Raw genomic sequence first — 163851 nt, forward strand, 5'->3', positions numbered from 1 at the left:
AATGGAGGAATGTTTATAAATTAGTGTGGTCGTGTCTTCTAATGCAAGCAATAAGTTATGACTTTTTGCTTGTTCAACCGTGGCTTTAAAGCCTGACTCGGCTATAGCCGTTGCGTCAATATTCTCGTTGCGAATAAAGCGGTAGGCACCTTCCATATCGGCGGGGGATTGAGTGATGTTCACAAGTGGTTTTCCTGGTTCATTTGCAAGCGTTGATGCTAACTTTACCAGACGCGCTGTTCTTCTTGGATCACCTAAGTCCGATTTACCGAATTGTTGTTTTGCCCAATGAGTATGTTCGTTAATCATAATGTGCCCTCAAACAAGATTTGAAGATCTGATCATGACATTGAGATTTAGTTCAAAAAAATCCCCGCTAATTTCTTAGCAGGGATTTGTGTATAAGAGACAGCTTAGTAAGCGCCTTTTTACTGCGTAGAAGAAAATCTTAAATCGCTTCTTCATCTTCCTCAGCAGTACGAATACGTATTACACGCTCAACATCAGTGACAAATATTTTACCGTCACCGATTTTTCCTGTTTGTGCCGTTTTTACAATAACTTCAATTGCACGGTCTACATCTTCATCAGTCAATACAATATCAAGTTTTACTTTAGGTAAAAAATCAACCATATACTCTGCGCCACGATATAACTCAGTGTGACCTTTTTGACGTCCAAAGCCTTTAACTTCGCTTACCGTCATACCTGTAATACCTACATCCGACAACGCTTCACGCACATCGTCTAACTTAAAAGGTTTGATAATTGCTTCTATTTTTTTCATATTAATTACTTTTGAAAGCTCCAGTTGCCTCGATTTTAGACAATCATGATGTTCATAGCAAACAAAGCGATTGAATTACGGTGATAAAACAACCGATCATGGTATAATTTATTGTATAAAAATAGCTATACTTAAATGACTAGCAGTAAATGAGATTAATATGAAAAACAAACAAAACGGATTCACTCTTTTAGAACTCATGGTAACCGTTGCTATCGTTGGGATCATTGCATCAATTGCGATTTGGAATAGCAGCGATATGCTAGAAGAAAATAGAGCTGAGAATTTTTTGTTGGAGTTAAAAAGAAATATTAGCTATGCACGCTCTCAAGCAGCAAGTACAGATGAAATAGTCGTTATATGTGCCGCGCAGCACGGTGAAGTAAAAAATCAAAATGACACAATGCAATGTCGTAATCGATGGGACAGAAATAAAATTATCATTGTATTCATTGATGGTGATAATAGCGGTCAATACAACAGCTCTACAGACTCTTTACTACGAGTTATGGAAAAAATAAGCCTTAATGACAAAATAAAATATACTGGTAATGATAGGAGATTACGGTTTAATACCAGTGGTCGAATAACAACGAACCCCGGTGATTTTGTATTTTGTCCTAATAATGGCAGTGAAAATAATAAAGCTTTAACAGTATCTCAATCTGGTACTTCTTTTTATACCGGTGATACAGCTCAGACTTGCGGTTAAAAAACATACAAATTCATCTTGTCATATTTGTATCATTTACTAGACTGAGTTAATCATTTATTAACTCAGGTCTTCAAGGATGAGATTATCAATATCAAAAAACAAGGGAGTGACACTTCTTGAATTAATGGTTTCAATGGCTGTTGTCATTGTAATCAGTCAATTATCGATGTGGTTTTATCCAGACTTCTTGGCTAAAAACCGATTAGATAACCATGTGAATCTACTACATCGAAATATAAATTATGGCCGCCTTTACGCAATTGAAAATGGTACTTACGTCACGCTTTGCGCACTAAAAGGCAGTCAATGTACAAAGGACGAGTGGGATGGTCAAATGTCACTATTTATCGATAAAGATAAATCAACGACTCTAGATGATGATGAGTTACTCTTAAGCACTTTCGAGGATGTCCATGATGCTGATACTTTAGAGTATCCGCGCAACGCCATTACATTTCGTCCAGATGGTTCTTTAAATGGTTTTCAAAATGGGACTTTTATATATTGCCCCAATAGCAATAAAGCCAATCTCGAAGGATTGGCTTTATCTGTAAGTCAAACGGGTAGAATTCGCATCAAATCAACTGATAAGTGTCAGAAGAAGTAATCTAGGCTATCGACCCCAACAATAATCAATATCAGAGTTACCTTTACTTCCTTTTGCACCTTTGAGGCCTGTGTCAGTAATTGTAAGCTCTTTACAATCGTTATCCCCCTTTACAGCACCGGCTATAGGCTTAGCTGTAATAGTGAAAGTATTGCTATCGACTACCTTTATGGATAGCTCAAAATGGCCATTTTCGGTCTTACTTTGCAATCCTAAATCAGTAAATGTCTCTGTATATTCCCTATTATCGACAAAATACTGCTCCTCCTTGTTTGCAGCATCTAACAATGCTGCAGCAGCTTCAGCGCGCGAAGCACGCTTTACATATTCAGTATAGTTAGGCAGCGCAATTGAAGCGAGTATGCCGACGATAGCAACGGCTATCATCAGCTCAATTAAGGTAAACCCGTGTTGTTTTTTCATCTAATTTCCTTAATTATTAACTTCGTCATTTTCTTCACGTTTATAGATATATGTTTGTTGGGTTTTAAAGCCAAACCCTACTGCATTGTCATTAACCAACACAACTTTACCATCAACAACAGTTAAACCAGGACCTTTTATTTCTACAGGTTTCATTGGATTTTCCGCATTTTCACCTTTAATACCAGGCCCAATTAAATAAAACTGACTTTCTTGTATTACGTCAACTGTTGGGTCGTCATCACATTTACCATCGCCATTACCATCTACACATGAAGGGCTTTCACCAAAGTATAACTGAGGTGTGTCTGGTACATCATAGCTGGTTGTAAATTTAAGGTCGTCATACACTTTAGTACCGTAATGTAAGTGAAAAGCGTATAAAGAACCACCACCACCACTTAGCGAACATTGATTTTCAGTCGATGTATCTGATGCAGGAGTGAAGCTTGTAAAATAGGCAACACCTCCAACAACTGTAGCAGCAGCTAGCGACTTTTCACCCGTTCCTAACTCATATCTCCAGCCATTAAATTTAGCCAAGCCCACTTCTAAGTCAACAAAATCATCAACGTCATCTAGAGCATTGCCAAATGGGTCTGAATTCATTTGCATCAAATCAGCAGGCACAATAGTATCTGGTGCATTCGTTTTATACGATTTAGTAACCGTATTTTCATCTCTGATCATAAACAATTGATCTTTTTCATTGGTGCCGGTTGGTTTTGAGCGATTACCACTGCCGATAACTATGGCATCATACGGTGTATCTAAGCGTGTTATAACGGTGCTACCATTAACTGTTGACTCGCTTACTTTACTATAAATTGTGCGTGCTACGAGTGGTTTATAGAAAAAGCGTCTGTCTTCAGTTGCTTTATTACTACCAAGTTCAGCTAATTTATAATGGCTAAACTCGCTAGTGTTACTACCTGGCATATCTACACGCCAAATATCACCACCGGTATCTGCCGCATAAATTCGGTCTATATATCCATCATAATCTGAGTCAAGCGTGGTTATATCTGCAGCAATACTATGCTTACCTTTAAAGCCATTAATATCCGGTGTTAATGCCCACACCCTTTTACCGGTTTCAGCTTCAACAATATAGATACCTCGGCCTATATCATCCTCACTACGAATAGCTGCATCTTTATTTGTATCGTATCCAGCACCAAAAATTAATAAAGGCTTATCACCAAATGCTTTAATGTAGGCTATTTGTGGCTTTGACCAGGTTTGTGCAAGCTCTTTAAAATCACCTTTACCACCTTCGATTGGAGCGTCCCATAATTTTTTCGGTATGTTCGGGTTTGTTATATCAAGTCCGTAGTAATTTTTACCACCGCGACGCATCCCCGCAAAAGCCCACACTTTATCGTCGCCACTCGCATCAATAATACCGTCATTTAAACCATCACTATTTAAGTTTTTATTATCAAAATAAATACTAATAGGACCATCCATACCATATACTTTCGTATCGGCTTGATTTTCACGTAGAGGTTCAATAATGTTGTATAAAGCAGACGGTATAAATGCCCAACTTTCACTTACACTATCATCTGAATCCTTAAACATATGTAAAAAGCCAGCATTAGTTCCTATCAAAACTCGAATATCATCATTACCATAATCGATTGCAACAGGTTTAGAATGCAGAGGGTCACCAAAAATATCTTTGCGCTGGTCAACCTTAGACCCATCGCCATCTTCATCATCAACGTCTATACCCATTGCCCATTTGATATCATTACTCGATAAGCTTAGCGGATTGTTATCGACTAAATTGAGAATATCACTCACAACTGAGGTATTAAAATTTACTATAGATCCCTGATTGTCAGTGTATAAATTACGGCTATCTGAATCTAATGTCGTTAAATGAAGGTTCACACCACCTTGTGCAACTAAGTTACCATCTGCTGGCTCCCCACTTGGCAACCAAAATGTTTCTGCATTTTCGTCAATTAAACCATTCTCATCAAGTGCCGACAATCCTTTTGAGTCAACAATTTGATTCCCTGATACTTTCAGTTTTTTTAAGTTTCCACGCCAGCGAGCACCGGTTTCAGGGTAAAACATGGCAAAATAAACAGCATCCCGGCTACGAGTTTGATCTACATTATTACTCGCAACTGAAGGCGATGAAAAACTATCATTTACTTCTCTAATTCTTGAAATAGTATTTTTTAATGCTTCTGAAAGCGCTTCTGCAGTTCTTGCTTCTATATACTGCCCTCCACCAACACTTGCCGCCTTGTCTAGTAGAGCAATTCCCCCTTGACTCATTCCTGTACCAAAACCTATTGTGTATACACGGCCTGTATCTAATACATCACTTGTTGGAGTGTATAAATCCACTTTCGTGTCCGAGGTACCATGTAATATTTTAGCCATTGCAACTAAATAGCTTCCGCTATAGCGACCACTGTCAAAAGGGATGGCATCAGTAAAAAGGTTGTTATGGACAGCTGCAATTGAAGCGTCCCTTCCATCATCATTAGTTGGATCACCATCTGTCATTAAAATAATATTAATTGAGTTATCACAGCGTAATGGTTCACCATTACTCTGCTCAAAAGGTGATCTATAAGTTACATTGTTATCGATACTTTTATCTCGATCATTATAGAATCGACCATAATCAAGGTTTTGCCCTGTTATATAGCGATAAGCCTCCCATAATGTCTCTGTTATTGGAGTTCCACCACTGGCAGGTAAATCATCAATGTCTTGTAAAATATTTGATTTATTAGCTCCAACCTTAGCTACTACATACCCTCCAGCACTATCCTTAAATCGCATCAAACCAAAATCAATATCATCATTATCATTGACTAATTGTGTCATCGCATTTTTAGCTACATCGATTCTTCGGTCATGGCAATCTGCAACTGCAACGCCATTTACACCTATATAGCATTGCTCATTGTATTCATTATATTCTGGCTTACTTGCAAAGCATGTAACCTGTTGGTAAGCATCATATGTAACAGTTTGACGATTTCTGCCACGTCCAGTTGTCTCTTCATATTGATACTTTGTGTAACAGACTTGATCATCACCATTGATAACGCTCCAATCCATACTGCCAGAGGTATCAAATATCATTAACACTCTTGGATTTTCGTCTGTCTCTACATCATGATTTACATAAAGCTCAATATCCTCAGCGAATACCGACATACTTATTGTTAAGCCAAGCAAAGAGGCTAACACTTTGTTTAATTTAAATTTCATCTTAAATCCCCTTGCTTACGCTGGCCATTTCTTGTGCTATACCTGTAACAATAGTTAGTTCATGTTTACTTTTAGATCCATATTCTATTGTGGTGGCAACCTGTAACATATTGCACGATATACCTGCAGTAAAATTAAAGCGTCGAGGACATTCTAAATCTAACGCCCCCTTGTTCAGGTTAGTCATTTTGCTTTGCATATCTGCATGATTTGCAATCACCATACCTTTGTCATCACCATCCGCGATTGCAGTTACTTCATCGGGAGTCAGGAAGAACTGATTATTAGCGCCTTGATTTGCCTCATCAGAGATCATGCGCTGCACTTCACCAATGAGTTCATTCTCGGCCACTTCGCGCTCTTGTGCTGCATTGGTAATTTTAATATCAATACTACTACTGCTCATAAGTGTCACAGCAATACCGGTCACTGCAATAACCATTATTAAAGCTGTAATTAGAACTACACCTTGCTGTTTTTTTTGTGATTGTTTTAGATACGCCATAAATTTGATCCAACATTATTTAATCGAATAGTAGTAGTAAACACAGTACGTCTGAAATTATCGGTAAATGTTAATACACGCTTATCTTCATCCTCACCTAATGTATAAGTTTGGTTTTTAATTTTAACTCCTGGGTCTGGTTGTAATGCGCGTATTAATAAAAAAACCTGAACAGTTAAAATACCTTTACGATTTTCCCAATCTGTATACTTCATATCTTGAATACTTCGGTAGGTATCTACACGATTATCACTGTTAGTATCAAGACCAAAAACAAACCGCATGTTCTCAACACCTTCCATAATAGTTTCTGTGTTGATGCTTCCACCAACCAGGCGCTTTCTCATTAATGCAGGTACAGTTAAATTTTTATTATTAACTTTATAAGTTTGTTCTGATAGATAATAAACATGATGGCTGTATGGCCAAACGGTTGCATTAACATTAAGAGTCGCAGCGTTAACCGTTCCACGGAAAAATTGAGCTTTCTCTTGCTCAGCTACAAAGTAGTTTTCATCGGCCTGAGTCTCATTAGTTACTGTATTAACTGTTAAACTCTTACCTTGTAAAAATTTTAATTGAATAATGTCAGTACTTTTAATTGGATTATTTAGGCAGTTAAGCTCTTTTGATTCTCCAGCAACCTTTGCGTAAATAGTTCTAAAATTACTAGCTGTAGCAAAATCAGGAAAACTCCCATTATTTAATCCTTCAAAGCAGTCTGTTCCAGGGTTTGCTAGTGTATCTGTATTTACTGCAGTGAACGAATCGTCATAATAAGTTCCCCAAAAGCCAATTTGTTCAATATCACGTTGCATTATGTTAATTGCAAGGCGCCCTGATTCTTGAAGTTCACCAATAGTCATCGTATCTTTAGTGGTTACTTTCATACCTATATAGGTGAACATAACGCCACCTAGTATTAATCCACCAATAAATAATGAAATCATCATTTCTACAAGTGTAAAACCTTTTTGCTTCATGTTAGCTCCTAAGGTAAATGTAACTAGTTAATACAACTAAGCGGCGCTTTTTGTCAGCCGTTCCACACTTTATTGCGCCAGTAGCATCATTTGCATTAAACTCTTGTCGACCTTGCCACGAAACAATTACTTCTAAATTAAATGCCTTACCACCCGAGCCAGCAACTACTGTAGGTGCAATACATACGGTAGCACCATCTAAAGACCCCGTATTTTCTCGAGCTCTTATAGCTCTTTTCCACTGCTCAAGATCTAAGGCCGCAACTTGCGCTGCGCTACAAGTGTTTGTGAAGCACGCCTGCGAGGTTGTCGTAGCAGTTTCACTATCAAATGTTTGTGTGTACAGCCCGGCTATTTGAGGGGTATCGTTAGCACGGATACGCTGCACAATATCATTACCAAGTGCAACTGCAGCAGCACGCTGCATAGAATCAAAGCTTGCTTGCTTTGCTTTTGCTTGCAGGGCAACTGCGCCTAGAAGGCCAAAACTAAGAATAATAAATGCAATTAACACTTCAATTAGAGTGAAGCCTCTTTGCACTTTTGTTTGAGATGACTGCATAGTAGAACCAAATAAAAATTATCTGATTATAAGTTTATGCTATTTATTTGAGGAATCAATGAGGACTAAGACAAGCGGTTATATTTGTTGATAAACGGTTAATTAAATCGGCTCATTCAACAAAACAGTAGTAATTAAGCGTAAATGCATTTAAGTCAGAGGCAACTTAATTGCGAAATAAGTCTAAAGCGTATTTTTAACTAATTTAAGCTCGCGGCGGCTCACTGGCAATAACTCACTGCACCCTTGTAGCTCAATCATATGATTGCCATTCCCTTTTGAATGCAAGGCTATTACTTTTTGTTTATTCACTAAAGTATTGCGGTGAATTCGTAAAACATATGCGGGATATTGCAGCTCTAATTGCTTTAGGCTTTGCTCCAGTAAAGCTTCTCCACCCGAGAATATCATTTTGGTATACTTTTCTTCGGCACTAAAATACAAAACATCATTTATATCAACACTACGTAGAGTACCCGCTAACTGATAAGATACTTTTACATTTTGTTGTTTTTGAATATGTACTTTATTTAAACGGCCTACTTGCTTAAGTACCTTCTGCAGTGATTGCTCTGAAATAGGTTTAACTAAATAACCTGCAGCGCTTAATTGTAAAGCATCGAAGGCATGCTCAGGGTGGGCAGTTATAAAAACAATAGCAGGAGGTAGAGTTAGACTATTGAGCTCATTAGCAACTTGTAAACCATTCATACCAGGCATATCAACATCTAAAAAAATCAAATCAGGTGTTTGCTTTTTAGCAAGTACTAGAGCTTCCTTACCATTACTTGCCTCACCTTGTACAACTATGCTTTTATCATGTGCCAACAAACGGATTAAGCGAGATCTCGCAAGAGGTTCATCATCAACAATGAGTACATTCATACACTGCCCTCAATTAGCTTAGGGATAACGACCTTGACCCTAAACACATCATTTTTATTAGTAATTGTTAGCTGCGCTTTATTTTTATAATAAATATTTAATCGCTGGCGAATATTTTCAAGCGCCATTCCGTTATTAGGCCTAGTTTGAGCATTAGAAATTGTTATAGGGTTAGAAACAATCATGGTTATATAGCCGGTAGTGATATGTAGCTCTACTTTTATTTCTGCACCATGCTCACTTGTTTCAACGCCGTGGCATACCGCATTTTCAATTAATGGCTGCAGGGTTAAGCAAGGAATACTCAATGCGGGTAGTTCATTAGGTATTTGCCAATCAACTCTTAAGCGATTACCAAAACGCCACGTTTCAAGTGCGATATATTGCTTACTCAGCGTTATTTCATCTTCAAGAGATACATTCTTCCCCGAGTGCATTGCAGCCTGCGATAATGCGGCTAATGCTAAAATAGCCTGTTCTGCCGCATCGGCATCATGATGAGTAAGTTCTGCAGCAGTGTTTAAACTATTATATAAAAAATGAGGACGTATTCTAGCTTGTAGGGCATCAAGCTCAGCACGAGAAAGAGCTTTAGTTTGCTGCTCTTTTTCAAAATGAATTAATAAAAACTGGACGAATAAAGCCGCCAGTAAAGCCACTATAATGCAATTGCGAAGTGTGAAATAAATTAGGTTATTTGTATCATCTATATCAAAAGCAAAATGAGAAAATAAAATACTAAAAATACAGGTAGATAATAAAAAAAAGGCAAAAAATAGACTTAATTGAAAAGTTTGAGTACGTTTTTGTAAGAAAAATCTACAAAAGTATAAAGAAGAAGTACCGACTAAAACAATTAAATGCATAAACAAACTAATGATCCCAAGTCGTAGCCAAATATCTCCTTCTACATTAGGTGCAAAAGCTAAAACAATAGCAATAACTTGAGAAACAATAAGCGTGGCTAATACGCCTCGCTCATTAAAAAGAGCCGAAAAAAGCAAACCATCATTTTGAAGTGACTTGCTCATAACGACTCTCCTTTAATCTAAATGTTTAATATATTTAAATTAACGTAGCTCTACAGGAACAGCAAATACTATATTTTCTACTTCACCTGGGTTCTCAACAACCTGTGTGCCACCAAGCTCTTTTAATCGGCTTATTACTTGTTGTACAAGTACTTCTGGCGCAGATGCTCCCGCAGTTACGCCAACTGATTTAGAGCCTGAAACCCACTGCTCTTGTACATCAGTTGCGTCATCAATTAAATAAGCAACTGTGCCCATTTTATCTGCAAGTTCACGTAAGCGATTAGAGTTAGAGCTATTTTTAGCGCCAACAACTAATAGCACATCAACTTTATCAGCTAAGTCACGAACAGCGTCTTGACGATTTTGCGTTGCATAACAAATGTCATCTTTACGAGGTCCGTCAATTGATGGAAACTTATTGCGTAGTGCATCAATAACATCTGCTGTGTCATCAACTGAGAGTGTTGTTTGGCTGCAATAAAAAAGATTTTCAGCATTTTTTACATTAAGCGCAACAACATCATCAACGGTTTCAACAAGATAAATGCCACCGGCTGAGTTATCATATTGTCCCATTGTTCCCTCTACTTCAGGGTGGCCATGGTGTCCAATTAAAATACACTCAATACCTTTACGACTCGCACGTGTAACTTCCATATGTACTTTAGTTACAAGCGGACACGTTGCATCAAATACTTTTAAATCACGACGTTTTGCTTCACTGCGAACAGCTTGCGAAACACCATGTGCACTAAAAATAACAATGCTGTCGTCAGGTACTTGATCAAGCTCTTCAACAAATACCGCACCACGACTTTTTAATCCATCAACCACATAGCGGTTATGTACTACTTCGTGGCGCACATAAATTGGCTTTTCAAAAATATCTAGGGCGCGCTCAACAATACTAATAGCACGGTCAACACCAGCGCAAAAGCCGCGTGGATTAGCTAGTAATATTTCCATTAACCTTCCACCTCAATAATATCAACTTCAAACGTTAAACGTTGGCCAGATAAAGGGTGATTAAAATCAATCGTTACCGACTCACCTTGCACTTCGCGAACTAATCCAGGAAGCTCAGTACCGTCAGGTTGAGTAAACGCAATTATTGCACCTACTTTGGCTGGTGTTTCTGGGCCAAATTTACTACGGTCAACGTAGTAAATATTATCTGGATTTGGCTGACCAAACGCATCTTCAGGTTCTAATTCAAACGTTTTACTTTCGCCTGCAGTTAAACCTAATAAACACTTTTCGAAGTTTGCCGTTAAACTGCCATCGCCCATTGTTAATTTAGCAGGTTTGTTGTGCACCTTGGTAGAATCAGCGGCAGAGCCATCTTCTAATTTAATAGAAAAATGGAAAATAACTTGCGAGTTTTCACCAATTACAGCTTGGCTCATGCTTTATGCTCCTTCGGACTCTCGCCGGTAAAGGCATCAAATAACAATAATGCTGCGCCAATACAAATAGCGCAATCAGCAATATTAAATACAGGAAAATGTGAGTCTTTATAAAATACGTGAATAAAGTCGATTACATAACCATACGCAATACGATCGTATAAATTACCAATAGCGCCTGCAAGTACCAGTGCATAAGCACCGCATAGTACTTTGTTTGTTGCAGGTAAGCGTTTTAGCCACCACACAAGCAAAGCACTAATAGCAATAGCAATCGCACTTAAAAACCAACGCTGCCAACCACCCGCTTCACTTAAAAAGCTATAAGCAGCACCATAGTTATGCACATAAGTAATACTAAAAACAGGGAGTAAGTTTATCGACTCTTGATAAGCCATAGTCCCTACAACAAGTGTTTTACTGGCAAAGTCTATTACTAATAGTAATAGACTCAACCAAAGCCACACTAAACCACTTTTTTGGGCTAGTTTGCTCACTAAGAATAACTCCTAAGCGAATTGACGCTTTTCGCCTTCGCCGTCAACATTACTTACACAACGACCACAAATTTCAGGATGAGCAGGGTTAACACCTACATCTTCACTGTAATGCCAACAACGCTCACATTTAGCAGCATCTGTTGCAGCAACACTAATGAATAAACCTTCAATTTCGGTAGCTTGTGTATCAGCTGGCTGACTATCAACTTCAGAAACATTTACGGCCGATGTTAATAATACAAAACGCAGTTCATCACCAAGCGCATTTAATTTAGCGGCAAGCTCTTTACCCGTAAATAAATTAACTGTTGCTTGAAGCGTTGCACCAATGACTTCTTCTTTACGTGCAGCTTCTAATAAACGGTTTACTTCGTCGCGTACTGTTAGAATTTCTAACCAGTCATCGTTACTAAATTGGCTATTTGTTGGCGCTTGTAAGCCATCATACCAAACAGATGTAAATACGTAGTTACTACGCTCACCCGGTAAAGCTTCCCAAATTTCTTGTGCGGTAAAGCTCATAATAGGTGCCATCCAGCGCGTCATTGCTTCTGCAATATGATAAAGCGCTGTTTGACAAGAACGACGTGCATGGCTGTCACTTTTAGCTGTGTACTGACGATCTTTAATGACGTCTAAATAGAACGAACCAAGCTCACCCGTACAGAAGTTCATTAGCTTTTGCGTTACTAATAGCATTTGGTAGCTATCGTATGCGGCTAAAATTTCGTCTTGCAACTGAGCAGCACGACCAACAATCCACTTATCAAGCTCAACCATATCATCAACAGCAACTTGATCAGTTTTTGGATCAAAACCATTTAGGTTAGCTAGTAAGTAACGGCTAGTGTTACGAATACGGCGGTAGCGATCGGCAGAGCGCTTAAATATTTCATCCGACACAGTCATTTCTGCCGTGTAATCGGTAGAGGCAACCCATAAACGTAGAATGTCGGCACCTAGTTTATTCATCACATTTTGTGGAGAAATAACATTGCCTAGCGACTTAGACATCTTGCGGCCGTTTTCATCAACGGTAAAACCATGAGTCAATACTTGGCGGTATGGCGCATGACCATTAATAGCCACTGATGTCATCATTGATGACATAAACCAACCACGGTGTTGATCAGAACCTTCAAGGTATAAATCAGCTGGACCAACTAGGTCTTCACGTGCGTCTACAACACATGCATGTGAAACACCTGAGTCAAACCATACATCTAGCGTATCTTGCACTTTCATGTATTGCTTGGCATCTTCTTCACCAAGTAATGTAGCTGGATCTAAATCGTACCATGCCTGAATACCAGATTTTTCAACTAGCTGTGCAGCTTGCTCAATGAGTTCTTGAGTATTTGGATGAAGTGCACCGGTATCTTTATCAGCAAACAATGCAATTGGCACACCCCAAGTACGTTGGCGAGATATACACCAATCTGGGCGGCTTTCAACCATGTTCGAAATACGGCTTTCGCCCCACTCTGGCAACCACTGCGTGTTTTTAATTTCTTTTAAAGAATCTTCACGCAAGTTAGCCTGATCCATACTTACAAACCATTGTGGTGTAGCACGGAAAATAATCGGTGTTTTATGGCGCCAACAATGTGGGTAACTATGAGTTATAGCATGATGATGCATTAATGCACCGTGCTCTTTTAATACTTCAATTACGCTCGCATTTGCTTTAAATACATGCTGACCTGCAAAAAGTTCAGTATCTGGTAAATAAACGCCATTAGCGCCAACAGGGTTAGCTACTTCAAGGTTGTAATTTAAACCAGCCACGAAATCTTCTTGACCATGCCCTGGTGCTGTATGTACAACACCGGTACCTGAGTCAGTCGTTACGTGTTCTGCAACAATCACTGGTACATTAAAATCATAAAAAGGATGGGCTACTTGTAAGTTTTCAAGTGCAGCACCTTTTACATAACCTAATACGTGGAAGTGATTAAAACCAAAGCGGTCCATTGCATCTTTAACAAGCTCAGAGCCTAAAATTAGACGTTGTTGTACGCCTTCATCTTCAACCTGCACCAATGCATATTCTAAATCGGCATGCACAGCTACTGCGCGGTTTGCTGGAAGCGTCCACGGTGTTGTTGTCCAAATAACAGTACCAACACTGCCTTCACCTTTATGACCATCAGCCAAATCAAACGCGTTAACAACAGCATCTTGATCAACAAATGTAAAACGTACATCAATAGCAGGAGATTGCTTATCTTGATATTCAACTTCAGCCTCTGCTAATGCAGAACCACAATCTGTACACCAATGCACAGGCTTAGCACCTTTATGCAAATGACCTTTTTCAATAATACGACCAAGTACACGAATTGCATTCGCTTCAAAGTCAAAGTTCATTGTTAAGTAAGGCTTATCCCAATCTGCAAATACGCCTAAGCGTTTAAAATCAACTTTTTGACCTTCAACTTGTTTTTTAGCGTATGCACGGCATTTTTCACGAAACTCGCTCGCGGTTACTTTTACGCCCGGCTTGCCTACTTTTTTCTCAACCATTAACTCGATTGGTAAACCATGACAATCCCAACCTGGGACTAATGGTGAATCAAAGTCAGATAATGTTTTAGACTTAACAATAATGTCTTTTAATATTTTATTAACTGAGTGGCCTAAATGGATGTCGCCATTTGCATACGGAGGGCCGTCATGCAAAATAAAGGTCTTTTTACCTTTCTTAGCGCTGCGAATTTGACCGTACAGGTCGTCTTCATACCATGCTTTAAGCATTTTTGGTTCACGTTGTGCCAAATTGCCACGCATTGGAAACGGTGTTTCCGGTAAGTTCAAAGTATGTTTATAGTCGCTCATTTATCCTACATTCCGTCTCTATCGGCTACCTGATTTAAACCAAAACACTGCTTAGCGGCAGCAACATCAGTTGCTATTTGCGCCGTTAATTGTGTTAATGTCTCGAATTTTTTTTCATTGCGAAGTTTTTTTATTAACTCCACATGCATAAATTGTCCGTAAATATCCTGTGCAAAATCAAAAAGGTGAACTTCTAATAATGCACGAGTTCCATTAAATGTCGGCTTATTGCCTACATTTGCAACTCCAAAAATCTGTTTTCCTGCAATCGTTGCTTGCACTGCAAACACCCCGTTGACAGGACACACTTGGCGTTTTAGGGCAATATTTGCCGTTCTAAAACCGAGTTCACGTCCTCTTTTCCAGCCGTGTATAACACGCCCAGAAATAGCATAATCGTGACCAAGCATTGTTTTAGCACTTGCTAAGTCACCAGATGCCAAAGCATCTCGTATTAAAGTGCTGCTTACTCTAGCATTTAATTGACGAAAACTCGCGGTGCTTTTTACGTCCATGCCCGCTTGCTTGCCCATGCTAGCAAGTAAGTCAAAGTTACCTTGGCGCTGCTTTCCAAACTTAAAATCATCGCCAACAGTGAGAGCTTTAACACCTAACTTTTTAATCAAAATATCATTAACAAATTGCTCAGCATGCATGTTTGCAAATTGCTGATTAAAGCTAATGCAAATAACTCGCTCAATACCTAAATCACTAAGCAAACGTAGCTTATCTCGTAAGCGCGTTAGCCGTGCTGGGGCATTGTTTTTAGCAAAAAATTCTTGTGGCTGGGGTTCAAATAGCATTACAGTGCTAGACAAACTATGCGCTTTAGCATCAGTAAGTAAGCCTTTTAGTACTTCTGCGTGGCCTAAATGAACACCGTCAAAATTACCAATAGTTAACACACAACCAAAGTGGTGTGGGCGAATATTGTGTATACCTCTAATTAACTCCATGCCACCTAATGCCTTGTTTAGCGAGCTATTAATTACGACTAAAAATTAATTAAAGCCGCAGAGTTGCCGATTATAATCTTTTTTTTAGTTTGATTCAGTAATTGCTACACTTTTTATCGTATTTAGTCTAACGCCCATCAAAAATAGCATTGCAAAGTAACTAATACCTGCCAAAGCCACGAGTGCTATTAATAAGACTACCTGCTGTGTAAAAGCCCATGTAGCCCAGTAATAGTAACTGCTCACAAACCATGTAACAGCTCCCATAACCATACTTGCAACAACACATTTAAGTGTAAAGCGCATACTCATTGATGAAAACTGATACACATTTTCTTTTTTAAGCTGCCTATACAGCAAAAATGCATTACAACTAGCCGATAGCGAAGTAGCAAGTGCTAATCCTAAATAACCAATGAAAGGAGCCAGCATAATATTAAATACCATATTCAACACTAAGGTAATAATACCAATACGCACCGGCGTTTTTGTGTCTTGACGAGCATAAAAGCCAGGAGCAAGTACTTTAATCAGCATAAAGCTTACAAGCCCTACTGAATATGCGACTACGCCTAAACTTACTGCTTTAACATGATCAACACTGTCTTCTTTAAACGCACCGTGGTCGAACAATACGGTGATAATAAGCGGGCTGATGATCATTAGACCTATCATTGCTGGTAGGCCTAAAAATATAACAAAACGTACCCCCCAGTCGAGGGTATGCTGAAAGTCACTACTTTTTTTACTGCTATGTAACCTAGAGAGCGCCGGTAAAATAACTGTCGCAATACCAATACCAAATAAGCCCAGCGGAAATTCAATTAAACGGTCTGAATAATAAAGCCATGCAATCGAGCCTGTCATCAGTAATGAAGCAATCATGGTATCAAGCAACAAATTAATTTGGCTAATAGATACGCCAAACAAAGCAGGAAGCATAAGTTTACGTACTTTTTTTACGTTTTCGTCTTGCCATGCCCAGCGTGGACGCGCCAACATTTTTGCACGGTATAAAAATGGAAGTTGAAACAATAACTGCACAACGCCACCAATAAATACGCCAATTGCGAGAGAATAAGCCCCGACACTAAATTTATCATGTAAAAAAATTGCACACGTAATAATAGAAACATTGAGTAAAACAGGTGTAAATGCAGCAACAGCAAAACGGTTATACACGTTCATTACCGCACCACTAAGCGCAACTAAGCTTACAAAAAACAAATAAGGGAATGTAAATTTAAGTAATGAACTTGCAAGTTCAAACTTTTCGGCATTGGGTCCGCCCTGCCACCAATCTATAAACCAACCGGTGCCAAACAATGCTGCAATAACGGGTGAAGCAACAACACCTATAATAGTGACAATCAGTAAAATGGTTCCTAATGTGCCTGCTGCTTGTGCAACAAAAAGTCTGACCTTGTCGTCGCCTTGCTGTTCTTTAATTTCACTCAGCACGGGTACAAATGCTTGTGCGAAGGCACCTTCTGCAAATAAACGACGTAAAAAATTAGGAATACGGTTAGCAAATAAAAAAACATCAGCCGCCGCACTTGCGCCTAATAAATTGGCAACAACAGCATCTCGAACGAGCCCTAAAATACGCGATATCATAGTCATACAACTAACAATCATACCGGAGCGAAATAAACCTTTTGACACCTTAAACCTACTCAAAAATCCTCAAGATAGGCGATTATGCCACAGTCTTTTTTATAAATCGCTTTAAAGCACTAGGCTGGGGGTCTGTGCTTTGTTACAATGTCGGTATTAACTGCTAAAGCGGCAAATTGATGCTCGTTATATGGTGCAGTTTTTCTTGGATTGTTAAATTTAAATTGACATCCATGATAGAAACAGGCATATTCCACGGCCTTTAATTTAAGCTTTATTTTAAGATTGTTAGGAGCAAACCTTGGCTAACATCAAGTCTGCAAAAAAACGCGCTATCACAAGCGAAAAAAACCGTCAGCACAACGCAAGCCGTCGTTCAATGATGCGCACTTACTTCAAAAAAGTAATTGTTGCTATTGAAGCGGGCGATAAAGAAGCTGCACAGCAAGCTTTTTCTGTTGCTACACCTATCCTAGACCGTTACGCAACTAAGGGTCTAATTCACAAAAACAAAGCAGCTCGTCATAAGAGCCGTATAGCAGCTAAGATTAAAGCTCTATAATTTGTTTTTGATAGAATATAAAAAACCGGCTTTTGCCGGTTTTTTTTTGTTTAAATTTTAAATGTACTTACTTTATTAGACATTTTCTAAATCTGGATAAAACTTCTTAAGCATTGCCGCTATTTTTTTAGGTGTAAATGGCTTTACTACAAACCCTTTAGCGCCTTTATCAATTGCATCCTTAACATTCTCAATACCTGAATGTGCAGATACCATAACCACATTTGTCTCTGGGCTTAATTCATTGATTTGTGCAATCAAATCTTTACCATCACCGTCTGGCAATTCAATGTCTAAAAAAATGATATTATAATTTGCAGCTTGGCACTCACTAATACATTGTGAGGCAGTAGATGCTTCCTTTACGTTATCTATCCCTAAGTGCATGAGCGTTTGGCTCAAAAAACTACGCACTGTGCTAACGTCATCTACAATTAAAATTGATAGCTGCGTATTCATCTTTATTCCTCGTAGGCTATAAGCTAACTTTAAGTTATCATAATAATTAGCTTAGTATATAAATTTACTCATTTAATTATAGAGACCTACGGAAAAAAGGCCAGATTTGCTTTATGTCTAAAACCCCAAATAAACAATCGTTGCTAGGTAAAGCACCGGCAAGAAAAAAAACAGCGCAAAAAAGAAAACCTCAGCGTTCTACTCAGCGCCCTTCACCTGGCGAGTTAAATTCCAGTGCAAAGAATGATATAAGCCAAAAAACAACGCAAAAAAAAGGACTGTTTATATCACTCGCTGTCGTTGCTGTAATAATTTTAGCTTTTCCAAAACCTACCTTACTCACCTATAAAAAATTAGGGATGGTAAGTGAGAGTGTTTACTGGCCCGGATTCTTTGGCAAGGGAGCTACTTTAATTGATTCAAACCTACACCCCACCTATGATTCTAGCCGTGAGTCCCTTTATTTATGCAGTGACTTACAAAAACCGCAGAGCTGCCAAAAGTATCAAGTAATTGCTGATAATGGTTTATTTTCAGCAATCGGTAGCTACTTTTAGCATTAAAAAAACTAATCTGAAAATTTAAAATTACTTGGTTGAAAGGTGCGCAAAAGATCAACATAATGGCGCTCCTTTTTTCAACAACTGAACTATTGAAACGACCATGCTAAACGAGCTAGATTGGCTTTTAAATACTACACTACTTGCACTAGGTTTAGGTGCATTCTTTATTAACCAGATAACACTGCTGCGCGTTGCCGCCATTAGTGCGTGTGGTTTATTATTCTTATCATTTAGCTTAGATCTTATGTCGTCGAGTGTTATTTCAAATATGAGTTTAGTGTTGATCAATACTTTTTACTTGTTTAAAGTTTATACATTTGGGCAATTTAATGTAACCCAAAGTTAACAACTTTTCCCTAGAATATTTAATAGCCCAGCATTACTGGGCTTTTTTTTGTTAAGAATTTAAAAATATTAAAAAGCACTTTCAATCAAGATGAAAATTAGAGCTTCAGGGGCACACAAGCACTACTGTGAAAATAATGCTTGTATACTGCTAAAAAGAGTCACGAGAAGAAACACGAAAAAAGAGGAATACATAGTAAGTAGGTTAGTCCGCTATTGTTAACTCGCTTTGGGTTTGTATTTTAGAAGGAGTATCCTCGGCATTAGCCTGATTAAACCAAGCTGAAACACCAAGTATAATAATTGAAATAATAACTAGGCTTAATTTAACGCCACTTTGACTCGATTTCATAACACCCTCTTTGTATTTTTTATTAGTGAGAATACCTTTTACACTAATGAAAATTACAAATGTTAACAAGCTGTTTTTTAAACTAATTAGCTATCAGCTAATAACCTTTAGTTCTATCTATTGGATTATTAAGTACTAACCCCTTATTCAAGCATTCAATATTATCGGCTATTTGCTCTATAACACTATTTAAATCAGAAATCGCCGCGCAATGTGGTGTAAGCGTTATTTTGGGGTTTCCCCAGTAAGGGTGATTCGACGCTAAAGGTTCTTGATCAAATACGTCGAGTGTAGCTGCGCGTAAGCTATCGTTATTTAATGCACTTAGTAAGTCTTGCTGAACAACATGAGCACCGCGTGCCACATTAATAACAACAGCATGTTTAGGTAGCTTTGCGAGCATTGAGTGATTAATAATGCCTGTCGTTGCTTGCGTAAGGGGTAATAGACATACAAGGTAGTCAACATCAGAAAGCATACTATTGAGGCCTTCCTCGCCATAAAAAATTTCGACATTAGTCGCGTTTTTATTACTTTGCGCCCAGGCACTTACCTTAAAGCCATTATTTATAAGCTTTTGCGCGCATGCTTTACCTAATTCACCAAACCCAAGTATGCCGACATGTTTATTACTATGCGCCCGCTTTGGCTTCCATGTTTGCTGTGTTTGTTTAATGTAATACTCTTTTAAACGTAACTTTTGAGCTAACACATGTGTCAGTACATATTCCGCCATATCTTCAGCTAGTTGCATGTCAACAATACGTACTACTTCAACACTTTCGTCGAGTAATGTTAAATCGATACTGTCTACGCCAGCACCAAATGACGACACAGCCTTTAAGTTAGGTAGCTGTGGCCACATAGATTCTGGCGCTTTCCACGCAAGTACAAAATCCACATCATGTGCGTTTTTGCAATCAGGCCATTGCTCTATCAGCGTATTTGGTAATCGCTCTTGTAACTTCGTTATTAGTTTTGTGTTGTCACGCCCAGTTATAGCAACCAATACCGACATAAATTCTCCTAACAATACACAGTTTATAAGTTAGCACTTTAAAAAGTCACACTACTGCAAAGTAACTGTCACACCCTTTTTTTAATCTTACATGTATGGCGAATAGCCCAAACGGAATATGAGGTTAATATGATAAGTGTTGATAAAGTAATTGCTGCAAACTTACCACAACTAGAGAACTCTCCAAAAGTAAAAGGTTTAGTAAAAAAAGGCCTAGGCTACTTATTACATGAACAAGAGTTTGTTGCTTTTGGTGATGCCTACCCTCACCTACAAGGATTAGAATTTGTTGAACAAGTGCTCGATGAACTCAATTTTGATACGCGCTATAAACCTAAGCAGATAGAACATATTCCTAATGAGGGTAAACTTGTTATCGTTGCTAACCACCCTATTGGTTCATTAGATGCTTTAGCACTGATTAAAGTACTTTCAACTGTAAGACAGGATTTAAAAGTAGTGGCAAACCGCATGTTGATGTCGGTTACTCCAATGCACTCACTTTTACTCCCCGTAGATAACTTATCAGGCATGAGTAAGAAACAAGAGCTTAGTAATATACAAAACCATTTAAAGGATGAAGGCGCATTACTTATATTTCCGGCAGGAGAAGTATCGCGATTAGGGCCAACAGGTATTAAAGACTGCAAATGGAATAGTGGCTTTTTACGTATGGCAAAAAAAGCTAACTGCCCTATTTTACCTATTTATATTAAAGCCAAAAACAGTCCACTTTTTTATGGCACATCAATGATTTATAAACCTTTAGCAAGTTTACTATTAGTGGCCGAAATGTTTAAGCAGCGCCAAAAATCTTTAGAGTTTGAGATTGGCGCCTCTATCCCTCCTGAATCTTACTTAATAGAAAATCTTAAAGATAAAGAAATTGTAAACCTCATCCGTAAACAGCTTTATAGGCTTACAACAAAAAAAGCACTGCCGCTAAAAACACAAACACCTATCGCTGTTCCCGAGTGCAGAAAAGAGCTAAAAAGAGCAATTGAGCAATGCCAACTACTTGGTAAAACGCAAGACGGTATGCATATTCATCTATACCAATATACTGGTAGCTCACCTATTTTTAGAGAGTTAGGGCGCCTGAGAGAAATAGCATTTAGAGCAGTCGGTGAAGGTAGTGGTAAGCGTCGTGATATAGATAAATACGATATGGATTACCAACACCTTGTACTGTGGGACCCAATGCAGCTAGAGCTGGTAGGTGCTTATCGATTAGCCTGTGCACAACAGATAATACAAAAATATGGCCGCGAAGGTTTGTATACTGATAGCTTATTTTCTTATACCGACGCTATGACGCCCTATCTAAAACAAGGAATTGAGCTTGGTAGAAGCTTTGTACAGCCTAAATATTGGGGACGTAAGAGCCTCGACTATTTGTGGTATGGCATTGGCGCTTTTATAAAAAGCTATCCACAGTACAGATACTTGTTTGGTGCTGTAAGTGTATCAAATGCTCTACCCGAGCAAGCAAAAGCCATGCTCGTTTATTACTATCAGCATTACTATAAAAGTGGTATTGAATTAGCTACGCCTAATAATGAATTTAAATTAACTGAGCAACAGCTAACCCAGTGCAATACTCTTTTTTGCGGCAATGACGTAAAAGAAGATTTTGTAGAGTTAAAGCATGTGTTAGCTAATATGGGGGCTCAAGTCCCTACTTTATTTAAACAATACACTGAACTTTGTAAACCAGGTGGCGTGCAATTTTTAAGCTTTAGTATTGATCCCGATTTTAATAATTGTATTGATGGATTGGTATTGGTCGATCTTAAAAATGTAAAAGAAAACAAAGCCAAACGTTATTTAGAATAACCAATAATAAGAGAGTGCTTTATATTTATAAAGTACTCGATTTATATTTAATTATTTATAAATATCTGCTCTAGTAAAGTTGTATAAATAGCTTCAATTTTAAGTAAATCACTAATAGATACGTGTTCATTAGCTTGATGAATCGTATTGTTTCGCACACCACATTCAATAACTTGAGTATGGGGGCTGGCAAAAAATCGTCCATCTGATGTCCCTCCATTTGTACTTAGTAATGGGTAACTTGAAGTGTTTTTGTAAATAGCCTGCTCAATATGAGTAAGTAAACTCCAACCCGTATTATGGCTTGTATAATAAGGCTCGCATGGGCGTTCCCACTCAATTGTAAAATGCTCAGCAAACTTGTTTAGGGTATTCATTAATTGCGTTTTAACTGCTGCACTACTGTAACCGTGGCTATAACGTACATTAAATGTAATCTCACAATGACTTGGCACTAAATTATCGACCACATTTTTTATGTTAATTCCAGTCACTTGTAGTGTGGTTTTTGAGCTAGCCACATCGAGTAACCAGATCTGATCACTCAAGCTATTTACTATTTTTGCAGCAATATGAGCAGCATTGAGTGTGTTTTGAGGATAAGCTACATGACCTGCCTTACCAGTAACTAAAATCCGAGCTGAAAGCGCACCACGACGGCCATTCTTAACCGTATCGCCAACTTGTGCCACACTTGATGGCTCCCCGACAATACAGCCATCTAATACAACACCTTGCTTGGCAAGCTTATTAACTATTTCTTGAGAACCAAATTCAGCCTCTCCCTCTTCATCTGACGTGATAAGCCAGTAAAGTGTCCCTGCTTTAGCGGATTTACTATTAATTAACTTTTTTGTGGCGCTAAGCATGGCGGCAACACCCCCTTTCATATCGGCCGCCCCTCTACCGTATATTGCATTATTGCGCACTCGCCCTTCAAAAGGAGGACTTAACCAACCGCTACTTGTTGCTGGTACTACATCAATGTGCCCTGAAAAAGCAACACATGGGCCATCTTTGAATTTTATGCAGGCAATTAAATTGGTTACACCATTTATAGTAAATTGCTCGCAACTTAAACCTAAATCCACCAATTTATCTGCAAGCCAATCAATTGCACCCGCTTGGTTAGGGGTTACTGATTCAAAGCGAATTAGTGTTTGTAAGTGCTCTACAACTTCTTTTTGAATATCCGTTGTTTTTGATTTTTTTTCGAATGCTTCTAAAAACATGTTAAACACACTTTATTATTTAATGTGCCTTTATTAAAACGTGAGTTTATGACTAAGCGATGTCAGCCTTAATACATTCATATGACTGTTGATGAAATAAATATGTCAATCTTTTCAAAAGCAGAACGACGCTAAATTTAATCTAAATCAATAAAGCACTCCACAAGGTTAAAATGTTTTTTAAACTTTGATCTAGAACAGGTTTTCATTTTTATTGCTCGGTAATAATAGCGCCAATCAAACAGTAGTTCTTGGAGAACAACATGAAAACTCAAATTAGCATCGCATTATTAACCTCTTTATTAGCACTATCTCCAGCTGCACACGCTAACTTTAGCGTAAATGTTGGCGCTATTAACGTAAACCCTGATAATAGTAGCTCAGCAATTAATGAAGCATCTACGCTGGGCCTTAAAGGTGATTCAGATACTCAACTAGGTATCACTGTAGATTATGCATTTAACGATCAATGGGTGTTAGAACTAATAGCAGCAACACCTTTTTCACACGATGTGAATGGCGCAGGCGGCTTAGCAGGCAACAAAATTGCAGATATAAAACAGCTTCCTCCTTCTTTAGTTGCGCAATACCACTTTTTAGACACAAGTTATGCGCTAAGACCTTTTATAGGCGTAGGCATAAACTACACTGCATTTTTTGATGAGCAACCTTCTCAAGCACTTAAAGCGACGCTAGGAACAGACGATGTAGAAGTAAAATTAGATGATTCGTTTGGCTTTATGGCTCAGGTAGGTGCTAACTATAAAATTGATGCAAACTGGGGTCTACACGCCATGGTATCAATTATGGATATTGATACCGATGCCACTGTTTATGCTAATGGTGCAAAAGCACTTACATCAACTGTTGAGCTTGACCCCGTTGTTGCTATGTTCGGTGTTAGATACAGCTTTTAAAGCATATATAAAGTAGTACGTAGTTACCCAATTACAATGTGTGTTAAAAGGCCGAAAGGCCTTTTTTTCATTTGTAGAGATTAGGGCAGGTTACTTAACTTTTTCTGCTCTAGCATTTCTTTCCAGTGCATAACTTCACTTGGCAATATAGGTGTTTGGCCATCAAAACCAGCCACTTCAAGCATTTCTTCAATACTTATAATACCTTTTTTACTTTTAAATACACCGCGTACATAAGCAATAGCATGTAAGCCTCGTTCTGAGTGAAACTTTTGCTCAATATAAAAGTATTTATGATCCCATCCAACTAACTTAGTACTTATTGTATATCGCTGCATAGGCTTAATATCACGAATATAAGTAATAGCAGTTGCGTTAACAATCGGAAACCAGCGACGCTTCATTATTTGTTTAAGCAAGCCAACGCGCTCAGTCATCCAAGTTCGAGATAAATCCATCATCGCGAGGTAACGTGAGTTTGTTAAATGTAAATTAATGTCACAATCAGTAGGTAGAGCTTTGTAATCAATATCTACCGTATCAAGTAAATTTTGATATTGCTTGTTACGTTTAATTTTAAAAAACAATAATAAAAGTCGAATATATAGGTTCACAAAAAAGGTCTTACCAGTTAAATTTATTCGAGTGTAGCATAGCCCCTTACGAAGACGAATATTCTACTTTAATCTTAAATCACTATTACAATAAAAAGATAACTCATGAAGTCAAAACTAAAAATTATTACTGCGCTAACTCTATTAGTGCCTAGTTATAATGCTTTTGCCGATTTTTCATTACCGGGTAAAGGCTCTGTTACTTACCCTACTGGTGTAGTTAAAGAATTTAAATTTGGTTTTGAATGGCAGCAAAAAGCTGAAAAATTCACTATTGGCTCTAAAAGTTACAATATGGAGCAGATCCCTAGCTCTTACTCGGTAGCTATAACGCTTTCAAAAGATGACAGCCAAATATGGGTGCAAGAATTTAATAATGGATTTATTGAAGAGTTTGAATGGCAAATTGGCGGACATAAGATCACTTTAAAAAAGCAGCAATTTAGCGACCCCGTAAAAGGCGATTATGTTATTGAACTTAATGGCCGTAGCTATTTTTTCACTCGTAATAACGCCAGCATTGTAATGAACTTTAACGAAGAAGGTATCGAGACGATTGCAATTGACGGGGTAACAAAAAATATGGGCACTAAAAATTAGTCCCCATATTTTAATTTATTTAGGCCAATTACACTTTTACTGTTTTTCGGTTAATACCGTAATCACGTAACTTATTAGCTACCGCGGTGTGACTTAGGCCCAATCGCTTAGCTAACTGACGTGAGCTTGGATAAGCTGGGTAGAGTTTGCGAAGTAAAGTCGCTTCAAAACGTTTAACAGCTTGATCTAGTGAGCCTTCAAAATCAGACTCTAAATACCCTAAATCATGGGTAAAAGTTGGTAACTGTAAATGCTCTACGCGAAGCTCGCTATCATCTAGTAACGACACTGCGCGGTAAATTGCATTTTCCAGCTGACGAACATTTCCTGGCCACGGATACTCTTGTAAAAAGCTCAAACACTCTTGTGATAAAACAGGAATTGCATGACCATTTTGTTGCGCATATTTTTGAATAAAATGCTCTGCAAGTGGTCCTACATCTGCTTTTCTATCTCTTAGTGGCGCTATTTCTAAAGTAAGCACGTTTATACGGTAATATAAGTCTTCTCTAAAAACCCCTTCTTGTACCATTGCAGGTAAGTCTTTTTGAGTAGCGGCAACAATACGTACATTTACTTTAACTTCGTTCTCATCGCCTACTTTTCTAAACGTACCATCTTGTAAAAAACGCAGTAACTTAGTTTGTAGTTGAGTCGACATTTCGCCAACTTCATCTAAAAATACAGTTCCACCATCGGCTTGCTCTAATACACCGCGCTTTGGCGCTGCATTTTCTTCGTACCCGGCATAACCAAATAACTCAGACTCAGCAACATCATCAGGAAGTGAAGCACACGACAGTGCAATAAAAGGTTTAACAGAACGATTAGATGCGTAATGGCACGCTCTAGCTAATAACTCTTTACCTGTTCCTGTTTCACCAGTAATCAAAATAGGGGCTTCTAGTTGCGCCATTTTGCGTGCTTCGCGCACAACTCGGCGCATTGCCGTACTAAAGTTATGAATAGTAGCGAAGCTTTCTTGCCCGTAACGTCTAAATGCACTGACTTGCTGCCCTAACCGACTTTGCGATTTAATGTTAATAACCGCACCAGCAAGCACATCACCTTCACTACCTTGAGGCACTGCAATTGGCAAAATGTCTGCAATAAAATCCTCACCAGCAACTTCAACGCGAGTAGTTTGTCCGAGTACTTCTTTACCTTCTAACCAGCGTGTAAAGTTAAAGCCTTTAAGCAGGTTATTAATATTTGCACCAATCACGTCTTTTTCAATTAGCTGTAAGTCTTTACATGCTGCATCGTTACATAAACGCACCCAGCCTTTAGCATCAATAGAGATAACCCCATCAGGCAATGCACGTAGTAAAGTATTTAATTCGTTGTGTTCACGCTCAGATGGTAAAAATGCAGTGGTACGCACATCATGTACGCCGTCGATTAAACGTATCGATGGCATAATTTTTTGGAATTGTTCAAATTCAATTTCGGGAAAACTAACGTACATACGACAATTTACAGAATCGACTTCAATTCCTTTCAAATCAACGCTGTAGTTAACTAATATATTAAGGATTTCTTGAGCAATACCAATTCGATCAGCACAGTGAATATCTAGACGCATACATCCTCAAAGAAGGAAAAACTATATTAGCCGAATAATACGCTAAGTCGCTTTGAGAAGGTAGTTTATTGTAAACATTTTTGGACAAAATAGCTTTTAGAGCCAAAGGGTGGGATGTAATTAAACGAAGAAAAACAGCACTGATATCTATATTTAACTATACCAGTGCTGTTTATTAAATCTTATTATGAGACTACTTACCTTGTGGGTAAGCTGACCAATCACCACCATCTAATTGTATGAATGGTCTTTGGTTAACATACATCATTATTGTGCCTTCATTTTCAGCAACTTTAGGTGCTTTAGGTAGGTTTTCAAGTAAATTAGCAACACTATTATTCCCACCAAACACATCAGTTTGCAGCGTCTTACTTACCAGCTCTGAAAGCGCAAAGTAACTTGTTGAATCATCAACCACAATTTGCGAGTAGTTTTGTACGTCTGGGCCTATAAATTTAATCGCTACAGGTACAGACACAATCGCAGGACTAGGGATTTCGCGTAACCCTGCAAATTGTACTTTATCACCTTTTAAGTTAGCGCCGTGTTCAGGCACTATCATTAACATAACGTTGCGACCACGCTTTTCTAATTTTTTTACAAATTGGTTAATATCAGCAAACAAGTTTTTATGTCTGATTGGGTATGTCTCTTTACTATTCACCCTTGGTTGATTCTCTAGCTGATTACCGTCATGTAAACTTGTGGTGTTGTAGTACATCGCACACGGCTTACAATCATCAGCTTGCTCTAACCAACCATCCAGCACAGCTTCATCTGAGTAAATAGGGCTATTATCAAAACCTCGAAGCGCCACTGGCATTGAATCGATATTAAATGGCGTGCTATCTAGGCCACCGTACTTATTTATTAAACCTTTAAACTCATCAAAATGTCCGTCGTGATTCATCACAACATTATTTTGATAACCTAGTTTTTCTAGGTTTTTAAACAAGTAACATTGTTCAGGTGCCTCTTTAAATAATGCCGTTTGACTAGTTTGGCCACAACTAGCGCGCAGTAGCCTTACCGCAGCTGGTCCGCTGTATGATGTAGCCGAGTTAAAGTCTGAAAACACCACATCAAAGTCTTTATACATATCAGTAACACTTACACCAATAGCATTTAAATCAGCAACAGCCATTGAGCATATGTTCAAAATAATTACATCAAACAGTTCACCATTTACTTGGCTTGGAAAGTGACTCATTAATAAGCTTTGTTGTTGATAAAAATCAGCTAATTTTTGATCAGGAGATTGTGCTGCCTGAGTGATCACTTGTGTTTGAGGATTACTTTGACTCTGTGTAACCGGCTCAGGGTTAGCCACATTATTAACGAATTGTGATTGAGAGTTACCCCCTTGCCATCCTACAACTAACAGCCCGACGATAGTGACTGTTGTAAAGCGTATCCATTGCGATGTATACCAAAAACACACACTAATTACGAACAAAGCCAATAACATATCAATGTTAATAACACGGGTTAATAACTCAATAAAATAACCAAAACTAAAATCTTGAACGTTACCCGCTTGTTTAGTCAACCTGTTTATTGGTGGCAACCATGAGTCTTGGTAAAGTAATACCACAGCAAACACAGCACCTACTATATGTTTTGCCTTCTCTATTAATGGCTGTTTAAATTTAATCGCAAGCAACGCAGCAAAAGCCGCATTAGTTAATACGTTAAAATCAATTGCACCATAATAAAACAGAGCAAACTTAACTAAAAAATAAAGGTTCCAAACCCCTAAACCTGATAATTTCACTTCTTATCCTTTTTTACTGTATTTGGTGTATAAGGCTCTAGTACTTCATGTTTAAAAGTAAGCTTATAATAATATTTTGTTATTTGAGATAAAATGTATTTGCCTAGCATACAAAGCACCGCGCCAAGCACCATTGCAAGAAACACGGTAATTAAAAGCTGATTCATACTCATAAGTTATCTCTTAATTTCATTATAAAAGGCTTAGCATCTGGGCGGCTTTTGCTAGAAAATTCAGGTGTGTTAATATTTTCAGTAACGCTGTTTGCTATATCAGGTGCAAATTTATAGCTATCATTCTCGGCAAGTTTTTGCGAGAAATCTACAACACTCTTACCTTTATAAAAACGCCTTAATTGTTTACATTCTTGTTGAATGTAAAAGTGATCAGAAATTACATTTTGCTGTACAAAAAAATCGCTTGTTTTTAATTTAAACAAATGCTTAATTGCATTATCAACGTCATTCTCTCTACAAGCATGCAGATATAAATAAACTGTATTATCTGCAATACTAAATACATCACCTTCGCGCTTAATATGAAATAAATGCAAAGGGTGAATAGGGTCTATTCTTGGCAGTAGTTCAAGCTTCACTAGCACACCACTCACACCTAGATTAACGGCTGAGTCACTATGAATTTCTACTTGTTTTGTAAACTCAATGAAAGGTAAATACCCCTTTGAAAAGGTATTTTCAGTGTATTTTAACACATCTTCAACAGAGGGAGGTAAAGGTCTTGAAAACTGAAAACCTTGAATAGATTGAACTTGTGAGAGCAACCGAGAAGGCTCTGAAAAACTATATAAAATAAGGTTTACACCCAAGGTTAAAAATAAGCATTCATCTTGATGACGAATTACACCGTCTACATTTTGAATAACAAGTTTTAACCAGCGTCCACAGTTTTTTCTAAGCTCAAAACACTGCTTACCTAATAACGCTAAATCGGTATAACGCGTTACTGCAAAAATTAATGTAGCTGCCTCTACCTTTGGGCCTTTATTAAATAAGTCATTATTATCTTTCACACTTTTATAGTGCATCGGTAGTTTAGTACCTTCGGGCACCGCACCTTGCACTAGCCATACATCATCTTCATCAGAAAAATCTGAACTTTTAGCCGTTTTACTCTCGCTTATTATTCCCTTTTGAACAACAAACTGGTTTTTACTTAGCAATAACTGATAATGTTCACCAGCGATAACACCGGTACTATGACGCCAGTAGTCATATTCAAGTACTCGCACCGCAGCATCGTTATCAACAAAAACTAGTCCATCAAATACATTGTTTAATCGTCTAACTAAAAAACGATAATTAGCAATATCAGGTCCAGATATTAAGAGTAATAATGTAGCACCCGTCTTTTGAGTGAAATCTCTATACTCTTTCATCATCAGCTCTAAGCTTTTTTCGCTAGCACTGTTTAGCTGTGTTGTACTAAAGTGAACAAAAACAAGTGCCGTGTTTAGACGTTTATAAGCACTGATTTCTTTTATAATAGCTGAATTAATTTTCTCAATTGAATAATGCTGTGTTTGTGGGGCCAACGAAAAAGGGTGAACTCGATTATGTTTATAAGCATAGTTTAACGGTGCAGAAAAAGAAGAATCAAAAAATGACTCAATCTCTTGGGAAACTATATATATATCATTAGCCAAGCTTTGGTTAATTGAATGTAACGCCAATTCGATTGAAAAATTGTCTAAAGGGGCTAAAACAGCGTAACTTGAAGCCCATTTTAACTCTTTTGCAGCAGGCTCTAATCCCGTTATGTTAAAGTTATGCATTTAAAACGCCCTATAAAAAATACTTTTTTACTAGTTTTAACCGTTATTCTATATATAATAGCCAAATATTGTCCACATTTAATCAAAATAATTAACGTAACTGTTAAGGTAAAGATGAACAACTTAACATCTAAAAACTCACAAACGTTAACATCAAGCGACATAGAAAACCTTGCACTGCGTTTTGGTGGTAAAAGTGATGACTACATAGAAATTGTAAACAAGCAGCAAAATAATAATACAATTAATAAGTACGCATTACTTAAAGAAATAAACAACGAACTAAACATGTAAGCTAGTTCAATTAACAATAGGTAAAACATCAGTTGCAAAGAGTTTTCATTAAAGGTGTCAAAGGCGGTTTAGGCAGTACCTCTGTGGTTGCAAACCTAGCGTGCGTACTAAAAAAATCTGACGTTGATGTTATTGCAATCGATCTAGATGCAAAAAGTGACTTAGGTTTACATTTTGGTTTGCCATGGAAATACACCAAAGGCTGGAGTAATGAAGCAAGCTTTGAAGATGCAATTGCGCATTTTCACCAAGATAACGATGGCATTGTATTTTTACCATTTGGTGATAGTGATGACACGAGCACCAATAGCATCACTAAAATGGTCGATAAATGCAAAAACCTAAATTATAGTGACGAAGCTTGGGTGCTTTTTGACTGCCCTTCACATATTAATATTTCTCATTATCCGTTAGAAAAAAAAGATATTGTTATTGAACTGGTAAATTGTGATGCTATTTGTCACAGCTTAATTTATAGGCGCCTACAAACACTCAAAAATTCAGATACCGACTGGAAGCATTACTTTTTAGTTAACCGATATAACTCTGCATCTACGCTAGAATTTGACTTGTTTTCTCTATGGCAATCAACGCTTCCGCTTATGGCTCCTTTTTTTATTAACAGTGACGAAGTTATTAAAGAGTCAACCGCATACAGAAATGTAGCGCTTAACTGCGCGCCATATAGTGTCGCAAATGATGACTTTGAAACGCTAGCTGGTTGGCTAGTTAGTAAAGTAGCCTTATAAAATGAGTATTACATTATTTTATCAGCGCCCTATCCACTGTACTTTATACTTGCTGCTGAGCATTTTATTTACTGATAAGTTAGTTCGGTACATATTATTTAAGTTTCACAGCTACTTTAATCAACATAAAGTAAATGTAATTGAAGCTTTCTTAATGCCTTTTATTACACTTTTAAGCTCGCTATTTATAAACATTAAACAGCATAAAATCAGCTTTGAGTTTACCCTTTATGACTACTACCCTCATTTAAGGTTGCCTTATCGAACCTATATTTACTCAAATATATTACGCTTTGTTATCCAAAGTATTTTTTTAGTATTTTTTAAAAACCAGCTTAAACCGAGTTCTGTAAAAGAAGATGCGGTTAATTATTTTTATGATGGCGTTAGTTACCTTTTAAGGCAATTACGTTGGTTTGATTTAAAGTTAGGTAAACTATTAAAGCGCCTACTATCAAAAAACAAAAAAGGTCCTAAAAAGAGTGCTTTTAAAGCGATGGCTGATGCACGTGTATGGCAAAATAAATTAGTTAAATACGTCATCCTCGCGTTTATTTTATTTTTATTAGCAATATTCATTACAATTCCTTTTAGCTTGGAAGCTCAAGCCGTTTTTATAAGTTTTATTTTATTAGTTGCGTATGCACTTAAGCGAGTAAAAGGCCAAATGGCAACCATTGTCATGATCACCTTGTCAGTAACTACGTCTTCTCGTTATTTATGGTGGCGTTACACTGAAACTTTAAACTGGGATGACCCGCTTGCACTTGCGCTAGGTGGGGGCTTATTGCTTGCTGAAACGTATGCCTGGCTTGTGCTTATTTTAGGTTTTTTTCAAACAATTAATCCACTTGAACGAAAACCAGTTCCTTTGCCTAAAGACACTGACTTGTGGCCAACAGTTGATGTATATATTCCAACTTATAACGAGCCGTTAAGCGTTGTAAGGCCCACTACGCTCGCGGCTTTAAGTATCGATTGGCCAGCCGATAAACTAAATGTTTACATATTAGATGATGGTAAGCGCTCAGAGTTTAAAGATTTTGCAGCCGAAATTGGAGTGGGTTATTTAGCTCGTGCGGATAACAATCATGCTAAAGCCGGTAATATGAATAGCGCTATGCGCTATACCGATGGCGAATATATCGCAATTTTTGACTGTGACCACGTTCCTGCTCGCTCATTTTTACAAATGACAATGGGGCAGTTTTTAAAAGACAGTAAAGTGTGTTTAGTGCAAACACCGCATCACTTTTTCTCAGCCGATCCATTTGAGCGAAACCTTAATAATCACAGCCAAATTCCTAACGAAAACATGCTGTTTTATGGACTTATTCAAGACGGTAACGACATGTGGGATGCAACCTTCTTTTGTGGTTCTTGCGCCGTATTAAAACGAGCAGCACTTGATGATATTGGCGGCTTTGCGTTTGAAACAGTAACTGAGGATGCTCACACGGCTCTTCGTATGCAACGCGCTGGTTATAAAACAGCTTATATAAACATTCCACAAGCCGCAGGCCTTGCCACCGACAGCTTATCAGCGCATATAGGTCAACGTATCCGCTGGGCGCGTGGTATGGCGCAAATATTTAGGCTTGATAATCCGTTAATGGGTAAAGGTTTAAGTATTCCTCAACGATTATGTTATATAAATGCAATGCTGCATTTCCTATCGGGTATTCCTCGTATTGTATTTTTAACCGCTCCTCTAGCGTTGATATATTTTAATGCCTACATAATTTATGCCCCTTTTATCGCTATTTTTATCTATGTGGTGCCAACGTTAATTCAGATAAAAGCGACTAACTCACGCATTCAAGGTAAATACCGTTACTCCTTCTGGGGTGAAGTGTATGAGTCAGTACTTGCTTGGTACATATTAAAACCAACTACCGTTGCTTTATTTAATCCTAATAAAGGTAAATTTAACGTAACCGAAAAAGGCGGTTTAAATGATGAAGAGCATTACGACTGGGGGATTTCTAAACCGTATTTAATTCTCTTACTTATTAATTTACTAGGCATAATAGTCGGTATATTACGTCTGTTTTTAGGTGACTCAAGCCAGATTGGCGTACTGATAATAAGTATGGGTTGGGCTTTTTATAATATTATTATTTTAGGCGCTGCGGTTGCGGTTGCTGCCGAAGCACGCCAAGTTAGGCACTCGCATCGTATCAAAGCAAACTTCCCTGCCGGCGTTCGTTTAGCAAATGGTCATACTTTAAAAGTAAAAATAACGGATTATTCAGATAACGGTGTAGGTATAGAGACTGAACACGCACATTTATGCCGCGTTAACGATAAAATTGAATTATTAATGAGTCGCGGTAACAAGCAATTTTCGTTTACAACTTATGTATGTAATACCCGTAAAAAACAAATTGGCCTTACACTTAAAGATTTATCGCTAGAAAAACAAAGAGCTTTTATACAATGTACTTTTTCAAGAGCAGATGCATGGCTAGATTGGCAAAATAACTTTAGACATGACCGTCCATCGTATAGCTTTAAAGAAGTGCAAAAAACAAGTTTACGGGGCTTTAGTAATTTACTATTTCATGCTCCAAGAGCGTTACAACCAATAATTAAGTTTATGACTAATACCGTCATTTACATAAATTCATTTACTCCAAAAAAACCGATAGTGCATAATAATTATGATTAAAAAGTTACTTAATACATTTCTAACATTGTTGCTTATTAGTAGCGCATATCAAGTACTCGCTATCGAGCCTATGCACGACAAAACTATGTTTGTAAATGGCTACCCTGAGAGCGCTCAGATATCTAGTTTGCGCCTTAGCTTTGAAAAGTTAGGATTCAACGACTATAAACTCGACGGCGTGAATAATAATTCTCGAGTCGATTTCACAAATAGAATTGATAAATTAAGCACTAATCTAAAGCTTAACTTTTCGTACACCAACTCACCTTCATTGCTGGCTAATGTATCGCATTTAAAAGTTTATTTTAACGATAACTTAGTTACTGTTTTACCTATTAATGAGCAATTAAGTATTGTAAAAAATACGGTAAGTCATAGCCTAGACCTAAATGCTAAATACATTCAAGACTACAACCAAATTCGCTTTGAACTAGTTGGCTACTACGACTTACGATGCCAAGATTACTTTAGCCGCTCAATTTGGACTGAAATAAACAAATCAAGCCATATCACGCTTGATCAAAAACAGTTAGCAATTGATAGCCGCCTTGAATATTTACCAGAACCATTTTTTGATGCTAAAGATTACAACAAATTAAACTTACCTTTTGTATTTGCAAGCACACCTAATACACAAGCAATAGAAGCTGCAGCCACTTTATCTAGTTGGTTTGGCGCACAAGCTGACTGGCGTGGCGCTAACTTTCCAGTAGTTTTAAATAAAGCACCAGAGCAGCACAGTGTGGTGTTTATTACTAATGACTCAAAACCTGATTTTTTAAAAGATTATCCAGATGTTGAAAAGCCAACCGTCGAGCTAATTTCAAGCCCTATTCACAGATACAATAAAATGCTGTTAATTTTGGGGCGTGACGAAAAAGACTTAAAAACAGCGGTCACTGGTCTTGTATTTGGTCATAAAATTATGACTGGCCGAAGTGCAAGCATCGAGGCTATTAACAAACTCCCACTGCGTAAAGCTTATGATGCGCCGAGATGGCTAAGAAACGATCGTCCCGTGCACTTTGACGAGCTTATTGACTACCCAACTCAGTTACAAGCTGAGGGTCTTAACAACGGCCCTATAAAATTAAATGTTCGTTTTGCACCTGATTTATTTACTTGGCGTGAAAAAGGTATTCCTATTACTTTGCAATACCGTAATACGCCAGAGAGCGAAACATTAAATTCACGTTTAAACATGCTAATAAACCAAGAATTTATAAGTGGTTTTTTACTTGATAAAAAAGACACATCGTTAACTACCGCTAAAACGTTGCTTCCTTTAATTGCTAATACAGACACAACGCAAAGCGCTGAAGACTTTTCATTAGACGGTATTAATCTTGCCAGCCGAAATGAGTTAAATTTTGACTTTAGATTTGCAGTACTTAAAAAAGGCGAATGTGCCATTGCTCCACCTGGTGGCGAATACGGAGTAATTGATGGAAACTCTAACATTGATGTAAGTGGATTTGACCATTATATGGCTTTGCCTGATTTAAATGTATTTGCAAACAGCGGATTCCCATTTACTAAATATGCAGATTTACAACAAACTTTAGTATTAATAGATGAAGTGCCATCACCTAAAGCACTTTCTGTACTGCTTAACTTAACAGGTCACTTTGGTGCAATTACTGGTTATCCAGCCCACAGAATAAGCGTTGCTCATTTAAATGAAGATGCCAACTTAGATGATAAAGACATTTTAGTTATCGCAAAACCTAACAGCATTACCAATAACTTAGATGAAGACGCACAAACTAATATTTTGCTTGATAACAATCAGCGCGCTATAAAACAAGCCATATACAACGGTGCTTACGATGAGCAGACAACAGATAAAGTCCAAGTAAGTATAAAAAGTAGCGGTGATATGGCCGTTATTACAGGGTTTCAATCACCGTTTGATTCAGAACGCTCAATTGTATCGCTTAGTGCAACATCACAAAAAGCCTTTACTCTACTAGATGATGCGTTAATGAGTTCAGAAGCTCTTGCGCAAATTAAAGGCAGTGCGGCGGTCATAAATTCTCAAGGCATTAAAACAATAAAAACTGATGAGCAATATTTTGTTGGTCACATTCCTGTGCATACCCTAATTTGGTTCCATTTATCGGATCACCCATTTGTATTAGCACTATTGTCTATTTTAACACTATTGCTGATCTCATTTATTATATGGCGATTACTGCAAGCATTAACACACAAGCGCTTAGCTGAAGGAGATAAGTAATGAAGTCACTCATTAATGTATTTTTTACCGTGATTGCATTATTCACCTTTAATGTCAGTGCACAAGTAGAGCAGTGTCAGCCATGGGATGCGTGGAAAACGTTTAAAAATAATTTTATAAGTCAAGATGGCCGCGTAATTGATTTAGGTAGCGAGCAAAATATCACAACCTCTGAAGGCCAATCTTATGCCTTATTTTTTGCTGTTGTAGCAAACGATAAAGCAATGTTTGACCTAGTCCTGGATTGGACGCAAGAACATTTATCTGAGGGTGATTTAAGCACTCGTTTACCGGCATGGCAATGGGGTGTTAATAATCAAAATGTTGGCGGGATTTTAGATTCAAATCCAGCGTCTGATTCTGACCTATGGATAGCGTACAGCTTATCGCAAGCTGCTATTCTTTGGGATGACCGCCGCTACAGCATATTAGCCGCCGTACTTGCACAGCGAATCATGCGTGAAGAAACTACCTATATTTCGGGTCTAGGTTTATCATTGCTACCCGCTCCTACCGGTTTTGAATTTGATAATGAACGTTTTAAATTAAACCCGAGTTACTCACCGTTATTTATTTATCAGCAGTTTAAAAAGCTTTATCCACACTCGCCTTGGCATCAATTGCACGAAGGGTCAGCAAAGTTAATTTTAGATACAGCAAAGCAAGGTGTTAGCCCTGACTGGGTAATGTATGATGCAAATAACGGTTTTTACTACGATAAAAAAACGAGCGACTTGGGCAGTTACAACGCTATTAGAGTATATTTATGGGCAAGCATGATGGCAGACAACGCACCTTATAAAAAAGAGCTATTAGCGCAATTTAATCCTTTTATAGAAACAATTAATAAACGTGGTTACGTGCCTTTAAATACCTTTGCTAAGTCAGGAAAATCTGAAAAAAGAGGCCCGCTAGGCTTTAACTCAGCTCTATTACCTTTACTAGCGACTAATAACGATAACTCTACAGTAATGGCAATTCAGCAAAAACTAATGATTGATAAATCATTTACCCAAACTCGTTACTACGACAGCGTACTTAACTTGTTTGGTGCAAGTGCTTTAAATAAACGTTTTTCAATTACAGCAGATGGGACGCTACAACCGGTATGGAGCACTGAATGCCGTTAAGGTTTGCCCTAGCTTGCACATTAGCGCTTAGTTCTGGATTAAGCGCTAACACAGTCAACGATATTGATACACAATCTGTTGATTGGTTACTAAGCCAAATAGGTATTGGTGAAGCACAGCAAAATAATAAACTAGTTGAAGATAGCTTACGAAAGTTAGTTGCTATTGCTCCTGCCCGCATAGAAACACAGTGTGCGGTAGCACGTTATGATTTTGCTAATGGCGAATCGGCGAAAGCCAACCAGTTATTAAGTAAAATAGATAATGGGCTTACCAAGCAGGCTCCGTGCGTTGAAAAGCTAAAAGTACTTTCTCGTACTGAAGGCAAAGACAAATCTTCAATTCAACAAGCTAGATTACTCGCTCGTGCCGGTCGTTATGAACAAGCTCGCGAAATCTATAATCAAATTTTTAAAAACGTCTACCCTACATTAGATTACGAGCTTGAGCATTTAAGCTGGTACGGACAAGACAGCGACCAATGGGAAAGTGTTAAGAAAGGCTACGATAAATTAGCTCAAAACTATCCAAGTATTGCGCAGGTAGAAGTCGCTTATGCACGCCACCTACTTAGGCGTAATCTTACAGATAAAAAAGCGATTAATATTTTAAGTAAATATGGCGCGGGCCCTACTTTTATAAATGAAGTTGAATACATTTGGCTTAGCGCTTTGTCAGAAATGCCTTTAACGAATGATACAGTTAAGCAGTATCAGCGCTATTTCACGCTTTATCCATTTAGTAGCAAAGGCGAATTACAATACCAAGATTTTCTAAAAGATTATAAAAAACGCCAAACACTGCTTGCCGACCCTGCTTATCAACAGTGGGTAAGAGGCGATAGATTACTTGAGAAAAATAAACTTGCCTCCGCAGAACCTCTACTTTTAAAAGCTTTAAGAGGCCGCCCGCAAGACGGCGCTATAATGCGAAGCCTTGGCACACTCTATTTACGCCTTGGTGAAAACCAAAAGTCGTATCAATATTTTACTCTTGCACAAAAGTACACAACTGAGTTCGCTGAACGTGAAACACTACAAGAATTAGCAAAAACAGCTAAGCTTTGGCTTTATATACGCGAAGCTAAAAATGCTATTAATAATAAAGAATTTAAAACGGCTAAGCTTAAGCTTGATTTAGCAGCCACCTTAGAACAAGAAACTAATACAGTAATATATAACAAAGGTTTATTACAATTTGCTCAAGGGCAATATTCACAAGCAGCTCTTACTTATCAAATTGTTTTAAAAAGTGTTCCACTTAATAACACCGCTTTAATTGGCCTGCTTGAAATAGCTGAATTAGAGCAAAATGAACAAGCCTTAACCTCTTTTTATAACAGCTTATCGTTTAATCAAAAGAAACTAATTAAAGAATCTTATTCTGTCTCTTTAAGCAGTCAGTACCGCGCAAAGGCAAATACGTTTGCACAGTCAGGCGATTTAGAGCAAGCCGAAAAAGTATTAAAAGACGCTATTGAAATAGCGCCAGAACAGCCTTGGTTATACTACGATTTAGCCTTTATATACCAACAAAAGGGGCTGACAGAAGAGGCCCGCGCTTTATTTAATAATGTGCTGTGGCAATTCCCGTTGAACCCTCAGATTCGTTACAGCCACGCGCTTTTTTTACGCTCCCTTGATGACTATCAAGGTGCTATTAAAACCTTGCAGTACATTCCATTTAAATCCAGAGATAAAGATATTATTGCGCTTGAACAACAGCTGCAACTTAATGAGTCTTTAACACAAAGTGAGCGCCACCTTGACGCTAAAGATAAAGCCACTGCGATTTATCATTTAAGTAACTTAGAAGCACAGAGCTTAACACCTGCTATGCAGGCTGAGTTATCACGAAGCTGGTATAGAATCGACGAAAAAAAGCACGCTATAAAACTTATAAACAAAGCACTGAAAGCTGAGCCTTCGCTTTCTGCTTATTGGCATACACTTTATGGTGAATGGCTTTTAGATCAGGGCGATGAGAGTAAAACGAAGCAATGGTTTGAAAAGTACGTTCTACCAGAGAGCGCCACTGAAAACGAAACAACTCAATATGTACAGCTACAAAATAGCTATATTACTCAGTATTACAATGGTAGTGATTTAATTGCTAAGCTTAACCAGCTGGATCAAAAATATAAAAATACTCCTGCAACAACTACAGCCCTTATTAATGCAAACTTAGTACTTGAACAGCGCGAAGCGGCTGTTATTTTGTATCAACAAAAAGTACAAAATAAACAAACCATAGAGCCTCAAGCACTACTCGCTATTGCTAATACATATCTAGAACTTGGGGACGACTTTCAAGCAAAAGAAGTAACGCAAAAAGCGATAACGCAAACCACGTCGCAAGAAGGTTATTTACAACGCCAAATCATGTCATCTCTTAATGAGTTTAATTACTCAGGGGATGCACTTTACTTAGCTAAGCAACTTGTTGAAAAGTCACCCAACGATCAAGAACTACGTTATTTAGGCGCTCAAGTAGCCAGCAAATTCAACGAAACCGAACAAGCACAATCTTGGTACGCGCAAACCCTATTTCCTAATCGTACATTAAATGAAAAAGAGCTTTACGGAGCGCTTTCAAAAATAGATGAAAACGATGAATGGTATGTAAACGGTGCTAAAAGAGAGCTAATAAACGAGCAAAACAAAAACCAAGCCTACATTGCTATTGGTGTTAACTTTAGTGGGCAAACAAGCACCGAAAGCGAAGCAACACTGGGTGCGGGCTTAGTCCCGATTGAAGCTTACTTTCCGCTTTGGCAAGGCCAAGGGTTTATTAAAGTAGACCCGACTACTATTAGCGCACAAACAACGCGCTTTGATGAGCAATTTGCTGGCAGCCGCTATGGACAAGGCGCACTGTGTATTTTTACCTGTTCAATCGATGAAGTGACACCACAGGAAAGTGGTGTAGATGTAGGTATTGGTTGGCAAAACGAAAACTGGCGTGTAGATGTAGGTACAACTCCACTTGGCTTTTTAATTGAAGACATTGTATGGGGTGTAAATTACGCAGACAGTTTTGCCGACTTTGGATACAGCCTAGAACTTGAAAAACGCCCAGTTACAAGCTCGGTACTTTCTTATGCAGGTCTTAAAGATGTAAAAACAGGTGAAGTTTGGGGTGGTGTACGCTCTACAGGCCTAACGGCTAACGTATCACACGACTTAGGCGGAAAATGGGGTTTTTGGTCAAGCGCCGACTTTACCCTATATAAAGGCCAAAATGTAAAAGACAACCAACGCTATCGAATGATGGGCGGTACTTATTACCGTGTAATTAGCAATCAAGAGCGTGAATTCACCGCAGGCGCTAGCTTATTACATTGGGCATACAAGTATAATTTAAGTGAAGAAACATGGGGCCATGGTGGTTATTACAGCCCACAAAACTATGTAGGTTTATCTGTGCCACTCACTTATGACGCGCGTTGGGGCGATGATTTTGTTTATCGATTAAAAACCGGTGTTTCGTACTCGCAAACAAAAACTCAATCTATTGATTTCTTCCCTAATGATGGCGATTTGCAAATAGCTGCATATGATAGAGAGTCAATAACAGGTGTTGATCCTGTATTTGAAGGTGAAACAAGTTCTGGTGTTTCATATAATCTTGAAGGTAGTTTTGAGTATAGAATAACGCCGAATTGGTTCTTTGGTGGTTACTTAGCCATCGATCGTTCTGACTTTTACGAACCAAATTTTGGTCAGCTTTATATACGTTACTACTTTAATCCTGTGTACGGAACACTTGAGTTTCCAGGCACCCCTATTGTTCCTTATGCTGAGTTTTAACTTGGCATAAGGTGATACACCGCGAACACTTCCCCTAGCACTAAGGTATATGTATACTTGAGCGCAATTGTAACTAGGATAAGGGTGTGTCTCTTACCTTGTGGTGTTACTGCCATATAGCAAATCATTATCTTAGCTACAAATAATATACTGATGGTCGAGCATTTTAGTGATTACAAATTCTAAAATAGCTAAAGCAAAAAATTATAAGGCCATCATAACAATACTTAAAGTTAGGAAGTAAATATGAGTTCAGCTCCAGATAGTGGCTGGTTTGGCCACCCTAAAGGACTTTCGACATTGTTCTTCACTGAAATGTGGGAACGAATGAGTTATTACGGTATGCGAGCTATGCTCGTATTATTCATGACAGCAAGCTTACAAGAAGAAGGTTTAGCCTTTACTGTTGCCTCAGCTGCTGCAATTTATGGTTTATACACAGGTGCGGTATACTTTTTAGGTTTACCAGGTGGCTGGCTAGCAGATAGATTGTTTGGTGGTCAAAAAGCAGTATGGTATGGCGGTATAATCATTATGATTGGCCATATTATTTTGGCTATTCCACATGATTATTCTTTCTTCATTGGCTTAATATTTGTAGCGACAGGTACTGGTTTGCTAAAACCAAATATCAGCGCAATGGTCGGCCAACTATACAGTGATGCTGATGAGCGTCGTGATGGCGGTTACGCTATTTACTACATGGGTATTAACTTAGGTTCTTTAATTGGTTACTACGTTTGTGGTTACTTTATGGAAAACGTAGGTTGGCACTGGGCGTTTGGTGCAGCAGCTGTTGGTATGGCTATTGGTTTGGTGCAATATAAGCGCTCACTTAATAACTTACCAGAGCATAGCGCTTTACCAGCAAATCCATTAGGTCCTAAAGGCACTTCTCGCGCATGGGTTGGTATTGCTGCGTTTGTAATTGCAGCGGCTGCAGTTACTACGGCTGCAATGACCGGCGCAATTGTAATCAATCCAACAGTGGTTGCAGGGTACGTAGCTGTTGTATTTACTATTATCTTTTTTGTTTATTTTGGTGTTATTTACTTTACAGGTAAATTAACCGATGCCGAAAAACAAAGAATGTGGGCACTATTTTTAGTCTGTATTGCATCTGCATGTTTTTGGTCTGGCTTTGAACAAGCAGGTTCGTCATTAAACTTATTTGCTCGCGATTATACTGACCGCCTTATTGGTACTTTTGAAATCCCTACAACGTGGTTTCAATCATTAAACTCACTGTTTATTATTGCTTTATCGCCATTTTTTGCAGCGCTTTGGATTAACTTATCTAAAAGCTTAGTATCACCTAGCTATAGCGTTAAGTGTGCAATTGGTTTAATTATCATGGCATCAGGCTTTTTAGTTATGTTTATGGCGGCTCATTACGCAGCTGAAGGCTTAAAAGTAGCGCCTTACTGGCTTGTTACTACGTACTTTTTACATACTGTGGGTGAGCTTTGTTTAAGCCCTGTAGCATTAAGTGCTGTAAGTAAGTTATCGCCTAAACGTTACACTGGTCAAATGATGGGTGTATTTGTATTAACTTACTCAATCGGTAATATTATTGCAGGTTTACTTGCTGGTAATTTCGATCCGAACAATGTTTCTGAAATTCCTAACTTATACTTACAAATTGCATTATTTAGCATTGGTGTTGGTGTTGTTTTAGTACTAATGACCTTTAAAGCTAAAGTATGGGAAAAACAAGGGTTAGAAGAGAAAGTCTCTTAATTGTTGTTTATTTTTAATATAACAACATAACCGATACATTCCTCCATAGCGTCTATGGGGGAATTTTTTATTCAACTTTGCCCTGCCCCCGTTAACTGATATTATATCCTGATTGATTATTGAATAGACTCAGGGACAGCAGTATATGCATTCATTAAGATTATTACGTGCCACTCTAATAGTATTTCTCCTTATTTTTTTATCTGCCTGTGGTGGCGGTGATGAAGTCACAGTAAATCCAAATGATCCTGTAGAACCCGAACCTAGCGGTTTAATTATTACCAATGCTAATGGCTTACAAACGTCATTAGATGAAGGTAACTTTGCTATCAATGCACCTGGGCAAATAGTGGCTAGCGATACTGAAATAACCTACGAAAAATTAGTTCTTGATGAGACTAATCAAGCAAAAAATATCATTTCAGATATACATACGCTTACCCCAGATACACTTCAACTTTCTAGCCCAATGACTGTCACTATAAAAATACCTGACGACTATGTATTAGGCGGCCAATTAACTATTGCTCGTTTAAGCGGAGACTCTTGGTCAAGCATTACTAATTCAACGGTATCGCAAGGCTTTGTTAGTGCACAAGTAAACCAACTAGGTAGCTATGCAATAGAAATGCAACGTACTGTCGCGTTTTCTGATGTTGGCCCTACATGTGATGCTAATGCAACAGAGCAATCTATACGATTTGTTCACGTTGCCGACATGCATTCTCGCTTTGGGTATCAAGAACAATATTTTAGTCGCATTAAAGCTTATTATAAAAAAGCGCTAAGCGAATCACCGCATACATTATTCACCGATGGTGGCGATGACTACGAAAAAGGAACTGTAGCAGAGCAAATATCACAAGGGTTAGCCTCTGATGAAACCGTAAAGCTAATGGCTTTTGATTTACGTGTTTTAGGGAACCATGACTATGCGTGGGGTCCTGAAAAGCTACTTGAATTTTCACAAGACGATAATGCCATTGTACTTGCCAGTAATACCCGCTTTGAGGGAGAAAACAGTCAGAATTTTGGTGGTGTCGACTTTGCTAAGGTACAGGTTGGCTGCATAACATTGGGTGTGTTTGGGATGACGTCGGTACCATGGGATGAGCTTGACGAACCAATTGAAGATGACCCTATTCCTGACTTTATAAAACAATTTAAAATGAGTTGGAAATGGCAACAAATCGCACAAAGTATTGTAAGCCAATACCGCGATGACGTTGATTACATGATTATGCTAAGCCACTTGGGCAAAGGAACTGATGTTGAGATAGCAACCAATGTACCCGGTATAGATTTAGTACTTGGCGGGCATACTCATGGTGGTGAGGATTTTATAGAGCTTGATAATAACGCTTTAATCATTCAACCAGATTTTTATGCACGCGGTGTCACCGATTTAAATTTAGTATTTAATACTGCCAATAAAGCACTAAGTCGCTACGACTATCAACATGTAGATACACGAACATCTATAGAGCCCGACGAAGAAACCAAGCTAGCTATCGATGAAATAATGGGACGTTACGCACCCGATGCAGATACAGAAATTGCTATTTCAGAAAACTATCCAAGTGACTTTGAAGTTGCGGGTATTACTGCACTTGCAACTAAACATTCAAGCTCAATTAATGCAGCACTGCTTAACCCTGAGCTTGTGCAAAAAAGATGGACGCCAGGTACAGTTACACAAGAAGATTTTCACAAAGCATTTTATGTTGAAAGACAGCCTTCTAACACACCTGGCTTTAATTCACTGTATCAAGTAACTGTTACGGGCACTGATTTAAATACAATGATTGCCAGTCAGCCCGATTGGTTTGTGCTCAAACCAGAAGAAATTCAAGTAACGACAAATTATAATGTCGCTTTATTTAAAGGTGCGGCACTTAATCCAGATTTATTTTTTAGCAGTGTTACTTTTAATGATGTAAAACCAATTGCCGAAGCATGGTGGCTACTTGATCAATACGCGCGCTTTAGAACAACGCAATGTCTTCACCTTGATACAGACACACAACTTAATGCTTGCCAAGATGTTGCAAATATAACAATTTGGAACTTTGACGATCCAACAAACCCACTGGCCCCAGACTTTGGTCCATCGGTTTTAAACTACTTTGATCCAGAAAATGACGGTTGGGGCCCAGAAGATACCCGTTATGAGACAACCACTGCTCTTGATATTGCGGATTTAACTGATGGTCCTTCTGGTGTAATGGCTTTTACTGATCACTCACCTACAGAGGGTTTTAAAATTGAATTAAACACACCAGCAAATGGTGACTTTGCAAGTGACGGTATGGTATCTGACTACACTCTAATAATGGATTTATATTGGCCATCAAAAGATAGCGATTCTTATCGTGCAATAATCCAAACTGAAACAGTAGATTATTTAGAAGATGATGCAGATATATTTATTGATCCCAGTGGCGGTTATGGTGAAGCGACATTGAAAAGTGGATATTTTGGTGATACTAAACCAGAAACATGGCATCGTGTAGCGTTTGTGTTTTACACAGCGCCAAAAAATGGCGTGTTTGAAGTATATATTGATGGTGAGTTAGCGGGTGTAAAAGAGTTTGGAGAAATAGACCAACGTTGGGCTCTCAACAAAGCAGTGCTCTTATTTACTGATAATGGCTACGAAACAGTCCCTGGTTATTTAAATGCATTACTCTATGCTGGCCGTGCTATGACCCGTGGCGAAATTAAAAGTATGGGCGCTGCACAACAAAAATTAACCTTTGAACAACCAATGCGTGTGTTAAATCAAACGATTGAACGTCACTACAAAGCAGCTCCAGCAATAAAAACTAATTTATGGATAGAGCAGCGAAACAAGTTCTTTGGTAACGGCTCTCAAAGTGTAAACAATTAAATACAAACAGGCTTTGGCTTGTTCATTATAAAAGGAGGTTTAATGCAGGTTAAACCTCCTTTTTATTATTTAAAAACAACAGATTAATAATAAAAACTCACCATTCAATCCTATGGTATATTTCTTCATTTCACTTAACTGTATTACAAACGCGTAACTTTATAATAACCGTCCTATAAAATTTACACATACACTACACACTAAATAGTGCCCCCCTCTTCCCCAAATCAAGAATCTGGTTGATTATCTACTGCAATATGACAACAACACATAATCGCAGTGCTTAATTGCGGGAGTAATAATAATGAGTGAAGTAAATAACTATTTAGGTTTAGTCGGTATTGAATTTACCGAGTACGCAACACCTGATGCTGATTATATGGATAAAGTATTTACTGATTTTGGCTTCTCTAAGCTTAAAAAATTCAAAGGTAAAGACATTGTTTATTACAACCAAAACGATATTCACTTTTTACTGAATAACGAGCGTGAAGGTTTTTCTGCAGAATTTGCTAAAAGCCATGGCCCTGCTATTTGTTCAATGGGTTGGCGTGTTGAGAATGCGCAAAAAGCATTTGAAACTGCAGTAGAGCGTGGTGCAAAACCAGCCACTGATTCAACACATAAAAACATGCCTTACCCGGCAATTTATGGCATTGGCGACAGCCTAATTTACTTTATTGAAAATTTTGGCGACAAAGGCACTATTTACGAAAGTGATTTTGAAGATTTAGAAACGCAAAATGTTGTAGAAGATAAAGGCTTTATCCGAATCGATCATTTAACCAATAACGTTTATAAAGGCACCATGGAAAAATGGGCTAACTTTTATAAAGACGTATTTGGTTTTACAGAAGTACGCTACTTTGACATTAAAGGTCAGAAAACAGCGCTTATTTCGTATGCACTTAAATCCCCTTGTGGCACCTTCTCTATTCCAATAAATGAAGGTAAAGGAAACGATAATAACCAAATTGACGAATACCTTGGCGAATACAACGGTCCTGGTGTTCAGCATTTAGCGTTTTTAACAGATGATTTAGTAAGCTCTCTTGATAAGCTTGATAAATCAACAATCGCTACTTTGGATATTATTCCAGAGTACTACGATACTATTTTTGACCGCGTACCTTGGGTTGCAGAAGACAAAGAAAAAATTCGTCAGCATCAGATACTCGTAGATAGCCAAAGTGAAAATTGTTACTTATTACAAATTTTCTCTAAAAACTTATTCGGTCCAATCTTTATAGAAATGATCCAACGTGTTGATGATGGTGGCTTTGGTGAAGGTAACTTCCAAGCATTATTTGAATCAATCGAACGCGACCAAGAGCGTCGCGGCGTTTTATAAAATATTTGAGTAAATTAAAAGCAGCGAACTTCGCTGCTTTTTGTCGTTTTAATATTTAAAAAGTATTGCGCCAAGTACAAGTATGATTAAATAAACTATACCTTGTCGCCATACAGTAAAATCCAAAGGAAATGTAATGAGCCTAATTAACGAAACCCATGATATTAATTTAACCAGCTGGGTAGAGTCAGCTAATGTTGATAATTGTGACTTCCCTATTCAAAACTTACCGTTTGCAGAGTTTCGTCGTAAAGGGTCTGATGAGGCCTTTCGTGGTGGTGTTGCAATTGGCGACCAAGTAATTGATTTAGCAAAACTGAGCAAATTAAACGTTTTAAAAGGTGACGCAAAAACAGCCGCTGATGCAGCAAGTGAAGCAACCCTAAATACATTTATGGGTTTAGGGGAGCAGTATTGGTCAGCACTTCGTTTAGCGCTTTCAAAAGCACTACGAGCAGGCTCTGAGCACCAACAAGCACTTAGCAATACACTTGTTGCACAATCTGATATAGAGTTTTCACTACCTTGTCGCATCGGTGATTACACCGATTTTTACACCTCTATTTACCATGCAACCGCCGTGGGCAGTTTATTTCGCCCTGATAACCCATTACTACCTAACTATAAATGGGTACCTATTGGTTATCATGGTCGCTCTTCTTCAATTGACGTATCGGGTCAAACATTTCATCGCCCTAAAGGTCAAACTAAAGCGCCAGATGCAGAAGTACCGTCATTTGGTCCGTGCAAGCGCCTTGATTACGAGCTAGAAGTAGGTATTTACTTAGGTAAAGGTAATGCACTGGGCGATGCTATTGCGATTGAAAATGCAGAAAACCACGTATTTGGCTTTTGTGTATTTAACGATTGGTCAGCACGCGATTTACAAGCATGGGAATACCAACCGCTTGGTCCATTTTTAGCTAAAAACTTTGCCTCAACTGTATCACCTTGGATTGTAACAACCGAAGCGTTAGCACCTTATAGAACAAGCTGGACACGTGATGAAAACGATCCACAGCCTATGGACTACTTAGAATCAAAAGCGAATCGCGACCAAGGTGCTTTTGATATTCAAATGGATGTTAAAATTCAAACGCAAAAAATGCGCAGCGAAGGCCACAACCCTACACGTGTATCAACATCTAGCTTTAAGCACTCTTACTGGACTGTGGCACAAATGGTTACTCACCACACAGTAAATGGCTGTAACTTTATGCCAGGTGACATGTTAGGCTCAGGCACTCAGTCTGGTCCAACGCACGAAGAAGCAGGCTCTTTACTTGAGCTTTCTCGTGGCGGCAAAGAAAAAATCACGTTAAGCAATGGCGAACAACGTAGCTTTTTAGAAGATGGCGATAACGTTATTATGCGTGGCTGGTGTGAAAAAGAAGGCTATGTACGTATAGGTTTTGGCTCAGTAGAGAGCACAGTACTGCCTACAAAATAATACATTTCTATAAATTAAACATAAAAGGGTCGCTTGTTAAAAGCAGCCCTTTTTTATTAATTTTTGAACGGTTACAATTTTTTTCTAGCTTTTTTAACTCAAATTGCTATCTTAATTCGGTTAATAGCCAGTGTTTATATGCCATGTCAGTATTTATAAAGTCTTTTTATCATAAATTTTTCCCAGCCCGACAGCTACTTATTCGTCAAAATGGCGAAGTTAAGCACGTTGTTTTAGCACCTTGGTTTCAACTTCTTGTAGCATTGCTTATTTTAGTCACTTTCACTTGGCTGAGTATTTCTAGCTTTCGTGTTTACACACAAACAAATAAAATTTCTGACATAGAACAAAGTCAAATAAACGAGCAAACACTTTGGCAACAAAAAGTCAGTGAACAGCAAGCTCTTCAAGCAACGCAGCTAGAACAACTTGCGATACTTGAGCAAAAGCAGGCACTACTGCAAAGCATGATAGAATCCCTTCCCGCTTCAATTAGCAAAGATGTCATTAAGCTTGATACAGAACTTGACGTACCAATCAATGAAAATGGCAATGAGTTTCATGAGCCATTAGTCGATGAAAATCAAAAAGGTAAACAAGCGCAGTTAATCGCTCCAATTACATTCGCAACAAGAGTGGCCAACTTAAATAATCATTATGAGCAAAGCTTTACCTATTTAGATAACCAAATTAGTGAACGTCACCAAGCCATTTTAGCTATGGTCAAAGGCGCAGGAATTGAATCAGCGCTTGAGCAACATTTAATATTAAGCGCCCAAACAACCGCACAAGGTGGACCACTTGATACTTTTAACGAAACAAAAATACCAAGTCACTTTTTAGCCATCGTTGATAAGTTATTAATATTAAATAATTTAGAAAACTTTTTAACTGAGCTACCAAATACCCTACCTTTAGCTAAAGCTAAATATTATATTTCGAGCAACTTCGGCCTCCGAAAAGATCCAATGAATAGCAATCATGCCTTTCATAAAGGAATTGATTTAGCTGGTTGGCATAAAACCGAAATATTTGCCCCAGCAGACGCTGTAGTGCTTCGTGCAGGTCGTAATGGTGGTTATGGTAACTTTATCGAGCTTGAACATAAAAATGGCTTAGTGACACGGTTTGGACACTTAAATAAAATTAAAGTGAAAAAAGGTCAGCTGATCACTAAACACGACATAATTGGTTTAATGGGCAGCACAGGCAGAAGCACAGGCACTCATTTACACTACGAAGTATTACTTAACGGTAAACAAGTCAACCCTCTAAAAATAACAAAGGCGCTTTCTCGTGTTTGGTAGAAAAAAACAAAAAACAGTGAGCTCTAATCTAAAAAGAGTAAATCACACACCGTCTATTATTTCACAAGACGTACGCCTTACCGGCACTTTAGTTAGCCAAGGCGAAGTGCAGCTTGATGGCCAAATTGATGGCGACATAAAAGTACAACATTTAGTTATTGGATCAACGGGTGTTGTTGAAGGTATTGTTGAAGCTAAAAGCGTCATTGTTAAAGGCAAAGTTATTGGCTCAATTAATGCCAGTGAAGTAAAAGTACAAAGTGGCGCTCATGTTCATGGCGATGTGTTTCACGATACATTGAGTATTGATGCAGGTGCAGTAATTGAAGGCAGTTTAAAGCAACGCTTTGAAAAAGAAGAGCCTGAACTAATTTCGAAAGAGCTTAAACCCGCAAAAGAAGTTAAAGCATTGTTGAAGGAAGATGGCAGCGACTTATCGTTTGTAAATAAACAAGCCGCTGATAAAAACTAAGTAGAATCAGCTTAACGTAAGCTACCTTTTTTCAGTAATATACATTGTAATATCTGCAGTGAAAACAAGCTCATTGCGGGTATTATACAGTTTAACCGGTACTACTAAGTCTTCTTTATCAATCCACTTATGCGGTAAATCAATTTCAGCGACTGCTCTTACATCTGTATCTACTTTAGCCAAATACCTAACTGTCATGCCTTTTGGGATCCAACGATGCGTTTTAACTGGCACTGTTGCATCAACCATTACACCTGCACACAATTCAGCTAAGTTACACTGCGCAATAGCATGAATAGTTCCAATATGATTATGAACGCTGCGACGATTTTTAACCAACGCACTACAATGCCCTTCTCGAAGGTCGAGCACGTAAGGTTTCATTGAACCAAAATATGGCGCTTTAAAGCAAACAGCTTTAGTAAAAAGCCAATTCCCAAAAGGTAGGCGCTTAAATTTATGCCATGTTTGTACAAGTGCAGATTTATTACTCATTATTATTTTCCATCAACAGTTACTTTTTTCAAATTAACACGTCAGACCAGTTTTAAAAAGTGCATTTACACTGCCTTTTTAGCTTAATCCAATCAAAAAATAAAAATGACAACCTATGCAGGGGTCATAAGCCCTTTCTTTTTTACGAGTGCCCACCTAAAATACTCGGCAAAAGGAGACTCAATGCAAACACAGCCCGCTAAACCTAATATGACTTTGTTACTTATCCTAGCGTTACTCGTTATATTTTGCCCTATGGCAATCGATATTTACTTACCCGCTTTTCCTACTATTGCAGAACAATTTGCAGTTACAGAACAACAAGTTCAGCAAACCGTTGCTATTTTTATGCTAACAGTAGGTTTAGGCCAATTAATTGCGGGGCCTTTGGCCGATAGGTTTGGCCGAAAGCCAGTGGCTATAGTGGGTATAAGTTTATATGCAGGCTCAGCATTACTTGCCTATTACTCGCCTTCTTTTGAAGTATTGATGATTGCACGTGCCCTTCAAGGTTTTGGAGCCTGTGCCACATTTGTTGTCGCATTTGCGATAGTACGTGACAAATATGGCAGTGAACGAAGTGGACAAATGATCACTTACCTTAACGGAATTGTGTGCTTTATTCCGGCAATGGCACCTATTTTAGGAGCTTGGCTTACCGTACAATTTGGCTGGCGTATGAACTTTATGTTTTTAACCGCGTTTGCCATTGTAGGGCTTGTTGTTACGCTATTCTTTTTTAGAGAAACTCGTCCTGCTGATAGCCATTATCAGGGGCATATTTTAGATTTACGTCGCTTTACACCTATTATAAAAACACCGGTATTTTTGTTTAATAGCCTAATTTGCATGGTCTCAATGTCGGCAATATTAGTTTATGTGACGCTAGCTCCAGGCTGGCTTATTACGCATTTAGGCGGCACTGTAGCCGACTTTACTTTTTGGTTTACGTTAAATGCCGTAATAAGTATTGTCGCTAGTTTTATTTTACCAACGTACATTAAACGAAATAGCCAACGTGCTTTGCGTGTCGGTGTGAGTGTACTGGTTTTTTCAGGCGTTTTAATGCTAGCCCTTAGCAGTATAGAAACGGCATTTGCGCTTATGTTACCTATCTTAATTGCAGCATTAGGCTTTGCTCTAAGTTTAGGCTCAGCTGCAGGTATGGCTCTGTCGAGCTTTCCTAAACAAGCAGGCACAGCCTCGGCATTACTTGGTGCTATGCAAATGAGTGGCGCGAGTATACTCGTTGTTTTAACCCAATATTTAGGGTTAAGTACACCGTGGTTAATTGCTTTTCACTTATTATTGCTAGTTCCGCTTTGGCTTATTTTAATGAGCAAAAAAGCTCATACTTTACACCCAACTAAAAGCGCTCAATGATCAATCCTGATTTTTTAGTCTCGTTTTTATTAGCCAGCTTTTTAATGGCTGTAGCACCTGGGCCATCAAATGCATTTTTGATGGCACAAACATTTGCTAATGGTCGAAGCGCCGGTATGCAAAGTGCTTTTGGTTTTGCATTAGGTGGGGTTATTCATACTCTATTTGCTGTTGTAGGCCTAAGCGCAGTCCTAAAAGCTTCCCCAAGTGCCTATGCCGCAGTGCAATATGCAGGCGCAGCATACTTATGTTATTTGGGGTTTATGATGATTAAAGGCACGCTAAAGCAGCCAGAGCCTATATCTGAAGGCAAGCAAACCAATAAACCGCATATAAGTACCAGTAAAAAAAGTAATGTCATGTTTCAAGCCATGATGACTGAAGTGCTAAACCCTAAAGTGGCGCTGTTTTTTATTGCATTTATTCCGCAATTTGTAGATCCAACGCTTTCATCTGCTACTTTTCAACTCGCTTTTTTTGGCTTGCTTTACCCTATTTTTGCTTTTCCGATTGACTGCACGTATATTTATTTTGGCGACAAAATTGCACAGTTTTTTAGACGTAACCCAAATAGCCAACTTTGGATTGATAGGATCACCGGCATTGTATTTATAGCCCTTGCTATCAATCTATTATTTTAACTAACCTGCACTTTGGTTAAGAGATTTATTACCCAGAGTTTAAGCTAACTAATAAAAAAGAATCAGCATGGAACAAAAAACACAATCTCTTCCCGCACAAAAAAATATTGCTTTAGTTGCCCACGACGGTAAAAAAGCAGCATTAAAATTATGGTGTGAAAAGCACAAAGAAATACTAAGTAAGCACACTTTATATGGCACAGGTACTACCGGGCATTTAATTCAAAAAACCACGGGACTTGATGTAGTTCAGCTTTTAAGTGGTCCTATGGGCGGCGATCAACAACTTGGCGCTAAAATAGCTGAACATGAGATACATGTTTTGATATTTTTTTGGGACCCATTAGCATCACAGCCTCATGACCCTGATGTTAAAGCACTGCTGCGTTTAGCCGCTGTTTGGAATATTCCGGTGGCGTGTAATGAGGTAAGTGCAGATATGTTATTAAGCTCACCGCTTATGGATGTAGAGCTTGAACGTACATTGCCAGATTACGAAAAATACCTCGCAACCCGACAAATAGATCTTTAAACCTCAATTGTAATCTAGGTTATTTATAAAGCATGCTGGCCCATTTAGTCAGGCCAGCAGTTACACTACCAAAGTGGTCCCCGTTAACCATTTTTATATTACCTAAGTGCTCACTTAAAGCCGCTTTAATCAATGGTGACTGTGCACTACCGCCTGTTAAGTAAATAATGTCTGGCGTGGTCGCAGCGTCGCTGATTGCTTGTTTTGCTAAAGTAACTATTTGGCTAATACTACTCTCAACGGCAACAGCTAAATCGCTTACCGATACATTTTTATTCAGCCCACTATCTAAAAAGCTTAAATCACAATCAAACGCTCTAGCTGATGAAAGTGCTATTTTAGCCGCTTCACCTTGTTGTACTAACTGATGACCTTGCTTGTTTTGCTGTAAATGTATTAAACGCTTATAAAGATCAGGTGCACTTACATGACGTAATTGTGCATTTAGCTCTCGGGTATGGCTTTCACTATAAAACTGGCTTTGTAAGTTTACATCGTTAATTTTACACGCTTGCCAAAACGCTTGATTAGGCAAAGGTAGACCTGATTTAAACGTACTGCCTAAACCCAATAACGGCATTAAACCATGAAAGCTCAAAGCAATATCTAAATCGTTTCCGCCAACACGTTTACCACTGTGAGATAAAAAATCGCCATCGCGCTGGCTATTTCCTCTAAAACTCGGGCCCATTTGTACAAACGAGCAGTCACTCGTACCACCACCAATATCAATAACGAGTACTTTTTGATCCTGAGTTAAATCACTCTCGTAATCGATACCCGCAGCAAGTGGCTCATATAAAAACTCTACGTCTTTAAAACCAGCGCGTTTAGCAGCGCGTTCTAAAATACCGACCGCTTGTTGATTTGATTGCTCACCACCCACAGCTTGAAAGTTTACTGGGCGACCAATCACTGTTTGTGTAAGTGTTTTTCCTAGAGAGAGCTCAGCGCGTTGTTTAATTTTTAAGATCATCGCGGTTGCAATATCTTCAAAAAAGTTAATTTGACCTTGCTTTAAACCTGTTGCGCCAAAAAATGATTTAGGGGACTTAACAAAGTAGCCTTCTTCAGGAAACTGCACGTACTCGCTAATCGCTTCACGACCAATAAATAGGGTTTCATCTGAAGGTTGTAAATCAAGGTCTGACTTAATACGAGGTAAGGTATTTAATAATGCTTGGCGCTGCGTTAAAAAGTCATGCTCATGGGCTGTGCCATGTAAGTGCTTAGCAACAAAGTCAACAACCAAGGCACTGTGATGAGTGTAAAGTGTAGACGGTAAGTAATGTTTTCCTTGCTCTAGCGGTACTAATTGAACATTACCCTCGCTCATTACACCCATAGCACAATTAGAACTACCGTAATCAAAACCTACAAACATACTTCACCATACATTACCAAAAAGGCCGCGCAATTTAGCACACTTTGTAAAAATTATAAATGTTATAAACTATCTCTTACTCGTAAAAAACTAGCAAAACGCGGTAAACCGTTTTTTGTTAATCCATGAAATCGGTACGTTACAGTGCTACCTATCTCAGGCGCCGTGGAGCGCTCTGCATCACTAAACCCAGTACCAATAGAAAACACCTGCCCTTGTGCTGTTTTTACCCTTAATGCCCCTAACATACCTTGGTATTTTCCTTTACCTGGTAAATGCGCAATCACAACCGCTTCTGCATCTAAGTAAGGTTTTAATTTTAGTAATGCATTGCTTCGACCATTGCTGTGCTTAGCACTGGCCAAATGAAGCATTACGCCCTCGCCGCCCTGCTTAGTTATGTTTTCAAAATACTCTGTGAGCTGCTCATTATTAGTAAAGCTATATTGAACTACAACGCTAATGTGCGGCGAGTTTAGGCTAGTAATAAGCTCATTATAGTTTTTATAACGAGTGCTAAAAGGCAGATTTTCATCTGGCATATCAAATACTTTATAAGTAATAGTTTGCCAATCATGATTATTAGGTTTTTTAGTTCTTACTATGCCACTAAGCTTAGAAAAGTGCTCACGCTTGGTCCATAGCTCACCATCAAGCCATACATTTGGCAATGGCGCTGTAAACCAACTCGGCGCATTAATAATATTGCCCTTGCGAGTAACAAACTGCGTGCCGGTCCATATAGCTCTTACGCCATCATATTTTTCACTGACTAAATACTTACTTACATCGTAATGTTTAGTTTCGTTATATACTTTAGCCAGTAAAACAGAGGGTTGTGCTGCACTTATACATTGCGTAAAAAGTACAACAACAATTAAAAACAGGTATTTAATAGTAAACATTGGCGCATCCAAGCAAGTAAAAGTTGGCTTAAACTATAGTTGAGATTGCACCCATTGCCAAAACTCATCTAAGTTACTCATTTTATAGGTAGCTTGGCTAAAGTCGTGATCTTTAGTATGGCTATTGGCAATGGCTACAACACGTAACAAAGCGTTGTTGGCCGCCGTAACACCGGTAAATGTATCCTCGACAGCAATTGCATTGCCTGCCTGTATATTTATCTGCTTAAGTGCCAGTAAATATGGGTCTCCAGCAGGTTTAGGATTAGTTACATCGTCTTTTGTTACCACCGTGTCAAACAGCTCATAAAATCCTAAACCTTTAAGTATTGGCATAGCTTCACTTTTAGCACTGCCCGTTACTAGCGCTATTTTTAAGTCACTCGCTTTTACAGCTTTCAACGTTTGCTCAGTAAACGGCATCAGTGGTGGTAAATGTGTTATTACATATTCGCCAAATAAACGGTATTTTTCATCCGCTAAAAACTGTGCGCTTACTGATAAGTTATGCTCTTGCTTAATTTCGATTGCAGCTTCTAAAGTGGGTCGTCCTGAAAAGCGCTGACAAAAATCACTTTCTAAATAACTAACACCATAAGGCTTAAGTAGTTTACTCCAACATACAAAGTGCATGCTTTCTGAATCAACTAATGTGCCATCCATATCAAATAATACTGCTTCTAATGTCATCCTCATTCCTTATTTAACCTAAGCCAAATTTTGACAATAAAAAAGGCGCCTTAAGCACCTTTTATTAAATTGTTGTTATTGCGTTAAGCCAGCTGGTGGCTCACCCGTTGCTTCTTCACCCGTATCAACATCAACAAGCTCGTAGCCACGCGTTTTACGCATAACTTTAAGTACAGGCTTTTCAAATGCTGTTTTTAAACGATCTGAGTCATCTTTCAACTCATCAAGTGTTGTACCAAAAGGGGCTGCGCCTGTTTCTGACCAGTTAGTCACTTTACCGTTCAGGTTATATTCTACTTCGTGTATTTGATATTGCGCTGCTTCATCTTTCGTTGCTTCACAAAAAATTACACGGTAATTCCAAAATCCAGCCATTGCTCTTCTCTTTAAATAAACCAATTAGGCGCTACTTTAGCAGCTCTAAAAGGGGTTATACAAATAAAAAAGCCTGCGCAATGCAGGCTTTTAAAATAAATACTTTTAGCTATTAGTTAGAAAAATCTAACTTTAAACTCAGCACCTACATAACGTTCTTCGTTAACAATACCCGTATTGTTATTAAAGTCTACAGCACCAATAACTTGTTGCTCGTCAAATAAGTTACGAACAAAAGCGGCTACTTCGTATTCGTAATCGCCTTCAGACCATGTGTAACCTGTACGCAAACCTGTTTCAATAAGCTCTTTACCTTCAAACTCTACTGATTCGTAAAGGAACATATTGATTTTACTGCGATAAGAAATATCACCGCTTGCGAAGAAGTTACCATCGGCAAGTTCTTTAGTGTAGCGAAGCGTAAAGTTAGAGATCCACTCAGGAGCATGCGGTAAGCTATTACCATCAAGTACAGCAAGACCAGAACCATTAATTGGGTCAGTTACAGTACATTGAGCACAAACAGCGACAGCTAAATCGTTATCTTTAATTTCTGTTTTATTGTAGCTCAAGTTAAACGTTGCATTAAACTCATCGCTTAATACCCACTGCGTATCTAACTCAAAACCATAGCCAGTCGTTTTATCAGCATTAACTAAACGGTTAAAGTTAGCACCACCGCCTACAGCGGTAAGTTGCTGGTCGTCCATTGTGTAATAAAACACAGTCGCGTTAACACGACCTTGGCCATCTAACACGTCTGATTTAATGCCTGTTTCGTACGATGTTACCGTTTCTGACTCAGCTGTTGTTACATCATCACCAAACAAAATACGACCTTGTAAACTAGGTGCGCGGAAGCTGTTTGCTACACGGCCGTACCAGTTAACATCATCGTTTACTTTATAATTTGCAGATAAGTCCCAGCTAACATGGTCGTCACTAACATCACGTTCTACTAGTAAAGCACCACCGCCAATTGGGCTAAGTGCTCGGTCAGCGACAAAATCTTTATCATCGTCAGAGTAGCGAAGTCCCGCTGTTACTTTTAAATCATCTGAAAAAGTATAATCTACAGAACCAAATACAGCCCAAGCTGTAGTATCTTGCTGTTGACGAACATAGCCATTTAAAGCACCAGCATCGGGTGTTGAGAATGTATCGTAGCTGTAGTTTTCAATAGTTAGTTCTTCATCGAAGTAAAAAACACCTACTTGATAATTTAAATCGCCATCAAAGTTACTAGATAAGCGTAGCTCTTGCGTCAACTGGTCGTGATCTGGAATACCATCAGCACTTTCTGAAGAGAAAGGGATAAAACCAGGCCCCATGAAATCTGGAATATAAGAAGCACCGTAACCGCCGTCGATGTCAGCGCGAGAATAAATTTCAGCACTTTCCCATGCAGAAATTGAAGTGATTGTGTGATTTTTAAGTTCCCACTCAAGCTTTAAGCTTGCACCTTCAGATTCTACTTGTTGAGTAGAGCGAGATGCCGCATCTTGATAAACAACATCACTTTCGTAATTATCTACTAGCTCATTAGTACCCGTTTTAATTACATTTGCACGAAAGGCAATTGGCGAGCCATCTAAATCACGTGTGTGATAGTTTAATAAAGCAGTAAAATCGTCGCCTTCATATAAAAACTGAACACGTGCCGCTTTTTCAGTGTAACCACCTTGCTCGTCTTTAGCTTCAAAGCCTGGCGCTTGGTTATCAATGTAATCGTCTTTATCTTGCCATAATAATGAAACACGAGCAGATAAACGGTCAGTTAAAGCACCACCTACAGCACCACTTGTGTCTACAGCGCCACGGCTACCGTATGAAACAGAGCCATAACCATCAAATTCTTGGCTTGGTTTAACAGTATCAAACTTAACAAGGCCAGCTGGCGTGTTACGTCCAAATAAAGTTCCCTGTGGTCCACGTAATACTTCTACGCGTTCAACATCAAATACTGGGAAGCCTTTTAAAATTGCATTTTCTTGAACGACTTCATCAACAACAAGTGATACTGGTTGTGATGCATTCAAATCGAAATCGGTATTACCTAAACCACGAACGTAAAAGCGTGGGAATGAACGACCAAATGAAGATTCAATAGATAAACTTGGAATTTTCGCATTTAAAAAACGAATATCCATACCAGCTGAGCTATACGCATCAAGGTTATCACCTTGTAGAGCAGATACTGCTACTGGTACTTCTTGAGCGTTTTCTACACGTTTACGAGCTGTTACTTGAATAACTTCTAGTTGATTACTTTTTTTAGCTGTTTTTTCTTCAGCAGCTAAAGAAGAAAATGAAGTACCTGCTACTGCAGAGAACAACGTTGCATTGATTAGGGTAGCTAACGTAGATCTTTTCATTGCTTTCATGTTGGGTTTAACCTTTTTTGTGCACTCTTGTTCAACGGTTTTTTGTGTTGCGCAATGTATTCATTGCGGGCTCGTTCAATTTTTCGCGACTTGCGTCATGCGCGCGGACCTTATTACCGAGAGTACAAAAACGATGTTATAAGGCTGAACGAACGATTAAGATTATACCATTGTGTGACAATTTTACTGCATAAATATAGACATAATTAGAAACTTTTTTGCAACATTTAACTACAAAACCACGTGTTTTTATCACTATTTAGATGCAAAATCCTAATATTAAGGACATATGTCCTTTATTGGATTTAATAAAATGGAGTAGGAAGAAGGGATTGTTTTACATGTTAACCTAAAATAGAAACACCTGTGTTTTTATTAAAAGCCGCCCAAGAGCGACTTTTAATATTTACTATATTTGAACTATGAGCGCTTAAATGCAATTTCACCGTCGATATGAATATCACGCTGCGGAAAAGCAATCACTACATCATGCTTTTCAAATACAGCGTAAATACTAAAACGAATATCACTGCGTACTTTTCTAAGCATGGTTTCAGACTCGGCGCACACCCAAAAAATAGCGTTAAATACGAGCGAGCTATCTGCAAAGTCATCAAATAACACCGATGACTTTGGATTAGCCAATATTGCTTCATGATCATCAAGCACTTGCTGAATAAGCTTTTTAACCAGTATCACGTCTGATCCATACGCAACGCCTACACTGACCGATGAGCGTGCATTGCCATCTATTAGCGTCCAGTTTGTTACTGTATTTTCGAGCAATTGAGAATTAGGAATAAGCATATGTACGCCGTCATTTCGGCGAATACGCGTTGAGCGAGTATTAATTGTTTCTACCACGCCTTTTGCATTGCCTACCTCTAAAAAGTCACCAATGCGTATTGGGCGTTCCCACATCAGTATCCAGCCACTAATAAAGTTATTGATAATATTTTGAGCACCAAAGCCTACACCAATGGCTATTGCACCTGAAACAAAAGCAAACGCAGTAAGCGGTATGCTTAATACTTCTAAAGATGTAAAAATTAAAATAGCGATACTTAAAATAAAGTAGATACGTGTAAATAAATGCACGGCATCTTGGCTTAACTTTTTTGCCAATAATGTTTTTGTTATTAGCTTGCCAATACGCGTCACAATAAACCAAATAGCGAAAAGTATTAAAGGCACTTTAATAATTTTTGCTACGGTAATGTGTACATCGCTGTAACTAAATACAACAAAGGCAAGAATTTGGTTTATGTGTTCTAAGGTCATTTATTTTCCAAAACAAGCAAAGGAGCGCTTTAAATTTAAATCGCTATAAAGTAAAAGCGGTTCAGTGTTGGGTAAGTTTAGCAGTCATAATATAACTAAAACGCCAAGTTAATAAGTTCAATATACTTTTTATGAACAATTTATTAACTCTTTATTGCACCGAGTGCTATATAAATAGTGTACAAGCACTGGAGATCACATATGACACAACTTACTTTAAATCAAAGACTCGCTACTTTGCAGCCGCAGGTAGACTTACATTTATTTGAAAGCAGCCTAGATTACCGAAATAAAATTTTGTGCCTTCTTGCAGAACAAGAGCAAACACTGGCATCTATCAACAAAGAGTTTGGCCAACAACAACCTAGCAACTTTGGCTCTGAGAGAAAATTTGTACTTGGATATAACTAAGCAATTATGACTCAACGACTTATTAAGTAGCTCAGGTGTTTACTTTTAGAGCTACTTTTACCTCCCTTAAAGCTAAATATTAGCTAATTTGCGTTCAAATCCCCCTTAATACCGATAAACTTTATTGTATAAACGCCAAAATTTGATAAGTTAACTAGGTTTTTCGACTCGCAAAGCCTATTCCGGCTAATCTTTCTATGGAGTTATTATGCGTAAAACCCTGATCGCCACTACTATTGCTAGTGCCTTAATATTATCGGCCTGTTCATCTAACGATACACAAAACATGGCAAAAGAAGGCGCAGCACAAGTGCAAGACATGAACGCAAACAATGTTTTATTTAAGCCAAGCCCATTGCAATATATGGCACCAGAGTTTGATAAATTTGGTACAAAAGACTACGAAGCTGCATTCGATGCAGGTATCGCACAGCACACGGCACAAGTACAAGCCATTGCTAACAACCCTGCTCCAGCAACATTTGAAAATACATTAGTTAAAATGGAATTGTCAGGGGAGCTATTAAATCGCGTATCGGCTGCTTTTTATAACTTATCAGGTTTAATTTCAGATGCTGAATACCAGCGTATTGATGAAAAAATGGCGCCTGTATTATCTGCTCACTCAGATGATATTTACTTAAACGGTGAATTATTTAAGCGCGTACAAACAATTTACGACAATCAAGATAAATTAAACGCAGAAGATAAACGCCTAGTTGATTTTTACTACAAGCAGTTTGTAAAAGCAGGTGCTAAATTAAATGACGCTGAAAAAGCTAAAATGCGTGAAATTAACTCAGAGCTAGCTCAGCTATCTACTGCGTTTTCACAAAACATTTTAAAATCGTTTAAAGAAGACGTTATTGTAGTTACAGATAAAAGTGAATTAGCAGGTCTTTCTGAAGGCGAAATTGCAGGCCTTGCAGCTTCAGCTAAAAAAGCGGGCAAAGACGGCTACATGATCACTTTGGTAAATACAACGCAACAACCAATTTTAAGTAGCCTTGAAAACCGCGACCTGCGTGAGCGAATTTTTAAAGCCTCTGCAAACCGTGCAGCAAAAACTAACGGCCCTATTATTATTAAAGAAACCAACCTACGCGCTCAAAAAGCAGAGCTTTTAGGCTACAAAGATTGGGCTTCTTATGTAATGACGTCGCGTATGGCGCAAACAACTGAAAACGTTTACGGCATCCTTGATGACCTAGCACCAAAAGCAGTTGAAAAAGCAAAGATTGAAGCAGCCGCTATTCAAAAAGTGATTAACGATTCAGGCGAAAGCTTTGAGCTTAAACCATGGGATTGGACTTTTTATGCTGAAAAAGTACGTGCAGAAAAGTACAACTTAGACCCAGCACTTGTTAAACCATACTTTGAAATGCAATCGGTTATTCACGATGGCTTATTCTTTGCAATGAACAAACTGTACGGTATTACGTTTAAAGAACGTAAAGATCTTCCTGTTTATCATGAAGATGTAACCGTATACGAAGTATTTAACGCTGATGGCAGCGCTATTGGTTTATTTTACTTAGACCCATATGCACGTGAAGGTAAACGTGGCGGCGCATGGATGAGTGCATACGTTAGCGAAAGCGGCTTAAAAGGCACCAAACCTGTTATTTACAATGCGCAGAACATTCCAAAACCTGCTGCAGGCGAGCCAACGCTAATGACGTTTGATGAAGTGTCTACTATGTTCCATGAATTTGGTCATGCTGCTCACGGTTTATTCTCAGATGTTAAATACCCAAGCCTAGCGGGTACTGCAACGGCGCGTGACTTTGTTGAGTTTCCGTCGCAAGCAAATGAAGATTGGATGATTGAACCAACAGTACTTGCAAACTATGCTAAGCATTACAAGACAGGTGAGCCAATTCCACAAGCTTTACTTGATAAAGTACTTGAATCGCAAAAATTCAACCAAGGTTACGGCACTACTGAATACTTAGCCGCTGCACTACTTGATATGGAATGGCATTCATTTGGTTCTGATAAAAAAGTAGCTGACGTTCAAAAGTTTGAGCAAGACGCGCTAGAAAAACACGGTATTGCTTACTACCCTGTTCCACCGCGTTACAAATCAAACTTCTTTAGCCACACATTTGCAGGTGGTTATTCAGCGGGTTACTACGCGTACCTATGGACTGAAGTGTTTGCAGCAGACGCCTTTGCACATATGGAAAACAACGGCGGCTTAACACGTAAAAACGGTGATAAGTTCCGTAAAGAAATCCTATCAAAAGGTAACAGTCGCGACTTAATGCAAAGCTACATTGAGTTTAGAGGTCAGAAACCAACTACCGACGCACTACTTAAGCGCCGTGGTTTGGTTGAATAATTAATAACTTAGTTGAGTAATTAGTAACGTAGTTTATTAATTTTAGACTTTATAAAAGCCCGCTTGCGGGCTTTTATTGTTTATACATTAATTTATAACAGATAAACTGCTGCCATTAATTATTTAAAGACGACGGCTATGCGGTACTTATTTGCAGTAACTTTACTTTGGGCATTTTCATTTAGTTTAATTGGCGTGTATTTAGCAGGTCAGGTTGATGCATGGTTTAGTGTGTTAATTCGCATAGCACTAGCAACCCTCGTATTTTTACCATTTTTAAAGTTTAAACAAACACCTAAACCTTTAGCCTTAAAGCTCATGCTGATTGGCGCTATACAACTTGGTGTTATGTATAGCTTTTACTACCACTCCTTTTTATTTTTAAGCGTCCCCGAAGTACTGCTATTTACAGTAATGACTCCTTTGTACATTACCTTGCTAAATGATGCATTGAACAAACATTTTAACCCACGCTTTTTTATAATCGCACTTATTGCTGTAATTGGTGCAATTACCATTCGTTACGAAAACCTAAATAGCAATTTCATAATTGGCTTATTATTAGTTCAAGGTGCGAACATAAGTTTTGCTGTAGGCCAAGTAACCTATAAACGCTTAATGATGAACAATCAGCTTGATGATAAAACCATATTTGGATGGTTTTTTATAGGCGCACTTATTATTGCCACAATTTGCTATGCATTATTTGGTAATTCAAATAAATTACCAACCACTTCTACTCAGTGGGGCATATTGATTTATTTAGGGGTTGTTGCATCAGGCCTTGGTTACTTTATGTGGAATAAAGGCGCAACACTCGTTAACGTTGGAGCTCTGGCAGTCATGAATAACTTACTTATCCCAGCAGGGATTATTGTTAACGTGCTTATTTGGAACAGAGACGCTGACATAGTTAGGTTAAGTATTGGTGCAGCTATAATGTTAGGTGCATTATTAGTGAATCAAATGCTTAATAAAAAAGTAAATTAATAAACTTGTAGCTAAATTGTCATTAATAATCATTAAGGTAGTACAAATTTTACTTTTTAAGGATAAACAATGAAACGTATTACCTTACTTACAGGCTGTATATTGTTAGCCACACTTGCTGGCTGCGACGACGATGTAGAAATAATAGAAAAAGAAGTGGTTGTTACCAACACCGAAGTTGAGATTGTTGAAGTACCTACGCCTGTTATTGTAGAAGTACCAAACGGTGATGCGCCAGATATTCAACTAGGCACTCGTCCATATTATTTAGTCAATGATATGAGCGACAGCGCTTTAAAAACACAATTAGAGTCATGCAGTGAAGGTCCTTTTTACCGCACCGACTTTTCTATTGGTCATCGCGGTGCATCAATGCAATATCCTGAGCACACCAAAGAAGCCTACATTGCTGCAGCTAGAATGGGCGCAGGCATTGTTGAATGCGATGTTACATTTACAAACGATAAAGAACTAGTATGTCGCCACTCCCAATGCGACTTACACACCACAACTAATATTTTAGCCATTCCTGAGCTTGCAGCTAAATGCAGTGTACCATTTACACCAGCAGACCCCGCTAACGGTATTGCTGCTTCTGCAAAATGTTGTACCAGCGATATAAGCTTAGCGGAATTTTTAACCCTTGAAGGTAAAATGGATGGGGCAAACACTAATGCAACTACCGTTGCCGATTACATGGATGGTACACCAAGTTGGCGCACTGATTTATATGCCACCAACGGCACATTGATGACCCATAAACAAAGTATTGCATTGTTTAATGAGATGGGCGTAAAAATGACCCCAGAACTTAAATCGCCGCAAGTAAGTATGCCATTTAATGGAATGACCCAAGAGCAATACGCGCAAAAAATGCTAGACGAATACACACAAATGGGTGTGCCAGCCTCAAAAGTTTATCCGCAGTCGTTTAATCTTAATGACGTAAAATACTGGATTAATACCAACCCTGATTTTGCAGATAAAAGCGTATACCTAGATGGTCGCGACAGCGAAGCAGGATTTGATCCAAACAACCCGCAAACATGGCAACCTAGCATGGATGAGCTTGTTGCCGATGGCGTTAAAATTTTAGCGCCTCCAATTTGGATGATGCTAACAATAAACAGCGAAAGTAATATAGTGCCATCACAATACGCCATTGACGCAAAAGCAGCAGGTTTAGAGCTTATTGCATGGAGCCTTGAGCGCTCAGGTCCGCTTAATGAAGGTGGTGGTTATTACTATCAATCAATTGCTGATGTTATAGATAACGATGGCGACATGATGACGGTCGTTGATGTACTCGCAAAGGACGTGGGTGTAATGGCTATATTTTCAGATTGGCCGGCTACCGTAAGTTATTACGCTAGTTGTAATAAAATGCCTGCAAGTATTTAATACCAATCTGCTTATATATGGGGTCTATTTAACGTTAAGAAAATTACGCTAGAACTAGGCAAAAATTTTTTATCTAGTTGTTCTAAATAAAAAATTTTTAACGACGTTATAGTGAAATTTAATTCGTTAAATTGATCAAAGATTTATGCAGGTTGGTATAAATATTCGACAACAAAAGTCGTTTATTTTATCGCGCTCAGTTACCATATCATTATATATAATTTTATTTAACTGAGCGCTTTTATGATAATTCAACAACATAACGCAGACTTGCCAACACCTACAGGTTTAATGCGAACAACCGTATATCGCCCTCAGGCGCAAGGGCAATTCCCTGCTATTATTTTTTATTCTGAAATTTTTCAGCAAACTGCACCTATTGCACGCAGCGCGGCTATTTTAGCAAGCCATGGCTTTGTAGTATTAGTGCCTGAAGTGTTTCACGAGTTAAATCCTATAGGCACTGTGCTTGCTTACGATGATACAGGTAAAGACAAAGGCAATGCCGATAAGTGGGCAAAGCCACTTGAGCATCATGATAGTGACACGCAAGCCATGATCGATTTTATAAAACAACAAAGCTATTGCACAGGTACAGTAGGCGCAATGGGCGTATGTATTGGTGGGCATTTAGCTTATAGAGCGGCGCTTAACCCTGAAATTAAAGCGGCTTTTTGCTTATACGCGACTGATATTCACAGCGACACATTACCGGCAAAATCAGGTAATAACTCATTTGAACGCATGGCTGATATACAAGGCGAAATTCACTTTATATGGGGTAAACAAGACCCGCATGTGCCACAAGAAGGTCGCACTAAAATATACCAGCAATGCGTAAGCACTGGCATTAATTACCAATGGCAAGAAGTTAACGCCCAGCATGCCTTTATGCGTGATGAAGGTGAGCGATACGATGCAGCCCTTGCAATTAATATGTATCAACAAGCGGTTGCATTGTTTAGCCGTACTTTATAAGTATTTTATAAATGCTTTATAAATATTTTAAAAGCGAAAAGAATTAAACGCTTTTCAGCATACCCAAGGCGGTATGCTGTTTTACAAAATATGCTTTTAGGTAATCAATAAATAATCGTAGTTTTTTAGAACCCGCAGCCCCTGGCGGAAATACTCCGTACAGTTCAATATCTTTGCTTTTATAATCATCTAATATTATTTCAAGTAGCCCAGCTTGTACTTTAGGCCACGCATCGTAAAGCGGTATACGCCCAATGCCATGCCCCGCTTCTACAAAGGCAGTACGTGCAGCTGCGTTATTAGTACTTAAGGCGCCTTGCATTGCAATGTCGTGTTTTTTGCCATCTTTTGAAAGTGTTAACGTTTTACTTCCTAGCTGATAAACCACCCATTGATGATCTGCCAATTCTAAAGGCGTTTTAGGTTTACCAAAATGTGTAAAGTAATCCGGCGCGCCACAAATACAAGTGCTCATTGTAGTAAGCTTGGTTGCTTGCAAGTTGGAGTCACTCAGTGCCACACCCCTAATTGCAAAATCGAACCCATTTTTAATAATATCAACCACATCGTCAGTAAGCTGTAAGTCTATTTTAATTTTAGGGTATTGGCGCTTAAACGTATTTATTGCGGGCACAATTAGCTGCATTCCCACATTCACAGGGCAGCTAATTTTAAGTAAACCTTGTGGCTCACTCTTTATATTTTCTATTTGCTGATTAGCCGCATTAGCTTGTTCGGTAATTATTCTACAACGCTCATAATAAGCAATGCCCGCCTCAGTTAGCGCCATGGTACGAGTTGAGCGATTTAATAAAGTGACTTCAAGTTGGGTTTCTAACTTTTTTAAATGATAACTTGCTACTGCTCGCGTAAATCCTAGCTGTTTAGCGGCAGCAGTTAAACTGCCCTGCTCTACAATTTGCGCAAATACGACCATGCTCTTTAACTGCTCAAACGACACCTTCATATGTGCTCCGTAGCGTGTTTTAAATTCAACCCCTCTATTGTATCAATTATTAAATCAATAAAGTTAAATTTATCATCGTTGTTTAAAACTCTTTTAGTGCATATAGTAATTGGTAAGCAAGATAAACTAATTCAAATCATCAGAAGGAATATATTCAATGTCTAAAAAAATACTTATGGTTCTTACATCTCACGCAGAACTTGGTAACACTGGCGAAAAAACAGGTTTTTGGGTAGAAGAATTTGCAGCCCCTTATTATGCATTTGTTGATGCAGGCGTTGAAGTAACATTAGCGTCTCCAGCTGGCGGTCAACCACCCATTGATCCGACAAGTACGCTTGTCGATTTTCAAACAGATGCAACAAAACGTTATGACGCAGATAGCGCAGCGCAAACCCTTATGGCAAACACTAAAGTGTTGAGTGAAGTAAAATCTAACGATTTTGATGCTGTATTTTACCCAGGCGGTCACGGTCCATTATGGGACTTAGTTGACAACACTGATTCAATCTCACTTATCGAAAGCTTTGTAAAAGAGCAAAAGCCTGTTGCTGCGGTATGTCATGCAAGTGCTGCATTTTTAAATGTTAAAGATGCTGATGGCAATGCATTAGTAGCGGGTAAAAAAGTAACTGGTTTTACTAACTCTGAAGAAGCTGCAGTGCAACTTACCGATATCGTGCCATTTTTAGTTGAAGACGAGCTAATTAGAAAAGGTGGCGATTATCAAAAAACTGACGACTGGGGTGTATTAGCACTAGAAGACGGTTTAGTAATTACCGGCCAAAACCCAGCAAGCTCTGAACTAGCTGCAAAAAAACTATTAACTAAATTAGGTTAATAGTGAGTAATAATTAAAATTAAGCACAGCATTTTATGCTGTGCTTTTTTAATTGCTTTTCATTAGCAAATACAATTCCTATACTGGCAACTCTTAAAGTCAATTAGGGCGATTATATGGCAACCAAGCCAACCACACTGTCATTACTAACGAGTACCCGTTTCGCAATATTTAGTATTGTTGTTATTTGCTTCGTACTACAGGTGATCAATAGTCTACCTGGCATAAATCTTAATGGTTTAGGCATATATCCACGCAGTATCCAAGGCTTAATTGGCATACTATGCGCACCTTTTTTACATGGTAGCTGGTGGCACTTTGCCAGTAATATGATCCCATTTGTAGTATTAAGCTGGCTAATTTGCCAGTACAGCGTAAAACGTTTTTATAACGTATTTATTTTTACCGCTCTAGTTGGTGGACTGTTAGTTTGGGCATTTGGGCGCAGTAACATACATGTTGGTTTAAGCGGTGTTATATATGGTTTATGGGGCTTTATTCTATGCTACGGCTTAGTAAGACGCTCATTAAAATCAATTATAATTGCTGTTGTAGTGGCTATACTTTATAGCGGTTTTATATGGGGTGTTTTACCCCAGCGCTATCATGTATCGTTTGAAAGCCATTTATTTGGAGCGCTAAGCGGATTGTTTTTAGGTTATAGATTAGCAAAAGCCGATAAATTAAAAGGTCGGTAAATTAAGTATTAGGGCCCTTAATTAATTTTTTATGGCCACATTTACCATATATGTATTTCATCTAACAGAGGTTATTTATGAGTGATAAAAACGAATACACGCCACCAAAAGTATGGACGTGGGAAAGTGAAAGTGGCGGTAAGTTTGCCAGGATTAACCGCCCAATTGCAGGCGCGACTCATGACAAAACTCTACCTATTGGTGAGCACGCATTTCAGCTTTATTCTCTTGCGACACCTAATGGCCAAAAAGCGACTATCATGTTTGAAGAGCTTTTACAGCTTGGTTGCACCGATGCAGACTACGACGCATATTTAATAAACATAGGTGATGGCGATCAGTTTGGATCTGACTTTGTTGATATTAATCCAAACTCAAAAATCCCAGCGCTAATGGATCATTCAACCACGCCGCCTACTCGCATCTTTGAATCTGGTTCTATTTTACAGTATTTGGCTGAGAAATTTGATGTACTCATACCTAAAGATTTAAAAGCTAAAACTGAGTGTCGTAACTGGCTATTTTGGCAAATGGGCTCAGCGCCTTACTTAGGTGGCGGATTTGGTCATTTTTATAGCTACGCACCAAGTAAAATGCAATACCCTATTGACCGTTTTACCATGGAAACTAAACGCCAGCTTGACGTGTTAAATCGCCATTTAAGCGAAAATGAATACATGGCAGGTGATGAATACTCAATTGCCGATATTGCAATTTGGCCGTGGTACGGATCGTTAGTGCTTGGAGCTTTATATGATGCAGCAGAGTTTTTAGATGTTGCCTCATACACCCATGTTGTACGCTGGGCTACGCAAATATCAGAGCGCCCCGCAGTAAAGCGTGGTCGTCGCGTAAATCGCACATGGGGTCCTGAAGAAGAGCAAATGGCAGAGCGCCATAACGATAGCGATTTCGAAGGTTAAATCTATAGAACAGCAAGTAAAGTCGTTAACACTTTAACCTGCTTGATAATTTTAAGGCTCAAAATAAATATTTATTTTGGGCCTTTTTACTTTTTAAACTTTTTTTATCCCTCCCATAAACTATATTTACTTTACATTAAAGTTTTATTTAGCTGCGTAAAGGCTTATTAAGCTCTTTGTATTACCAGTATTGCATTAGTGTAATTTGCTAAATGGTTTACTTAATTTCCTAGGGGTTGTTTTTGAAAAAGGTTTTAATTAGTGCCATATAACAATTTAAGTAATAATGAGCGAAAAGAAGCGCTCAAAATTTTATACTCGAATGCTATTTCCGGAATTGCAGTCTCTGTACTAGTCAGCGTTGCTTTAGTATTTGCTTTTGATATAACTAATGAGAAAACTAACCACGATAAAGTAGTCTGGTTAGGCATAATGATGTGCGTGCTTACTTTACGTATTATTGATGTAGGGCTTTTTTTGAAAGCTCAAAATTCTCGCCAACCTTACAACACACATTCTTATCTAAATCGCTTTGCTATTGGCTGTATATCAACAGCCGTGTCTTGGTGTGGTTATGCTCTTTGGTTTCATAGCACTTCATCTACGGTGGAAGTTACTACGACCATTGCTATTTTATCGGCGCTTGCCGGTGGCTCTGCAAATTTGCTGTCTGGAAGTCGTTTTACCGCTGTTCTATATAGTTTTACTTTATTGGCGCCCTACTCTTTTTTGCTAGCGCTTTCAAACGATCACTACCAACACGTATTGGGGTTATTAGGTTTAACTTTTGCCACAATCATGATTGCCTCTTCGTACAAATCAGCCACATTTACACACAGTGCAATCAAGCTCAAAAACCAAAACAGAGAGCTGCTTAATGAAATGGAAAACAAGGTCGAACAACGCACTGAAGAAATTTACCGCTTATCGAATACCGATCCACTCACAAATCTATTAAACCGCACCGCATTTTTAAAAAATGCAAACAAACAACTAGCAGATAACCCTAAAGAACCCTTTGCTTTATTATTTGTAGATTTAGATGGTTTTAAGCAAATCAACGATTCGTTGGGTCACAAAGTAGGCGATAAAGTATTAAAAGAAATAGCACTGAGAATTAGTAATGTATGCAACCAACAACTCTATAAATGCCGTTGGGGCGGAGATGAGTTTTTAATTTTAGCAACGTATCAAAGCCAAACTGAGCTTATCGAGTTTGCTAATAAAGTGCTTCAAAGCATTAGCGCCGAGCATGAAACATATAAATATCAAAAATGGGTATCAGCAACTATTGGAATGGCCATGTACCCTGAGCACGGGAGTGATTTAAATACCTTAATTCGCTCTGCTGATATTGCAATGTATCACCAAAAACGCATGGCTAAAGGTAATATCAATATTTATAACGATTCACTCAAATTAAAACAAGAAAGAGAGTACCTGTTGAGTCAACGCCTAGCCAGTGCCATAGAAGAAAACAGTTTAAGACTAGTATTTCAGCCAATTGTAGATAGCAAAACATCAAAAGTAACCTCTTTCGAATCATTATTACGCTGGCAACTAGACGGTGAAAATATTTTCCCTGATGAGTTTATAACTATTGCCGAGCAATACGGTTTAATAACCCAAATGGGCCTCTGGGTCATAGAACAAGCATGTATACAAGCAAATAAATTCAACCATTTACCGACAAAAATTGCAGTAAGCGTGAACGTATCGGTAATACAATTACAAGATCCAAATTTTGTAACTAAGGTATTAAAAATAGTAAACAATCACCAAGTAGAGCCTAAAGATCTGCATATAGAAATTACCGAATCAGTATTTGCCGAAGATAAACTCACATTTTTGACAGCCGTGAAAGCACTACAAAAACAAGGCTTTTGTATTTCAATTGATGATTTTGGAACTGGCTACTCATCACTATCAAGCATGCTTGATATTGGTGTAGATATAGTAAAAATAGACAGAAGTTTTATTCAAAATATGGATAAAAGAGGGTTAAGTATTATTCATGCAATTGTACAAATGGCCTCATCTTTAGATTTTACTGTTGTTGCCGAAGGCGTTGAAACTATTGAACAAGCAAACACGCTTACTAATATTGGTGTATCTCACCTGCAAGGTTATTACTTTTCAAAACCGATGGAAGTAGATTTTGTAGATGCTTATTTAAATGAGCAAAATAAGCTGTGCCGTTGATAACCAAAACCCGCTAAAAGCGCTTAACTGCCATATGAGTTTTGCACTACCTTTCTTATTAGGGCTTGTTTATCTTTCGAGGTTAAATTTGCAGCAGACTGTTTGGTATTTAGGCAATGCAGAGCCTATGTAGTGTGGTTATTCCCCATAAATAGGCGATAACGCAGCATAAATGCCAAACATTCGCTGCCCGAAGGGTTCTGCCTAGGGGAGATTGACTCTTTGTTACTAGGTTACAAACCTCGCGCCGCGATTAAATCTTCCTTGGGTTGAACAAAGTTCAATCCTGAAAGGTCAACAAGCCCTTCTTAAAACATAATCTTACAATTACTTACACCCAGTACATAGTTATTAGCGTAGGCTAAATATAAACCAACTTACATAAGTGTATTACGTTTAAATTTACGCTAATTAGCAAACCGCCAGCGCTGGACCCTACGTTAAGTTGTGCGCTGATGTTGCTTATATAAGTGAATAATAAAAATGTAACGATACAACTAAATATAAAAAAGGGATTTGCATGATAAAACCACTTTGCTATTCACTCATCACTTTACTTACCCCCATTAGCGCTATAGCTCAAACAATGGCAATAAAAACAACGGATGAATTAGTATCAACCGATTCAGAGATTTTATTTGCATATAATAAAGAATCAAAACAATTAGAAGCCATCAATTTACTCACATCACTAAGTAGTGAACTTGCTTTACCAAAAAATGCCATCGGGTTTGATGTGGCTACACTTGCTAACATTACCGATAAACAAGCACTCGTACTAACAAGTGATGGCGTATACAAAGCCCATGCTGGTAAACCAACACTATTGTTTAATTATGAGTCGGTTCTAAATCAATTAAAAATAGATAAATTTGAAAAAGTAGACTTTGTCTTCGATGCCAACAACGACGGTCTAAGCGATATTTTCATCCCTGGGTTAGCAAGCAGTACTTTATACATTCAAAATAAAGATGGCAGCTTTAAGCCTAACAAATTTAAACAAACACCTATGTATGAAGGCAGCTTTTCAGGAAAAGGGCTTTCTCTAGAAGTTAATATTAACAATAAACCCGTTGTTATTGATTTTAACCACGACGGGTTAAGCGACTTGGTTTTTTCAAATGACTTTGGAGCAGATGTACTACTTGCTAATTCAGAAGGCTTTGAGCAAAAGCTCACCTCAATTGATTTTAACATCGAATTAGGCGAGCTAAGCAATGGCGAAACTCGCAAAATAAAGCAAATTATTGATATTAATAACGACGGATTTCTAGATTTTACAACTAGACAGTTTAAGCCAACGCAAGGTATGGATTCGTTAGATATAAAAATAGCACATACTTTGTACCTAGGAAGTGCTAAAGGCTTTAGTAATACGCCCATTACCTTATTTGAAACACAAGGCCCTAGTGAGTTATTGCTCAAAACTGATTTTAATAATGATGGCTTAATTGATTTACAAAAAATGGATTTAGATATTGGCTTAGGTACTATTGCGTCTATGGCATTGGGCGGTGGCAGTACTGATGTAGATGTAGAAATGAACATTTATAAGCAGCAACCCGACGGCTCATTTGCCAATAAATCGAGTATCGAACTTGATTTAGAAATGGAAGTAGGAATGAACGGCGATGATTCCGAGCCAGCCCTATATTTAGGTGATATTAACGGCGACAGCTATATTGACGCAGTATACAAATACAGTAAAAAAACGCTGTATATTTATTACGGAGAGCAAGACTCACTGCTAAATGATAAACGTAAAAAATTAAAACTAACGCTGCCTAAAAATAATAAAGATATTCTTCTGGTAGACATAAACCAAGACGGTAAAAAAGATTTTGTATTTAAATTTACCGAAGAAGATGGCACCAGCAAAATAGAAACACGCTTAAATTAAGCCAATAAAAAAGCCCAACAGAGTTAACCGTTGGGCTTTGGACTTAAGACTTTCGAGTAACAGTCAGCTTTACTCTAAGTTATAACACCTAAGCAGTTACATTTAGCAGTGAATCGCCTTCACTTAAACCAAACTTCTCTTGCACTGATGCAAGGATTGATTCTTTATCTTCATCAGACAACTGGCTTGAATACTCAGTTAATAGCTCATCTAAGTAGCTGACTACTTCGTCTGTATCTACTGATTCTAATGAGTTCTGTGGCGGCGGTGGCGGTCTTTGGCCTTCCACTCGTCCTGCATCACCAATGCTTTTAGCATCAAACTCAAGTTCGCTCATTAAATCAGCAAGCTCTTTTGTTGGTTCAATACCTTGTTCTTTAAATGCCGCTTGAATACTTTGCGCGTTTTCTTCGGTTAAGTTTTCAGCGTCAAACTCTGCAAGCGTTTCTTTAACAAAATCGCTTTGCTCTGTTGTTAGTTTTGCAGCCTGACTACTTTGTTGCGACATAAAACTCGCAGAACTACTGTTAATACTATTAATCATTTTAGTATCCTTTCAGCGTTCACGACGAGGTGGTTTATGATCGCTAAGTTCTTGTTCACTAATTTCGCCATTACCATCGGCATCTATAGAATCAAAAATTGTTTGTGCATCGCCGTGTGGCGGTTTTTTAGCACTAAACTCTTCAAAGCTAATTACGCCATCACCATCAGTATCAATAGTTGAGAAGTCAGGTTTTTCAGGAGGATTGTCACCGCCTCGAGCAGCTACATTAGCTGAAAAAGCAATAGATAATATTGCCACAGTGGCAAGAGTTGAAAAATGCTTCATAGTAATAACCTCGTATTTAAGAATTAAACTAAGCTTACGCTTTAAAAACGCAAACAATGTGCAAATAATGAGGAAGTAATAAATTATTTTAATAAAAAATAGTAATCTAAATACTTATTTAAAAAGTTCTGGTTGATTGCTTTGCAATCAATATATAAGCTAATAAAATAATACGATTAATTACTCTCAGGCAGTAGTGTTACTGCCCTTAATTCTCAAAGCTGATATACTGCTTGAGCCAATTAAACAAACAAATACAGAGCACTTTCATAAATAATGATTAATAACCAACCCTACTTAGCAGGCAATCTGTGAAAATACCTAAACGCCTACAACCCCTTGTTGATGATGGCCTTATTGACGAAGTTATAAGCCGACTAATGAGCGGTAAAGAAGCCGATGTATTTATTGTCCGCTGTGGTGAGCACATTCGCTGTGCGAAAGTGTATAAAGACGCGGTTAAACGTAGCTTTAAAAAAGCGGCACAATACCAAGAAGGCCGAAAAGTACGTGGTGGACGCCAAGCGCGTGCTATGGGTAAACGTTCTAGCTATGGCCGTCAATTAGAAGAAGAGATTTGGCAAAATGCCGAAGTTGATGCGTTATCTCGTTTAGCTGGCGTGGGTGTACGTGTTCCTGATACTTACTTTTGTATTGATGGCGTGCTGCTTATGGAGCTTGTGTCGGACGAGAATGGTAACGTAGCCCCTCAACTTGGACATGTCGTTTTTAGTGAAGAGCAAGCGATTGAGCAGCATAAACTCATGATGCATTACATTAAGCTTATGCTTTGCGCAGGTATAATACACGGCGATTTATCTGAATTTAATGTACTTGTAGATAATAACGGCCCTGTAATTATAGATTTACCGCAAGCAGTTAACGCTTCAGCAAATAACAGTGCACAAGCTATGTTTGCACGCGATGTAAATAACATACGCCGCTACTATGGTGAATTTGCGCCAAGCATACTAAAAACTCAATACGCTAAAGAAATGTGGGCATTATTTGAAGAGGCCAATTTAACGCCTAATTCAACGCTTACAGGTGAATTTGAAGACAGTGACGAACTTGCCGATGTAGATTCTATTCTTGATGAAATTCAAGCTGCCGAATACGAAGAGTTTGACCGCTTAGAGCGAATTAAAAATGCTGACGATGATGAATAGCTCATCGTCATAGCTTACTAATACCTCTTACTGCGGGTGCACAAATCGGTAGCCAACCCCATAAACAGACTGAATAACACTTTCAGTTTGTGTCACTTCATCTAGTTTTTTACGCAACTTTTTAATATGGCTATCAATAGTACGGTGGCTTACAATACGCTGATCGGCGTACATTGTATCCATTAAGCTATCGCGCGAATAAATACGGTTAGGGTTATTAAACAAAGGTTTAAATAACTGAAACTCAAAGTTAGTAAGCTCAATACAACTGGTTTTAAATTTTACAGTGTAGGTGCTTTCATCAAGTTGCATAACCGTTGCTTTTGGCTCTTCGCTATTGAGGCGCCTCAAAATAGCTTTAACTCGCGCCACCAGCTCAGCATAACTAAACGGCTTACAAATATAATCATCTGCGCCTAATTCAAGCCCAAGTAATCTATCTATTTCTTCTACTTTTGCCGATACCATAATAATAGGCACATTTGAAAAGCGCCTGATTGCTTTACACAATTCAATACCACTTTGACCTGGTAGCATTATGTCGAGCAAAATTACGCTCGGCCTGTTAATTTCAAGCCAAGGTAATACTTCATTTCCGTGATGTATTTGATGAGTAACAAAATGATGGCTACTTAAAAAGTCACTCATTAAGTTAGCTAGCTTTACTTCATCTTCTACAATCAGTATTTGTTCGCTCATAGAGTTCTCTGTTATTAGTAATCCAAAATTAGGATAAAAATACCATATCAAACAAAGTTCAAGTTACGTATTTTTTGTGAATCAACTAAAGCTAAATAGTTGGTAGCCTAATAATAATAGCAAGGCCGCCTAAACTGGCTTTTTCAGCGGCTATTTCACCTTTGTGTCCTTTAACTATATGCTGACAAATAGACAAACCTAAGCCTGAACCGCCCTCTTGACGATTACGCGAGCTATCTACTCGATATAAATACTCAAACAAATGCGATAAATGCGACTGATCTACACCTACGCCATTATCTTCAATTATAAGCTCTAAGTAGGTTTGCCCTTTAATGCTTATATTACTAGCCGTTAATGAAATAGTTGTGCATTGAGCATAATGTACCGCGTTCATTAAAATATTATCGAGTAGCTGTAAAAGGCGCGTTTTATCTGCTTGTACAGTTATATGTTTAGCGCTATTTAGTAGATAAATTTTTATATTATGTTGTTCAAGTATAGCCTGATACTTTTGCTCTACAGTGCTTAATAGTAACGCCATGTCAGTAGGTTGCATAGTGTAGTGCATTCCCCCTAACTCTGCGCTGTTGAGCATATGTAAGTCGTCTATTAAGCGTTTTAAATGCAAAGCTTCATCGTTAGCCGAACTTATATTTTTTGTATTCGGTTCGCGTATGCCAAGTAGCATAGCTTCAAGTTCACCGAGTAAAATGCTCATTGGCGTCCTAAGCTCATGAGAAATATTAGCAAGCCAGCGTTTACGTACTTGCTCGTCTTTAGCGAGTGTAAATGCAAGCGTATTAAAATCTTCGCTTAATTGGCCTAATTCGTCTTTTCGCTCAAGCGTAAGTTTGGTCTCGTAATTCCCTTGTGTTAAGCGATGCATACCATTTGCAATTTGCTTTACAGGGCTAACTAAGTGGCGAGATAATAAAAAGGTAACAAGTAACGTAAGCAGTACCGCAGCTAATGCAATAAACCATAAATAGTTAGTTTGCTGTTGTAAAAAATCAAGCTCATAACCATCAACCAAGCTATCTCTTTTAGATACAGCTAAGTAACCCACTGTTTTATCGCTCACTGTAATTGGGGTTGTTATATATTTTAAATCGCTGAGGTATCTACCCACTACTCGCTGCTTATTTTCATCAAGCAAAGCGTAGTGAGCAATATTTTCAGGTGGTAGGCGGCGCTCTCCCCCTAAACGAATATGATCGGGTGGCGGCCGTCGCATCATTCCCCCTCTGGGGCCTGGACCTTCTGGTGGCCTAGGTAAAAACTGGCTATTTTCTAGCTGAGATTCAACAAGTTTTCTAAAATTTTCGCCATTGCCAACAACACGTTCCCATGAGGGGGTTTTTTCGTATTGCTTTGCAAGTTGCACAACAAGTGGTTCAAGCGCTTTTACTTCTTTTGCATTAACAAAATCAATTACGCCTTGCCCTATACTCCATTGTATAAGTACTACTAGCCCTGCAATAACACTAAAGGTAAAACTAAATAGTATTAAAAAAAGTTTATTATGAATTTTCATTAATGCGTGTTTTCAACCTTGCTAGGAAAGCTTTCAAATCGGTATGTTATAAACTCTTTGGTTTGATCGTTAACATACAGCGTAGCAACTATTTTTTTGCCCTGAGCGGTCCAATACATATGACCATGATTATTTAAAGTAACCGATACGGTATTTATACCACTTTTAAATAAGTTAGCAGGTAAATGCAATGCATGTCCGTAAATTCGCTGTATTTTAACCCCATTTATATATAAATGAGCATGACCTTGTAAAAAGCCCGTGTCATCGTTTGTAGTAACGCTCATCATTTGCTGCATGTTCATTGCGCCCTCAGGGGGTACAGATAAATCATAGCGCTGAGTATCTAAAATTAAGTTATAACCCGACATACTATCTTTTAATAACTTAAGGCTTAATGCCGGGATTGGCGTATCACTTGGCACTGCTATAGGCATATGGCTATGATCCATCATTTCCTGCTGCGCAAAGAGCTTAAAGCTCAATAGCACAGCAGTAGTTAGGATCAATGCGTATTTAAAATAACGCATAGTTACTCCTTACATTCCCGGTGGTGGACCCATTGTTTCGCCCGTATCACAGCGACCAATTGAATTATCGGCTAATTGACCTTTAAAACGAGGCCCTATTTGATAAGGAAAAGAAGGCTGTAATTTACCATCACTGTCTAACGTTAGTGTTATATGGTAGTGATAACCCTTGCCATCGTTAGTATCGTGGCCGTTATGCTCATCTAATTGAGCACCGGTTACTGTTTTTTGTGCGTAGTAGAAATCTTCAAAGTAATAACCATCGTCGGCATTTAATGTATTACCAGAGAGCGTCGTTACTTCTGCGCCAATAGCAGGACCTGCATCACTTGTTTGTGTGCCTTGGCTAACATCGTATTGATCGACTAAAGTACAGCTTCGCTCACCTTCAGTACCACAACCACCTTCACTTTCTGACGCGCCATAATCACGCATTTCCCAGCCGCTTAATGCAAGTTGACCGTTACTTTCATAAGGACCATAAAGCGGATAGCCATCAGCTGCAAACCCATAAATAGGTGAATGCGCATCGCCATCATCTTCAAGTAAATCAGCTAAGCAACTAGTATAAAAATGGTGATGATATTCACCGTTAGCAGCATGTCCGCCACACACATCAACATCGTATTGCTCAGCAATGGGCGCTAATGTATACCAAATATTATTACCGTAGCTCATACCATCGCCCCAGTTAAATATACTGGTGCCATTAACCATTAAGCCAACTGTACCTAAACCTGTTTCACACGTTTCAGTGTCAGATAAATCGGTAGGTGTTATCGGAAAATACGCCTCAACTGTTTGTTCTGTCGGGCAACCTGGTCCTGGAGGCCAATAGCCTGCGCCGCCTGTGTCATCACAGTTTTCAGTGCTGCTGTTATAGCCAATATCTTCACCAAACGAAATGGTTTGCCCTACTGCTGCTGAGGTTACACCGTTATAAAAATCGGTAGCTGCACGCGGGCGGTTATTTAACGCGTCTACTTGGTCTTGTGTAAGCGTTACGCCATATTTAGGAATGTCAGTTGTTTGCACATACATGTATTCAACGTCAGCATCTTCCTCAGAAACAGTAACAACCTCAACTGATTGAACATCTTCAACCACTGCGCCATTGTTTTGTATATAAGTGGAGGTTGTATCGTTGTTAATTAACCAGCTGGTAAGTTTTGCACTATTATCAACTGCACCACTATCTGAGCCTGAGTCTGAGTCTGATGAAGCAATAACATTAACTATAACGGTATCTACAACGACATCGTTTGTGCCGTCATCTGCACTGATTTCAAATACAAGTGCTTCATCGGTTAAAACTTCAGGTGCAACAAACTCAGTAGACGTTGCAGTACTTGAAGATAAGCTAACGGTAGTGCCTGATGTTTGTGACCAGCTAACGGATACTTCGCCATCATCTTCAACTGTTGAAATTAAATAAACGGTATCGCCCGCATTAACAGTTTGGTCAATACCGGCGTCAACCGTTGAAGCACTATTACTGACTGTCTCGCCGTCTGTTGTAGTACTTGTAGAATCGCTGTTACATGCGCTTAAAGCGATACAAAGCGCACTTAACGCAAATAACTTAGTTACATTAGAGGCTTTTGTTTTAAAAAGTGTTTTCAATGCTTGAACCTTTACTTTAACGTTTAATAAAACAAAGTTAACAAGTAAAAGTGCAAACATTGTGCACAAACTAAGGAAGAATAAACATAAAACTAGATTTGTGGTCGTTTAAGTATAAATTTGTCTTTAGTGGTTGCATAGTAATCTCCACCCATTCTACCTACCGCATCTAAAAGTGTTGGGTCAATATAACCGTCAACAAACACTTCATCGTCAACACAAATACCCACTATGTCTAACAACATCATTTGTCCGCCGCCAGGCTCGCTTGAAATAGTAATAACTTCACGTAGCTTACACTCATAGCGTACTTTTGAATCAGCAACACTCGGCACTGCGACCATTTGGCTATCAATTTTAGTTATATTTGCAGCATCAAACTCACTAACATCACTAGGATAATTAGCACAGCTTTGATTCATTTTTTCAACCTGCTCATGACTCACAATGTTAATCACACATTCTTTAGTCGCTAATAAGTTAATTAATGTATCTTTGCTTAGTTTATCGCGTGGATTTACTTGCGTCACACTCAATATTGGTGGGTTACAACTCGCTACTGTAAAAAATGAGTAAGGAGCAATATTAGCCACACCGTCGCTACTTAATGTACTTATCCATGCGATAGGCCGAGGGCTGATCCCGCCAACTAAATACGAATAAACATTAAGCTCTTTATTTACAGTTAAATCTAAAAACATACTTTTCCTTTTAATACATTAAAACTAAATCTTAATTCAAGTTAGTTACGTATAGGTTTGGCTGACTCAGTTAAATAACAAGCTAATTTTTATCTCTATTTAAAGCAATAAACAAATTATATGAAAATAAACATCGTGTGGTTTAAACGTGATTTGCGTCTTAGCGATCATCAACCATTAAAAAATGCATTCAGTAATGGCTTACCTACCCTATTACTTTATAACTTTGAGCCATTATTGCTCGAAGATGCACACTACAATGAGCGGCACTGGCGCTTTGTGTATCAATCAATAGTTGAGTTAAATAATCAGCTAGCGCGTTTTAACGCCTGTGTTTATATCTTTAATTTAAATATGAACGATTTACTTGAATCGTTAAAGGCACAGTTTGAAATAGTTAGTATTTTTAGCCATCAAGAAATAGGCTTAAACAACACCTTTGAGCGCGATAAAGCAATAAAAGCATGGTGCCAGCATAACCATATTAATTGGCAAGAGTCGCAAACAGGCGCGGTTATTCGCGGCAAAAAAAATCGTAATAATTGGAACGAACGCTGGCAGCAAACAATGCAAGCACCTATTGCAGTTCCTAATTGGAAGAGTATAAAAACAATTACCCTCAATAACTATCAAGCACCTGAGCTGCCAAGCGCTTACACGCAAGATCACGACAGCTTTCAACAAGGTGGCCCGCTGCATGCGCGAACTGTAATGCAGAGCTTTTTTGCCGAGCGCGGTAAAGGTTATCAAAAAGGAATATCGAGCCCAAGTTTAAGCCAAACACATTGCTCCCGACTTTCGCCGTACTTAGCGTGGGGGAATATTAGCCTTAGGCAAGTGTATCAAATGGCCATTGATGAATATCATTCAAAACACCCTGATAAAAGAGGCTGGAAACGCCCACTAGCAGCGTTTGTATCGCGCTTGCATTGGCACTGCCATTTTATGCAAAAGTTTGAGAGCGAGTGCTCTATGGAATTTTTAGCCCTTAATCCAGGCTACCATGTATTTCCGTATCGCGATGATGAACATGTGAAAAACGATATTGAACGCTGGGCACAGGGTCAAACAGGTATTCCCATTATTGACGCTTGCATGCGCTGCTTAAAAGCCACCGGTTACATAAACTTTAGAATGCGCGCCATGCTTGTAAGCTTTGTAACGCATCATTTAAATATAAGCTGGCAGCAAGCAAGCTTTCCTCTCGCTAATTACTTTTTAGATTTTGAGCCTGGCATTCACTACCCGCAAATTCAAATGCAAGCCTCGGTAACAGGCATAAACACCATTAGGCACTACAACCCAATTAAACAATCAGAAGATCAAGATCCAACAGGTTCATTTATTAAAAAGTGGTGCCCGGAGCTTGAAAAACTCCCTATTGAATATTTACATCAGCCTTGGGAGCAAACTCCAATGGAAGCACTCTTTAACGACTTTAAGTTAGGGGAGGATTATCCCGAACCCATGCTTGATTTAACAGCGGCCTCAAAAGAAGCACGCGAGCGCTTATGGCAATACCGTGAGCGAGCCGATGTTAAACGCGCCATAGGGAGGATTCTTAAAAAGCACGTTGGGGGTACTCAAAAAGTTACTCGAACAAAAAGTAAAACGGATACTAAAAGTAACAGTAAGGCTGAGTAAGCATGGCGCACAAAAAACTAAACTTACCTCAAAAAATATGCCCTATTTGTAATAAACCTTTTACGTGGCGTAAAAAATGGCAGCGCGACTGGGATAACGTTATTTTCTGTTCAGAGCGCTGCAGGCGTAATAAATAAGAGTAACAATTAACTGGCGTCTATTTTGCAACATCATCAGTAATTAGTGCTTTTAAGGCTTTATATAAGTTTATTTTGTAAATAACGCTTAGCTAACCTGAAAAGCTTACACTCAAGCAAGGAGAAGATGATGACTATTAAAAAAACGGCTAGTTCAACATGGTCTGGCGATATTAAAACAGGCAAAGGTAGCATATCAACTCAAAGTGGCGCGCTTAACAAACAACCTTATGGTTTTAATACCCGCTTTGAAGATAAGGCAGGCTCAAACCCTGAAGAATTAGTAGGTGCAGCGCACAGTGCATGTTTTAGTATGGCGCTTTCGCTTGCATTAGGTGATGCAGGCTTTACCGCAGATAAAATTGATACTAAAGCCACTGTAAACCTTGATAAAGTAGATGACGGTTTTTCAGTAACGCATATTGCTCTTGAGGTAAAAGCGCGTATTGATGATATTCAAAACGAGCAGTTTCAAGCCTTATGTGAGCAAACCAAAAAGAGCTGCCCTATTTCCAAGCTCTTAAATACCGAAATATCACTAGATGCGACACTTCAATCAGCATTTTAAATATTTAGACTTAACTATTTAGACTTAACTGTTTAGACAGTTCCTTACTAAAAAAGCCAAGTAAGTAATTACTTGGCTTGCTTATTATAAAGAAGTATTTTTAGGTTTATTCCTACTCAAAGTACTCACTACAAGCCCTATTCCCATCCCAATTGCTGGCCATACTACCCATATATAACTAGGCGAAGTTAGTAAATTTATAACGCTTAGCAAAGTTAAAATAAGTAAATATCCTTTAATTTTTTTGCCTAATGTCACTGTATTGCTCATTTATATTCTCCAAGTAATGTATGTCGCTATTATTGTTTTAATAAGCAACGTACACACCTGCTAAATGTCACTAAGTGATCTGACATTAGTCATCACTTTTCATTTAATTGCATAGTTATTTATCATGTATAAAAACATAAAAAACAATACTTTAATCTATTTGTGTTAGAATCTAATCTCAACTAACCTAAACAAATAAACATAAGAGGATGAGCTAAATGAGCGAAAAATCAAAAGATTGTGAAAAAGTTACGTGTAGTAACTGTGCTGACGCTAACGATCTCGAATTTGATTTTTCTATGGCTTTTCAACCGATTATAAACTGTAAAACTAATCTTATTTATGGCTATGAAGCGCTGGTTAGAGGTTTAAATGGCGAGTCTGCTTATTCAATCATTTCAAAAGTAAATGAAGACAACCGCTATGCATTTGATCAGCTTTGCCGCATTAAAGCCATTCAATTAGCCTCAAAGCTGGGCATAACATCAATGCTAAGCATTAACTTTTTACCTAATGCTATTTATAAACCAGAGCGATGTATACGCACCACGCTAGAAGCTGCAAAAAAGTATAACTTCCCAATTCAAAATATTATGTTTGAATTTACTGAAGTAGAAAAAATAGAAGACACCGCACACATAAAGCGCGTTGTTGATTACTATCAGTCTCTCGGATTTAAAACCGCCACTGATGACTTTGGTGCAGGTTATTCTGGTTTAAATCTGCTGGCTGACTTTCAAACAGATATTATTAAGCTGGATATGGCGCTAATACGCGATATAAGCAACGACAAAAAACGCCAATTAATAGTAACTCATTGCTTAAATATGTTTCGCGATTTAAATATTATCGCACTGGCTGAAGGGATTGAAACAGTAGAAGAATATACATGGCTTAAAAACGCAGGTGTTGAGCTTATGCAAGGGTATTTATTTGCCAAACCAAGCTTTGAAAACTTGCCTGAGGTAACCTACGTTTTTAATTAGGAAAATCTACAATACCCAAACACTTTATTACAATCATTTAATTGCCTTATAAAACCTCATAAATATAATACCCATTCTAGTAACAAATTTACTTAATTATAAGAAGGGATACTTATGCGCTTTTTAATGCCACTCACTTTACTCGCACTTAGCTGTACAGCGTCTGCAAACGTCGAGCAGTCAGAATCAAAACAATGGTTTAACTCTATAAACTACGCAAAAATTGATTCTGATTATTACAGTGATGATGTGTACGGGTTATCAACTCACTATTACTTTGAGGAACAGCAAAACTCAGGTGTGTGGGATGATTATGGCTACTTGGATACAGATAGTAATATAGGCTTAAATTATTTTAATTCAGATGGTTATAGTGGAAAAGGTATTTTTGGAGAAGGCTTTTACGGCAATGCTTTTGCAACTTTTGAACTACCTAATATTGGTGATGCCGACAACTATTCACTTGGTTTAGGTTACTTATTTGCTGATTCACTAAAAGTATCTGTTCGTATGTTAGATTATGAATATAGCGATACAGTTTATTTATTTAAAGCTCAATATAATCATGAAATCAATGACACCGACTACATTGGTTTTACTGTTGAAACAGATGATGAAACAGATGATGAAACAGAGTCATGGGACCTATCATCACGTTACTTTGCCCATCTTTACGATGACAGTTATTTTGCTATAAATGTTGACTAACTAGATGTTGGCGACGACTCAGTTTTTAATGTGCTCGCAAACTATTACTTTAATAAACATGTTGCAGTCGGTATTGGCTCAAACGACTCTGATTTAGTTATTGAAGGTAAGTACTTTATTAATGATAGCTACTACTTCACAGCTAATTACACTGATAATGATAACTATGATGTATATAATCTTAGCTTTGTAGCCCAATTTTAATAAACACAAAAAAGCCGCCTTGCTGGGTCAGTTCAGTTAAACAAGGCGGCATTTTCTAAATAACTTTAGGTTACATATTACCTAGCTCTATCATCATCGCTGTGTACATACGTAAATTAAGCTCAAGTTGCTCAAGTGTCATAAATTCATGCTCTGAGTGACCTGTGTAGCGCTTACCCGGCATTGAAGGACCAAACGATACCGCATTATCAAACAGCTTTGCGTTAGTGCCACCACCTATTGATACAAAGTCAGCTTTTTCGTCGCCCGTAAAATGCTTAAAAATATCAAGCAGCTTTTGCGCATGCGGCGCGCTATCAAGCAGCATAGGTGTGCCAATGATTGTTTCTATGTTGGCAAGCGTTACATTGTTAGTGGCTTGCCAATTAGCGAGCGCATCATCAATTTGCTTTTGTAATACAGCTTCGTCTTTACCCATAGGGCGACGTGCATTTACAGCAAGTGTTAGCGCATTACCATCGCGCTCAATAACAGTTGGTGCCACTGTCATCGGGCCCATAAAGTCGTGCTTATAGGCTATTTCGCCAAACTGTTTACCGTGAATATCTAAACCAATTAACTGATTTACAAAGTCGATTAGCTCGCCGTCACTGTTATTTTCAAGCTCCACGCCTTTAAATAACTCAGCTAAATACGCAATCGCATTTATACCCGACTCCGGCTCTGATGAATGCGCCGACATACCTTTAACGCTTATTGCTAAACCATTACTTTTTTCACTAAAGTTAAACTCAACTTTATTTAATGTTTTGGCTTTTGCTTTTAATGTATTAATAAGTGCAGCGTCTGCATTGTGAAGTACTAAGCTGGCGTCTTCTGGAATTTGGCTTCTAAACGCACCGCCAGTTACATCCTTTACATATAAACCCGTTTGTGGCGATGTTGCATTAAAGGTAGGAGCAATTAAGCTCCAGCCTTTCTCGGCAACCACTACAGGATATGATGCATCAATCGTTACTGCATATTTTGGTTGCTCATACGTTTTCATAAATTTAGTTAGCGGACCCCAATCAGACTCCTCAGCAAGATAAATCATCAGCTCAATACGGTTATTAAGCGTTATGCCTTTATCTTTAATTGCCTTCATGGCGTAAAGCGCTGTCGCTATTGCGCCTTTATCATCCTCAGTACCACGACCAACTAATTTACCAGGTTCAGACGTATCAATAATAAAAGGGCTTTGTTTCCATTTGCTAGCATTAGCAGGTTGCACGTCGCCGTGCGTTACTACCGTTACTTTTTCGTTTTGCTCGCCCATACCTATTAATACGGTATAACCTAAATCTTGGTAGTCAAAACCAAGCTCTGCGGCTTTCATTTTTAACAGTGCTTTAAAGCCAATAAAATCGGGATTTTGAGGGGCTGTAATGTCGCTTTTATTAACGGTCGGAAAAGCCACTAAGTTAGTTAGTGTGTGTATTTGAGCATTTTGGTAGGTATTTACTGCGTAATCGGCAACGCTATCAATATTTTTATTTAACTGCGCATGAGCACCAAACGCAAATAAAGCAATACTGGCTAAAGCTAACTTTTTCAAAACAATTCCCATTTAATTAATAACTAAGAGCGGTAATTATAACGCTATGAAGCGCTTACTTATAGCTCTTTACGCTAAACACACAGGTAACTTAAGCTGAATATTTATATAGCAGCTTTTATGAGGATGAATGTATAATGCGCGACTTAAAATTAACAGGGTATTTAATTGTGAACCGTCGTAAAAAAATCGTCACTAAATTTCAAAAGAAAGATAAACGCACTAACGCTAAACTACATAAAAGCAACAAACCTGGTTATGTGTCAAAAGCTGAGCGCGAAAAACTAGCTGAACAAGAAAGTAATGAGCCAGAGGTAATCCAAGAGTAACTCTACGCTACCCGTTGCTTTGATAATTTAAAGTGGCAAAAGTACCGACCACTTACATAACCAACTACTGCCGTGGCAACTATAAGTTCAAACGTAGCTAAGTAATTAACTGTATCTACATATGGCATTGCGAGGTTTATACTTTGCATCCAGTCTTTCATTTTAAATAATGCAGTTGCCCCAATAACCATTGGAAATGTAAAAGCAGCGTAGCTCGGCGTAAAAGGTCTGCGTAATAACTTTATAAATAACACATAAACAATCAGTGTTTTTATTATCGCTAATATAAATAATCCCCCCACTATAACAAGTGATGGATTAGCTACAATATGAAAATACCCCGCTAATGTTAAACTGGCAGGCGCAGCTAAAATGGCAAGTGTTGGCTGTATTTCGTAGTCACTTTTTAATGCTAATAAAAAACGATAAAACATAATTGGCAGCATAATACTGTACGTTGATATACCAATCACCAGTGCGCTATAAGCTAACCACGCTAATGTCGGATTTCCCGAAAAAGTAACATCTGCAATAATTATCCCCACTGGCGGCACAAACCAGCTGGGCGCCATATCCTCAAAGTTAAACTTTTTTGCTCGCTGGTATAAAAAACTCACCAAAAATGTGAGATGCAGCACAAAAGCTAAAACCCACATAATGTCGCCAGCTAATGAGTTAAATTGCCCAACTGAGTTTGAAATAACAAGATTAGCCATTGCAAATGTAGGGATCACACTTCCTGCAACTGGGTGTGCTAAATCGGCTTTTAATAAATGAGGGTGTAGTAAAAACTTAGCAGCCAAAAGTAAAACTAATACGCCAGCTAGTACCGCTCCCAAAAATTGCCCTTGGGAGTTTAAATTAAAAACGTTTTCCCATGTCCATCCCATGCTAGCAATACCCAAAGCTAAACCGGCCATAGCTGTTGGCGCCACCATCACTTTATTTTTAAATTGCTTAAACACTGTATTTCCTAATCATTGGGTGATGAACAAGTTACTGCTTTTTACTGCATTGCCTTAAAATAACGCTGTAAAATTAATACAAGCGTGCTTAATAGAACGCTTTTTGCATACAAACATTTCATAAAAATAAGTTTACGGCTTAATTATTAAAGCGCAAAAAAAGCCATAACACAGTTATGGCTTTTGCTTTATTTTTAAATTTGAATATGAAGTTAATTAAAACGCGTAACTAACGCTTACATTAAATGAACGACCCTGTCCTGCAAGTTGTTCAAACCCGTTACTGCTATCTTGTTTAAGTGCCGCAATACTTACCCCCCCTAGCGGGAGTTGGTAGTACTCATCAAACACGTTACTCACTTCAGCACTTAGCGTTAATGAATCCCATGTGGCTTTAGAGCTTAAATTAACCAGGCTGTAGCTGTCTGTTTGGTTTTCAAAACGATCATTATCTACACGGCTTTTAGTATCGACCCACTGCCAAGATAACGCATTTTCAAATCGACCTATTTGCTGGCTAATACCTAGCTGAGTTTGCAGTGGTTTAATTTGATAAAGTGGCTGATTAGTATCGTCGCGCTTGCCTCTCGTATTAGCAACATTAGCGTGTAACTGCCAGTTACCTAAATCCTTAGATTCATAAATATTGGCTGTTAAATCTATTTTTGCACCATATAAAATAGCATCTACATTAGTAAACTGAAAAATGTTACGCGCAGTGTTGTCCAAATCATAACTATTGAAGCTTCTTACAATATCAGCATCAATATAGTCACTCACATCTGTATACCAAACATTGGTGCTTAATCGCCAACGGTCATCTTTAGCCAATTTAATATAAGTAGCACTTATTGTATGCGCTGTTTCAACGTCTAAATCAGGCTTACCAATATAACCATTACCATCGCCATACCAACCAATCATGGTGGTTGCCATGGTACTTACACCCCAACTGTATCGCTCGTATAAATTAGGCGCTCGGTTTTTACGGGCAAGACCAAATTGCAGCTCATCATAATTTGTTATTTGGTAGTTAATTAATAAGTTAGCATCAACTATAGTGTCGGTTTTATCTCTGTCGCCAGCATTAAAGTTCTGTGCAGCGATGGTATTATCTGTAGACGTATCGCTCATGGTCATACTTTCCATACTACTCATATCGGTCATATCGCTCATATCGTCCATATCCATCATACTCATGTCATCGTTGTAAGATTGAACCTCTCCAACGTGGGTATTAATACTTTCAATACGTACGCCTGCGTTTAACCATAATTTTGTATTTATTTGGCTCTCAAATTCTGCAAATGCCGCTATGCGCTCTCGTTTACCGTTATTTACATTTACGTAATTGTCTGGTCCCATCATGGTTGAGCCTTCAATACCTGGCCACCAATCATCAATACTGTAATTGTAATATTCTTGACCGAGTAAAATACTGCTGTTTTTATCAAGCGCGATACGCCATTTAAGCTGCGTACTTATATCTTGTGCATCGGTTTTCATTCGCATCATGCCTGTTTTTTCTTCACTGAAAAAACCCATTTCGTGCTTTACGCTATGCCAGTTAACTTGCCCTTCAAGCTCGCTGTTTTCAAAGGAGCGTTTGTATTGAGCTATTGCACCGTAGCTGGTGTTATCGGTCATATCCATATACTGATTTGCAAATCCCTGATACGGGATTTTTTGATGCGTTAGCTTTATAACTAATTGCTGCTTATCATCGCGCATAGCTGCGGTTAAACTATGATTTTGTGCTCGATACAATGTATCTAATACTACATCGCCGTTACCGTCTTCATAACTATCTGCGTCACTAAACGAACCCTGATAATTAAGGCTAAACGTGTCACTTGCTAAACGTGCACCAACGCCAAGTTTACGTCCGTTATCAACGCTACTGTACTTTGCTGACACATAACCTGAGTGCCAACCTAATTCATTGCTATCGCTATACTGTGGTGAAATAGAATTAACGCTTATTACACCCGCAATATTATCGCCGCCCGCGCTTACTGGCGACACGCCTGCAACCACATTGTAAGACGTAATTTGATTAGCCGAGATATACGAAAGTGGCGGGTTCATATGATTAGCGCATGCAACGGTTACATCTGCACCATCAACTAACACTTTAACTCTGTCGCCCATTAAACCATTTAAAATAGGTAAGTTAGATACGCCGCCCGCTGCTGAAAAATCGACACCTAAATCACTTAATAACGATTCTGACGAACCAAGTGCTAAATGCTTATTTTGAGCATGTCCGTGTACTTCAATCACTTCTAAAGGCGTATCGTCGGCAAATGCAAAAGGAGATAGCACACCGCTAATAAAAAGTGCGACAGGCGTTAGTAAATATGTTTTTTGAGTTTTGCTTTTATAAACCATTGTTAATTTATGCCACTGTAATAATTGGCGTAATTATAGTGTGAGTTGTAAAAGCAAAAGCGCGACATATTGTCGCACTTTATCAATTTAAAATGTTGTTAGGTGTGTTTGAGCACATAAGAAGGCAGCTTTAAACATAGGAACATGCAATTAACTAAGTATTTAACTTAGCTACCGTTTGAGAAACAATATCGGCTCCACGTTCAATCTCTTTAATGACCTCAGACACATTAGCAATAAGCTCTCTTCCTTGTTTTGATGAGTCTGAAACTGACGTTATTTGCTTTGATATATCATTAGTGAGCTCTTGGTTATTTTTAACAACACTTGCTATTTCATTAGTAGAGCGACTAGTGCTGGCTGCAAGCTGCCTTACTTCATCAGCTACTACAGCAAAACCTCGACCATAATCACCAGCACGCGCTGCTTCTATTGCGGCATTAAGTGCCAGTAAATTAGTTTGATCCGCAATGCTGCTAATTGTCGAAACAATGGAGCCTATGACCGCAGACTGTTCATTAAGATTTTTTATTAAATCTACCGATTTAAGTACTTGGCTTACAATGGCGTCGGAGTTCGCTATAGAGCTTTGTAGTATTTCAGAGCCTTTTTTAGCGGTTGTAGCAGTAGCTACCGCCGATTCATGTGCTATTGCAGCGGCTTCTGTCACTGCACTGTTATTGTTAATTCGATCGGTAATATTTGATGCAAACTTAATTATTTTAATTACATTACCTTTGCTATCTAAAATTGGATTATAAGTTGCTTCTAACCAAATTTCTGAACCGTCGGCGGCAATACGTTTAAATTTTCCTGACTTAAACTGCCCCTGCGCTAATTCACTCCAAAAGCGTGGGTTTTTCTCATAAAACAATTTAGTACAAAACATTTTATGATGCTTGCCTACAATGTCTTTTAAGCTATAACCTATTGTTGCTAAAAAGTTTTGGTTCGCCTTTAAAATATTACCCTCTGGGGTAAACTCTATTGTAGCCAAGGCTTTGTCGAGTGCATTTGCAATAGCTTCTTGCGCTTTTCTTTGTATGTAACTGTTTGTAATATCAGAGGCTATTTTAATAACTTTGGTGACTACGCCGCGCTCTTCTACAGGAAAGTAAGTTGCCTCAAGCCAAAGCTTATCGCCATTAGCTTTGTACCTTAAAAACGAGCCTGCTTTAGAATTCCCTGCTTTCAATGCTTGCCAAAATTGACTATATTCGTTTGACTTTGCATATTCAGGTTCGCAAAACATACGATGATGCTTACCAATTATTTTCTCTTTGCTATACCCAATCGTTTTTAAAAACAACTGGTTTGCGTCTAATATTATTCCATCAGGTGTAAACTCTATATAAGCAACGTGCTTATTAATTGCCGATAAAATAGATTGTTTTTGAATTAATTGAAGCTCCATTTCTTCAATTTTTGCGTTTCTTTTAGAAATACCAAACATATAAAAACCTTAAGGAGTAAATTAGTACAAAAATTAGCAAATTAATGTGATATCAATATGTAGCTGTACTGTAAATATAAGCTTTAAATAACCTTTCGGCTAATATTTAATATCTTATATATATATGCTTTATAAATAGTTTTTTTATTTTATAAATGTTAAGTAGTATTTTCTTCTAATTAACATTTTAAAAACCTAATAAAACCACTAATTTATGCATGACTCTGTACTTTTTTTAACTTAAAATAGCGCCCTCACAGACTACCCTCTCACACCAAAATTTAAGCATACACATAATATGTCCTATTCAAGATCTATTGTGCAGTTTCATTTTTAAAATTAAACCTTAAGGGATCATCTATGACATCAGATGTAACGTCGGCATCTAGTCAACTTAACAGAACCGCTATTTTACTCGTATTAGCGCTAGGCACATTTATTTTAGGATTATCTGAGTTTTCGATGATGCCTATGCTGCCACTAATTAGCGAAACATTTGGCTCAACGCCATCACAAAGTGGCTATGCAATTAGTGCTTACGCCATTGGTGTTGTAGTGGGTGCCCCTATTTTAATGCTTACCACTGCTAATATGAGAAAGCGCAAAGCATTGCTCATATTTATAAGCTTAATGTTTGTCTCAAACGGATTAAGCGCGATGGCAACGTCGCTTGAGCAACTTGTAATATTTAGATTTTTAAGTGGCTTACCTCATGGTGCATATTTTGGCGCGGCTATTTTATTAGCATCGGATATTGCCCCAAAAGGTAAGCGTGCTAGCTTTATGTCTAAGGTGTTTATGGGTTTAACTGTGGCCACTATTGTTGGTGTGCCTGTTGTAACACTTGTGGGTCAAAACCTTAGTTGGCGGTACTGTTTAGCCGGCGCTGCAGTGCTTGCATTTATTGCTTTTATTTTTGTTTACAAAGTAGTTCCAAATATAGATAACGCTAAGCCTTCTAACTTACTAAACGAGTTTGGCGTACTTAAAAACAAACTGGTTTGGTCTATTTTGGGTATTGTAATTATTGGCTTTGGCGGGGTGTTTTGTATTTATACTTACATTGCCGACACCATCTTAGTAGTAACAAAAACAGCGCCTTATACTATTTCTATTGCTATGGTGATGTTTGGTATTGGTTGTACACTCGGTAACTATGTACTGGGTAAAGCTGCCGATAAATCTGCAATTAAAACCACTGGCCTTGCGCTTGTATGCACCATTGTATTTGCTTTTGCTTATGTAACAGCAAGCCATAATATTTGGATGCTTTATGCTGTCATCTTTTTTATTGGCTGTAGTGTGGGTTTGGCAACACTTATTCAAACGCTATTAATGGATGTTGCTCCAGAAGGTCACGCTATGATCGGTGCTCTTGTACAGTGCGCATTTAATACCGCAAATGCTATAGGCCCGTGGGTCGGCGGAATTGCAATAGCGCAAGGTGCTGCACCTAATCAAACAGGTTACGTAGCAGCTGCATTATTTTTAGGTGGTTTGGGTATGTGGCTACTAAGTTACTTACAACTAAACAAACAGCAACCAACAGCGCAAACCGCTGGTTAATCTATACTTTAAATAGTAAATACAAAAAGAGCCGCTAACTAGCGGCTCTATTATTTTTAATTTACCTAGTAAATTAAGCGCTTAACGACGCCATATCAATAACAAAACGATATCGTACGTCAGATTTTTCCATACGCTCGTATGCAGTGTTAATTTCGTCAATGTTGATCATTTCGCACTCTGGTAGCACGTTATTTTCACCACAAAAGTCGAGCATTTGCTGTGTTTCTGCAATACCACCAATAAGTGAGCCTGCAATACGACGGCGACCCATTAATAATGGTACCGTGCTTAGCTCATCTACAGGGCCAACTTGGCCTACAATAACTAAAGTACCATCCACATCAAGTAGTGGTGTGTAAATAGATAAATCATGTTTTACAGGTACCGTATCTATAATGACGTCAAAGGCAGATTGCGAGTCTTTCATTTCGTCATCATTAGATGACACTAAGTAGTGCTGAGCACCCAATTTAACCGCATCATCTTTTTTAGACTCACTACGGCCAATTACCGTAACGCTTGCGCCCATTGCAACTGCATTTTTAACGGCCATATGGCCAAGTCCGCCTAGACCAACAACACCAACACGGCTGCCTTTTTTTACGCCCCATTTATGAAGTGGCGAGTAAGTAGTAATACCTGCACAAAGTAGCGGTGCTACGCGAGAAAGGTCTAAATTTTCTGGTACGGAAAGTACGAATTCTTCGCGTACAACAACATGTTTAGAATACCCACCTTGGGTCATTTCACCACTAATGCGGTCTTTGCCTGCGTAAGTACCAATCATACCTTCGCGGCAAAATTGCTCTTCATCGTTATCACATTGATCGCAGCTTTGGCACGAATCAACCATACAACCAACAGCAACCGTGTCGCCTTGCTTGTATTTTTTAACGTCGCTACCTACCGACATAACTTTACCAACAATTTCATGCCCAGGTACTAATGGGTAGTCACTGCCACCCCAATCATTTCGTACGGCGTGTAAATCTGAATGGCACACACCACAGTATAAAATTTCAATTTCTACATCGTTATTTCGTAAATCGCGGCGCTCAAAAGAAAATTCTGTCAGCTCAGAACCTTGGCTTTTTGCTGCATATCCTACTGTTTTCATAATAACTCCATAGTGGTTAAAAATTTAAATTTTAATAACCCTAACGCAGTTGTCGTGAATACAAACTGACGCTAAAAACAAAAAAGCCCAACAATGTTGGGCTTTAATACGCTAATAACCTAATACAGGTTAAGTCGTTTTATTTTTCAAGTAAGGTGTTTAGTTCATTAATAATTGAATGAATGCGCTCTGCATTTTTTCCTAAATCACTACGCCCTACTCGCGACTTACTACGAATATCAACAAAACGTTGGCTGCCTTCATCTTTAATACGAATTACCACATCGTCTTTAAAACCAAACCACGTTGTTGTATCGGTAGCTTCCACAATACCTGTAGCCGTATTTGCACTTACCACTGCAAAGCCAAGATTTTTAACTGCTTGTTCGCTTGCTGTCATTAAATCGGCTTTAGATTGTGCAAAGCTTAACGTTACCAGCTCAGGGTATGCTTTGCGTTGCTGTACTGCCGTTTCTTCACCCGCGTATTCTACTGGGTTAGATGCATTTGCACGCAGTGGTGCAATTGCTACAAATTTTGGTGGATTAACTAAATCAGTTGAAATGTCATGAATTGCCGGTACACCTTCAGCCTTGTTCATCATATTAAGTGGCATAGCAATAGCCACAACCGAAAATACAAGTGCAATAACACCACTGCTTAGCGTTAACGTTTTACGCATAAATAACGCTTGTACTATAAGTAGCACCAATGCAGCGCCACCAGCATAAACGCCAAATTTAAACCCCGTAAACGCAACACCTAATTCTACAATACCAAATTTATACAAAGGCCCTGGCAGTATTACAAGTAAAAAAGCGATTAAACTAACTAAGCTCACTAAAACTTTCATTTTATGATTCCTATATTGTGTGTGATTTTTATTATTAAAACAGATAAGCACTATTAACCAGTAGCTTATACTACTAACAAGTGCTTTTAGATTACTATTAGCGACTAATTACACAAAAAAGTCCAATGTTGTGTGATCAAAGTTACTCAAGTTTGGAAAAATATCAACAAGCTCAGAGCTTGGCACACCAAACCACTGAGCCAATGTGGCAAAGTACTGCTCATTTGCAACACTTGGAATTAAACGCCCGCCACCGGTATCTTGTGGGCCATCCAAATGTTGAGTTAGTAGCTCGCCATATATATTGCCGCCTTTTACTGCGCCGCCCATTACTATTTGGTTTCCTGCCCAACCATGATCAGTGCCATCGCCATTTGAGGTCAACGTGCGACCAAAATCAGACATAGTAAACGCAGTCACTTTATCTGCCATATCAAGCTCTTTCATCGCGCTATCAAATTCACTTAACCCTTGAGCTAACGTATTTAATAAAGCAGGGTGCGTTGTTAATTGGTTATCGTGCGTATCATACCCCCCCATAGAAACAAAAAACACTTGGCGCTGAGTGCTCAATTTTGCCTGTACGCTAATTGTTTTAGCTACTGCTGCAAATTGCTCACTAAGGCTATTATCGCTAAATGGGGTAATAAGTGCAGGCGCGCTTTCTAACGCGCTGTTCATTGCTTGAGTGTTATTTATCGCACTTGTTAAGCCATTGGCATAAGCTGTACTTAACGGATGGCTCGTATTGCCTAGTAAGCGGTTCATAATAGAAGTTACGTGCTCGCTACGAGGTTGATACCCTCCAAACGCGTTAATACTACTAATGCCACTTTTGTTAAGCGCAAATGCATTGCTAGCACTTCCCGTTTGCCATAAATTAGTACCGTCGAGTGATATGTTAGCCGCAAATTCATCCTGTAATTCTAAGCGTTCTAAAAGCCGTGCACCCCAGCCACTATTAAGTGATTGTTTTTCTCGACCATACATCCATGCAGCTTGCTGATCGTTATGCGAGAACAAATGCTTAGGCAAACCTATTGTTTTATTTTTATAGTCACTCAATGTTGTGGGAGCGAGTAAAGTACCTACCCCACCTATAAATGCTAAATTTTGAGATTCAAACACATTTTGTATAGGTTCAAGTGAAGGATGAATACCGACTCCACCGGCAAACTGGCTTTTAATACTTAACTCAAGTGGGCTCTCTACCGCTAGGTTCTGCCTACTTTGCTCGTAAACACTACGTTGCTCGCCTTCAAGCGGAACTAGCATATTTAACGAATCATTCCCTCCATATAAATACACACACACTAATGCTTTGTAATCACCTAGCTCAACGGCATTAGTCGCTCCAGTTAATGCTTGTAATTGCAGGCTCGTTAACGCGGCAGCCGATACGCTGCCTTTTACACATAACGACAAAAACTCTCTTCTATTAATGCTCATTATGCGTTCCTAATACTGCACGTTAAATTCAGGTGAAATAGCAATCATATATAATAAATACGAAACCCGTTCACGGTATTGCTCTTCATTAAAATAGGCATCTAAATCAAGTAACGCTTGGCGCGTGTCACTGCTCATTGCGCCTGCAAAATATAACGTGTTGTACTGAGCTAGTAGCGCGCTAACACCGTTTTTCTCTAAAACATTCATGTCGTCTTGAACATAAATATAAATACTATTTGAATTTAAATCACTGCGCGCTTCTGCGGTACTCCATACTAAGCTTGCGTAAAGCGCGTTCATGGTGCCAATCAGTGTTGCGTCGTTTGCTATTTGTAATTCTGGTGCAACAATACCTTCATTTCGCAAAGCTGCGGTTTGATAATCAGGCCTAAAAAAGTTAAATACCGAAGCCGACTGCATGGGTCCTTGTCCGTAGCTATTTATTAAATTCCATGTTTTATAATAACCCGCTGGCGATTTAGCATCGAGATTTCGCCAAAACTGTACAGTTTTTAAAATAGGCTCTTTAATTTTACCTTGGTAATTAAGCACTGAGCCAAAATGCCGCGCTTCATCATCTAAATAAATAGCCTTTACTACCGCAGCTAAATCGCCGCGTACACCAGCACCGTTATCAATAAATACACTAGCTACTCGTTCAACATATTGCGGTGTTGGGTTTGAGGTAATTAATCGCTGAATAAGCTGCTTGCTAATAAACGGCGCAACATTTTGATGGTTAAATAAATTATCGAGGGCTATTTGCAATGACTCTTCTGCTGCATAACCTTGTGGTATAACCTCACCGTTTAGTAAGGTTTTTTGTTTACTAGAGTGGTACTCATCAAACGCTTGCATTGGATTAATATAATCGCGACTTTTACGCTTAAAAGTTTCGCTGCTTGCAAACGTCCAACCTGTAAATACGCGTGCAAAACCCTCTATTTCTGATTGCCCGTAAGTGGCAATGGTATTACCTTGGGCATCAAGCTTGGCACTACCATCTAGGTTTAGCTCTTCAAGGCCAATAGTAAATAATTGCATTACTTCACGTGCGTAATTTTCGTCTGGGCGAATATTGAGTGCATCATCGGCTTTCTCATTCCCTAAGTGACTTAAATAAGTCCCCATTATTGGCGAAAGCGTTACATCTTCAAGTAGTTCACGATAGTTACCAAAAGCATGCTTTAGTAATAAATCGTAATAAGTGATCATGCCCTCAGGTTGGCCTCTTAACGCGCTGTTTTCATCCGACACTACTAGTATTTCACTTAACGCAAACGCAACTCGTTGACGAAGTTGATCGTCGCTTTGCATTACTGCTTTCCACCATGCGTCAATACGGCTTATGTATTTAAAGTCGTCATCGTCATTTAGCTTTACTAAATAATTACGGTGATAATTAATAGGTAGCGCTATTTGTTTATCAAGCCATTGCTGCTCGCTTAACCCTTGTGCGTTTTGTATTTCACTAAGCTTAGGTCCCATTGTTGCTTGATGCAAAAGCCTTGCTGCGCTAACCTCATCCATATTATTACGCGCTGTGAAACTCAGTGTTTTTGCATTACTTGCGCCTTCGTTATCGGTTGCTGTCACCGTAAACGTATAATCAACAGGCTTGTAACTTTGTGCCTCGGGAATGGTTAACGTCGCACTTGTTGACTCTAAAGGCTCGCTAAGCACTGTTATGCCAGTAGTTTGTTGCCATACAACAGATTCAATAGTGCCGTCTTTATCGCTGGCTGTTGCTATTAGTTCAACTGTTTGGCCTTTACTTAGGTCGCTGGGAATATCAGCTACTGACAAAATGGGGATTTTATTTCCGTTAACGGTTGGCGTATCATCTGAGCCTGAACCACCACAAGCGCTTAGTATAAAAACCGAGCTTGCGATCAGAGCAAATTTATAATGCATGTAAAGTCGTCATCATTTGTTAATTAAGGTACGTTAGTGTGTACCGAGTTTGATGCATTTATTGAAACACAAAATTTACAATTTAACTCTTTATTTTTTGTAACCGAATCATGAACGCCCCATTAATAATGCACTAGCTGCAGGGGTAAACAGCCAGAGCTTTATTATTTATGAAAACAGAAATTCGCTATCGTTTTGAATCTTCACAAGTTGCTAACCGGTTTTTACACGAGCTAAAAAACTGGCCAGTAAACGATGTGAAAACGCGGCTTTTTAATGGCGGCGACAGTGTAAAAGTAACATACGAATACGACGAAAGTGGTTTTGATTACACTTGCGCCGAACTTGACGACCTAGCACAGAGCCATGGCGGGAAAGAGGTTTAAGCGTTTTATAATAAAAAACAGCTGATGCATCTTTAATAATTCACTTGAATTATATAGATTTGATTGATGTTTTATCTCTACCTGAGTTTTTCGCTTCGTAAAGCATTATGTCAGCTTCTTTAATTAGTGATTGCATAGACACATTATTACTACTTAAGGTTTCTTTTGTAGCAAATACACACCCAGCACTAATTGTTAAATATTCACGTACAGGCGACGCTTCATGAGGTAGATTTAATTCCCTAACCGCCAAAAGCAATTGCTGAGATATATCTACAAACTCTTCATAAGAAAGCTGTTTAAAGAATAATATGAACTCTTCGCCGCCATAGCGCGCCACTGTACCTGTGTTTTGCTTAGCTACTTGCTTTAGCTTTTGGGCAAGAGCTTGTAAAACGTTGTCTCCGCCTTGGTGACCATAAAAATCGTTATAATTTTTGAAATGGTCTACATCAAGTAATATTATTCCAAAGGCATTTTTTTGCTGTTGAGCCTGTTCCCATTGCGCCACAATAATTTCGTCAAAGGCACGCCTGTTGTAAATTTGGGTTAACCCATCAATTTTACTTATTTTTTCAAGCTTAAAATTTTGATCTTTAACTTGTTTAATTAATGCATTAAACCCGCTAATTAAAACGCGCATTTCTAAAAATTTATTACTGAATCTCAGAGGCTGTAAATCGTTTTTAACCAACATTGAATTGATAGCGGACGCACCGTTAATAAGTGGTTCAATAAAGTAACGATTTACAATATAGAAACTCAAAAGTGACATTACAAAAAACATTAACAAAATAAGTTTTAAATAGTGATCAAATAAAACTGGCAGTGTTTGATGGTGGTGCTTAATGTTCAAAGCAATAAGTGGATTACCGTTTATATCTAGAATCACCCTTTTCCTTTGAGTGGCAATGTCCTCTCCTTGGAGGCTCCCTTTAAGCGTCGCAATATCGTTTAAAGAACTAGCCTGTTCTATTTGTAAGTAGCTAAGCTCCACTTGTGCAATCTCAGCTAAGGACTTGATCAACGACGGTCTTACTTTTTTTATAAAAACAATACTACCAACAGGCTCACCTGTTTTATCTGTTCGCTTTATTACATGCGATGCAAACATGACAGGGCCGTCCGCTGTTTGCAAAAAACCAGAATGGCTTAAACTGTTGTCGTCTTCAGAGGCTTTTGAATTAGGAATAATTACGCGGTTTAATTTATTAACCTGTAAATCTAAATCAGGCGCATCAAACTCAGTATGTTTAATATAATCATACGCTTGCCCGTAAACCATATTAAAATTTATATCGTAAATAAACACACCATCAATTTTGAGAGAGTTGAAGGTGTCACCTACAAAGTTTGAATCTACATATTCTACGTCAAAATCAGCCATGTAATTATAGGTATCATCCCATACGGCGTAGTCATAATTGAGTGTTTCTAAAAATATAAACTCTCTATCAAGCGCAATTTTAAGACTTAATAATTCACGATTTTAATAATCTTCAATACTAGTGTTTATGGTCGGCAGGCTAAAGAAATAGCGGTACCCTACTAATAAACTTGTTACAAAGCACATTAAAATCAAAGTACCTATTATTACAAAAAATCTTAATGTCATAGTCTCTATCTAATCGTGTAAAATTAAGTCAAAGTAGCTTACATTTTTATATTTTAGACTCCCTGTACCTAAATAATAAATAATTAGCTTCTTACTAAAGCGTAGTATAAATTCATGAGCAGGAATAAACAAAGTTTACTATTAAATTTTATAGCGTTAAAACTTTAGCCCTTTCAATAATATATTTAATATAGACATAAAATTATACCAATTCGCTTAATTAAGTGGTCTATTTTGAGGGCGGAAAAACGTGTTGATAGCTAGGCAAAAAATTCGCTATTTAGTTGTTCTAAATGAGAATTTTTTAACGCAGGTAGCGACACGTTTAACCCCGCAAAATGATTAAGTATTATTGCGGATTGGTATTACACATTTAAAGTAGTACAAAAAGCTGAAATTATTCCACTACAGAAAATTCAACTTTTGATGGAGACGAACTCGCAAGCTCCAGTACTTCGTAATAATTTAAACCATCTATTTTTTTGCCAATAATAAAGTAATTCATTTCCCCCATCATGGTCGGGTCGCCCATAATATCGTCTAAGCTTTGCACGTCAGAAAATTGAATTGCGATTAAAGCGCCTAAGAAACGCATGGAATCTTGAGGCTTTAATGCTTTTAAAACTTTATTAACTCCCACTTGAGTTGTCTCTGGTGTGGAGCCATCAAATCTAAAATCATTTTTTGTGCTAACGCATGCACTAAGCATTAATATTGATAATGCGATAAGTAAATGTTTCATATATATCCTTATTTGTTTTATTAGTTATTCGTTTATTCGTTTATTCGTGATATTTGCGGATCATCGCCACTTTGCCGTTTTCAATTTCAATCACTTCCATCATTGTGGAGGTGTACTCTATTGGCTGCTTATTTTGCGGATGAATACCTTTTACATAGTTTTTATAACGAATAGCAAAGCCTGTATCGTTAAACACAAATGTATTAAGCAGTGTGCTTTCAAACAATGTGTGCGCACCTAAGTAAAAACTCATACCTTTGCGCATTTGCTTTTTACCATCTAGAGTACGTGAGTCATCCGGTTGATACGGAATATGCTGATTGCCAATATCATCGGTTAACAATACAAGGTAAGCCTCAAGCTCTTTAGCACCTGCGTTAGGTGCTTGTGTGGCGGTCATTGTTTTATAGTACTGCTGCGCAAACGCATTTAAGTCGAGTGGCTTTTCAGCATAAGCCGAAAAAGCAGTTACTAGAGCCAAACCTAACGTTAAAAGTAGCTTCATCACTTATTCCCTGTAGTTAAAAATATTGATTCATTTATAGGAACACTATATTAATATGTTCAACAATAAAACAAATAGTTTTAAGTAACTAACACCTACATTTTGCTCTTTACTCTGTTGGTTGCAACGCTGTTGGCAGGGTCGTCTGGCCAAAAATGCTTAGGGTAACGACCTTTCATTTCCTTTTGCACATCGCGGTAACTGCTAGCCCAAAAGTGTGCTAAATCTTGAGTAAGTTGCAGTGAGCGTTTACCTGGCGATAGCAACTCCATAAGCAGTGGCAGTTTACCGTTGGCAAGCATAGGCGTACTGGTCAAGCCGTAAACTTCTTGCATACGCACGCTTAGCTTTGCGGGGCCATCAAGCTGGTATTCTATTTTTATATTTGAGCCACTTGGCACCGTTAAGCGCAGTGGTAACAGTGCTTTTAAAGCGGTTTGTTGTTGCCAATCAAAACAGTTTTGTAATGCTTCAAAGTAGTTAAACTTTTTAAGCTGCGTGAGCGTTTTAATATCTTCTAAAAACACGCCTAGCCACTGCGCTGCATTTTGAATGAGTTGTTGCTCATTTATTTGTGGAAATTTATCGGGTAATAACTTACTTGTTAAGCTCATGCGTATCAATAATTGCTGCGCATCAGGTTGCTCGTTAAATAATGCAAAACCGTGTTTAGCAAATAAGTTTAGCCACGCTTTAGCGCGCTCGCTCTTATCTAGTTTTTGTTTACTAGGCTGGCTGCTGAGCGTTATAGCCCCGAGCTTTACTTCATCTTGATGAATAAAACGTGCTGATTTTTCGTCAAACTCACAGCGAGTAAGTTCACTAAATAAATGCGGTAAAAATTCTTGTAACTCAAATGGGTTAAGCGCGGTGGCTGAAAATATACGCCCTCCTTTGTGCCCGCCCATGGTTGCTATAGCTAAGTAATCGTCGTTGTGCCAGTAATCGGCATTTAACTCAGCACCTGCACCATTGGCAAGTAGGTAACCATTACCGCGTTTTTTAGCGATGCGATCGGGGTACGCCAATGCCACTAGCAAACTAATATAATGCGTATTTAATTCGCTGTTTTCGTCTTTTACTTTTAAGCGGCTTTGCCAATATTTTAACTGTTGTTTAAATACCGGATGCGGACGTTGCTGTTGGCTATGCAACGCTAAACTCAACTCGTTTGCACTGTTTACTCGGCTCTCAAGTAATGCCACTAAATAAATAGCGAGCCTAAAAATACCAGGGAGTTGGTCATCAAGTATTTGTGCTTTTAGTAGCATATGCGCCAAACGAATATCAGCACCAAAACCTAACATTTTACTGCCAAGCGGTGTGAGCTTACCCTTGCTATCAATAGCTTCTAGCATGTTGAGCAGGTTACTTGCTTGCTCGCATTGTTGCTCAGTAGGCTTATCAAGTAGGGTTAGCTCATCAATACTGGCTCCCCACTGCTTTGCCTCAAGCATAAGTTGGCTTATGTCTGATATGAGTATTTCGGGATTGTCGTGGCTATTACGTCGCTCAAAGGTTTGCTTAGAGCCCAGCCTATATACAATGCCCGGCTCTATTCGCCCTGCACGCCCTGCACGCTGCACAGCTGAGGAGCGCGATATACTTTGTGTTGTGAGCTCTGTAACCCCTGTTTTTAAATTAAAGGTCGCTGCACGGCGCTTGCCGCTGTCAATTACAATGCGTATGCCTTCAATAGTTAAACTGGTTTCGGCTACATTGGTGGTAAGCACGACTTTGCGCATACCGTTTGGTGCAGGAGCAATAGCGGCTTGCTGATTGGCTTTATCTTGCTCGCCAAATAGCGTTGCTACAGTGCAGTTACTGGGTAAATCGCTAAGTGCTTGCTGCACCCGTAGTATTTCAAATTGCCCGGGTAAAAATACCAATGCACTGCCTGTTTGCTCATTAAGCGCTTGTTTTATTATGCTAGGAATTGCATCAAGCCAGCGGCTTTCATCTTTTATGGGTATGTAGACTTCGTCTATTGGGTAACTGCGACCGCTCGATTGAATTACAGGGCAATCAAAAAACGCAGTGTAACGCTCAGTATCTAGCGTTGCCGACATAAGCATGATGGTTAAGTCTTCACGCAGTGCACTTTGGGTCTCGAGCGCAAAGGCAAGTGAGGTATCGGCTGCAATTGAACGTTCATGAAATTCATCAAATATAAGTAAATCTATATCGCTTAATTCGGGGTCGTTTTGCAGCATGCGTGTAAGCATGCCTTCGGTTACTATTTCAAGGCGCGTATTAGCGCTGACTTTACTCTCGCCCCTAATCCGCAAACCTACACTTTGCCCAACACTCTCGTTTTGGCACTTTGCTAAGTAACTGGCAATATTGCGTGCGGCTAAACGGCGTGGCTCTAGCATTACAATGCGTTTAAAATGCCCGTCGCGCATAAGTTGTAGTGGTAACCACGTAGACTTACCAGCACCAGGCGGCGCTTGTAATAACGTAATAGGATTACTTTGTAATGTAGTAACGAGTTGTTGATATATGTCTTGAACCGGCAGCACAGCTATTTACCCTAAATTGCTTTGCAGGCATTGTAACAAAAAACCAAAGCCTAGCTGCGGTTGATATTTATTAATAATTGCTATTAGCTACCCGACACCATTCTAATTCGATCTGCAGGCACTCGTAATTGATCCATTAAGTAAATTTTAAATGAGGCTTCGTAAGGTTGCTCATCAACCGCTTTTTGCATGCATAAAAGCCATGCATTACTTTGCTCAATTCCTACATGTAAATGTTTATGCGCTTGAGGAATGTTAATACTGCCAAAATGTTCAGCGTATAATTTAGGACCACCTAACCAGCCCGACAAAAAGTAAGCGAGCTTTTTACGTGATGCTGATAAATCTTTTGAATGCATACTCCTTATATTTTCAGCCTCTTTTAAAGCGTCCATATTATCGTAAAACGCATTCACCAATTGTGTAATACCTGCTAACTCACCTGCCATTTTGTATGAGCAGTCATCCACTCCGTATTCACACGTTTTTGTATTCATAACTCACTCAGGTTAACTACTTTGTTTAATACCTGCATATTAGCTTAAAACAAAAATTTAAGAATGAGTTACATCAAAGCGGCGTAACTTATGTCAGCAATAATTACAGGCTGCTATGTATATTTTTTAATAAATAGCGCAATATTAAAAACAAAATCGCTCAACATAAAAATATAACCAACTGATAATAAAAACAATAAAACCATTATTATTCATTGGTACAAGGCTTGCTACTTTATAACTGACAGTTAATTCACTAACCTAAAGTAAGGATAAACTTATGAACAGCGATCGTATCGAAGGTAATTGGAAAGAACTTAAAGGTAAGGCTCAACAAAAATGGGGCGATCTTACCAACGACGATTTAGATAAAATTGAAGGTAGCCGTACAGAGCTAGTTGGTAAAATCCAGCAGCAATACGGTAAATCTAAAGAAGAAGCAGAGCGTGAAGTTGATGAGTTTGAAAAAGGTCGTTAAACCGCGTTAACCGCTTTTAAAAAAACCGCCATTTGGCGGTTTTTTTGTTTAAGCTGTAGGTTATTTAGCTACGCTTTTAATTGGTTACCAATCGGTAACTGCCTAATACGCTTTCCGCACGCTGCAAAAATAGCATTACATAATGCTGGCGCATAAACCGGTGTAGATGGCTCGCCTACCCCTGCTGGTGGTGCATCGCTTTGTACAATTTCAACTTCAATCTCAAGAGGTGCGTCGCTCATACGCGGTACGCGATAATCATGAAAATTACTTTGCTGTACGCGCCCTTTATCAAAGGTAATACCATCGCTGATTGCAGTTGTAATACCGTAAATAGAGCCACCTTGGGTTTGGTTTTTAACAGTGTCGGTGTTTACAACCGTACCCGCATCAATGGCAACCCAAGATTTAATTACTTTTAAATCGCCAGCATCCGACACTTCTACTTCAACTACCGTAGCTACGTAAGTTAGAAAGCTTCTGTGTGCTGCTATGCCTAAACCTCGACCTTTAGGAAGCTCTCGCCCCCATTTACTCATGTCAGCCACTTTTTCAATAATATGGCGCAGTCTGCCAATATCTAAAGGGTAAACTGCTTTATCGCCGCCATAATTATCGTATGTGGCATTTTGCTCAGTTACATCAACAATGCGACTCGGACCTATAGTGTCTAGTAAATAGTCTTTTTGGTCGCGACCGGCTTTGTGCGCAGCTTCGCCAATAAATGACTGAATAGCAAAGGCATGAAAAATATTTGATACAGAGCGCATCCAACCAATTCGTGCTTTGGCTTGCGCATCACCGTTTTCTAACTTCATATTAGGTGTGTTAATAGGGTTATCGGTAAATCCTAAGCGCAGTTCAAAGCTTCCTGGCGTAGTCGCCCCTTCTGAAAAGGTAGAGGTAATTGGTGAAAACGCGGTGCGGTGTAAATAAGATTCTATAGCGCCATTTTTATCTAGCGATGCTTCAATGTGCTGAGCCGAAACTGCATGGTAAAAACCATGTTGTATGTCGTCTTCACGCGTCCACTGCACACGAATAGGCTTGCCTACTTTCATTGAAAGGTAAGCTGCTTCTGCTGAAAAGTCAGGTTTTGACTTACGCCCAAAACCGCCTCCTAACATGGTAACGTGAACATTAATTTTGCTCTCATCCATGCTAAGCATTGCCGCCACTGTTTTCATATCGGCTTGTGGATTTTGCGTAGCAGCCCATATATCAACACTGTCTTTGTTGTACATCGCTGTTGCACAAGGCGGCTCCATTGGTGCTTGAGCAAGATGCGGCGCGTAATAATCAGCTACGAGTTTATTGCTCGACTTACCCAACACGCCCATGGCATCGCCTTTATCACGTATGTTTGCCTGTGGAGTTTGTACCGTTTGTAATAATGACTTTTTAAATTCTTTTGAATTGTAATCGCCATTTTTGCCATCATCCCACACGACTTTTAATGCTTTACGCCCTTGCCATGCAGCCCATGTGTTTTTAGCTATAATCGCAATGCCACCTTTTGGCTGAAACTGCGGTGCGCCTTTTGGTGCAGGTATTTCAATAACATCTATAACGCCGTTTATCGCTTTTGTAGCACTGGCATCAAACGACTTAACAACACCGCCTACTACCGGCGGGCGTTCAATTATAGCCACCAGCGCTTGTGGTTCGCGTACATCGGCTGCAAATATAGCTTTACCTGTTACTAAATCGGCTAAATCTATGTGTGCCATGCCGGTATTAATGTAGCGCCATTCTTTGCGTGTTTTAAGCGTTAGTTTGTCAGCTTCTGGTGGCGTTATTGTAAGCGCTAAGTCGATTAAATCTTTATAAGTAAGCGATTTACCTGAGCTGTGTGTAACAACGTGTTGATTAGCAGTACAGGTTTGTGGATCAACTTTCCAAAACTTAGCGGCAGCATGCTGCATCATGTAACGTACACTTGCGCCCATTTCACGCAGGCGCTGCATGTTGTAGCGAATACTGCGCGAGCCATCGGTATTTTGATCGCCGTATTTAGGGTCGCCCTTACCCTGAATAACAATAACCTTATCCCACGCGGCTTCCATTTCATCGGCAACTATTTGTGCAATCGCGGTGCGAATTTGCTGACCCATTTCAGAGCGATGACAGGTTATTTCAACCATGCCGTCTGGGCGCAGTGCAATAAATAAGTTTGCGCGTTTTGCCAGCTCAGATGGCTGCTCTAACACGCCAGCAAATGCTCTTGGCGCACTGCCAACAAAATAAGTACCCAGCACTAGCGCACCTAGGGCACTAGTTTTTAAAAACTTACGGCGGGTTAAATCAAAGTATTTGTTATCTTGGTTCATACTTCTTCCCCTTGTTCATTTGGGTCGAAATACTGAACACTCGCCATTGTTTTAGCAGCTGATTTAATTGCTTTATGAATACGCGGGTATGTACCACAACGGCAAATATTTCCCGACATATTACTTACTATTTCATCATCGGTAGGGTTTGGATTGGCAGCTAATAAGCTTGCAGCTTGCATCATTTGGCCGCACTGGCAAAAACCACACTGCGGTACTTTATGCTCAACCCATGCTTGTTGTACTGGATGGTCGCCCTGCTCGCTTAACCCTTCAATTGTTGTAATTGAAAGACCCGCTACTGCCGCTACAGGTAATACACACGAGCGCTGAGCTACCCCATCAATATGCACAGTACACGCACCGCACTGAGCCATACCACAGCCAAATTTAGGGCCGGTTAAATTCAATTCGTCTCGGAGATACCATAATACTGGCGTTGACGGATCGCCAGAAAACTCATGTTTATTACCATTAATGGTAAGCGTGATCATACTAAACTCCTTGGCAAAGCGCTTTACAGGAGGGTTCCTTGTTGCGCGAGAACTATTTTTAATTACTTACTATTTTATACTTACTACTTTTAGCCTACCACTTAGATCTATTTTATAAAAATACTAATTATTAGAACGTTTTACTGTTAAAAACAGATCTACATTATCAAGCATACTAAAACATACATTAATGAGTGCTTATAACATCTTCAAATAGTAATCGCTCATCGTCTTTATAAACTTCAAGCCAACCTGGTGGTGATGTATCGTAGCCAATAATGGTTACTTGTAGCACATAACTATAGCGACCATTTTTAAACGTATAGTGATGATTCCCGCCGCTACCCTCAAATGTAATATCGCCGTTTAGTAAAACCATATCAGGCTTATCACTTGGCTTTTTATTAATACCCCACGATGCATACCGATAATTATGCCCCCCTAAATCATCAACACGAATATGGTAGTTAGCCGTTTTCCAATCAAGTACTGGTTTTTCAAAAGTGTTGATACTTGCGTGCAAGGATTGCTTATCGTGTTCGATTAAGCTTTTAGCAAGTGCCTGCTCTTTAGTATTTTGTGTATTTACAGCAATAATTTTACCGTCAGTATCAACCCACATAACGCCGTTATTTAGCATAATGCCGCGCCAACCAACTTTATCCCAATCGGTATTAATGTTTGAGGCGGCAATAACTTTGGCGAGTTCATCGTCAAACACTTCATCAAAGCGGTTAATAAACTCAGCTTCATTTTTAATGTCAGGTATGGGGTACTGTCGTTTTAGCGGGTAGCTAATAAGTGCAGCAATCGCAGTTTTATCATGCGTTTTAAAAGCAGCAATAACAGGTAAAACGCTCTCGTGATATTTTTGCTCAAGCGCAAATGTGCTAGATGTGAAAAGTAGAGATAAGCAAAGGAATATGTAATTTAGATACTTCATTGATAGTCCTTCAATTAAAGTCATTGAAAATGAAAGATTTGAGCCCTTTTGTTATTAAGTACGAAATGAAACAGAAGCGAGTAAAATTACAAAGTTCTCCCTAAGTACAGTTCGTTTAAAACCTTATTAAGAGCCTGTTATAACTTCATATTCTGCTCTGCTAACATTTGGTACTGCAAAATTGGGAACTATATCTCTAGTGTCTGGTATAGCTCTAGTTTCTATTGGAAAATGCCAAATGTTAAACATATTATTTGGTCTAGTATCGTAGGCTAATTGATCCCAACCTAAAATTGAAGCCATTCGAAAAGTGGCTAGTTTTTTTGCCATTTGCATATCAGATTTGGGGTTGAAATATAAAAGATAACCAGTATTAACTGCCCCAGTTAGTATATCAACAGCCTGTAAACCCCAATGGAGCTTAGAGTCCTGCATAGATACAAGCTCAATTTTTGAAGATGTTGGTAATTTAGCAAGCATATGATTAGTAATAATTTGAATTACTTCATCTTGTTTAGGATATTTTGTACTTTTCTGGTCTATATATACTTTAAAGTTAGCGTTTAAACCTTTACTACTTTGATTTAGAAGTTGATTATACGTTGTGTAAAAAGCCGCTTCTTCATCTCTATGCCATTTTTGATAAGGCGCTTTTGATACCGCAATGGCATGGAAAGTACACGGGCTACTTAGTACAAACTTTAAGATATTTAAGCATAAATTAATCTGTCCTGAGCTTTTTCTTATTTTTTCCCATTTTATCTCACCTCGAATCCCACTCGATTTATAAATTTGTTCAATTTTAAAATTGAATTCATCTAAATATCCACTTGGAACATTTAAGATACCGATAGTATAACAAGGTGATCCTTTTGAAATTCCACTTTCATCAGCAAATGATACTACATCGTTCACTTCATTCTCCTTATCTATAAGCATTAAATAGCCTATTATGTTCCACTTTTGGAGGAGTTATAACATCCCAAAAATGCTTATATTCGTTTGTTTAATAATTTCACTAAATAAACTTTTTGTAAATATATGATTATTTGGATAAGAACAGGTCTTTATTATTTTTCACCAGAACAATATTTATTAATGTCGTGTGACAAAAACAAAAAAGCGAGCTTAATTAAGCTCGCTTTTGTTTTAACGGACAGCTGTTCTATTTACTCCGGATCATACCCCAAGTTAGGCGATAGCCATCTTTCTGCCTCTGCGAGCGTCATATTAGTTCGTTTAGCGTAGTCTTCTACTTGATCGCGTTGTACCGCTGCTACTGCGTAGTACTTAGCTTCTGGGTGTGAAAAGTACCAACCTGAAACAGCAGCACCTGGCCACATGGCGTATGAGCTGGTTAACTGCATGCCAATGCGTTTTTCGGTGTCGAGCAACTGCCAAATTTTCTTTTTCTCGGTGTGCTCTGGGCACGCAGGGTAACCTGGCGCTGGGCGAATACCTTGGTAGTTTTCGCGTATTAGCTCATCGTTTGCTAGGTTTTCGTCTGGTGCAAAACCCCAATACTCTTTACGTACTTTTTCGTGTAGGTATTCTGCAAACGCTTCTGCGAGTCTGTCGGCAACCGCTTTAATCATTATTTTGTTGTAGTCGTCTTGCTGTGCGTCAAACGCATTTGCTAAGTCGTCCTCTTCTAAACCGCCTGTTACTGCAAACGCGCCAAAATAGTCTGGTGTGCCTTTGGGTGCTATGTAGTCGGCTAGGCAGTAGTTAGCAAAGTCGGTTTTTTCGGTTTGCTGACGTAAATGGCATGAAGTAGTTAACAGCGTTTTGCGTGTTTCGTCGGTGTATATTTCTATGTCGTCCCCAACGCGGTTAGCAGGGAATAAACCTATTACGCCAAGTGGTTGCAAACTGCCGGCTTTTTCAAGGTCGTCTAACATGTCGTTAGCGTCTTTAAATAAGCTTTGCGCTTGCTCGCCTACGACTTCATCGGTCATTATGCGCGGGTATTTACCGGCGATTGACCACGTCATAAAGTATGGCGTCCAATCTATGTATTTACGCAAAGTAGCGATTGATACGTTTTTAAACTCGATCACGCCAAGCTTTTTAGGCACTGGTGGCGTGTAGTTATCCCAATCGAGTTGTGCTGCGTTATCGCGTGCGCGCTGGATTGTAACAGGCTTAGAACGTGGTTTTTTACGCGCTTGTTGCTCGCGTACTTTTACATACTCGGCTTTTGTTTTTTCTAAAAAGGCAGGTTTTAGCTCTTTAGATAACAAGCTTGATACCACACCTACTGCACGGCTGGCGTTACTTACGTACACTACGCCCTTGTCGTACTGTGGCTCAATTTTAACGGCAGTATGCGCTTTAGAAGTAGTAGCGCCACCAATCATTAATGGGAGCTCAAAGCCACGGCGTTTCATTTCTTTTGCTACGTGCACCATTTCGTCAAGCGATGGGGTAATTAAGCCCGACAACCCAATAATATCGGCTTTTTCATCGATTGCGGTTTGCAGTATTTTATCGGCAGGTACCATTACACCTAAATCGATTACTTCATAGTTATTACATTGCAGTACAACACCCACAATATTTTTACCTATGTCGTGTACGTCACCTTTTACGGTCGCCATCACTATTTTACCGTTAGTTGAGCCTTCTTCTTTTTCAAGCTCAATGTAGGGGTCTAGGTAGGCTACGGCTCGCTTCATTACGCGCGCCGATTTAACAACTTGTGGTAAAAACATTTTTCCTGCGCCAAATAAGTCGCCTACTACGTTCATGCCGTCCATTAACGGCCCTTCAATTACGTGAATAGGTTTAGCTGCTGCGGCGCGGCATTCTTCGGTATCTTCATCTATAAAGGTAGTAATACCTTTAACAAGCGCGTGCTCAAGGCGTTTTGCAACAGGCCATGTGCGCCACTCTAAATCTTCTACTCGCTCGGCTTGCGCCATACCCGAGTATTTTGGTGCAAGCTCTACTAAACGCTCGCCTGCGCCTGAGTCGGTGTTAAGTATTACGTCTGTAACGGCTTTGCGTAACTCTTCTGGTATGTCGTCGTAAACGGCTAGTTGCCCTGCATTTACAATACCCATATCCATACCAGCTTGAATAGCGTGATATAAAAACACCGAGTGAATAGCTTCACGTACGGGGTTATTACCCCTAAACGAAAACGATACATTTGATACACCGCCCGACACTTTACAGTGCGGCAAATTTTGCTTAATACGGCGAGTGCCTTCAATAAATTCTACGGCGTAGTTATCGTGCTCTTCAATACCGGTGGCTACGGCAAATATATTAGGGTCGAATATAATATCTTCTGGCGCAAAGCCAATGTCTTCTACCAATATTTTATAACTGCGCGCACATATTGCGAACTTACGGTCTGCCGTGTCGGCTTGCCCGTCGGTATCAAACGCCATTACAACAGCGGCTGCACCAAAGCGTTTTATTATTTTAGCTTGGCGAATAAACGGCTCTTCACCCTCTTTTAGCGATATTGAGTTAACAATTGCCTTGCCTTGAATACACTTTAAGCCTGCTTCTATTACTTCCCATTTTGAGGAGTCGACCATAATTGGTACGCGAGAAATATCAGGCTCTGAGGCTATTAAGTTTAAAAACTTAACCATGGCGGCTTTTGAGTCCAACATGGCTTCGTCCATGTTTATATCAATAACCTGTGCGCCATTTTCTACTTGTTCGCGTGCCACTGTTAGCGCGGCTTCAAAGTCTTCTTCCATGATTAAACGTTTAAACATGGCAGAACCCGTTACATTGGTACGTTCGCCGACATTAGTAAATACTGCTATTTGTTGGGTCATGCTGGCTCCTTAATTTAAGTTACAGGCTTCAAGGCCTGATAAACGCATGCGTACTTCAAGCTCTGGTAGCTGGCGTGGTTTAACGCCCGCTAAACCTTTTGCAAAAGCGCGAATATGCGCAGGCGTGGTGCCACAGCATCCGCCTACTATATTAATAAAGCCCGATTTACCCCAATCGATAATTTCGGTTGCCATATCGCCCGCTTCTAAGTCGTATTCACCAAACTCATTTGGTAAGCCCGCATTAGGATGTACCGATGTAAAGGTTTCGCACACGCGCGATAACTCTTCTACATACTGGCGCAGTAAATCAGGACCAAGCGCACAGTTTAAACCAATTGAAATAGGCTTAATATGGCGAATAGAATTATAAAATGCTTCGGTTGTTTGCCCCGAAAGCGTACGACCAGAGGCGTCGGTAATAGTACCCGAAATCATAACTGGTAATTTACGTCCTGCTTGCTCAAAGGCTTCTTCTACGCCAAACGAGGCGGCTTTTGCGTTAAGGGTATCGAATATAGTTTCGATTAGTATTAAATCGGCGCCGCCTTCCATTAATGCAAGTGTTGATTCAATATACGCAGTAACCAGCTTGTCAAAGGTGACATTTCGGTAACCCGGATCGTTTACGTCTGGCGAAATTGAACACGTTTTAGATGTCGGCCCTAAAACACCGGCTACATAACGTGGTTTTTCTGGCGTTTTAGCCGTAAATTCATCACAAATGGCGCGTGCTAATTTAGCCGACTCTAGGTTTATTTCACGACTTAGGCTTGCCATGTCGTAATCTTCCATCGAAATAGTGGTCGAGTTAAACGTATTGGTTTCGATAATATCGGCGCCCGCTGATAAAAAACCACGATGAATATCAGTGATTAAATTAGGCTTGGTTAGGCTTAATAAATCGTTATTACCTTTAATTAATACATGCCAGTCTTTAAAACGCTCTCCGCGATAGTCTTCTTCTTCTAGCTTATGATCTTGGATCATGGTGCCCATAGCGCCATCTAAAATTAAAATGCGTTCTTTTAATGCGGCGCTTATTTCGGCTTGCTTATTATTTGTAGGAGCGTTATTCGGCATAGTTGTTAGTCCTCACGTCTTGGCTAACTAAATTAATATCATACGGTGTGGTTTGGTACACGTAGTAATTTAACCAGTTCGAAAAAAGTAAAAAAGCATGGCTTTGCCACGTTTTTGAAGGTTGTTTGGTTGCATCGTCATCCGGAAAATAATTTTCGGGTTTTGGTGCATTAGGGCTTTTTTTACAATCGCGGTCGTATTCTGCTTTTAGCGAGTTGGCGTCATACTCAGGGTGACCGGTTATAAACACTTGGCTACCCGATTTATTTTTAAGTAAGTAAGCCCCTACTCGCTCAGAACCTGCCAGTACAACTAGCTCATCGCAGGCGTTTATTTTATTTATATCAATGTGACCATAGCGTGAGTGCGGTACTAAAAAGGTGTCGTCGAACCCGCGAGTCAGTGCGCCGTGATCAAAGTAACATTGGTGAGTAAATACGCCACACAGTTTGTCGTCTTTTAAATCGCGCTTTAAATTGTAACGATGGTATAGCGCTGCATGTGCTGCCCAGCACGAAAATAACGTAGAGGTAACGTGTTGCTCAGCCCAATCAATAATGACCTTTAGCTCATCCCAATACGCTACATCGTCGTATTCTAAATGCGCAAGTGGCGCGCCAGTTACTATTAATGCGTCGTAATTGTTGTCTTTAACCTCAGAAAAATAACGATAAAAGGTATCAAGGTGCTCTTCTGAGTTGCTACTACTGCGGTGAGTGTCGAGGCGCAGCAGCTCTACGTTTACTTGCAAAGGCGAGTTGGCAAGCAAGCGGATAAACTGAACTTCGGTTTCTACTTTATTAGGCATTAAGTTTAAAATAGCCAAACGCATTGGGCGTATTTCTTGCGTTTTTGCACGTGTTTTAGGCATTACAAATACGTTTTCTTGACGTAAACGTGCAATTGCCGGCAACTCGTCTTTTACTGTAATTGGCATACTTTACTCCTGCTCATAAAAACCGAAGCTTAATTATGAACTGAAAGTAAAAAATATCAACCTCTAGATGTATAGATGTCTAAATGAAATTTATTCATGATTTTATACTTTACTTACAAGCATGCTTTAGTGCTTTAAAACCCGCCATTCGTTGACTGTTTCACCTGTCAGCCACTACAATACAACATTGAAATTTTTATTATTATTTGAAGGCTTTCCTCCATGGTTTTACCTGATAAATTTATATTCTCGATGAGTCGAGTATCTAAGGTTGTGCCACCTAAGCGCACTATCTTAAAAGATATTTCGTTACATTTTTTTCCTGGCGCTAAAATTGGTGTGCTTGGTTTAAACGGTTCTGGTAAATCTACGTTACTACGTATTATGGCCGGTGTTGACCAAGATTTTGAAGGTGATGCACATCCTCAGCCTGGTACAAAAATTGGTTATTTACCGCAAGAGCCTGTTTTAGACGAAAGCAAAACAGTTCGTGAAATTGTTGAAGAAGCTGTTGGCGAAGTTAAACACGCACTTAAACGTCTTGACGAAGTGTATAACGAATACGCCATGGAAGACGCTGACTTTGACGCACTTGCAAAAGAGCAAGGCGAGCTTGAAGCTGTTATTCAGGCGCACGATGGTCACAACATTGATAACGTTTTAGAGCGTGCTGCTGATGCACTTCGCCTGCCAGAATGGGATGCTAAAATTGAGCACCTTTCAGGTGGTGAGCGTCGTCGTGTTGCTATATGTCGATTACTGCTTGAAAAACCAGACATGCTTATTCTCGATGAACCTACTAACCACTTGGATGCTGAGTCGGTTGCATGGTTAGAGCGCTTTTTACACGATTACGAAGGCACTGTTGTGGCGGTTACGCATGACCGTTACTTCCTTGATAATGTAGCTGGTTGGATATTAGAGCTTGACCGTGGTGAAGGTATTCCATGGGAAGGTAACTACTCTTCTTGGCTTGAACAAAAAGATGCGCGCTTACAGCAAGAACAAAAATCTGAAAAAGCACGTCAAAAATCAATTGCGCAAGAACTTGAATGGGTTCGTTCAAACCCTAAAGGTCGCCAAGCTAAGTCAAAAGCACGTATGGCTCAGTTTACTGAAATGCAGCAGTCTGATTACCAAAAACGTAACGAAACTAACGAGATGTTTATTCCACCTGGCCCGCGCTTAGGCGATCAAGTGCTTGAAGTAACGAATCTTCGTAAGAGTTTTGGCGATCGCGTTTTAATTGACGATTTAAGCTTTAGCATGCCAAAAGGTGCCATTGTGGGCATTATTGGTGCCAATGGCGCGGGTAAATCAACGCTGTTTAAAATGATCAGTGGTGAGCAAAAGCAAGACAGCGGTAGCATTACCGTTGGCGAAAGCGTACACCTTGCTACTGTTGATCAGTTCCGCGACGGTATGGACGAAAGCAAAACTGTTTTCCAAGAAATATCAGACGGCCAAGACGTACTAAAAATTGGTAACTTTGAGTTCCAAAGTCGTGCGTATGTAAGTCGCTTTAACTTTAAAGGTAACGATCAGCAAAAGTTTGTTAAAGACCTATCAGGTGGTGAGCGTAACCGTTTACACCTTGCTAAGTTATTAAAAGCTGGCGGCAATGTGTTACTACTCGATGAGCCAACCAATGACTTGGACGTTGAAACATTACGTGCGCTAGAGAACGCTATTTTAGAGTTCCCTGGTTGCGTAATGTGTATCTCGCATGACCGTTGGTTCCTTGACCGTATTGCTACGCACATTTTAGATTACCGCGACGAAGGTCAAATTAACTTCTTTGATGGTAACTATACTGAATACGAAGAGTGGCTTAAAAAGACACTAGGTGCAGCAGCAACTGAACCTAAACGTATTAAGTACAAAAAAATTGGTTAATATTTACTGTAGCTAATTTATTACAGTAAAACTAAGCCCTGCATTTATGCGGGGCTTTTTTATGCCACCAGCATTACAGGAGCATATCCTGCTAGCATGTAGAGAATTACCCGCTATGCTTAATTTATTATAAAAATAGTAAGGCTAAATTAGGTTATGCAAAATCGTCGTCAGTTTTCTCGTGTTTTATTTTCAACCGATGCACAAGTGATTTTTAATGATCACCAATACCCATGTAAATTACTTGATGTATCTTTGCATGGCGCATTAATCACTAAATGTGATGCTTTTATTGGCAACCAAAATAGCCAAGCTGTTCTGCGTTTTTCGCTGCCTCAAAGCGAAATAGAAATAAAAATGGAGGTTGTGGTGTGCCATATAGAAGCGGATCATATTGGTTTAAAGTGCCACCATATTGATATAGACAGCATTACTTATTTAAAGCGTTTAATAGAGCTAAACTTAGCTGATGACGAACTATTACATCGCGAACTCGCTATGTTGATTCACGACACACAAGAATAGACTCATTTGGATTAGTTGATTACCATAGTGCAAACTTTTTAACTTGTGCAAACATGACTTTAAATCCACATTTACCTTTGGTGTATCACCCTAACTACTCGTTTAATTTCGATCCAAAGCATCGTTTTGCAATGAGTAAGTTTGCACATTTATATCAGCATGTAGCAAAGCTTGGTTTGATTGGCGATAACCTGGTTGAGCCAATATTAGGCACGCCAGAGCCACTGGAGCTAATACACTGCGAAAATTACATACATGATTTGTGGAATAACCGCTTAGATGAAAAAGCAATGCGTCGCATTGGCCTACCTTGGTCAAAAGAGCTTATGGCACGTACCTTTACAGCACCTCAAGGTACTTTGCAAACAGCTCGTTTAGCACTTAAACATGGTATAGCCTGCCACTTAGCCGGTGGTACACACCATGCGCATACCGATTTTGGCTCAGGCTACTGCATGGTTAACGATTTAGCCTTTACCACGCAAACTTTAATTGAATCGGGTGAAGTAACTAACGTACTTATTTTTGATTTAGACGTGCACCAAGGTGATGGCACAGCCGCAATGTTACAGCATCAAGCATACGCTTATACTTGCTCTATCCATTGTGAAAAAAACTTCCCTTTCAGAAAATCCGCTAGCGATTTAGATATTGGCTTAGCCGATAATATGAAAGACGACGAATACCTTGCCGTAGTTGACGACACCTTGAGTTATTTACTTAAAGAGCTAAACCCAAGCTTGGTACTTTACGATGCTGGCGTTGATATTTGGCAAGGCGATGGCTTGGGTAAATTAGATATAAGCTGGGATGGCATAGTTAAGCGCGACCATTTAGTGCTAAAACGCTGCCTTGAACACAATACACCCGTTGCTACAGTAATAGGTGGTGGCTACGATAAAGACCATCTTCGCCTCGCTAAACGCCATGCTATTGTTGTTGAGCAAGCCGCTCGCTTTTAGTTTGAAATAAAATTGTTAAATTCTCGTTCTTATTTAATATGTAAAATAAGAACGAACATATTATGAAACAATTCTTTATTGCCATTACACTCATTTTATTAAGTTTTACAGCTTACGCACAAGATAAAAATTCAGAAGCAACATACCCTAAATTACCTACATTAAATTTACAAATGGCCGATGGATCTGCACTCAATACTCAAGATTTATTAGGTCAACCTTACGTTTTACACTTTTGGGCAACGTGGTGTCCGTACTGTAAAAAGCTTCAGCCAGCACTTCAAAAAATTGATGATATGGGCTTAAAAGTTATTGCCGTGAGCTTTAAAGAGGATGACGATGCTACTCCCGCTAAAGCGCTTAGCGATAGAGGTTATACTTTTAAAACAGCCGTAAAAGCCGATGCAACAGCACAGCAATTAGGTATACGAGGCACACCTACTACATTGTTTGTAAATAAAGAAGGTAATGTAATTTGGCTGACTAATACGTCAAACCCAGAGGACGCAAACCTACATTTAAAGGCACGAACATTGTTGCACTCCATATCTGAACAATAATATAGGTCTAAATTTAGTTTAAAAATATAAGTAATATAAACTTTATACTACAATTTAAGCTCATAAATTAATTGAGATTATAATGCGCTTACTACTTACTTTATTACTAATTACTTTAAGTGGCTTTGCCGCAGCTGAAGAAGAAAAAGCAGAACTTCCACCGGTAGACCCCGCTTACAATGCTGAGCACCCTATGGCTTTGGTTAATCAAGGCTCGTCTATTATTGCAATGAATTTACCCACCTATAATTTACCCAATGATGTGCAAGTTGTTTATAAAATAGGAAACCCCGATGTTCCATTTTTAGGCTTTGTTAGAAATGCCGAGTTAATCACCGTAAAGCCACAAGCGTTTAATATTCAGCATTTAATGCGTGGTGAAGAAATTACAATTATTGCCGATATTTACGAGGGTGATTATCAACAAGGTGGCAGTTTAATTTATTCAAAAAAAGAGTTGGTCTTGAGTAAGCAGCTGTATGCCAGAGAACTAAAAAAATTAAGTGAATCATCGCAATGGCAAGACTACGACATGATTACACTAAGCGGTACTGAGCGTATTTATATTCATAAAATTCAAAAAGCGCCGAGCTATAACCATCTTATTTTTGTCGATTTAGTTAATGCATGTATGCAAAAGCTTCGTACCTCAAAACGTGTCCCAGCTGAAAATGAGCTTACTTATAAATTTATTAATTGCGGCACCCTTAAACCACTTTATTACAATGCTGATGATTTTAAAAAGTAAAATAGCGAGTATACGAATGCTAAATAATTTCAATATTCAGGCATAAAAAAAGGCTCTTTCGAGCCTTTGGATTAACTTTGGAATGTTAAAGTTTTTAAATTAGGTAAGTGTTAATAGCTGTGGAGCAACGCTATGATAGTCAACAGCCATAGCAATACTTAACGCTGTAATATTAATGATAGAAAACGCGAACACTTTACGTGCCCAACTGGTTACATCAATATTTCGACGATACCCTCTTAGTGCCATTAGCAACCACCAAAAGCTGGTAATACAAGCAACAGCCATAAAAGCAGCACCTGTGTAGCCAGTAATTGGCAGTAACATCACAACTAACGCGTATACAGCAATATAAAGCACAATGTGGCGTTTTGCTTTGTCGATACCTTGCGCTACAGGTAATACTGGAATACCTGCAGCTTGGTAATCTTTAAAGCGAAAAATAGCGATGGCATAAGAGTGCGGCATTTGCCACAAGCTAAACATAACCAGCAGTATTAACGCGCCCATATCGAACTGGCCTGTTACGGCGCAATAACCGACTACTGGTGGTACTGCGCCCGAAAGGCTACCTACAAAAGTGCCATATACTGAGTTACGCTTCATGTAGAGGCTATAAACCCCTACATAAATTACGTAGCCAAAGGCTGCAAAAAATACCGCGGCTTGAGTGGTATAGGCGATAAGTAAACCAAAGCCCACAACACCCAATAAAATACCGTGACTAAGTGCAGCAAAGGCCGACATTTCGCCTGTTACTGTTACTCGCGTACGAGTACGCGCCATGGCTACATCTATGTCTCTATCTATAACATTATTGATAGCACAACCTGATGCAACCACTAGCGACAAACCAATTAATGTAGCAATCATTAACCATGGGTTTATATCACCGCGCGAGGCAAGTAAAAACCCGCCCGCTACGCTGATCAAATTGCCCATAATAATACCCGGCTTTGTCACTGATAAATAACGACGAAACATCTTCAACTCCTAGTACATCATCATTGCGTTAGATTCATAAATGATCCAAACAGATAACCCAACCACCATTACGATGATCAGAGCACTGAATAGGAATGAGAAAGTACTTGCACGGCCATCTTCGGTCGTAAAATTAAGGTGTAAAAAGTACTTTAAATGCACCCAAATTTGTACGATTGCTAAAGTAACAATGCTCCAAAGCGTTGTTGCCTTTGTGAAGTCGCCTTCCATTACCATCCAAAATGGAATGGCTGTCAAAATTACTGATAACACAAAGCCAATTAAGTAAGTTTTAACACTGCCATGAGATTCATCATGATGATCACTGTGCGTTTGCTTTAACGCATGCGTTTCGCTGTGGCTCATTACATTGCTCCCATTAAATAAACAACGGTAAATACACAAATCCAAACAATGTCTAAGAAGTGCCAAAATAGGCTTAAGCAACTTAAACGCGTTACGGTTGCTTTACCTAGACCGCGTTTAGCAACTTCTATCATCATTATGGTCATCCAAATTAAACCGGCTGTTACATGTAAACCATGTAAGCCAACTAATGAGAAAAACGATGTTAAAAAAGCACTATGTTGCGGACCATGCCCGTTCACTATTAGGTGATGAAATTCGTATATTTCCATACCAATAAACACAGCACCTAAACAAAACGTAATAAATAACCAAGTAAGTGTGAGCGCCTTTTTTTGCCCTTGAGCGGCAATCATGGCAAAACCAAAGGTAATACTACTAATAAGTAGTGCAGCTGTTTCTACTGCTACAAAGTCGAGTTCAAAAATATCTTTACCCGATACACCACCGGCTGTGTTCATAAATAACACGGCGTAGGTTGCAAAAAATGAGGCAAATAATAAGCAATCGGTCATTAGGTATAACCAAAAACCGAATACGGTATCGCCCGATGTATCGTGATGATCATGCTCGTGCGCATGATCATCGTGAGATACAGACTCTAAATTTGCAGATTCTAAATTTGCAGAAAGTGTACTCACGCTTTTAGCTCCTTATTCCCACTTGAATTGTATGCTGCTTCAATTCGTGCAATTTCATCAGGTTGTATATAGTAATCAACATCGCTGGCGTAACAACGTTTGATAAATAAAGCAATTGCGCCAATAAAACCAACAGCTGCTAACCACCAAATATGCCAGATCATCGCAAAACAAAATGCGGTTAAACTTGCTGCCATTAGCACGCCTGCTGATGTATTTTTAGGCATATGAATAGGGCTGTAGCTTGCCTTATCTTGGTAAGCTTGACCTTTTTCTTTCATGTCGGTCCATGCATCAATATCATCAATGTGCGGAATGGTAGCAAAGTTATACACTTGTGGAGGTGAGCTTGTTGCCCACTCAAGTGTGTGTCCGTTCCACGGATCGCCTGTTGTATCGTCAAGCGCTTCACGGTCTCTAAAGCTCACATATAATTGAACTGCTTGGCTAATAATACCAAACATAATAATGACAGCACCGCCTGCAGCAATGTATAGCCAAATGTTCCAATCAGGATTATTAGTGTGGTTTAAACGACGTGTCATACCTAAGAAACCAAGTACATACAACGGCATAAATGCAACGAAGAAACCGATAATCCAACACCAAAATGATGCCTTGCCCCATTTTTCGTTAAGCTTGAAGCCCATCGCTTTAGGGAACCAAAATACAAAACCTGCTAGGTAGCCAAATACAGCACCACCGATAATTGTATTATGAAAATGTGCAATTAAGAATAAGCTATTATGCAGTACGTAATCGGCACCAGGAATAGCAAGTAATACGCCAGTCATGCCGCCTACGGTAAAGGTAACCATAAAACCAAGTGTCCAAAGTACCGGAACGGTTATACGTAAACGACCTCGGTAAATAGTAAATAGCCAGTTAAACAACTTAACGCCTGTTGGTACGGCAATAACCATGGTCATTACCCCAAAGAACGCGTTAACGTTAGCACTTGAGCCCATTGTGAAGAAGTGATGTAACCAAACAATAAACCCTAAAATAGAGATTGCACCGCTGGCGTAAACCATCGATTTATAACCAAATAAACGCTTACCTGCAAATGTCGAAATAATCTCAGAAAAAACACCAAACGCCGGTAATACTAAAATATATACCTCAGGATGACCCCATGCCCAAAACAGGTTGATGTACATCATGGCGTTACCGCCCAATTCATTGGTAAAGAAATGGAAATCGAGATAACGGTCAAGCGTTAACATAGTAAGCATTGCGGTTAAAATTGGGAATGATGCTGCAATTAAGATGTTTGCCCACGTACATGTCCATGTGAAAATTGGCATTTTCATTAAGGTCATGCCTGGTGCACGCATTTTGATAACGGTCGCTAAAAAGTTTACTGCAGTTAAGAGTGTTCCAAGACCGGATATTTGCAAAGCCCAAATATAATAGTCGACCCCCACCCCAGGGCTAAAGGTCAGCTCCGAAAGTGGCGGATACGCCACCCAACCTGTTTTAGCAAACTCACCAAAAACCAGCGACATATTAATTAAAATAGCACCACCGGTAGTTAACCAAAAACTTAAATTGTTTAAAAATGGAAAGGCAACATCGCGAGCACCAATTTGCAGTGGTAGTACAATGTTCATTAAACCAATCATAAATGGCATCGCCATAAATATGATCATAATTACGCCGTGAGCTGTAAATATTTGGTCGTAGTGCTCTGGTGGTAAATAACCGGGCGCGCCACTAGTAGCAAGTGCTAACTGAGTACGCATCATTATTGCATCAGAAAACCCACGAAACAGCATTACTAAAGCTAAAATAATATACATTACGCCTAAGCGCTTATGATCCACAGATGTGATCCAGTCGCGCCAAAGCACGCCCCATTTTTTATGCTTTGTAATTAGCGCAGTAATAACAATTGCAGCTATTAAAATAGCTGCCATCGTAAACACAAGAATCGGCTCGTGAAACGGTATTGCATCGAGTGAAAGTTTACCTAAAAACGACATTATTATTCCTCGTCCTGGCTGTGTGATGGTTTCGCTGAATGTTTGTCCATTGCGTGATGTTGCATACCCATCTCGCCATGTTCGCTCATCGCATTGTGCTTTTTATTCATATCGCCATGCGCCTGCATATATTTCATGATAATGGTATGAAATAAGCTGTCTTCAACTTTACCGTAATAAGCAACAGGATTATTTTCGCTCGCTTTTGCAAGCTCAACATAATTTGCATGAGTCAGATTATTAGCGCTTGAATTCGCTTTTACATCACTCACCCACTTATCAAAACCAGCTTGAGTAGGGGTAGCAATGGCATTAAACTTCATACCAGTAAAACCTGCACCACTGTAATTTGCTGAGAAACCTTTAAACGTACCTGGCTCATTTGCAATTAAGTGAAGCTTGGTTTCCATCCCAGCCATTGAGTATATTTGACTACCCAATTGCGGAATAAAAAATGAATTCATTGTGCTCTCTGACGTGATTTTATATTCAACAGGTACATTTGCCGGAAACACTAATTCATTAACCGTAGCAATACCTTGCTCAGGATAAATAAATAGCCACTTCCAATTTAATGACACCACTTCAACAGTAAGATGCTTACCTTTACCTTCAATGGGTTTGTAAGGGTCTAGCTCTTGGGTAGACACCCAGGTAATAACACCTAAAATAATCACAATAACAATAGGAACAGCCCAAACTGCGGCTTCAATTTTATTTGAATGAGCCCATTTTGGAGCGTAAATTTCATGAGTTTGCGTGTCTCTATATTTCCATGCGAAATACAAAGTCATCACAATAACGGGAACGACTACAAGCAACATAAGCACGGTTGCGATGATAATTAAATTTTTCTCATCTATGCCTATCTGCCCTTTTGGATCGAGTATCCCGCCTTTACAGCCTGACAACGCCAGCACGGTACTAGCTAAAGCAATATTACAAAGGTTACGAATTAACAAGGGAGTATCCTACAAACCTAGAGTTTCAGTTTGCTGCTTTGCATAAAAACCAAAGCAACGATTTTTCAATAAAAACCCAAGTTAACTAGAATTAAATTATAAAAATAAGGGGGCTATTCAAAACCTAAAGCTCATGCCATTAATGACCTAGCAACAAACCCAGCTTTCTAAACGCATTTATATAACGTAATAAAAGTTAACTTGGGTGAGTGGTGGTTGGCTGAAGTGTGCTTAAAAAACACAGAGCTACTTTGTTTTAGCTAACCTTAATTATTTACAGCAAGAACAAATAATTAAAACCAGCAACAAGATGCAGCCTTACAGACAACCTGTAAAGCTAGGTGGAGCACGACAACCATGTGCAACATGCACTGGCTGAAGAACTTTAGCCTCGCTAAAAGCAAAGGCTGCTTTACGGAGGATAATTCCAGCACGACGCGCTGGAAAAATATGGAACAATAACCAACAAAGGCCAATAAGTAACTGACTTGAAATGATTGGATGAGCTAAAAATCCGGCAATAGTAAGTAACAGTGGCTCTACAATAAACCCATCACTTAATAGCGCCTCAAGCTTGAAGGCATCCTCTAGTGCACCGCTTAACAACATGACCGTATTAAACACTAATAAAGTTATAGCTACACACACGCCCTTACCCGCTTTATTCAAGCGTTCACACGTAACTGGCTCGCTTGGGGCGAGATCAGTATTGGTATGATGTAAAGAAAGTGTGTTCAAAGACATTAACCTACTTAAATGACTATAACAAAATTAAAGTAATACAAAGCAATGGAAAAATTTGAAAAACATTGCTGCTGTAAGCCCAAAAATCAGGTGCTGAATACGATCAAATCCGGTTAGCACAAATTCACCTTGTGAAAATTGATCCGTATCAATCAAACTTTCAAAACTTACTGAAAGTTCGAACGTGAGTATAACAAAGAGAATTTTCTGTTCAACTAAAAAACAATAAATTTGAGTTAAGCTTTAGAAGCTATTTTGTTAATAAAAAATAACAACTTAAAAAACATAGGGTTAATTTAAATTAAAAACAATTTAAAGAGGTATATTTAATAAAATTATAGGTTTTTTGGAAGGAATAATAATTGTGTCGCACAAATAAAAACAGCCTAAATTCAGTCACCACCGAAATTGAGCCGCTTTTCACACTGACAACATCTTCACACACAATATAAAGATTCTTGGTTTACACTGCGTGGCATTGTAGGGAAATAAAAACAACTCAAATACAGTCACCACCGGATTTGAGTTGCCTTTCACACTGACAACATCTTCACACACAATATAAAGATTTTTTGTTTACACTGCGTGGCATTGTAAGGAAATAAAAACAACTCAAATGCAGTCACCACCGAATTTGAGTTGCCTTTCACACTGACAACATCTTCACACACAATATAAAGATTCTTGGTTTACATTACGTGGCATTGTAGGGAAATAAAAACAACTCAAATGCAGTCACCACCGAATTTGAGTTGCCTTTCACACTGACAACATCTTCACACACAATATAAAGATTCTTGGTTTACATTACGTGGCATTGTAGGGAAATAAAAACAACTCAAATGCAGTCACCACCGAATTTGAGTTGCCTTTCACACTGACAACATCTTCACACACAATATAAAGATTTTTGGTTTACACTGGGTGACATTGTAGGGAAATAAAAACAACTCAAATGTAGTCACCACCGAATTTGAGTTGCCTTTCACACTGACAACATCTTCACACACAATATAAAGATTCTTTTAAGCGAGACCAACTTTGCCTCAAGCTTATGACTAGAGCCTTGCTCTGTGTCTATGATTAAACTTTAGAGTGTTAGCTCCAATTTGACAAACGAGAAAAATAAACCTAATAGGTGAAAAAAACTAAACTATAGACGTTTGTCTAATACATTAAGATTGGATTACTTATGAAATAAAAAAGATAAGAGGTTTTACAGACACAAAAAAAGCGCTATAAAGCGCTTTTTAATATTTAAGAGAACTTAAATAATTTGATTTTCTTTCCAGGCTTGCTCTTTAGCTAAACGGTTTTTGCGTTTATCACATGGATCATCGCAATCACAGGCTTTATCAATACCAACCGAACCTAAACCACCACAGCTACTTGCCATAGATTTTTTTTGCACGATCATACCAACGGCCATTGCCGACACTATTAAAATTAGTAAGCCAAAAGTAAGAAGAAAAAGTGACATTGCTTAGCCCCTATTGATCAGCAATTAATTAAACTCAAACATTTTTGAGCAAGTGTTATTATATACCCAAATAATCTGGAAATAAACAAGGCTGCACCATACTATAAATAAGGTTTAAATGCAGGGCTTGAATAAGTAACTAAACCCTCTTCTGATTTACCTATTAAATACACTGGCAAATCGTGCTGCTGAGCATATGCCTGAGCTTTCTCCATACCCATCACAGTAAGAGCAGTCGCTAAACCATCTGCTGTCATAGCGCTTGGATGAAGCACAGTTACCGACACTAAGTCGTGCTTAATAGGCATGCCGGTTACAGGGTCAATTAAATGAGTATAGATCTCCCCATCCATTTTATAAAAAATACGGTAATCACCTGATGTTGCGATCCCACTTGTACCTGGTGATAAAACACGGTGTACTTTACGCTCTCCAGGTTGTGCATCTGGTTGTTCTATCGCAATTTTCCAATCCTGGTTATTTGGCTTTTCACCCGCTATACGTAGCTCACCACCAATCTCAACCATGTAGTTAGTAATACTGTGGCTTTCTAATAGCTGCGCTACTTTGTCGATACCGTAGCCTTTAGCCGTTGCTGAAAACGAAAGCTCTAACCCATTAACTGTTTTAGCTAAACCCTGTCCATTTAAAATAAGCTTATCAATACCTATTTTTTCAACCATTGAAGCAAGCTCTTCATCTGTTGGGCGATTGGTTGGTTTTTTATCAGGACCAAAGCCCCATAAGTCAATGAGAGGTCCCATGGTTACATCAAGTGTTTTAGTTGATTCACCTAAGCGAATAGATTCGCTTATAACAGCCCTAAAATCTTCGCTAATTGGCATCACTTGATTTGCAGGTAATCTGTTAAATGTATTTATTTCAGAGTCTTCTATATAAGTAGACATAGACTGATTTACATCTTTTAAAACAGCGTCTATTTGCAGCTGTAATTGTGAGGCCGATAGCTGGGTTTGCTCATCATAATATTTAATATGATAAGTGGTTCCCATAGTCTTACCTTCTAAAAAGGTTTCCCTCGACTCTGGTTTTTCACCACACCCAGACAGTAATAAGGTCAGTGTGATTAGTAAAAAGGCCATTATGCCTTGTGAAGTACTTACTCGATTCATAACAGCTCTACTTAATAGATTGATAAAATTAAAGAATAAAAAAAGCCTCGTAACACAAGTGCTACGAGGCTGGTATTTTAACCAAAACTAAACTGTTTTGGTATTAGTGTTAGCCACCAAAATCATCTAATAAGATATTTTCGTCTTCAACACCTAAATCTTTAAGCATAGTAATAACTGCCGCGTTCATCATTGGAGGACCACACATGTAGTACTCACAATCTTCCGGCGCTTCGTGATCTTTAAGATAGTTCTCAAATAACACGTTATGGATAAAGCCAGTATAGCCTTCCCAGTTATCTTCAGGTTGTGGATCTGAAAGCGCTGTATGCCATACGAAGTTAGGATTTTCAGCGGCTAGGCCGTCAAAATCTTCTACGTAGAACATTTCACGTTCAGAACGTGCACCATACCAAAAGCTCATCTTACGTTTAGAGTTCAAACGTTTAAGTTGGTCAAAGATATGTGAACGCATTGGCGCCATACCAGCACCACCACCAACAAAGATCATTTCTGCATCTGTGTCTTTAGCAAAGAACTCACCAAATGGACCTGAAATAGTTACCTTGTCGCCTTTTGTAAGTGACCAAATGTACGAAGACATTTTACCACATGGCAAGCTTAGGTTTCTCGGAGGCGGAGCAGCAATACGCACGTTAAGCATAATGATGCCTTCTTCTTCTGGGTAGTTAGCCATTGAGTATGCACGAATAGTTTCTTCGTCTACTTTTGACTCCAGATCGAAGAAACCAAAATGGTTCCAGTCGCCACGATATTCTTCAGGAACATCAAAATCTGCATATTTAACATGGTGAGGTGGCGCTTCAATTTGGATGTAACCACCCGCACGGAAAGGCACTGACTCATCACCAGGGATTTGCAGTTTAAGTTCTTTAATGAACGTTGCTTTGTTATCGTTAGAGATAACTTCACAATCCCATTTTTTAACACCGAAAATTGACTCTTCAAGTTCAATTTCCATGTCGTTTTTAACATTTACCTGACACGCTAAACGACAGCCTTCACGGGCTTCACCTTTAGATATGTGATCAAGTTCAGTTGGCAAGATATCGCCGCCACCTTCTTTAATGTGAACACGACACTGACCACAAGAGCCACCGCCACCACAAGCAGATGATACGAAAATACCTGACTCAGATAATGCACTTAAAAGCTTATTACCTGCTGATGTAGTAATGGCTTTGTCTTTATCGCCATTAATACCGATGATGATGTCACCGCTTGCAACTAACTGAGATTTAGCACCAATGATCACTAAAACTAGTAGTACAACGATAGCGATGAAAACACCAACGCCTAAGAAAATCTGATAATCCATGATTTATCCTCGCTACCCTTTACAGTGAAATACCAGAGAATGACATAAAGCCAAGTCCCATTAAACCAACAGTGATGAAGGTAATACCTAAACCACGTAAGCCGTCTGGCACGTCTGAATATTTCAGTTTCTCACGGATACCTGCAAGTAATGTAATTGCAAGTGCCCAACCAACACCAGCGCCAATACCATAAACAACAGACTCGCCGAAGTCATAGTTACGCTCAACCATGAAAGATACCGCACCAAATATTGCACAGTTAACTGTGATAAGTGGCAAGAAGATACCTAATGCGTTGTATAGTGCAGGGAAAAACTTATCTAATGCCATTTCAAGAATTTGCACAAGTGCTGCAATAACACCAATGAAAGTTAAGAAACGTAAAAAGCTAAGATCCGCATCCGGGTAACCTAACCAAGTAAGTGAACCTGGTGCAAGTACCGCATGGTAAACCAAGTTGTTAACAGGTACAGAAATACCCAATACAACTATAACCGCTATACCTAGGCCAATTGATGTAGTTACTTTTTTAGATACTGCTAAAAAAGTACACATGCCTAAGAAGAATGACAACGCTAAGTTCTCAATAAAAACGGCTTTTACAAATAAACTAATATAATGTTCCACTATTTGCCCCTTACGCTTTAGCTTCTACTTGGTCTTTCTTATAAGTACGAAGTACCCATATGAATAAACCAATGATGAAGAATGCACTCGGTGGTAAGATCAATAGACCCATAGGCTGATACCAACCGCCATCTTGTACTAATGGGATAATATCAACACCGAATAGTGAACCCTTACCGAATAGCTCACGAATGAAACCAACAGTAAGTAGTACTACAGAATAGCCTAAGCCATTACCAATACCGTCAAGGAAAGACATAATTGGTGGCGACTTCATCGCATATGCTTCAGCACGACCCATTACGATACAGTTAGTAATGATTAGACCAACGAATACAGAAAGCTCTTTTGCCGTAGCGTAAGAGAATGCCTGTAATACTTGGTCAACAACGATTACCAATGATGCAATAATTGTCATTTGTACGATGATACGAACAGATGATGGGATCTGGTTACGAATAAGCGAGATAAAGAAGCTCGAAAACGCTGTTACTAGTGTCAATGCAATTGACATGATTAACGCATTTTTTAAGCTAGACGTTACCGCTAGCGCTGAACAAATACCAAGTACTTGTAGTGCGATTGGGTTGTTAGCTAAAACCGGACCAAATAGGACCGCCTTCATTTCTTTAGTATCAGCCATTATTTCAATGCTCCTTTACGTACTTTCGCAAGGAAAGGGCCAAAGCCATTTTCGCCAGTCCAAAAATCAACTGCATGATCAACACCGTTAGACGTTAATGTAGCACCTGAAAGACCATCGATCTTATGCTCATCATTGCCCGCAGTACCTTTAACAATTTGAATTGGAAGTTCTTTACCTTCCCATGTAGCCGTCCACTGTGGATTCTGAATTTCGCCACCTAGACCAGGGGTTTCATTATGCTTGTAAAAGATAATGCTCTTAACAGTTTCAGCATCGCTTTCAAGCGAGATAAAACCGTACATTAAGCCCCATAAACCGTAGCCTTGGATAGGAAGAATAATTGCATCAACTGAACCATCTTCTTTTTTAGAGATATACACCGGCGACTCTTTAGTCACACGTTGAATACCAGCAATATCTTTAACGCCTTTCTCTTTAAGAGAAACACTTAGCGCTGCATCATATTTGCTTTTTTCAAAGTCAAAGATTGTTGGGTCTGTATCTACAAACTCACCTGTAGTCATGTTTACAACGCGCGCTTCGATTTTTGCATCAAATGTTTCTAAAACATTTTCAACTTTATCGATACCCGCAGCAGCCAAGATATTACTTTGAATATCTTTTTCTTTATTAGCTTGCTGTAAAGGACGAAGCTGTACAGAAGCAAACGATACAATGATTGCACACACTAAACATAGTGCGACAACAACTGATAACGTTTTACCGATTGATTCGTTATTACTAGACATTACGTGCCAACCTCCGCTTAATATTAGCCTGCACTACAAAGTGATCGAACAGTGGAGCGAATAAGTTAGCAAATAAGATTGCTAGCATCATACCTTCTGGGAAAGCAGGATTCACAACACGTATCATAACCACCATAAAGCCAATTAATAGACCATATGCTAATTTACCTTTGTCAGTAAATGCAGCTGATACAGGGTCAGTAGCCATAAAGAACATACCGAACGCAAAGCCACCAAGTACTAAATGCCAATACCAAGGCATTGCAAATACAGGGTTAGTTTCTGAGCCAACAGCATTTAGTAAAAATGCAGTTGCTACCATACCTAGGAATACACCTAGTACGATGCGCCAAGAAGCGATACGAACGTAAATTAAGAACAAACCACCTACTAATAATGCAAGTGTAGATGTTTCACCTACAGAACCTTGAATGAAACCGTAAAACGCATTCCACCATAATTCCATGTTTGCAAAATCAAGTGTGCCAGCAAATGCTTGGCCTAGCATAGTTGCACCAGAGAACGAATCTACTGCTGTCCATACTGTGTCACCTGAGATTTGAGCTGGGTATGCAAAGAACAAAAATGCACGGCCGGCTAAAGCAGGGTTTAAGAAGTTACGGCCAGTACCACCAAAGATTTCTTTAGCGATAACTACACCAAACGTAATACCTAACGCAACTTGCCATAAAGGAATCGTTGCTGGCAAAATAAGTGCAAATAGCACTGAAGTAACGAAGAAACCTTCGTTAATTTCATGCTTACGCACAGAAGCAAATATTACTTCCCAAAAGCCACCAACTGCAAATGTTACCGCGTAGATAGGTAGGAAGAAACATGCTCCATAGAACATCTTAGCGCCCCAGCCTGCATCAGCGGTTAATTCACCACCGAATAACTGGAACAAACCAACTTGCCACGTGTTTGCTAGTTCAAAACCTTGTGCTAAAGCACCTGCGGCCTGATGGCCGATATTGAACATACCAAAAAACATAGCTGGGAACGTCGCCATCCACACTAAAATCATCATGCGTTTTAGGTCGATGTTATCGCGTACGTGTGTCGCGCCTTTATTTACGTAGCCTGGTGTATAAAAAATAGTTGCAGCTGCTTCATACAGAGCATAAAATTTTTCATATTTACCACCGGCTTCAAAATTTGGCTCGATATCTTCTAGATATTTTTTTAAACCCATCTCTCTAGCCTTCCTTCTCGATCGTAGTTAAGCAATCGCGTAGGATAGAACCATACTCGTATTTGCCAGGACAAACGAAGGTACATAACGCTAAATCTTCTTCATCAAGTTCAAGCGCGCCTAATGAAATTGCACTGTCTAAATCACGCGCAATTAAGTCACGTAATAATAGAGTAGGCAAAATATCCAGCGGCATTACGCGCTCGTAGCTACCAATTGGTACCATGGCACGTTTTGAACCACCTGTTGACGTTGTCATTTTAAATAAACGACTCGGCGCAAGGTGAGAAAGGAATGTACGCGTTACAGAGAATTTATCACTACCTGGTGCAATCCAGCCAAACAATTCTTTTTCGCGACCTTCAAGTAAAACAGATACTTGAACGTGGTAACGACCTAAGAATGCATGAACACCGTTTGAAATAGAACCTGATAGAACAGAACCAGAAATAACACGGTTATCTCCGTCTTCTAGCTCACCAGCCACTAAATCATCCAATGAAGCACCTAGTTGTGTTTTCACTAAACGTGGGTTTTTAACGCGAGGACCTGCAAGCGAAATAACACGATTTGTGTAAATTTCACCAGTAAGGAATAAGTGACCATACGCAATAACGTCTTGGTAACCAATATGCCAAACTTGTTTGCTAACAGAAACTGCATCAAGATGATGGATATGAGTGCCAACGAGGCCAGCCGGATGCACACCACCAAACTCATGTACTTCTACTTGAGCTATAGATGAGCTAGGAACTTGGCTACCTGCTTTTTTACACACAAATACTTTGCCATCGGTCAAACGCGAAATAACAGCAAGACCCGCTTCAAATGCTTGCGCATTTTCGGCAATTATTACTGCAGGATCTGCAGCTAATGGGTTTGTGTCAGTTGCGGTCACAAAAATAGAACTAGGATTTGCATCCACAGCCGCTACTTTGCTGAATGGGCGAACACGAAGTGCTGTCCATTGACCAGACTGGATAAGTACTTCTTTGGCTTTTTCACGCTCTAAGCTCGCAAGCTCGTCTGCTTTGAAAGAGTCAAAGGTGATTTGCTCACTGCCGTTAACTTCAATAACAACAGATTGCAGCACACGTTTAGCACCACGATTTATTTCTTTTACTGTGCCAGAAGCTGGAGCAGTAAATAGGACGCCTGGGTTCTTTTTATCTTCAAAAAGTACCTGGCCTTTTTTGACTTGGTCATCCACACGAACATGCATGGTTGGACGCATACCGATAAACTCTTCACCAAGCACAGCTACACGTTTGACAGCAGAACCGTCATGTATAACTTGCTGTGGCGAGCCCTCTAAGGGTAAATCCAGACCTTTTTTTATATTGATCATACGCACTTGCATTACATTAAAGGAAAGAAACTGAAAAATCGTATCAACCACGTCGCCATTTGAGTTATTCCAAGTTATATCAAGGTACAAAAGAGCAGCTTGCTAGAAATATCAAACAAGCAACGTAGTAAAACTCATCACATATTGTCGAGATTTTAACATCATTTTAGATGACTATGCGAGTGTATTTATAAAAATTATACGACAGAAACACTTATTTGGTTTTGTTAAGTGACTTTAATTAAAATCAAGTTAGACCAAAGTGGTAGCCTAAGCAATTATTGTTCCTGATTTCATCGTAAATTAAACAAATCGCATAATATAAAAAAGCCGCTATAGCGGCTTTAATACCTAGGACCTGTTGACCTTTCAGGATTAAAATTTGTTCAATCTAGGGGCTATTTAATCGCGGCGTGAGGTTTGTAACCTAGTGGGCTAAGTAAAAACCGAGCAACAAAGAGTAAATAGCCCCTAGGCAGAACCCTTTGGGCAGCGCATGTTTGGCATTTATTCCACGTTATCGCCCATTTATGGGGAATAACCACACTACGTAGGCTCTGCCTTGCCTAAATACCAAACAGACTGCTGCAAATTTAACCTCGAAAGATAAACAGGCCCTAAGCTCTGTTAGTCAATCATATTAGCAATTGGCTTAACTGAACCTATGTCTTGCTCGTAGTCAACACCGTCTATACCAAAACCAAATAAGCGTAAAAACTCATTATGGTAACCAACATAGTCTGTTAGCTCATCAAGGCTGCTTGTATCAACACTATCCCATACAGCTTGAACGCGTGCTTGCACATCGTCCTCTAGCTCTTTGTAGTTTTGGAATAAATGCCCGCCGTCGTCAAAACGAGGCGATTCACCATACAAGTTTTCACTAAATAATGCGTGAATTTGCTCAATAGTGCCTTCGTATGTGCCATCTGCTTTCATAACTTTAAATAAAGCAGAAATATATAACGGCATTATAGGAATAGCAGAACTTGCTTGGGTTACTACTGCATTAAGTGATGAAACATACGCCTCACCCTTTAAATTTTTTGTTGATTCTTTAATAGCAGCCGTTGCACGGTCTAAGTCTTCTTTAGCCTTACCAATAGTCGCGTGTCCGTATATTGGCCATGTTAACTCTTTACCAATATAAGTGTACGCAGTCGTTTTAAAGTTATCGGCTAATACATCTGCTTCTTTTAATGCGTCTATCCACATTTCCCAATCTTCACCACCCATTACTTTAATGGTATTGTCGATATCGTCTTGATTTGCAGCTTCAACCGTAATTTCATCAATTTCACGCTTTGATGTATTTAAGTTTTTTGTTGTTACGGCATTACCAATTGGCTTAAGTGTAGAAGAAAACACTTCACCGGTATTTGGATCAGTACGACGAGGAGACGCTAAGCTGTAAATAATACAATCTACTTTGCCCAAGTCAGCTTTAATGGTGTCGATTGCTTTTTGCTTGATTTCGTTAGAAAACGCATCGCCATTAATATTTTTAGACCAAAGGCCCGCTTCGTCTGCTGCATCTTGAAAAGCAGCGGTATTGTACCAACCAGCAGAACCTGTTTTACGCTCTGTACCCTCTTTTTCAAAGAAAATACCTAATGTTTTAGCACCACCACCAAACGCAGCAGTAATGCGCGATGCCAAGCCGTAGCCTGTTGATGCGCCAATAACTAATACATTTTTTGGTGCGCTTTTTAATGCACCCTGTTGTTTTACATAGTTAATTTGTTCTTTAACATGCTCTGCACAACCAGCTGGGTGTGCGTTTGTGCAGATAAATCCACGAATTTTAGGCTTAATGACCATTGATCATCCTATATCTTTTACAATAAAAATTAGCGCTAGTTTAAAGGCTAATACTAAAAACACTGATCTGATCAGTTAAACACCGACTAAATTCCCTATTTATTTTAGTTAAGCTTTGAGCCGCCCATACAATTAGGAGAATCAGGCGCTTCACCGCCCTGCTCTGTATATTCGTCTGGTGTATATGTATGAATAGCGAGTGCATGAATATGATTTGCTAATTCATCTTTTAAAATTTCGTTAATTTCACGATGGCGTTGTAATAAGCGCTTACCCGCGAACTCTTCGCTAACCACTATAACTTTAAAATGCGACTCAGTACCGGCACTGTGCATATGACTTTCATTGATTACGTTTAAATGTTTACACGCAATGGCGCTGCTTATTTTTTCTTGGATCTGTTGCTGCATTGACATAAAAGACCATTTTAATTAGCTAATTAATAGGCTTACTATAACAAGTTAAATTAACTAACTAAATTGCTTTTGCTTAATGTGCTTAATAAATCGGTAAGTTAAACTTATTCGCGGGTGCGCAAGCGTTGTTTGCTTGGGTATTGCATGTTGATAATCTCGTTGACTGTCTCCATTCATTATTAGGCAACTACCGCTTTGTAACTTTAAATCAGTCACTTTATTACTCGCTTTGTGCTTTAACTTTAAAACCCTATCAGCTCCTAGCGACACACATACAATTGTTGGTTTATCACCAAGCTCTATTTCATCATCACTGTGCCACCCCATCGTATCATTTCCGTCTCGGTAATAATTAACCAGTAGTGAGTTTAGAGGCTGATTTAAATGTGCTTCTAATCGCTTTCGCATATTAAGTAGAAACTCATCCCACGGTTCTACTATTTGCTTACTACTTGAATAGCCGTATTCAATATTTAAATCGCTCATGAAGCATTGAAGTCGTGGAATGGGTCCTGTTTTGCCATAAACGGTTACATCGGGCTGTTGCCAATGTAGGTTTTTCTGCAAATAATAAAACAGATCGAGGCTTTTTTGCGCACTAAGTGCCCTACTTTGATAAGAAAAGCCATTTGGTAACTGTTGGGGGTTGGCGTTTTGCCGTTGCATGTTAGAATTTACCTACATTAGATTACTGATCAACGAACCATTATGACGACGCAAGCCCAGCTAGGCGATAAAACCTTTACTCTTGAACGCTTTCCATTGGATCAAAAAAACCGCAGCTTACAAGCTTGGGATTCGGCAGATGAGTACCTTATCAATTATGTTAACGAACATCACCCTGATTGTCGCTCATTGCTTATTCTAAACGATAGCTTTGGTGCACTTGCTTGTTATTTTAATAAGTTAACGGTTTGTTCAGTTAATGATTCTTATATTAGCCACCAAGCTGCGGCTTATAACTTACAAGAAAACAAATTGCCTACTACAGATTTTACACAAGTAGATAGTTTGTCGGCATTACCAGAAGACGTTGATTTAGTACTTATTAAAATCCCTCGTAATGTGGGTTTTTTACAGTTCCAATTAAGTGAACTTAGTGAAGTACTTGCGCCTGGTACACCAGTAATTGCGGCAGGTAAAACAAAAGAAATTCATAATTCAACAATAAAATCATTTGAGCAATTTATTGGTGAAACAACAACAAGCCTAGCAGTTAAAAAGTCTCGCCTTATATTAAGCACAGCTAAAGGCGGATATAAAGCAGCAGACTTCCCTATAACATGGGAGCTTGAAGGTACTGAGTTTAATATAACAAATCATGCAAATGTGTTTTCGCGTGATTCGTTAGATATTGGTGCGCGCTTCTTTTTTAACTACTTACCAGAAACACCTAAAGCTAAAAGCATTATTGATTTAGGCTGTGGTAACGGCGTTGTTGGATTAATGACGCTTGCTCGTTGCCCTAATGCATCAATTACCTTTGTTGATGAGTCTTACATGGCAGTAGAGTCAGCCCGGTTAAATGTAGAAATTAACCTAGGCGATAAGTTTGATAACTGTGAGTTCATCGAAAACGATTGTTTAACAGGCTTTGAAAGAGACAGTGTGGATATGGTGCTTTGTAATCCTCCATTTCACCAAGCTCAAGCTGTTACCGATCACATTGCTTGGCAAATGTTTAAACAAGCAAAAGATACTTTAAAAGAAGGCGGCGAGCTGCGTATTATTGGTAATCGTCATTTAGATTATCACGATAAATTAAACCGTATGTTCGGAAACTGTAAGTTGTTAGGCTCAAACAAAAAGTTTGTCGTTCTAAGTGCAACTAAAAATAGTGGAATGCTATAAATGAAATTAACAAACATTATAATTGGGTGTTGTGTATTGCTACTACTTGGTGGCTGCGCTAATCAGCCTAGCCAAGTAATACTCAATCCTGTTTATAAAAGTGGTCAAATAAGCACTATAAATAGTAGCTTAAGCACCAGTGTAATTGATTTACGTGGCGATTCGTCAACACTTAAACTTATTGAATCAGACAAAACTAAAACCTTTGCAAGCCAAGGCCTTACTGAATCAGTTAAAAGTGTTTTAGACAGCGCCCTTAGCCGCAATGGTGCCAGTATTTCTAATTTAGCGTCTGTACGCTTTGAAGTAGATATTCATGCACTACAAGCGGTGGTAACCGAAAAACTAGTGAGCCATACCAGCGAAGCCCATATAGAGCTTGGCGTGCGCGTTATTCGCGCCTCAAGTAATTTTAGTAAAGTGTATAGAGGCAGTGCTAATTTAGAAGGTCCGTTTAGTCACGAGCGAGTAAAAATAGAAGGTCAGCTCAATAAGTTGACTGAGCAAATTATTACCCGCATTGTATCTGACCCTGAATTAATAGAATTTTTAGAAGGTTAACTATGAAACGACTTTTTTTAATCTGCTTAGGCCTATTTTTTAGTGTAAGTAGCTTGGCAGCCCAAGAAGGCCGCTTTGTGCAAAAAGACAATATTTTTCCACGCGTCGAAATCGTAACAACGATGGGCAGTATTGTTGTTGAACTGGACCGTTCAAAAGCCCCCATTACGGTCAATAACTTTTTAACTTACGTGTCAGATAAGAGCTATCAAGGCAGTGTTTTTCATCGTATTGAGCGCGATGTGGAAAATGACCGCGACTTTGTTATTCAAGGTGGTGGCTACGATAAAGATTACGACGGCTTACACGAAAATGACCCTATTTTTAATGAAAGCGGCAATGGTTTAAAAAATGATATGTACAGCATTGCTATGGCGTATCAAGACCGTGAACCGCACTCAGGAACACGCCAATTCTTTTTTAATATGGATAACAACGATCACTTAAATCCAGGGAAAGATTGGGGTTTTGCAGTATTTGGTAATGTAATGGATGGCTACGATACCCTTGATAAGATCATGGCTGTTGAAACAGGGTTTAATGAAAAGATTGGTTACGATTTTGTTCCTAAAAAACCGGTGATCATCTTAAATATTAAAATGCTTGAACAAGTTCCACTGTAATTTATTTAAGAGCAGCTTAGCTGCTCTGCATCAAAGCCAATGAAGGCCCTATGAGCAAATCTCTCTCTATTAGCGAATATTTTTCTTACTTTAAAGACAAACGCTTAATCCATATTTTTATATTTGGTATGAGTAGCGGTTTTCCGTGGGTATTAATTGGCTCTGTTATGTCGGCTTGGCTAAAGGATGAAGGGCTAAGCCGCAGCATGATTGGCCTATTCGGCATTGTATTTGGCGCTTACAGTATAAATTTTTTATGGTCGCCTTTAATCGATCGTACAAAACTCCCTATTTTATATAAATGGCTAGGCCAACGTCGTAGTTGGATACTATTTTGCCAGAGCTTTATTTTTATTGGCACCTTATTATTAGCTGGGCTTGATTTAAAAGCTAATTTAGCAATTGTTGCTGCAATTTGTTTGTTAATCGCCATTGCTTCTGCAACGCAAGACATTGCTATTGATGCATTCAGAATAGACACACTTAAAGCAAACGAATCTCACAAAGCAACAGCGGCAGCCGCTATGGCAACATCTGGTTGGTGGACAGGTTATGCGCTTTTAGGTGCAATTCCATTTTATATGGCTGATATCCCCTCGCTCGACTGGCCACAAATTTATTACTTTTTAGCTGCTGTAATGCTGCTGCTAATGAGTGGAGCATTGTTTGCAAAAGAACCTGAATCAAATAGAGAAGCGGTACATGCCGAGCTTGAACGTGTGTACCTTGAAAAACTGTCCTCTACAAAACAAACCCCTCTTACAAAAACTGTTGCGTGGCTCGCGGTAACCGTTATTGATCCCTTTAGAGCTTTTTTTACTAAAAATGGCGTTAAAACGGCACTGGCATTACTTGCGTTTATTTTTTTATTTAAAATAGGCGAAGCGTTTTTAGGGCGAATGTCGATTGTTTTTTATAAAGAAATTGGTTTTAGCAATAGCGATATAGCTACATTCTCAAAGGTAGGTACTGCCGTACTTACAATCATATTTACCTTTGTTGGCAGTTTATTTAATCAAAAATATGGCATTGTTAAGGGTTTGTTTGTTAGTGGCATTGCGATGGCGGCCTCAAACTTAGCCTTTTCGTGGATTGCTTTAGTTGGCCCTGATTTAAGACTGTATGCCTTTGCTATTGTTATTGATGGGTTTACGCAAGCATGGTCGCTGGTCGCTATGGTGGCCTTTATTTCGATGCTATGCGATAGAGCATTTAGTGCAACACACTATGCATTACTGGCGTCATTAGGGAATTTAGGACGAACGTTACTTTCGAGCTACAGTGGTGTAGTAATTGATGATTGGTTAATGGGAAATTGGTCGCTGTTCTTTGTTTTAACAGCCTTGATGGTTATACCTTCGCTGATATTTTTATACCTGATTAGGCATAAACTATATGAGCTTGAGAAAAATTATCATAAAAATATTTAATGCATCCCTGCATTAACATATTGCTTAGCACTATCAAGTGCCCCTTAAAGTGTACTAAGCAATGTTTGAGTTAATCTACTTTTAGCAAGCTAAGTGCTTCATGTGGATCAACTTCTAGAGCTGTACAATAACGAACAAACTCAATCACATCTAAACGGCGTTCTTGATTTTCAATCTTGCCGATAAACGAATGAGGCGTTCCCAGCACTTGTGCTAGGCTTCGCATTGTATGACCCTTTTCGTGGCGCTTACTTTTAAGCCACTTTGTTAGCTTTGCATTTTCTTCAGAAGAAACTGTTTTGCCCATCATTTTACATCTCCTACTAGATGATTTGACGTACCTATTAAAGCAGTAGTCTCTATCAATAGCTGTAGGCAAGTAAGCAGTCATACCATATTTTCAATAGCAAGCTATTGCTTAACAAAGCATGTGTTGCTACTCACTCCACCAATATAGCTAAAAAACTACGCTAATAATGTGGTAAAGATTTGTTTTTATTGAGAATGAAATTTTGCCCGTCTCATTCTTGGATACATTATATACTATTAACACTTTGGTTAAATAACTAATTACATACTCGGTACAAATATGAACACGAGTGAATATTTATAAACGCTGAATATTGACCTAAGTACTCAAAAAGTATTAATAAATTAATTTCTAGTTATAAAATATTTAAATGAATTTTTATAACAATTTTGTTCCAATTTATCGTCACATGTTTATGATTAAGCAATAATTAGCACCAAAAAGGCCGAATAATGTTCAGACTTCTTTTTTTATTACCGATTGTGTTGTGCTTGGGTTGGTACTTTTTTTTGCGCCACAACGGCGTACCAATTAAGCAAGGCAAAAAAGGCTTCATATACATTTTAGCGTTTTCTGCTTTTGTACTTGGCTTTTTTGTATTGATAATGCAAATAACCGAATATGCCCCAACCGATTTGTAGGCATTAAAAAAGCCGCAAAGCGGCTTCATTCTATTTAGCGTTTGGCTGTTAAACGCTAAAGCTTGCACCACAACCACAGGTTGTTGTTGCATTAGGATTAGATACAAAAAAGCGTGCGCCTTCTAATCCTTCAGTGTAATCAACTTCACCGTCAACCAAATATTGAATGCTCATTGGATCGATAACGAGTGTTACACCATTTTTTACAATTTCTAAATCGCCAGGATTCGCTTTTTCATCAAAAGTAAAACCATATTGAAAACCAGAACAACCACCACCTGTTACATAAACACGCAGTTTTAAATCTGGATTTTCTTCTTCGTCGATTAACTGTTTAACGCGAACAGCAGCTGCATCGCTGAACTTAATTGGTAATTCTTCAGACATTTTAAAACCCTCAATATCGCAATGGCGTGATTATCTAATACCCGAGTGTTTTAATCAAGTATAGTAAAACAACTCTTTACTCTAAGTTATACCTATAAATTAGTAAAAAAGTGGCTAAACATTAGCTCACTAAAGTAATACTTAAGCAAACTAAAAGCGACCCTTGTAAACTATAAATTCATTAAAAATTTTAGTTATAAAAAATAGGTCTTAATCTTTACTGCAAATTGTTAATATAAGTTACGAAAAATTCAAAATCACAAGGACTTAACTAAACTCTTTTGCTAAAATGCTGCTGAAAAATGCGGCGAGGAAATAATGCATGTGGCTTGAGCAACTCAGGCGTCGACTGGCAAAACCTAAAACATCTGTACAATTATGCTTATTAGGCGTAGTTGCCGGATTAATTGCTGCATTTTTTATTATTTTATTTCGCTTAACTATTTTGTTTTTTCAAAGCTTATTTTTGGAAACACCTGACGACTTTACTACCCTACCCACTCTTGAACGCGTTTTAATGCCATTAATAGCCGCATTTTTAATTGCGTGCTTTGCTGCATTTACTGGCTTTAAACATTACCGTTTAGGCATTCCTTTTGTTATTCATCGTATTAAACGCCATTACGGGCAAATGCCTTTATACAATACGGTTAATCAATTTGTTGGTGGCGCACTTGCACTCATTAGCGGTTTTTCGGTTGGCCGAGAAGGGCCTTCCGTACATATGGGCGCAACAGGTGCGAGTATTTTAGCGGATAAACTACATTTACCGCATAACGCCATGCGTACTTTAAGTGGTTGCGGCGTTGCAGCAGGTATAGCCGCTTCGTTTAATACCCCACTTGCAGCCGTTATTTTTGTAATGGAAGTGGTACTTCGAGAATATAAAGTACACATATTTGTGCCAATCATGCTTGCTGCTGTTACTGGTGCACTCGCTACGCAGTTTGTTTTTGGTGAAGGCTCTGAACTTGCACTCATTACAATAGCGCCATTAAGTGGTTGGCATTACCCTTATTTAATATTATGCGGTATGGCGCTGGGCGCTATAGCATTTAGCTTTAATCAAAACTTAATGCTAATTATTAAAACATTTAAACCTTTAAGTATGTTTCCTCGTTTACTAATCGCAGGCTGTATTGCCAGCTTGATAGCTTACGCGGTGCCTCATGCTATGGGTTCTGGTATGAGTGCGATTACTATCGCGGTTGAATCGCCTGATAACGTAAAGCTGCTTACTACCATTTTAATCGCTAAACTACTTGCCACATTGTTTGCTATTGGTTTGGGTATTCCTGGTGGCTTAATTGGTCCTGTAATTGGGCTTGGTGTATTAATTGGGACATTAATGGCCTTTTTTGCTCAATATATTAGCCCGGGTACTGATATTGCGGGTACGTATGGGGTTTTAGGTATGGCTGGATTATTAGCGGCTACACTGCATGCACCACTTGCTGCATTAACAACAGTAATGGAGCTTACATCATCACCTGAAATAATCGTTCCTGCGATGATAGTTATAACCACTGCATATGTAACTGCATTACAATTTTTTGGAAATCGCTCCATATTTTTGCAGCAATTAGATTTTCAGGGATTGCCGTACCATGTATCTCCTGCTACCGAAGCATTACAAAAAGTGGGAATAATGGATGATATGGATGAAGACTTTAAATTGCTCTACTCAGACGATAAAGAGCAAATAAAAAATACGCTTGATGCAATGGATAGCCAAACACCCTTGATTGTTTTTGACGAAGAAAATGGCTATCGCCTCGCTGAATACGATTTAACGCTAATGTCTGATGAAGCAATAAATATAAATTACATTAGCTTGCAGGGCATCAGCAGCCAAGCCACCCTAGCCGATGCATTCGATATACTAAAAGATAAAAGAAGTGGCGCGCTTTACGTTTATAACCTTTTAGATAATCAACAAATTATGGGGCTATTACGCTGGGATCAAATTCATCATATTTTAACCATTCGTAACAGCTTACTTTAAGCAATAAGGACTATTATGAGCGCATTATTGATTTATAAAACACTCCACATATTTTTTATGATTGCGTGGTTTGCCGGTATTTTTTACTTGCCTCGATTATTTGTATATCACGCAATGAGCGAAGAAAGATCATGTAACTCTATGCTTAAAGTTATGGAGCGCAGGTTACTTTATTTCGTAACCCCATTTGCTGTTTTAACGGCTGTATTTGGTGTGTTAACCATTGTTGAATATGGTCGTGATTGGTTTAAATACAGTATGTGGCTACATTACAAACTTGTACTGGTAATTATTTTATACCTATACCACGGCTACTGTTTTAAGTTATTAAGTGACTTTAAACATGACCGAAACACTAAAACAGACCGCTTTTACCGTATTTTTAATGAGCTCCCTGTTATTGCGCTGCTCATCATAGTGGCACTTGCGGTAATAAAACCTAATTTATAAGCGTTTCGGTGCATGTTAAACTGCGCTGCAATTTACAATACTTACTATAACACGCGCGATTGCGTGCTCCATTTATGGATTATCGCGCCCATTTGATTGATTAGGAATTACCCCATGTTAAGTTTCCAAGGCGAACATATACTGTCTGTAAATCAGCTAGACAGAGACTGCATTGAACGTATTTTTGCAGTAGCTAAAAAAATGGAGCCTTATGCTAAAAAACAAAAGCAAACAACGGTGCTTAAAGGCGCTATTTTAGCAAATTTGTTTTTTGAACCAAGTACTCGCACGCGAGTTAGCTTTGGTACAGCCTTTAACTTACTAGGCGGGGGTGTACGTGAAACTACAGGTATGCAAAGCTCAGCGCTTGCAAAAGGTGAATCACTTTACGATACCGCGCGCGTTATTTCAGCTTACGCCGATGCTGTTGCTATGCGCCACCCCGATGCAGGCTCAGTAAGTGAATTTGCTGATGGCTGTACTGTGCCAGTTATTAATGGCGGCGACGGTCCAAATGAGCACCCGACTCAAGCATTACTTGATTTATTAACCATTGAGCGTGAATTACACCGTTTTGATCAAAATATTGATGGCATGCATATAGCGCTTGTGGGTGATTTAAAATATGGTCGCACAGTGCATTCTCTATCAAAGCTATTGTGCCATTATAAAAACGTAAAGTTTTCGATGGTCGCGCCTGATGGCCTACAAATGCCAACGAGCATTTTAGATGCCGTAGAAAATGCAGGACACAAAATTGAGCTAGTAAACAAGATGGAAGGTAATTTAGCAGCCGATATTGTTTACCAAACACGTATTCAAGAAGAGCGTTTTCCTTCACAAGAAGAAGCAAATAAATACCGTGGCGGTTTTAGAATTAGCCAATCTATTTACAGCGCTCATTGCAAACCTAACTCTGTACTAATGCATCCGTTACCACGTGATAGTCGCTTAGAAGCCAACGAGCTTGATAACGACTTAAACAGTAACGACAATTTAGCAATATTCCGCCAAGTACAAAATGGCGTATTAATTCGTATGGCACTGTTTGCTTTAACACTCGGCGTAGAAAATAAAGTCGATAAGTATGAAGTGGACGTACCTTGGTTTAGCCGCAAACGCGACAGCTAAACCCTCTTTAAGTGACAATTTATAGGATTTTTCATGACAATTAGCCAAGACTTATTTGAACGCGCTCAAGCCTCTATTCCAGGTGGCGTAAACTCGCCAGTTCGTGCTTTTAACGGTGTAGGCGGTACGCCGCTATTTATTACAAAAGCAGAAGGCGCGTTTACATTTGATGCCGACGGTAATCGCTACATTGATTATGTTGGCTCTTGGGGGCCTATGATCATGGGCCATAACCACCCTGCAATTAAACAAGCCGTGCACGAAGCAGTAGAAAATGGCCTTAGCTATGGCGCGCCAACTGAAGCCGAAATACTAATGGCTGAAAAAGTAAAAGAGCTGGTTCCATCAATCGAAAAAGTACGCATGGTTAGCTCAGGCACTGAAGCAACAATGAGTGCAATTCGTTTAGCGCGTGGCTTTACCGGCCGCGATAAAATATTAAAATTTGAAGGTTGTTACCACGGCCATGCTGACTCGTTATTAGTTAAGGCAGGCTCTGGTGCACTAACAATGGGCGTACCTAATTCTCCTGGTATTCCTGAGGACTTTGCTAAGCATACACTTACTGTGTCGTTTAATAACCTAGATGAAGTAAAAGCTATTTTTGCAAAATACGCTGACGAAATTGCCTGTATTATTGTAGAGCCAGTAGCCGGTAACATGAACTGCATTCCACCAGTACCTGGCTTTTTAGAAGGTTTGCGTGATGTGTGTGACGAATATAAATCAGTACTTATTTTTGATGAAGTAATGACGGGTTTTCGTGTTGCACTTGGCGGCGCTCAAGCGTATTACAACATTAAACCAGACCTTACGTGTTTAGGTAAAGTCATTGGCGGCGGCATGCCCGTTGGCGCGTTTGGTGGTAAAACCGAAATAATGGATTACATTGCGCCTGTGGGCCCTGTTTACCAAGCGGGTACTCTTTCTGGTAACCCTATTGCGATGGCTGCAGGTTTAAAATCACTTGAGCTATTATGTGAGCCAGGTCTACACGATAAGTTAGAAGCAACGTCTAAAGCAATTTGTGAAGGCTTTGAAGCTGGCGCTAAAAAAGCAGGCATTGCATTAACAACTAATTATGCTGGCGGCATGTATGGATTCTTTTTTACTGATGCTGAAAAAGTAACGACATACAAACAAGCTACTGAATGCGACCTAGAGCGCTTCAAACGTTTTTTCCACCTTATGCTTGAAGAAGGTGTGTACCTTGCTCCATCAGCATTTGAAGCTGGTTTTGTATGTGCTGCGCATACTGAGCAAGAAGTAAAAGAAACAATAGCGGCAGCAGAACGCTCGTTTGCTAAACTTTAAGTTAAAATTACTTTTTATATTTTATAAGCGCTTGTTTTTACAGTGTGTAATTAAGACTAAAGATTGAAAAAAGCCCGAAAGGGCTTTTTTTATTTGTAAAGTACTATAAATGAATGATAATTAAGCATAACAAGGTCTATTCACCTTTACCCTAATTACAAAAATACAAGAGAGCCTTATGTCAGGATTACGCCAATTTTCTTTTCCCGCTATCCAGCTAATGGCAAATTTAAAATACAAAACTAAAATCAGCTTAATGTTTGGAATTTTACTCGTTCCTCTCGCACTTAGCTTGTTTTTTTTAGTCTCATTATTAAGTGAAAGTATCGCTGTTTCAAAAATGCAGCAACAAGGTTTAAAAGGCTACAGGTCAATACTCTCAAATCAAATGCAGGGGGAAGCAAATCAAAATATAAAAATAGCTCGCTCACTCGGTTTTGATATAAAAGACGATCAAGCAAATGATGTACTTGAACTTGTTTCTATTCAGTCTAACTTAGCATTAGATAGCCAGTTAGCTAGTGCTTACGTAAACCGCTCTTTAGTCACGCCAATTCCTGCACTTATAATGCAAATAAACTCGACAGCGCAAAGCGCAAATACTGTTTTGGCAAGTAATCGTTTTACGCCAGATACGTTTATAGCACTTTCAAATTTTAGTAAGTCACTTCCTTTATACGAAAAACAACTCGATAAAATACTCAATGTAGCCACCAATGCAGACAAATCAGTAAATAAAGCGCTCATGCCCTCGTTAGATAATTTACACAGTGCTGTTGGCGCATTTAAAAAAGCGATAGATGAAAAACTACTTGAGCCAGACGATATTTTATTAACTCAATCAGAATTTACTAAACTAACAAACAATGTTCACAGCAGTATTAATCAACTTGTTAGTAAGAGTATTCCAACGCTTGAGAGCCTTATTGAAGCAAAACTGCAAACTCAACAGTGGACTCGAAATCTTGTTTTAGCCGCTTCATTGATTAGTTTGTTATTTGCATTTTATTTAATGATTGGTTTTTATTTTGCAGTTGTTGATACCATTAATCGCTTTGCTGATGCAGCGAATAGAGCCGCGAATGGCGACTTAAATGCCACTATCGATTCGAGCACTAATGATGAAATGGGAATTATTGCATCGCGCTACAACGCATTACTTAATGCATTTTCACATTTATTAATTGATGTTAAAGCAAGTACAGAAGAGCTATGCGGCGCAACTAAATCGCTATCACATGCGAGTAGCCAAACAAGCAATGATGTTTCAAAACAGCAAATCCGAGTAAATGCCATTTATAATGCACTCAGCGAAATGGCTCAAAACGCACTTGCAGTTGAAGAGTCAGCCCATCAAGCAACGCTTACCGCGCAAGATGCTGCTGCGCATGTAAAACAAGGTTCAGACAATACAATGGAGCTTGCTAAATATATGCAAGATCTACAAATTGAATTTGCAGAGAGCCAACAAGCGCTCGATAAGCTAGCACAAGATAGCCAAGAAATTAGCAAAGTAAGTAAAGGTATTAGTGAGATAGCCGATCAGACAAACTTGCTTGCACTAAATGCCGCTATTGAAGCTGCACGAGCTGGCGAGCATGGTCGAGGCTTTGCCGTTGTAGCTGATGAAGTAAGAACTCTTGCTCAGCGTACACAAACACAAACACAAGAAATTCATCAAATTATTAGCTCCTTACAACAAGCATCTGACGACACTCAGCAAAAAATGCGTTCAAGTGTTGAAAAAATGGAGCAATCGGTAAAAGCAGCCAATCAAACCAATGAAGTATTGCAAAGCGCAGAGCAAAGTATGGGCGACATTAAACATCAAGGTGAAGTTATTGCAGAGCGTGTTAAACAGCAGTCAAATGCGACAACACAAGCATTAAATGATTCGCAAGAGGTGAGTAATTTAGCAGATCAAACGCTAACATCAGCTCAATCAACGCTGCAAGATGCACAGCAGCTAAGTCGCTTATCTAATGATTTAACCAAATCAATGCAGTTTTTTAAATCTTAAGCGTTAACTACAACTCACAAAAAAGCCGCTAAATAAGCGGCTTCGTTGTTTAAAGTAGTCTTAGATTAACGAATACATTGTGGTCTTGGCTCAAACTCACTCGCTCTAAGTGGTAGCTGAATCACCTTGCCACATCCTGGTGGTGCCTGCTTACCCGTTTGCTCATTTACAAATGCCCAGCGTATTGATGGCGGACGCGTATCGGCTATTGCTTGTGGATTAAGTGGCTTTAAGTAGCGAATATATGCTTCTAATGCACCTACGCTGCCCGTTAAACCCGTGCTTTTGTTGTCGTCTCGACCAAGCCAAGCTACCGTCACTGTATTTTGATCAAAGCCTGCAAACCAACTATCACGTAAATCGTTACTAGTGCCAGTTTTGCCTGCAAGTTGGATTGATGGGAAGTGTAAATTTAAGCGTTTAGCAGTGCCGTCTTTCGTTACGCGTTTCATCGCGTATTTAGTCATATACATTGCAGATTTATCAAAACGAGGCTCTGCATTTACTTTATGCTTATAAAGTACTTTACCAACCGAGTCGGTTAATGCCGAAATTGCAGTAAGCTTTTTATATTCGCCATCTGCAGCAATTGTCGTATAAAGCTGAGCAACTTCAAAACTCGACATTTCAACAGCCCCTAAAAGCAACGATGGGTATTCGTTTATCGCCCCTTTAGCGCCTAATCCTTTTAGTGTATTCGCGACTTTATCAACACCTACATCGAGGCCTAAATTAACCGCTGGAATATTAATACTGTTACTAAATGCTTTATAAAGAGGTATTGCACCACGGTATTGATGATCAAAATTTTCTGGTTGCCACACTTTTCCCTGCTCATTTGTAACCTGTACTGGCGAGTCATCAAGCAAAGTAGCTAAATTATAATGTGGTAATTGCAGTGCGGTTAAATACACAGCAGGTTTTACCAGCGAGCCAATATTACGTTTTGTATCTAAAACACGGTTAAATCCTGAATAACGAACATCGCGCCCTGCAACAAGTGCAGATACACCGCCCTTTTCTACATTAACAGAGATCATGGCTGCTTCTAGTTTTTCGGTTCTAGGACGATTTTCCAGGTACGGTAAGCTCTTTTCAATAGACTCTTCCATTGCTGTTTGCTTTTGCAAATCAAAATAAGTAAATACTCTTACACCTGCATCAAGTGTTTGCTGATCTGGCAATAATTCATTTAATTCTCTGTTTACTAACTCTAAATAGCCTGGATATGATTTTTGTAAACTCGCTTTCATTGGCGCAATATCAATTGGGCGATTAAGCGATGCACGGTACTCTTTTGTGCTAAGTAGCTTGTTTTCAACCATAAGGCGAAGCACTAAGTCTCGGCGCTCCATTGTGCGCTCTTTATAGCGACGTGGGTTGTAATAAGATGGACCTTTAACCATTGCTACCAGCAAAGCAATTTGATCGTACTCAAGCTCATCTACCGGCTTTGAAAAGTAAAAGTCAGCAGCAAGCCCCATACCGTGCACACCTTGGTTGTATGACTGCCCTAGGTATACTTCATTTAAGTAAGCTTCCAATATTTGATCTTTTGAATAACGATAATCTAAAATAAGGGCAATAAAGGCCTCATTTATTTTTCGTACTAAAGAACGCTCACGTGTTAGGTAAATATTTTTAGCTAACTGTTGAGTAAGCGTACTGCCACCTTGAACGGTGCGCCCCGCTTTAATATTAGAATAAAGCGCGCGTAAAATAGAAAACACTGATACACCATGATGTTCGTAAAAATCACGGTCTTCAACCACCAATAGCGTATCTTTTAGCATTGCTGGAAACTTATCTAGTGGTACAAATTCTCTATCTTGTTTAGAGTCATTACCAATACGCGCTATTTGCACAGGCTCTAGACGAGCTGAATTTAAACGCCTACCAAACTTATCTTTAATGGTCGCAACTTTTTGCCCTGCAAAGCGAAGTTCAATAATATGTGATTCTTCAAGGCCATCATAAAATTCAAAATCACGACGATAAATCTTGATGCTATCTGCTGTTTTAACAAACTGTCCTGTGCGGCTTAATCTATTAACCGATGAATAATTTAAACGCTCTAGCTCAAACACTACTTCCTGGCTTGATAAAAATTGCCCCGGATAAAACTCCATAGAACGAGCATACACTTGCGCTGGAAGTTGCCATTTATTACCTTCAAATATACGCGTTGTTTTTGAATCTAAATAAATGAAGTACATTGCCATTGCAATAAAAACAGCCAAGCTTAGTTTCCAAAACACTGACCATGTTTTTCTCATAAAAGAGCGTTTAACAGTGGTTTCCACTGTTTTTTTACTGCCCTTTGAGGTGCTTTTCTTTGTCTTGCTTGACGATTTACTTGCACGTTTAACTGCAGGTTTACTGGTAGGTGTTTTTTTATTATCGGCCATTTAAGTGTAATTTATTCCAAGGGTTATTCACGAGTGTGAGCTTAGCATATTGGATATATCCTAACATCCGAAAAGTTAACCCCCCCTGAAACAAAAAAAGCCCTACCGAAGTAGGGCTTTGTGTAAACACACTATTATTTAAATAAACTATTAGCTATTTCGAACAGAAACAAACTCTGGGTAGGCTTCAATACCACAATCGTGTTGATCCATACCGTTTAGTTCTTCTTCTTCGGTTACTCGTATACCCATTGTTTTGTTAAGCACAGTCCAAACAATAAATGATGCTACAAATACAAAGGCAAGAATACATACTAGACCCGTTAACTGATTAACAAAGCTTGCGTCACCATTGGTTAGCGGTACTAACATAATACCTAATGCGCCACACGTACCATGAACAGAGATAGCACCCACTGGATCGTCAATCTTAACTTTATCAAGTGCTATGATACTAAATATAACAAGTGCACCACCAAGTAGACCAAGTAGACATGCCATTAATGGTGATGGAGATAGAGGGTCTGCTGTTATAACAACTAAGCCAGCTAATGCACCATTTAAGACCATTGTTAAATCTGATTTACCCCAAAGTACTTTACATACAAACAGTGCTGCAATAGCACCCATTGCAGCTGCTGCATTGGTGTTAAGTAATATTTGGCCTACTGCAGTTGCGTTTTCTTTATCCGAAAGTAGTAATTGAGAACCACCGTTAAAGCCAAACCAACCCATCCATAAAATAAATGTACCTAGTGTAGCAAGTGGTAAGTTTGAACCTGGAATTGGGTATATTTCACCATTCTTACCATATTTACCTTTACGAGCACCTAGGATTAATACACCAGCTAGTGCAGCTGCTGCACCTGCGCCATGCACAATTGCAGAACCTGCAAAATCAACAAAGCCCATTTCAGATAAGAAACCACCACCCCATGTCCAGTAACCTTCAATAGGGTAAATAAAACCAGTTAGTACTACAGCAAAACCTAGGAAAGCCCACAGTTTCATACGCTCAGCAACAGCACCCGATACAATCGACATAGCGGTTGCAACAAATACTACTTGGAAGAAAAAGTCAGATTCTAAAGAATGGTCAGCATCGGCAGCTTGTGTACCAATTAAAGCGCCTATTGAAGGAATAAAACTACCTTCGGCATTGTCTACATACATAATGTTGTAGCCAACTAATAAAAACATCGTACATGCAATTGAATATAGCGCGACATTTTTAGTTAAAATTTCAGCTGTGTTTTTAGAGCGAACTAAGCCCGCCTCTAACATGGCAAAACCTGCTGCCATCCACATTACTAATATACCTGATATTAAAAAATAGAAGGTATCGAGTGAAAACTTTAGTTCTATTATTGTATTTTCCATGAGACCCCCTTAAATTGCTTCTTCGTCAAGTTCGCCAGTACGGATACGAACAATTTGATCCAAGTCGTACACGAAAATTTTACCGTCACCAATTTTACCTGTTGATGCAATTTTAGTGATTGCTTCAACAACGCGTTGACAATTTTCAGTACGAGTTGCAATTTCAAGTTTGATCTTAGGAATAAAATCTACTTGGTATTCTGCACCACGATATAACTCAGTATGACCTCGTTGACGTCCAAAACCTTTAACATCAACTACTGTCATCCCCTCAATTCCTAAATCAGCGAGTGCTTCACGCACGTCGTCTAATTTAAATGGTTTTATGATTGCACTAATCATTTTCATAGCGGCCCCCTCGGACTCTTTATTGTTATCCTATTGGGTTAAACAATCCAACCTTTGTGCCACTATTTTATATCAATTAAAAACAGCCACTTAGTAAAAAACACGAACTCAAGATCAAAAAAAACGCACCAATTAGGTGCGTTAATTTAACAAGTCAGCTACATTGGTGCGTGCTATATCTCTATATATTTATCACGTACCTAGTTTTGTTTAAGAAGGGTTATACCACGCAGTTTCTGCCTTGGTTTTTAGCTTCGTATAATGCTTTGTCAGCAACACGCATAGCCTGCGTTAGACTAGTGTCTTGAAAGTCAGCCAAGCCTATACTAGTGGTAATTTTAATTGATTTATCGCTAATAGAAAAATCGTAACTAGCCATCTTTTTCCTAAATGCTTCAAAGTATTCACGACCGCGTTCTAGCTCTATTTCAGGTAATATTATGGCAAACTCTTCTCCGCCAACCCGTGCAACCGTAAACTTTGAAAACGTAGATCGTATTAATGAACCAACCTGCTTTAAAGCCTGATCGCCGCCTTCATGGCCTAATGTATCGTTAATGTTTTTGAAAAAATCGATATCAAGCAATGCCAAAGTATTTTTCTGGTTTTTACTTTTAAGGAGCTTTTCTGCATATTGATAAAAGTAGCGTCGGTTATGAAGCCCTGTTAAGTGATCCCTATGTGCGCTTTCTTTAATATCTGAAATTAACGACAGTTGCTCCATTGTTTGAAGTACTCGACAATGAAACTCTTCATTCATAAATGGCTTTGTTAAAAAGTCATTGGCGCCGTATTTAATAAATCGTGCTGATAGGCCATGCTTTCCCGCGCCCGATAAGCCAATAATTGCTAAGTCGTCTCGGCCTCTAAAATTACGTACCGCTTTGACAAGTTCAAAGCCATCCATAGAGGGCATAGCGTAGTCGGTCATAAGTAGCTTTATATCAGGATTAGCTTTTAATATTTCGAGTGCTTGTTGTCCATCGTGGGCATCTGTTACATCAAACAATTGCTTTTCTAGCATTTGCTTCATTAACGAGCGACTTAGTAATGAGTCATCTGCTATTAGTGCTTTACAGCCTTGATTTCTGAGTAATTGCGCAACGAGCTTAACGGCATAATGGTAAGAATCGCGATTATCTTTAATAACATAATCAACTACGCCCAATTCAAGCATTTGTTGGCGCTTGTACTCATCTATTTTTGAGGTTAAAACAACCGTAGGAATTTTTTTAGATAAAGTATATTTTGCAACTTCACCGTGCGGAGCATCTGGCAAAGTTAAATCAACTAACGCAAGCGTATAATCGTGCTTTTCTACGAACGTAGCGCATTCTGCTAAAGACCAAGCAAAATCAATTACTACATCAAGGTATTGTGCAGTTAAGTGGCGAAGCACCTGCTGCACTACTTTACTGTCTTCAACCACTAATACTCTTTGCATAAAGCTTCTCTTTACCTTTAATTAATTTTGTAACAAAACGACAAATACAACGCTATTACTGCAATAGCATTAGTCATAAACATCCGGTGTAGAGTGCACTTATGTGCTTGAAAGCGTAATCCATTAGATTTTTTTGGTGATAGCTTGTATATAAAATCAATACAAGTAGGCCCGCAATATACCTGAATTCTGTGATTAACTAAATAAAGAAACCAAATCCTAAATAACTATAAAAGTGGTTAGCACGCGTCTCTAAGCGCATTAATACCTTACTTAACTAGTATTATCGGCCACTAGTCTCAATACTTTTGTTATTTAACTCATTAATGTCTTTAATGGTGTATCAACAATAATAAGGACACCTAATGAAGCTTAGTCGTATTATCAGTTTACCGATAACCGTTATTGCATTAATAATCAGTACAAGCACGCTTGCCGATAACCAACGTCGTATTGATGTAGACAGCAAAGTTGTTACTCAACATAAAGCTAAAATCAACGGTCAACGCTTTAATTACACCGTTGCCACAGGCACACAACCTGTATGGGATGATAAAGGCGACGCGGTTGCGACATTGCAATACACCTACTACACACGCGACAAAGTTGACGACAGGACAACTCGCCCATTACTTATTTCATTTAATGGCGGGCCAGGCTCGGCTTCTGTATGGATGCACCTTGCTTATACTGGTCCTCGCGTATTAAAAATTGATGACGAAGGCTATCCAATTCAACCTTATGGCGTAAAAGACAACCCATATTCTGTACTTGATATTGCCGATATTGTTTACGTAAACCCTGTAAATACAGGCTACTCTCGCGTACTTGAAAACGAAAAAGGCGAACTTCCTTCTAAAGCAAAACAAAAAGAGCTATTTTTTGGTGTTAATGCCGATATTAAGTACCTTGCTGAGTGGTTAAATACTTTTGTAAATAGGGCTGAGCGCTGGCGATCGCCTAAATTTTTAATTGGTGAAAGCTACGGTACAACACGTGTATCGGGCCTAGCTCATGAGCTTCAAAATAGTCAATGGATGTACATAAACGGTGTTGTTCTCGTATCACCTACTGATATTGGTATTAAGCGCGACGGCCCGATTAAAGCCGCTAACCGCCTACCTTACTTTGCAGCAACTGCTTGGTATCACAAAGCACTTAAAGCCGATTTACAAGCTAAAGATCTAGATGAGTTATTACCTGAAGTTGAAGAGTTTACTGTAAACGAATTAATCCCAGCGCTTGCCAAGGGTGGCTTTATTAATGCTGAAGAAAAACGTCGAATTATTACAAAAATGGCACACTACGCTGGCTTATCAGAAAAGTTTGTTGAACAAAATAACTTGGATATTCCAACTCAATTTTTCTGGAAAGAGCTACTACGTGAGCGTGGTCAAACTGTGGGTCGCTTAGATTCTCGTTATTTAGGAATAGATAAACGAGGCGCGGGTGAATCCCCAGACTACTGGGCTGAACTTACCTCTTGGTTACACTCTTTCACTCCTGCAATTAATCACTACTTACGTGAAGAGCTAAACTATAAAACAGATGTAAAATATAATTTATTTGGTAATGTTCACCCATGGGATAGAACCGGTAATAATACGGGCGAAAATCTACGTTTAGCAATGGCGCAAAACCCTTACTTAAACGTGATGATTCAATCAGGATACTTTGATGGTGCAACCAATTACTTTGACGCTAAATATACGTTATGGCAATTAGACCCAAGCGGTAAAATGAAAGACCGTTTGAGCTTTAAAGGCTACAGAAGTGGGCATATGATGTACCTTCGCCACGCTGACTTAGAAAGCTCTAATAACGATTTACGTGACTTTATACAGGACGCTTTACCTAAGAAAGGGGAAGCGGCTAAATACTAAAATATTTTAAACATAAAATGGCTCTTTATGAGCCATTTTTTATGTGCGTTTTTCATATCGTAAACAATAGCTTTTAAGTTGCGTTACTACATCGTTGAAGCAGGTCTCGAGACTTTGCATTTCATTGTTATCAATAGATTCATTTTCTGCATACGTTTCGATCTGCTGGCATATATCAGCCAGTTTAATAGCCCCTACCGATTTTGACGACGACTTTAAGGCATGGGCCTGAAAAGCCAAATCAACATAATTTTTACTCTTAGCATACGCATTAGCTAATTTAATTTGCTCCCCTGCCGTTTGTAAAAACGCATTAAACACCATGCAGTGCACAGTAGGATCATCACCAAGCATTGCTTTTAATAACGTGATATCTAGTTGATCAAAACTATCTGAAGCTATATTTTCACCATCAGATTTTTCTGATCGCGTGTTGACCACTGTTTGAGAGTGCTCCATCAATAACGACTTTAATTTAACAAGCTCAATGGGCTTGGTTAAAAAGCCGTTCATTCCACAATCATAACAATTATCTATATTGTTTTTGGTAATGTTGGCCGTAATTGCAATTATAATAAGTTTATCAAAATGAGTGTTTTCGCGTATTTTTTTGGCTAACCCTAACCCATCGAGTAAAGGCATTTGAATGTCGGTTAGTAAAATATCGAAGTGTTTATTTTGCAGAGTTTCCCAGGCTTGTTCCCCATTACTTACAAAAGTAGAACACACTCCAAGCATGGTTAATTGCTGCCTTAATACTTGCTGATTTGTAACCTGATCCTCTGCTACTAAAACCTCAAGCGTAGGAAGAGTTACTGTATCTAAACTTTGAAGTGTTATTTGAGGAGATTGCACTTGTGCTGGCAAATCAGTTTGATCAAAGCTGTTAAAGTTTAGTGTAAAACAAGAACCTTTGTGCTGCTCACTTTGCGCGCTTAAAGAACCCTGCATACGCTCTACCAGCTGCTTAGTTATCACTAAACCAATACCGGTTCCATTTACTTTACTGGTTTCAGCTCCTAAGCGGTCAAAAGGTTTAAATAAGCGAGAAATGTCATCAGGAGCAAATCCACATCCGGTATCTATTACATCTATTTCGCATTGTTTATTACTTAACACCCGGCAATTTATATTAATGCTGCCATTTGGTTTGTTGTATTTAATCGCATTTGAAAGCAAGTTAAGCATCACTTGTTTAAAGCGGCGCTGATCAATGTAAATACTCAACCCTTCTAAGGAATCGAAACCTTGGGTATACAGTGTTATTGATTGCCCTTTAATAAGCTCAGTGAGGAGCTCTACTGACTCCTCTAATATGCTTTTAATAGGCACATAAGAAAAACTAAACTGCATATTACCCGACTCAATAGCCGTTAAATCAAGTACATCGTCTATAAGTAATAGTAAATGTTCTCCAGCTTGATAAATGCTTTTCGCGTTTTCTTTTTGTACTTTATTAGCACTCTCATCATATCCATACAGCTGGGCTAAGCCTAAAATTGCATTTAATGGGGTTCTCAATTCGTGGCTCATACTGGCCATAAAATCTGACTTTGCTTTACTTGCAGACTCGGCTTGAATTCGTAATACATTTAATTTTTGATGGTTATTAGCAACCTCATCAACCATGTTATTAAATGCACTTATTACACTGCCTACTTCATTTTGTTGTTGTTTATCTATATGGCAATCAAAGTCACCTTTGGCTAAACGTGAAAACCCCTGCTTTAAAGTCCTTAAAGGCGACGTAACCCTGTAATCCACCAGCCAAGCTAAACCTATAAAAACGATAACTAAAATAATAAATTGTATATATATTAAGGTGTAATGAAGTTTTGAAGATTCGTTTATTTCATTCGTAAAATTAACAACCAAGCTAATATTAGCCAGCGGTTTATCTAAAAACACCACCTGCTGAGATAACAACATGTCGCCGTTTTCATTTGCTCCAACCCAGTTTTCAAGCGGGTATAATTGGTTATTTGAATCCACATCAACAATTTTAATACTTTTCCAATTAGGGCGAGTTTGGAGTTGGCTGTCTATTTCTTCATACAGCTCTGCATACTGCCTAGTTAACAGCGGAGTCGTTATAGAAGTCGATAACTGCGCTAAAGAACGCTGAGCAGCCTTTGAAAGCCCATCGTTTACCCAACGCGCTTGCTCAGGTAAGGCGTAAAACATAAAAAGACAGGCCATAAGCAAGCCACAAAGCAATACAACAATAAAGCTTTGCGCCCTTAGACTACGAAACCCTCTAATTTTCAACATAAAATGAGCGCAAGCCCCACTGAGTTAACTGCTGATACTCTGCTAAAGTTGCAATACTAGGTTTAATAATTGGGATACCTGCAAGTAAATGTTTATGCTCTGGGCTTTGCCCAATATCTAAAATAGCTTGTTGCACTTTTAACTGTATTGCAGGGTCAACCCTTGGGTGGACTACAATTGGATGGCGACTAATTTCACGCGTTTTATAAAGAATTTTAAGCTTATTTTGCAAGCTTTCTGGTTGTTGTTTAAATGTGCCCATTACACCACCGCCCGCCATTGTTGAATGCAGTGCTACATTTAAATATACCGAAGGGTGGGTTTGAACATATACAGGCTTTATTGTTAGCCCATATAACAATGCTAAGTCGGCTCTCATTAATAATGACGCACCTAATGCATTAGGTGCAGGGAATGCTATTTCGGCGCCCTCTAGTTGGCTTAAATTATCAATATTACTGTCTTTGTTTACGAGCAAAATACCTTGCAGCTTTCGCCCTGCATCTTTTATTAGTGGCAAATATCCCTGCTTTTCATATGCTACAACACTGTGCCATGGATTCATGTATGCAAAGTCGTATTCGCCATTAGCAAAGGCTTTTTCAAATACCGGAATAGACTCAACTGTAATTAGCTTTATTGATACCCCTGTTTGCTTACTTACTTGCTTTAACAAAGGTTGCCAAATAGCATTTAGCTTTTGCGGCTCATATTGCGGCACTACACCAAAAGTATATTCTTGAGCCAATAAGAGTGAGCTGTGCATCAAACATAATATAGCCACTAAATACTTCATCAATTCTCCAAATAATAGCGTGTCATTATTGCTTAAGCGTAGTTAAAGACTACTCAACACACCATAAAATTATTATATATTCGATATTTAGCACTGACCTACTTTGATTACAGGTAGTTTTGGAGTGTATTTTTATGTGTGAGCATATGATGTAAATTAATAAAGATGTCGTAAGTACTTTTTAGGCCGGCTTTATTGATTACAGGTAGTTTTGGAGTATATTTTTATGTGTGAGCATATGATGTAAATTAATAAAGATGTCGTAAGTACTTTTTAGGCCGGCTTTATTGATTAGCCAAGTAGGGATTGATCCATGAGGCAAAGCTGGTTGGTATTTCGCTCATCTGCGCTTTTACTTCAAAAATATTATCACTGTGGCTTTGATAATACACACTTACGCCATTTTTGTTTTTATACAAATGCCATGTTGGCTCAGCGTAAGTGTTAAAAATAACGAGTTAAAAAATAACGGATAAGCACTTTTGTAACTGAATTTCATTACAAAAGTGCATCATTTATTTTTGCCAGTAAGGTTCTATGTCAAATGAAGCAAGGCGACTTTGCTCCATCGCACTCACCAAATATTCAGACTTTTGTTCAAGCCATGACTGGATTTTAGCAAGCTGTTCGTCTTCTTGCCCAGCACATAACTGCTTTAAATACTCAAGCGTACTTAACTCATAAATACCATGAGAAATATCAAGCCAAGGCAATCTAAACTCTAGGCGTTCCTCTTTATCAAATAACGATCCTAAGCAGTTACCGCTCAGTAAACTATTTTCAAGTTGAGTGCGCAGGTTTAAATACGAAGCGACATCGAGTGTTTGTTCTTTAGGCAGTAATTCGTGCAGATTTTTCCAGTCTTTATTAAAAAGCCGACTCGCAATAGACGACACGTTTTGCTCAGCCGCTTGAAGCTCTATTTGCCCCCAATCTTTACGCCACTGTTTATCAATTAACCACGTAGTTAACGACAGTAATAAACGATTATAACGCGCGCTATGAAACAGTGCATTTATATCGTCAATGCTTGGCTGTAACTCTTTTAAATCATCAATGACTTGAGTAAGTGCTGGAGCAGCATTAATTTTTTTATAAAAAGCATGGCGTTTAGACGTGTACGTTTTTAATTGAATCGCGTTTTCTACCCACGCTAATTCGCTTAATAACCATTTAAGCTCTGTACGTAAATGTTCTGTACTTTCTTTGGATACTATATCGTCGTACAGCCAAAAAGTATGGCGTATTAGGCTAATGCCGTCAGTTACGCGTTTAAGCGTTTTTAAACTTGGCTTATCGAAATAGCATTGCTCATGCTTTTGCACAAAGCGAATGCCAAAGTTCATGGCTTCAACTAAAGCACGCTCTTGGGTAGTCGACTTTGGTAATTGAACAAAACCAATAGATTTGCTGGGTGTTAAAGGTTTTTCATCTGCAAGGCGATAACCACGCGCGGCCTTAGAGTATAATCCTAAACGGATACAGTTCTGGCTAACCAGTACATCTGCAAACGCAAACAACTCATTACGACTGCCCTCAACAAGCTCAATTTCAAGCTCGCTAATAATTTCAATTTTACCCGAAGCCGCAATTTCACCTTTATCGAGTACAACTTCAATTTTAGCGCCACTTTCGGTTTCAATTAACCAAGTACGACGAATAAAGTTAGTACTAAATATTGGATACAAGTTTTTTGAGATTGCGCTTATTTGCATGCCATGAGGCCAAATATCAGCATCAAACGCCATTAAATTAGGGCGACTTGATTCAATTGGTAAATTGTACTCTGGACGTTGGTGTAAACCACCTACAACTTCACCTGCAAGCTTTATAGTTTGCTCGCATTCGCTGTCAGAACAGCGAGTTCTAAAGCCTATGTCAAGCGCTCTAAGCTCTCGGCTTGGCGTGTCGTAGTATGCATTTTGTAAGCTGCGTGACGGTTTATTCTTCACCGTTTTTGCAAATTGAGTAATTAACGAGGGGATCAGTGGAATAACGGCATCTGATACCAAAAATTTCAGTTCTATCTCAGTATCCATTCGGTTTGCGGATTACCTTTAAAATAAATAAGTGCTCAAAATAAACAAAGCACACTAACAATGCAAATTTTTTAGCCTTATTTTAGTGCCTGTTGACCTTTGTGGATTAAAATTCGTTCTATCTAGAGGCAATTTAATCGCGGGGCGAGGTTTGTAACCTAGTGGGCTAGGTAACTGCTACTGGGTTACAATATCAGTCTTGCTATTGAGCTATTTAATCCATACTATCTAACTACTTATGTGAAATGAAAATCACGTTCATAACGGACGCAGTTAGATCAACAAGGTAGATAAATGCTAAAACATTGTTTATTAGGGCTACTTTTAACAGCCACCACATTTATGAGTTATGCAGAAGAAGCAAAACCTGCAAATTCAACTAATGCAAACACCGCTTATATTATCGATAATTTATATACTTTTATGCGCTCTGGTGCGAGTAAGAATTATCGACTACTCGGCTCTGTAGATGCTGGAACAAAGTTAACCTTGTTATCTGCTGAAGAAAACGGCTTTATAAAAATTAAAGATGATAAAGACCGCGAAGGTTGGATAGAAACTAAGTTTGTTACCAAAACGGCAGGCTTACACCAACAGTACAAAACACTAAGTAGCGAAATGAGTACTATGCAAGAAAACCTGCGCCAAGCTCAAATAGAACTTCCGCAGCTACAAGAGCAAAACCAAACTTTAACTGATCAAAACCTGCAGTTATCGGCCCAAATTACTAAGCTTAAAACAACGCTAGAGCAAGAGCGCACCCAAAAAGAAGCTGCTAGCTCAAAAGAGAAACGTCAGCTACTTACTTACGGTGGTGCTATTGCGTTTTTAGGCCTGTTTTTAGGTATTATATTAACGATAGTGTTGTCACGTCGTAAACGCTATGAAGGTTGGGCATAACCCTCCTTTCTATTGAATACAAAAAAGCCGCTTTATAGCTGTCTCTTATACACAAATCCCTGCTAAGAAATTAGCGGGGATTTTTTTGAACTAAATCTCAATGTCATGATCAGATCTTCAAATCTTGTTTGAGGGCACATTATGATTAACGAACATACTCATTGGGCAAAACAACAATTCGGTAAATCGGACTTAGGTGATCCAAGAAGAACAGCGCGTCTGGTAAAGTTAGCATCAACGCTTGCAAATGAACCAGGAAAACCACTTGTGAACATCACTCAATCCCCCGCCGATATGGAAGGTGCCTACCGCTTTATTCGCAACGAGAATATTGACGCAACGGCTATAGCAGAGTCAGGCTTTAAAGCCACGGTTGAACAAGCAAAAAGTCATAACTTATTGCTCGCATTAGAAGACACGACCACACTAATTTATAAACATTCCTCCATT

147 protein-coding genes are annotated in these 163851 nt (G+C 38.8%); 62 read left to right on the top strand and 85 right to left on the bottom strand.

Annotation, left to right across the window (positions count from 1 at the left end):
• A partial coding sequence (locus I6F54_RS09395; RefSeq protein WP_197141032.1) for an IS4/Tn5 family transposase DNA-binding protein occupies positions 1-309 on the bottom strand: 309 nt, incomplete at its 3' end.
• A gap of 139 nt (positions 310-448) precedes the next feature.
• Complete coding sequence (glnB, locus tag I6F54_RS09400; protein WP_002962211.1) at positions 449-787, bottom strand: nitrogen regulatory protein P-II; 339 nt, start codon at positions 785-787, stop codon at positions 449-451.
• A 160-nt stretch (positions 788-947) separates the two neighbouring features.
• Between glnB and I6F54_RS09405 the strand changes: the two genes are divergently transcribed.
• Together I6F54_RS09405 and I6F54_RS09410 are read left to right on the top strand one after the other, a co-directional pair.
• On the top strand, positions 948-1499 hold the full coding sequence (locus I6F54_RS09405) for a GspH/FimT family pseudopilin (protein WP_007581379.1): 552 nt from the start codon (positions 948-950) through the stop codon (positions 1497-1499).
• Between the two features lie 79 nt (positions 1500-1578).
• Positions 1579-2109 carry a GspH/FimT family pseudopilin gene (locus I6F54_RS09410; RefSeq protein WP_165729057.1) on the top strand — a complete coding sequence of 177 codons (531 nt, stop codon included), beginning with the start codon at positions 1579-1581 and terminating at the stop codon, positions 2107-2109.
• Positions 2110-2115: 6 nt separating this feature from the next.
• Here the strand turns inward: I6F54_RS09410 and I6F54_RS09415 are convergent, their stop codons facing one another.
• The 13 genes from I6F54_RS09415 to murJ all read right to left on the bottom strand — a co-directional run bounded on the left by I6F54_RS09415 (position 2116) and on the right by murJ (position 17070).
• A complete protein-coding gene (locus tag I6F54_RS09415; protein WP_024589416.1) occupies positions 2116-2532 on the bottom strand; it encodes a type IV pilin protein in 417 nt (138 codons plus the stop codon).
• Between the two features lie 9 nt (positions 2533-2541).
• Entirely contained in the window at positions 2542-5778 is a 3237-nt protein-coding gene (locus tag I6F54_RS09420) for a pilus assembly protein (RefSeq protein ID WP_165729056.1), read from the bottom strand.
• A 1-nt stretch (position 5779) separates the two neighbouring features.
• On the bottom strand, positions 5780-6283 hold the full coding sequence (locus tag I6F54_RS09425) for a hypothetical protein (protein ID WP_024589418.1): 504 nt from the start codon (positions 6281-6283) through the stop codon (positions 5780-5782).
• Positions 6271-7266 (bottom strand): PilW family protein, encoded by a 996-nt coding sequence (locus I6F54_RS09430; protein ID WP_007581375.1) that lies wholly within the window; start codon positions 7264-7266, stop codon positions 6271-6273. The genes I6F54_RS09425 and I6F54_RS09430 overlap by 13 nt, the downstream gene beginning before the upstream one ends.
• Before the next feature lies 1 nt (position 7267).
• Positions 7268-7828: a type IV pilus modification protein PilV gene (gene pilV / locus I6F54_RS09435; protein WP_101164149.1), complete on the bottom strand. Its 561-nt coding sequence runs from the start codon at positions 7826-7828 to the stop codon at positions 7268-7270.
• A gap of 183 nt (positions 7829-8011) precedes the next feature.
• Positions 8012-8713: a LytR/AlgR family response regulator transcription factor gene (locus I6F54_RS09440; protein ID WP_024607278.1), complete on the bottom strand. Its 702-nt coding sequence runs from the start codon at positions 8711-8713 to the stop codon at positions 8012-8014.
• Positions 8710-9744, bottom strand: a complete 1035-nt coding sequence (locus tag I6F54_RS09445) for a sensor histidine kinase (protein WP_010555108.1) — start codon at positions 9742-9744, stop codon at positions 8710-8712. Before I6F54_RS09445 ends, I6F54_RS09440 begins: the two co-directional genes overlap by 4 nt.
• Before the next feature lie 39 nt (positions 9745-9783).
• Positions 9784-10713, bottom strand: coding sequence for a 4-hydroxy-3-methylbut-2-enyl diphosphate reductase (gene ispH, locus I6F54_RS09450; RefSeq protein WP_007581370.1), 930 nt, complete (start codon positions 10711-10713; stop codon positions 9784-9786).
• Positions 10713-11153, bottom strand: a complete 441-nt coding sequence (gene fkpB, locus I6F54_RS09455; RefSeq protein ID WP_002958231.1) for an FKBP-type peptidyl-prolyl cis-trans isomerase — start codon at positions 11151-11153, stop codon at positions 10713-10715. Before fkpB ends, ispH begins: the two co-directional genes overlap by 1 nt.
• Positions 11150-11650, bottom strand: a complete 501-nt coding sequence (gene lspA / locus I6F54_RS09460; RefSeq protein WP_007376920.1) for a signal peptidase II — start codon at positions 11648-11650, stop codon at positions 11150-11152. The genes fkpB and lspA overlap by 4 nt, the downstream gene beginning before the upstream one ends.
• Before the next feature lie 12 nt (positions 11651-11662).
• Entirely contained in the window at positions 11663-14491 is a 2829-nt protein-coding gene (ileS, locus tag I6F54_RS09465) for an isoleucine--tRNA ligase (protein ID WP_197141042.1), read from the bottom strand.
• A 5-nt stretch (positions 14492-14496) separates the two neighbouring features.
• Positions 14497-15447 carry a bifunctional riboflavin kinase/FAD synthetase gene (gene ribF / locus I6F54_RS09470; RefSeq protein WP_024607280.1) on the bottom strand — a complete coding sequence of 317 codons (951 nt, stop codon included), beginning with the start codon at positions 15445-15447 and terminating at the stop codon, positions 14497-14499.
• Between the two features lie 84 nt (positions 15448-15531).
• The gene (murJ, locus tag I6F54_RS09475; protein ID WP_033012718.1) at positions 15532-17070 is read right to left on the bottom strand and encodes a murein biosynthesis integral membrane protein MurJ; all 1539 of its coding nucleotides are present in this window, start codon (positions 17068-17070) and stop codon (positions 15532-15534) included.
• A 295-nt stretch (positions 17071-17365) separates the two neighbouring features.
• Between murJ and rpsT the strand changes: the two genes are divergently transcribed.
• On the top strand, positions 17366-17626 hold the full coding sequence (gene rpsT / locus I6F54_RS09480; protein WP_002958225.1) for a 30S ribosomal protein S20: 261 nt from the start codon (positions 17366-17368) through the stop codon (positions 17624-17626).
• Positions 17627-17701: 75 nt separating this feature from the next.
• On the opposite strand, the gene I6F54_RS09485 is transcribed toward rpsT, so the two are convergent.
• Positions 17702-18085, bottom strand: a complete 384-nt coding sequence (locus I6F54_RS09485) for a response regulator (RefSeq protein ID WP_002958224.1) — start codon at positions 18083-18085, stop codon at positions 17702-17704.
• 113 nt (positions 18086-18198) lie between these two features.
• Between I6F54_RS09485 and I6F54_RS09490 the strand changes: the two genes are divergently transcribed.
• Both I6F54_RS09490 and I6F54_RS09495 read left to right on the top strand, forming a co-directional pair.
• Positions 18199-18642 (top strand): hypothetical protein, encoded by a 444-nt coding sequence (locus I6F54_RS09490; protein WP_101217800.1) that lies wholly within the window; start codon positions 18199-18201, stop codon positions 18640-18642.
• 106 nt (positions 18643-18748) lie between these two features.
• Positions 18749-18994 (top strand): hypothetical protein, encoded by a 246-nt coding sequence (locus I6F54_RS09495; RefSeq protein ID WP_002958222.1) that lies wholly within the window; start codon positions 18749-18751, stop codon positions 18992-18994.
• 204 nt (positions 18995-19198) lie between these two features.
• On the opposite strand, the gene I6F54_RS09500 is transcribed toward I6F54_RS09495, so the two are convergent.
• Positions 19199-19345 (bottom strand): hypothetical protein, encoded by a 147-nt coding sequence (locus tag I6F54_RS09500; RefSeq protein WP_010555113.1) that lies wholly within the window; start codon positions 19343-19345, stop codon positions 19199-19201.
• 97 nt (positions 19346-19442) lie between these two features.
• Positions 19443-20363 (bottom strand): 2-hydroxyacid dehydrogenase, encoded by a 921-nt coding sequence (locus I6F54_RS09505; protein WP_101217798.1) that lies wholly within the window; start codon positions 20361-20363, stop codon positions 19443-19445.
• A gap of 129 nt (positions 20364-20492) precedes the next feature.
• Here I6F54_RS09505 and I6F54_RS09510 point away from each other — a divergent pair, with 129 nt between their 5' ends.
• A complete protein-coding gene (locus tag I6F54_RS09510) occupies positions 20493-22199 on the top strand; it encodes a GNAT family N-acyltransferase (RefSeq protein WP_197141044.1) in 1707 nt (568 codons plus the stop codon).
• Between the two features lie 47 nt (positions 22200-22246).
• Here the strand turns inward: I6F54_RS09510 and dapE are convergent, their stop codons facing one another.
• Positions 22247-23431 (bottom strand): succinyl-diaminopimelate desuccinylase, encoded by a 1185-nt coding sequence (gene dapE / locus I6F54_RS09515; RefSeq protein WP_197141052.1) that lies wholly within the window; start codon positions 23429-23431, stop codon positions 22247-22249.
• A 263-nt stretch (positions 23432-23694) separates the two neighbouring features.
• Here dapE and I6F54_RS09520 point away from each other — a divergent pair, with 263 nt between their 5' ends.
• Entirely contained in the window at positions 23695-24348 is a 654-nt protein-coding gene (locus tag I6F54_RS09520) for an OmpW/AlkL family protein (protein ID WP_197141054.1), read from the top strand.
• Between the two features lie 80 nt (positions 24349-24428).
• On the opposite strand, the gene I6F54_RS09525 is transcribed toward I6F54_RS09520, so the two are convergent.
• Positions 24429-24962 carry a thioesterase family protein gene (locus I6F54_RS09525; protein ID WP_002958217.1) on the bottom strand — a complete coding sequence of 178 codons (534 nt, stop codon included), beginning with the start codon at positions 24960-24962 and terminating at the stop codon, positions 24429-24431.
• A 105-nt stretch (positions 24963-25067) separates the two neighbouring features.
• On the opposite strand from I6F54_RS09525, the gene I6F54_RS09530 reads away from it, so the two are divergent.
• Positions 25068-25562 (top strand): hypothetical protein, encoded by a 495-nt coding sequence (locus I6F54_RS09530; RefSeq protein WP_197141058.1) that lies wholly within the window; start codon positions 25068-25070, stop codon positions 25560-25562.
• Between the two features lie 28 nt (positions 25563-25590).
• On the opposite strand, the gene tyrR is transcribed toward I6F54_RS09530, so the two are convergent.
• From tyrR to bcsE, 3 genes are all read right to left on the bottom strand, one after another.
• Entirely contained in the window at positions 25591-27147 is a 1557-nt protein-coding gene (tyrR, locus tag I6F54_RS09535; RefSeq protein ID WP_010555118.1) for a transcriptional regulator TyrR, read from the bottom strand.
• Positions 27148-27340: 193 nt separating this feature from the next.
• Complete coding sequence (bcsG, locus tag I6F54_RS09540; RefSeq protein ID WP_197141070.1) at positions 27341-28921, bottom strand: cellulose biosynthesis protein BcsG; 1581 nt, start codon at positions 28919-28921, stop codon at positions 27341-27343.
• A 169-nt stretch (positions 28922-29090) separates the two neighbouring features.
• Entirely contained in the window at positions 29091-30713 is a 1623-nt protein-coding gene (bcsE, locus tag I6F54_RS09545) for a cellulose biosynthesis protein BcsE (RefSeq protein ID WP_197141080.1), read from the bottom strand.
• Between the two features lie 114 nt (positions 30714-30827).
• Here bcsE and bcsR point away from each other — a divergent pair, with 114 nt between their 5' ends.
• From bcsR to I6F54_RS09605, 12 genes are all read left to right on the top strand, one after another.
• Entirely contained in the window at positions 30828-31007 is a 180-nt protein-coding gene (gene bcsR, locus I6F54_RS09550) for a BcsR/BcsP family cellulose biosynthesis protein (RefSeq protein WP_165729048.1), read from the top strand.
• Positions 31008-31039: 32 nt separating this feature from the next.
• Entirely contained in the window at positions 31040-31756 is a 717-nt protein-coding gene (bcsQ, locus tag I6F54_RS09555; protein ID WP_197141090.1) for a cellulose biosynthesis protein BcsQ, read from the top strand.
• 1 nt (position 31757) lies between these two features.
• Positions 31758-34427: a UDP-forming cellulose synthase catalytic subunit gene (gene bcsA / locus I6F54_RS09560; RefSeq protein WP_197141094.1), complete on the top strand. Its 2670-nt coding sequence runs from the start codon at positions 31758-31760 to the stop codon at positions 34425-34427.
• Positions 34420-36666 (top strand): cellulose biosynthesis cyclic di-GMP-binding regulatory protein BcsB, encoded by a 2247-nt coding sequence (gene bcsB / locus I6F54_RS09565; RefSeq protein WP_197141098.1) that lies wholly within the window; start codon positions 34420-34422, stop codon positions 36664-36666. Before bcsA ends, bcsB begins: the two co-directional genes overlap by 8 nt.
• On the top strand, positions 36666-37796 hold the full coding sequence (gene bcsZ, locus I6F54_RS09570) for a cellulose synthase complex periplasmic endoglucanase BcsZ (RefSeq protein ID WP_197141107.1): 1131 nt from the start codon (positions 36666-36668) through the stop codon (positions 37794-37796). The genes bcsB and bcsZ overlap by 1 nt, the downstream gene beginning before the upstream one ends.
• On the top strand, positions 37787-41605 hold the full coding sequence (locus tag I6F54_RS09575) for a cellulose synthase subunit BcsC-related outer membrane protein (RefSeq protein WP_197119120.1): 3819 nt from the start codon (positions 37787-37789) through the stop codon (positions 41603-41605). Before bcsZ ends, I6F54_RS09575 begins: the two co-directional genes overlap by 10 nt.
• Positions 41606-41851: 246 nt before the next feature.
• Positions 41852-43345: a peptide MFS transporter gene (locus I6F54_RS09580; RefSeq protein WP_024593567.1), complete on the top strand. Its 1494-nt coding sequence runs from the start codon at positions 41852-41854 to the stop codon at positions 43343-43345.
• 145 nt (positions 43346-43490) lie between these two features.
• Positions 43491-46235, top strand: a complete 2745-nt coding sequence (locus I6F54_RS09585) for a metallophosphoesterase (protein WP_197141109.1) — start codon at positions 43491-43493, stop codon at positions 46233-46235.
• A gap of 304 nt (positions 46236-46539) precedes the next feature.
• Positions 46540-47586 (top strand): 4-hydroxyphenylpyruvate dioxygenase, encoded by a 1047-nt coding sequence (hppD, locus tag I6F54_RS09590; protein ID WP_024589439.1) that lies wholly within the window; start codon positions 46540-46542, stop codon positions 47584-47586.
• A gap of 136 nt (positions 47587-47722) precedes the next feature.
• Positions 47723-49036, top strand: a complete 1314-nt coding sequence (gene fahA, locus I6F54_RS09595) for a fumarylacetoacetase (RefSeq protein ID WP_197119118.1) — start codon at positions 47723-47725, stop codon at positions 49034-49036.
• Between the two features lie 143 nt (positions 49037-49179).
• Positions 49180-50343, top strand: coding sequence for a M23 family metallopeptidase (locus I6F54_RS09600; RefSeq protein ID WP_197141112.1), 1164 nt, complete (start codon positions 49180-49182; stop codon positions 50341-50343).
• On the top strand, positions 50333-50815 hold the full coding sequence (locus tag I6F54_RS09605; protein ID WP_197141114.1) for a bactofilin family protein: 483 nt from the start codon (positions 50333-50335) through the stop codon (positions 50813-50815). The genes I6F54_RS09600 and I6F54_RS09605 overlap by 11 nt, the downstream gene beginning before the upstream one ends.
• Positions 50816-50836: 21 nt before the next feature.
• Here I6F54_RS09605 and I6F54_RS09610 read toward each other — a convergent pair whose 3' ends face one another.
• Positions 50837-51310, bottom strand: coding sequence for a hotdog fold domain-containing protein (locus I6F54_RS09610; RefSeq protein WP_007581322.1), 474 nt, complete (start codon positions 51308-51310; stop codon positions 50837-50839).
• A gap of 183 nt (positions 51311-51493) precedes the next feature.
• Here I6F54_RS09610 and I6F54_RS09615 point away from each other — a divergent pair, with 183 nt between their 5' ends.
• The 3 genes from I6F54_RS09615 (at position 51494) to I6F54_RS09625 (ending at position 53866) form a co-directional block, all read left to right on the top strand.
• Positions 51494-52693: a multidrug effflux MFS transporter gene (locus tag I6F54_RS09615; RefSeq protein ID WP_165729038.1), complete on the top strand. Its 1200-nt coding sequence runs from the start codon at positions 51494-51496 to the stop codon at positions 52691-52693.
• Positions 52690-53334, top strand: a complete 645-nt coding sequence (locus tag I6F54_RS09620) for a LysE family translocator (protein WP_197141117.1) — start codon at positions 52690-52692, stop codon at positions 53332-53334. Before I6F54_RS09615 ends, I6F54_RS09620 begins: the two co-directional genes overlap by 4 nt.
• A gap of 67 nt (positions 53335-53401) precedes the next feature.
• Positions 53402-53866, top strand: a complete 465-nt coding sequence (locus I6F54_RS09625) for a methylglyoxal synthase (protein ID WP_002958191.1) — start codon at positions 53402-53404, stop codon at positions 53864-53866.
• A gap of 19 nt (positions 53867-53885) precedes the next feature.
• Here I6F54_RS09625 and yegD read toward each other — a convergent pair whose 3' ends face one another.
• The 6 genes from yegD to I6F54_RS09655 all read right to left on the bottom strand — a co-directional run bounded on the left by yegD (position 53886) and on the right by I6F54_RS09655 (position 60885).
• Positions 53886-55250, bottom strand: a complete 1365-nt coding sequence (yegD, locus tag I6F54_RS09630; protein ID WP_197141120.1) for a molecular chaperone — start codon at positions 55248-55250, stop codon at positions 53886-53888.
• Between the two features lie 62 nt (positions 55251-55312).
• Entirely contained in the window at positions 55313-56155 is an 843-nt protein-coding gene (locus I6F54_RS09635) for a DNA ligase (RefSeq protein ID WP_165740502.1), read from the bottom strand.
• A 33-nt stretch (positions 56156-56188) separates the two neighbouring features.
• Positions 56189-56845, bottom strand: coding sequence for an HAD family hydrolase (locus I6F54_RS09640; protein ID WP_197141124.1), 657 nt, complete (start codon positions 56843-56845; stop codon positions 56189-56191).
• Positions 56846-56920: 75 nt separating this feature from the next.
• Positions 56921-57220, bottom strand: a complete 300-nt coding sequence (locus I6F54_RS09645) for a hypothetical protein (RefSeq protein WP_007581307.1) — start codon at positions 57218-57220, stop codon at positions 56921-56923.
• 116 nt (positions 57221-57336) lie between these two features.
• Positions 57337-59604, bottom strand: coding sequence for a TonB-dependent receptor (locus tag I6F54_RS09650; RefSeq protein ID WP_197141133.1), 2268 nt, complete (start codon positions 59602-59604; stop codon positions 57337-57339).
• A 420-nt stretch (positions 59605-60024) separates the two neighbouring features.
• On the bottom strand, positions 60025-60885 hold the full coding sequence (locus I6F54_RS09655) for a mechanosensitive ion channel family protein (protein ID WP_007581304.1): 861 nt from the start codon (positions 60883-60885) through the stop codon (positions 60025-60027).
• Between the two features lie 201 nt (positions 60886-61086).
• On the opposite strand from I6F54_RS09655, the gene I6F54_RS09660 reads away from it, so the two are divergent.
• From I6F54_RS09660 to I6F54_RS09680, 5 genes are all read left to right on the top strand, one after another.
• Entirely contained in the window at positions 61087-61296 is a 210-nt protein-coding gene (locus I6F54_RS09660) for a hypothetical protein (RefSeq protein ID WP_024590275.1), read from the top strand.
• A 208-nt stretch (positions 61297-61504) separates the two neighbouring features.
• On the top strand, positions 61505-63640 hold the full coding sequence (locus tag I6F54_RS09665) for a M3 family metallopeptidase (RefSeq protein ID WP_007581300.1): 2136 nt from the start codon (positions 61505-61507) through the stop codon (positions 63638-63640).
• Positions 63641-63778: 138 nt separating this feature from the next.
• The gene (locus I6F54_RS09670) at positions 63779-64630 is read left to right on the top strand and encodes a carboxylate/amino acid/amine transporter (RefSeq protein WP_197101486.1); all 852 of its coding nucleotides are present in this window, start codon (positions 63779-63781) and stop codon (positions 64628-64630) included.
• A 69-nt stretch (positions 64631-64699) separates the two neighbouring features.
• Positions 64700-66031 carry a glycerophosphodiester phosphodiesterase family protein gene (locus I6F54_RS09675; RefSeq protein ID WP_197119107.1) on the top strand — a complete coding sequence of 444 codons (1332 nt, stop codon included), beginning with the start codon at positions 64700-64702 and terminating at the stop codon, positions 66029-66031.
• A gap of 243 nt (positions 66032-66274) precedes the next feature.
• Complete coding sequence (locus I6F54_RS09680; RefSeq protein WP_165729030.1) at positions 66275-67009, top strand: dienelactone hydrolase family protein; 735 nt, start codon at positions 66275-66277, stop codon at positions 67007-67009.
• A gap of 43 nt (positions 67010-67052) precedes the next feature.
• Here the strand turns inward: I6F54_RS09680 and I6F54_RS09685 are convergent, their stop codons facing one another.
• Complete coding sequence (locus tag I6F54_RS09685; RefSeq protein ID WP_165729029.1) at positions 67053-67976, bottom strand: LysR family transcriptional regulator; 924 nt, start codon at positions 67974-67976, stop codon at positions 67053-67055.
• A gap of 157 nt (positions 67977-68133) precedes the next feature.
• On the opposite strand from I6F54_RS09685, the gene I6F54_RS09690 reads away from it, so the two are divergent.
• From I6F54_RS09690 to I6F54_RS09710, 5 genes are all read left to right on the top strand, one after another.
• Positions 68134-68817, top strand: coding sequence for a type 1 glutamine amidotransferase domain-containing protein (locus I6F54_RS09690; RefSeq protein ID WP_197141136.1), 684 nt, complete (start codon positions 68134-68136; stop codon positions 68815-68817).
• Positions 68818-68933: 116 nt separating this feature from the next.
• Positions 68934-69515, top strand: a complete 582-nt coding sequence (locus tag I6F54_RS09695) for a rhomboid family intramembrane serine protease (protein ID WP_010555361.1) — start codon at positions 68934-68936, stop codon at positions 69513-69515.
• Between the two features lie 77 nt (positions 69516-69592).
• Positions 69593-70438: a glutathione-dependent disulfide-bond oxidoreductase gene (yghU, locus tag I6F54_RS09700; RefSeq protein WP_197141146.1), complete on the top strand. Its 846-nt coding sequence runs from the start codon at positions 69593-69595 to the stop codon at positions 70436-70438.
• Between the two features lie 261 nt (positions 70439-70699).
• Positions 70700-72640, top strand: a complete 1941-nt coding sequence (locus I6F54_RS09705; RefSeq protein ID WP_165729026.1) for a putative bifunctional diguanylate cyclase/phosphodiesterase — start codon at positions 70700-70702, stop codon at positions 72638-72640.
• A 520-nt stretch (positions 72641-73160) separates the two neighbouring features.
• Entirely contained in the window at positions 73161-74540 is a 1380-nt protein-coding gene (locus tag I6F54_RS09710) for an FG-GAP repeat domain-containing protein (protein WP_010555359.1), read from the top strand.
• Between the two features lie 88 nt (positions 74541-74628).
• Here the strand turns inward: I6F54_RS09710 and I6F54_RS09715 are convergent, their stop codons facing one another.
• On the bottom strand, positions 74629-75084 hold the full coding sequence (locus tag I6F54_RS09715; protein ID WP_165729023.1) for a hypothetical protein: 456 nt from the start codon (positions 75082-75084) through the stop codon (positions 74629-74631).
• Between the two features lie 12 nt (positions 75085-75096).
• The gene (locus I6F54_RS09720) at positions 75097-75372 is read right to left on the bottom strand and encodes an EF-hand domain-containing protein (RefSeq protein WP_007581281.1); all 276 of its coding nucleotides are present in this window, start codon (positions 75370-75372) and stop codon (positions 75097-75099) included.
• A gap of 311 nt (positions 75373-75683) precedes the next feature.
• Between I6F54_RS09720 and I6F54_RS09725 the strand changes: the two genes are divergently transcribed.
• Positions 75684-76541 carry a PA4780 family RIO1-like protein kinase gene (locus tag I6F54_RS09725; protein ID WP_010555357.1) on the top strand — a complete coding sequence of 286 codons (858 nt, stop codon included), beginning with the start codon at positions 75684-75686 and terminating at the stop codon, positions 76539-76541.
• A gap of 27 nt (positions 76542-76568) precedes the next feature.
• On the opposite strand, the gene I6F54_RS09730 is transcribed toward I6F54_RS09725, so the two are convergent.
• From I6F54_RS09730 to I6F54_RS09750, 5 genes are all read right to left on the bottom strand, one after another.
• The gene (locus I6F54_RS09730) at positions 76569-77240 is read right to left on the bottom strand and encodes a response regulator (protein WP_197141155.1); all 672 of its coding nucleotides are present in this window, start codon (positions 77238-77240) and stop codon (positions 76569-76571) included.
• Between the two features lie 91 nt (positions 77241-77331).
• Positions 77332-78777, bottom strand: coding sequence for an ATP-binding protein (locus tag I6F54_RS09735; protein ID WP_165741100.1), 1446 nt, complete (start codon positions 78775-78777; stop codon positions 77332-77334).
• Positions 78777-79307, bottom strand: coding sequence for a hypothetical protein (locus I6F54_RS09740; protein ID WP_165729021.1), 531 nt, complete (start codon positions 79305-79307; stop codon positions 78777-78779). The genes I6F54_RS09735 and I6F54_RS09740 overlap by 1 nt, the downstream gene beginning before the upstream one ends.
• Before the next feature lie 9 nt (positions 79308-79316).
• The gene (locus I6F54_RS09745) at positions 79317-80990 is read right to left on the bottom strand and encodes a YHYH protein (RefSeq protein ID WP_197141157.1); all 1674 of its coding nucleotides are present in this window, start codon (positions 80988-80990) and stop codon (positions 79317-79319) included.
• A 32-nt stretch (positions 80991-81022) separates the two neighbouring features.
• Entirely contained in the window at positions 81023-81631 is a 609-nt protein-coding gene (locus I6F54_RS09750) for a flavin reductase family protein (protein WP_197141159.1), read from the bottom strand.
• 120 nt (positions 81632-81751) lie between these two features.
• On the opposite strand from I6F54_RS09750, the gene I6F54_RS09755 reads away from it, so the two are divergent.
• The 3 genes from I6F54_RS09755 (at position 81752) to I6F54_RS09765 (ending at position 83980) form a co-directional block, all read left to right on the top strand.
• A complete protein-coding gene (locus I6F54_RS09755; protein ID WP_197141161.1) occupies positions 81752-83275 on the top strand; it encodes a cryptochrome/deoxyribodipyrimidine photo-lyase family protein in 1524 nt (507 codons plus the stop codon).
• A 2-nt stretch (positions 83276-83277) separates the two neighbouring features.
• The gene (locus I6F54_RS09760; RefSeq protein WP_076916399.1) at positions 83278-83412 is read left to right on the top strand and encodes a DUF2256 domain-containing protein; all 135 of its coding nucleotides are present in this window, start codon (positions 83278-83280) and stop codon (positions 83410-83412) included.
• Between the two features lie 130 nt (positions 83413-83542).
• Entirely contained in the window at positions 83543-83980 is a 438-nt protein-coding gene (locus I6F54_RS09765) for an OsmC family protein (protein ID WP_197141163.1), read from the top strand.
• 84 nt (positions 83981-84064) lie between these two features.
• Here the strand turns inward: I6F54_RS09765 and I6F54_RS09770 are convergent, their stop codons facing one another.
• A complete protein-coding gene (locus tag I6F54_RS09770; RefSeq protein ID WP_010555348.1) occupies positions 84065-84250 on the bottom strand; it encodes a 2TM domain-containing protein in 186 nt (61 codons plus the stop codon).
• Between the two features lie 218 nt (positions 84251-84468).
• Between I6F54_RS09770 and I6F54_RS09775 the strand changes: the two genes are divergently transcribed.
• The 3 genes from I6F54_RS09775 (at position 84469) to I6F54_RS20300 (ending at position 86148) form a co-directional block, all read left to right on the top strand.
• Positions 84469-85236, top strand: a complete 768-nt coding sequence (locus I6F54_RS09775) for an EAL domain-containing protein (RefSeq protein WP_008136989.1) — start codon at positions 84469-84471, stop codon at positions 85234-85236.
• Positions 85237-85350: 114 nt separating this feature from the next.
• Complete coding sequence (locus tag I6F54_RS09780) at positions 85351-85944, top strand: putative porin (RefSeq protein WP_231609627.1); 594 nt, start codon at positions 85351-85353, stop codon at positions 85942-85944.
• A 30-nt stretch (positions 85945-85974) separates the two neighbouring features.
• Positions 85975-86148 carry a hypothetical protein gene (locus I6F54_RS20300; RefSeq protein ID WP_231609628.1) on the top strand — a complete coding sequence of 58 codons (174 nt, stop codon included), beginning with the start codon at positions 85975-85977 and terminating at the stop codon, positions 86146-86148.
• 70 nt (positions 86149-86218) lie between these two features.
• On the opposite strand, the gene I6F54_RS09785 is transcribed toward I6F54_RS20300, so the two are convergent.
• Positions 86219-87706, bottom strand: coding sequence for a dipeptidase (locus I6F54_RS09785; RefSeq protein WP_197141165.1), 1488 nt, complete (start codon positions 87704-87706; stop codon positions 86219-86221).
• A gap of 137 nt (positions 87707-87843) precedes the next feature.
• Here I6F54_RS09785 and I6F54_RS09790 point away from each other — a divergent pair, with 137 nt between their 5' ends.
• Positions 87844-88035, top strand: a complete 192-nt coding sequence (locus I6F54_RS09790) for a DUF2986 domain-containing protein (RefSeq protein ID WP_008169531.1) — start codon at positions 87844-87846, stop codon at positions 88033-88035.
• A 2-nt stretch (positions 88036-88037) separates the two neighbouring features.
• On the opposite strand, the gene I6F54_RS09795 is transcribed toward I6F54_RS09790, so the two are convergent.
• From I6F54_RS09795 to I6F54_RS09805, 3 genes are all read right to left on the bottom strand, one after another.
• Positions 88038-89000, bottom strand: a complete 963-nt coding sequence (locus I6F54_RS09795; protein WP_165729017.1) for a TDT family transporter — start codon at positions 88998-89000, stop codon at positions 88038-88040.
• A gap of 216 nt (positions 89001-89216) precedes the next feature.
• Positions 89217-91391, bottom strand: coding sequence for a TonB-dependent receptor (locus I6F54_RS09800; protein WP_197141167.1), 2175 nt, complete (start codon positions 91389-91391; stop codon positions 89217-89219).
• Positions 91392-91545: 154 nt separating this feature from the next.
• Positions 91546-92844 carry a methyl-accepting chemotaxis protein gene (locus I6F54_RS09805; protein ID WP_165726424.1) on the bottom strand — a complete coding sequence of 433 codons (1299 nt, stop codon included), beginning with the start codon at positions 92842-92844 and terminating at the stop codon, positions 91546-91548.
• Between the two features lie 360 nt (positions 92845-93204).
• Between I6F54_RS09805 and I6F54_RS09810 the strand changes: the two genes are divergently transcribed.
• Positions 93205-94410 (top strand): MFS transporter, encoded by a 1206-nt coding sequence (locus I6F54_RS09810; RefSeq protein WP_165729015.1) that lies wholly within the window; start codon positions 93205-93207, stop codon positions 94408-94410.
• Between the two features lie 73 nt (positions 94411-94483).
• On the opposite strand, the gene I6F54_RS09815 is transcribed toward I6F54_RS09810, so the two are convergent.
• From I6F54_RS09815 to I6F54_RS09830, 4 genes are all read right to left on the bottom strand, one after another.
• Positions 94484-95530 (bottom strand): NAD(P)-dependent alcohol dehydrogenase, encoded by a 1047-nt coding sequence (locus I6F54_RS09815; protein WP_197141169.1) that lies wholly within the window; start codon positions 95528-95530, stop codon positions 94484-94486.
• Positions 95531-95669: 139 nt separating this feature from the next.
• Positions 95670-96383 (bottom strand): DUF1499 domain-containing protein, encoded by a 714-nt coding sequence (locus I6F54_RS09820; RefSeq protein WP_197141171.1) that lies wholly within the window; start codon positions 96381-96383, stop codon positions 95670-95672.
• 108 nt (positions 96384-96491) lie between these two features.
• The gene (locus tag I6F54_RS09825) at positions 96492-97832 is read right to left on the bottom strand and encodes a DUF1501 domain-containing protein (protein ID WP_197141173.1); all 1341 of its coding nucleotides are present in this window, start codon (positions 97830-97832) and stop codon (positions 96492-96494) included.
• A 9-nt stretch (positions 97833-97841) separates the two neighbouring features.
• A complete protein-coding gene (locus I6F54_RS09830; RefSeq protein ID WP_197141175.1) occupies positions 97842-99749 on the bottom strand; it encodes a DUF1800 domain-containing protein in 1908 nt (635 codons plus the stop codon).
• Positions 99750-99919: 170 nt separating this feature from the next.
• Here I6F54_RS09830 and I6F54_RS09835 point away from each other — a divergent pair, with 170 nt between their 5' ends.
• Positions 99920-100135, top strand: a complete 216-nt coding sequence (locus tag I6F54_RS09835) for a hypothetical protein (protein ID WP_197141177.1) — start codon at positions 99920-99922, stop codon at positions 100133-100135.
• A 49-nt stretch (positions 100136-100184) separates the two neighbouring features.
• Here the strand turns inward: I6F54_RS09835 and I6F54_RS20465 are convergent, their stop codons facing one another.
• The 5 genes from I6F54_RS20465 to I6F54_RS09860 form a co-directional block, all read right to left on the bottom strand.
• Positions 100185-101600 (bottom strand): diguanylate cyclase domain-containing protein, encoded by a 1416-nt coding sequence (locus I6F54_RS20465; protein WP_331460644.1) that lies wholly within the window; start codon positions 101598-101600, stop codon positions 100185-100187.
• A gap of 547 nt (positions 101601-102147) precedes the next feature.
• A complete protein-coding gene (locus I6F54_RS09845; protein WP_007581228.1) occupies positions 102148-102492 on the bottom strand; it encodes a DUF6694 family lipoprotein in 345 nt (114 codons plus the stop codon).
• A 40-nt stretch (positions 102493-102532) separates the two neighbouring features.
• Positions 102533-102997 (bottom strand): nuclear transport factor 2 family protein, encoded by a 465-nt coding sequence (locus I6F54_RS09850; protein WP_197141179.1) that lies wholly within the window; start codon positions 102995-102997, stop codon positions 102533-102535.
• Positions 102998-103092: 95 nt separating this feature from the next.
• Positions 103093-105519 (bottom strand): ATP-dependent helicase HrpB, encoded by a 2427-nt coding sequence (gene hrpB, locus I6F54_RS09855; RefSeq protein WP_197141181.1) that lies wholly within the window; start codon positions 105517-105519, stop codon positions 103093-103095.
• A gap of 83 nt (positions 105520-105602) precedes the next feature.
• The gene (locus I6F54_RS09860) at positions 105603-106016 is read right to left on the bottom strand and encodes a group II truncated hemoglobin (protein WP_197141183.1); all 414 of its coding nucleotides are present in this window, start codon (positions 106014-106016) and stop codon (positions 105603-105605) included.
• 280 nt (positions 106017-106296) lie between these two features.
• On the opposite strand from I6F54_RS09860, the gene I6F54_RS09865 reads away from it, so the two are divergent.
• Positions 106297-106494, top strand: a complete 198-nt coding sequence (locus I6F54_RS09865; protein WP_007581220.1) for a CsbD family protein — start codon at positions 106297-106299, stop codon at positions 106492-106494.
• Positions 106495-106562: 68 nt separating this feature from the next.
• Here the strand turns inward: I6F54_RS09865 and I6F54_RS09870 are convergent, their stop codons facing one another.
• The 7 genes from I6F54_RS09870 to I6F54_RS09900 form a co-directional block, all read right to left on the bottom strand.
• Positions 106563-108824, bottom strand: a complete 2262-nt coding sequence (locus I6F54_RS09870) for a xanthine dehydrogenase family protein molybdopterin-binding subunit (protein ID WP_197141185.1) — start codon at positions 108822-108824, stop codon at positions 106563-106565.
• Positions 108821-109318, bottom strand: coding sequence for a (2Fe-2S)-binding protein (locus I6F54_RS09875; protein WP_165721286.1), 498 nt, complete (start codon positions 109316-109318; stop codon positions 108821-108823). The genes I6F54_RS09870 and I6F54_RS09875 overlap by 4 nt, the downstream gene beginning before the upstream one ends.
• A gap of 187 nt (positions 109319-109505) precedes the next feature.
• Positions 109506-110261, bottom strand: a complete 756-nt coding sequence (locus I6F54_RS09880) for a hypothetical protein (protein WP_197141187.1) — start codon at positions 110259-110261, stop codon at positions 109506-109508.
• 126 nt (positions 110262-110387) lie between these two features.
• Positions 110388-111176, bottom strand: coding sequence for a DUF3800 domain-containing protein (locus I6F54_RS09885; RefSeq protein WP_165728500.1), 789 nt, complete (start codon positions 111174-111176; stop codon positions 110388-110390).
• Between the two features lie 254 nt (positions 111177-111430).
• On the bottom strand, positions 111431-114061 hold the full coding sequence (metH, locus tag I6F54_RS09890) for a methionine synthase (RefSeq protein ID WP_197141195.1): 2631 nt from the start codon (positions 114059-114061) through the stop codon (positions 111431-111433).
• 9 nt (positions 114062-114070) lie between these two features.
• On the bottom strand, positions 114071-115144 hold the full coding sequence (locus I6F54_RS09895) for a homocysteine S-methyltransferase family protein (protein WP_101163016.1): 1074 nt from the start codon (positions 115142-115144) through the stop codon (positions 114071-114073).
• Positions 115134-116081 carry a homoserine O-succinyltransferase gene (locus tag I6F54_RS09900; RefSeq protein ID WP_197141197.1) on the bottom strand — a complete coding sequence of 316 codons (948 nt, stop codon included), beginning with the start codon at positions 116079-116081 and terminating at the stop codon, positions 115134-115136. The genes I6F54_RS09895 and I6F54_RS09900 overlap by 11 nt, the downstream gene beginning before the upstream one ends.
• 222 nt (positions 116082-116303) lie before the next feature.
• Between I6F54_RS09900 and ettA the strand changes: the two genes are divergently transcribed.
• The 5 genes from ettA to I6F54_RS09925 all read left to right on the top strand — a co-directional run bounded on the left by ettA (position 116304) and on the right by I6F54_RS09925 (position 120772).
• Positions 116304-117977 carry an energy-dependent translational throttle protein EttA gene (gene ettA / locus I6F54_RS09905; RefSeq protein WP_007581203.1) on the top strand — a complete coding sequence of 558 codons (1674 nt, stop codon included), beginning with the start codon at positions 116304-116306 and terminating at the stop codon, positions 117975-117977.
• 156 nt (positions 117978-118133) lie between these two features.
• Complete coding sequence (locus I6F54_RS09910) at positions 118134-118502, top strand: PilZ domain-containing protein (protein WP_007581201.1); 369 nt, start codon at positions 118134-118136, stop codon at positions 118500-118502.
• Positions 118503-118555: 53 nt separating this feature from the next.
• Positions 118556-119464, top strand: a complete 909-nt coding sequence (locus I6F54_RS09915; RefSeq protein WP_021032146.1) for a histone deacetylase family protein — start codon at positions 118556-118558, stop codon at positions 119462-119464.
• Positions 119465-119526: 62 nt separating this feature from the next.
• A complete protein-coding gene (locus I6F54_RS09920) occupies positions 119527-120024 on the top strand; it encodes a TlpA family protein disulfide reductase (RefSeq protein WP_197141199.1) in 498 nt (165 codons plus the stop codon).
• 82 nt (positions 120025-120106) lie between these two features.
• Complete coding sequence (locus I6F54_RS09925; RefSeq protein ID WP_165740402.1) at positions 120107-120772, top strand: hypothetical protein; 666 nt, start codon at positions 120107-120109, stop codon at positions 120770-120772.
• Positions 120773-120871: 99 nt separating this feature from the next.
• On the opposite strand, the gene cyoE is transcribed toward I6F54_RS09925, so the two are convergent.
• The 17 genes from cyoE to I6F54_RS10010 all read right to left on the bottom strand — a co-directional run bounded on the left by cyoE (position 120872) and on the right by I6F54_RS10010 (position 137875).
• Positions 120872-121756 (bottom strand): heme o synthase, encoded by an 885-nt coding sequence (cyoE, locus tag I6F54_RS09930; protein WP_197119093.1) that lies wholly within the window; start codon positions 121754-121756, stop codon positions 120872-120874.
• Between the two features lie 9 nt (positions 121757-121765).
• Entirely contained in the window at positions 121766-122122 is a 357-nt protein-coding gene (cyoD, locus tag I6F54_RS09935) for a cytochrome o ubiquinol oxidase subunit IV (RefSeq protein ID WP_197141201.1), read from the bottom strand.
• On the bottom strand, positions 122122-122763 hold the full coding sequence (gene cyoC / locus I6F54_RS09940; RefSeq protein WP_165728488.1) for a cytochrome o ubiquinol oxidase subunit III: 642 nt from the start codon (positions 122761-122763) through the stop codon (positions 122122-122124). The genes cyoD and cyoC overlap by 1 nt, the downstream gene beginning before the upstream one ends.
• Complete coding sequence (gene cyoB, locus I6F54_RS09945) at positions 122760-124748, bottom strand: cytochrome o ubiquinol oxidase subunit I (RefSeq protein ID WP_165728487.1); 1989 nt, start codon at positions 124746-124748, stop codon at positions 122760-122762. Before cyoB ends, cyoC begins: the two co-directional genes overlap by 4 nt.
• A 2-nt stretch (positions 124749-124750) precedes the next feature.
• Positions 124751-125710, bottom strand: a complete 960-nt coding sequence (gene cyoA, locus I6F54_RS09950) for a ubiquinol oxidase subunit II (RefSeq protein WP_165728486.1) — start codon at positions 125708-125710, stop codon at positions 124751-124753.
• 318 nt (positions 125711-126028) lie between these two features.
• Positions 126029-126448, bottom strand: a complete 420-nt coding sequence (locus tag I6F54_RS09955; RefSeq protein WP_165728513.1) for a hypothetical protein — start codon at positions 126446-126448, stop codon at positions 126029-126031.
• 1273 nt (positions 126449-127721) lie between these two features.
• Complete coding sequence (gene nqrM / locus I6F54_RS09960) at positions 127722-127934, bottom strand: (Na+)-NQR maturation NqrM (RefSeq protein WP_007376137.1); 213 nt, start codon at positions 127932-127934, stop codon at positions 127722-127724.
• Positions 127935-128035: 101 nt separating this feature from the next.
• Entirely contained in the window at positions 128036-129067 is a 1032-nt protein-coding gene (locus I6F54_RS09965; RefSeq protein WP_197119090.1) for an FAD:protein FMN transferase, read from the bottom strand.
• Between the two features lie 109 nt (positions 129068-129176).
• Positions 129177-130406, bottom strand: a complete 1230-nt coding sequence (gene nqrF, locus I6F54_RS09970) for an NADH:ubiquinone reductase (Na(+)-transporting) subunit F (protein ID WP_007584893.1) — start codon at positions 130404-130406, stop codon at positions 129177-129179.
• A 19-nt stretch (positions 130407-130425) separates the two neighbouring features.
• Positions 130426-131034: an NADH:ubiquinone reductase (Na(+)-transporting) subunit E gene (gene nqrE, locus I6F54_RS09975; RefSeq protein ID WP_007584892.1), complete on the bottom strand. Its 609-nt coding sequence runs from the start codon at positions 131032-131034 to the stop codon at positions 130426-130428.
• 10 nt (positions 131035-131044) lie between these two features.
• A complete protein-coding gene (locus I6F54_RS09980) occupies positions 131045-131677 on the bottom strand; it encodes an NADH:ubiquinone reductase (Na(+)-transporting) subunit D (protein ID WP_007584891.1) in 633 nt (210 codons plus the stop codon).
• Positions 131677-132429 (bottom strand): Na(+)-translocating NADH-quinone reductase subunit C, encoded by a 753-nt coding sequence (locus tag I6F54_RS09985; RefSeq protein ID WP_165728484.1) that lies wholly within the window; start codon positions 132427-132429, stop codon positions 131677-131679. The genes I6F54_RS09980 and I6F54_RS09985 overlap by 1 nt, the downstream gene beginning before the upstream one ends.
• The gene (locus tag I6F54_RS09990) at positions 132422-133624 is read right to left on the bottom strand and encodes an NADH:ubiquinone reductase (Na(+)-transporting) subunit B (RefSeq protein ID WP_010555189.1); all 1203 of its coding nucleotides are present in this window, start codon (positions 133622-133624) and stop codon (positions 132422-132424) included. Before I6F54_RS09990 ends, I6F54_RS09985 begins: the two co-directional genes overlap by 8 nt.
• 4 nt (positions 133625-133628) lie before the next feature.
• Positions 133629-134972, bottom strand: coding sequence for a Na(+)-translocating NADH-quinone reductase subunit A (locus I6F54_RS09995; protein WP_197141202.1), 1344 nt, complete (start codon positions 134970-134972; stop codon positions 133629-133631).
• Between the two features lie 627 nt (positions 134973-135599).
• Positions 135600-136793 (bottom strand): enoyl-ACP reductase FabV, encoded by a 1194-nt coding sequence (gene fabV, locus I6F54_RS10000; RefSeq protein ID WP_197141203.1) that lies wholly within the window; start codon positions 136791-136793, stop codon positions 135600-135602.
• A 104-nt stretch (positions 136794-136897) separates the two neighbouring features.
• Positions 136898-137209 carry a BolA family protein gene (locus I6F54_RS10005; protein WP_165728481.1) on the bottom strand — a complete coding sequence of 104 codons (312 nt, stop codon included), beginning with the start codon at positions 137207-137209 and terminating at the stop codon, positions 136898-136900.
• A 54-nt stretch (positions 137210-137263) separates the two neighbouring features.
• A complete protein-coding gene (locus I6F54_RS10010) occupies positions 137264-137875 on the bottom strand; it encodes an alpha-ketoglutarate-dependent dioxygenase AlkB family protein (RefSeq protein WP_165728480.1) in 612 nt (203 codons plus the stop codon).
• 42 nt (positions 137876-137917) lie between these two features.
• On the opposite strand from I6F54_RS10010, the gene I6F54_RS10015 reads away from it, so the two are divergent.
• From I6F54_RS10015 to I6F54_RS10030, 4 genes are read left to right on the top strand one after another with little or no spacing between them, the layout of a single operon-like run.
• Complete coding sequence (locus tag I6F54_RS10015) at positions 137918-139060, top strand: methyltransferase (protein WP_165728479.1); 1143 nt, start codon at positions 137918-137920, stop codon at positions 139058-139060.
• Complete coding sequence (locus I6F54_RS10020) at positions 139061-139621, top strand: YajG family lipoprotein (protein WP_197141204.1); 561 nt, start codon at positions 139061-139063, stop codon at positions 139619-139621.
• A gap of 2 nt (positions 139622-139623) precedes the next feature.
• The gene (locus I6F54_RS10025; protein ID WP_010555196.1) at positions 139624-140244 is read left to right on the top strand and encodes a peptidylprolyl isomerase; all 621 of its coding nucleotides are present in this window, start codon (positions 139624-139626) and stop codon (positions 140242-140244) included.
• A 50-nt stretch (positions 140245-140294) separates the two neighbouring features.
• Positions 140295-141674 carry an AmpG family muropeptide MFS transporter gene (locus tag I6F54_RS10030; RefSeq protein ID WP_007584875.1) on the top strand — a complete coding sequence of 460 codons (1380 nt, stop codon included), beginning with the start codon at positions 140295-140297 and terminating at the stop codon, positions 141672-141674.
• A gap of 70 nt (positions 141675-141744) precedes the next feature.
• On the opposite strand, the gene I6F54_RS10035 is transcribed toward I6F54_RS10030, so the two are convergent.
• A complete protein-coding gene (locus I6F54_RS10035; protein WP_007584874.1) occupies positions 141745-141984 on the bottom strand; it encodes a helix-turn-helix domain-containing protein in 240 nt (79 codons plus the stop codon).
• 452 nt (positions 141985-142436) lie between these two features.
• Here I6F54_RS10035 and I6F54_RS10040 point away from each other — a divergent pair, with 452 nt between their 5' ends.
• Positions 142437-142625, top strand: a complete 189-nt coding sequence (locus tag I6F54_RS10040) for a hypothetical protein (RefSeq protein WP_010555198.1) — start codon at positions 142437-142439, stop codon at positions 142623-142625.
• Between the two features lie 48 nt (positions 142626-142673).
• Here I6F54_RS10040 and erpA read toward each other — a convergent pair whose 3' ends face one another.
• Positions 142674-143012 carry an iron-sulfur cluster insertion protein ErpA gene (gene erpA, locus I6F54_RS10045; RefSeq protein WP_002958911.1) on the bottom strand — a complete coding sequence of 113 codons (339 nt, stop codon included), beginning with the start codon at positions 143010-143012 and terminating at the stop codon, positions 142674-142676.
• A gap of 322 nt (positions 143013-143334) precedes the next feature.
• On the opposite strand from erpA, the gene I6F54_RS10050 reads away from it, so the two are divergent.
• The 5 genes from I6F54_RS10050 (at position 143335) to I6F54_RS10070 (ending at position 149932) form a co-directional block, all read left to right on the top strand.
• A complete protein-coding gene (locus I6F54_RS10050) occupies positions 143335-145017 on the top strand; it encodes a chloride channel protein (RefSeq protein ID WP_007584866.1) in 1683 nt (560 codons plus the stop codon).
• Between the two features lie 15 nt (positions 145018-145032).
• Positions 145033-145467: a CopD family protein gene (locus I6F54_RS10055; RefSeq protein ID WP_007584864.1), complete on the top strand. Its 435-nt coding sequence runs from the start codon at positions 145033-145035 to the stop codon at positions 145465-145467.
• A 114-nt stretch (positions 145468-145581) separates the two neighbouring features.
• Positions 145582-146598, top strand: a complete 1017-nt coding sequence (locus I6F54_RS10060) for an aspartate carbamoyltransferase (RefSeq protein ID WP_007584862.1) — start codon at positions 145582-145584, stop codon at positions 146596-146598.
• 33 nt (positions 146599-146631) lie between these two features.
• On the top strand, positions 146632-147912 hold the full coding sequence (gene hemL / locus I6F54_RS10065; protein WP_024589288.1) for a glutamate-1-semialdehyde 2,1-aminomutase: 1281 nt from the start codon (positions 146632-146634) through the stop codon (positions 147910-147912).
• Between the two features lie 178 nt (positions 147913-148090).
• Complete coding sequence (locus I6F54_RS10070) at positions 148091-149932, top strand: methyl-accepting chemotaxis protein (protein WP_024608758.1); 1842 nt, start codon at positions 148091-148093, stop codon at positions 149930-149932.
• A 65-nt stretch (positions 149933-149997) separates the two neighbouring features.
• Here the strand turns inward: I6F54_RS10070 and mrcB are convergent, their stop codons facing one another.
• The 4 genes from mrcB to I6F54_RS10090 all read right to left on the bottom strand — a co-directional run bounded on the left by mrcB (position 149998) and on the right by I6F54_RS10090 (position 155512).
• Complete coding sequence (gene mrcB / locus I6F54_RS10075; RefSeq protein ID WP_165728474.1) at positions 149998-152340, bottom strand: penicillin-binding protein 1B; 2343 nt, start codon at positions 152338-152340, stop codon at positions 149998-150000.
• Between the two features lie 150 nt (positions 152341-152490).
• Positions 152491-153720 carry an ammonium transporter gene (locus I6F54_RS10080; RefSeq protein WP_197141205.1) on the bottom strand — a complete coding sequence of 410 codons (1230 nt, stop codon included), beginning with the start codon at positions 153718-153720 and terminating at the stop codon, positions 152491-152493.
• Positions 153721-153729: 9 nt separating this feature from the next.
• Complete coding sequence (locus tag I6F54_RS10085; protein WP_004587162.1) at positions 153730-154068, bottom strand: P-II family nitrogen regulator; 339 nt, start codon at positions 154066-154068, stop codon at positions 153730-153732.
• Between the two features lie 220 nt (positions 154069-154288).
• Positions 154289-155512 carry a diguanylate cyclase domain-containing protein gene (locus tag I6F54_RS10090; RefSeq protein WP_165728473.1) on the bottom strand — a complete coding sequence of 408 codons (1224 nt, stop codon included), beginning with the start codon at positions 155510-155512 and terminating at the stop codon, positions 154289-154291.
• A gap of 365 nt (positions 155513-155877) precedes the next feature.
• On the opposite strand from I6F54_RS10090, the gene I6F54_RS10095 reads away from it, so the two are divergent.
• Positions 155878-157395: a S10 family peptidase gene (locus I6F54_RS10095; RefSeq protein ID WP_165728472.1), complete on the top strand. Its 1518-nt coding sequence runs from the start codon at positions 155878-155880 to the stop codon at positions 157393-157395.
• 39 nt (positions 157396-157434) lie between these two features.
• On the opposite strand, the gene I6F54_RS10100 is transcribed toward I6F54_RS10095, so the two are convergent.
• From I6F54_RS10100 to I6F54_RS10110, 3 genes are all read right to left on the bottom strand, one after another.
• Positions 157435-159666, bottom strand: coding sequence for an ATP-binding protein (locus I6F54_RS10100; protein WP_197141206.1), 2232 nt, complete (start codon positions 159664-159666; stop codon positions 157435-157437).
• Entirely contained in the window at positions 159653-160462 is an 810-nt protein-coding gene (locus I6F54_RS10105) for a phosphate/phosphite/phosphonate ABC transporter substrate-binding protein (protein WP_165728470.1), read from the bottom strand. Before I6F54_RS10105 ends, I6F54_RS10100 begins: the two co-directional genes overlap by 14 nt.
• A gap of 515 nt (positions 160463-160977) precedes the next feature.
• On the bottom strand, positions 160978-162501 hold the full coding sequence (locus I6F54_RS10110; protein WP_197141207.1) for a CYTH and CHAD domain-containing protein: 1524 nt from the start codon (positions 162499-162501) through the stop codon (positions 160978-160980).
• Between the two features lie 294 nt (positions 162502-162795).
• On the opposite strand from I6F54_RS10110, the gene I6F54_RS10115 reads away from it, so the two are divergent.
• Positions 162796-163401 carry a TIGR04211 family SH3 domain-containing protein gene (locus tag I6F54_RS10115; protein ID WP_007584830.1) on the top strand — a complete coding sequence of 202 codons (606 nt, stop codon included), beginning with the start codon at positions 162796-162798 and terminating at the stop codon, positions 163399-163401.
• 141 nt (positions 163402-163542) lie between these two features.
• On the top strand, positions 163543-163851 hold a 309-nt coding region (locus tag I6F54_RS10120; RefSeq protein WP_197141032.1), incomplete at its 3' end, for an IS4/Tn5 family transposase DNA-binding protein.

Origin of the sequence: Pseudoalteromonas sp. SWXJZ10B (assembly GCF_015864475.1) — a bacterium.
Classification (GTDB): domain Bacteria; phylum Pseudomonadota; class Gammaproteobacteria; order Enterobacterales; family Alteromonadaceae; genus Pseudoalteromonas; species Pseudoalteromonas arctica.

Bases quoted from the DNA above. Each gene is read 5' to 3' on its own strand.
- glnB (WP_002962211.1), bottom strand. From the start codon at position 787: ATGAAAAAAATAGAAGCAATTATCAAACCTTTTAAGTTAGACGATGTG.
- I6F54_RS09405 (WP_007581379.1), top strand. From the start codon at position 948: ATGAAAAACAAACAAAACGGATTCACTCTTTTAGAACTCATGGTAACC.
- I6F54_RS09410 (WP_165729057.1), top strand. From the start codon at position 1,579: ATGAGATTATCAATATCAAAAAACAAGGGAGTGACACTTCTTGAATTA.
- I6F54_RS09415 (WP_024589416.1), bottom strand. From the start codon at position 2,532: ATGAAAAAACAACACGGGTTTACCTTAATTGAGCTGATGATAGCCGTT.
- I6F54_RS09420 (WP_165729056.1), bottom strand. From the start codon at position 5,778: ATGAAATTTAAATTAAACAAAGTGTTAGCCTCTTTGCTTGGCTTAACA.
- I6F54_RS09425 (WP_024589418.1), bottom strand. From the start codon at position 6,283: ATGGCGTATCTAAAACAATCACAAAAAAAACAGCAAGGTGTAGTTCTA.
- I6F54_RS09430 (WP_007581375.1), bottom strand. From the start codon at position 7,266: ATGAAGCAAAAAGGTTTTACACTTGTAGAAATGATGATTTCATTATTT.
- pilV (WP_101164149.1), bottom strand. From the start codon at position 7,828: ATGCAGTCATCTCAAACAAAAGTGCAAAGAGGCTTCACTCTAATTGAA.
- I6F54_RS09440 (WP_024607278.1), bottom strand. From the start codon at position 8,713: ATGAATGTACTCATTGTTGATGATGAACCTCTTGCGAGATCTCGCTTA.
- I6F54_RS09445 (WP_010555108.1), bottom strand. From the start codon at position 9,744: ATGAGCAAGTCACTTCAAAATGATGGTTTGCTTTTTTCGGCTCTTTTT.
- ispH (WP_007581370.1), bottom strand. From the start codon at position 10,713: ATGGAAATATTACTAGCTAATCCACGCGGCTTTTGCGCTGGTGTTGAC.
- fkpB (WP_002958231.1), bottom strand. From the start codon at position 11,153: ATGAGCCAAGCTGTAATTGGTGAAAACTCGCAAGTTATTTTCCATTTT.
- ileS (WP_197141042.1), bottom strand. From the start codon at position 14,491: ATGAGCGACTATAAACATACTTTGAACTTACCGGAAACACCGTTTCCA.
- ribF (WP_024607280.1), bottom strand. From the start codon at position 15,447: ATGGAGTTAATTAGAGGTATACACAATATTCGCCCACACCACTTTGGT.
- murJ (WP_033012718.1), bottom strand. From the start codon at position 17,070: ATGACTATGATATCGCGTATTTTAGGGCTCGTTCGAGATGCTGTTGTT.
- I6F54_RS09485 (WP_002958224.1), bottom strand. From the start codon at position 18,085: ATGAATACGCAGCTATCAATTTTAATTGTAGATGACGTTAGCACAGTG.
- I6F54_RS09490 (WP_101217800.1), top strand. From the start codon at position 18,199: ATGTCTAAAACCCCAAATAAACAATCGTTGCTAGGTAAAGCACCGGCA.
- I6F54_RS09495 (WP_002958222.1), top strand. From the start codon at position 18,749: ATGCTAAACGAGCTAGATTGGCTTTTAAATACTACACTACTTGCACTA.
- I6F54_RS09500 (WP_010555113.1), bottom strand. From the start codon at position 19,345: ATGAAATCGAGTCAAAGTGGCGTTAAATTAAGCCTAGTTATTATTTCA.
- I6F54_RS09505 (WP_101217798.1), bottom strand. From the start codon at position 20,363: ATGTCGGTATTGGTTGCTATAACTGGGCGTGACAACACAAAACTAATA.
- I6F54_RS09510 (WP_197141044.1), top strand. From the start codon at position 20,493: ATGATAAGTGTTGATAAAGTAATTGCTGCAAACTTACCACAACTAGAG.
- dapE (WP_197141052.1), bottom strand. From the start codon at position 23,431: ATGTTTTTAGAAGCATTCGAAAAAAAATCAAAAACAACGGATATTCAA.
- I6F54_RS09520 (WP_197141054.1), top strand. From the start codon at position 23,695: ATGAAAACTCAAATTAGCATCGCATTATTAACCTCTTTATTAGCACTA.
- I6F54_RS09530 (WP_197141058.1), top strand. From the start codon at position 25,068: ATGAAGTCAAAACTAAAAATTATTACTGCGCTAACTCTATTAGTGCCT.
- tyrR (WP_010555118.1), bottom strand. From the start codon at position 27,147: ATGCGTCTAGATATTCACTGTGCTGATCGAATTGGTATTGCTCAAGAA.
- bcsE (WP_197141080.1), bottom strand. From the start codon at position 30,713: ATGCATAACTTTAACATAACGGGATTAGAGCCTGCTGCAAAAGAGTTA.
- bcsR (WP_165729048.1), top strand. From the start codon at position 30,828: ATGAACAACTTAACATCTAAAAACTCACAAACGTTAACATCAAGCGAC.
- bcsA (WP_197141094.1), top strand. From the start codon at position 31,758: ATGAGTATTACATTATTTTATCAGCGCCCTATCCACTGTACTTTATAC.
- bcsB (WP_197141098.1), top strand. From the start codon at position 34,420: ATGATTAAAAAGTTACTTAATACATTTCTAACATTGTTGCTTATTAGT.
- bcsZ (WP_197141107.1), top strand. From the start codon at position 36,666: ATGAAGTCACTCATTAATGTATTTTTTACCGTGATTGCATTATTCACC.
- I6F54_RS09575 (WP_197119120.1), top strand. From the start codon at position 37,787: ATGCCGTTAAGGTTTGCCCTAGCTTGCACATTAGCGCTTAGTTCTGGA.
- I6F54_RS09580 (WP_024593567.1), top strand. From the start codon at position 41,852: ATGAGTTCAGCTCCAGATAGTGGCTGGTTTGGCCACCCTAAAGGACTT.
- I6F54_RS09585 (WP_197141109.1), top strand. From the start codon at position 43,491: ATGCATTCATTAAGATTATTACGTGCCACTCTAATAGTATTTCTCCTT.
- hppD (WP_024589439.1), top strand. From the start codon at position 46,540: ATGAGTGAAGTAAATAACTATTTAGGTTTAGTCGGTATTGAATTTACC.
- fahA (WP_197119118.1), top strand. From the start codon at position 47,723: ATGAGCCTAATTAACGAAACCCATGATATTAATTTAACCAGCTGGGTA.
- I6F54_RS09600 (WP_197141112.1), top strand. From the start codon at position 49,180: ATGTCAGTATTTATAAAGTCTTTTTATCATAAATTTTTCCCAGCCCGA.
- I6F54_RS09610 (WP_007581322.1), bottom strand. From the start codon at position 51,310: ATGAGTAATAAATCTGCACTTGTACAAACATGGCATAAATTTAAGCGC.
- I6F54_RS09615 (WP_165729038.1), top strand. From the start codon at position 51,494: ATGCAAACACAGCCCGCTAAACCTAATATGACTTTGTTACTTATCCTA.
- I6F54_RS09620 (WP_197141117.1), top strand. From the start codon at position 52,690: ATGATCAATCCTGATTTTTTAGTCTCGTTTTTATTAGCCAGCTTTTTA.
- I6F54_RS09625 (WP_002958191.1), top strand. From the start codon at position 53,402: ATGGAACAAAAAACACAATCTCTTCCCGCACAAAAAAATATTGCTTTA.
- yegD (WP_197141120.1), bottom strand. From the start codon at position 55,250: ATGTTTGTAGGTTTTGATTACGGTAGTTCTAATTGTGCTATGGGTGTA.
- I6F54_RS09635 (WP_165740502.1), bottom strand. From the start codon at position 56,155: ATGTTTACTATTAAATACCTGTTTTTAATTGTTGTTGTACTTTTTACG.
- I6F54_RS09640 (WP_197141124.1), bottom strand. From the start codon at position 56,845: ATGACATTAGAAGCAGTATTATTTGATATGGATGGCACATTAGTTGAT.
- I6F54_RS09645 (WP_007581307.1), bottom strand. From the start codon at position 57,220: ATGGCTGGATTTTGGAATTACCGTGTAATTTTTTGTGAAGCAACGAAA.
- I6F54_RS09650 (WP_197141133.1), bottom strand. From the start codon at position 59,604: ATGAAAGCAATGAAAAGATCTACGTTAGCTACCCTAATCAATGCAACG.
- I6F54_RS09655 (WP_007581304.1), bottom strand. From the start codon at position 60,885: ATGACCTTAGAACACATAAACCAAATTCTTGCCTTTGTTGTATTTAGT.
- I6F54_RS09660 (WP_024590275.1), top strand. From the start codon at position 61,087: ATGACACAACTTACTTTAAATCAAAGACTCGCTACTTTGCAGCCGCAG.
- I6F54_RS09665 (WP_007581300.1), top strand. From the start codon at position 61,505: ATGCGTAAAACCCTGATCGCCACTACTATTGCTAGTGCCTTAATATTA.
- I6F54_RS09670 (WP_197101486.1), top strand. From the start codon at position 63,779: ATGCGGTACTTATTTGCAGTAACTTTACTTTGGGCATTTTCATTTAGT.
- I6F54_RS09675 (WP_197119107.1), top strand. From the start codon at position 64,700: ATGAAACGTATTACCTTACTTACAGGCTGTATATTGTTAGCCACACTT.
- I6F54_RS09680 (WP_165729030.1), top strand. From the start codon at position 66,275: ATGATAATTCAACAACATAACGCAGACTTGCCAACACCTACAGGTTTA.
- I6F54_RS09685 (WP_165729029.1), bottom strand. From the start codon at position 67,976: ATGAAGGTGTCGTTTGAGCAGTTAAAGAGCATGGTCGTATTTGCGCAA.
- I6F54_RS09690 (WP_197141136.1), top strand. From the start codon at position 68,134: ATGTCTAAAAAAATACTTATGGTTCTTACATCTCACGCAGAACTTGGT.
- I6F54_RS09695 (WP_010555361.1), top strand. From the start codon at position 68,934: ATGGCAACCAAGCCAACCACACTGTCATTACTAACGAGTACCCGTTTC.
- yghU (WP_197141146.1), top strand. From the start codon at position 69,593: ATGAGTGATAAAAACGAATACACGCCACCAAAAGTATGGACGTGGGAA.
- I6F54_RS09710 (WP_010555359.1), top strand. From the start codon at position 73,161: ATGATAAAACCACTTTGCTATTCACTCATCACTTTACTTACCCCCATT.
- I6F54_RS09715 (WP_165729023.1), bottom strand. From the start codon at position 75,084: ATGATTAATAGTATTAACAGTAGTTCTGCGAGTTTTATGTCGCAACAA.
- I6F54_RS09720 (WP_007581281.1), bottom strand. From the start codon at position 75,372: ATGAAGCATTTTTCAACTCTTGCCACTGTGGCAATATTATCTATTGCT.
- I6F54_RS09730 (WP_197141155.1), bottom strand. From the start codon at position 77,240: ATGAGCGAACAAATACTGATTGTAGAAGATGAAGTAAAGCTAGCTAAC.
- I6F54_RS09735 (WP_165741100.1), bottom strand. From the start codon at position 78,777: ATGAAAATTCATAATAAACTTTTTTTAATACTATTTAGTTTTACCTTT.
- I6F54_RS09740 (WP_165729021.1), bottom strand. From the start codon at position 79,307: ATGCGTTATTTTAAATACGCATTGATCCTAACTACTGCTGTGCTATTG.
- I6F54_RS09745 (WP_197141157.1), bottom strand. From the start codon at position 80,990: ATGTTTGCACTTTTACTTGTTAACTTTGTTTTATTAAACGTTAAAGTA.
- I6F54_RS09750 (WP_197141159.1), bottom strand. From the start codon at position 81,631: ATGTTTTTAGATTTAACTGTAAATAAAGAGCTTAATGTTTATTCGTAT.
- I6F54_RS09755 (WP_197141161.1), top strand. From the start codon at position 81,752: ATGAAAATAAACATCGTGTGGTTTAAACGTGATTTGCGTCTTAGCGAT.
- I6F54_RS09760 (WP_076916399.1), top strand. From the start codon at position 83,278: ATGGCGCACAAAAAACTAAACTTACCTCAAAAAATATGCCCTATTTGT.
- I6F54_RS09765 (WP_197141163.1), top strand. From the start codon at position 83,543: ATGACTATTAAAAAAACGGCTAGTTCAACATGGTCTGGCGATATTAAA.
- I6F54_RS09770 (WP_010555348.1), bottom strand. From the start codon at position 84,250: ATGAGCAATACAGTGACATTAGGCAAAAAAATTAAAGGATATTTACTT.
- I6F54_RS09775 (WP_008136989.1), top strand. From the start codon at position 84,469: ATGAGCGAAAAATCAAAAGATTGTGAAAAAGTTACGTGTAGTAACTGT.
- I6F54_RS09780 (WP_231609627.1), top strand. From the start codon at position 85,351: ATGCGCTTTTTAATGCCACTCACTTTACTCGCACTTAGCTGTACAGCG.
- I6F54_RS09790 (WP_008169531.1), top strand. From the start codon at position 87,844: ATGCGCGACTTAAAATTAACAGGGTATTTAATTGTGAACCGTCGTAAA.
- I6F54_RS09800 (WP_197141167.1), bottom strand. From the start codon at position 91,391: ATGGTTTATAAAAGCAAAACTCAAAAAACATATTTACTAACGCCTGTC.
- I6F54_RS09805 (WP_165726424.1), bottom strand. From the start codon at position 92,844: ATGTTTGGTATTTCTAAAAGAAACGCAAAAATTGAAGAAATGGAGCTT.
- I6F54_RS09810 (WP_165729015.1), top strand. From the start codon at position 93,205: ATGACATCAGATGTAACGTCGGCATCTAGTCAACTTAACAGAACCGCT.
- I6F54_RS09815 (WP_197141169.1), bottom strand. From the start codon at position 95,530: ATGAAAACAGTAGGATATGCAGCAAAAAGCCAAGGTTCTGAGCTGACA.
- I6F54_RS09820 (WP_197141171.1), bottom strand. From the start codon at position 96,383: ATGAAAGTTTTAGTGAGCTTAGTTAGTTTAATCGCTTTTTTACTTGTA.
- I6F54_RS09825 (WP_197141173.1), bottom strand. From the start codon at position 97,832: ATGAGCATTAATAGAAGAGAGTTTTTGTCGTTATGTGTAAAAGGCAGC.
- I6F54_RS09830 (WP_197141175.1), bottom strand. From the start codon at position 99,749: ATGCATTATAAATTTGCTCTGATCGCAAGCTCGGTTTTTATACTAAGC.
- I6F54_RS09835 (WP_197141177.1), top strand. From the start codon at position 99,920: ATGAAAACAGAAATTCGCTATCGTTTTGAATCTTCACAAGTTGCTAAC.
- I6F54_RS09845 (WP_007581228.1), bottom strand. From the start codon at position 102,492: ATGAAACATTTACTTATCGCATTATCAATATTAATGCTTAGTGCATGC.
- I6F54_RS09850 (WP_197141179.1), bottom strand. From the start codon at position 102,997: ATGAAGCTACTTTTAACGTTAGGTTTGGCTCTAGTAACTGCTTTTTCG.
- I6F54_RS09860 (WP_197141183.1), bottom strand. From the start codon at position 106,016: ATGAATACAAAAACGTGTGAATACGGAGTGGATGACTGCTCATACAAA.
- I6F54_RS09865 (WP_007581220.1), top strand. From the start codon at position 106,297: ATGAACAGCGATCGTATCGAAGGTAATTGGAAAGAACTTAAAGGTAAG.
- I6F54_RS09870 (WP_197141185.1), bottom strand. From the start codon at position 108,824: ATGAACCAAGATAACAAATACTTTGATTTAACCCGCCGTAAGTTTTTA.
- I6F54_RS09875 (WP_165721286.1), bottom strand. From the start codon at position 109,318: ATGATCACGCTTACCATTAATGGTAATAAACATGAGTTTTCTGGCGAT.
- I6F54_RS09880 (WP_197141187.1), bottom strand. From the start codon at position 110,261: ATGAAGTATCTAAATTACATATTCCTTTGCTTATCTCTACTTTTCACA.
- metH (WP_197141195.1), bottom strand. From the start codon at position 114,061: ATGACCCAACAAATAGCAGTATTTACTAATGTCGGCGAACGTACCAAT.
- I6F54_RS09895 (WP_101163016.1), bottom strand. From the start codon at position 115,144: ATGCCGAATAACGCTCCTACAAATAATAAGCAAGCCGAAATAAGCGCC.
- I6F54_RS09900 (WP_197141197.1), bottom strand. From the start codon at position 116,081: ATGCCAATTACAGTAAAAGACGAGTTGCCGGCAATTGCACGTTTACGT.
- ettA (WP_007581203.1), top strand. From the start codon at position 116,304: ATGGTTTTACCTGATAAATTTATATTCTCGATGAGTCGAGTATCTAAG.
- I6F54_RS09910 (WP_007581201.1), top strand. From the start codon at position 118,134: ATGCAAAATCGTCGTCAGTTTTCTCGTGTTTTATTTTCAACCGATGCA.
- I6F54_RS09915 (WP_021032146.1), top strand. From the start codon at position 118,556: ATGACTTTAAATCCACATTTACCTTTGGTGTATCACCCTAACTACTCG.
- I6F54_RS09920 (WP_197141199.1), top strand. From the start codon at position 119,527: ATGAAACAATTCTTTATTGCCATTACACTCATTTTATTAAGTTTTACA.
- I6F54_RS09925 (WP_165740402.1), top strand. From the start codon at position 120,107: ATGCGCTTACTACTTACTTTATTACTAATTACTTTAAGTGGCTTTGCC.
- cyoE (WP_197119093.1), bottom strand. From the start codon at position 121,756: ATGTTTCGTCGTTATTTATCAGTGACAAAGCCGGGTATTATTATGGGC.
- cyoD (WP_197141201.1), bottom strand. From the start codon at position 122,122: ATGAGCCACAGCGAAACGCATGCGTTAAAGCAAACGCACAGTGATCAT.
- cyoB (WP_165728487.1), bottom strand. From the start codon at position 124,748: ATGTCGTTTTTAGGTAAACTTTCACTCGATGCAATACCGTTTCACGAG.
- nqrM (WP_007376137.1), bottom strand. From the start codon at position 127,934: ATGTCACTTTTTCTTCTTACTTTTGGCTTACTAATTTTAATAGTGTCG.
- I6F54_RS09965 (WP_197119090.1), bottom strand. From the start codon at position 129,067: ATGAATCGAGTAAGTACTTCACAAGGCATAATGGCCTTTTTACTAATC.
- nqrF (WP_007584893.1), bottom strand. From the start codon at position 130,406: ATGGATTATCAGATTTTCTTAGGCGTTGGTGTTTTCATCGCTATCGTT.
- I6F54_RS09980 (WP_007584891.1), bottom strand. From the start codon at position 131,677: ATGGCTGATACTAAAGAAATGAAGGCGGTCCTATTTGGTCCGGTTTTA.
- I6F54_RS09985 (WP_165728484.1), bottom strand. From the start codon at position 132,429: ATGTCTAGTAATAACGAATCAATCGGTAAAACGTTATCAGTTGTTGTC.
- I6F54_RS09990 (WP_010555189.1), bottom strand. From the start codon at position 133,624: ATGGGTTTAAAAAAATATCTAGAAGATATCGAGCCAAATTTTGAAGCC.
- I6F54_RS09995 (WP_197141202.1), bottom strand. From the start codon at position 134,972: ATGATCAATATAAAAAAAGGTCTGGATTTACCCTTAGAGGGCTCGCCA.
- fabV (WP_197141203.1), bottom strand. From the start codon at position 136,793: ATGGTCATTAAGCCTAAAATTCGTGGATTTATCTGCACAAACGCACAC.
- I6F54_RS10005 (WP_165728481.1), bottom strand. From the start codon at position 137,209: ATGTCAATGCAGCAACAGATCCAAGAAAAAATAAGCAGCGCCATTGCG.
- I6F54_RS10010 (WP_165728480.1), bottom strand. From the start codon at position 137,875: ATGCAACGGCAAAACGCCAACCCCCAACAGTTACCAAATGGCTTTTCT.
- I6F54_RS10015 (WP_165728479.1), top strand. From the start codon at position 137,918: ATGACGACGCAAGCCCAGCTAGGCGATAAAACCTTTACTCTTGAACGC.
- I6F54_RS10020 (WP_197141204.1), top strand. From the start codon at position 139,061: ATGAAATTAACAAACATTATAATTGGGTGTTGTGTATTGCTACTACTT.
- I6F54_RS10025 (WP_010555196.1), top strand. From the start codon at position 139,624: ATGAAACGACTTTTTTTAATCTGCTTAGGCCTATTTTTTAGTGTAAGT.
- I6F54_RS10030 (WP_007584875.1), top strand. From the start codon at position 140,295: ATGAGCAAATCTCTCTCTATTAGCGAATATTTTTCTTACTTTAAAGAC.
- I6F54_RS10035 (WP_007584874.1), bottom strand. From the start codon at position 141,984: ATGATGGGCAAAACAGTTTCTTCTGAAGAAAATGCAAAGCTAACAAAG.
- I6F54_RS10040 (WP_010555198.1), top strand. From the start codon at position 142,437: ATGTTCAGACTTCTTTTTTTATTACCGATTGTGTTGTGCTTGGGTTGG.
- erpA (WP_002958911.1), bottom strand. From the start codon at position 143,012: ATGTCTGAAGAATTACCAATTAAGTTCAGCGATGCAGCTGCTGTTCGC.
- I6F54_RS10050 (WP_007584866.1), top strand. From the start codon at position 143,335: ATGTGGCTTGAGCAACTCAGGCGTCGACTGGCAAAACCTAAAACATCT.
- I6F54_RS10055 (WP_007584864.1), top strand. From the start codon at position 145,033: ATGAGCGCATTATTGATTTATAAAACACTCCACATATTTTTTATGATT.
- I6F54_RS10060 (WP_007584862.1), top strand. From the start codon at position 145,582: ATGTTAAGTTTCCAAGGCGAACATATACTGTCTGTAAATCAGCTAGAC.
- hemL (WP_024589288.1), top strand. From the start codon at position 146,632: ATGACAATTAGCCAAGACTTATTTGAACGCGCTCAAGCCTCTATTCCA.
- I6F54_RS10070 (WP_024608758.1), top strand. From the start codon at position 148,091: ATGTCAGGATTACGCCAATTTTCTTTTCCCGCTATCCAGCTAATGGCA.
- mrcB (WP_165728474.1), bottom strand. From the start codon at position 152,340: ATGGCCGATAATAAAAAAACACCTACCAGTAAACCTGCAGTTAAACGT.
- I6F54_RS10080 (WP_197141205.1), bottom strand. From the start codon at position 153,720: ATGGAAAATACAATAATAGAACTAAAGTTTTCACTCGATACCTTCTAT.
- I6F54_RS10085 (WP_004587162.1), bottom strand. From the start codon at position 154,068: ATGAAAATGATTAGTGCAATCATAAAACCATTTAAATTAGACGACGTG.
- I6F54_RS10090 (WP_165728473.1), bottom strand. From the start codon at position 155,512: ATGCAAAGAGTATTAGTGGTTGAAGACAGTAAAGTAGTGCAGCAGGTG.
- I6F54_RS10095 (WP_165728472.1), top strand. From the start codon at position 155,878: ATGAAGCTTAGTCGTATTATCAGTTTACCGATAACCGTTATTGCATTA.
- I6F54_RS10100 (WP_197141206.1), bottom strand. From the start codon at position 159,666: ATGTTGAAAATTAGAGGGTTTCGTAGTCTAAGGGCGCAAAGCTTTATT.
- I6F54_RS10105 (WP_165728470.1), bottom strand. From the start codon at position 160,462: ATGAAGTATTTAGTGGCTATATTATGTTTGATGCACAGCTCACTCTTA.
- I6F54_RS10110 (WP_197141207.1), bottom strand. From the start codon at position 162,501: ATGGATACTGAGATAGAACTGAAATTTTTGGTATCAGATGCCGTTATT.
- I6F54_RS10115 (WP_007584830.1), top strand. From the start codon at position 162,796: ATGCTAAAACATTGTTTATTAGGGCTACTTTTAACAGCCACCACATTT.